Genomic DNA, 229,212 nt, shown 5'->3' on the forward strand with positions numbered 1-229,212 from the left:
CGTCACCATCGCTTCCCTCATGCTGTGGCTCCGCCAAACCGAATTATCAGACAGGCCTTAGCGCGGACGCGAGCTGCTCTTGCACACCGGCGGCGGCCAGGCGCTGGGCCACGAGGTGCCGGCCACGCGCAGCATGTCCTCCCAGTGAGCGCTGATCCGCTCGGCCTGGATGCGCTGGCGCGAGACCGGTTCCAGCGGCCCGTAGTCGGCGCCCAGGTCGAAGCGCCACAGCCGGGCATCGGAGATGTCGGCGATGCGGGGGGAGCACTGATAACCGCAGATCGAGAACAACCCGAGCACCAGGTCACTGTAGGAGGCGGTGTCGGTGATCACGATCTCGGGGCGAGCAGGGCCGTCGAGGTTGAACACCGCATCCGAGATGCCCAGCGAGTCGCGCAGCGTGCCGGGCATGACAATGCCACCCAGGCCCATCACCCGGTCGGAGACGACGTTCAGCCAGGTGGCGCCGCGGCCGGAGCCGAAGTACTTGCGATTGGGCCGGGTATGGATCGAGCGCAGCGGCACCGCAAAACGCATCCCGTCAGCCGAGGCCGCATGCCCGCCACCCCAGTCTCCGGCGATGCCGATCTTGCCTTGGGTCTCCACCAGCAGAGCCGAGGCCGCGCGCAGGCCGCCCAGGTGGAAGTAGGCGTAGTCGGCGCCGGTCAGCCGGCCCCGGGTCAGCGCTTTTGGCCACACGACCTGCAGGACTTCCATCGGAGCATGCTGATAGAAGCTGGAGGTGGAGCCGAGCAGGATCGGGTGCCAGCTCGGATCGACCGTCTTGACGAAGACGGCATGGCCTTCCAACACGTCGTCACGCCGCTGCTCGGGGGCGGGGGCGCGCTCGGCCTCGCCGAGGATGTTGAGACATTCGTGCATGAGGTCCAGGTCGAGCCCGCACATGATCAGATCGGGCGTGCCTCGCGTATTGCTCGCCTGCACGGCCCTGGAGAACGCGCGAACGACCAGCTCAAGTCCTGGCGGATCTGCGTAAACTCCGCTGCCCAACAAGGCTGGCCACCTCGTCAAGGCGAAAAGACCCGGCGCGCCGCTTCGACAAAACACCCCGACACTCGCTAGATATGGATCAAGGCCAGGACTGAGGAATTACCTGACACGAACCCCAGGGGCATTACGTGCCGTTCCACGGGAGGAGATCGAAATTGACTATTCTCTGCGATTTTCAATGGGTGCATGGTGTTGAAACGGGAGTTGATATCGGAGATGGCCAACCCGTTTGGGAGCAAACCTTTTCAACCGGCGGTCGTCACAGGAACGGGCACGCCGTCCTGGTCTTCATGGTTAGAGGCCTCACGGGTTCGAACGGAGCTGAAGTCCGGCTGAACAATAAATTCATCGGACGGATCGACCCTTATCCCGGGGCCAACGCGAGTCATTGGTACATGCAAACGATCAATATCTCCGGCGGTCCCCTTCTGGACGGCAACAATGAGCTGCAGGTCAATGCGGCTCCGTCCGCGAATCCCACCCCAGGTGACATCTACGACGATTTCCGGCTGAAGAATATTTTTTGCATTTTCCAGCAGGCGTCGTGATAGCTACAGTAACTAGTCGAGAGAGCTTTAATGGCTGAGGTTACGGTGGGTGGACGTCCAGGCCGGTCTTGGCGGTGAAGCCGGTGATGAGGGCTGGCCGGTACTGCATGCGGTTGAGCCGGTTCTTCACCACGACGATCAGTTGGTCGACGGTCCGGATGGCGAGGTTGGCCAGGCTCTTCTTCATGTGCGCCCACACGCCCTCGACCGGGTTCAGTTCCGGAGCGTAGGCAGGCAAGTAGAACACCGTCAGCCGGGGACGCGAGGCGATCAGCTGTCTCATCTGCGCCGAGGTGTGGGTGTTGAGGTTGTCCCACACCACCACTAGCGGCCCGCTGAGCTGCTAATGGGCCGCATCGAACATCGGCCTCGGCGAACCCTCGCCGTTCGCCCTTGCATCTGCGGTGCTGCCGCATCCGGTAAATCAACCGCGGCAGGCGCCCGGGGCGGGTGGCGATCAGACCTGCCACCGATACCCGCCCAGTGCCCTTGACAGGCAGCGACACGACCGGCGTGTGCCCCTTACGCCCCCAGGTGCGACCCCGGGAGACCTCAAGGTCTGGCCGGCCTCGTCTTCGAAGCACAACCACACCCCTTGCTGCGCCGCCAGCCTTTTATGATCGGCCACTGTTGGCACGAATGAGGTGGTGACAGTGCGTGCTTAGGAAAGCAGGATCCGTTGCCGCAGCAGTTGCATCGGCTGGGCTGGAGCTGGCAGGCACCCTCCCGCCGCGCCGCCGAACGCGATGAGCAGGCCATTGGCGGTGAGGGCTCGCTGCACGAGTTCAGCCTCGCCCGGGTCTGTCCAGTTAACGGCTCGATCAGCGCGAGATTGCGCCCCTTCGCCGCGCGGCTGGAAACGTAGGGCCACGACGGTGGCCAGGCGGCGTCCGGCGCGGTGGGCGGGGCTGCGGTCCAGTTGGTCGACGTGTAGGTAGGCCTGGGTGGTACGAGGGTCGGCGTGGCCGAGCAGGGCCTGCACCACGTCGAGTGGTTCGCCGGCGTGGAGCAGCGCGGTGGCCACGCTGTGCCGGATGGCGTGCGGGGTGAGCGTGTGCGGGTCCGGGACGCCGACGGCCCCTGCGAGCCGCTGCAGCAGGTCCAGGACGTAGGAGCGCTGTAGCCGGGCGCCGGTGCGGGTGACGAACAGCGGGCCGGGTGCCGACCCGCGCTCGGCCAGGTGCGCGCCATACGTGAGCGGCGTGTGAGCGCCAAGGGGCGGCGGCGCGGTTGCTAGGCACCGGGACGACCACGTTGATGGGCTTGGCATCTGGGGTGCCGTCTCCGTCGCGATCACCGTCGGCGTACTGGCGAGCCAGCACGCGCACGGCCTCCGGATCGAGGTTGGGATTCAGCGCGATCGGCGCGAGGATCATGCGGTCGCCCAGGTCGGCGGCGCTTCCTGGGGTGACGGGTTGGGCGACGTCTTGGGGGAGGCGTTGAAATCGGTGACGAGGATGCTGTCGTTGGAGAGTGGCGGTCAGATAGACGCGGCGGCGCGCCGTCGCGAAGGCTGAAATCATCGCAATGGGTGGGCATGGCGGGCTTATCTGGATGCAGGTACTGGTCACGGTGACGGCACACAGGTCCAGCACATCAGCGATCAGCGGCCAGGTGAACTTGAAGTCATCGTCTCCGGCACACGGATGCAGGATTTGCATGACTCTGTCCTGCCGAGCGGTCCAGGACCAGAAGGGGACGGGCACCGTGGCGGTGGGATCGTCGGTCTCCAGGTCAGCCCATGCCTTGGGAGACTGCGCCCGAAGGTCTCGTTCGAATTCGTCGAGGAGGTCGTCGTAGGCGGTGTGGCCGGACGGGATGCTGAGCCGGAACTAGGCCTCGGTGGTGGCGAGCGCGGCATGGGCATCGTCGACCACGACGATGCCCATCTGCAGCTTGTCGCGATGATCGCCGACTACCCCGAAGACGGATTGGCCGTTGATGAGCTTTTGAAAGGTGGTCACGAGCATCGACTGGCCGCTGCGAAACGCCAGGTCATCGAACCTTTCGGTCACTGCCAACCACATCTGGGCGGCCTCGGCGCGCACCTGAGCGGCCAGATAACGATCCGGGGCCAGGTAGACCGCGGGCCCCAGCTCCTCGTTAAGAGTGCTTCGAGCGATCAGCAGGCCGACGGCCGTCTTCCTGCCGCCGGTGTTCTGCTTGATGACGATGTCCCGCTTGTCCCGGCGCTCGAACCATGCCTCGAGGACCTCGCCCTGCTCATGCCGAAGATAGGGCCAGGGCGGGAGACAGCGCCGCATAGATCTCTCGCGGGCGCAACAGCGGTTCACGCCGGTTGACCCCCACGAGATTGAGATCAATAGGCACCGTCGCGTCCCTTCCTCATGGGCTAATCGGACGCGGCAGCCGCCGCGCCGCCATCTCGGCCAAGTTCACAACTGCCGGTCTGCGTTTGTGCGCAGTAGCGCCGTCATGCTGACCCCGCGTCGGCACGCTCTTCGGCAGCACGTTCACCGCCCGCATGCGCCCGCCTTCGTAGGTCCGCCTCAAATGCCTCACGCCGCTGCATCGGCCGAGCCGCCGTCACTGTTACCACCGCATGCCAGCGGCCGTAGCGTCCAGCCGCGGGCGGGCGGGGCGGGTTGATGGCGCCGGAACGATCGTCGACGCAGCCGTCCCCGCGGTCGACCAGCCGAACACCGCCGCCTTTGAGACCAAGCCGGACCCCGCGCGCGAGGAGCGACGACGGCGGCATAGACGGCGCCGGGCGCTGCTGAAGGCAGCCGAGATGGGACGCTCGCGCGGTGGATTGACCAGCAAGGTGCATCTGGCCGCCGACCGGCGCTGCCGCCCGCTGTCGTTCCAGCTCACTGCCGGACAGGCCCCGCTCTTCGTGGCCGTCTTGGAGGGCGTGCTCGGCCCGATCGGCCGCCCGCGCACCCGCCCCGGCGCGGTCGCGGCCGACAAGGCGTACTCCTCCCGCGCCAACCGCGCTTACCTGCGCAGACGCCATATCAAGGCCGTCATCCCGGAGAAGGCCGATCAAGCGGCCAGCCGGAAGTAGAAAGGCCGTCGCGGTGGACGGCCCCTCAATCACGACGACCAGTTGTACAAGGAGCGCAGCGCCGCCGAGCGCTGCATCAACAAGATCAAGGACTGGCGGGAGCTCGCCACCCGCTACGACAAGACACCCACCAGGTACCTCGCAGGCCTCCACCTACGGGGCGCCCTGATGTGGATCCGTAGCCTCCGACCTGCCCCCTGATCTCAACCAGGAACAGACCCTAGGCCACCTCTGAGGACACGGCCGTCCAGGTGTTGCACGACGCGGCGTCACCGCTGGAGAAGCCCCGGTTCGCCCACTTGCGGACGTTGGCCGTCTTCCCGTACACCCGCTCGCTGCCGGCGGCATCGCCCGTGAGCAGGCTCCTGACGTGGGCCCAGTCGCTGCTCGACCTGCCCTTCAGCGGCCAGATGCTCTTGACGAAGGCACCGGCCAGGCAGTCGGCCTGCAGGCTGTAGCGGCGCAGGCGCTCGTTGAGCTCAGCCTTGGTGTCGTACATCCCGCTACCGTCGACATTGGGGCCAATGAGGACGAGCTGCTGCATGTGCCGGGCGTACAGCGCAGCGGTGTTGACCATGAGCCACAGGTCGGAGGGATCCTCCAGGATGTCCTTGCCAAGCTTGTAGGCGACGACGCCGGTATCGCAGTAGATGCTGACCGAGCTCTCGCGCCGGCCAATGCCGCAGTAGGAGCCGGAACTGCTCACGAACTTCAGCCGTGGCGACTCGAAGCTGACGCCGGTCTCGCCGAGGTACTGCTCCCACGTCGCCTCTAGGCACTGCATGGCCGCGCCGATGTAGCGCTTGACGGAGGCAGCGTCGCCGCTCCTGACGGGCGGCTCCTCACAATCGGACGTGGGCATCTTGCCCAGTTTGTACAGGACGTTGTCGATCAGGACCTTCTGTTTGACTGGGTAGGCGGAGGCGGCCGTGGGCGTCGCGCCGAGCCACAGGGCTGCGGCAGCCGCTAAGCCGGCGATCGCGCGAATCTTCATGATCCGGAGACTAGTCCAGAACGCGTGCGGTCAGATGGCCGCCGCTGCTGGAGCCGGGTGGCTGAGGCGCTGGAGGATCTCGGACGTGGCGCTGAACCGGTTGAAGGTGGTCGTCGACGACGTCTCGGATGTGCCCCCACAGCCAGGCTGGCATGGGCGGCAAGACGGCTCAGGCGCCCGTTGTAGTCACGCATCGCCGGTCCGCGGCGCGGTTTCCGACTGGCCGCGAGCGACCGTGTCCGAGGTGCGGCGGGCCGCAAGCTGAGTGGGCGCGGTGGCGGCCGCTGCGTACGCGTCCTTGATCATCGCTCTGAGCTGGGGAAGGCGGATCACTGTCATCGTGGTCTGCTCCTTCAGTTCGGTATGCAGCCGTTCGACCACCCGCTCGTCCCAGGAGGTCTCGTCTTGGACCAGCACGATGTGTCGCTCGACGGCTCCACGAGCCGTCGGCTTCGGCGATCCAGACGGGTTCGTCGTCCTGGCCGTCGTAGTGGTTGACCATCATGCCGGGGCGGGCGCCGCCGGTCTGGGTGGTAGCGCGGATTCTGCCCTCGGGGTCGAGGGTGAAGGTGCGTGAGGTGGTGCCTTGGGTCATCGAGGCGACCATGTCGTCGGCGTGGTAGCCGATGGTCAGGTCAGCGCCGCCGCTTGCGTGGGCCTTCGGGACCGTGGTGGTGCGGCCGAAGGCGTCGTAGGTGTAGCCGGTCGTGGTGAGGCGGTCGGCCTCGTCGTAGGTGTAGGTGGTGGTGGTTGGCGTGCTCGTGGTGGAGCACTTGCCGTTGGTGGCGGGGTTGTAGGTGTCCGGGCGGCTGCGGTTGGTGTTAGCCGTGAACGCGTACGTCCGGGTGACGCATGTGCCGTTGTAGGTGTCGGCCACCTTGGTCAGGCGTCCTGCGGTGTCGTAGCCATACTCTTGGCGTCCGCCGGGGCTGGTGGCCGCGATGATGGTCCCGTTGATGCCAGGGGTGTTGGTGAACTCCAGCCAGCGGGTTTGGCCATTGCTGTAGGTGAGCGCAGTGTCGTTGCCTGCGCGTGAACGCGACGGCCGTGATGCCGTAAGGCGCCAGCTCGCCCATCTTGGCATGCAGCTCGTCGGGGACGCCGCCGTTGGCGAACGGGTAGCTCGCCGCCAGCGCCGGCCGGGGGAGATCCACGGCGAGCAGGCCTGCGGTGGCGCCGGTCAGGGTGAGGAAACGTCTGCGGTCCATGGGGGAACTCCTCAGGGCGGCGGGCCCTGCCCGGGGCCCCAACGATCACCAAGTGCGGTTGCATCATGGCAGACCGGTGAGGCTTCTTGATCCACCCCGGACAGGGGCAGCGACCCGCGCTGAGATCGGGCGGACAGTCCCGGTGCTGCCCGCCGGCGTCTTCGACGCGCTACACCCGGTCAGACCTGTCGGGCGAGGCCCTTCTCGATCGCCTCGATGATCCGCGGCCGCAGTTCGGCGCAACTGATGATCGCGTCCACCGAGCCGACCTCGACGGCCCGCTGGATGCTGTGCACGCGGTCGAACTCGGTGGCCACGTCGGTGAGCTTCTCGGCCCGCACGGAGGACCGCAGCTCGGCCAGCTCGGCGGCCAACGCGGCCCGCGCGGCGGCCGGAGCCTCCGCGACGCGGGCGGCCAGCGCGCGCACGCGGGGGTCGTTGTCCGTCCGCTTGTCGACGTCGCGGGAGAAGACCACCGCGGCGGCCGGAGCACCGCCGAGCACCGACGCGAACGAGCCCTCGACCGCGAGCACGGTCATGTTCAGGTTGAGCGCCTTGGAGAACACCACGAACGCGCCGCCGTGGTACCGCGAGATGACGCAGAACACGATGGGGCCCCTGAAGTTCACCACCGCGCGGCCGATCTCCGCACCGTACTCGAGCTGCAGCTTGCGCATCGACTCGGGCGAGCCGTCGAACCCTGACAGGTTGGCCAGCACGACCAGCGGACGGTTCCCGCTGGCGGCGTTGATGGCCCGAGCGGCCTTCTTGGACGAGCGCGGGAACAGGGTGCCCGCGGTGTAGGTGTCCGGGCCGTCGGTGGGAGGGAACCCGCGGCGCGGCACGGACCGGGACTCGATGCCGAGCAGGCACACCGGCCGGCCACCGAGGTGGACGTCCTGGACCGCGGCGGTGTCCGCGTCGGCCATGCCCGCCCACCGCTCCAGGACCGGGTGGTCCTGATCGGACAGCGCACGCATGACCGTGCGGATGTCGAACGGCTTCTTGCGATCAGGGTTGGACTCGGCGGAGAAGATCTGGCCCACGGTGGTGAAGTCGCTGCCCGGCACGGCGTGCGGGAACGTCGACACGTCGCGGTCCACCGGGTCGCCGGTGACCGTCTTGCGCGGCCCGCTCTCGCCCGGCGCGACATAGCTGTGGTCGTAGTGCGCCATCAGGACGTCCCGCGCCCCGCGGATGTCCGGCGCCCAGTACTGCGCCTGGCCGTTCGGGCCCATGATCCGGTCGTACCCGCCGATGCCGTGGTTGTCCTCGGCCGACACACCGCCGGAGAAGTCGAGCGATTGCTTGCCGGTCAGCACCATCGCGGAGTCCGGCGTCATCACCAGGATGCCCTTGGTGTGCATGAGCATCGTGGCCTCGGCGTTCCAGTACGGCTGGGCGCCGACGTTGATGCCCGCGACCACGATGTTGATCTCGCCGCCGTCCTGGGTGAAGTTCACGATCCGCTTCAGCGCGGCCGCCACCCAGTCCATGTTCTCGGTGCCGGACGACATCGAGATCCGGGCGCCGGCGGACAACGCGAACCACTCCAGCGGCACCCGCATCCGCTCGGCCAGGTCGAGCGCGGCGATCACCCGCGCGCACTCGGGCTCGGACAGCGCGCCGAGCGCCTTCGTCGGGTCGCCCAGCAGCACGACGCGGGTCATGCCCTCCGGGTGGCGCGGTGTGGGCGTGCTGACGACACCCGCGACGAGCGCGGCGGTGTTGCGCCCCTTGGGCCGGTCCACCGGCACCAGCTTCGCATGCTCGTCCAGGTCGTACTCGGTGAACGAGCCGAACGGCCCGGCGAGCATGCCGGTGAGCTCGTACGGGTAGTGCGTGCCACGGCTGTGCGCGCGCAGCACTTCCTGGCGGTAGTCGTCGAGCGGCTCGACGGGCTCGGTCGGCGGCTGCACGACGGACAGCTGCATGCCGGAGCCCACGTCGTAGCCGATCCGGACGGCGATGTCGGCGAGCTCGCCGGTGGCGCTGTCGCGGCGCCTGCCGAGGAACAGCACCTCCTCCAGGCCCGCGCCGGCCGTCGTGGGCAACACGCGCTTCGCCACGGTGTTCAGGTCGTCGGGGGAGAGGTCGGTCGGCGGCCACACGTAGATGACTATCCGGTTCGTGCCGGACGTCTTCGCGCCGGGCTTCTTGGCGCGGCGGATCGCGTCGAGGCACGTGGCCAGGGTGTCCTCGGCCGCGGGCAGCGCGACGAGTCTGCCCTCGTCGTCGCGCAACGGGGTCAGGTCGCGGACCTGGCCCAGGGCGACGAGGCGCTCGTCGGACGGGTTGCGCCGTGCCGCGGCTCTGAAGAGGTAGACCTCCTCGTCGGGCGAGGGCAGCCGGGTGAGGTCGAAGTCGCGCAACCGCTCCAGCTGCATGCGCTCCGCGATGCGCGGGTGCAGTCCGCGCAGCAGCCGTTCCTCCACGAAGCCGTCCGCGGACGGCCGGAAGGTGAAGTGGTGGTGCATCACGGCGCCGCTGTTGCCCGCGACGGTCGTGGTGACGCGGCCGACCCGGTTCGACGGCTGCTGCGCGCCCAGGGCCTCGCGCAGGAGCGTGGCCATCTCGTCGGGGTCGCTCGGACCGTCCGACCAGGTCAGGTAGACGTCCGCCACCAGTTCGCCGTCACCGGCGAACGTGTCGACCGCCTTGACCGCCTCGGCCAGCGCGGGGAAGTCGACCGCGGTGGTCACGACGCGGCCACCGCCGGTCGCGGTGCGGTGGTCGGCGACGACGAACGTGCAGCCCGCCACCTTGTTCACCCGGATGTCGCTGAGCGCGCGGCTGCCGTAGTAGCGGCGGCTCAACACCTCCAGCAGCGGCACGGGGTCCACGCCTTCGCGGCCGATCCGCTGGCCGACCAGCCGGACGAGCGGCTCGGCGCTGGCGACCATCGCGGAGATCCGCTCGGCGCGGTCAGGCGCGTCCGGGTGCTGGTCGAGGTGGCGCAGGTGCTTGCGCACGGCCGCGTACACCTTGGCGCGGGTACGGCGCAGCAGCGGCTGGACGAACCAGACGAACACGACGCTGCGCGCCAGGTCCGCGACGGCCGGGAACCTGACCTGGGTGGCGGCGACCAGGTGCTCCAGCGCCAGCCCGACGGTGACGCGGTCCGCCTCGGCGGGCGGGGCCTCGTTCACCCACTGGCGCAGCAGGGTCGTCACCACGGCGACGTCGGCGGACGCGCGCTGCTGGGCCAGGAAGATCCGGAAGACCGCGTCCTCCAGCTCAGGCGTGCGGTCCAGGCCCTCGACGCCGTAATGGGACAGCACGTGCGTGAGCCGCTGCTGGAAGCTCTCCGACAGCCCGGACCGGTCCGAGTCGAGGTACTGCAGGTAGGTGTGGAAGTACTCGCGGGGGCTGTGCACCGCGAAGTCGGACTGTGACTCCTTACCGGCGGGCCGGTTGCGGCTCAGTTCGCTCAGGTCGGCGAACAGGCTCAGCAGCTCGACCTCACCGGCCGGCTCGTGTTCGCCCTCCGCGACGAGCTCGGCGCGTGCGGCCAGGTAGGTGGCGAGCAGGCGCTTCTCGTCCTGCGAGTCGATGTCGAAGCCCAGCAGGAGGCTGCGCAGGTCCTGCAGACCACGCGCGGCCCGCTCGGCCGCGGGCACGTCCACCGGCTCGGGCGGCAGGTCCAGCTCGACCTCCTCCGCCGCGGCCGCGGGACCGGCCGCCTCGTCGTCGTCGCCCAGCGGCTCCAGACGGAGCAGGCGGGCGCCCGCCTCCACCTGGGTGCCGACCGACACCGCGAGCTCCCGCAGGCGACCGCGGAACGGCGCGCGCAGCACGGTCTCCATCTTCATGCTCTCGACCACGAGCAGCGGCGCACCGGCCTCGACCTCGTCGCCCGCCTGCAGCGGCGTGGCCACCACGAGCGCGGGCACGGGCGAGCGCACGATGCCGCCCTCGTCGCGGCTGATCCGGTGGGTGATGCCGTCGACCTCGACCAGGTGGATCGGGCCGTGCGTGCTGGTGACGACCTTGAAGCGGACGCCGTTCACGACGATCTGGCCACTGTGCTCGTCGAAGCGCTCGATGTCGACATCGGCCGCGTGCTCGGGGCCGCCCGCCGAGATGCCGACGCGGAAGCGGTGGCCGCCGGTGCGGGCGACCCGGACGCGATAGCAGACGTCGCGGAGCTTGAGCTCCAGCGCCCGGCCGCTCTCGTGCTGGGACTGCGGTCGGCCGCCGTGCGCGGTGGCCAGGAAACGCTGCCGCGTGACGGTCTCCTCGTCCTTGTAGGCCTCGATGGCGGCGGCGATCAGCGCGATCGCGGAATGCTGGTGCGACACGAGGGCGCCCTGGGCGCGCACGCGGTCGATCCAGCCGGTGTCGGCGGACCCGTCGATCACCGCGGGCTCGTCGAGCAGCATGCGGACGAAGCCCTTGTTCGTCACGCCGCCCTCGATGATGACGGTCGTCTGCGTCATCGCGCGGCGCAGGCGGGCCAACGCCTCCGTGCGGTCACGGCCGTGCGCGATGATCTTGGCGATCATCGAGTCGAAGTCAGCGGGGATCACGTCGCCCTCGCTGAACCCGGTGTCCACCCGGATACCGGGGCCGCTGGGCAGCGCCAGCCGGGCGATCCGGCCCGGTGAAGGAGCGAAGTCGCGGTCGGAGTCCTCCGCGTTGAGGCGCGCCTCGACGGCGTGACCCCACTCCTCGGGCGCGTCACCCTCGAGCTTGCCGCCCGCCGCGACGTGCAACTGGGCCTTCACCAGGTCCACGCCGGTGGTGACCTCGGTGATCGGGTGCTCGACCTGCAGGCGCGTGTTGACCTCCAGGAACGCGAACAGCCGCTCACCGGGGTGGTAGAGGAACTCGACGGTGCCCGCGCCCTGGTAGTCCACCGCGAGCACGAGCCGCTCGGCCGCCGCCTTCAGCTCGGCGACCTGCCTGGCGTTGAGCACCGGGGAGGCGGACTCCTCGATGATCTTCTGGTTGCGCCGCTGCACGGAGCAGTCGCGCACGCCCAGCGCCCACGCGGTGCCCTGCCCGTCCGCGATGACCTGCACCTCGACGTGCCGGGCGCCCGTCACCAGGCGCTCCAGGAACACGACGCCGCTGCCGAACGCGCGCGCGGCTTCCTGGCGCGTCAGCTCGTAGGCCTGGGCCAGCTCGTCGGCGTCGGAGATCATCCGGATGCCGCGACCACCGCCGCCCGCGGTCGCCTTCAGCATCAAGGGGTAGCCGATCCGGTCGGCCGCCGCCTTCGCGTCCTCCAGCGTGTCCACCGGACCGCGGCTCCACGGCGCGACGGGCACGCCGACCTCTTCGGCGATCAGCTTCGAGCCGATCTTGTCGCCCAGTCTGCGCATCGCCGCGGAGCTCGGGCCGACGAACGTCACGCCGATCTCGGCGCACAGGTCGGCGAACGCCGGATCCTCCGCCACGAAGCCCCAACCGACCCAGGCCGCGTCCGCGCCGGTCTCGACCAGCGCCTTCCTCAGGACAGCGTGGTCCAGGTAGGGCCGGTTCGCGGCGAGCCCCAGGTCGTAGGCGATGTCCGCCTCGCGGACGAACGTGGCCGTCCGGTCGGAGTCCGTGTACAGCGCGACGGTCTCGATCCGTGTCCCCGTCTCCGCGGCTAGGTCCCGAACGGCGTGGATGAGCCGCATGGCGGCTTCACCGCGGTTGACGATGGCGACACGACTGAACACTGAGCGGGCCTTTCGAAGACAGTGAACACGGCGGCCGTCCCCGCCCTGACCGGGTACATACTGTCGGCTGCCCCCCGGTATCGGAATGGCGGCGACTCAGCGGGCTTCGCGGCCGGAGTTGTGGGGATCGCACAAACGCACCCGGCGGTGCGGTGTGGCATGAGGCTGCTGTGACCGCGGTTGCGCAACTTCCTCGCCTCAGGCCGACGCCTCCGCGAGCCCGTCCAGATAGTGCCGGACGGGACCGAGGCTGAGCAGCCCCGTTCCGCCGCCGGCCAGCTCGTTCGCGGCAGGCAGGAGCTCCCGCCTGAGCCGCTTCATCGCGGTGTGGTCGCGGACGCCGATCGCGACCCTGGCTTCGAGGGCCAGCCGCGCCTCGTAGAGCAGGTCGCGCGGCGAGGCCGGGAGCGTGCGCAGGGCCACGGCCGCCTCCTCGGACCTGCCCGAGACCAGCAGCCGCAGTGCGTGCGCCCACTCGCGGCAGGTGCCGAAGTCGGCGCTCCAGTCCACCGTGTCCCTGTCGAGAGAGAGCAGCGCGAGAGGCAGCAGACCACGTGCCATCCCTCGCATGCCGGTGCTGTTCAGGCGGGACGCCGCGGAGCGGTAGGCGGCCTCGGCTTCGGCCGTACGGCCTTCGACCGCGAGCCGCAGCGCCGCGTACCACTGGGTGAAGACGCCGACCAGGGGGATGTCGTGCCACTCGGCGAAGGCGTCGGCCGCGGCGGCGTGCCGGTCGGCGGCCTCGAAGTCGGCCAGGGCGGAGTGCGCCTGCAGCAGGATCAGGTGTCCGGTGACCTCGAATCCGGGCAGGTCATTCTGAACGGCCAGAGCCAGCAGCTCGGTCCCGATGCCGATCCGCTCGGGGGCCAGCCCTGTGCGGTGGAAGGACTGCATGTAACGGCCGTTGAGCGCGAAGGCCAGCAGTACCGGATCCCCTGCGCGGCGGGCGAGCGCCTCGGCCTCCGCCGCCGCGTCGTGCGCTCGCGCGCTGCCGGCGCCCCGGGATTCGAGGGCGATGGTGCTCTGCAGCCGGCTTCGCTCGGCCGGCCGTTCGGGCGGAAGGGCGGCCAGGGCGCGCTCTGCGGCGGCGACGACCCGGCGGGACAGGGGCTCGTCGTCGTTGGTCGTCCAGACGGCGGGGACGTCGAAGGCCCCGAGCACCTGCGAGGACAGGTCCGGGTCGTCGAGCTCGCCGATCGCGGCGAGGGCCTGGGCACGGAAGGTCCTGGCGGTGTCCAGGTCGCCGATGAGCGCCAGCGCCCGCACCAGCCCCATCACGATCTCCAGCCGCGCCCGTACGTCCTGATCCTCCCGAAGGTCGTGAGCGCCCAACGCGTCCCGCCACAGCCGCGCCGCCAGGTGCGGAGCGAAGCGCCGCTCCGCACGCTCGGCCGCGGCCCTCGCGTAGTGGGCGGCGCGCGGCGCGGTGGCGCGGCTCTGCGCGCGCACGTAGTGGTGAGCGATGGTCTCGATGTCGTACGGCCTGAGCCGCTCGACGATCTCCGCTGTCCGGGCGTGGAAGCGGGCCCGACGACTGCGGGTCATGTCGTCGTACAGCGTGTCGCGGACCAGGGCATGGGCGAAGGCCACCCGTTCGGCCCCTGGTTCGACCACGAATCCGGCCCGCGTCGCGTCCTCGACCGCGTGCAGAACCGTCTCCTCGTCGCCCGTCAACTCGGTCAGCACCACGAGATCCGCCTCCTGGCCGAGCACCGCGGCCTGACGCAGAACGTCGCGGCTCCGCTCGGGAAGCCCGGACAGCCGGTGGCGTACGACGTCGCGGATCCCGTGGGGCACGTCCGACAGGCCCGCCACGCCCTCGGCGTCATAGAGGCTGGCCAGTTCGCGGACGTAGAAGGGATTTCCCGCGCTCCGGCCATAAATGATCTTGATGGAGGCGGGCTCGGGTTTCCGGTGGGAGACGGCGGCGACGAGGTCGGCCACCGCCTCCTCGGGCAGGCCGCCGAGATGGACCCGGGTGGGTTCGGCCCGGGCGAGCCTGGCAAGCGCCGCGGTCAGCGCAGGAGTGAGCTCGGTGGAGCGGTAGGTTCCGACGATCAGGACGCGCCCCCGCGGCGGCTCGGCGGACAGAGAGACCAGCAGGTCCAACGTCTCCTCGCCGGCCCACTGCAGGTCGTCAAGAATCAGCAGCAGCGGTGCCCGCTCGGCCGCCCGCGCCACGGCGGCCGCGACGTGACGGCGCAGGGCGAACCTGTCGGCTGGGAAGTCGGCGACGGCACCGAGCGCGGCGAGGATCCGGCTCCACGGCCAGGCCGCCGGCACACCACCGCCTTCGGAGCCGGCTCCCCGGACGCTGGTCCAGCCCTGCGCCCGGAGCCGTCGCGCCAGCTCCTCCGCGAGGGCGGTCTTGCCCGCTCCCGCCTCGCCTGAGATCAGTCCCAGGGTGGTGGCAGGCCGCTGGAGGGCGGCCAGTTCTTCGGTCCGGCCGAAGAAGGGGCGTGGCGAGGAATGCCCCTCCCGCGCGGGCAGGGCCAGATGCGGAGCCTGGGCCAGGATGTCGGCCTCCAGCCTGCGCAGCTCGGGACCCGGATCCACGCCCAGCTCCTCGACCAGGCTCTCCCTGGCCCTGCGGAGCACGCCGAGGGCGTCGCCTTGGCGGCCGGAGCGGTACAGCGCCAGAGCCAGAAGCCGCCAGGCGTCCTCACGGTACGGGTGCCCGCCGACCTGGGTTTCCAGATCGGCCACCACGTCGGCGGCCAGGCCGAGCGCCAGCGCCGCCTCCGCTCGCCGCTCGATGGCGAGGAGCCTCAGCTCGCCGAGCCTGGTGATCTCGCCACGGGCCCAGTCCCGGTCGGCGAACTCGGCGTAGGCAGGCCCCCGCCAGAGCGCCAGCGCCCCGTCGAGGAGCGCCATGGCCCGCTCGGGAGGAAGCTCACGGGAGTAGGCGACCGCCTTCTCGAACCGCCAGGCGTCCACGTTCTGCTGTTCGGCCCGCAGCGCGTACCCAGGCGCGGCCGTGACGAGGAGCTCGGCCGGCGCGCGAGGCAGGCGGTCGGGCTCCAGGGCCCGTCGAAGCGCGGACACGAAGGTCTGCACGGTCCCGAGCGCGCCCTCGGGCGGGTCGTCCCACAGGTCAGCGATCAGCCAGTCCACCGGGACCACCCTGCCCCTGGCGATCAGCAGCCTGGCCAGGAGCTCCCGGTGCCGGGGCCCCTTGAGCTCGACGGGCCTCCGCTGCCCGTCGAGGGCCTGCAACGGCCCGAGCACCCCGAATTCGATCACTTCTCCCATCCTAGCTGCGCTTCGTCCTGCTCAGTGGCCGCTGACCAGGCGCTCAGTCGCCTCGCCCAGGCTGTTCCTGTCAACCGAAGGGGAGAACCTCATGATCACCGGATTCGACCGTCAGCGGATCACCGTGGCGGACGGCGTGGCGCTCAACGTCGCCGTGGGCGGCTCGGGCAGCCCGATCGTGCTGCTGCACGGCTTCCCGCAGACCCACCTGATGTGGCGGCACGTCGCGGCCGACCTGGCCGCCGACCACACTGTCATCTGCCCCGACCTGCGCGGGTACGGCGACAGCGACAAGCCTGCCGAGCCCGACGGAAGCGCCTACTCCAAGCGGACGATGGCCGCCGACATCGTCGCGCTCGCCGGCGCCCTCGGGCACGACCGCTTCGCCCTGGCCGGACACGACAGGGGCGCCCTGGTCGCCGTCCGCGCCGGGCTCGACCACCCCGGCACCGTCACCCACCTGGCCTGCCTCGACGTCCTGCCCACGCTGGACATGTGGAACGTCATGCGAGGAACCTCGGCCGCCGTCGGCTTCCACCTCTTCCTGATGGCGCAACCCCCCGGCCTGCCCGAACAGATGATCAGCGCGAGCGCCGACGCCTTCTTCGGCCACTTCCTGGACGCGTGGACCCTCGACCCCGGCGCCATCCCGGCCGACATCCGCGCCGCCTACCTGGAAGCGTCCCGCGAGGCGGTCCCCTCGATCGTCGCCGACTACCGGGCCTCGGCCGGCATCGACGTCGAACACGATCGGGCCGACCGTGAGGCGGGCAACACCCTGCGGATGCCCGTCACCGTCCTGCAACAGGACTGGGGCGCGATGCTCGGGTTCGACGCCGCGGACCTCTGGCGTGCCTGGGCTCCCCGGCTGGAGCACCACACCGTGACCGCTGGGCACTTCATGGCCGAGGAGGACCCCGCCGAGGTCATCAAGGCCCTGCGGAGCCTCCTGACCCGCTGACCGCCGCCCGGCGCCTGCGCGTTCCAACCCGCCTGCGCCGATCGAGCATGACCGCCGACCGGTCGAGCGCGGCGATCGCCGTCGTCGTGAAGGGCCGTGCCAGGGCCAGGCTGTGACGAACAACGGGATAGCGTGGGAGGCAACCCCTCTGACCCGCACATGCCAAGCGTTCGCGCCGCGGACCCAGCCGGAAGGCCCCTGGCAGGGCGAAGCGGCGAGCTCATCACTCGTTTCCACGGCAGATGCCGCAAGAAGCCGAGCACCCACTCGCGAGGGGGCCCACCATGGCACACAAGAGGACGGTGCACGTCCGCAGGGTTTACGAGGCTCCGGAGCAGGCTGACGGCGCCAGAGTGTTGGTCGACCGGATCTGGCCCCGCGGAATGACCAAGGAGAAAGCCCACCTCGACGAGTGGTGCAAGCAGGTCGCACCGTCCACGGAACTGCGCAAGTGGTATGGCCACGACCCCGAGCGTTTCGCGGAATTCAGCCTCCGCTACCGGGCCGAGCTCGAGGATCCCCAGCGCGCGGCCGCGCTGGAGCACCTGCGCGACCTCGCCAAGGGCCGAACTCTGACACTGCTCACCGCGACCAGGCATCCCGACATCAGCGAAGCCGAGGTGCTCGCCGAACTGCTCCGGGGCTGACCGTCCCAGAGCAGCGGTACGGTCCACGCGGCCGCCGGCGTGGCCGTTCGACGCCGAGATTCCCATCAGGGGTAGGTCGCGGATCGCGGTACGGAGATCCTCGGCCGGGCGCCGGGCACGGAGAGGAAGAAGTCTCCGCTGCCTTCAGGGCGTGAAAGGCTCCACCCGGCCGCCGCTGTTGCGGGCATCGACGGCATGCCCCGCGCACAGGAGCGTCTCGCCTGCGATGTCGATCAGGCGGTGGGTGGCGAGCTCGGCGCACGGGGCGATCTCGCGCCGGTAACCCCACGTTCGGCCGCAGCCGGGGGTGGCGCAGTGGGTTGTGCCGCCGGCCGCGATCAGGGTGCTGCCGTGTTCGGGGCATACTCCCCAGCCCATGCTGCAGAAGGTGAACAGCCGGTAGGCGGGCCGGAGATCGCAGGCGGTCTCCAACAGCTCGTAGGCGGCCTGGCGGACGAGGCCGGCGGCGTCCGGCAGCCGGAATCCGGCCCGGCCCTGGGGGTCGGCCTGCGACAGTACGCCCGCCAGGTTGTCGATGGCGGCCGCAAGCTCCTCGGCGTGGGTGGCGAGCTCGCGCACCTCGGCGGCCGTGGGAGTGGCCGGTGTTGACGTCATGGTCTCTTCTGCTCAGGTGGTGGCGGCCTGCTGCGTGAACCAGCCGGCCCTCTGCCGAAACTACCCCCTTCAGCACCGTGAAACGCGTCCTGACCTGACAGCCGAGGCCCTATCGGGGCTGCCCGTCGGGGGACATCGGAGCCCCGTGCGCACGATGGCGGTCCTGCGCCGGCCGCGGCACTCGACGTCCGCCGTGTCACACGTCGAACAGCGCGCTCTCCACGTGGTCGAGCGCCAGCCGTACCGCTCCCAATGCCACCGATTCGCTGCCCAGCGTCGACGCCTCCACCCGCACGGGGAAGAGGCAGAGCTCAGCGAGCTCCTCACGCAGGGGTCCCACCAGCAGGTCACCAGCACCTGACATGCCGCCACCGAGCACGACCAGCTCGGGGTCCATGGTGAGAATCGCCGCGCCCACACCTCTGGCCAGGTCGCGGGCGAAGTCCCGGACGATGGCGCCCGCCTTGTGGTCGCCCCTGCGCACCGCCACGAAGACCCGCTCGGCGGCCTCCGCGGTCGAGCCCTCGTCCTGGCCGTAGGCGTAGAACCGGTCCAACGCGGTGTACCACCCGAAGGCGCTCATCACGCCGATCTCTCCGGCGGCGCCGTTGCGGCCGAGGTGCAGCTTGGGGATCAGGCCGGGCGGCTACGCCTCGACGGCCGGCCACCTCCTCGCATGCGCTGCAACGACCCGGGCGCGCCTTGCCTCGGCGTGGCCTGCCGATTCCAGGTCTCAGCGCTGCCTGAAGGCTCTGCGGTAGTCGCGGGGCGGCACGCCGCGGCGCAGCGCGAACCGCTCTCTGAACACGGCGGCGCTGCCGTAGCCGACGTGACGAGCGATGTGCTCGACGGGCAGGTCGGTCGTCTCCAGAAGCTCTTCGGCGAGGTTCAGGCGCTGGGCCAGCAGCCAGGCGTGCGGGGTGGTCCCGGTGGCGGCCTTGAACCGGCGGGCGAAGGAGCGGCGGCTCATCAGGGCGCGGGCGGCGAGATCGTCGACGGAGATGCGGCGGTCCAGGCCGGCCCTGGCCCAGGCGATCACCTCGGCGAGCCGCTCGTCTTCGCCGTCGTCCGGGACGGGCGCGGGCAGGTACTGCAGTTGACCGCCGCTGCGGTAAGGCGTGGTCACCAGGTCGCGGGCGATCTCGTTGGCTCGCGCGGCGCCGTGCTCGCGACGGATCAGGTAGAGGCAGAGATCGATACCCGCCACGGCGCCCGCGCCGGTGACGATCTGGTCCTGGTCGACGTAGAGAGACTCCGGACGGACTCGCACGGCCGGGTGGCGGTCGGCGAGATCGGCGGCGAAGCGCCAGTGGGTCGTCGCCTCCAGCCCGTCGAGGAGACCGGCGGCGGCCGGCAGGAACGTGCCGACACAGTGGGCGGCGATGATCGCTCCCCTGCTGTACGCGGCGCGGAAGGCGGCCAGGACGGCCGGCGGCTGATCGTCGCGGAACTCCATCCCTGGCAGGGCCAGGACCAGATCGGCGCCGGCGAGCCGGTCCAGGCCGTGCTCGACCGGCAGCGGCAGGCCGAGGTCGGTGCGCAGCGTGCCGGGCCGCTCGGCGCAGATCACGAAGTCGAAGCCGGGGCGGCGGAAGATCTCGTTCACGATGCCCAGCCCCAGCGCGGTGGCGCCCTGCGGGGCGTAGGCGGCGACTGATCCGAACTTTGGCACGAAACCCACGATAAGGGCTACTCCGGCCACTGTCGCCAGGCGACCCAGCCTCGCCAGACTGGCTCCCATGACCGACGCACCCAGCGGCCGTTCGGCCGCCTTCCATGTCCTGGCCACCGGATACACGACCTCCACGGGACCCGGCGTGGCCGCCACCGTGTCCTACGTCACCGAGGGCGACCTCAGAATCGTGGTGGACCCCGGCATGGTCGCGAGCCAGTCGTTGATCACCGACGCGCTGGCCGATCTCGGCCTGAAGACGGACGACATCACCGACGTCGTGCTCAGCCACCACCACCCCGACAACATCCTCAACGTGGGCCTGTTCGGCCAGGCGCGCATCCACGACCACAAGGCGATCTACCGTGGTCATGAGTGGACGAGCAGGGAGGCTGAGGGCTACGCGTTCTCCCCGTCGATCAGGCTGATCGCCACCCCCGGCCACAGCGCCGAGGACATCACCCTGCTGGCCGGCACCGCCCAGGGCGTCGTGGCCTTCGCGGGCGACCTGTGGTGGCGGGCCGACGGCCCCGCCGACGACCCGGTCACCATCGATCGCCGTCTCCTCCGGACCAGCAGGGAGCGCGTACTGGCCGTCGCCGACCTCATCGTCCCCGGGCACGGCGCACCCTTCACCCCGACAGCGGCCACTCCGCGCTGACGCTCGGGAACGTCGAGGTCAGCGGCAGCACCGGGACCTTCACCGGCTCCCGCCCCTGTGCGGCCATCGCCGACCGCCGGCCTCCCTCAGCCTGGAAGGACTTCCTCCCGGTGGAGCCGGCAAGACCACCACGGTGAAGGTCCTGTCCACGCTCATCTCCGCCGGCGGCGGCGTCGACCTGCACGTGCGCGTGCGTCAGTCGCGCCGGGCCAGCTCGTCGAGCGCCGTCAGCGCGGGCAGCTCGCTCTGTGCCTGCGTCTGGACCGTGCCGCAGACCTGGTCCTCCGGTTCACCAGCCCACCGGTGCAGGGCCGCGAGCGGCAGATCGCCCGCGGCCTTGGCTTCGCGCAGGCGCCCGACCCAGGCGATGGCCGCGTTCCGGCCCTCCGCTCCGGCGGACTCAGCGGGGACGAATCCGGCCGACTCCTCGCGGGCGGCGGCCCACAGGTAGCCCAGCGTCATGCCAGACAGGGTGACCGGGACGAACGAGATCGCGCCGGACGCCGTCCACGACCATTCGTCAGGAACGCTGATGGTGTGGAAGGCGGGGTTGTCACGCGGCGAATCCATGATCAGTCCTCGTCTCTCAGGACGGTGGTGAACACCTTGTACTGGTTGTTCTCGACCAGCACCTTGTCCACCCTGTACCGACTTCCCCTGGCCAGCAGGAGCTCGCTCGACGGCCCCTTCGACCGCTCGATGTCGGGGAAGAGCCCCCGCATGTGGACGGCGTGCGTGCCGGCGGGGACCCTGAGCCAGATCTTGACCATGGTGTAGCGCTGGACGAAGTGCTCATAGGGGGGAGGATGCTTGTTGGTGGACGTGGACAGGAAGGCGAGATCCTCCTGGGTCGTGCCCTCGAGACGGTCCATCGGCCGGTCGAAGGCGTCCACAAGCACCTGCCTGGACACCACGATGTCCTCGGGGACCACTGATTGCAGCATCGCGGCGTCCATGTCGGCGATGTGCGCCGCCGCTTCCGGCGATGGCTCGGTCATCTGCCGGAGCGGCTGGTTGATCTCGGGGAAGGTATCGTTCCGCCGGTAGGCGCGCAGCGCCTCCCGCGAGGCCGTGGTGAACCGCTCCGACTGCGGGGTCATGTGGCGTTCCACCCAGGCGGCGTAATCACTGTCGGCATGGAAGCGGGCGGCCCCGTCACTCCATCCGGAGAGGCCGTTCCAGCCGGTGATCTCCTGGCTGAGGAAGTGGCGCTCGCTCATCCGCCAGAAGTTCCGGTTGAGACCGGCGACGAGTTCCTCACCTGGTGGCTTCCCCTCGACCCGCTGACGCACCAGAAGGGTGTTCGTCGCGGGGTCGTAGGAGGCTCCACCGGACCTGCCGTCGTGCTCGTGGAAGAGCTTGACCTCGATGGTGATGTCGAATCGCTTGAGCAGTGCCAGCCTCTCCGCGGGAGCGTCTCCATGGCGATGGATCACTTCCGCCATGTCGGCGATTCGCCCCGCCTGTACGGCCTCCGCGTCAGCGCGGGCCCGAAGGGCATCGGAGACGTCGGGGGACCGCCGCGCTCTCAAGGCGTCGGCCGCGGCCGCGTCGGCCGCCGCACGTGCGCCTGCCACGTCGCCTTCGGCCAGCGCGTTCCTGGCGTCGTGGAGCGGCCGGATGCCGTCCGCCCCGGTCGGCGGCGCGTCACGCACCTGCGGCCCGTCGGCGGTCTCGTCCGCAGGAAGCGTGCTCGGATCCGGCCGGTCCCGGCCGTCCCCTCCTTCGCGGCCGGGCGTGTCGTTGTGCACCGGCCCGTGGGCCTCGGGTGGGTCGGACGGCTGGTTGATCAGGTCGTCGATCGACGGCCGCGATGGGCCACCCGCTTCCGCCCGGTCCTGGGGTGTCTGGCCCTGCCCGTTGCGCACGGCGGGCTCGTCCGGCCCCGCCGCCCTGCCGCCGCCGTCGCCTCGATGCGCGGGAGCGCCTTCCCGAACGGCCGGCCGAGGAGGGTGCGCGGGGGAGTCCGGCACGGCTCCCGAGGGGCGTGCTCCGGCGACAGGTTCGGCGCCGCGCACGGGCGCGACCGCGGGCACGTCATGACGCGCGGCGGTGGCCTGCAGGCCGGTCCCGGCATGGGCGTCGCGGAAGGGCGGCTCAGGTGTGCCGGACCGCACGTCCGGTGGGGTGCCGACGTTCGGCGCGGCTTCCGCGAGGTGGCTGGCGCGTTCGCCGTCCTGGCGCGCGGACCTCTCAGCGGCCGGTCCCCGGTCGCCAGGCGCGTCGAAGGCCGGAAGGGGCGTCGCCGGTCCAGGGTCCGGCGGCACCCGCCTGGGATCGGGCACCGGTCCGAAGCCCGGCGGGTCTTTCGGTGGCGCGGAGCCGGCGGATGGCGGATCTTGCGGCAGGTGGTCCGGAGGCGGTACGGCGCCGCCTTCGCCACGGCGCCCCAGGAGCAGCGGCGACGCCAGGTGCTGGCCGTCCGCGCCCAGCGCCCCCGCGGTGCCGCTCTTGAGGATGAGGTCCCAGTCGAGTGGCCGGCCGTCTATCTTCAGGCTGATCGCGGTGGTGGCCGACCCCGCGACGCCGTACTGCAACGCCTGGCCGGGAAGGGTGTGCATCAACCCCGCCAGCAGCCGCTCGCCGAAGGCCGCCTCGGCCCGCGCCACCCCGGCGTGCAGCGCCGGTGGCGCCAGGCGGCCCAGCCCGCAGCCGAGCAGTCCTGTCAGCAGCCCGTTGATGGCTCCGTCCCGCACGGCCATCAGCAGCTGGTCGGTGTCGAACGTGTCGCGCCGCCCACCCTCGATCTGGGTCGCCTGCACCAGGAGTTCCACCGCACCGCCGAAGCCGGCGAAGACACCCATCAGCATCAGGGTGGTGTTGCGGATCTGTAGCGCGCTCATCCTGGAGACCTGCAGGACAGGGCGGAGCAGCCACGGCGCCTGCCACAGCACCAGCGGCAGCACGATGAGCAGGAAGACCACGATGAACGTGATCATGCGCTGCGCGTGCTGGATCGTGACGCCGACGCCGTTCAGCGAGATCGCCGCGCGGATGAGCCGCTGCACCAGTTCGGCCCGCCGTCCGCCCACGGTCTGCTCGACGTGGCGGACGAACGCCTGCTGGGCTGCTCCGTTCCAGGAGTCGCCGATCATACTGGCGACGGCGGGGTCGGCCGCCTCGGTGCCGGCGACCACCCGGTGCGCCGCCACCACGCAGGCGTCGGCCATCCGGAAGCATCCCTCAGGGTCCCCCTCCGGCCAGGCCATGCCGGTGACCCAGTCGATGTGCGGCCGGAGGAACTCGGGGACCACGCATCCGTCGAAACCCATACGCGATCGTCAGCCGTGGAGCCGGGCAGGGATCACCCGGTGCCCCCGTTGACGTGCTCGACGCCTTCGTAGAGCGTGGCGTTCGCCTGCAGGCCCGTGTCCATGTCGTCGAGTTCGGCGAGGTAGGCGTCGAACGCGGCGTAGACCTCCCGCTCGATGGTGGGGAGATTCCGGTGCAACTCGACGCCGTACTGGTCGTCGCCGAGCGCGGCCCTGTCCCTGTCGAGGGCCGCGCGCAGGTCGCGCTTGGCCGCGGCCACGCTGTCGTGGTGGTCGCGGGCCATGGCACCTCCTCCGCGGAGCCGGTTCGACGAGGCGGAATAGCCCTGGTCGCTCACGCTGTCCCCAGTCCGGAGGCGCCGGACCCGAGCCTGCGCGACAACGGCGTGCACGTGTCGGCGAGGTCGTCGAACGATGTGCTGAATGTGTCCGCCACAGGGCGCACCTCCCCTTTCGTCAGCGCTGTGACGATCATGATAAGTCCGCCGATGCCCGCTACCGGGTGAATGTGGTGATTGTTATTGGATGCCCGCTCGTCACGCGCCTGCCGACCCGTTGGGTTCGTCGAGCGAGACGGTGCAAGCCGATTCCCGGCGCCCGGAGGAGCCGGTTCTGGCGCTCAAGGAGAGAAAGCGCATGGGCGAGTGGCCGGGTCCGCCGCGCAAGTGGGGCTCGTTGCGCGCGGCGGACCCGGGTTGTTCAGGAGGCAGGACCCACCTTGATGGTGGTTCGCAGGCCCTTGTTCGCTTCCTTCACCACGTCGATCCTGGTGTTGGTGTCGGGCGGGATGACGCCCTGCTGGGGGTTGGTGCTGTACCAGTAGACGCCGGTGCGGTCGTTGAAGGAGGAGACCCCCGGCAGCGCCGGGAAGATCGTCTTCGTGCTGTCCTTGTGCAGCGCCACCCGGTCGGTCGGGGTCAGGCCGAAGGCTGAATCGAACACCTGGATCCGGCTGTTGACCTTGGTGTAGTCCTTCCAGAGCAGCGGGACGGCACGGGCGTCGATCGGCAGGATCATGCCCTCGCCGACGTGGTTACGGGTGGCGTTGTCGGTGTAGGCGGTATCCCACAGCCAGATGAGCAGGCCGTCCTGATAGGGGTAGTGCTCGTAGATCTCCCGCCGCGCGGGGTCGTTGGAGAAGCCGGCGCTGTACGGGCCGGTCTTGAGGTAGGCGCCGTAACCGGCGTAGCGCCGGTTCTCGGCGATGTAGGCGCGCGGGTGGTCCTTCCTGCCGGTCTTCCCTGTACGGCTGAAGCCCACGGCGGTCCAGCCGTTGTCGCCGGCTTCGACGTCGTCCTGGACGACGCCGGTGATGGAGTCGATGAGGAAACCGTTCTCGACGGTGTTGGTGTCGGTGACGTAGCGGAACCGGAACCGGATCTTCTTGCCCGCGTAGGCGTCCAGGGGAAGGCTGAGGTCGGTCCAGCCGCTGCGGCCGGTGATCCCGGGGACGCCGTCGACGGAGGGAATCGGCTGCCCGCCGACGGTGCCGCCGATCGGAGTCCATGAGGTGCCGTCCTCGGAGACCTCGGCGTAGAGATAGTCGAAGTCCTGCTCGATCTGGTACCAGACCTTGGCGTCGAGCCTGGCCGTCGTCAGCCCGGTGAGGTCGAGTTCGCGGGTGAGCGTCTCGTTGAGGTAGTCGCCCTTGCCGCTCCACCACTGGAAGGACCCCTGGGCGGGGTCGACCAGCTCGGTGGTGACCGTGTGCGGCGGCAGGTCGACGATGACGGCCTGCGGATCGGCGGTGTTGTAGGAGCTCACTCCGAGGGTGTGGGTGGAGGCGGTGGCGGCCCTGGCCCTGTCGTGGCTGAGCCAGCCGAGCCGCAGCTTGCTCCACGCGTCCAGGTCCCCAGGGAACTCCCCGGTCTGCCCGTTCTTCGTGCCCAGGTAGGAGCCGCTCGACATGAGCGACCAGAACTCGACGCTGTTGCTGCCGCCGCCGTCGTACAGGTCGGGCAGGCCCAGATCGTGGCCGTACTCGTGGGCGATCAGGCCGACGCCGCTGTTCTCGCCTGCGGTCAGGAACTTGCCGACCCAGAGGCCGGTGTCGCCGATCTGGGTGCCGCCGCGCAGGTTGCCGGCGGGGCCCGTGCGCCCGCGCAGGTTCCAGTAGGCGTCGTGGCTGACCGCCCAGAGCGCGTCGGCGCCCTGCGCGCCCCCGCCCCATGTCTGGTCGACGCCGGAATGGATGACCTGGAATCGGTCGAGGTAGCCGTCGGGCTCGTCGAAGTTCCCGTCGCCGTCGTGGTCGTATCGGTCCCAGACGTCGAAGCTCTTGAGCTCCGCCGTGATGTCCTCGACGCTGCGGCCCTTGGCGCGTTCGGCGTCGTACCAGGCGTTGGCGGAGTCCTTGACGAAGTCGAACAGGGGAGTGTCGCAGTCCAGGCCGCTGTCGCAGCGCGGCGTGCCGTACCGGGACTCGTTGTAGGGGACCTTCACCCAGTCGGAGACGTAGCCGTCGATGTCGTAGCGGCCCGAGGACTGCAGCCGGTAGAAGTTGCGCAGCGAGTTGGCGCCTTCGGCGTCGTCGAAGTAGATGTCCTGGTAGTAGGCCCGGTTGAAGTCCCGCTGCCAGAGGGTGTGGTTGTCGTAGCTTCGCTGCGGCCTCGGGATCTGGTTGTGCAGCGGGCCGGGCACGCCGCCGTAGCGGATCTGGCCGTTGTGCAGGGTCTGGTTGTCTATCTTGTCGCCGAACTCGGCGAGGACGGTGAAGATCTTGTCCTTGCGTTCGAGGGCGAGTTCGACGTACCGGTCGCCGATCTTCACCTTGCCGGAAGCTCGCGCGCTCACCTTGGGGTTCGAGAGCACGTGTTCCATGGCCTTGTCGCGTAAGGAACGTTCCTGCACGGCGATCGGGTTGAGGACGTCCTCCTGGTGACGTCCCTCGCCCGGCGGGGTGGCGGTGACCTTCGCGGAGGGGGTGGGCGTCGGTCCCGGATCGGCGGAGGCGAGTCCGGGCAGCGCCGAGGCGCCCAGGACCGTTCCGGCCAGCCCGATGGCGAGCATGGCGGTGAGTTTACGCACGCGGGGGGTTCCTTCCGACATGGGCCGATCTTCGGCCGCACGGGTGGTCGCGCGTAATATGTCACATGTTAATGATCTGGCATAGGGGTGAATGTGAGATGGCCGAGACCCATTGCGCCCGGAGGCTACGAGTCGGTAACGCCACTTGATAGTGCTATTTCACATTATTATGTTACGGGTCACTCAGATCGTTCAAGCGATCCACTTGGGGTGACATATGGCTGGTACCAAGGACGGCGGACACTTACTCGCGCTCGCCACCGCGCTCGTGCTCGGGCTCGCCGCCTGCTCCGGCGGCGGAACTTCGGGTAAGAACGACCCCGCGGGAACCGCGACATCCGGCCAGGGGCCGGTCAAGGGCGGAACCCTCAACATCCTGTCCAACCAGGACTTCGTGCATCTCGATCCCGCTCGCAACTGGACCATGCGGGACATGGGCTTCGGCACCCGGCTCCTCTATCGCACGCTGACCACCTACAAGGCGGGCAGCTCGGAGATCGTGCCCGACCTGGCCACCGACCTCGGCACGCCCTCCGAGGGGGGCAAGGTCTGGACGTTCACGCTGAAGGACGGCGTGAAATACGAGGACGGAACGCCCATCAAGGCCCAGGACGTCAAATACAATGTTGAACGTTCATTTTCTCCGGAGCTTCCCGGCGGCCCGAACTACGCGATCCTCTACCTCGCGGGAGGAGAGAAGTACAAGGGCCCGCTCAAGGGCGAGCACCTGTCCTCGATCGAGACCCCGGACGACAAGACGATCGTCTTCAAGCTCAAACGCCCGGTCGCGGAATTCGGCCAGACGGTGACGCTGCCGACGTTCGCGCCGGTGCCGCAGGCGCAGGACAAGGGCGTCGACTACGACAGCCGCCCCTTCTCCTCGGGTCCTTACAAGATCGAGAAGTATCAGCGCAAGAGCGAACTGATCCTGGTCCGCAACGAGCACTGGGACCCCGCCACCGACGAGGTGCGCAAGGCCTATCCCGACAGGATCGTCGTCAAGCAGACGGTGGGCGGCGGGACCATCGACACCCGGCTCATCGCCGACCAGGGTGCTGACCGCTCGGCGGTGGGCTACGTCGACGTCGCACTCGCGAGCCTGCCCAAGGTCCTGTCCAACCCGCAGGTTCAGAAGCGGATGGTCAGCTCGATGGACGGCTGCACGGGCATGCTGTACCTGAACACCTCGCGTGCGCCCTTCGACAACCCGAAGGTCCGCATGGCCGTGCAGTACGCCGTCGACAAGGAGGCGCTGCAGACGGCGTCGGGCGGCCCCCAGATCACCGAGATCGCGGGCGCGATCCTGCCGCCGGGCCTCACCGGCGGCGTGAAGCGCGACATCCTGCGCATCCCGCCGACCGGAGACGTCGAGAAGGCGAAGTCCCTGCTCGCCGAGGCCGGAGTCACCGGCGGCCTGAAGATCAGGCTGGTGACGTCCAACGGTGCCAAGCCCGGAGCGGAGGCACTCCAGACCGCGCTCAAGCGGGTCGGCATCGACATGCAGATCGACCTGGTCGAGGCCTCGGCCGTCGGCGGCATCACCAGTGACCCCACCAAGGCGCCGGACATCCAGATCGGTGGCTGGTGCCCCGACTACCCCTCAGGCTCGACCTTCCTGCCGATCATCTTCGACGGCCGCACGATCACCGAGAACTCCAGCGGCGGCAACAACTCCTTCTTCAAGGACAAGGAGGTCATGGCCAAGATCGATGAGATCAACGCGATGGCCGACGCCGAGGCCGCGAACAAGGCATGGCTCGACCTCGAGGACCTGATCATGTCGAAGTCGCCCGCCGTGCCGTACCAGTGGGCCAAGCAGAACAACCTGTACGGCTCGAACGTCGCGGGCGCCGTAGGCCACCCCATCTGGGAGGGCAACCCCGATCTCGGCGTGATCGGCCTGAAGAACCCGAGCCTTTCCCGGTAACGGGCCCTCCCACCAAGAGGACACGCATGAAGACTCCGCTCGACGCAGCGGAGACGGCCGGGGCGGCGGACTCCGCCACCCCGGCAGGGCGTTCCCCATGGGGGCTCGTCCTTGACCGTCTCCGCGCGAACCGTGCCGCGATGACCGGCCTCGGTATCGTGACCTTCTTCCTTGTCGTCGCCCTGGCGGCCCCGCTGATCACCGCGCTGAGCGGCTGGGATCCCGCCCAGCCGGACAAGACCGCCATCGACGCCAACCTCGCCGGGATCCCCCGGGGGGCTCTGGGCGGGATCGGTGCCGAGCACTGGTTCGGCGTCGAGCCGGTCAGCGGCAGGGACATCTTCAGCCGGATCGTCCAGGGCGCCCGGGTCTCCCTGCTCATCGCCTTCACCAGCGCGGCGGTCGTGGTGGTGCTCGGCACGTTCTTCGGCATCGCGGCCGGCTACTTCGGCGGCTGGGTCGACACGGTGATCAGCCGGCTCATCGACCTGCTGATGTCCTTCCCCGGTCTCATCTTCATGATCGCCATCATGTCGGTGACTCCGGACGCCAACCGGATCGTCCTGCTCATCGCCGTGATCGGATTCTTCAGCTGGCCCGGAATCGCGCGCATCGTCAGGGGCGAGACGCTCTCGGTCAAACGACGTGAGTTCGTGGACGCGGCGAGGACGAGCGGCGCCCGCGATCACCGGATCCTGCTGAAGGAGATCCTGCCCAACGTCTCAGGACCGATCATCGCCTACGTGACGCTGCTCGTCCCCGGGCTGATCAGCGCCGAGGCGGCACTGTCCTTCCTCGGCATCGGCATCCGGCCGCCGACGCCCTCGTGGGGGGAGATGCTCTCCAACGCGGTGACGTACTACCAGGTCGACCCGATGTACTTCGTCATCCCCAGCCTGTGCCTGTTCCTCGTCGTCCTGGGATTCAGCCTGCTGGGTGACGGGCTCAGGGACGCCATCGACCCCAAAGGCGCCCGCAAATGATCATTTACCTCGCGCGCCGGCTGGCCGCGGTCGCCGGCGTCCTGCTGGTGATCTGCGCGGTGACCTTCGCCATCTTCTACCTGCTGCCCACCGACCCGGCCGTCACCGCCTGTGGCAAGAGCTGCTCTCCCGAGCGGATCGCCGAGATCCGCAACCAGATGGGCCTGGACCGGCCGCTTCCCACCCAGTTCTACGACTATGTGACGGGCATCTTCGCCGGGCGGACCCTGGGCACCGGCCAGTACGCGATCGCATGCGGCTTTCCCTGCCTCGGCTACTCCTGGCAGAGCGGGCAGCCGGTCTGGGACCTCCTCCTGGAGAGCCTGCCCGTGACCTTCTCCCTGGCCGTCGGCGCCGCCACACTCTGGTTGATCGGCGGGCTGGGCGTCGGCGTCGTATCGGCCCTGCGCAAGGACACCCTGCTGGACCGGACGCTGGTCGTGTCGACCGTCGCCGCGGCGGCCCTGCCCATCTACTTCGTCGGGCCGATGCTCCTCTACGTGGTGGTCCAGGTGCTCCAGCTGATGCCGTACCCGGGCTACACCCCGTTCGGTGAGGGCCCCCTGACCTGGGCCCAGAACCTGGTGCTCGCCTGGATCGCGCTGGCGGTCCTGTCGGCCGCCATGTACGCCAGGCAGAGCCGCTCCTCCATGATCGAGACGATGGGCGAGCCGTACATCCGCACCGCCCGCTCCAAGGGCCTGCGCGAGCGGACCGTCGTGGTCAAGCACGGGCTCAGGGCCGCGCTCACCCCGATCGTGACCATCTTCGGAATGGACCTCGGCGGACTGATGGGCGGCGCGATCATCACCGAGTCCATCTTCGGCCTGCCCGGTATCGGCAAGCTCACCGTGAACAGCATCACCGCCCAGGACCACCCGGTGGTGCTCGGCACGACGCTGCTCGCCGCGTTCTTCATCGTCATCGCCAACCTGGTCGTGGACCTGCTCTACGGCATCGTGGACCCCAGGGTGAGACATGCTGCTTGAAGTCAAGGGGCTCGGGGTGGCCTTCAGGGGCCTGCGGGCGGTCGACAACGTCGGTTTCCGCCTGGACAAGGGCCGCACGCTCGGCATCGTCGGCGAGTCCGGTTCCGGCAAGTCGGTCACCAGCCTCGCCATCATGGGTCTGCATCGTGAGGCCGAGGTCTCGGGTGAGATCCTGTTCGACGGGCAGCAGCTCGTGGGAGCCCCGCCGGAGAGCCTCCGCAGGCTGCGGGGCCGCCGGATGGCGATGATCTTCCAGGATCCGCTGTCGTCGCTCCACCCTCACTACACCGTGGGCGAGCAGATCGCCGAGGCCCACCGGCTCCACTTCGGGTCCTCGCGCCGGGCCGCGAGGGAACGCGCGATGGAGATGCTCGCCGAGGTCGGCATCGCGTCACCGAAGGATCGGGTGGGCGATTACCCCCATCAGTTCTCCGGAGGCATGCGCCAGCGAGTGATGATCGCGATGGCCCTGGCCTGCGAGCCGGACCTTCTGATCGCGGACGAGCCGACGACCGCACTCGACGTGACCGTGCAGGCCCAGATCCTCGAACTGATCAAGAAGATCCAGGACGACCGCGGGCTCGCGGTCGTCCTGATCACCCACGATCTCGGCGTGGTGGCGCGGGTCGCAGACGAGGTGCTGGTCATGTACGGCGGGCGTGTCGCCGAGCAGGCCTCCGCCGACGAGATCTTCGACAGGTCCAGGCACCCCTACACCCGCGGCCTCCTCGACTCGCTGCCCCGCCTGGACGAGGACGACGACACACCCATGCGCACGATCCCCGGCTCCCCGCCGTCCTTGCTGGCGCCGCCGTCCGGCTGCGCCTTCCATCCCCGATGCCCGCAGCGTATGGAGGTCTGCGAGCGGGACCTGCCGCTCCTCACCCGGACCTCTCCCGGCCACCTCGCCGCCTGTCACCTTGGGAGCGCCTGATGGACGACCTGCTGCGGGTATCCGACCTGCGCAAGAGCTTTCCCCTCACCGTTCCCTTCGCCCGCCGGCGCGACCTCGCGGTACGGGCGGTCGACGGAGTGTCCTTCGAGGTACGGCAGGGCGAGACGCTCGGCCTGGTCGGGGAGTCAGGCTGCGGCAAGTCCACGACTGGCCGCATGATCGTGCGGCTGCTGGAACCCACCGCAGGCTCGATCACCTTCGAGGGCAGGGACATCACCCACGTCAGCCAGGGGGAGATGCGCCCGCTCCGCCGCGACCTTCAGATGATTTTTCAGGATCCGTACTCATCGCTGAACCCCAGGCAGACCGTCGGCCAGATCATCGCGAACCCGCTGATCGTCCAGGGATTCTCAGAGGTGCGCGCGAAGGTGAAGGAACTGCTGGACCTGGTCGGCCTGATCCCCGAGCACATCGACCGCTACCCGCACGAGTTCTCCGGCGGCCAGGCCCAGCGCATCGGCATCGCGCGCGCCCTGGCCACCCGGCCCAAACTCGTCATCGCCGACGAGCCGGTGTCGGCGCTGGACGTCTCCGTACAGGCGCAGATCGTCAACCTGATGGAAGGTCTGCAGCGCGAACTCGGGCTGACCTACGTCTTCATCGCCCACGATCTGTCCGTCGTGCGCCGGGTGAGCGACCGGGTCGCGGTGATGTACCTGGGCCGGATCGTGGAGATCGGGGACAAGCACGAGGTCTATCGGCGTCCCGCTCACCCCTACACGAAGGCCCTGCTCTCGGCCGTGCCCGTGCCCGATCCGAAGATCGAGCGCAACAGGGAGCGCATCGTGCTGCGCGGAGATCTGCCCTCACCGGCGAACCCGCCCGCCGGCTGTACCTTTCATCCCCGCTGCCCGATGGCCGCCCCGCTCTGCGCGCAGGAGGAACCGGTGCTGCGGATCCACGAGAAACGGCAGGTGGCCTGTCACTTTCCCGGATGATGGAGCGCAGGTCCGCCACGCGATGACGGTTGACTGACGTCATCCGATCCGGACGATGCTCTTGCCGCGGGTCGCTCCACCGGCGAGATCGGCGATGGCGGTCTCGACGTCGGCCAGCTCGTGTTCGGCGGTGATGTCGATGCCGACCCTGCCGTCCCCGACCAGCTCCAGCGCGCGGCGTGCGCTGCCGGCGAGCCGCTCGGGATGGGTCCGGCTGAGCAGGTTGCTGTTGTAGGTCAGCATCGAGGTGCCCTGCATCAGCAGATCGTTGGCCGAGACCGAGACGGGCTCGAAGGTGGCGATGTTGCCGTAGACCACGAGCCGGCCGTGCGGCGCCAGGCGTTCCAGGCAGGCCAGCCGCGTCTGGCCGCCGATGGGGTCGAGGATCACATCGAAGTGCTCCCCGTCCAGAGCCTGGGGGAAGTCCTCACGGCTGAGCACCTGGTCATAACCGAGCCGTCGCGCGTAGTCGACCTGCTCCGCATCGCCCACGACGCCGACGACCCGCCCCGCGCCTGCGGCCCTGGCGAACTGCCCCGCGAGCGTGCCGACCCCGCCGGCCGCCGCGTGGATCAGCACGCTCTGGCCCGGTCCGACACCCGCGACTGTGTTGATCAGGTCGTAGGCGGTGGGAGTGACCCAGCCGAACGCGGCGGCGGTCCGCGGGTCCAGGGCGGGCGCCGCGATCGCCAGCACCGAGGAAACGGCAACGACTTCCGCGAAGGCGCCCGAACTGGTCAGTGCGATGACCTGCTCGCCGACGCGTGCCGGATCGACCCCCTCGCCGACCGCGATGATCCGCCCGGCCGCCTCGAAGCCGGGTACGAAGGGACGAGGGGTCGGGAAGTGACCTTCACGCACGAGCACATCCCCCCACTGGACACCCGCGTAGGCGACGCGGATCGCCACCTCCCCGTGCCCGGGGACGGGCTCGGCGATCTCGGTCACGCGGAACTGGTCGTCGGTGGCGAGCACTGCAGCCTTCATCATTCACAACCTTCTTGGTTGACTCAGTATCCTGATACTCGAACGGTAGTGAGTCTCAGGAAGCTGAGTCAAGTGAGGAAGCTGTGACAAACATGGCCGATGTGTCCGCCGAGGAATACCTGTGCACCAGGATCCGCCGCGCCGAACAGGCTCTGATGGCCCATCACGAAGCCGTCCTGCGTACCTATGGGCTCACCATGACCCAGTACACGGTGCTGCTCGCCCTTTCCCGCGATGACGGCATGTCCGGTGCCCAGTTGGCCCGCGCCTGCGGCGTCACCCAGCAGAGCATGGCCACGGTCCTCACCGGCATGCAGGCCAAGGGCCTCATCGACCGGCAGGCGTCGCCCGTGCACGCCAAGGTCATGATCGCCACCCTCGCCGACGCCGGCCGGCACCTCCTCGACGGGGCCTACCAAGAAGTCAACGTGCTCGAGAAGGCCCTCATCGACAAGTTCACCCCCGCTGAGCACAGGCAGTTCGGCGACCTTCTCGATCGAGCCATCGAAACCCTGATCGAACAGACTCCCCGACCTGCCAAGTCGCCATCCCCTCGCCCCCTGCCGACCTGAGTCGAGCCGGGGATAACCGCTGTCCGTTAACGCGCCGGATCCTGTGCGGCCTCGTCCGGCTGCTGCTGGTCCGATATCGAGGTGCCGCCCCACCGGGGCAGCCACTCGAGCATGTCCTCCTGGAGGAAACGCTGGGTCGGGTGTTGTGCCCAGGCGTCGATGATCGGCACGGCTATTTCCCGTTTCTCGTGGGCGGGGTGACGGTCACCAGGCGGTAGCCGAGGTCGAGGGTGCTGGCGCCGAGGAGGTCCCGGTGACGTTCGTGCCAGTGTCCGGTGGCCAGGTCGGTCTCGAGGCGGCGCATCGCGGGCTCGACCAGGCGCGGGTCGAGGGTCGCCAGCGCGGAGACGGCGGCGCGGACGCGGGGGTCGAGATAGTGGTGCGGGCGCCGCCAGTACGCGCCGAGGAATCCGTCGGCGCAGTCGGCGGCCACCCCGACCGGGTCGACGCGTACCCGCGCGCCGTCGCGACGGAACCAGGCGGCGACCAGGTCGAGGGAGGCGAGGTGGGCGTCGGCTTCGGCGATCTCCGGGAGGTACTCCTCGACCAGCCAGAACCGGGCGGTGACGGCGGGGTCCCAGGTGAGGACGACCTGCCGACCGGACACCCGGCGCAGCTCGGCCAGACCGGCCGCCGGGTCGGTCCAGTGGTGGACGGTCAGAACGGCCATCGCGGCGTCGAACGACCGGTCGGGGAAGGGGAGGGACTCGGCGTACCCACGGACGACCGGCGCCGATCCGCGCGGACGCTGGCGCGTCATCACCAGGGACGGCTCGACCGCGGTGACCCTCCGGTCGTGCGGCTCGTAGGAGCCGGTTCCGGCGCCCACGTTGACGACCGTCCTGGCCGGGCCCAGAGCCCGGTTGATCTGGCCGGCGATGCGGGGGTCGGGCCGCCGGTGACGGGCGTAGCCGGCGCCGATCCTCTCGTATGGGTTGGGGTTCACAGATGCCGCCTGAGGTCGGCCATGTCGAGCATGGGCAGGCCCCACCGCAGCGCGGCGATCTCCAGGTCGGCGGCCTTCGCCATCGTTCCGTCGGGGTTCATGACCTCGCAGCACACCCCGACCGGCGCCAGCCCCGCCGCCGCGCACATCGCCACGGTGGCCTCGGTGTGACCGGCGCGCTCGGCGAGCCCGTCCGGGCGCGCGGCCAGCGGGAAGACATGTCCGGGCCGCAGGAAGTCGGACGGCCGGGCCTCGGGGTGGGCCAGGCGGCGTACGGTCGCCGCGCGTTCGGCCGCCGACACGCCGGTGCCAGTCCCGGCGGCCAGGTCGACCGGGACGTGCGGCGCCGTGCCGTGCCGGTCTCCGGGGCCGGGGATGGGCCCGATCTCCAGGCGGTCGAGGATCTCGGGCGCGCACGGCACGGTCGGATGGCCGCACGCCTGGGTGAGCAGGAAGGTGAACGCCTCAGGACGCAGCCGTGCCCCCGCGAACACCACGTCGCCCTCGCCCTCCCGGTCGGGGTCCCAGACCATCACGGCGCCGCCCGACGCGAGTTGCGCCAGCGCCTTCTGTACGCCCCGTCCGCCCGAGACCCGTCCCGCCCAGGGCAGCGCGGCGACCACCTCGGTCACCGCTTGCCCTGGGTCGGACGGCCAGCGGCGCACCAGCCGGGTGAGCAGGTCGGGCTCCAGGTTCACCCGGTCGCCGGCCGACAGCCGCGACAGCGCGGTGGCCTTCAGCGTGGCGGGGATCAGCATCACCGAGAACCGGTCGCGGGACACCTCGGCGACGGTCAGGCTGACGCCGTCGACCGCGATCTGCCCCTTCGCGACGACCAGCGGCAGGAAGCGCTCCGGCGGCTTGATCCACAGCCGTCGGGTGGCGCCCTCGTCGTCGGCTCTCACGACCTTGCCCACGGCGTCCGCGGCGCCCTGCACCAGGTGGCCGCCCAGCGGGTCGCCCACCGCCAAGGGCGTCTCCACGTTGACGCTCGTGCCGGGCAGGAGCTGGTCGAAGGTCGATCTGCGGCGGGTCTCGGCCGTGAGCCTCGCTTCCAGGACGTCGTGCCCGGATGGGACGACCATCAGGCCGACGCCGTTCAGGCAGATCGCGTCATGCGCGCCCGCAGCGGCCTTGGGCGCTTTGACCGCGATGCGAGCCTGGTCGACGGCGACGACCGTGCCGACCTCGTGAATGTGCCCGGTGAACATGCGAGACCACCTCTCGACGAAGAAGAACCAGGGGCCGTGAGCAGACCCGAGAGGTGGCGGGGTGTCACCGCGTGGCCCGGAGTCGCACCGAGTCGTCCCGCCGGAATCAGCGGAACCGGCGGGCTGTCACCGCCGCACCTTGGAATCGCACCAATCCACCTATACCACCCGGCGGCCGTGAAGATCAACGTCCGCCCTTCCCACACGATGAGGGGCCACGACCACTTTCGACGCCGTGCTCCGCCACTTCGATCATGCCGTTGAGGCCGAGATCGAGGCCCGTTACGGCCTGCACGGCCTGCCGCAGATGCGCACCGCCTTCGACCCCGCCCTCATCGGGCCGGCCACCGAGGAGGAGGGGGCCGAGTCAGTGGCAGCGGCCCTGGGCGGGGACGATCGGGCGCGGTGGGCAGTCGCCGAGTTCATCGCCGTGCCGTTCGCCGTGGACGAGGACGTCAGGGCGCTTCTCGAGAACGTGGAGACGGCCGGCGCGCTCGGCATGACCGGGGTCCGCTACCGCACGGTGGCCGACCCCGCCGCCGTGCTGACCTAGCGCTTGAGGAAGGCGGCGAGCAGCGGGTTGACCTGTTCGGGGGCGTCCTCGTGGACGTTGTGCCCGGCGCCGGGGACGACGTGCACCGTGGCGGCGGGGATGCGTCTGCCGTACTCCTCCGCGTAGGAGGCGGGCAGCCACTGGTCGGCTTGGCCCCAGATCACGAGGGTGCGGGCGCGGAGCCGGGTGAGACCGGCGTCCGTGGCGGTGTAATCCTGGGTCCGGACGAGCTGGACGAACGCCTCTCGCCTGTCTGGGCGAGACATCCAGTGCCAGGTCACATCCACGACCTCGGGGGTGACGCGGTCCTGGTGGGCGAAGGCGGTGCGCAGGCTCTTCTCGAAATCGGCGCGGCCCATCAGCTTGACCGCGAGCTCGCCGACGACGGGGATGGAGAACAACGCCGTCTGCGATGCGAGCGGCTTGTCCAGACCGGGGGAGTCGAGCAGCGCGAGCCGGTCAACGCGGTCCGGGTTCTGCTCGGCGTAGTAGAGCGACCAGGCGCCGCCCCAGGAGTGCCCGACCAGGGAGACGGTGGACAGCCCTGCCGCATCCAGGAACGCGCCGAGAGCGCGTGCCATGGCAGGGATGTCGTAGGCGAAATCCCCCTTCACCGTGGTGTAGCCCTGTCCGGGCAGGTCGACGGCGTAAACGGTGTGGTCGCGGGCCAGAGCCGGGATCGTGTCGCGGTAGGAGTAGAGCCACTGCGCACCGCCCGCCACCAGCACCACCGGCGAGCCGCTGCCCGTCTTGCTGTAGTGGAAGCGCGCCAGGGAGGTGTCGAGATAGCTGCCTTCGTACGGCGAGCGGTAGCCGTCCACGGCGGCCGGTTGCCAGCCGTACGCGCCGAACAACGTCACAGCCGCCAGCAACGCGACTATCGCCGCCACCCACCGCGGCCGGCGCCGACGGCGCCGGATGGGCCGCTCGGGAGGGGTCTGAGAGGTCTCTTCAAGATGAACCATGATCGTCCCTGATCGTTGGGAAGCCGTCACACGCCAGGACGGGGCAGGCGACGGGCTTGTGACATCGGCGGCGGTGCTCTGCGTCACACGAGCGGGGGAACCGCGGATGCGCAGCATGCGCCTGAAGGGCCGCGCGACCGCCGCGCTCAAGGCCGGCCGGGCTATCTGGGAGAGGTCTGGGAAGGTCTGGTGGGCGTTGCCGGAGTCGGGCGGGTCAAGAAGACCGTCAACCTCCGACTCCGTCTCAAAATCAAATCTCACTATCTTTAGATTTTGAGATGGCGATAGATGGTCGCTCTGGAGACGTGGAAACGGGCGGCTATCTCCTCCGCGACATGACCTTCGGCGTGAAGGGATCGCGCCTGTGCGATCTGGTCCTCGGTGAGGATGGCGCGTCGTCCGCCGTTCCGGCCTCGGGCGCGTCCGCCCGTCCGGGGTACGGGCGGTGCGTCCAGCAGCGCCCTGGCACCGTCCAGGATCAGGGTTCGCACCCGTTCGGCCGGCTCGTCGCGGAACAGGAGCACCGGATCGGCCAGCCCGGCGACCACCTGGCAAGCCCGCACCCGCTCCTCCAGCCCGCGGCCAGGGCCGGCCACCAGCTCGTTGGCCAGGGCGATCGCGCTGCGGAAGCGGTCGGCGATCGGCGCCTGCACCAGCAGCGTCATGTCCTTGACCAGCATGGTGAGGGTGTGGCGGTGCCGCAGGTGCACATCGACATAGCCCTCGATCGCCCGCCACCGCACCTCCTCGGCGCTGTCGCACGACTCGGCGCCGGCCAGGACCTCCTCCAGTTCGTCCAACAGCGGCACAGTGAGCTGGCGGAGGATCTCCTCTTTGGAGTCGAAGTGGTAATAGAGGGCGGCTTTGGTGATGCCCACCTGGTCGGCGATGGACTGCATGGAGGTGGAGCGGTAGCCGCGGGCGGCGAACAGGGCGCGCGCCGCCTCCAAAATCCGCTGGGGTGTCATGGATCTCACTTACCTACGGTCAGTTGGGTCGCTAGAGTGCTTACCGGCAGTCAGTCTATTTGGCGTGAGGATGATCTGTATGCGTTCCGAGGTGTCCTTCACCGCTGCCGGCGTCCGGTGCGCCGGCTACCTCTACCTGCCCGCCGATCCCGGACCGGCGCCGTGCGTAGTGCTGTGCCACGGTTTCAGCGGGACGATGGACCGGCTCTTCGACTACGCCGAGCGCTTCGCCGCGGCGGGCTTCGCTGCGCTGGTCTTCGACTACCGAGGCTTCGGCGAGAGCGACGGCGAGCCGCGCCAGCTTCCCGACATCGACGGCCAGCTCGTCGATGTCGGCGCCGCCGTGGCCTTCGCCCGCGGGCATGAGCGGGTCGACCCCGACAGGGTGCTGCTGTGGGGCAACTCGCTGGGCGGCGCGCATGCCATCACCGTGGCCGCCGGCGATCCCCGGATCGCGGCCGTGGTGGCGCAGATTCCGTTCAACGGCTTCCCGAAGAAGGTCGAGGGTCGCTCGACTGGTGACACGCTGCGGCTGCTGGGCGCGATCATCTGGGATACGATCCGGGGGAAGCTGGGCCTGCGACCGTATTACATCCCGATGGTGGGAAATCCGGGAGAACTCGCCGTGACCGCGACCCCTGAGGCCGACCGCCATATCGAGACGCTGACCGGTGGGCAGACGTCGACCTTATGGCGCAACAGCGTCGCGCCCAGAGGGCTGCTGACGATGATGCGCTACCGGCCCGCCGGTCCTGCCGCACGCCTGACCTGCCCGCTGCTGGTCTGCGTCGCCGCCGAGGACCGGGAGACTCCGCTGGAAACCACCCGGGAGCTGGCCGAGCGTGCTCCGCGAGGCGAACTGCGCAGCTACCCCGGCACCCACTTCACCTTCTACACCGACCCCAGGTTCCGGGATCGTGTGGTCGCCGACCAGATCGACTTCTACCGCCGCGCATCGGCGAGAGTGTGATCGGTTTGGGGCGGAGTGCTGTGTTGGTCGGGCGTCAGGCTGAACTGTCCGTCATCGACGAATTGCTCGAGCGCCGATCGGGGGTGCTGATCGTGCGCGGGGAGGCGGGCATCGGCAAGTCCGCCCTCCTGGGGCACGCCGCAGCGAAAGCCCAGGCGAGAGTCCTGCGAGTGACCGGCGTGGAGTCCGAGGCCGACCTGCCGTTCGCTGCCTTGCACCGGCTGCTTCGTCCAGTCCTCCACCACGTGAAGTCGTTGCCGGCCCAGCAGGCGGATGCGTTGCGCGGGGCGTTGGGGCTCGGCCGGCCGGCCCGGGGCGACCGCTACCTCGTCGGGCTGGCCACCCTCAGCCTGCTCGTGGAGCTGTCGGTCGAAGGCCCGGTGCTCTGCCTGATCGACGACGCTCACTGGCTGGACGGCGAGTCGGCCGATGCGCTGCTGTTCGCCGCGCGCCGCCTGTACACCGAGCCCGTCATGGTCCTGCTCGCCGCCAGAGAAGCCTTCCCCATGACGGACCTGCCCGAGCTCCGGCCGGGGAAGCTGGAGCCCGGGGCCGCCCGGAAGCTCCTGGCCGAGCAGGCGGCGGACCTGCCGCCCGCCGTCCGCGACCAGCTCGTCGCCGAGGCCCAGGGCAACCCGCTCGCCCTGGTCGAACTGCCCCGCATGCTCACCCCCGAGCAGCGCGCGGGCGCCCTCGTCCCGCTGTTCTTCTCCCTCGGTACGGCAATGCAGGTGACGGATCGGGTGCTGTGCGGCTTCCGTGACAGGATCGCAGCGCTGCCTGAGACCAGCCGCTCCTGCTTGCTGGTGGCGGCCCTGGATCACCGCGACGAGCTCGACGTGCTCGCCCGCGCCGTTGGCGTCCTCGGTGCCTCGCTGGACGACCTCGCCCCGGCCGAGCACGCCGGCCTGGTCCGCGTCACCGCGGCGAGCGTCGTCTTCCATCATCCGCTGGTGCGTAGGGCGGTGCTGCTGGCCTGCGACATCGCCGCCCGGATGGCCGCCCACCGGGCGCTGGCCGAGGCGGTCGACGATGACCGGCGGGCCTGGCACCTGGCCGCCGTCACCCTGCATCCCGACGAGGAGGTGGCCGGGCACCTGGTGGACCTGGCCGTGCGCGCCCGGCTGCGTGGCGGGCAGACGGCGGTGTCGGCGGCCTACGCGCGCGCGGCGGAACTGTCAGTCGAACCCGCGAAAGCCGTACGCCGATGGACGGCAGCAGCCGAGGCCGCGGTGGAGGCGGGCCTGTGGCGTCGCGCGGGTGACCTGGTGGACAAGGCGCTGCGCCTGGCCGAGACGACGACCGCGGAGGGCGCCGTCCAGGCCGAGCTCGCCGCCGTGCGCGCGAAGCTGGCGATCGAAGCCGACCGGCCGCTGGAGGCCGTCCGCCTGCTGCACGAAGGCGCCGAGGCGGCCGACGACATGCCCACCAGGCTGTCGCTGCTCGGCCTGGCCGGCTACTACACCTGGGCCAGCGCCACCCACCCCGACCAGGTGCCCCTGGCTCGCCGTACTGAAGAACTGGCCCCGGACGGTGAGGGGCTCCCCGCCGTGGTGCGTGCGATCAACAAAGCGTTCCGCCTGATTCTCGAGGGCGGCTCGGTGGCCACGCAGGCCCACCTCGCACCGGACCCGGCCGAGCACGTGCCGTCCGAGCTGCGGTTCATCATCGCCTTCCAGGCTCTCCACCGCGCCGACCGGGTCGGCATGCTCACGGATGCGGCCGAGCTCGTCGCGGACTGCCGGGCACAGGGACGGCTGGGACGCATGCCCCAGGTGCTGACGCTTCTCGCCATCGCCCAGCTGCTGGACGGCAGGCACCCTGCCGCGCGCGCGACGGTGGCCGAGGGTATGGCGCTAGCCGCCGACCTGGGTCAGCCGTTCTGGCGTGGCTACCTGGCCGGGGTCCACGCCTGGCTGTCCGCGGTCGCCGGGGCGGAAGAGGAGGTGTCGGCGCTGGCGGATCAGGCGATCCGCGCGGCCGACCACCGCAACTGGATGCCGGGAGCCTGCTGGGCGGAGTGCGCGCGGGTGATCCTCGACTTCGGGCTGGGCCGCTACGACGCCGTGCTCGCCCGGTTGGACCGGACGATGGCAGGTCCCACGCGCCACGCCTTCATCTGGCGCTATTTCTGGCCGGACTACATCGAGGCCGCCGTCCGCGTGGGGGATCCGCAGCGGGCGCGGGACCGCCTGAAGGCGTACGCGGAGTGGGCCGAGGCCACGGGCCGGGCCACGCCGATCGCCGTACTCCATCGGGTTCGCGCGCTGCTGGCCCCGAAAAACGCTGCAGCCGGACTCTACGAGCGGGCCCTGACCCTGCACGCCGAGGAGCAACAGCCCTTCGACGAGGCACGGACCCGGCTGGTCTATGGGGAGTGGCTGCGTCGGCACAGGGGTCGCGCCGAGGCCCGCCCGCAGCTTCTGGCCGCCATGGAGGCGTTCGACCGGCTCGGCGCGGCCCCCTGGTCCGCCCGCGCCGCCGCCGAGCTGCGTGCGGCCGGGTATTCCCTTCCGGACCGTTCCCGCACCGCGGATCCGCTGGCTGTGCTGACTCCGCAGGAACTCCAGGTGGTACGGCTGGCCATCACGGGCGCGTCCAACCGCGAGATCGGCGCGCAGCTGTTCCTGAGCCCGCGTACGGTCGCCTCCCACCTCTACAAAGCCTTCCCCAAGCTGGGCGTCACCTCCCGAGCCGAGCTGGCGCGGCTAACACTCGGCGACAGATGATCGGTCGCGCGGCGACACCGTTCATCCGGTGCCCTCCTCGTGCTGGATCGGCTGCAGGCCCAGAGCGCGAGCGGCGGCCCAGGCGCGCGCGAGACCGAATTCGGCCATGCCTCGAAGCAGGTCGCGCAGGGTCTCGTCGGTGGCCCCCGCGCCCCTGGCCAGCTCGGCGTGCAGGTGCAATGATTCATCCAGGGTCTGGTAGAGGACGTCCACGGCCAGGCAGGCGATCGCCCGCTCGCGGACTGTGAGGCCGGGCCTGGCCCAGCGCTGGGCCAGCTGGTCCTCAGTGAAGGCGGCCAGCCCCGGATCCACCTCCTCCAGCTCACGTACGGCATGCGCCAGCGCACCGTGCAGCGGGACCGGCTCGATCGGCTCGGTGTCCAGTGCCTCGGGCAGCCCGAGCGCGACCAGACGCTGGAAGGCGGGGACGAGGATGGGGTAGCCGACGTAGGGCGCCAGGTGGCGGTAGAGCTCCCGGATCGACTCGGGGTCCACGCCGTTGGCCTGGGCCATCTGCACATGCATGGCCAGGGGCAGGTCCAGGTGGGGATGGCACAGGTCGGCGGTCAGGCAGACGAAGGCCTTCTCACGCGTCGTCAGGTGGGCCAGGCCCCACAGGTTGTGGCCGGCGCCGACAGCGAGCTTGGCGAAGACGGGATCGAGCGAGATGAGAGCGTCGGCCCCGGCGAGTTGTGTCACGGTGGGCTCCGTTCAGGACAGGCCGAGCGCGCGCAGGCGCAGGCGGTCGAGGGTGTACTGGGGGACGACGCGGCCGAGCGTGCTCATCAGCCGCGACTTCTTGCCGACGGGGTAGCGGGAGCGGGGCTTGCGAGCGGTCAGGGCGTGCAGGACGGCGCGGGCGACCACGTCGGGGCTGGAGCCGGAGCGCTCCTCCTTCAGCCCGCTGGCGACCATGGTGCGGTAGGCAGCGCCGTACAGGCGCCTGCCCTCGGGGCCGAGGGAGGCCAGGCGGGGTTCGACCTCGCCTTCGAGCTTGTCGACGGCGTCGGTATGGATGGAGCCGGGTTCGATGAGAACCGCGGCCACGCCGTACGGCTTGAGCTCCATGCGCAGCGCGTCGTTGAGCGAGCGGATGGCGTGCTTGGAGGAGCACAACGGCCCGCCGAAGGGCAGGGTGATCCAGCTGCCCACCGAGCCGACGGTGACGACGCGGCCCTTCGATGCGCGCAGCTTCGGCAGCATGACCTGGGTGATGGCCACCTGGCCGAAGACGTTGACCTCGTACTGCCGGCGTAGGGCGTCCATGGGCACACATTCCAGGGGGCCGGTGACGCCGATGCCGGCGTTGTTGACCAGGGCGTCGAGGTGGCCGAGGCGTTCGGCGGCGTCGGCGATCTGGCCGGGGTCGGTGACGTCGAGAATGATCGGGGTGACGCCGGAGCCGAGCGCCTCCCCGTCGGCTTCCTTGCGCACCCCGGCGTGGACGGTGAAACCCTCTCGGGCCAGCAGCAGCGCGGTAGCCCGCCCGATTCCGGTGGAGGAGCCGGTCACCAGGACGGTCTTCGACATGAGTATTCCTTCCAAGTCAGGAGTAGGCGTGCAGGAATGTCCAGCTCGGCGAGGGATGGTGCAGGAGCAAGGTCAAACGCGGCGATAGATGATCGGCTGCGCGGCGACGCCGTTGGCCTTGAAGTTGGCCAGCACGAAGCTGCGGAAGGTCGGCCGGAACATCAGGCTGGGCAGGAAGGTCCGCCAGCCCGGCCAGCTCGCATGGTTGACCAGCCCGTAGTCGCAGGACTCGCCTTCCAGCGGCTGCATCAGCGCGGAGTTGGGCAGCGCGGTCTTGGCCTGGAACCAGCCGGCGGTGTACTCCCACACCTTCAGCAGAGTCTCGTGATCGTCGGCGTAGAAGTAGTTGAACAGGAAGCAATGGTCCTGGCTGTGATCCACGTCGCCGAGCCGTCCGGCGTTGGCGGCGACGATCTCGTGGGTACGGCGTGCCGCGGCGCCCATGGCCTTGACGATCTCCCTGTAGGTGACGTTCTCCCTCAGTGCCTGCGCGGCCTCCACGGACGCCGTGCGGAACAGCACGACGATGTCATAGCGTGCCGGCCGGATTCCGCGGGCGGCCAGCAACTCGTCGCCCTCGCCGGGTGTGCGCAGGACAGCGCGGAACACGTTCGCCTCACACGCCTCGATGCCTGAGGCCAGAGCCTTGAGATCGGCGGCCGTCTGCATGGGAGGAGAGGCGAAGTAGCCGCCGCGCCAGGTGCCGACCTCGCCGGCCAGCATGAGGAAGCCATCGCCCGTCTTGGGCAGCACGCGGGCCTTGACGGCCACGTGGCCATTGATCAGCTTCATGTCGTCGACGCTAGTCCGGGACCCTCATTCGCCGCCTCCGTCACGTGACTGATGCTTCTTCCTGTCACACCAGTATGGTGACGGTGATCAGCTCCTGGCCTTGATCCCCGGACAGCGTGATCGACAGCTCCCAAACGCCGTCCATGGTGAACACGTCCTGCGTGGCGACAAAGCTGCCGGGATCGGCTTGGACGGTGCCGACCGGCGGCAGGGCGTGACCCATGCTCGGCATGGCCGCCGCCAGCGTGACCGCCCTTGCTTCGCCCGAGGTCACCCGAACCTCGACACGATCGGCCGGCACTACGGTGACGGTGTAGCGTGTGCCTGCCGCCTGCACGCTCTCTGAGCCGCCCCCGAACCAACGCGCTGTGACGGCGAACAGCACGCCCGCAACCAGCAGGCAGACAGCCGCGTACTTCATCGATCCACCTCCAGGGTGAAGGACCGCGTCAGAAGCCCGCCTCCTTCGAGGTACTGGGCCCAGGCCAGGTAGCGGCCCGGTTCCGGGAGTGTGAGCGTGAAGCGCAGCGCCGAAGCGCTGTCCGCCGTCCCGTGGGCGTGCGCCAGGTGGGCGCCGTCCTGGCTCCTGACGATCAGATGGCCGGGCATGCCCAGCCAGGGCCGGATCGGCCCCTGCGTGCCGATCTCGATGGTCACCGGGCTTCCGGCGACCGGCGCGGCGGGGGTGAGCCGGGGCACGGCGGTCTCCTGGGAGACGGGCCGGGCCGTACCGGAAACCTCGAAGGCGCCGGAGAGGAGCTGCCCGCCGGACTGCTGCCGCTCGATCTCGCTGTGGGCGAGGTAGCGGCCCGGCCGCGGGAGGCTCAGCCGTACCGTCAGCACTCCCGGCGCGGTGCGCAGCGGGTGCAGGTGCCGGAAGACCGCACCATCCTGGCTGGTGATCACGAGATGGGCTGGGGCCTCGTGGTGGACGGCGAGGTCGTCCACTGGCCGTCCAGTCGAGCCGTCGGCCAGGCGCAGGGTCAGGGTGAACTCGGCGCCCGTGGCAGGCCTGGCGGGCTGCGTCGAGAAGCGGCCCTGCGCGTACGGCCGGCCGGGCTCGGCAACGGGCGTGGCGCCCGGCTGCTGGACGGGTGGCAGGTACGGCTTCAGCAGCATCACGACGACCGCGACCGCCGCGGCCGCACTCGCGGCGCCCACCAGGGGACGGGGCATCCTGTTGGCCAGCACGCCGCCCACCAGCAGCAGCCCGAGCGCCAGGACCGCACCGTCACCCACCATCGTCCACCACGCGCTGCCGGGCACCAGCACCCGGAACGGGATGACCGAGACCTCGTCACCGGCGCGAACACGCAGCTCGTACGGGCCGGCGTGGCCGGCCTGCAACACGGCGGGCTCCCGTCCCACGCTCACCGAACCGGTTGACGTGCTCCCGTCGGTCAGCGAGCGCAACTCCAGCTTCAGGCTTATGGGGTGGACGGCTTGGGCGTTCACGAGCAGCGGCGCCGGCGCCTGCGAGACCCCGGCGATCACGAGCGTGACCTCGCCCGCTCCGAAGGTCTGCGTCACCCGCAGGTCCGCTCCGGCCTCCACCCCATGCGCCAGGGCCGGAGCGGTCGGCGACAGCGCCAGCAGCGCTGCGGCGACCAGCGCCATCACGATTGTCGACTTCATGACGGAGACGCTAGGCCGGGGCCCTCGCACAGCGCCTCTGTCAGGTGACTGATCTGCTCAGCACACCCATCAGTCACCTGACCGAGGCGGCCGGCATCGCGATCTTCCTAGGGTTCCGGCCATGACCAAACGACCTGAACCCTATTCGGCGACCGTGATGGCGATTCTGGCCCTCGTCTTCTGCGCCTGGGCCCTGTTCACCCTCCCCATCCAGGGCGCGGTGATCCTTGTGGTGGCCAGCGTGCTCGGCTGGAGCGGCTGGATCGCCTTCAGCTACACCCGCCCGGTGAAGTCCAGGAAGGTGATCGCCATCTACCTGTGCGCGGTCGGTTTCCAGCTCATCCACATGGCAGAGGAGTACACCGGCGGCTTCCCGCACGAAATCGTCGAGTTGTTCGATTCGCCGCGCGACTGGCCGGAGAATGAGTTCCTCCTGGTCTTCGTCTTCGGGTTCGGCGCGCTCTATTTCTTCGCCGGCGCCGGTGCGCTCTACAGGATCAGGGTGGCCAACTTCTTCCTGTGGTGGTACGCCCTGGGCGCCGGTCTGCTCAACGGCATCGCGCACTTCGTCTTCCCGATCATCAAGGGCGGCTACTTCCCCGGCCTGTACACTGCGGCGGGCCACTTGGTCATGAGCGGGCTGCTGATCTACTTCCTCGTCAAGGAGAACCGTCGGCTCAAGGCCGCGGACCAGGCGTCCGAGCCGCTGCTCGTCAGGTAGGGATGAGCGAAGAACGCCGGCATCGCCGGTGGTTGACCAACCGGACGATGCTCGGCCTCCTGCCGTTGCACGAGTGCACCCTGTACCGGCTTCCGCCCACGCCTGCCACCGATCAGCCGGCCTGCACGGTCAGCAGCCCGCCAGCGGTACGGGCGGCCCGAGCGGCCACTCCGAGGATGCCCGAGGTGATGAACGTGCCGCCTGCGGCGAAGTCGCCCACCACATGCAGGCGCGGGTCGGCGGGGGCCAGGCCGCCTGATGGGTACAGAGCGGCCAGCCCGTCGGTGAGGAGGGACGTGACCAGTTGCTCGGCCGCGCGGGGTACCGTCTGGGGAGGCGGGTTCAGGGCATTGACGACGACGTCGGCGTTCAGGTCGCCGCCGTCGCCTCGCACCCGGAATCCTCTCTCCACCGCCTCGATCTTGCGTACACCCGGGGCCGTGGTGAGCTGCCCGGAGTCGAACAGTCCCAGGAGGGCCGCGGCGTTCACCGGCACCATCGGCGCGGCCACGCTTGTGGCCAGACGGAGGTAGCGGCGAAGCCGTTCGCGATCGGACTCGGGCAGCAGCCGCCACGCGTACGGGGCGACGGTGTATGCGCTCTGCTGCAGCACGCGCCGCCCGATCCTGGGATCGTCGATGGCGGCCAGTTGCGCCCGTAGCCACCGTACGGGCTCCTCGGACCTGGCCATCAGCAGCTCGGTGGTGAAGCGCGCGAAGTCCTCGCCCTTCTCCGCCAGTTCGGCGCGAAGCAGCCCGGCGAGGTCGTCGAGGGTGACGCCACCGTGCTCACGGCCCAGCGCCTCTACCCGCTCGACGGTCACGTGCCTGGGTCGGTAGTCGAGAGGGCGCTGGTAGACGTGGGGGAGCATGCCGGTTCGCGACACCAGCGCAATCCGCCCGGCATGGCCGCGCGCCGCGAGCGACACGGCCACATCGACAGCGGTCAGCCCGCTGCCGATCACGGCGACGTCGGCCCCAGTCTGGATCTGGTCGAGCGTGGACGCCAGGGGATACGGATCGCCCACGAACCCGTGGGCACCGCCCAGGCCATAGTGATCCTGCGGCGTCCCCCCGCCCACGCACAAGACCACCTGGTCGGCCATGTGCTCGTGCCCGTCCTCGGTGTACAGCGCCAGCCGGAGGCCGCGGGAACGGGTCACCGCGACAATCCGGGCGGCGACGACGCGGGTCCGCCAGCCCCGCCCGCGCAGTGTGGCCAGGGCGGTCTCGGCGCTGTCGGCCAGGTACTCGCCGTAGAGCGCACGGGGCACCAGTGGCTGTCCGAACAGGTCGTCCATGTGGGTAGCGGCACGCTCGGCACCCAGCCAGGAGGAGTAGTGCCCGGAGTCCAGGTGGCGGATCGACATGACCGCGGGCGGGACGTTGACCAGCACTCTGTCCAGATCCGGCCCATACGGGCGTCCCCGCCACAGGTGCGCGGACGGCTCGAACACGGTGACCTCTCCGGCCTCCGCTTCGCTGACGGCCAGCGCGTCCAGCAGGCCGACCGCAGCGGCGCCGGCTCCGACGATCGCGATACGCATGACGTTCTCCAGTGTTTCGTGCAAAGGGTCCCTTCGAGTCTCGTGAGGGCTGGAACGAGGCTCCATCCCCCGCTTGCGGGGGAATCGCGAGGAATGACCCCCTCAAACGAGGGGTTGGCGAGGGAGAAGAAAGCGGGCAAGCTAACCGGCGTGCAGCCCTCGGAGGAGCCCATGAGAACGGCTGCACACGCCAGGAGGGTCGATGATTCACCCGCACCGCCACTCCGAGATCCTGTCGGCTGCCGAGCGGGCCGACAACGCGCTGGACCTCTTCAGCCGCGCCTCGGCCAAGCTGAGGCGGCAGATGCCGTTCGACTCGGCCGTGTGGGCGGCCACCGACCCGGAGACGGGTCTGGTCACCGCGCCCATGCTGGTGGAGAACCTCGGCTCCGGAGAAGGGTGCGCCGACTACTGGGAGAGCGAGCTCCTGGAGGAGAACGTCCTGTCGTTCCGTGACCTCGCCCGCGCCGCCGTCCCCGTGGCCGGCCTACGCGCAGCCACCGGCGACCTACCCGAGCGCAGCGCCCGCTTCAGCCGCCTGCTCGGCGGTCAGGGCGTGGACGACGAGTTGCGGGCCGTGCTGCGGACCGGCGACCGGCCGTGGGGCGTGGTGAGCCTCTTCCGCATGCGGGGAGGCCCGGCGTTCGGCCCGCACGAGGTCGCGCTGCTCGCGGGCCTGTCCGGACCACTCGCCGATCGGCTGCGCCGTTTCGCCCGTCCGTCCGAATCAGACGGCGGACCTGGCGCCTCCGCACCCGGCCTGCTGCTCTTCGACGTGTACGGCGAAGCGACGTCGATCAACGAGGAGGCTCGGCGGTATCTCGCTCTGCTGCCGGACGGACCGTCCATCCCGTCGACGCTCGGGCTGAGGCTGCCCATCTGGTTGGTCGGCACGGCTCTGCAGGCGCGGGCCATCGCCCGAGGTCGCGATCGCGGCAGCGCTCGGATTCGCATCCGAACCCTCGACAGGCAGTGGCTGACCTGCCACGCCTCATGCCTGAGCGGTCCCGGTGGGCAGCCAGGTCCGATCGCGCTCGTCATCGAGCCCGCCGCTCCCGGCGACCTGGCGGTCATGATCGCCCAGGCATACGGCCTGACGCCGCGCGAGTTCGAGGTCGCTCAGCTCGTGGCACGGGGCCTGCCCACCACAGAGATCGCAGCGGCCCTGTTCATCTCCCCGCACACCGTTCGCGGTCACCTCAAGGCCGTCTTCGGCAAGGCGGAGATCTCCAGCCGTGGTGAGCTCGTCGGACGGCTGTTCGCCGAACCCTACCGGCCGTAGCCGCCGGAACCTCCCGCCCAAGCCGTAGTGCCACGATGTCTGCCATTGAAGGGGTGACGACCTGCGGCGTACCCCCCTTCCGGCGTACCTGGCCTGCCCCCCTGGAGGGTCGGCGCGTTGTGCTACACCTCCGTCGGGCGCGGTCCGGTTCGTCTTGATCGCTTACGGCAGCTGCCAGAACGGGCCAGTGAGGCCGCATTCATCGAGGAGCCCCTGGTTGTGCTCGCGGCTGTGCGGTTGGAACTCGGGGTCCAGGCGATCGCCGTACCACGGGCCGGCCAGTCGCCACACGGCCGCCGCCTCGGCGATGTAGCCGCTGCCCGGCGCGTTGTCCGTCGTCCACCGCTCGGCGTGACCGCGGTCGCAGAACACGCGGATCATCGTGCAGGTGGCGACCACGTCGTCCCACCACTCCCTGGCAGGCCGGGGGAAGCGGACCACGAGCCCCGCGGGAGGCGGGAGCTGCGGGCCTGCCTGGAAGCTGATCGGAGCTCCGCACTGCGGACAAGCCGTGTCGATACGGACGTCCAGATGAAGGGCGGCGCTGATACCGAAGGAATCCCACGCGCATCCACCCCACCAGCGGCGGTCGTCATGCCCGTCCAGCGGTGTCACGACGAACGCCATCGGCGCAGAGGTGAACGGGTGGGCCATCCGCACCGCATCCCCGTCGGGCGTCAGGACCAGGGCGTGGGCCTCCGCCAGGTCGTGCAAGATCTTCTGGATCGCATCGACAGTGCTCTGCGTTCTGCGCGCCAGCTCGGCCACTGACGGTGCGCGCCCCTCCGAGGCGAACGTCTCATAGACAAGATCGCGCACTCTCCGCGAAACCGGCGTTTTCAAAGGTGCCCCCCACGTGCGCTCGGACTTCGAGCCTATTCGTGCACGGGGAGGCCCACGATCACCGGTCCCGGACGACACCCCTGGTCAAGCTGCGGGCCAGATCTCCGATCTCGCTCTCCCACCCGGTCGGAGGCTCGGCCTCGGCGGCCTGGCCGCCCTCGTGCCCGGTGGGCGGCCCGACGTCCGCAGCCTTGGCTCCCAAGCCGAACAGGAGACCATCAGATGGGCCGCACGCGTCCTGGAGGCGGCGATCAAGGAAGGGTAACCGCCGCCACGTGGCCGATTCCCTCATGACGACGCAAGTCGGGATGTGCCGTGCCCGAGGACATCGACGCGCCCTCCAGCGCACTGACCAGCTCGGCCAGAAGCCCGGCGGGCATCAGGGGAATGCCAGGCCGTTGGCGGGGGTGAGGCCGCTGAGCTTGTCGGGGTTGACCTGGAAGCGCAGATTCTGGATGTGGCCGTCGACGAGGTCGAACGACAGGGCGCCGACGGTATAGCCGTCGAGGGTGGCCAGGATGCCAAGCTCGCCGTTGATGACGGCGGGCTCCATGGTCAGGGCGGCCAGCTCGGGCTTGGCCAGGAAGCCCACGAGCCAGCGCGCGACGTGGTCGATGCCGTGGAGGGGGCGGCGGGCGGCGGTGACCTTGCCTCCGCCGTCGGACCAGGCGGTGACGTCGGGGGCGAGCAGTTCCATCACGGCGTTCAGGTCGCCGCCCGCGCAGGCCTTCATGAATTGCGCTGTGACCTGCCGGCGCTGTGCCTCGTCGGTGTCGAAGCGGGGGCGGCGGGCCTGGACGTGCTCGCGGGCGCGGTGGGCGATCTGGCGGACCGTCGTTTCGGGGCGTTCGAGGGTCTCGGCGATCTCGGCGTGCGAGTAGCCGAAGACCTCGCGGAGCAGGAAGACGGCGCGTTCGACGGGGTTGAGGGTTTCCAGGACGACCATCATCGCGATGGAGACGGTGTCGGCCAATTCGGTCTCCGCGGCGATGTCGGGGGAGGTCAGGAGCGGTTCGGGGAGCCACGGGCCGACGTAGGTCTCGCGTGTGGCCCGCGCTGAGGTGAGGCGGTTCAGCGAGAGGTTGGTGACCGTTCGCACCAGGTAGGCCTTGGGGTGGTGGATCGCGTCGCGGTCGGCGGTGCTCCAGGTGAGCCAGGCGTCCTGGAGGACGTCCTCGGCGTCGATGACGCTGCCCAGCATGCGGTAGGCGGTGGCGAACAGCAGCCGCCGGTGTTCGATGTACGGGTCATGCTCGGCCCTGCCGTCGCTCACGATCACCGGCTCATGTTCCAGCGCCGTCACCTGGACGGCAAGTCCGAGATCACGGCGCTGGGAGTCGGTGCCCGTCATGCCTCGCTCTTGCGGGTGGCGCGGCCGCCCTTGGAGACGATGGTGGTGACGTTCATGTGCTTGCTGAGCCGGTAGGTCTTGAGGGGGCTGCCGCTGACCATCTCCTTGTACGCGACGGCGGCTCGTCCGGTGAGGTACCAGCGGCCGGGGGTGTCGTCGGCCTTGGTGAACTGGATGACCGCGTCGCGGCGGCCCAGGCTGACCGGCTGGTGGAAGTAGCCGAAGCGGAACGGCTTGACGGCCTTGCCGCGCAGCAGCCGTGCGATGGTGTCGGCGGTGTACTGGGCGGTGGGTAGGCCGCTCTGACAGGTCCCGTGGATCTGCCCCCAGGCCAGGCGGACCGCTGCGGCGTCGCCGACGGCGTGGATCTCCGGGTGGGACACTGATCGCAGCGTGGCGTCGACCAGGATGAGGCCGCGGTCGTCGGTGGCGATCCCGGCGTCGGCGGCGAGCGGCGGAACCTTGACGCCAGTGGTCCACAGGCAGGCGTCGAAGTGGACGAGCCGGCCGTCGGCCAGTTCGACGGCGTCGGGCAGCACCTTGGTGACCCGGGCGCCGGTCTCCAGGGTGACGCCGAGGCGGTCCAGCGCGCGGTAGAGGTAGGCGCGGGCCTCGGCACCCATCATGCCGCCTGGCTCGTCCAAGCTGATCAGCGTGACGTTCAGGCTCGGGTGGCTCTCGGCGATCTCGGTGGCCGCCTCGATGCCGGTCAGGCCGCCGCCGCAGACGGTCACGGTGCCGCCGGCCTTGGCGATCTCGGTGAGCCGCTCGGCGAACCGGCCGGCGATCTCCGGGTTGTTGAGCGTGAACGTGTGGATGTCGGCGCCGGGGACCTTGCTGGTGTCGGTCGAGCTCCCCAGCGCGTAGACGAGCGTGTCGTACTCGAGGGTCTCGGCACCGTCGACGGTGATCTGCCGAGCCTCGGGGTCGATGGCGGTGGCGGCGCCCTGGACGAACGTGACGCCGGTCCCGGCGAGCAGTTCGGGGATCCGGTGGTCGGCCAGCTCCTGCCCGGCTGCGATCTGGTGCATCCGTAGCCGCTCGACGAACCGGCTCGAAGGGTTGACCAGCGTGATCTTCACGCCGGTCCGGCGGGTACGGTGGGACAGCCGGACGGCGCTGAACATGCCCGTGTAGCCGGCGCCAAGGACCACAATGCGGTGGCCGTTGTTCATTGCGTTCTCCCAAGGTCGGGCACCGGTTTCGGTGCCGGTGATGCCCATGGGACAAACAACCCGCTCCGGTCGTGACAGGTCGCGGATGTGAACCACATCACATTGCGCGCCGCCCTCGGTCGACTCATCTCAGGGGCGATGAACTGCCCGATGCCGTCATCGCCATCGATGTCTCCCGAAGGGTGCGCGTTCTCGTCACGCGCCTCGCTACCCCTGCCGGCTGCCGACATTCACCTCGTGCCGCAGCCGGCCACGTAGATGAGGAGGAAGAGCGTCCGGGTGGGTGCCCGCTCTCATCGGCACGACGGGTCCCCTGCGGCGACGGATTCGGCATGACACTCGTCCGCGGCCGGCGGTTCGGTACGGCGGAGGGCGGCGCCGGCCGCAACGACGTCACCTGGCGACGGGCCGCCTACTCGGTCGGTGCTGTGGCTCCGCCGATGCCGCTGTCCAAGATGTCCAGTGCCCGACCGACCATGTCGGTCAGGGTCGCGGTGAGCTGTTCCGGCGTGCGGCCCGCGTTCCGTAGCCGTGTCGCCCCCAGGGTATGCAAGGTCGCAGGAGTGAAGGAGGTAACGCCAGTACTCCCTCACGCCTCGATGCGGGGGCCGGCCTCATGGGGGAGCGTCGTGGGGAAGACCACGGCCAGGTCGGTGATCTCCAGAATGCGGCGCAGCACGCCATGCACGTGTGCCAGCCGCATGCTGCCGCCCGCATCGACCACCCGGCGTTGCGCCTGGAGCAGCGCCCGGAGCCCACTGGCGTCACAGAAGGCCAGTTCGGCGGTGTCGACGATGAGGAGTCTGCAGCCGCTGAGGAGCGCGGCCTCGACGGCTGACGGCAGGCGGGGCGAGGAGATGACGTCGAGGTCTCCCGTCAGGATCAGATCGCTGACGGGAGGGTGGTGAACCAGCCGCAGGGTCAGGGCGTCCATCAGGACCTCCCTCCACGGTGCTGACAGACACGCAAGCCGCGTGCGATTCCTCACCGGTTGCTTCTCACCCTACGTCCCCTGCCTCCGGTAACTCGCATGCAAGCCCCCGAGAGGGATGCAGGCCGGCGGCCACCTTCCACATGCTGGTGGGCCTGGTGTCCCGGACCGAACCGACAGGCCGCGCCGGATACCGGCTGCCGGACGCCTCGAGCCTCGTCCGCGGCCGCCCGGCAACTGCTGCAGGCCGCCACCGGGCCCGGCCCGGCCGTCATCACGCGCTGCCGCGCGCCGATCAACTCCCAGAGCTCCGAATCCGGGGCGCTCGCACCAGGTGACCGGCAAACACGAATCAAGATGTGTTCGCCCTGCGTCGTGGCGAATTGCCGCCGTCGCCTGCCGCGCTCTGCAATGGCCGAAAGCGCGCCAACATGCCACTTTCCGTGGCTTCTTGCGGCTCGCTGCGGCACTGGCTGCCCGGCACGATGCCCGTCGAGCGCACCTGCCGGGCGGACGCGAAAGGAGAACGCACCATGATCAGACAAGACACTCCGACCGAGGCCGGATTGGTCCAGCTCGCCTTCACCCTGCCCGCCGACATCCCCGGCCCGATCTCGGTCGTGGGCGACTTCAACCACTGGGACCCCTACGCCCACCCCATGACGCGCACCCAGCAGGGCCCCCACACCGCCGTGGTCGCGCTGCCTGCAGGGGCCACCATCTGCTTCCGCTACCTGGCCGAAGGCGGTGTATGGCTGGACGAGCCGGACGCCGACGAGCGCGACGAGCGTGGCTGCATCGTGCACGTCACCGCAGCCGACAGCAGCGACGAGCCCGCGCGCATTGGCACGAAGCCGAACGCCTCCGCCACGGTCACGGCCTGAACGTGTCCCATGAACGGGCAGGGCACCGTCGCGCCGGCCGCCGACGGTGCCCTGTCCATATCCGGGAACCACGATCGACCCTGACCGAAATCTGCGCCAGGCGACCGGTCCGGCGCGGCTGCTGCTTCTGGTCTCGCCGCCAGGTCGTGCGGCCGTACCTTCGTGCTCCAAACCGGCGCCGGATGAGATGCGAGCTAAAGGTCGGGCTGGACGACGGGTCTCCGCGTCGGTGGCTGTTGCCGCCTCGCCGAGGTGTGACCGGTTGACCTGGTCGCGGCTGTCTCACGGCTGGGGTCTGCGGGTCTCCCATATCTGCCTAGTGCCGCCCGGGCGACATCCTTGCCCGGACGCGGGTGAAACCCGTTGTGATAGGTTCGGCGTCGCCGTGCGCTGCTGCGAACTGAGGAGGTGAGACCGATCAACGCTGTGACAGGTCGGGCCTCCCTCCCTCGTATGGCCTAGGGAGTGCCCGCAGAAGGCATCCCGAAAGGCTTGGAACGCTATGCACTTCACCTCTGAGACGTCGTCCGACGGTGTCTGCGAACAGCTCTTCACCCTCGGTGAGATTCCCGGCGTGCTCTGGACCCCAGTAGGTGCTGTCGGCGCCCGTCCGCTGATCTTGATGGGACACGGCGGTGGTCAGCACAAGAAGGCCCCCGGCATCGTGGCCCGTGCGCGCCGCTTCGTGGCCGGGTGTGGTTTCGCGGTGGTGGCAGTCGACGTCCCCGGTCATGGTGACCGGCCGATGGACGAGGAGTACAACCGGATCGCGACCGAGAACCAGACTCGCGTGGATGCCGGAGAAGAGCCGGCTCCGCTGATCGCTGGTTTCCAGGCGCTCGTAGCCCGCCAGACCATCCCGGAATGGCAGGCGGTCCTGGACGCGGTCCAGCAACTCGAGCACGTCGGCGCCGGCCCGGTGGGCTACTGGGGCGTGTCGTTGGGTTGCGGACTCGGCGTTCCATTCGTCGCCGCCGAACACCGCGTTCGCGCGGCAGTACTGGGCCTGGGCGGGGCACTGGCGTCAGCCGAGGCCGCCGCGCGGATCACCGTCCCGGTGGAGTTCCTGCTGCAGTGGGACGATGAGCGGGTGCCACGAGCCCAGAGCTTGGCGCTGTTCGAGGCCTTGGCCTCACCTGAGAAGACGCTGCACGCCAACCCCGGCAAGCACGGGGAGATCCCGGCATTCGAGCTGGACAGCACGCTACGGTTCTTCGCCCGCCACCTCGGCTGACACCGCCGGTGTATGGCTGGACGAGCCGTCGCCGATGAAGTCGAGCAGGTCGCGGTTGACCTGCTCGGCGTGGGTCATGAAGATGGCGTGCGCCGCGCCCGGGCACTCCTTGTACACGTTGCCCGGCACCGGTTTCGCCAGCCGCCGCCCGCACAGATCGATGGGGGCTGAGGCGTCGGCGTCGCCATGGATGATCAGGGTCGGCAGCTGGACGGCGGCGCACTCCTCACGCAGATCGGTACGGAAGCCCGTCCTGACCACCTCGACGGCGGCCTTGGCCGAGCAGTCCAGGCACCTCTGTATGGTCCGCTCGATCAGCTCGGTGGAGACCTGGTTGCCCAGATGCGTGGCGAAGAACGCCTGCGCGTTCTGAGCCGTCCACCGCGGGCGGTCCTTGGTCCGATCCGCCATGATGGCGTCGAAGACGGCCCGGTCGACGCCCTCGGGATTGTCCGGCGTCCTCATCGCCAACGGCGCGGTGGCCGCGATCAGCACGATCCGGCTCACCCGGTCGTACCCGTGGCGGGACAGGTAGCGGATCACCTCCCCGCCGCCCATCGAGTGCGCCGCCAGCGTCACCTCGCGCAGGTCGAGGTGGTCGAGCAGCGCCGCGAGATCATCGGCGAGCGTGTCGTAGTCGAACCCGTGGCCGACCCGGTCCGAACGGCCGTGCCCCCACTTGTCGAAGGCGACGCAGCGCAGGCCCTGCTCGGACAGCGGCAGCATCGGAACTCCCACGAACTGCTGCTGAGCCAGGCGCCGGACACGAACACCACCGGCTTGCCCTGGCCCCAGTCGGTGTGGAACAAGCTGGTCCCGTCGGAGCGCACGATGTACGGCATCAGAAGGTCTCCTCACGGTTGTTGTGGGATGCGTGACGACTGTCGCCGAGAGGAGGTCATGTAGTCGATTACCCATGAGGTAACGCACGGTGTGAGCGGCTCGGACGCCTTCCGGCGAGCGTTCAGCGGCCGAACGCCCTGCGCTGGTGCAGCTCACCCCGCCTGCCGGACCTATCTTCGCCCAGCCCTTTTCCCGGTTGTGGACTGTCCGATTTGAACGTTCCAAACTTCCTCGTTGGTTCTCGCGCAGTTTTCCCGGCGATCAGCGTAAAGTCATGTCACGTGTGACATATTACTTACAGGCGGGTGGCACGGGGCCGCACGCCCGATCACCAAAGGGGAAATCGTTGAAGCAGATCGTCAAGCGTGGAGCCGCAGTACTCGCCGCGGGGGTGGCGATGGCGGGGGCGCTCGCGGTGAGCAGCCCGGCATCCGCCGCCACGACTACGACCACCTGCAGTGACAGCGTCCTGATCTCGGGCCTCACCACCAAGGCCTGCGTGGAGGTCACCGGTACCCAGGCGCGGTTCTACGGCACCGTCGGCGCGCCCGGCATCGCGGAGCCCGGACCCGGCGGAGTCATCACCCCGCAGCGCGCCGATGTGGAGGTATCCGGCCAGGTCGTCGGTGGCCTGTTCCTCGGCTCCCGGCGGCAGCCGGTGAGCATCTGGAACAACACCGTGACCGTCGAGGGCGTCACCGTGACCGCCCCCTGCGGATCTACGGTTCGCGCCGAGGTCAAGCTGTCCCAGGGCCCCGCGGGTCCCGGCGGGCCCGGCTTCTACGGCCCTACGTCCGTCGCGGTGGACGTGCCGGTCGGCTGCTGAAACAGGTAAATCGACGGTGGGCGCGGAACAACCGTTCCGCGCCCACGCGCGCATGCCCGCGGCCATCACGCCTGGCGAATACCTCGCCTGGCCAGGTCACCAGCGGCAGGCCCACCATCAGTCGCAGTCTGCGGCGCGCGCTTGGCGAAGGCTTCAGAGGCCGACTTCCCACGTCAGCGCCGCTTGATCCCTACCGCGCACAGGTGGTAGTCCCCCTTGACCTGCGACCTCGCGGTGTCCGGGTCCGGACGCCACTCGCGGGTGTTGACGATGCCGGGCTCCAGCAGGTCGAAGCCGTCCAGGAAGCCCTCGAACACGGCGCGACGGCGGGTGGTGAAAGGGGAGGATGCGCGCTGGTAGACGTTGCTGACCTCGTCGGCCTCCTTCGGCATGGTGTCCGGAGCGACGTGGGTCAGTACCAGGTAGCTGCCGGCGGGCAGCAGCTCGCGGTAGCGGCGGAGGAGGTCGGCCGGGTTCTCCTCGTCGGTGATGAAATGCATCAGGGAGACCACGAGCAGGGCGATGGGCCGTTCGAGGTCCAGCACCTGCGCCGCCCGCGCCATGACCTCCTCCGGCTCGCGCAGGTCACCCTCCTGGACCGTGACGCCAGGGGAGTGGCCGAGCAGGGCGCGGGAGTGAGTGAGGACGACGGGGTCGTTGTCGACGTAGACCACGTTCGCGCCGTCGATCACCTCATGGACGTGGCCCGCGGTCGGCAGGCCGGAGCCGATGTCGAGAAACTGGTCGACGCCCAGCTCTCTGAGGTGGCGCACTGCGCGCTGCAGGAAGGCCCTGCTGTTGCGGGCATCGCCTTCGACCTCGGGGATGATGGCCAGAACCTTCTCGGCGGCCTGCCGGTCCACTTCGAAGTTGTCCTTGCCGCCCAGGTAGTAGTCGTACATCCGCGCCACGTTGGGGACGGCAGCGCTGATACCCGGCGGCACTCGCTCACTGGTCATGGCCCAAACCTAGACGATCTATAGCGAAGGTTGCGATGATCGCTCCATGTTAGGTCTCGACGCGGCGCCCGGCATCAGCAAGACCAACCTGTGGGCCTGTATGGGGCTCGGATTCGTGGGCACCGCGGTCATCACCTTCTTGCCGGCGGGCCAGCCGTACATCCTCAGCGAGGTCCTTGGGCTGTCCTCCGACGACCTCGGCAGGACCACCGGCTACCTGCAGATCGCCGCGGAGGTCGCGCTGATCCTCAGCCTGATCTGGTACGGCGCACTCGCCGACCGGATCGGCCGGCGGCCCATCGCGGTCGCGGGCCTCGTCCTGTGCGCGGTGGGGGCGGCGCTCTACCCGTTCGCGGGCAACGCGGGCGTTCTCATCGCGTTGCGGATCGTCTTCGCTCTCGGCATCGCAGCTCTGCACGTCACCATGTCCGCGATCACCGCCGACTACGTACGCGACCCGGCACGTGGCAAGGCCTACGGCTGGCTCGGGCTGTTCAGCGGTGTCGGGGCGGTGATCGCCGTACTGGTGCTGGTCAGGCTGCCCAGCATGCTGGAGAAGGGCGGGATGGCGCCTGTCGCGGCCGCCAGGACCGGGTTCCTGATCGTCGCCGCGATGGTGCTGCTCGGCGCGCTGGCGCTGCGCTACACGCTCTCACCGAGCTGGGGCGTGGCCGAGACGCCGCGTGTGCCGCTGCCGCAGCTGATCGGTGAGGGAGTCAGACTGGCCCGCGACCCGGGCGTGGCGCTGTCCTACGCCGCCTCCTTCGTGGCCAGGGCCGACCTGGCCCTGGTGGCGAGCTTCCTGTCGCTGTGGATCGTCGACTACGCCAGGGCCGTGCGCGGCATGTCCGCCACCGAGGCCCTGGCCAGGAGCGGCGCCATCGTCGGCATCGCCTACACGGTGATCGTGGTGGGCGCGCCGCTGTTCGGCTGGCTCGGTGACCGGATGAAGCGTCAGAACGTCGTCATCCTCGCCCAGGCCGTCGCCGCGGCCGCCTACCTGTCGACCCTGCTGGTCAGCGACCCGCTCGGGCCCGGCATGATGCTGGTTGCCGCCTTCATCGGCCTCGGCGAGATCGGCGTCATCACGACGGCGGGGCCGCTGCTGGCCCAGCAGGTCCCTGCCCGCTACCGCGGCTCCTCGTTCGGCGTGCAGCTTCTCTGCGGCGCGATCGGCATCTTCGTCATCTCCGGAGTGGGCGGCTGGCTGTATGACCTGTGGCGGCCCGCCGCCCCCTTCGCCCTGTCCGGCGCGTGCGGGCTGCTGGTGGTGCTCTTCGGGCTCGCGGTACGCCGGCGCGTCGCCCCTCACGCTGAAGCGGTGCCGGCCTCCATGTAGCGCTCGCGCGGCACCGAGACGTCCAGGGCGGGTTCGGCGAACATCGTCAGGTCGGCGTCGTCCCCTCCGGCTCCGCCGGCCGCTTCCAGCGGACCGGCGGGACGGACACGCCGGCGCGGGTTCCCGACGACCGAGAACCGGCAGGACGACTGTCTGGACCGGCCGGGACGTCAGGCGGTGAAGCGGTGGGCCGATGCCGTCCCACGTCCCCAGCCGGGATCGCCGTGATGGACGAACCCGCTCCACGCGCGTTGCACCTCGGCCACGAGCGCATCGGGCATCTCGCCGCCGAGCATGGGCGCCTGCCGCCACGGCGCGGGATCGCCGAAGACGAACGGAAGCTCGATGCAGTGGCACGCGCCGTACGGGCTGCCGGCCACCATCGACCCGGAGACAGGGCAGCTCCGCACAACCTCCGTCTGGGCGCCGCTCCTGGGCGGGACCATGCGCTCCAGCAGCCCCGTCACGATCGACACCGAATGGACGGACCAGCTCCCGGCCGAGTGACCGAGGCTTGAGCGACGGCATCCACACGCGGAGGTGCGGATGCCGTCACCCTGTACGGTACGGCGTCCGCCGATGGCGTTATCCGCCCAGGTCATGGTCTTGTCCGCCGGGAGGGTGTGGGCTCTGCCGTCCTCGAAGTGCCGCCGGTCCCGGCGGGTCGAGCGCGACGCCTGCGAGTCGACCTCCACGGCGAAGATCCGCTCCACCGCGACGGCCCGCCGGCCGCATCATCTGGCAAACCCGCGGGCAACCGGACGCCGCTCTCAGGCGTAGGGAATGAAGGAGGCTCGGCATCTGCCTTCATGCCGCCTACGTTCCCGCCTCATGGTGGGGGGAGTGGCACCCCCAGACCAAATCCCTCGCTCAGGGGAGGCGGGGACGTAGGCCTTACGACGACGGACCGTGGGCCGTGCATGCCACGACCGAAGCGAGGCACGCCTCAGGCGGGCGCCGGAAAGCCGTCCTCGGCCGTGGCCGGGCGGCTGGCCTCCCACATGCGGTCGAACTCGCCGTTGAAGTGCCGGAACCACCGCGGGTCGCGCTGTGCGGTGAGCGTGAAGACAGGGTCGGGCCTGGCCGAGCTGTGCGTGCCCAGTTCGACGTGGAGCACCCCACCGGCGGTGTCCGGGTCGATCAGCACGACACCGAAGGCGGGGACGAACGGCGTCAGGCGCACCTCGAGCGAGCCGGTGGCATTGGGCAGGGTCGCGAGGTGGCGCAGCATGTCCATGGTCGCGCGGACGCGGTGGCCGAACACCTCTGGATGGTCGGGGATCGTGCTGCGCCTGGCTGCCTGGTCGAGGACGTCGGGCTCGGAGTCGATGAGGAGGATCTTCACGGACGCGCCCTGGAGCAGCCGGTCCTCCAGCTCGCCCACGAGGTTGCGGATCGTGCGGCTCAAGGTCACCCCGGATAGGCGGATGTCGTGCGCGTGGGTGATCTGCTCCTCCAGACCGGCCCGGGTGGTGGCCAGGAAGGCGTCGGCCGCGACGGTTCCGGCGATCTTCTCTTGGACCAGCCGGTTGAGCCGGCCGACCTGCTCTTTGAGCTCGTCGGCCTGCTGGCGCGGCCCGAGCGCGGTGACGGCCAGCAGCGCCAGGGTGGCCAGGGTCGCGGCGCTGACGACACGGATGTCGACGGCGTCGACGACGCCGAGGATGCCCACGCCCAAGGCGATCAACGCGGTCACGTAGATCTCGAGGTTGCGTCCGGCTGCGAGGTCCGCGCGTAAGCGATCAAAGGGTTTCACCTCCTCATCATGGGTCACCGGGTGTTCTCCCGTGCCAGACCCTCCAAGAACGGTCATCGCAGTGCGTCGACCGGTTCCATGCGAGCCGCACGCAGCGCCGGATACAGGCCCGCCAGGAGCCCCACCAGCGCACCCGCCAGCGGCGCGGCCAGCGCCAGCCGTACGTCGAGGACCGGGGTCCACTGGCGCACGGCCGCCACCGCGACCACGGCCACCATCCCCAGGCTGGCCCCGATCACCCCGCCGGTCAGCCCGATCAGGCTGGATTCCAGCAGGAACTGGGCGGCGATGTGCCGGCGGGCCGCGCCCAGCGCACGGCGCAGGCCGATCTCGGCGACCCGCTCCATGACCGTGACAAGGGTGACGTTCGCGATGCCCACCGCCCCGACGACCAGGGAGACCAGGCCGAGGACGAGGAAGAGGCCGTTGACGTCGTCCTGGGCGCCGTCTCGCGCCCGCTTGGGACTGGGTGGGGCGATCACCTGCAGTTCCCCGCTGCGGTCGGGGCTGAGCGCGAGCGGCGCCTGGCGGGCGATGAGCTCGGCGGCGCCCAGCTGGGTGGCGACCAGGACGCGGGTGACGTCCTTCAGGCCGAAGTCGGGACCCAGAGCAGGCGGGACGAGCACCGCGCTGGCCAGGATCTGCTCGCGCCGCAGGCCGCCGATGACGCCGATGACCGTGTAGGCCCGATCCTTGACGAACACCGCCGGCGAGTGCTCCAGGCTGGTGATCCCGAGCATCTCGGCGGCCTGCTCGCCCAGCACGACCACCCGGTCGCGGCGGGCCACGTGGCCGGCGTCGTAGAACCGCCCGGCCACCATCTGGCCGCGGGTGGTCTCCGGCAGGTCGGGGGTGGCCGCGACGACCGCGAGGGTCTGCCCGGTCACCCGGGTGGGGTCGAGCAGGTTGTTGGCGGTCACGACGAGGTTGGAGCTCGTGTCGCTCTGTGCCAGCGCCGTCGCCGACGTCACGCCGCGCAGGCGCCGCAGCTCCTTGGCCGCCTCCCAGGTGACCAGGGGGGTGTGGCCGCCACGCGGCACCTCGACGGTGATGCTGGTGGCCAGCAGCTCGTCGAAGCGGCCGACGATCTGGTTGCCCGCGGTCGCCGCGATGCCCAGGGTGACCACCAGCGTGGTGATGCCCAGAACGGTGCCGAGGGTGGTCAGGGCGGAGCGCACCGGGCGGGCGAGCATCCCGGCGAGGGACTCGGCCCACAGGTCGCGGAGATCCATGCTCACCCCTGCTCGGTGAGGACGCCGTCGCCGATGCGCACCCTGCGTTCGGCCCTGGCGCTCACCTCGTCCTCGTGCGTGATCACCAGGACGGTGAGGCCGTCGGCGCGCAGGCCGTCGAACAGGTCGAGGATGGCCTCGGTGTTGCGGCTGTCGAGGTTGCCCGTCGGCTCGTCGCACAGCAGCAGGGCGGGCCGCGCCATCAGCGCGCGGGCGATGGCCACACGCTGGCGCTCGCCGCCCGACAACCGGTCGGGGACGAAGCCGACGCGATGGCTCATGCCGACCTGATCAAGCGCCAGCTCAGCACGTGCCCGCCGGCCGGCGCGCGGATGCTTGCCGTACACCTCGGCGAGCATCACGTTCTCCACGACCGTCCGGTGGGACAGCAGGTGGAAGGACTGGAAGACGAAGCCGATGCGGGTGCCGCGCAGCCGGGTCCGCGCGCCGTCGCGCAACGTCGTGGTCTCGACGCCGTCCAGCCGGTAGGAACCGGAGGTCGGCCGGTCCAGCAGTCCCAGGATATTGAGGAGGGTGGACTTGCCGGAGCCGGACGGTCCGATGATGGCCACGTAGTCGCCGGGGTCGACGCGCAGGTCCACCTCGGCCAGCGCGCACACCGGCGGGTCCGTCGGAAACTCGCGGGAGACGGCGGTCAGCTCGATGACGGGCTCAGACATCGCTCACCACGACCCGGTCACCCTCCTTGAGCTCGCCCGCACGCACCGGAGTGACCTCCACGTCCCCGTCGGCGGTCAGCCCGGTCCGGACCTCGACCTCGCGGGTACGGTCACCGTCCAGCGCCACCCGGACCCGCGGCCGGCCGTCGGCGGAGGTGACCACGGCGGACACCGGCACGGCCAGCACCTCGCCCTCGGTCGAACCGACCGAGATCCGCACCGTCATCGGCGAGCCGACCAGCGACTTGAGCCCCTTGGACGAGCCGGGCGTGAGCAGGACGGGCACCGAGCCGGTGTCCGACCCGTCGTCCTCCTCGCCTTCCTCGCCCTGCGCCGGGGTCAGGCGGGCCTCCTCACCGGTCGCGGTCAGCGTGGCGGGCAGCTGGGTGCCGTCCATGGTCTCCATGCCGGCTTCCTGGCCCGGGCGCAGCAGCTTTGCCTCCTTGGCGTCGACCGACCCGGTGACCGCGAAGGCGGAGCTGGTCACGGTGGCGACCTTGCCCTCGATGGTGTCGCCGGGCTTGACCTCCGCCTTGTCGATGCGGGCGGGCAGGGTCGGCAGGAAGACGATCTCCCCGGCCGGCACGCTCACGCCGTAGGTCTTGCGGTACTCGGCCAGCATGGCGTTGGCGTCGGCCAGGTTGGCCTTGCTGTGGGCGACCTTCATCCGCAGCGGCGAGACCTTCCTGGCCCGGCTGAGCGCCTGGGCGGCGGTGGCCTCGGCCTCCTTCGCGGTGCGCACGGCCTTGCGCAGCTCCTCCAGCCGTTTGTCCCGCTCGACGCGGATCTGCTCCTCGTAGGCGAACACCGCCTGCTGAGCCTCATGGAGATCCTGCCGGGCGTTGGCCAGCTTCATCTCCAGCAGGCTCGTGTCCACCGCACTGGGCGTGGGCGCAGGCGTCGTGGTCGGGGTGGGGGCCGGTTTCCTGGCCTCCGCCAACGCCTGCTCGGCCGCGAGGACCTGCTCCTCAGCGGCTCGTACGGCACGCCGCGACGCGGCCAGCTGGGTCTCCTGCTCGGGCGTGATCTCCGACACCTCTTCCAGCGCCTTCTCGGCGGACCGCAGGTCGCGGCGGGCGTTGTCGAGGCGGATCCGCAGCGGCCGCACGTCCAGCCCCTCGTTCAGGGCCTTGCGGTCGGCGGCCAGGGTCTCCTCGGCCGTCTGCACGGCCTGGCGCAGCTGCTGCAGCGTCTTGCGCGACTCCAGGTCGGATTCCTGCGCCTTGTAGCCGCGCTTGGCGTACCAGCGCTTCACCGCCGCCACCGTGGCCGCGTCGAAGACGCCGGTCACCTTCACCCGCAGCGCGCGCTGGAGCTGCTTGACATCGTCGCCCTCGGTGCCCGGCACGAGCGGCCGGTACATCGGCTTCTTTCCCTCCATGGCGAACACCGGCCGCCCGTTGACCTGCATCAGCACCTGGCCCGCACGGATCGGGCCGGGTTTGGGCGCCGTGGTGACGCGCTGCGGCGTGCCGCCCGTGCCGACGGCACCGACGGCACCGCCTGCCCCGCCGACCGTGCCGGCAAGAGTGACCGGCAGCGGCGAGCCGTACGTGAGCGTGCCGCTGACCGTGACGGTACTGGTGAGCTTGCGCCGCTCGGCCGGCGCCGTGACCAGGGAGGGCTTGGGCGGGCGGCGCGCGGACGCCTCGTCGGCCGGCGAACGCAGCCGCGAGCCGACCGCCCAGCCCACTCCGGCGATCACAAGAACTCCCGCCACGACGAGGGCGAGCACTCTCGACCTGCCCACGTCACCCCTTGACCGTGACGGCCATGCCCAGGCCGGGTAGGAACTCGGCTTGTTTGTAGACCTCGTTCGCCTTGGGCCGGTAGGCGGCGTAGAACTCCTTGCCGCACTCCAGGTCGTCCAGGGCCGCCTTGATCTCGCGCTGCAACATGGGGCGCGCCTCGTCAGCCGTCGGGTTCTGCTTCCTGCCGAGCTTGCCGAACTCCGTCATGAACGAGCTCTCGGTGCTGCGCGCGATGTCAGAGGGGCGCTGCGAGGTGACCCTGTAGCCCTTGCCCTTGAGGCAGTCGGCGAACGTGCTCGCCAGCTCCGCCAGCTTGGGATCGCCGTCGATCTCGCGGCTGATGATCTGTTCCATCATCTCGCTCTGGGCCTTGGCCGCCTCCTGCATCGACTTGTGCTTCTTGCCGGTGGTCTTGTTGATCATCTCGAGATGGCAGGCGTTCATCGCCTCGAAGTACGCCTCCCGCTGCGGCTTCGACAGCCCGGCGATGACCTTGCCGTTGGGATCGTCCCCGGTGTCATCGTCCGCCATCAGGCGGGCCATCCGGCCGACCCCGTCGTTCGGGTAGACGAAGGAGGCGGCGAACCCGAAACCGTACTTGCTGCGATATTTCTTCATCGCGGGATAGTCGCCGGACATCTCCTGCTTGACGGCATCCGGCAGCTCCGGCATGGACACGATCGGGTGGTAGGTGAACCCCTTGCCCTTCATGCAGGTGGCTAGCTGGGCCTGGGCCTGGCGCTGCTGGTCGGAGGGATCCGCGGAGGGTGCCGCGGCCGCCTCGGTCCCGCCGGACGAGGCGCAGCCCGTGAGGGTCGCCAGGATGGCCGCGGCGATCGCGAGCGGCACTCGGGAGTCGGTCATGGGGCTTCACTGTCACGAGTGCATGCTGAAGCGAACCTGAAGGCGACTGAACAAGTCTTTAGGCCGCTGGTTGATGAGGACAGGTTCGAGGGTGTGGCCTAGGTTTCGGTTCGCTTCTCCAGCCGGCTGCCACGCGGCAGGGTGACGACCATGATGTTGCTGGGGATGTCCAACTGGATGCGGTGCCATCGCCCGCGCGGGACGATGGCAGCGGTTCCGGCCATCAGCCTGATCTCCTCCTCCTCTCCTCCCGGCCGCTCCGGGCGGAGGTAGAGGCGCATCTTCCCGATGAGGCAGGACACGATCTCCTCGGCCTCGGGGTGGACCTCCCAGTGGTCGGCGTGGACGTCGGCGCCGGTCTTCGCGTGGAAGGCCAGCAGCCGCCAGCCGTCCTGGTCGAAGTCCGTTGTTCTCTTCCCGGCGTGAATCTGGCCGCCTTGGTGAAGGTGGATGGCGGACGCGAAGAGGTCGATCGGAGTAACTGTCATGCCGAAATGGCCTTCCTGCGGTGATCTGTCAACTGGTGGGGATGCGGCCCGATGCGGATCGCTGGTCACCGGGCGAGGAGCGAATCGCGGTCATCGCTCTGCTCGGCCTGTGATGGCGGGCTGGTCCGGCGTAGGACGGTGAGGGCGACGAGGACGGCGGCGACCAGGAGCGCGGCGCCGAGCGTCAGGCTGAGCGCGTACCCGTCGTTGAGGGCCTCGGGCGTGATGGCCTGGCCGGTGCGGTCGTGCGCGACGGTGCCGAGAGCGGCCAGTCCGAGCGAGGCGCCGAGCTGTCGTGAACTGTTGAGCAGGCCCGATGCGGCGCCGGCCTCGTGGGGCGCGACGCCGGCGGTGGCGGTGGAGACGACCGGTCCGAGGCAGAGCCCGAAGCCGACGCCGGCGACGATCGAGGGCCCCAGGACGTCGGTGGTGAAAGCGCCGTCCGGGCTGATCAGGCCGAACCAGGCCAGCCCGGTCGCGGTCAGCAGTCCGCCGATGACCAGAAGGGTCCGCGGCGCGAGACGGTAGCCGAGTTTGACGGCGAGCACGGAGCCGGCGATCACGCCGAGGGCGAACGGCAGGAACTCGACCCCTGCCAGGGCCGGCCCGACCCCGAGTACTCGTTGCAGGTAGAGGGACACGAAGTAGAAGGCCGCGGCCATGGCCGCACCGACCAGGAGGCTGTAGGCGTTCGCGCCGGCGACCGAGCGGTTGGTGAGCAGGCCGAGCCGGATCAGCGGTTCACGAGCGGTGGTCCGCTCGACGTGGATGAATGCGACCAACAGCGCGGCGGCGACCGCCAGAGTCGTCACGGTGATCGGTGAGGCCCACGAATACCGGTCGGTGCGGACGATGCCGAACACCAGCAGGGTCATGCCCGACGTGGCCAGCACGGCACCGAGGACGTCCGGACGGCCGCTGCGAACCGGGGACGGGCCGGCGGCGACGCGCCAGACCATGGCCAGCGCGCAGGCGGCCATCGGCACGTTCACGAACATCACCCAGCGCCAGCCGGCGTACTCGGTGAGCAGGCCGCCGATCAGGACGCCGAAGGCGCCCCCGGCGGCGTTCATCGCACTCCATACGCCGATGGCCCTGACGCGGACCTTGCCCGCGGGAAAGGTCGCGGTCAGCAGCGCCAGCGCGGCCGGAGCGAGTGCGGCGGCCCCGATGCCCTGGACGGCACGAGCGGCGACAAGATGGCCGGGTTCCTGGGCGAAGCCGCCGAGGAGTGAGGCGAGGCCGAACAGGCCGAGCCCGAGCAGCAGGACCGGCTTACGGCCGTACCGGTCGGCGGCCTTGCCGCCCAGGAGGAGCAGCCCGCCGAACGTGAGCGCGTAGGCATGGATCACCCACGTCAGCCCCACCGCGCTGAAGCCGAGGCCGGCAGCGATCTGCGGAAGTCCGACGTTCACGACCGACAGGTCCAGCGACACCATGAACTGCACGACGGCCACGGCGGCGAGGATGATCCTCGGCCGAGCACCCGACTTGATGACCACGCTTCCTCCGGCGGATTGTCTGTTCGTCAACGCAACTCAGTCCTCTGAGCCGGAGGCAGCGTCGATAGGGGAGTTTCCGTCACCGCACAGCGCTTGCTGTATGAAGGTCGACAGCGCGTCGTCGATCGGTGGGTCTGCGGAAAGCCGTCGGCCCGCACGACTTTCGTCTCTTCAGGCGCGGCACCTGGCACCGGCATGCCGGTACCGACACCCAGCACGGCCACGCTCGCACATGCCGCCAGTCGGATCTTCACAACACTCGTCCTCATGATCAATCACTGCGACGGGGACTCTCTCCTCGCTCTCCGGAATCCCCGCCTCACTCGGCGACGGCACGGCGCCGAGTTGGGCGATCCGCCCGCTGGGACACCGCGGCGGACAGCGTCGACCGCGACTCGTGGAAGCTGCCGGACCACTGCCGCGCTCGACCGGCACGCCTAGCTGCAGCAGGCGCGCCCCCGGGCAGCCCGGTGGCCGGCGGCGCCGCCCCGAGGATGGACTGACTGGGGTTCTCATGACGGCAATCGTCGTCCAGTTGCTGTTCTGGGGCGTCGTACAAGCGGAGGCATCTGCCGCTACCGTTCCGGGACCAGCGACCGGCCGGACTACGACGCCGGGAGTAGTCCCGCAGTACGGCATCGCGGAGTTGAGCGGGTTCCGGTGCGCCGCGGGGCCGGGCTCGATCAGTCCTCGTCCCGGCCAGGCGCGACTGGGTCACGCAGCGGCCGCATGCCGGCCTGGCGAGCCTGTTCCAGCGCGGTGGCCCCGGCCGGCGCGCCGGGCTTGTGCACCAGCGCCTCAAGGTAGTGGTCGAGCTCGAGCCGAGATCCGCGCTTGGCGATCAACCGCTCGTGCCGGGCAACCTCGGTCCCCTTGTGGTAGGCGACCGGGTGGGAGGCGAACGGCATCACGCGCACCTGGTGGCAGGCCAGACTGATCGACACCGAAGAGCGGTTGGTGCGCACGGTGATCTGTTCTCTGAACTTTCAGGGCCAGGGCTTTCGAGTAGCCGGGGAACGTGGTGTCATCGCAGGGCCGCCGCGAAGACCAGGCGGTTGGTGCTGGTGTAGGCGTGTTCACGTTCGGACCATGCGATGCGGGAGGTGATCTGTTCGGGACTGGCCGGACAACTGCCGGGGTCGGTCCGGCGTTCTGCCCACCATCGGGCATTGCGGGATTGGCGATCGAGAATCGCGTCGAGGACATCAGCACGGCGCGCAGCGGTGAGTCCGTAGGCGTCGGCGAGCACCCGCACCTGGGCGGCTTGCGCGGTGGCCGGCGGCGCGGTGGCCTTGGAGGAGATGCACCACGTCCAGGCCATGTATCCGATGTCCTCGAGCGGATCGCCCGGGGAAGCGGTGTCGAAGTCGATGAAGGCGACCGGTAGCCCGGCGCGGAACACTGTGTTGTTGGGTCCGGGGTCGTGATGGCAGACGACGGGGTGCTCCCCGGTGAGGCCGCTGTTGCGGGTGGCGTCGTGCAGCGAGCGAAGAAGCGCCCCAGCCGAAGCGACCTGAGTGTCGCTCCAGCGCCGGAACTTGGCAGGCACCCAGCCGGGCAGGTAACTGAAGATCTCACGGTTGGCTTCGTCGCGTCCGAGATAGCGCGGCGCTCCCGCGAACTGGCATTGCTCAAGGTGTGTGAGCAGTTGAGCGACGAAGGCGGAAGTGGCCGTGGCGGGTCGTCGGACGGTATCAGCGACACGGACGACACCTGGGGTGATGCGACCTCCGGTCAGGGGAACTTCAGCGGGGACGTGCCGCATGGTGGGAGTTGTCCTTTTCAGTGCTTGGAGTGCGTGGGACGGTGTGAGCCGCGCCGCCTGCCGCCTCAGTACTGTGACTTCGCATGACCGACACCGAGATCGAGATCACCGCAGACCTGGTCCGCGACCTGCTGCAGGAGCAACATCCAGACCTTGCGGGGCTGGCCATCCGCGAGGTGGCGGGCGGTTGGGGCAACCAAATGTGGCGCCTCGGGGACGAGTTGGCCGTGCGCATGCAGCGCATGGACCCCACCCCGGAGCTCCAGCTCAAGGAGCGGCGGTGGCTACCCGTGTTGGCCCCGCGCCTGCCGCTCCCGGTGCCGACCCCGGTGCGGTTCGGCGAACCGTCCGAGCGCTTCCCCAAGCACTGGACCGTGATGACGTGGGTTCCCGGCGAGCCGCTGGACCACGGCTCGATCAGCCGCGGCGTCCACGCGGCCGACACGCTGGCGGGCTTCCTCCAGGCGCTCCATGTGGAGGCGCCCGCCGATGCGCCGATCGCTACGGACCGCGGTGCCCATCCCAGGAACTGCACGGACGGCTTCGAGAACTTCTTCCAGGCCGTTGCTCTCGACGACATCGCTGCCGACGTCCGGGCCGTCTGGGACGACGCCGTTGCGGCCCACGCGTGGGAGGGCCCGCCGGTGTGGGTGCACGGCGACCTCCATCCCGCGAACGTCGTCGTCTCGGACGGAACGCTCTCGGGCATCGTCGACTTCGGTGGCATGTTCGCCGGCGATCCGGCGTGGGATCTCGCCGCCGCATGGGTGCTGCTACCCGCGGGCACGGCCTCACGGTTCTTCGAGATGTACGCGCAAGCAGATGAGGCGGCGATCCGGCGCGCCCGCGGGCTGGCAGCTATGAAGAGCCTCTTCCTGATGCTCATGGGGCAGAACGGAGATCGGGGCCTCCCCGGCGGTAAGCCGAACTGGGGACCTGCAGGCCGGGCGGCACTTGATCGTGTTCTGAAGGGCGTTTGACGCACGCTTCTTGAACTTGTTCTCGATCTTGGTTGAGGGCCATGTGGCAGCCCACCTTCGTGGGTTCATCGATCACCACGCGTGGTGGAGATGGCAAGGTCCACGGCCATATGCTGCCCGTGGCCTCGACCGAGCTGGGTGAGCTTGTCTTGGGCGCCGGCCAGGCTGACGCGGAGCCCTTCGACTTCGCCGAGCCAGCCTTCACGTCCGGCCTCGGCAATGCGGGCGATGAGGTTGTCGCGGATCTCCTCCAGTCGGAAGCGTTGGGCCGAGTCCGGCCGCAGGAGCGAACATCTGACACATGCATGCTCATGAACACTAGGAGTGGAGTTGAGAAGGCTCGGTCGCAGGTGCCGATGGACACCTTGCGCTTCTCGAAGTGAGCGAAGAACGCGTCCCATTCGTTCTCGGTGGGGGCCCGGTACTCTTCGCTGGGCCTGGTAGCGCGACGGCGGGCGATGAACGCCCTGTGCGCCTCGATCGACTCGGCCGGGTAAACGGCCTTTAGTCCATCGTTGTATCAATACCCTTATGACCGCAGATCACATGGGCGATGTGCGGCGGTGTCGTCGGTGACGAAGAGGCGCCTTCTGTCCGTACTCGCTGTGTGTGGTTGTGTCCGTGTGGCGATCGAGTAGGCGGCTTTCCATCGGCATGTTCGCGCTGGGGGTCCTCGCTTGTGTTGCGATTCCGGGCAGGTCATGTGACGCAGATCACTAGCTTGGGGTGCTCGTAGAGCAGGTTGTCGGTGGTGCCTGCGATCGTGTCCTGCATGGGCGAGCTGGTCGAGCGAGTGGATGAACTGGACCGCGTGCTGGGAGTCGTGGATCGCGCAGAGGCGGAGCGTCGGCGATGGATGCATCGGATCGCGACGACGATCTGTCGCGATCCGATGCGGCGGATCCTCGTGCTGCGCCGAGCGGAGCAGCTCACTCGCTTTCCCGGCCACTATGACGTGATGGTCGGCGGTGCCGTGGACGTGGGCGAGTCGTATGAGGACGCGGCAGCCCGCGAGCTGTCCGAGGAGCTGGGCGCCGGCGTCCCGGTGCGTTTCATGTTCAAGTTCCTGTGCCGGGATGGGGTCAGCCCTGTCTGGTTCGGGGTGCACGAGGCCGTGATCACTGAGCCATTGGTACCAGATCCGTCCGAGATCGCTTGGCATGCCTGGCTCACAGAGCTCGAACTGCGGGAGGTCGTCGATCGATGGCCTTTCGTTCCCGGTGGGCGAGAGGCGGTGCGCCGATATTCGGTATTCGGGAACGAGGGCCAGCCGTCGGCTGGCTGATCGGCGGCATCATGTCGAGTGGGTGGCTCAGCTGCATGGCCCGATTCCCTCAGTCCGGGCTGGCAGCCGACGTACTCGGGTGTCGCCGTCGTGCTGGCGGCGGAGTTGGAGGATCTCTTCGTGTTGGGCAGCGAGGCGCGAGAGCGCTTCGTTGCGGAAGTCAGTGAGTTCCTCGATGGTCTGATCGCGGTGAGCGAGGCGTTGTTCGAGGGTGGCGATCTGCTCTTTGAGCCGATGCAGGGGTCGGGGGTGTCTCCGGTTTGGAGGACGACCGCGAGTCGGGATTCGAACTCTTCGCGAAGGTGGGCATAGGGGAGTGTGCCGTTGAAGGCTGTGCGGTCGATGCCGGATTCGCGAGCGAGGGCCTCGATGTCGCGCTTGCCGCCGGGTGGCAGGTCGCCGCGACCAGCCTGGCGGCCTGCCGGTAGTGGCCGCTGATCAGGTATTCCAGCGTGCGCATGGAGAAGTTGTGGCGGAGCCGGTGGGGATGAACGTGTGGGAACCGGGGCTCATAGCGCGCCCGGATCCGGTCCGAGGTTCGCTCGAACACGCACACTCCTGCGCCGGCACGCCGATCTGGTCAAGCGCCGCTGGACGGTTCCGCGCCGCAAACCGCCATCGACCTCACCGGACTCTGAACCAGGCATCGCCGAACGGGCGGTCGGATCCACCCCCACCGACGGGCCGCACTCGGCTGGTTCGCAGAGACCGCCTCGGTGGCCTGATCCATGTGTACGCGCAGGTCGCTTAGGGTGACACCATTTTCGGCACCCACACGTTGCGGTTGCCACCGGTCAAGATCACGGCCAGGGGATGCCACCTGCGCCGGTGATCAGGTGGTGTTTGCTGCCGGTCCGTCCTCGGTCGACTGGGGACGGGCCTGCTGCAACTGCCTTCAGGGCTCCAGACACCGGGTTCCGGCCCCACGCCGTCCGATCACTGTCCGTCCTGGTAGACCATGGGGCCTGACTCCTTGAACGCCGCACGCGAGGCGTCCTTGAGCCACTTCGTCGCGCTGGAGTCTCTGGTGAGGTTCGTGTAGACGGCCAGGGTACGGATCACATATCGGCCGGTCTGCCCGGTCCACGAGTACAACTGCACGTTCCACCAGTTCGAGGTGTAGCAGATGCCGGTCGATCCCGGCCCCGTTCGGGGGCACCGGATCCCCCAGTCCTGCACGTAGACGTTCTTGAGCCTCGAGTACGCGGTGCCGGCCCTGCCCGAGTCCTTCAGCGGAACGACCCAGACGGTCACCATGATGCGCCCGTTCGGAGCGCCCGAGCTGATATAGGCACCCACCGCCATGTCGTCGCAGCGTGCCTTGCGGAGGGCGGACTTGACTCTGGCGTCGGGCCACGGGCTCGGGCAGTCCTCCACCCCGAACGCCTTGCGGCTGAAACGCACCCCCTCGGCGCTCGTGAAGGACTGCGGAAGCAGGGCGTCGGCCGTGATCGGGGTCGGGTCGGTGCTCTCCTTGTTGAGGTCCGCGGGGTTGAACGACTCCTCGGTCGGCTCCTCCGAAGCTGTTTGAGAAGGCGTCTGCGAAGGCGTGTCGGAAGGGCTCGGTCCGGGGGTGTAGGTGGAGACGGGCTGGGAGGTGGAGGGCTGACCGCCCGACAGCGCTCCCCGGACCGTGTTTTTGACTACGGCCCGCACGCCCACCACGGCCAGCACCAGGGCGACTGCTCCAGCGCCGACGGCGAGGCCGATCTTCTTCGACCGGCCGCCGCCGCTGGGCGGAGGCGGGGGAGGGACGCCCCCTCCAGGCTGCCCAGGCGGCTGCGCCCAGCCGGCGGGCCCGTTCTCCTGCGTCGACGGGTGCGGCCGGAGAGTGAGTTGCTCGGCCTCCGGCGTGCCCATCGTGGCGTGCGCCGTGGGCCACTGCGCGAGGGGGGCGGGAGCCTCGTCGCCGGTCAGGCGGCGCAGCAGGGCGGCGGCGCTCGGCCGGGCCGCGGGGTCCTTGGCCAGACAGGCCGCCAGCGCCGGGCGTAACTCCTGCGGCACGGCCGACAGGTCGGGTTCGCGGGTCAGAATGGCGTGCATGATCGCCGGCAAGGTGTCTCCACTGAAGACCTGCTGCCCGGTGGCCGCGTAGATCATGGAGGTCGCCCAGCTGAACAGGTCGGCCGCCGGGGTGATCGGCGCCCCGCCGAACTGCTCCGGCGCCATGTAGGCGGGGGTTCCCACCACGCTGTGCGTGGCCGTCTGGGCGGTCACCCTGGCAATCCCGAAATCGATCACCACGGGCCCCTCAGGCCCCATGATCACGTTGTGCGGCTTGAAGTCTCGGTGGACTATCCCGGCCCGGTGGATGGCCGCCAGTGCGGTGAGTGTGGTCACAGCGAGCCGCTCCAGCCCGCTGCCCGAACGCGGACCCTCGGTCCTGACCAGCAGGTCGAGCGACGGGCCTGGGATGTGTTCACTGACGATGAATGGCTGGCCGCCCACCAGGCCCGTGTCCAGCACGCGCGCCGTACAGAACGGAGCAACCTGGCGAGCCGCCTCGGCTTCGCGCAGAAACCGGCGGCGCGCGTTCTCATCCGCCGCGGCTCCAGCGTGTAACACCTTGACCGCGACCTGCTCGTTGGACGGTCCCTGGCCCAGGTAAACCGTTCCCTGGCCACCCCGCCCCAGTACACCAGCGAGCCGATAAGGGCCGATCTGACGTAAATCTTCCGGCGTGAGCGATTGCACAAGATCTCACCTTAGCGTTTGCTGGCAAGATCTCCTTAATGTCACACAGTCGGTCAAGTCACTGCGAAGCCTTCGTGGCCGTTGGCAGCGATCTCGGCGCACCTGACGCGGTAAGGGCCGACGCCGCCGACGACCCTGTCCGCCCAGCGTCACCGCGAGCGATCTTCATAACGCCGCTCCCGCTCGAGGATGTCCCACGTACCACACAGTGCTGTATGGAAGCCGCTGCAGCTGAGGGCGACGCTCTCATGCCCTCCGGTAGCTTCACCCTTGTGTCGCAGCGGAACGACACAACCCATGGGGAGGCGACCGCGCTCATCGGCTGTACCGGAGCCAGGCCTTGGACTTGGACCCCGCGCCTCCGCCACCATCGAGCGGGGTCTCAGCCTGAGGGGGACAGCGCGGCGGCCAGGTGCTCGCCGGGTTGGCTGCCGGGCGGGATGGCGAAGACGGCGCTGCCGGTGTGCTTGACGAACGCGTTGAGCCGGTCGGAGCCCGCCAACTTGCGCTGGGCGCGGATGAACGCCTCGGGGTCGCGGACATAGGCGCAGAACAGCACGCCGCTGTCGTAGCTGCCGTGGCTGTTGCCGCTGTGGTGCTCGTGCAGGTGGCCGTCGTCCTGGTTCGCGTGGCCGTGCTCGACGATGATCGGTTCGGTGATGCCCTGCACGGCGTAGTCGTAGTTGTACGAGCGGCGCAGCATCGGGATGGCGCGTACCAACGCCACATGCGCGTCGGCCGGAATGGCGGGCCGACCGTCCGGGCCCTTCTTGCCGAGTTCCACGGCGGTGAACTCGCTCCCTCCGCTGAGCGGCGCGCCAGTGTCCCTGCGGCGGCCGATGACCAGGTCCTGGTCGCGGGCGGCGGCGAGGTCCCACTTCGGCAGGTCCAGGCGGATCTTGCGGAAAACGAGGTAACTGCCGCCGGTGAACCACTCCGGCTCCCCGTCGGCCGCCCACACGGCCTGGTCGAACTCGGGTGTGCCGGGCTTGGGGTTGCTGGTGCCGTCCTTTTGGCCGAGGAGGTTGCGCGGGGTGGAGCCGCCGAAGGTGCCGAGGAAGCCCTGCTGGCTCCAGCGCAGCCGTGCCAGTCCAGGAGCCTGGCCGCGCAGCGAGCGAAAGGCGTGGCTGACGACCTGCGGGTCGTCGGCGCAGATCTGGGCGATCAGGTGGCCGCCGCTCCAGGCGGGCTCCAACCGGTCGGTGGAGAAGGCGGGCAACGGGCGCAGATGCGCCGGCCTGCGCTCCTTCTGGCCGATCAGGTCGAACACCTCGGGGCCCAGGCCGAAGGTCAGCGTCAGGCTCGCAGGGTTCAGGCCGTCGGCGACGCCGGAGCCGGCGGGTGCGTCGGGGCGGTTGCCCGGGATCGGGCCGGGCGGGTCGCCGAGCATGAGGCGTTGGGCGACGGTCGTCCAGCGCGTCATCAGTTGCTGCAGGTTGGTGGCGATCTTGGCGGTGGGCAGGTTCGCGGTCTGCAGGTCGAAGGCGGCGAACATCGCGTAGTGCTGTTGCCGGGTGGCGATGCCCGGCTGGTGGACGCCGTGCAGCCCGGCGGGCGAGGGCGTGGCCGGGGTCGCCGCGTCGCTCGCGCCCGCGTGGCCGGAGGCGGCACCGTTCAGGCCGCCGGTCAGCAGTGCTCCGCCGGTCGCGGCGACGCCCGCAGTCGCGACGATCGAGGCGATCGCGCCCCGGCGAGAGACGGATTCAGGCATCGTAGTCGCCCCATCCGGTGAGCTCGCGCCACGTGGGCCAGGATTGTCCGCTCGCCTGCCGCAGCATCTCGCCGGGAATGCTGAACGGCGGCGCCTTGTGCGGCTTGTCCAGGGACTGGGCGACGACCGCGTCGTGCAGCACCACGGCGGCGCGTAGCCTCGGCAGCACCTCGTGGATGCGCTCGGCGTAGCCATCGGGCAGCGCGGGCCCGTCCGCGTCGAGATCGTAGCCGGCGCCGGCGGTCACCAGCGCGATCTCGGGCCGCTTGCGCTGCGCGACCTCGGGGACGAGGTGCAGCGCGATGGCGTCCCAGACGATCATCGTCTTCTCGGACGGCATGCCGCGCTCCGCGAGCCAGGCGGCGGCCAGGTCGGCACCGTCGATGTCGAAGCGCTGGTCCCCGTTGCCGGGTTCGCTGAGGCCGGAGTCGTGCAGAACGCAGGCGAGGAACAGTAGTTCGTCGTCGTAGTCGCGGCCGGAGCGCAGGCCCTGGCTCTCGCCGATGAAGCGGCCGTAGAGGTAGGTGCGCATGCTGTGGTTGAAGATCGCCGGCTCCTCGATGGAGCGGACATACCGCATGGCGTCGAGCGTCAGGCCGCTCCAGGGGAACGGCAGGCCATCGTAGGCGTCCATCGTGTCATCCTTCCTGTGTGCGGAGGGCTCGCATGGCGAGCAGCCCGCCGATTGCGGGAATGAAGGCCCGCCACCTGGCACCGTTCGGCGAGGTGGATGGGGCGAGGTAGGCGGCCGCGATGACGGCCACGTAGGAGATGCCGTGCAGGGGGCCACCGAAGGTCGTGACGGCCTTGGCGTGCACGGTGAGCAGGTTGGCGATCAGGACTACGAGCGTGGTCAGCTCCACGCTGGCGGCGACTCGCAGGAGGCGCATCGGGTTCATCCCCCTTGACCGGTGCCGGGTCGGACGATCATCAGGACCACCACGACCGCCCAGGCCAGGTTGTAGACGCCCGCGAGCATGGACAGCAGCCGCAGCCGCCCAGAGTCGCCGGGGTCGGCGAGCACCTGGCGCTGGCGCGGATGGATCTGCGTGGCCAGCAGCAGGGCCGCGACGGCGGTGAGGATCATCGAGATGGTGATCCAGATCTCGCCCGTCCGGCCCTGTACGCCGGCAAGGATCATCCCGGCCAGTGGCACGATGAGGCCGAGAACGGCGTACCCGCGCGTGATGCGGTGCAGGGCGACGGCGACGGACCGGCTGCGCCCCTCTCCAGCCGCCGCGGGCGCGTAGCGGGGGAACAGGCTCGTTGCCGCGGCTGAGCCCCCGACGAAGACGATGCCGCCGAGCACGTGCACGGACAGCAGGACATGTTCCAGCAAGTCTCTAGCTCCAACCTTCAGGATGGCTGAAGCCTAGTCTCAGCTTCAGTCGCTCTGAAGGTTGGGGTACGCGGACGGTCAGCCCGCCGATTCGTCGAAGGCTGGGGTACGGGGACCCGTCAGCCCGCCGATTCGCCTAGGAGCGCGGGGAAGACCGCCTGGCCGATTCGGCACTGGACGGGGTCGGCCTCCGGGTCGAACAGTCGCTCGTTCACCTCCGCCACCGCCTTCTTGGCGGCCTGGAGGAGGCGGGAGCCCGCACCGGATACGAATCTGCGCGCCATCTCTCGCCGTTATATGGGAAGGAAGTAGATAATCCGGAATGGAACTAGTTGCTAGGCTATGGGGATGACTGCCATGGCGCCCGCGCGCACGGAGCCGGACCTGTCGTTCCTGCTGGATCGTGCCGGTCACGTCCTGAGAACCCAGATGGCGGCCGCTCTGGCCGAGATCGGGCTGACGGCTCGCATGCACTGCGTGCTCGTTCACGCCCTGGAGGAGGAGCGCACGCAGATCCAGCTCGCCGAGATCGGCGACATGGACAAGACCACCATGGTGGTGACCGTCGACGCCCTGGAGAAGGCGGGCCTGGCCGAGCGCCGCCCGTCTGGCACGGACCGGCGAGCCCGGATCATCGCGGTCACTCAGAAAGGGGCGGAGATCGCCGCGAGGAGCCAGGAGATTGTCGACGGCGTGCACAAGGCGGCCTTGGACGCGCTGCCGAAGGATGAGCGCGAGGCACTCCTGCGGGCGATGAATCGCCTGGTCGCGGGGCATTTGGCGGTCCCTGCCGAGGCGCCGCGGGCGGTACGGCGGGCTCGGCAGCATAAATAGATCTGCAACGGATCGTCTGCAATAAAACTATCTGCTACGGTTCTCTTGTCCCTCTAATGGAGCAGGAGAAAGCCCATGTCGCATACCCCCCGATCGCGCTGGCCGTGTTCGTCCTGCGCCAGGCGACCGCCAAGGCACCGCTGATGCCGCTGCGGATCTTCCACTCCCGCAGCGTGTCCGGCGCCAACCTGGTGCAGTTCCTCACGCTGTCGGCCATGTTCGCCTTCCAGATCCTCGTCGCGCTCGAGACCGGCCTGGCGATGCTGCCCGCGGCACTGGCCATCGGCGGAGTCTCCCTGTTCGTCTCGGCCCGGCTCAACACTCGCTTCAGAGAGCGCGCCGCCCTGCAGGCAGGCCTGGTGCTGCTGCTCGGGGCGATGGGCTGGTTTGCCCGTATCCCGGTGCAGGCGGACTACGTCACTGATCTGCTCCCGGTGAAGCTGCTCATCGTGGGCGGTGGTTTGGTACTTCCCGCGCTGACGCGCTCGGTATATCTGGCGCCAAGGCCGACGATGCGGGCCTGGCCTTCGCCATCGCCGCCCTGCTTGTGGCCGCTCTCACCGTAGCGCTCCTCACACTGCGACGACCCAAGCCAGACGCCGCTGCCCCGTTGGCCCCGCCACCTGATCACCCAGCTCACACCACCAGCACAGACAGGATCTGATCCCCATGACCGAGAACGAGACGAGTTCCGGCCCCGCGCCCCGCATTCTCACCGACCAGGAACTCACCCGCCTGCTCGGCGACCAGCAGTTCGGCGTGCTGGCCACGGTCAAGGGCAGCGGCCACCCCCATCTGTCCACCGTCCTTTACCACTGGGACCCCGTCGAGCGGATCGTCCGCATCTCCACCACGGACGACCGGCTCAAAGCGCGTCACGTACGTAACAACCCCCGCCTGTCCCTGCACGTGAACGGGCCGGACATCTGGTCGTTCGCAGTCGCCGAGGGGGATGCGGAGGTGTCAGAGGTGACCACGGAACCAGGGGACGAGACCGGCAGGGAACTGCTGGCGCTCACCCCAGGCTTCACGGACACGGCGGAGGAGGCCGCCTTCCTCAGGCAATTGGTGAACGAACGCCGCGTGGTGATCCGACTGCGAGTCTCACGTCTGTACGGCACAGCCCTGGACATCCCCACCGAGGGATAGGGGCGGGCGGGGTGCGGCGAGAAGCTGCTTTGTGGGTGCCGAAATTATCGCAGATGAGATGAATGTCCAGCTCGGCCGGGAACGCCTTGTCGATGGTGATCAGGAACTTCTCGAACTCGGTGGCCCGGTGCTGGCGGTGCAGTTCGCCGATGACGGTCCCGTCGGCGATGTTGAACGCGGCGAACAGGCTGGTGATCCCGTGGCGCCCGTAGTCGTGGGTGCGCCGCTCGGGCATCCCCGGCATCATCGGTGAGACCCGGCTGCGAGCGATCCAGCGCCCGGATCTGGGACCGCCCGCTCAGGAGGATCGTGATACAGCCCGACGACGTCGACGACCTTCTCCACGAACAGCGGATCGGTGGAGAGTTCGAAGGTTTCTGCCCGGTGCGGTTTGAGGTCGAAGTCGCGCGGGATCCGGCCGGAACACCCCAAGCTGCAGGACGGCACCCACGAGGTGCACTGGGCACCTGCGAGCAGCGGCGGGACCGCCCGCGGCAGGCCCGCCCCGCCGAGCCGATGGACAGCACGGCGGCCAGTGTGCGCGACTACCTGGCCAACTAGACCTCAGCTGATCACAGACCAGACCGCACAACCCTGGCCAAGCCGCACTAGGCCGTCGCTTCGGCGAGCAGCTCGACCTGGTCGAGCCGTGATGACGTGGGAACGAAGATGAGCTCGTCACAGCCGCTGGATTCGAACGCGGCGGCGTAGGACCTGACCATCTCGGCGCTCACCGCGGCGCTCGCCGCGATCTGCCCGGCGACGTCGCCGAGCCAGGCGTAGTAGTTCAGAAGGTAGGCATCCGCCTGCGCGCGGGCATCGGACCCGAGCGCGAAGTAGGCCAGTGATAGCTTGCGTGGCTTGCCCTGCCGGCCCTCGTTCTGCCAGGCGGCATCGACACCTGCCGCAGCTTGCGCGAACATTTCCGGCGTGCCTCCCCCCATGATCCAGCCATCGGCCAGCTGAGCGACTCGGCGGAAGCTCGCCTCGGACGCTCCGCCCAGGATGAGCTCGGGGCCGCCGCCGCGGGCGGGCTCCGGTCCGATCGCGCCGGCGAAACCGCGCTCTTCGCCGGACCAGATGCGCTTCATCTCGGCGAGTTGCTCCTCCAGGCGGCGCCCCCTGCCTTCGGTGGTCAGCCCGCTGGCGGTGAAGTCGTCGTCACGTCCTCCCAGGCCAAGGCCCAGCACGAGCCGCCCCCCGGAGAGCCGGTCGAGCGAGGCGGCCTGCTTCGCCAGCAGCGCGCTGTTCGTATACAACGGTGCGAGCAGCACACTGGTGGTCAGCCGGATCCGGCTGGTGACCGCCGCGGCGGCGGTGAGGGCGATCAGCTCCTCGTAGCTCGGGTACACGAGTCTGCCGATCGTGCCCAAGGTGCTGAACCCTGCTTCCTCGGCCTGCCGCGCCCAGTCGATGAGGGCTTCCCCGTCAGTCCCGGGAACCGTGTTGGGCAGGCCTATCCCGATATCCATCCGTGCCTCCGGTCATAGGGTCATTCTCACAACGTCAATACCGCCGGACCGGATTGGCCATGAGTCGACACGCTGGCGGATGGGAACGATGTGGATGCGGCCGGGGTGTTTCGTGGTTACTTCCAGGCATTTATCCGACCGAACTGTGCTGCCCGTAGGCGGCGATCGCGCGGCTGCCCTCGAGTGTCCGGTTGTGTTCAGCCGCCGTCGGCCGGCGGCCCCACATCTCGCCGAGCGACACGCGGCCTGTCAGGCCGCTCCCACAGGGGCGCAGCTGCCTTCCTGAGCGGCATGGGGAAGCTGACCGTGAGAGCCAACGCGCCGGTCCTGGGGTAGCCGGCACCTGGAGTTGGATCTGGGTGACGGCAAGCGGCCGGAAAGCCGTGGCGATGCCACGCTAGGTCAGGGGCGTCATCGATCAGTACCGTGGAGCGGCTTCGATGTCCCTGGTCTATCGGTTGGAGCGGTGTTTGTACGGTCTTGTGGCAGTGCTGGTCCGCTCTGATCTGTCCAACGAGGCTGAGCTGCTGGTGCTACGGCACGAGAACCAGGTGCTTCGTCGGCAGCTCGGTTGCCGGCCGCGGTGGGGTCATGCAGACCGGGCTGGTTCACGGTGCTGTCGCGGTTGGTCCGGCGCCGCCGGTGGGCGGGGTGTTCCGGTCACCCCGGCGACCATCTTGCGCTGGCCTCGCGGTCGCGCGGAAGTGTACCTTCACGGACAGGCGGCGCCCAGGACGCCCGGGCACGCGCCGGCCGATCAAGGCATTGATCGTGCGGTTGGCGTGAGAGAACCCGACCAGGGGCATCGCCGAATCCAGGGGGAGTCGGCCCGCCTGGGTTACACGGTCGCTTCCTCTACCAGGTGGGAGATCCTGCACGCGGCCGGTATCGATCCGGCGCCCCGCCGAAACGGGCCGACCTGGCGGTAGTCCCTGACTACTGAGGCCCAGGCGATCATCGCGTGTGACTCCTGGCGGTCGAGACGATCCTGCTCAAGCGGCACACGGTCAGCTCGCTCCCGCTCGGGTCCGGCGCGGGTTTCGGACCCTCCGTCCCGCACTCGCCCAACCGGCCGGCGCACCCAAACCTGCCAGACCCGGCCCTGGACGCCCACCCGGCATTCCCAACCGCCGCCCCACTCCCCGCCACGACATGGACAAAACCGTCAAACGCGGCCGCCCCCTCGCGCTGATCGCGGTGACCGGGCGAAGACGAGCGCGATCGGGATCAACACGGCGGTCAGCGCGAAGGCGGCCGGGTAGCCGGTCCGTGCGGCGAGCACGCCGAAGGCAGCGGCGCCCAGTCCCATCCCCGCGTCGTAGGCGAGGTTCCATACGGCGCTGACCGTGCCGTACGTGGAGGCGGGGGCCCGCTCGAACATCAGCATCAGGCTGGCGTTCTGGGCGACGCCGAAACCGGCTCCGAACAGCGCCATCCCCGCCACCACCGCGACCGGGTCGGTGGTGAGGGCCGGTACGGCCACGCCGGCCGCGGTCAGGAGCGCGCCGGGTGCCAGCTGCCGGCCCGTGTCGTTTTTGTCCGCATGCCGCCCGGCCCACCAGCGGGCAAGGGTCGACGCGGCGGCCTGAGCGAGCAGGGCGGCCGCCGCGAGATCGCCGAACCCGGGGGCCAGGGCGACCGGCAGGAAGGTGGCGACGATCCCCGCGGCCATCGCGGCGGCCGAGAAGACAATCGAAGGCCGGACCAGGGCGGGGGTGCGCAGCCCGGCCAGGATGCCGAGCGGCTGCAGTACCCGTGTCCGCGATCCTGGCCGTGGCATGCGCCCGGGAAGGGCGGGCACCGCCGCCAGCCCGGCCAGGGCGGCCAGTGCTCCAGCGGTGAACACCGATGCGTACCCGATCCTCTCGGCGAGCCAGACGCCCAGTGGCAGCGCGATGACCGCCGGCACCCCGACGACGACGCCGTGCAGGCCCAGCCCCTCACCGCGGCGTTCGGGCGGGACCAGCGCGGCCACCAGCGCGCCGCTGAGAACGGCGGTGATCGCGAACCCCGCGCCGCGCAGGACGCACACGGCCATGACTGTCGCCGTGCTCGCCGAGCCGGGCAGCGCCAGCGCCGGAATCCCGAGGAGCACCAGACCTGCGGCCATCACCGCCCGGTACCCGAACCTGGAGGTCAGGCGGGGGGCGCACAGTTCGGCGGCCACCGTGGAGGCCATCAGGACGCTGGTGGTCAGCCCCGCGCCCATCCCGCCCGCGCCGATCGAGGAGGCGTACAGCGGGACGACCGACAGCAGCAGGGAGAAGCTCGTCCCCGCACCGAAACTGGACAGGAAGACCATGGCCAGGGTCCTGGTGAGGATCCGTGGGGGTACGGCGGCCGCGGCGTGTCCCGCCATGGGGGTGGCGGGGCCGGCCGCGGAGGTCGCGGGGTCGGGGGAATCCACCCCCATAATGTAACAGCGCTGTTGTATTTTGGTCGAAGAAGGGATCATGGCATGGCCGAGCTCTACCCGCCGATCGAGCCGTACGACCACGGCATGCTCGACACCGGTGACGGCAACCTCGTCTACTGGGAGGTCTGCGGTAACCCGGAAGGCAAGCCCGCGCTCGTCGTGCACGGCGGGCCCGGCTCAGGGTGCTCCACCGGCATCCGCCGGTATTTCGACCCCGGCCGTTACCGGGTGGTCCTGTTCGACCAACGCAACTGCGGACGCAGCACGCCGCACGCCGGCGACCCCGCCGCCGACATGAGCCGCAACACCACCGAGCACCTGCTCGCCGACATGGAGCGGCTGCGCGAGCACCTCGGTATCGACCGCTGGCTGCTGTTCGGCGGCTCGTGGGGCTCCACCCTGATCCTCGCCTACGCCGAGCGCCACCCGGGGCGGGTGTCGGAGATCGTCATCTCCGGCGTCACCACGACCCGGCGCTCGGAGATCGACTGGCTCTACCGGGGCGTTGGGCGGTTCTTCCCCGAGGAATGGGACCGGTTCCGCTCCGGACTCCCCGAGACCGACCGCGACGGCGACCTCGTCGCGGCCTACGCCCGCCTGATGGAAAGCCCCGACCCCGAAGTGCGGTCGAAAGCCGCGATCGACTGGTGCACATGGGAGGACGCGGCCGTCTCCCTGGAGCCGAACGGCGCGCCGAACCCCTATAGCGACGGCGCACCGGCCGACCTGCTGGCGTTCGTGCGGATCTGCGCGCACTACTTCGCGCACGGCGCGTGGCTGGAGGAGGGCGTCCTGCTGCGCGACGCGGGCCGCCTGGCCGGCATCCCCGGCGTTCTGATCCACGGTCGCCTCGACCTGAGCAGCCCGCCCGACACCGCCTGGGAACTTGCCCGCGCCTGGCCCGACGCGCAGCTGATCGTTATCGGTGACTCGGGGCACACGGGCAGCGACACGATGCGCGAGCAGATGCGCGGCGCGCTCGACCGGTTCGCCGGCCGGTAAGCCGATCGGGAATTGTGGAGTGTGATGGGCCGAGGCCGGTTTCGTGGCGCCGGCCAGGTGCGCGGGGGTTGTCTGGCGTAGCCGGCTGGGTCGCTCGAGATCATCGCGGGCAGCAGGCGGCGGAACACCGCGCAGGTGGCGAAGGGCCGCGAACAGGCGTATCACTATGTTGGAGGTGCCGGGTAGGAATGGCTGGTGATCATCGTCATGAGCATGACCTGGAAGGAGCGTCGTTCCCTCTTCGACATCGAGGACGCACTGGCCAGGGACGACGCGGAGTTCGTCGAACGCATCAACGCGATCAACAGGATCGAGGCGGATGATGCCTCTGCAGCTTCCAGTGATGCTTGCTGGGAGCGGTGGTTGTATCGCCACTACCCGACGCTGCTGCTCGCCGCGCTCGTACTCATCGTGCTTGCCGTCCTCACTGCGATCGTGGATTGATCAGCCCCAAGCTGGAGTTCGTCGAAGAGCTGCCAGCCGATCGGGCTGAGGGCGACGTGACGGTTGTCGCGCGCTCTTCGTCATGGGCGAAGGACATCTGGTGGGGGGCTGGCCATCCGGGTCGCCACGGACGAGATCGTGACGATGCGGCCACTGCCGCGGAGCAGTGGCGTTGGCCAGCTGGATGTTGGGGTCAGATCGGGTGCGGTGGTGGTCAGTGACGGCGTGCGCGCCGCACCTGCATGACGGGGTGCCGCCGGCGCGGCCGGCGACCGGGCTGGGTGAGGACGGCCTCTCCTACCGGACGCTGCAGCGGTGCGTTGGTCACCCTCGGCGCGGATGGCACGTAGAAGTATCGGGAGTCCTTCGAGCTGGTATACCGGCGCGAGGCCACCAGGCCGAACGAGATCTGGCAGGCCGACCACACCGAGCTGGACATCTGGGTGCTCGACGATAAGGGCGAGCCGGCCCGGCCGTGGCTCACCGCCTTCGCGGACAGCAGCACGTCCGAGCGCACCCTCGCGCTCGCCGGCGACCCAGCGCACTCCGGCAGCTCCTGCAACGCGGCCACACGCGGCGAGACAGGTCGGGATCGATGCGCTCCCCGCGCACGGGCCGGCGCAAGGCGATGACGTGCTGCGGATACACCAGCCCCGCACGCCGGGCCTGGGCGATGATCTCCGACACCGGATCGACCACGCGGGCCTGGCAGTGCAGGCCGGTCACCACCACCAGATGCCCGCCCGGCTTCACCAACCCCGCCACACAGCCGACGTCGAACCGCGGCACCTGCGTGAGATGGGACTGACACCTTGAATCGCAGGGGCACGGATGAGGTTGGTCCCGCCTTGCGTCGGCCGAATCCCTATGTCATCGGGTGAGCTCCTCCGCGGCCGCGGATTCGGCTGTGGGAGCCTGCCGGTTCTTCATGGTCAGGACCAGGAGAATTGCGCAGGCGGTGAAGACGGCTGCGACGGTAAAGGCCGTGGTGACTCCCTCGGTGAGGACCTGGTGGGCCGGTCCGCTCGAAGCGCGGGTGGCTGCGCCGAACACCGTGACGAGGATGGCCAGCCCCAGCGCACCGCCGATCTGCTGCATGACATTGAGCAGGCCGGAGGCGGCGCCGGCATCCTCGGCTCGGATCCCGGAGGACAACACGGTGGTGGCTCCGACCAGCAAGATGCCCATGCCGAGACCGGCGATCATCATGGGGCCGAGCAGCGCCGTGGCGTAGTCGGCCTGGGGCGTCAGCTGTGTCATCCACAGGAGGGCCAGGCTGATCGCCGCGGCGCCGACGGCGATCAGCGTCTTGGCGCCCAGGCGTGGCAGCAGCCGGGCCGCTACGCCGGAAGAAGCCAGGATCACGAGGGCCAGCGGCACGAAGGCGAATCCCGCCTGCAGAGGGCTGTAGCCGCGGACCTGCTGCAGGAACTGGGTGAGGAAGAAGAACATGCCGTTGCCCGCGGCCAGGACGAAGAGCAGCACGACGTAGCCGCCGGCGCGGTTGCGGTCAGCGAACAGCCGCAGCGGGACGATCGGCTGCCGGGCACGGGACTCGACGGCTACGAACAGTGCCAGCAGGACGGCGGCCGCGCTGAGCGCGCCGAGGGTGACCACGTCGCCGAAGCCCTGCTCAGCGGCGCGGATGAAGCCGTAGACGAGCGCGGTCATGCCAAGTGTCGAGGTCAGCGAACCCGCCAGATCGAAGCGGCCTGGGTGGCGATCGGTCTCGGTGATGAACAGCGGGGCCAGGATCAGCAGGACGATGCCGATCGGCACGTTGATGAACAGCACCCACCGCCAGGAGATCCAGTCGGTGAGCATGCCACCGGCGATGAGGCCGATCGCGGCGCCGGAGCCGGAAACTGCCGCGTAAGCCCCCAGCGCCCGCGCCCTGCGTGCAGGGTCCGGGAAGCCTACGGTGATGAGGGCGAGCACGGTCGGGGCGGCAATGGCTGCGCCGATCCCCTGACCGGCACGGGCCGCAAGCAGCATCTCGGCCGATGTGGACAGCCCTCCGGCCAGTGAGGCGACGGTGAAGATGACGACCCCGCCCATGAGAGCCCGGCGTTGGCCGAAGATGTCGCCCGCGCGACCGCCGAGCAGCAGGAGACCGCCGAAGGCCAGCATGTAGGCGTTGAGCACCCAGGACAGGCCGGCCGCAGAGAAGCCGAGGTCGTCCTGGATGTCAGGGAGGGCGATGTTGACCACGTTGGTGTCCAGGATGAACATCGTCTGACAGATCAGCACGATGGCGAGCATCAAGCCGGGGTGGCGTTGGTGGCGGGAGGCGCCGGCGGGCCCGGAACCCGGTGACGCCACGTGCGTGCTCTGGTCGGTCATGGCACTCCTCAGGAGGGTGGGCAACGAAACGAGGAGGCTCCTCGGTTTCTGGTGAGCTAAGATATGAGGAGGTTCCTCGTTTTAGCAACCGTGTGGGGAGTCCCGTGACGGATCGATCAACGCAGACCCGGCCCGTAGGGCGCAAAGATGCGCGACGCAATTACGAACGGCTCCTGACGGCCGCCCGGACGGCTTTCGCCGAGCACGGCGTTGGCGCTTCCTTGAACGACATCGCGCGCACCGCCGGCGTCGGCAACGTGACCCTCTACCGGCACTTCCCGACCCGCCAGGCACTGCTGGAGGCATTGCTGGGCGAGAGCCTGCGCGGCCTGAACGCACGTTCAGATGAGCTGCTCGCCTCCCCATCCCCGCACCAGGCCCTGGCCACCTGGCTGACGGCTGCGGTCGAGCACGCCATGACCTATCGCGGCCTCGTCGACGCCCTCGTCGAGAGCCTCGCCGACCCCGCATCCGAACTCCACGCCACCTGCCAGGCCATCAAGGCCGCTGGGGCGCAACTACTGGCCAGAGCTCAGCACACAGGGACGATCCGGCCCGATATCGACGCTTCAGCCCTTTTCTCCTTGATCGCATCAATCGCCTGGGCGGCGGAGCGGACCCCCGCACACCGCGATCAGCTTCTAACCGTCATGCTCGACGGGCTCCACCTCCGGGTGGACGAGCCGGCCCCAACCTGCTGAGGCAGTGGGGCGTGAACGGCGCGGGGAGGGAGCGGCGCTTGCCCCTCTTGCGAGACAACCTTCGAGTTCACGACGATGGTGTGGGCGGGGCGGACCCGGCGGGCGGTGGCCTGTCAGGGCTGGCGCGGCGGGTGGCCGCGCTGGACGGCCGTTTCACCGTGACCAACCCGGCCGGCGAGACCACCACGATCACGGTGCAGTTGCCATGCATGTGATCCCGGCCGAGGACTCCGCCCTGTTGCGCGAGAGCCTCGTGCGGCTGCCGGCGGGACGGTGTAGGACTCTGCTGGTCAACTCGGATTTGCGGGTATGGTTCGTGATCTGATGGTGCCTGTCCTGGATCATGCCCGTTGTGTCAGCAGCCACCATCGGCTCGTCCTGGCTGCCGGGATGGAGGCATCAGTGAAACCTGCCACCCCGCAGCCGACACCCAAGACATCCTCGCCGACGGCGCAGCCACCGACCGCGGCACGAGGCCGCCGAACCTGATCACGAACATGGCCACCACCGACGCCCCCGTGCCCGACATGGCGATGACCGCCACCATCCACCAGCACCTGGCCCGGCGCGACCTGCTACCCGTCGAGCACTACCTGGATGCCGGCTACTCCTCAGCCGAGCTCATCGTCGCCGCCCGCGAGCAGCACCAGATCAACCTGATCACCCCGTTGCGGACCGACAACTCCGTCCAAGCCCGCACCCGCAACGGCTACGACCGCACCGCCGTCACCATCGACTGGGACCGCCGACAGGTCATCGAAGCGACCATCCACCAAGCCGTCACGGTCACCGGCCTGTGCCGCGCCGGCTACCGCGGCATCGAGAAAGTCCACCTCGAACACATCGTCTCCGCCGTCGCCGTCGACCTGATCCGCCTGGACGCCTGGTGGAACGGCCGCCCTCTGAACCGGAAACGCACCAGCCGCCTGGCCCGGCTCGAACCCGCCCTGACCGCCTGAAACGAGGGCCGGGAACTTCCCGGCCCGATCTCAGATCGGATAGCGCCCGGCAGCCGACGTCCTCCAGGTCCATCACGAGATTCCTGATCGCCTGAACGACTCAGGAGGCGCTCGGGTGAGCGATGGTGCCTCATGCAGCAGATCCTCACCGACGCCGATTTCCACCTGGTGCTCACAGGCGTCCACATGCCTTGCTCCACTATGCGCCGTCCCGGATCCCGTCACCGATCCAGCCAGGCTGGCCAACCTCGACGTCGCCGACGAGACCGGCTCGGCGGAGTTCTCCACGAATACCTACATGCCGCTTGAACTGCATGGACGGAGTTCTCGACAGGCAGAGTTCGAGCAGCGTCGCGGGAAGGCCTGCGGCGGATAGGCGGGCTGTCACCGGCTCTCCTCTCGCAAATGAAAACGGTTATCGCTATCATGGCTCAACCCATCCACGACGAGGGAGTGAAGACGGTTGGCCAGAAACGACGTACGGCCGGTGATCAAGCTGCGATCCACGGCCGGCACCGGCTACACCTACGTGACCCGTAAGAACCGGCGCAACGACCCCGACCGGCTCACCCTGCGTAAATACGACCCGATCATCCGCCGGCACGTGCCGTTCCGAGAGGACCGATAGCTCGATGAAGAAGGACATCCACCCCGATTACCACCCCGTGGTGTTCCGCGACCCGAGCGCGGATTTCGCCTTCCTGACGCGATCCACCGTCACGAGCGACAAGACGATCAGGTGGGTGGACGGCAACACCTACCCCCTCGTCGACGTCTCCTCGGCCAGCCACCCCTTCTACACGGGCCGGAGCCGGGTGCTCGACACCGCAGGCCGGGTCGAGCGGTTCAACCAGCGCTACGGCAAGGCCTGACCCCACTTCCAGGAACGAGAGCTCATGTCTACCCACTGCCAGCTCACCGGCACCAAGCCGGTGTTCGGCAACAACGTCTCCCACTCCCATCGGCGCACCCGCCGCCGGTGGAACCCCAACATTCAGCGCCGGCGCTATTGGCTGCCCAGCGAAGGCCGCTACGTACGGCTGACGCTGAGCGCCAGAGCCGTCAAAACGGTCGACAAGATCGGCATCGAGCGGGCCGTGGCCCGCATCCGTGCCAGGGGAGAGCGGATCTGATGGCCAAGAAGAGCAAGATCGCGGCCAACGAGCGGCGCAAGGCCACCGTCACCCGCTATGCGGAGCGACGGGCCGTGCTCAAGGAGATCATCCGCACCGGCTCTGCCGAGGAGAGGGCGCGGGCCGTGCGGGAGCTGAGCCGCCAGCCGCGCGACGCCAGCGCCACCCGCGTACGCAACCGCGACTCCGTCGACGGACGTCCGCGCGGCCACCTGCGCACGTTCGGGCTCTCCCGGATCCGGTTCCGCGAGATGGCCCACCGGGGAGAGCTCCCCGGCGTCACCAAGTCCAGCTGGTAGGAGCAAACACATGGCAGTCCCCAAACGCAGGACCTCCCGGAGCAACACCCGCCACCGCCGCTCCCAGTGGAAGGCCACCGCCCCCGAGCTCGTCCCGATCACCGTCGCCGGGCGTGAACTGCTGGTGCCGCGCAGGCTCGTCCGCGCCTACGAGCGCGGCCTCATCACGCCCTGACCGATCCGTCAGCAAAGGAGTTTTCATGTCCGTCCCCGTCGTCATCGTCGCAGGGCTGTATGCCGCGGCGCGGTCGGCCCTGGTGGATCGCCTGCTCGCCGAGCATCCAGGCTCGGTGGCGATCCACCACGACCTGGAGGAGGTGACCACCGGGCGCGTGCGGCGCGTCGTGCGCGACGCGACGGGGGTGCTGGACCTGCAGGAGGTACGGCTCGCGCACGGCTGCGTCACGTGCACCGTGCGCGAGGACCTGATCCCCCAACTGCTCTCCCGCACCAGCTCGGCGTCGCTACTGATCGCGGACCTGTGGGACTCGGTGGAGCCGCGAGCCGTCGCCGAAGCCCTCGCCTGGCACGAGGACACGGTGAACGTCCTGCGCCTGACCGGAGTGCTGACCGCAGTGGACGCCGCCGGCCTGACCGAGGACCTCTGCTGCGACGAGCATCTGGCCGACCGCGGCAAGCCCGCCGCCGCGGGAGACGAGCGGTACCTGGCCGAGGTGCTCGCCCGGCAGATCGAGTACGCCACCGGCGTCGTCGTGTCCGGCTCGGGTGAGGAGGACGTCGAGCTCGCGCTCACCGTGCTCGGCCACCTCACCCCCACCACGCCCGCCGACGTGCTCGGCCTGGCACTGCCGTCGGTCACCGGCGCGGGAGTCGACGTGGAGACGCTCGCCGCCCGCGTCGACCCCGCGACCGCCCAGCTGCCGTGTGACGCCCAGACCGGGGAGATCTCCACCGTCGTCTGGCACCGGCTACGCCCCCTGCACCCGCGGCGGTTCTTCGACGCCGTCGACGAGCTGGTCACCGAGACCGTCCGCAGCCGCGGCAGGTTCTGGCTGGCCAACCGGCACGAGCGGCTGCTCGCCTGGGACGCCGTGGCAGGCATCGTCTCCGTCGAGGACGCCGGGCCGTGGCTGGTCACCCTGCCGGAGGCGGCGTGGGAACTGGAGAGCCCAGCCCGGCGGATGGCCGCCGCCCTGGACTGGAACGACATCCTCGGCGACCGCGTCCAGCACCTCGTCTTCACCGGCCCCGACCTCGACCGGGACCGCATCCTGTCACTCCTGGACTCCTGCCTCCTCACCGAACAGGAGGCGCTGGCCGGCTCCGACGTCTGGGCCGGTTACCAGGATCCCTTCGCCTTCGTGCTCGACCTCAAGGAGACTCCCGCGTGAAAACCCGCCGCCCGCCCCGCAAGAAGACCAACCCGCTGCTCGGCGTGAACCATATCGACTACAAGGACACCGACCTGCTGCGCAGATTCATCTCCGACCGCGGCAAGATCCGCAACCGCCGCGTCACCGGAGTCACCGTCCAGCAGCAGCGACAGCTCGCCAAGGCCATCAAGAACGCCCGCGAGATGGCCCTGCTCCCCTACGCCTCGCGACCGCGCTGATGGAAGCCGCTCAGCCGTACGAGTCGATGGCACTGTTCTACGACCGCTGGATGTCCGGCACGCCGTACGAGTGCTGGCGCGACTTCGCGCATGCACGCTTCACGGAGGCCCGCATCCCGGTGCACGACGTGCTGGACCTGTGCTGCGGCACCGGCACGATGACCCGGATGCTGTCCGGGTACGGCTACCGCATGACCGGCCTGGATGGGTCGCCTGCCATGCTGGCCGTCGCCCACGAGCGGACCTTGCCCGGCACCGAGCTGATACACGCCGTCCTCCCGGCACCGGGAGCGATTCGCGCTGACTCCTTCGACGGGGTGATGTGCTGCGCAGACAGCCTCAACTACCTCCTCGAGGAGGGCCAGTTCGAGGCTGCAGTACAAATGGTGGCGGAAGGGCTTCGCCCCGGCGGGGTGTTCGTCTTCGACCTCACCACCCGGTACGCGCTGGCGACAGCCACGGGAACCGGCGACGACCGAGAGGATCTCGCCTACGTCTGGCGCACTCGCCACGACCCCGAGACCGGGCGCTGCGACTATCTCATCTCGCTGTTCGTTCCGGAGAACGGTCTCTACCGGCGTGTCTGTGAGCAGCACACCCAACGCTGGTTCGCTCACGACGAAGTGCGCGCCGCTCTGGAGGCGGCGGGCTTTCGGATCGTGATGGTGGCCGACGACTATGGGGACCAGCCGCCCGACGAGCGCACCTTGCGCGAGACGTGGGTAGCCGAATTCACCGGGTGAGAACCGGAGTCCACGGGAGGTGCGAGCCGCACGGCGAAGGAACGGCCGCTCCGGGTCGGACCTGGAGCGGCCGTCGTGCTTGTCTCGGTGCTCAACGTAGGTCGGCTATGCCGGTGGAGCCCAGAGCCAGATGTAAGCGAGTTCGAGAGCCATCAAGTGATCATCTCGGCTGAGATGTCGATGAGACTGAGAGTCACGCTGGAGTGCGGGAGATTATCTGGTCGGTCACTCTGCGTGTGAGTTCTTCAGCGCCCGTCGATTGGCGGCGTTGCTCTCTGCCTGGTGTCCGTCCTCAGCGAACGTTCTTGGCCTGCCGCCTGGGATCGGTGACTGTTGGGTGATGAGCCAAGCCAGGCCCTGTACGCCCTCTTGGAGGTTCACTTGGGAGTGGCATCCTTCGCACGGTATGACGGGCTGGCTGACTGGTACGAGGAGTACAACGCGCCCGCGGCGGCAGCGAACCAGGACGCGATCCGCGAGCTCATGGGTCCTGGTGATGGTCTCTGCCTGGACCTGGGCTGTGGCGGTGGCCAGTATTTCGAGACGATCCGGTCGACGGGCCGTAAGGTCGTCGGCTTGGACTACTCCGCTGATCAGCTACGGATCGCTCGAGGTAGAGATGCCGACCTGCTGGTCAGGGCAGACGCCGCCGCGCTGCCGTTCGGCGATGGGGTCTTTTCGGCCGTCACGGCGCTGTGGGTCTCCAGCGACGTCGACGACTTCGCCGCTGTCGTGAAGGAAGCAGCGCGAGTGCTGACCCCCGGGGGCCTGCTGGCCTACTACGGCGTCCATCCGTGCTTCAACGGCCCCCACACCCAGACCCGCGAGGACGGCGCCCGCATCGTCCATCCGGTCTATCGGGCGACGGGCTGGCACCACGACGCACCGTGGTGGGGCAACAACATCAGGCGCCGCGTCGGCATGCGCCACCAGACTCTGCCCGACCTGTTGAATGCTTTCCTCGAAGCCGGCCTGGCCATTAGCCGCGTGACCGAGCCCAGAACCGAACCCGTCCCCTGGGTCCTAGCCATTCGAGCTCATCGGCCGCACACGTCCTGATTTCGAGGCTGTTGCAGGCCCCTCCCTGGCTGCATGATCGCGCGGTTGTGACGGGGAGGGGAATCCGCGATCGGGACGGACCGAGCTCGGGTCAGCCTGTCTGTTCTGCTCGGGCACGGGTCTGGGCCAGGCGGTAGGAGTCGGTGCCGGTTTCGAGGAGGTTGCCGGCGAAGGCGAGGCGGTCGACGATCGCGGCGCAGAGACGTGGGTCGGTGAAGGTGCGGGTCCAGCCAGAGAAGGACTCGTTGGAGACGATGGCCACGCTGTTCTTCTCCTCGCGTTCGGTGAGCACCTGGAAGAGGAGCAAGTAGCAGGCCGTGCGCAGGCGATGCCCTCACGACCTTGGTTCATGGACGGGGTTCATGGACGGCTGGTGGGTTCCCAGCCTCGACGGATCGGCCGGGTTCTGGGGTGCTGGTCTCGGCTGCGGTAGACGATGTAGGGCCGGGTCAGGTAGCCGATCGGGGCGGTGAGCATGTGCACCAGCCGGGTGAAGGGCCAGAGGGCGAACAGCAGCAGGGCGCTGAGCGCGTGCAGCTGGAACAGTGGCGGCGCCCCGGCCATCAGCTCGGGGTCGGGCTGGAGGTAGAAGATCGAGCGGAACCAGGGCGAGATGGTGGTGCGGTAGTCGTACCCGCCGCCGATGATGTTGGCGGCGACGGTGGCGGCCAGGCCGAGCACGACGACCAGGGCGAGGACGGCGTACATGAGCTTGTCGTTGCGGGTGGTGGCGGTGAACACCGGGCCGACGGTGCGGCGGCGGTAGATGAGGATCGCCAGGCCGCCGAGGGTGGCGATGCCGGCGATGGTGCCCAGCACGACAGCGGCGATGTGGTAGGTGTGCTCGCTCACGCCCGCAGCCTCGGTCCAGCTCTTGGGGATCACAAGGCCGCCGATGTGGCCGAGCAGCACGACCAGGATGCCGAAGTGGAACAGCGGGCTGCCGATGCGCAGCAGCCGCGACTCGTACATCTGTGAGGAGCGGGTGGTCCAGCCGAACTTGTCGTAGCGGTAGCGCCAGATGTGCCCGAGCACGAACACGGTGAGCGCCACGTACGGTGCCACCACCCACAGCAGAATGTCGATGGCGTTCACCGGGATGCCTCCATGACGGCGTAGGGTTCCAGTCCGACCTCTTCGACCGGCGGTCCTTCGGCCGCCAGGCGCAGTGCGGCTTCCTTCTCGCGCCGCCCGGCCGGGGGCAGCGTGGCCGCAACGGCGGCCACCACGTCGGCGTACGGCGAGCGCTCGTCCTCCAGCGCCGTGCGCAGCAGCTCCAGGCCGGACCGGTGTTCCTGCAGCAGGCGCCGGGCCTCCCGCACGGCGCCGCGGGCCGACAGCTCGCACACCACCGCCACATGGTCGGGCAGCTCGCCGTCGGCAAGCTCGAAACCCGCTGCACGCAGTGCGTGCTTGAAGCGCAGCAGCGCCCCGCCGCGCTTGCGGGTGTCGCCGTAGGCGTAGTACGTCAGGTAGGGGCAGCAGCGCCGCTTGAGGTCGAAGGTCGCCACGTAGTGGGCGGCCAGGTCGGCTTGGGCGGTCACGGCGGCGTGGTCGAGGAAGGCGGTCAGCCGGTCGCGGACCTCTCCGGCGGGGAGCGCGGCCACCGCCTCGGTCAACACCTGCCGGGAGCCGTACAACCGGTCGTCGGGGTAGCCGAGCAGCACCGACGCGATCATGTGGGCGGTGCGCAGCCGGCCCTCGTCCAGAGCCTTCATGATCGCTCCTTCGTTCCGTGGTCGGAGGAAGGACCCCCGTTCCTCTTCGGGAACAGTCCGTCGGGGGTGCCCTTGCCATCCCAGTTGAGGAGGTTGATGCGGCCGCGCAGCTCGCCGGCGTCGCTGAGGTCCTCACCCGACTGCCGTTCTCGCAGCGCGTGGAAGTTCTCCACCGCCACCGGAGCGGGCATGCCGGACGCCTCGCCGAACGGGCCGCCCATGCCCGGGCCGCCCTCGTAGTCGAGGCTGCAGCCGGTGGCCAGTTCCTCCAGCTCCGCGCCCTGCTCGGCGTGCGCCTTGGGGATGACGTACCGCTCGCCGTAGGGGGCAAGGGCGAGCAGCCGGTGCATGCCCTCGACCTGCCCGCCGCTCATCCCCACGGCGGCGGCGATCGACTCGTCGGCGTCCTGGCCGAGGTTGAGGCGGCGCATGTAGGAGCGCATCGCGGCCAGACGGCGCAGCACAGCCCGCACCGGCTCGGCATCGCCGGCGGTGAACAGTTCGGCCAGGTAGCCGATCGGGATCCGCAGGGCGTCGATCGCGCCGAACAGGTTCGCGGCGTCCTCGCCGTCGTGGCCGGTACCGGCGAGCACGTCCACCACGGGCGACAGCGGCGGGATGTACCAGACCATCGGCATCGTGCGGTACTCCGGATGCAGCGGCAGGGCCACGCCGTACTCGAAGATCAGCTTGTGGATGGGGGAGTCGCGTGCCGCCTCCAGCCAGTCCTCGGGGATGCCGGCGGCGCGGGCGGCGGCGATCACCTCGGGGTCGTGCGGGTCCAGCAGCACGCTCTTGTGCGCCTCGTACAGGTCCTTCTCGTCCGGGACGGAGGCGGCCTCGGCGACGCGGTCGGCGTCGTAGAGGATCAGTCCGATGTAGCGCAGCCGGCCCACGCACGTCTCCGAGCAGACGGTCGGGATGCCGACCTCGACCCGCGGGTAGCAGAAGGTGCACTTCTCGGCCTTGCCGGTGCGGTGGTTGAAGTAGACCTTCTTGTACGGGCAGCCGGTCACGCACATCCGCCAGCCGCGGCAGCGGTCCTGGTCGACCAGGACGATTCCGTCCTCGGAGCGCTTGTACATCGCGCCGGACGGGCAGGAGGCCACGCATGAAGGGTTGAGGCAGTGTTCGCAGATGCGCGGCAGGTAGAACATGAACGCCCGCTCGAACTCCAGCTTCACCTGGTCCGACACCTTGCGCAGCACCGGGTCGGCCGGGGCCAGCTCCGGGGCGCCGGCCAGGTTGTCGTCCCAGTTCGCACTCCAGCTGATCTTCGTCGGCTCGCCGCTGATCAGCGACTTCGGACGGGCGACGGGCGTGTCCTCGGTGGCGGGCGCGGAGAACAGCCGGTCGTAGTCGTAGGTCCAGGGCTCGTAGTAGTCCTGGATCGAGGGCATGAGCGGGTTGGCGAAGATGGTGAGCAGCTTGCGCAGCCGCCCGCCCGCCTTCAGCCGCAGCCGGCCGCGCCGGTTCAGCTCCCAGCCGCCCTTCCACTTGTCCTGGTCCTGGTAGGTGCGCGGATAGCCCTGGCCGGGGCGGGTCTCGACATTGTTGAACCAGACGTACTCGGTTCCGGCCCGGTTGGTCCAGGCCTGCTTGCAGGTGACCGAGCAGGTATGGCAGCCGATGCACTTGTCCAGGTTCATCACCATGGCCAGCTGCGCCATGATCCGCATCAGTAATCCACCTCCTGGCTGCGACGGCGGATCACGGTGACCTCGTCGCGCTGGTTGCCGGTGGGCCCGAGGTAGTTGAAGGCGAAGCTCAGCTGGGCGTACCCACCGATGAGGTGGGTGGGTTTGACCAGGAGCCGGGTGAGCGAGTTGTGGATGCCGCCGCGCCGCCCGGAAGCCTCGGCTTTGGGCACGTCCACGACGCGTTCCTGGGCGTGGTACATGTACACGGTCCCTTCGGGCATCCGGTGCGAGACGACCGCACGGGCCACCACCACGCCGTTGCGGTTGACCGCCTCCACCCAGTCGTTGTCGCCGATCTTCGCCTTGGCCGCGTCGGCCGGGGACATCCAGATGGTCGGCCCGCCCCGTGACAGGGTCAGCATCAGGAGGTTGTCCTGGTATTCGGAGTGGATGGACCACTTGGAGTGCGGGGTGAGATAACGCACCGTGATGCCCTGCTCGCCGCCCTCACCGATGCCGGGCTCGCCGAACAACGCCGTCATGTTGAGTGGCGGCCGGTAGACCGGCAGCGCCTCCCCTGCCTCGTGGATCCAGTCGTGGTCGAGGTAGAAGTGCTGGCGCCCGGTGAGCGTGTGCCAGGGCTTGCGGTGCTCGACGTTGATGGTGAACGCCGAATAGCGGCGCCCGCCGCTCTCGCTGCCCGACCATTCCGGCGATGTGACCACCGGGACCGGGCGGGCCTGTGTGTCGGCGAAGGTGATCTGCTTGTGCTCGTCGGCCAGCCCATCGAAGGCCGTCCCGGTGCGGCGAGCCAGCGTGGCGAAGCCCTGGGCGGCCAGGTGCCCGTTCGTGGTGCCCGACAGGGCCAAGATGGCCTCGCACATGTCGACGTCGCGGACCAGGGATGGACGGCCCTCGGCGACGCCGCCGCGGACGATGCCGTTCATCCGGCCCAGCCGTTCGATCTCGCCGGAGACGTCGAACGTCAGCCCCTTGGTGGTGGCGCCGAGCTGTTCCAGCAGCGGGCCGAGGGCGGCCATCTTCTCCGCGATCGCCCCGTAGTCGCGCTCCACCGTGACGAGTTTGGGGAAGTCACCGCCCGGCGTGGGTGCCTGGCCCGTCGCGCGCCAGTCACGCACCCGCCCGTGCGGGGTGGCCAGCTCGTCGGGCGTGTCGTGCAGCAGCGGCACGGCCACCACGTCCGTGCGGGTGCCCAGGTGGGTCTTCGCGAGGTCGCTGAAGGCGCGAGCGATGGCGTGGAAGGCGACGAAGTCGGTGCGGGTCTGCCAGGGCGGGTCGATCGCCGGGGTGAAGGCGTGCACGAAGGGGTGCATGTCGGTGGAGGACAGGTCGTGCTTCTCGTACCACGTGGCGGCCGGCAGCACGATGTCGGAGAACAGCGTGGTGGAGGTCATCCGGAAGTCCAGCGACAGCAGCAGGTCGAGCTTGCCCCTGGGCGCCTCCTGCGGCCAGGCCAGGCTCTCCGGCCGCTGCCCGGGCGCAGCCTCCTCGGCGCGGACGGCCGAGTCGGTGCCCAGCAGATGGCGCAGGAAGTACTCGTTGCCTTTGGCTGAGGAGCCGAGCAGGTTGGCCCGCCACACCGTCAGCACACGTGGCCAGTTCGCCGGCGCGTCGGGATCCTCGCAGGCGAACCCGAGCCGGCCTGCGGAGACCTGCTCGGCGATGTACGGTCCGGCTTCCCGGCCCTCGGCCGCGGCCTCGTCGGCCAGGTCCAGCGGGTTGCGGTCGAACGTCGGGTACGACGGCATCCAGCCCAGCCGCGCCGACTGCGACAGCAGATCGGCGGTGGCCTTGCCGGCGAACGCGCCGTCGCCGAGCGGCGAGGAGACGACGTCGGCCGAGTAGGTGTCATAGCGCCACTGGTCGGTGTGCAGGTACCAGTAGGCGGTGCCGATCATCTGCCGTGGCGGGCGCGACCAGTCCAGGCCGAAGGCGAGCTGAGCCCAGCCGGTGATCGGCCGGCACTTCTCCTGGCCGACGTAGTGCGCCCAGCCGCCGCCGTTGACGCCCTGGCAGCCGGTCAGCGTGGTCAACGCGAGGAACGAGCGGTAGATCGTGTCGGAGTGGAACCAGTGGTTCGTCCCCGCCCCCATGATGATCATGGATCGGCCGCCTGACTCCTCGGCGTTACGGGCGAACTCCCGCGCGATGCGGGTCGCCGCGGCGGCCGGGACGGAGGTGATGGCCTCCTGCCAGGCGGGCGTGTACGGCTCGGCCGCGTCGCCGTAGCCGGACGGCCATCGGCCCGGCAGCCCTCCGCGGGCCACGCCGTACTGGGCGAGCATCAGGTCGAACACCGTGGTGACCAGGTGACCGCCGACCTGTCGCACCGGCACGCCGCGCTCCAGCACGCCGTCGCCGTGGCCGTCGAAGCGAGGCAGCGCGACCGGCACTGCCTCCTGTCCCATGGCGGTGAGCAGTGGGTCCACGTCGCCGAGGTCGAGGTTCCAGCGGCCCTGGCCTTGCTCGGAGTAGCGGAAGCCGAGCGAGCCGTTCGGCACGACTGGCTCGCCGGTCCGCGCGTCCAGTAGCACCGTGGCGAACGCCGCCTCCTGCCCGTCCTGGCCGAGATCGGCCGCTGTGAGGAACTTGTCCGGCACGTATCCGCCGTCGTCCCGCTCGCGCAGCCGCACCAGGAACGGCAGGTCGGTGAAGCGCTTGACGTAGTCGGTGAAGTACGCCGTCGGCCGGTCGACGAAGAACTCCTTGAGGATCACGTGTCCCATGGCCATGGCCAGCGCGCCGTCAGTGCCCGGGTGCGGGGCCAGCCATTCGTCGGCGAACTTGGCGGCGTCGTTGTAGTCAGGGGAGAGCACGACCACCTTCTGGCCCCGGTAGCGAGCCTCGGCCATGTAATGGGCGTCGGGCGTGCGGGTGACCGGCACGTTCGAGCCCCACAGCATCAGGTAGGCGGCATCCCACCAGTCGGCCGACTCCGGCACATCGGTCTGGTCGCCGAACACCTGCGGGGAGGCCACCGGCAGGTCGGCGTACCAGTCGTAGAACGACAGCATCGCCCCGCCGATCAGCGAGATGAACCGGGCGCCCACCGCGTGCGAGGCCATCGACATGGCCGGGATCGGCGAGAAGCCGGCCACCCGGTCGGGACCGTAGGTCTTGATGGTGTGCACGTGCGCCGCGGCGATGATCTCGCATGCCTCGTCCCAGGTGACGCGCACCAAGCCGCCCTTGCCGCGTGCCGTCTGGTAGCGGCGGCGCTTGCCCGGGTCCGTGGTGATCTCCGCCCAGGCCGCGACCGGGTCGCCCAGCCGCCCCTTCGCCTCGCGGTACATCTCCACCAGCACGCCACGGGCGTACGGGAAGCGCACCCGGGTGGGGGAGTAGGTGTACCAGGAGAACGCGGCGCCGCGCGGGCAGCCGCGCGGCTCGTACTCCGGCCGGTCGCCGCCCACACTCGGGTAGTCGGTCTGCTGCGCCTCCCAGGTGATCACACCGTCCTTGACGTACACCTTCCACGAGCACGAGCCCGTGCAGTTGACGCCGTGGGTGGAGCGCACCACCTTGTCGTGACTCCACCGGTCGCGGTAGAAAACGTCGCCTTGGCGGCCGCCGATCTGGTGCAGGGTCCTCAGATCGTCAGAGACGGAGCCGGACCGCAGATGCCGGCCCAGTTTCAGCAGGGCGTCACTGACCGGACCGTCCATACCCGCCATACGCATGACTCCTCATCTCACATGTCGAACCGGACATGCCCTCCATCGGCGTTTTCGTGACCATTGATCCGCGCGGGAGACCATGCGCCTGTTCGACCCGGTGCACTACCCGCCGATCCGTGTCGGCGCCGGATGCCCAGTGGGACATCTCGATCCTTGCGGCCGACATCAGGGACCTGTCAGGGTCTTTGGTCCCACTCTCGGGTTCCGAAAGGCCCGAAGTCTGCCGGGACCGGGCCGGCGGCAGCACCACCGGCGACACCGTCAATTGCCCGCCGACCCACAGCGCCGCCGACAGCACGTGGGGGAAACGCACCCCCGTCCACCAGGTCACCGCGTGCCCACCGTGAACAGGCCGTGCGCGCCGGCCTCGGCGTGGCGCATCGTGTGGTCGACAACCGGGTAGCTGCCCGGCTCGGGGAAGACCAACTCGGCGAAGCCGCCCTGCGCCGGCGCCAGGTCCAGCACCTGCGCCCCGCCCGGATCGCCGGCGCGCAGCAGGTAGGCGCCCTCCTTGTAGACGGTGTCGAACGGCGTGCCGACGACGTGCAGCGCCGTACCGGAGCTCGGTCCGGCCGCCACGGCCCAGATCCGCACCCGCTCGCCGGCCTTGGCCGCCAGCGGGGCATGGTCGTAGCCGGCGGCGGTGCCGTTGAACATCCAGCCGTCGGGACGTCCCTCACGCAGTTTGACGACCTGGGCGTCGGTTCCCGGCTCACCGAGGTACAGCTCTCCGGAGACCAGCAGGTACTCGCGGTCGACACGTGCCAGGTCGGGCGGGTCGATGACCACCGCCCCGTACATGCCGTTCGCGATGTGCTGGCTCATCGGCATGGTCGAGCAGTGATACAGCCAGGCCCCGGCGTGCTCGGCCCGGAACCGGTAGGTTAGGCGCTGCCCCGGCTCGATGGTGCGCATCACCTTGTCGGGGGCGTTGGCGCCGGCGTGGAAGTCGATGCCGTGCCCCATGGTGCCGCCGTTGACGAACGTGACGGTGAACACGTCACCGACCCTGCCGCGCAGTACCGGTCCTGGCACGGTCCCGCCGAACGTCCACATCCGCTGCCGCACCCCGGGCGCGACCTCGACCACGCGGTCGTCGACGCGGATCTCAACGGCGTGCTCGCTGCCGCCGGGTGCGGGCCTCAGCGCCGCGTCGTACGGCTTCCACGTCGGCGACATCGGCGCGGCCAGGTCCAGCCCTGGCCGGCCGTCACCGGTCGCCGAGCTGTGCCCGGTGCCGGTCGGCGACTGCCCTGTGGCGCCGTGTGCCCCGTGCCCGACGCCGGTGCCATGGTCTGGACCGGCCACGGCACCGGCCGGGACGATGCGCATCGTCATGCCCGCGGCGCGGTGCCCTGCCACGGTGCACCAGCCGTCGACCGTCCCACCGAGCGGGGCGAGCCTCAGCGTGGCGCGCTGCCCTGCCGCCAGCGTCGGGGTGCGCTCGCCGGTGGCCAGCCGCAGGTCGTGCCGCTGGGCGTCGGTGTTGGTGACGCGCAGCGTCAGCACGGTGCCAGGCGGGGCCTCGATCACGGCCGGTCGCACGCGCATGCCCGACAGGGTCACCTCGACCGTTCTGGCGCCCGTGGCGGTGACGGTCTGTCCCGCCTGGGAGCCGCCGGCCGTCGCCACGACGACCGCGGCGGCCGTCAGCAGGCATCCGGCGGCCACTCCGGCCAGCACGGGCGAGGCGATCGCTCTGCCTGCCCGGGACGTCGGGTGCCCGGCGGCCCAGGTCCGGAGCAGCGCCGCCACGGCCAGCACGACGAACACCGCGGCCGGTGCCAGTACCAGCGCCCAGCCCAGCAGATTCAGCGGCTCCGGCACCGGCAGCGCCAGCAGCGGCACGCCGAGGTTGAACGCCGCCAGCCGGACCGGCCAGCCGCGTTCCAGCAGTGCCATGTTCTGCTTGAAACGGGCCGGTCCGCCGCCCAGCACGGCGGGGAGCAGGTGGAGCAGCGATCCCAGCAGCACCTGGGCGACGAACCCGGCCAGCACCAGCGGCAGCAGCGGTTCCAGCGCGGGGGCCACCGCGCTCGTCGGCCGGGTGGCGACGATCACCACGTCGGCTGTGAGAGTGATCTCGAACCAGACGACGCCGGCCCCCAGCATCCAGGCCGCGCCGGTGTGCGGGCGGCGTCGGCGCAGGGCCTCGGCCAGCGGTAGCAGCGCCGCGAGCGCGCCGGCCGCGTACGCCGCCAGTCCCGCCGCGGCGACCCAGCGTAGGTCCGCCAGCAGGCCGCCGGTCATCAGCACCAGGCCGGGTACGGCCAGCCGCAGGCCGGCGAGGGAGGCTCTGCGGGTCCGGTCCGACATGCGAGTGCGCAGCACCGTCGGCCAGAGCGTGAACAGGGTGCCGAGCACGGTCAGGCCGACCCAACCGAGCAGGTTCACCTGGGCGTGCGCGGCGTGCAGCCGCTCGTGCAGGAGACCGTGGCCGGCGGGGGAGACCAGCAGCCCGCCCAGGGCGGCGCCGGCTGCCAGCGCGCCGGCCGCGCACACGTACCAGGCGATGACGTGGCCGAACCGGCCAGGCAGCGCCCGCCGTACCATCCCGACCATGGCAGCGGCGTGCCACACCGCGACCGCCACGACCACGGCCGCTCCGCCCGCCGCCACCGGCCAGGGTCCGGCCGCCACCCCGAACAGCACGGCCACGGTGGCGGCGTTGAGCAGGCCCAGCCGGGTCAGGCTCCAGCGCGGCTCCGGGGTGCGGGCGCGCAGCAGCGCGATGGTGAAGTGCTCGCTCCAGATCAGGATGGCGGTGCTCACCGCCCCCAGCAGGAAGACGTGGACCAGCAGCCAGCGCGGCGCCGGCAGCGCTTCCCCCATCAAGGCGGCGGCGACCGTCAGGGCCAGCCAGGCCACCACCAGCGCGTTGGCCCGCAGATGCCAGGAGGAGCGGCGGCGCACGGGCACAGCGGGTCGTTCGGGCGGGCCCTTCTCGATATGTACCTCGACCGGTGTCACCGCGGTTTCCTTCCAGTCGTATGGCGGAGCGCCATTGCGGCGGCGCAGCCGGCGAACATGAGCAGGGCGACCTCGGCGAGCAGTCCCCCCACCGTGCGCATGCGGCCGGCGGCGGCGAGGTCGCCCCCCACGCGGACCGCCACGGATGCGTGCAGCAGCGCCACCGGCGCGTACAGCACCGGGTGGTACGGCAGGCGGATCCGCAGCACGGCGGGAAGGATCACCGGGGCGTGCCCGAACACCATCGACATGACGAAGCCCAGGAACAGCGCGTGCAGCGCCGCGTCGTACAGGTACGAGCCGGCCGCCAGGCCCGTGGTCGCCCACAGCGCTCCGGCCGTCGCCAGCCAGCCGTACCCGGTCAGCAGGCACACGGCCGCATACCGGGGCAGCCCCCGCCCGCGCACCGTACGCCGGGCGACGTCGTGCCAGGCCAGCCAGCCGGCCACCACCAGCAGGCCCGTCCCGGTGACCCGCGCGCCCGCGGCGGGCTGCCACACCGAGCAGGCAGCACCGGCGCCGAGCAGCGCAGCCGCGGCGGTCAAAGCGTGTGCCGCGCCGGGCCGCAGATCGCCCACGTGGGCCAGTTCCAGCCGCTCCCCGGCGATCGTCAGAACGTGGAAGGCGGCGAACCAGGCGACCAGCTCAGGCACCGGGCGGCCGGCCAGCCACAGCAGCCCACCGGCGTACCAGGCCAGCGCGCCGCCCAGCTGCATGAGCGTCTCACGGCTCAGCCGCCGCCGCAGCAGCGTCAGGTAGACCCCCGCCAGCCAGCCCGCGCCGGTGGTCAGCGCCAGCCGTCCTGGCAGCTCGGCGCCGGCGGCCAGGCAGAGCGCACCCAGCGCCGACAGCGCGGGGGCGAGGTAGCCCCACGATCGGCGCAGCGCCACCGCGCGTTCCAGACTGATCAGCGTGCCAAGGAAACCCAACGCCATCAGCGGCCCGTGCTCGCGGGTCAGCGCCTCGGGCGCGGGGGATGCGGGCAGCAAGAGTGCAAGACCCCCGTAGAGGCCGGCGAGCAGGGCGCAGGCGGCGCCGGCCAGCATGGGCAACCGCCCCACGGCCGGGCGGGCTCGCAGCCGCGCGGCGCTGGGACCCGGCTTCGGGAGCGGGCGGTGACTCGGGGAGCGCACCGTCGTCTGTTCTGCGGACACGACCGTTCTCTCCGCAAGTCGTCACGGGGGCTGGTTCGCTTCACGCTAATCGGCGGCGGCGCGTCGGGGATGGGGCCGAAGGCCGTCGTTCCAGGGACGAAAGTCCCTGGATGCCCGTGCTGACAGATCTCCGGCAGGAAAGAGCCGCAAGAACCGGCGGGCCCGCCGGACATGCCGGAGGCCGTCTACTCCCGGTGAGCTCGTGTCGGATCTGGACGGTCAGGTGGACTGGATGCGTCGGCCCGTGGCCTCCACCGCGGTGACGACCGTGCCCAGCAGCATCAGCGGTGGGGTGAACGCCTGCACCGCGGCATCGCCAGTGTCCCGCTCGCCTTCACACAGAGCTGACGAACCCCCGTCCATCGCCATGCTGGGCTGCAAGCCTGCGTATCCTCGCTTGATCAGTGGTGGCGACGTTCGACGGTGCGCTACCTGCGGGGCGCCGACGTCTCTTTGATCTACGTGGTGCCGCTCGGGTGGGAGACGGCCGCAAGATCGCCGGAAGGGGGGATAGAGGCAACCTCCAAAGACCGGGAAAGGATCACACAGGAATCGCGGGAAGCGATCCTCCCTGGGTTCACTCCACCCCGGACCGGCGCCATTCGTGAACCCCCTGACGCGGATCCCCCACCCGATCCGGGGGTCGGTGACAACCTCAGCCGCTCTGCCCGAAGGCGTTCAGCTCTTCCAGCTCCTCTGCTGACAGTTCGCGGGGTGCTTCCCCGCGTTCGCTCTTCGCGCGCTGGACCTGGTGGCGGATGTCGTCGACGATCTCCGGGTTGGCCAGCGTGGTGATGTCACCGACGTCAGCGAAGTTGGAGATCGACGCGATGACTCGGCGCATGATCTTGCCAGAGCGGGTCTTGGGCATGTCGGCGACGATCCACACGTTCTTCGGCCGGGCGATCTTGCCGATCTGGTTCTCGATCGACTCGACGACCTTCTCCTCTATCTCCTTGCTGCTGGTGATGCCGGGCTTGAGGGCGATATAGATTTCCACCGCCCGCCCGCGCAACTCGTCCATGACGGGGACGGCGGCCGCCTCGGCAACCTGTGCGACGGTGATGGCTGCCGATTCCAGCTCCTTGGTACCGAGCCGGTGCCCGGCCACGTTGATAACGTCGTCGATGCGGCCCAGGATGCGGAAGTAGCCGTCGGCGCCGAGCGTGGCGCCGTCCCCGGCAAGGTAGGGCCAGTCGCGCCAGTCCTTGCTTTCGGGATCGGTGTTGTACTTGCTGTAGTAGAGCTCGACGAACCGTTCGGGCTGGCCCCAGATCGTCTGGAAGATGCCGGGCCAGGGGTTGCGGATGCAGATGTTGCCCGCTGTCCCGCTGCCCGCTTCGATCACGTTGCGGTCCTCGTCGTAGATGACCGGGTAGATGCCCAGGACGCCGGGTCCGCAGCTGCCGGGCTTCATCGGATGGACGGCGGGCAGCGTGCTGGCCAGGAAGCCGCCGTTCTCCGTCTGCCACCAGGTGTCGACGATGACCGCTTCGCCCTTGCCGACGGTGTGGAAATACCATCGCCATACGTCCGGTTCGATCGGCTCACCGACGGTGGTCATGTGCTTGAAGCGGTAGCCGTACTTGTGCGGCTCGTCCGGGCCGAGCTTGCGCAGCATGCGGATCGCGGTGGGCGCGGTGTGGAAGATGGTGACACCGAGCTGCTCGGCGATGCGCCATGGGCGTCCCGCGTCCGGGTAGGTCGGCACGCCTTCGTAGATCACGCTGGTCGTCCCGAGGGACAGCGGGCCGTAGACGATGTAGGAGTGGCCGGTGATCCACCCGATGTCGGCCATACACCAGTAGGTGTCCTCGGGATGGATGTCCTGGTAGTACTTCGCGGTGCCGGTCACGTAGGCCAGGTAGCCGCCGGTGCTGTGCTGGCAGCCTTTGGGGCGGGCGGTGGTGCCGCTGGTGTACATGAGAAACAGCGGTGCCTCGGCGGGCATGGAGACGGGCTCGACCCGCTGCCGGTGGAAGGCTGCCAGCAGCTCGTCGACGAAGAAGTCACGCCCGGCCACCATGGGCGTCGGCGAGGAACTGCGGCCTGGGTAGCGGCGCCAGACGAGCACCTTGTCGACCTGGACGCCGAGCTTGCTCGCCGCCTCTACCGCCTCGTCGGCTTTGGCCTTGTGGTCGACCAGTTCGCCGTTGCGATGGTAGGCGTCCATCGTCACCAGGACGCGGCTGCCGGAATCGGCGATCCTGTCCCCGCACGCCACGCCACTGAAACCACCGAACACTTCCGAGTGGATCACACCGACGCGGGCGCACGACAACATGGAGACCGGCAGCTCGGGCACCATCGGCAGGTGGAAGGTGACACGGTCGCCGACGTTCAGCCCGCAGAAGTCGCGAAGGAGCGCGGCGAACTCGTTGACCCGCTGGTACAGCTCCTGGTAGGTGATCGCCTGCGTTTGCTCGGACTCCGGTTCGGGCACCCAGATGAGCGCGGCCTTGTTGCGGTCGATGGCCAGGTGCCGGTCGACGCAGTTGTAGCAGGCGTTCAGCCGCCCACCGACGAACCACTTCCAGAACGGCGGATTGGCTGTGTCCAGCGTGGTGTGCCAGTAGGTGTCCCAGTCCAGCAGGTCGGCGTATTCCTTGAAGCACTCGGGGAAATGCGCTTCGCTGAAACGCTCGATGATGACCGGATCAGAGGCGTTGGCCTGCCCGATGAACCTGCTCGGGGGCTGGTAGTACTCCTCCTCTCGCCAGTGCACGGCGATCTGGGACTCGGAGGGCTGCTGTGTCGTCATCGCTGAACCTCCGTTGAAACTAGGGCCGGCATCTGTCGCATCGTGATCAGCGGTCAGTCCTGCTCCAGCCAGCCGGCGCAGACGCCGAGTTCGTGCAGGGCCGCGCTGATCTCCGCCTGTCGGATGAAGGCCGCAGGGTCCTGACGCGCCAGCGATTCCCAGCACAGTGTGTCGGTCAGCGCCAAGGCTCGGCGTGCTACCAGCGTCAGGGCGATGATCGGCTGGGTCTCGGCCTCGTGGCGCAGCCGACCCACCGCCCGCGCGGACACGTCGTTCGCGGTGGCGGTCTGCAAGCGCCCCAAGAGCAGCGACAGTTCGCCGGCGAGGTACTGCTGTGTCATTCTGGCCGCACCTCCCAGTTACTGGGAGAACCTTCAGCCTAACTCCGCCGCCACGGCCGGATCAAAGCTCACCGTTCGACGGATAGGGCTGCTCGACGGATAGGGGTGCTGTGAGCGGGTCTTTCGCTGCGGCGGTCAGACAGCGGGCACGCCGGGCGAGCACGGCGTTGGAGACGGCCCGCCATGGCGATGACGCCGACGCGCTCGCGTTGGCCGAAGCCGAATGGGAGCACGTGACACGGCTGGCGCGCACCCACGGCATGACGATCGGCTCGCCCGAGGCCGGGCCAGGTGAGGCTGATCCGGTGACGGGGAGCGGGGCCATCTACGAGACCCACTTCAATGAGCATCGCCCGTATCGCTCCCTGGGCCAGGCCGCTCCGCTGCGAGCCCTTACCGACCCGGTCGAGGGCGATATCAAGGTCATCCGACGTGACCGCCTCGGCGGGCTGATCCACGAATACGCGCAGGTCGCATAGGGCGGCCGAGTTCTTGGCACCCGCAACCTCCGGCGACCCCGGGCCCGCTGAGGACCTCCGGCACCTCCGCGTCCCGGGCCCGATGGGGCCGCACGGGGCCTCCCCAAGTCCCGGAGAGCGCACGGATCTGCTGTGAGGAATCGATTGCAGCTACTCTTTCCCTCCAGAGGATCCGAAACGGGGACAGGATGACGACGATCTACGATGTGGCTCGGCACGCGGGGGTGTCCGCCGCGACGGTCTCGCGGGTGGTGAACGGCCGGCCGAACGTGGATCCGGTGCTGGCCGAGCGGGTCAGGCGGGCCCTGACCGAGCTCGAGTACCGCCCCAACGCCGTGGCCCGCAACCTGCGCAAGAGCCGGACCACGCTGTGGGCCGTCATCATCTCCGACGTGGGCAACCCGTTCTTCACCGCGATGGTCAGGGGCGTGGAGGACGTCGCTCAGAAAGCCGGTTTCTCGGTCGTGCTGTGCAACAGCGACGAGGACCCCGCCAAGGAGGGCAAGTACGTCTCCGCCGCGCTGGACGACCAGATGGCCGGTGTGATCATCTCACCGTCCGGGCGGGCCACGCATGTCAACCGGCTGGTCGACGCCCGGGTGCCGGTGGTGGTCATCGACCGGCAGCTGCGCGGCATCGCCGTCGACACCGTGCTGGTGGACAACGAGCACGGCGCCGAGCTGGCCACCGCTCACCTCATCGACTCGGGGTACGAGCGCATCGCCTGCATCACGGGGCCGCGCAGGCTGTCGACGGCCGCCCAGCGGCTGCGCGGCTACCAGCGTGCGCTGCGCGGGCACCGCCGTGCCGTACGGGAAGAGCTGATCAGATATGCCGACTTCCGGGAGGAAGGCGGATATGCGGCGATGGAGGCGTTGCTGCGGCAGGACTCCCCGCCGGACGCCGTGTTCGCCGCCAACAACCTGATGACGGTCGGCGCCGTGGAGTGCCTGGTCGACCAGGGGGTGCGCATCCCCGAGGAGGTCGGCGTGGTCGGCTTCGACAACATCCCGTGGGCGCATCTGGTCAGGCCGTCGCTGACGACCGTGGGGCAGCCCACCTACGAGCTGGGCCGTACCGCCGCCCTGCTGCTGGCCGAGCGGATCGCCGAGCCGTCCCGCCCGGCCAGCAGCGTCACCCTGCACACCCAGCTGCACGTCCGCGAGAGCTCCCGCCGCTGACCCCATCGACTGTCGCTGCACCAGCGAACTGTCGCTGACCCCAGCGAACTGCCGCCGACACCATTGACTCAGGTGGCTGCGTTCATTACCTTCTGGGCAATCAGCAATCGATTTCTCAGGGGTGCGCATGTCTGTGCCCGTCGTGCTCGGGGTCGACATCGGGACGTCCAGCAGCAAGGGAGTGCTGGTCGGCCTGGACGGCACGCTGATGCGGTCAGCGGTCCGTGAGCACGCGGTGGACTGCCCCGGCCCCGGGCGCTTCGAGATGGACGGGCGGCTCTGGTGGGAGGAGTTCCGCGAGCTGGCCCGCGAACTGGGCCAGGACGCCGAGGTGGTCGCGGTCGGGGTGAGCGGGATGGGGCCCTGCGTCCTGCTCGCCGACTCCAACGACCTCCCGGTGCGGCCCGCCATCCTCTACGGCGTCGACACCCGCTCCACCGCCCAGATCGCCAGGCTCGAACGCGAGCTCGGAGCGGAGGAGATCCGCAGCAGGGGCGGCTCCGACCTGTCGAGCCAGGCGGCGGGCGCGAAGATCGCATGGGTGGCCGACGAGGAGCCCGAGCTCTACTCGAAGGCGCGGCGGCTGTACATGCCCAGCTCGTGGCTGGTGCGCAGGCTCACCGGGGCGTACGTGCTCGACCACCACTCGGCCAGCCAGTGCACGCCGCTCTACGACGTCGGCCGCCTCGACTGGCACCGGCCGTGGGCGGACACGATCGCGCCGGGCATCGAGCTGCCCCCGCTGCGCTGGCCGGGCGAGCCCGCGGGGACGCTCACCCGGCAGGCCGCCCGGGAAACCGATCTCCCGGAAGGCATCCCCGTGATCATCGGGACGGTCGACGCCTGGGCCGAGGCGCTCAGCGTCGGCGCCCACCACCCGGGCGATCTCATGCTCATGTACGGCACGACCATGTTCCTGGTCCACACCACGCCGGAACACCGGACCTGGCCCGGCCTGTGGGGGACCGTCGGCGCCCTGCCCGGCACCTACAACCTGGCCGGCGGCATGGCCACCTCCGGCGCGATCACCGCCTGGCTGCGCGACCTGTTCGGCGGCGCCTACCAGGAGCTGCTCCAGGAGGCCGACGCGTCCGGCATCGGCGCCAACGGGCTGCTGATGCTGCCCTACTTCGCCGGAGAGCGCACCCCGGTCATGGACCCCCAGGCCAGAGGCGTGATCGCCGGGCTCACCCTCTCCCACACCCGAGGCGACCTCTACCGGGCGGCGCTGGAGGCCACCGGCTTCGCCGTACGACACAACATCGAGACCATGCGGGCGGCCGGTGGCGACATCCGGCGCATCGTCGCCGTCGGCGGCGGCACCCAGGGCGGTCTGTGGACGCAGATCGTCTCCGACATCACCGGCACACCCCAGGAAGTGCGCGCCACCTCGATCGGAGCCTCGTACGGCAGCGCCTTCCTGGCCGCCCGGCTCGTCGGTGAGGCGTCGATCGACACGTGGAACCCCGTCCGGCACCTGGTGACCCCGCGGCCGGACGCGGTCACCCAGTACGACCAGCTCTACCGCCTCTACCGGCAGCTCTACCCGAGCACGGCCGGCATCGCGCACGCCCTGGCCGGCCGTCAGCATCGTTGATCCCCCCACGTGAAGGGCAGCCCATGTACCGATTCCCCGAGCTCATCGAACCGCCCGCGGCGGAGCCCGGCGTCGTCTACACCGTAGCCAGCGGCGACCTGCGTCAGGGCGCCAACCAGACCTGCTGGCCGGTGCAGGAGAAACTGGAGAACGATCTCGCGGCCACGCTGCGCGACCTGGGCTGGTCGGTCCGGCGTGGCCACGACGTCGATCCCGCCAAGGGACACGGCTTCATCGACAGCCAGCGGGCCGGCATCGAGGTGTTCAAGGGCCTGCCGCCGGACGCGCCGCTGATCGTGGTGGAGGCGGTCTGGCAGTACAGCCACCACGTGCTGGCCGGGCTGCGCAGCCACCGCGGACCGATCCTCATCGTGGCCAACTGGAGCGGTCAGTGGCCGGGCCTGGTCGGCCTGCTGAACCTGGCCGGCAGCCTGACCAAGGCGGGCAGGCCGTACTCGGTGCTGTGGAGCGAGGACTTCACCGACGAGTGGGCCAGGCACGGGCTCAAGACCTGGCTGGAGAGCGGCGAGCTGACCCACGACACCAGCCACGTCACCAGGCTCGGCGAACTGCCCTCGACCCCCGAGTCCGAGCTGGGCCGGGCGCTCGCCCGCCGGCTCGCCACGGAGAAGGCGATCATCGGCGTCTTCGACGAGGGCTGCATGGGGATGTACAACGCCATCATCGACGACGAGTTGCTCAACCCGCTGGGCATCTACAAGGAGCGGCTGTCGCAGAGCGCGCTCGTCGCCGAGATGCACCGAGTCGGCGACGCCGAGGCGCTCGCGGTGCGCGCGTGGCTCGACGAGGCGGGCCTGACCTTCCACACCGGCGCCGACGAGGCCACCGAGCTGACCGAGTCGCAGCTGATCAGCCAGTTCAAGATGTACGTCGCGGCGCTGCGCATCGCCGACGACTTCGGCCTGGACGCCGTGGGCATCCAGTACCAGCAGGGCCTCAAGGACGTGGTCCCGGCCAGCGACCTGGTGGAGGGGCTGCTCAACAACGTCGAGCGCCCGCCGGTGCGCAGCCGCGACGGCTCCCGCGAGCTCTACGCCGGCCGTCCGCTGCCGCACTTCAACGAGGTGGACGAGGGGGTCGCGGTCGACTCGCTGATCACCAACAGGGTGTGGACCGCGATGGGCCTCGACCCGGCCACCACGCTGCACGACATTCGGTGGGGCGAGGAGTACGAGGGGCGGTTCATCTGGGTTCTGGAGATTTCGGGGTCGGTGCCGGCGTCGCACAACGGCGGTTACGACAAGTCGTGGAGCATGCGGCAGCCGCCGATGTACTTCCCCCTCGGCGGCGGCACGCTGAGCGGCGTCTCCAAGCCCGGCGAGATCGTCTGGTCGCGGGTGTTCATCATGGACGGCGAGCTGCACGTCGACCTCGGCCGGGCGAGCGTGGTGGAGCTGCCGGAGGAGGAGACCAGGCGCAGGCTCGACGCCACCACCCCGCAGTGGCCGATCATGCACGCGGTGCTGCACGGCGTCACCCGCAACCAGTTCATGGCCCGCCACCGGGCCAACCACCTCAACGTGGCCTACGCCCACGACGCGGACAGCGCCGACAGGGCGCTGGCGGCCAAGGCCGCGGCCTTCGCCGAGCTCGGCGTGCACGTGCACCTGTGCGGAATCTCCGCGCCAGTCCCAGGAGGGGAAGAGCGGTGAAGCTCTTACGCGTCCCGATCGTCATGGTTCTGCTGTCCGGTCTGGTGTCGGCCGGACCCGCCCAGGCTTCGTCGGCCCACTCACCGGCCATCGTGGTGAGCAAGATGACCGGGCCGGGCTCCGTCAGCGCCACCGACACGAACTGGAAGATCAAGGCCACCGATCTCGGCGTCATGTGGGACAACGGCAGCGGCGAGATCCTCGCCGCGTTCGGCGACACGTTCGGCGACACCTGGCAACCTCCTGGCGCCAACGGCGATGACTGGCGCAGCCAGGTGCTCCTGCGCAGCACGGACCGCAACCTCGCCGACGGCATGTCGTTCAGCAGCGCGGCCACCGACGCTCCCGGCCACGCCAAGGAGCTCATCCCGAGCAAGAAGATCGACGGTGACGAGATCACCGTGATCCCCACGGCAGGCGTGTCGGTGGGGACGCGGCAGTACCTCGCCTACATGTCGGTACGGCACTGGGGCGAGCCCGGAGTCTGGACCACGAACCACTCCTCGATCGCCTACTCCGACGACAACGGCCAGAACTGGGTCACCGGCGGCCCCCGATGGGACAACCTCGGCGGTGACAACCACTTCCAGATGGCGGCGTTCGTCCGGCGTGACGGCTTCGTCTACATGTACGGCACGCCGAACGGCCGCAACGGCGCCGCCTACCTGGCCAGGGTCCCCGAGGCCGCCGTGCTGGACAAGGCCGCCTACCGGTACTGGACGGGAAGCGCCTGGCAGCCGGGCCCTGACACGCTGGCCACCCCGGTGGTCGCGGCGCCCGTGTCTGAGTTGTCGGTGCAGTTCAACGCCTTCACCGGCAGGTGGCTGATGACCTATCTGAAGGGCAGCGACGTGGTGCTGAGGACCGCTCCCGCGCCCACCGGTCCGTGGAGCGGCCCCGCGGTGGTGGCCGGCTTCGCCGACTTCCCCGGCCTGTACGGCGGCTTCATGCATCCCTGGTCGTCGGGGCCGAACCTGTATCTGGCGCTGTCGGAGTGGACGCCGTACAACGTCTATCTGATCCGCGTCACGCTGAACCGCGACGGAAGCATCACCAACCCGAACCTCGTCCGGGATCCGAGCTTCGAACGCCAGACCACGGGCACGGTGTCAGCGCCGTGGGCGGTGCACGGCAACGGCGGCATCGACCAGGCGACTTGGGCCTTCACCGCGGATCGCAACGGCTTCGTCAGGTACGACCGCGGCTGGCACGACCTGCACCAGACCGTCCCCGTCACCCCGCACACGGCCTACACGCTGAGCGGCTGGCTCAGGACCTCGCCCGACAACGACAACGGGTTCTTCGGCGTGCGCAACCCGGGCGGCCCGCCGTTCGCCGAGGTCAACTTCGGGGCCGTCGGCGGCTGGACGAAGTTCACCGTCACCTTCAACAGCGGCAGCCGCAGCTCCGTCGAGGTCTTCGCCGGAATCTGGACCGACAACGGCGACATGTGGCTCCAACTGGACGACTTCGCCCTGACCAGGACCTGAACTCGTCGACGTAACAGTCATCATCTCGCTTCTCATAGGAGGACCCGTGACCTACGGTCAGCACGGCAGCAGCCTGCGCGACCTTCCGCGCCTGCGTTCGCACCGCCGCAGGAGGGCGTCGAGCTGGGACCGTTCGGGCGGCAACGACGACCGTGTGACGGTCGCGCCGGGGGAGACGGTCACCCTCGCCGACATCCGTGGCGCCGGCTCGATCAACCACATCTGGATGACCGTGGCGCCCCGCGATCCCGGAACGCCCGAGACCCACGACCGGGACTTCCTCCGCAAGCTCGTCCTGCGGGTCTTCTGGGACGATAACGAGCACCCCAGCGTGCTCGTGCCGCTGGGCGACTTCTTCGGCATGGGCCACGCCCGCACCGCCAACTTCGTCTCGGCCCCGCTCCAGATGAGCCCGCAGGACGGCAAGGCCTTCAACTGCTGGTTCCACATGCCGTTCGGCAGCCGGGCCAGGTTCGAGCTGACGAGCGAGTGCGAGGAGGAGGTGCTCTGGTTCTACTACTACATCGACTACGACGAGTTCGACGAGCTCGGTGAAGGGCTGGGCCGCTTCCACGCCCAGTGGCGGCGCGAATGCCCCGCTGACGGTCTCGACCAGGGGCAGATGTCCAACGCCGAATACCTGTTCGGCGGGACCAACCTCGACGGCGACGGCAACTACGTCATCCTCGAGGCCGAGGGCCGCGGCCACTACGTCGGCTGCGTCCTGAACGTCACCAACCTCCGCCGCACCTCCGACTGGAATTGGTACGGCGAGGGCGACGACATGATCTTCATCGACGGCGAGGCGTTCCCGCCGAGCCTGCACGGCACAGGGACCGAGGACTACTTCAACACCGCGTGGTGTCCCAGCCAGCCCTACCACGCCCCCTACCACGGGCTCACCCTGCAGGGCGGCGAGAACTGGTCGGGACAGATCTCGATGTACCGCTTCCACATCGAGGACCCGGTGCCGTTCACCACCTCGATCAAGGTCACCATCGAGCACGGCCACGCCAACCGCCGCCAGGACGACCTGTCCTCGGTCGCCTACTGGTACCAGGAACTCCCGCACCGGCCGTTCACGCTCCCACCCGTGAGCGCGCGGCTGCCCATCTTGTGATCACCCGGGCCGCGCGCTTCCCGCACCCGGCGCCGTTCCTACACCGGCGGCCGGGTGTCCTCCAACCTGTCGCTCTGCGAGCCGTACCTCGATCCGCGGCGCATCGACAGGGCTCACCCCCCACGTCACCGAAGGAGACGACGTGCGCACACAACTCATCCGGCTGATCGCGGCCGTGGCCGGCACCGCGGTACTGGCCGTCGGCTGCGGGTCGGGCGGCACGGGCCAGGGCGCGGCAGGCGGCAAGGCCGAGATCACGCTGTGGCAGCAGAAGTTCACCGACCAGGAGGACACCTGGTACAAGAAGGCGGTCGCCGCGTTCAACAAGTCGCAGGACAAGGTCGTGCTCAAGCACGTGATCGTGCCGGCCGACGTGTGGGACCAGAAGATGAAGGCCGCCCAGGCCGCCGGCAAGGCGCCCGACGTCTACACCGTCAACTACAGCAAGGTGCCCGGCTTCGCCCGCACCGGTCAGATCCAGGCGCTCGACCCGCTCATCCCGGCCGACAAGTGGGCCGGGCTGCAGGAGTCGGTGGTCGGCTCGGTGGAGCACAAGGGCAAGAAGTACGGCTACCCCATGCTGGTCGAGCCCTCGGCGGTGCTCTACTACCGCAAGGACCTGTTCGCCAAGGCAGGGCTCGACCCGAACAAGCCGCCGGCCACCTGGCAGGAGCTCATCGACTACGGCAAGAAGCTGACCACCAAGGACGTCGCGGGTGTCGTCACCGCCGCCAACCAGATCGACATGGCCTGGTCGAGCTGGGGTCTGCAGTGGAACGCCGCCGGGCACCTGCCGATCAGCGACGACTGGTCCACCCCGCAGGCGACCGACGCGAAGTACAAGCAACTGCTGCAGGTCTACCAGACGCTGTACCAGCAGGGGATCATGCCCAAGCAGCCGCTGGCGCCCTATGCCGACGCCAACCCGCTGGGCCAGGGCAAGACCGCGATGATGGTCTGCGGTTCGTGGGCGGCCAGCGTGTTGCTCCAGGACTACCCGAAGCTGGTCGCCAACATCGGCGCCGCCGCGCTGCCCTCCTTCGACGGCGATACCACCAAGCCCACCGCCACGCTCGGCGGCTGGACGCTGGTCGTCGACGCCAAGTCCAAGAACGCCAAGGCCTCGGCCGACTTCGTCTCCTGGCTGCTGGCCGGCGACCCCACGCTGCTGGTCGAGTTCTTCAAGAACACCAAGTTCTCCAAGTACTCGCCGCGGGCGGCCGTGGCCGACGCGATCAAGAACGACCCGGCCGCGGCGGACAACCCCTGGGCCCGGACGATCGAGGAGCAGGTCGTGAAGTACGCCAAGCCGGAGCCCGCCTACGACTGGGCCATCAGCCTGGCCTTCGGCAAGGCCATCGAGAAGGCGCTGCAGGGCAAGGACATCGACCAGGCGCTCCAGGCGGCCGACGCCGAGATCAAGGACGTGATCGCCAAGAACAACCTGGCCGGACAGGGTTCCTGACGAGTGAGCCCGCTGCCGGTCCCGCACAGGACCGGCGGCGGAGAAAGGAGCGCCCGTGGCTGTCACGTCACTGCGGGCCGCACGCGTGGAACGCCGCGCCGGCGTCCGCGCCCGCCCGAGGCGGGAGAGCAGGGCGGCGTTCATCATGCTGGCGCCGCTGCTCGTCCTTCTCGCGGTCTTCGTGATCTGGCCGCTGATTCACGCGGTCTACATCAGCTTCTTCACCTGGAGCTTCTACGACCCTGCGGTGTTCGTCGGGCTGACGAACTACATCAACGTGGTCACCGACGAGGAGTTCGTCAACTCGGTGGTGCGCGGTCTGCTGTTCTCCGCCATGGTGGTCCCCGTCCAGGTCACGATCGCGTTCGTCTTCGCCAACCTGGTCAAGACGGTCAGCCGCCGGATGGCCGCCGTCATGAAGGTGACGATCTACGTCCCGGCCGTGATCTCCGAGGTGATCGCCGCCATCGTGTTCGCGCTCATCTACACCCATCGCGGCGGCCTGCTGAACTGGTTCCTCGACTTCTTCGGCATCGAGGCGATCCCCTGGCTCGGCGACACCGCCACCGCGCTGCCGGCGGTGGCGATCCCGGCGATCTGGATCGGCATGGGCGTGGCGTCCCTGATCATGCTGGCCGGCCTGCTCGACATCCCGGAGGCGTACTACGAGTGCGCCTCGCTGGACGGGGCGGGGCCGTGGACCAAGATGTGGCGGATCACGCTGCCGCTGATGAAGAACGTCATCCTGTTCCTGCTGGTCACCGGCTTCGCCGCGTCGCTGCAGTTCCTCATCCTGCCGTGGCTCATGACACAGGGCGGGCCGGTGAACTCCACCAACCTGCCGAACCTGTTCATCCTCCAGCACTTCAACACCGACCTGTACGTCGGCTACTCGATCGCCGCGGCGCTGCTGCTGTTCGGCGTGCTCGGCGCGGTGTCGGCGGTCATCTTCCGGCTGGTCAGATCAGAGAAGGCGATGGACGCATGAGAGGCGCGCTCGGCTGGATCACCCGGTACGGCCTGGCCGTGGCGATCATCGTCGCCGCGCTGTTCCCCCTGGCCTGGCTGGCGGTGGCAGGCTTCAAGGCCAAGACCGAGGTGGTGGCCACCCCGTTCCAGTTCTTCCCCGAGGTGTGGCACTGGGACAACTACGCCCGGCTGCTGGCCGACGAGGCGTTCGTGCGCGCGCTCGGGGTGACCTTCGCCGGGGCCGCCCTGTTCGCGGCGCTGAGCCTGGTGGTCAACGCGCTCGGCGCCTACGCCTTCGCCCGGCTGGAGTTCGCGTTCAAGCGGACGATCTGGGCCATCGTGATCACCACCATGTTCATCCCCGGCATCGCGATCATGCTGACCTCGTTCATCGTGGTCACCGAGCTGGGCATGCTGGACAGCATGGCGGTCCTGGTGGTCCCCGGCGCGGCCTCGGCCGTCCAGGTCTTCTTCCTGCGCCAGTTCTTCCTGGCGGTGCCGACCGCCCTCGAGGAGGCGGCGCAGCTCGACGGCGCGGGGCCGTGGCGGACCTTCCGCCACATCTTCGTCCCGCTGTCCAAGGGCGCGTTCGTGGTGGTCGGCGCCACCTCGTTCCTGCTGTTCTGGAACTCCTACGTCTGGCCGGTGCTCACCATCACCGACCCTGAGCTGTTCCCGATCCAGCAGTACCTGGCCACCTTCCGCTCCGAGAGAACCAGCGAGCAGGGCCTGCTCATGGCCGGATCCACACTGGCCGCCCTGCCCGTCGTCATCCTGTTCCTGATCTTCCAGCGGCACATCATCCGCGGCGTGCGCATCTCGGGACTCAAGTGAACGCCAACCTCGGCAACGCCCGGCCGATACCCCACGACGAGGGCAGGCATGTCGCCATGCCCCTGGGCGGGATCGGCACCGGCAATCTGGCAATCTGCGCCGACGGCGCGCTCCGGCAGTGGCAGCTGCAGAACGTCGGCAACCATCGCGGCGCCCTGCCGTACACCTTCTTCGCCCTGCGGGTGAGCACGTGGGAGCCGCCCGCGAACGAGGTGTTCGTCCTGCAGGCGCAGGCTGTCGACGCCCCGGCGACGCCGCTGGTCGACGACGACCATGTGCCGGAGTGGCAGCGCGAGCTGCTGCGCAGGCATCGGGGGGCGGCCGGGACGACCTTCCGCGGGCTCTACCCCTTCGCCCACGTGGAGTACCACGGGCTGCCCGTCGAGGTCGGGCTGGAGGCGTTCAACCCGCTGATCCCGCTGGACGTGGACGACAGCTCGCTGCCCGCCGCGCTGTTCACCTTCACGATCGCCAACCCGGGGCCGCTTCCCGCGCAGGTGTGGCTGGCGGCGGCCGTGCAGAACCCGGTCGGGCACGACGGCACCACCCCTGTCGACGGCGTGCGCGCGCTCGGCTACGGCGGCAACACCAACCGGGTGCGCCGCGAGCGCGGGTGGACCTCGCTGGTCATGGACAACACCGCGATCGACCCGGCGGCGCCCGGCGCCGGTCAGGCGGTGCTGGCCGTGGACGCGGCGGATGTCGCCGCGCTGCCGCAGTGGACGCATCCGGACGAGTTCCTCGCCTTCCTGGCCGGGCGCGCGGTCTACGCCGACGCCGAGAAGGCGCGGCACGCGCCGTGGCCGGCGGACTACCAGGGCAGCGGGCCGCAGCAGGGGTACGGCCCCAGCCCGGCCGGTCAGACGTGGAACGGGGGCGTGGTCGCCCCGATGATCCTCCAACCCGGCGAGTCCCGAAATATCCGGATTTGTCTGGCGTGGTATTTCCCCAATCGCTACGCGAACTTCGTGCAGTTCGGGCCGCCGAACCCGCAGTGGGGGCCGACCAGGTTCTGGCTGGGCAACGCCTACGCGACCAGGTTCGCCGACGCCGTCGACGTCGCAGGACACGTGCGCGAGCAGTGGGCGCGGCTGCGTGACACGTCGCTGAGCTGGGTGGACACGCTGGCCGGCAGCAGTCTGTCCCCGACCGCGGTCGAGCACCTGGCCGCGCAGGCGGCGATCCCACGCAGCCCGTCCTGCTTCCGCACGGCCGACGGCGCGTTCTTCGGCTTCGAGGGAGTCCTCGGGGCCTCGACCGTGATGTGGTCGGGCGACGTCGGCGGCTCCTGCCCGCTCAACTGCACCCACGTGTGGAACTACGCGCAGGCGGTGGCCAGGCTCTTCCCATCGCTCGAAAGGAGCATGCGCACCACCGAGTTCGACGTCATGCAGGCACCGGAGGGCTACCTCCCGCACCGGGTGATCGCGCCCACCTACCTGCGCCAGCTCTGGGAGGTGCCCATCGGCGGCCCGGTCGAACCCGCACTCGACGGCATGCTCGGCACGATACTCAAGACCTACAGAGAGGTACGGCACGGCGCGGACTGGCTGGAGCGGTACTGGCCGCAGGTCAAGCGCCTGCTGGCCCATGTCAGGGAGAAATGGGACCCGGACGGCAGCGGTGTGCTGCGTGGCGTCCAGCCTTCCACCCACGACATCGACCTGTGCGGGCTCAACCCGTTCATGGGCACGCTCTGGCTGGCGGCGCTGCGCGCCGCGGAGGAGATGGCGATCCTGATGGGGGAGCCCGCCATGGCGGCGGAGCTGCGCGAGCTGTTCACCAAGGGCGGCGCGCGCTACGACGAGGCGCTGTTCAACGGGGAGTACTACGCGCAGGTGCTGGAGGAGGGCGACTCCGCCGAGTTCCAGTGGCTGGAGGGCTGCCTGGCCGACCAACTGATCGGCCAGTGGTGGGCGCACCAGCTCGGCCTCGGCCACGTGCTGCCGCGCGAGCACGTGGTGAGCGCGCTGCGCGCGGTCGTCAGGCACAACCTGCGTACCGGGTTCGACGGCTTCGGCCACCCGTACCGGGTGTTCGCCGACGGCGCCGACACCGGCCTGCTCATGTGCACCTGGCCGCGCGGCGGAAGGCCGCGGGTGCCGACCCGCTACTGCGACGAGGTGTGGACCGGCAGCGAGTACCAGGTCGCGGCCCACTGCCTGTGGGAGGGGCTGGAGGAGGAGGCCGGCGCGATCCTCGACGGGGTGTGGGCCCGATACGACGGCCGGCGGCGCAACCCGTACAACGAGATCGAGTGCGGCGACCACTACGTGCGCGCCATGGCCGGCTGGTCGGTGCTCGACGCGCTGGCCGGCGCCACCTACGACGCCGCCACCCAGCGGCTCACCGTGACGCCCCGCGGGCACGGACGGTGGCCACTGCTGCTTCCGACGGGATGGGGGACCCTCATCCGCGACGACGACGGCGTTCGCGTCTCATGCTCCCACGGGGACCTGAAGATTCATGTACAGGAGTGTTCGTGATTGCCGGCCTCTGAGTGATGAGGCACGGGATCGCGGTGATGCTGGTCGGCCGCTATGAGATGCTGGCGACGTTCATCGGGACCTGCGCATCGCGCCCGGCGCGCAACGGAGCGTTCGTGACTGACCTGCGGCCCCTGCCCAGCGGACGGCATCAGCTGACCCGCGAGGAGGTCGTGTCCTCCCAGCGCGCCCGCATGTTGAAGGCGATGCGCGAGTCGATGCTCGAACGCGGCTACGCCGGCACGTCGGTGACCGACATCGTGCGCCGCGCCGGGGTGTCGCGGGAGACGTTCTACCAGCAGTTCGCCTCCAAACAGGTCTGCTTCGTCCAGGGCCTCGACGAGGCGATAGACCTGCTGGCCGCGCTGCTCGACGCCGCGCGCGATCCCCGGCTCCAGCCGCTCGAACGCTTCCGCGTGCTGCTGCGGACGTATCTGCGTGCCCTGGCCGCCGAGCCGGCCCGCGCCCGGTTCTTCCTCATCGAGGTCTACGCCGCCGGTCCCGAGGCGGTGGCCAGGCGCATGGCGATCCAGCGGCGCTTCGCCGCCGAGATCGGCGACATCTTCGAGGCGCGGACCGACGACGACACGTTCGCCTGCGTGACCCTGGTGGCCGCCGTCGCCCAGCTCGTCACCGCGCACCTCATGGCAGACGACCTCGACGGCCTGGTGGCGCTGGAGGAGCCGCTGACCCGGATGGCCGAGCGGCTCCTCACGGTCAGCAGTCGGGGATGACGGCGCCGTTGTTGTCCTTGGCCTCGTCGTTGCCCCACCGGCTGAGGTAGTAGGCCGACACATGGGCGCCCCAGCCGTTCTTGCCCGCGTACACGATGTCGAGGTCGGTCTTCAGCCACCAGTGGTTGTAGTTGCCCGAGCCGTCGCGGATCTCCTGGCCCCAGACTTTGCAGTACACGTAGTTGGTGCCCGCCTTGAGCACGCCCTGCGCGTCGGCGGTGTTCGGCTCCGCGTAGCCGGTGGCGTCGGCGAACGTGTCCACCCAGGACCGGCCACCGCCCGAGCACCCGTTGTCGCTGGTGAGGTAGCGCTGGTTGTAGTACGGGGGGTAGGGCGCCAGCGACTGGCCGTTGATCACGATCGTCTGCCCGGCCCCGTTGTAGAGCTGCTCGTAGTGGATGTGCGGGCCGCTGGAGCCGCCGGTCGTGCCCGTCACGCCGACCTGCTGGCCCTGCGACACGAAGGCGCCGTGCGGCACCGAGAAGGAGGCCAGGTGGAAGTAGTACGTCTTCCAGCCACCGCCGTGATCGATCACCACGTAGTTGCCTGCACCCCCGGCCTCCCAGTAGCGGTAGGCGGTGCCCGAGGCCGAGGCCAGCACCGGGGTGCCGCCCGTCGCGCTGCCGTCCGACCTGACGAAGTCGAGCGCGAGGCGCACCTCGGTGGAGTGGTGGCTGTATGTCCAGGTCTGACCGCAGGGGAAGGGCGCCTTGAACAGCGGCGCCGCGTGGGCGGGAATGGCGGGTAACAGCCCCAGCAGCAGGGCGACCGCCGACAGGACGAGACGCGCGGAACGCATGAGCGACTCCTAGGAGACCGGCAACCAGGGGAACTCGTGGAGGCGGTCCCGGACCGCCGGCGGAAGGACGGGCCCGATCGCCGCCCGGTAACCGGCCACGGCGTCCGTGGCCCGCCGGTGATCGCCGTTGAACAGCTCGTACGGGGTGGGGATCGGCAGCGGGAGCGGGGGACCGTACGGAACCCTCGGGAGTTGGGCGATGACGACGTCACCGGAGCCGGTCACCGCGTCGGGGTCGATGTCGTAGGCGTGGTCGCCGAGGAAGTAGCCGGCGACGCCGTTGGCGAAGCCCAGCAGGTTGGTGATCGGGTTCTCGGAGTGGCAGATGCCGTCGTTCTGGTTGCAGATCTCCTTCACCCGCAGGCCGCCGAAGCCGCGCGGGCCCTTCATGGTGATGCCGGGCACCACGGTGGGCAGGTTGGTCGCGATGCCGCCGGGCCCGCCGTTGACACCGGTTCTGCGCGGGTCGCCGTACAGGACGCCGTTGATCAGGTCGTCCGGGATGTCGCCGGACCCGGAAAGGGCGTGGAGCACGTCGCCCGCGACGATCGCGCCCTGGGAGTAGCCCGAGATCGTGATGCGGCTGCCGGGGCAGGTCGCGTGGAAGGCCCGCACCGCCCGGTCGAGGGTGGCGATGCCCTCGGCGACCGAGTCGTCCAGCGAGACAGGGTCGCCCGGGTAAGGGGCGATGGACGCCGAATAGTGGATCTTCGTGAAGCCGACGCCGGGGGGCAGGGTGGCGTTCGTCCGGTCGTAGACGTTCGCGTCCGGATCGAGGTGGCCACCCACCTCGAAGATCATCTTGGTGTCGCAGGTGGCGGCCGCGGCCGGCGAGGAGATCCCCGCCAGCCCGGCCGCGACTAACACTCCCGCTAAAGCAGCTCTCATGACAGCCTCCTTGCCAAGAAAGTAATCGATTTCCCGACTCGTGTACACGGCCGTTCGCGAATCATCGGGGCTCGCTGCGGGAGGCGCGCCGACACGGCGGCGGTGGATGATCGCGCGGGTCGGCCGACGCTGGTTCGCGCCGCCGTGACCGCAAGCGCGGCTCGACATGCTCACCAGCCGCGATCTGGCGTCTGGCCCTGCCGCCGGCCTGGTGTGGACGCGATGCGCGCCGCGGGGCGACGGATCGACGGACGGCAGGGCTTGTTCAGGGCGTAGTGGCCCCATGATGCGTCCGGCTCGCCGCCGACCGCCGGTCAGATCATCAGGCCACCAGGGACACGCAGGTTCTGACCTGTGATCCATTGCGAGTCGGGCCCGGCCAGGAAGGCAACGACGTTGGCGATGTCCTCCGGGCGTCCCAGCCGTTGCAGTGGCGTCAGGGCCACGACGTGCTCGATGGCCTGCTCCAGATTTTCCCCGGCTGCGGCGCGCATCATGTCTGTGTCGGTGGCACCAGGGGACACGCTGTTGACCGTGATGCCCCTGGGACCGAACTCGCGGGCGGCGACCGCGGTGATCGACTCCAGCGCCGCCTTGCTGGCGAAGTACAAGGCCAGACCCGGCACCGCACCGGCAGAGGAGATGTTGATGATTCGCCCACCCTCGCCGAGCCTTTCGACAGCGGCTTGGATAACGAAGAACGGCCCCTTGGCGTTGACGGCCATCACCTCGTCGAAGTCGCTCTCAGCGGCGTCGCAGATGTTCCCCATCGGATTGATCGCCGCGTTGTTGACCACCACGTCCAAACCGGCCAGGCTCCGGTCGACCTCACCGAACAGGTACTTCACGTCCTCCAATCGCCCCTGGTCCGCTCGTACCGCGATCGCCTGCCCGCCAAAGGCCGCCACTTCAGCCACCACGTCCTCAGCCGCCGCCTGGTCGCGGTTGAAGCTGAACATCACTGCCGCGCCCTCACGAGCCAGCCTCACCACGATCGCTCGCCCGATCCCCCGCGACCCGCCGGTCACCAGAGCCGTCTTCTTCTCCAACGTTCCCATGTCGACTCCTTGCCATCGGCCGCTCCCCTGATGGGAGCGCCTCACAGCAGAGTCGTAACAACAGCGTCAGTCTTGACATCCGCGCCGAAGAAAATTCAGGAAAGGGGGCAGCGGCACCGGGCCCTGCCGCAACCGAGGGCGACTGGGGCATCGGCCGCGACAGGAAGCGGGGCTGAGCAGCAACCGTACGGCCAGTGGCGGCAGGGTCGGCTGAGCGCGTTGTAACCGATGGCGGCCCAGCTTACGGTCGAGTCCCTCGCGTCCAGCGAGCCCGGGCGCCGTCCGGCGCGACTTCGCGCGTCGAAAGACAGCGTCAGGCGACACCGCGCCGGAGGGGTCGTAAGCGGTGGGTCGGCCGATCTTCAACGTGCGGGCGGCCTCGGTAACGCTCACACCTTCGTCGATCAGGCGCCAGAGCGTGCCGGTGGAAAGTGTGGCGACGGCCCCGGCCAGGAGCGGCCGTCGTAGGCCGGCGCCTGTGTTGATGCGAGTGATGGCGGCGTGGCGGCGAGCACCGCTATGAAGACGCTGATGCCGGCCACACGGGGGAGATAGGCGCGGCAGCCAGGGCAGCCTGATCCGCACGCGCTTCTCATAGATCGAAGACACCTCAAGGGTGCTGCAGCAGGGCAGTGCCGAACTCGGGCGGAGAAGAAGGTGGTGGCGTGACGCAACCTCCTCGATGGCTTGTGCATGTAGAAGACATGAAATCCGAGATCATCCACGCTCCACCCGGTTCCCCGGGCGCCGAGGCATCGGCCGATACGGTCGTGACCGAGCTATTCGTCGTCCACCGGCTCGCCCTTGTGCGGTTGGCATTCCTGCTGTTGGGTGACCAGGGAACTGCCGAGGACGTCGTCCAGGACGCGTTCGCCGCGGTGTATCGCAGGTGGAGCAAGCTGGCCGACCGAGGGCAGGTGCTGCCGTACCTGCGCACAGCAGTGGTCAATGGGTGCCGGATGATCCTGAGGCGCAGAGCGATCATCGGGCGTTTCCGCGGTCGACCTGAGGTCCCCTTCTGGTCAGCAGAGGCGGCGGCGTTGCTCGGGGAGACCCGGCGACAGGTTTTCCTGGCCGTCCGTGCTCTGCCGCGACGCCAGCGCGAGGTGTTAGTGCTGCGTTTTTACCTCGACCTGTCGGAAGCAGAGATCGCCCAGGTGCTGGGGGTCAGCCGCGGAACGGTCAAATCGACAGCATCCCGGGCGCTGAAGGTGCTCGCCGTGAAATTGCAGGAGGAGCGATGACTCGAAGCGTTGAAGACCGACTCCGTGACGCTTTCTCCGCCGGCGCGGAACTGGTGGCCCCGGAGAGCCTAGGGTCTGTCGCGGATCCTGTTGCGATCCGTCCGCGTCGGGGCTTTCGAGGGCTGCCGATGTTGACGGCCGCGGCGGTCGTCGTCATCCTCGCGATGGTCGCGCTGGTCTCGAAAATGATCGCCGTGCCCGCCCCCGTGTCTCCTCCCATGCTCGTGCCCTCTGAGGGGAACGAGGCACTGCGCCAGTTGGCCGCCCAGGCCGCGCGGTTGCCGGACGATCGCGGCGCGTACTGGCGCAGGTCGCTGGAGAACGACCATCTGATACGGGTGCAGGCCGGGGGGCGCGCCTTCAACGCGGTGCTCTCGTCGAGGACAGAACTCTGGCTGCCGCGCGATCTCAAGGATCCTGTGCAGACACAGGGCGGGGAACCGAGTTTGCGCCCGGCGACTCCGGCCGACGAACGCGCCTGGCGGGCCGCGGGATCGCCCGCCAAGGTTCAGCGTGTGTGCACCCCCGGCACGACAGCGGCCGACTGCGTGAAGCTGCAGATACGTGCGGAGAGCAGAGACTGCCAGTTCACCCACGGGGTCACGCCGGACCACGGGCCCGGCGCTCACCCGCTCGGTCCGTACACGCTGGCCGAGATCTCGGCGCTGCCCGCCGATGACAAGGGGCTGCGCGTGTGGTTGCGTGCCCGCTGGGAGTCCAACCGGACCAAGACGGAGACGGCGCGAACGCTGGAGGAGGCTATTGCCAATTCCGACACCCTGCTGGCGACGCCTCTCACCCCGGCGGCCAGGGCCGCCGTCCTGCGCCTGCTCGCCGACCTGCCCACGACCAGCGTTCGAGGGCTGGCTAAAGACCCTCTGGGCCGCAGCGGCCTCGCTGTGGATTTCGACAAGGGCAGCGAGTACTTCAGGGAGTTCGGTGAGGACGACGAGGTGGCCGAGGACCACACGACCATCCTGGACCCCTTGACCGGTGAGATCCTGGCCAAGGTCACGAAGGCGGGAGAGAGCACCGTGGGCCTCGCCAAAGGCGGGACCATGGACTCCGAGGTCTGGACCTCCGTGACACGTTGGACTGACGACCGCCCGAAGCGGCCCGGAAACTGCCGCCGCCTCTAGCGAGCCACCTGGGGCGTTGGTAAGAACTCTGCGGCCAGGGGCCAAACCGTCGATCATGTGCAGGCCGCTGAGCTGATGACGTATGGCGACGCGCGGGCTGACTGAGAGAAAGCGGGTCGCCACGCAGACCCCTGCCGAACAGCAGACAAGACGGGCCCTGCCACTCACCACCTGGCCGGTAGCCGGCTCCTTGATCACGAACATCTGCAGCGTGTTGATCAAGGAGCTGGTCGCCGTCTTGTTCCCTCACCTGGCCAGCGTGTGCGTTGACCAGGTGTTCCGGTCGGGAGCCACGGTGCGGATCCGAGCCAGGAGCGGCACCGTGGAGGCCACATGTCCGGACTGTGGAACACCGTCGCAGCGGGTGCACGGCCACTATGAACCGGCGGCTGTCCGATACCGCGGTCGGGGGTCAAGAACTGCTCATCCACCTGCGGGTGCACCGATTCTTTCGCCGTGCTGACACCTGCGCGAAGACGACGTTCGCCGAGCAGATCCCGGGGCTGACCGTCCGATACGGCCGCCGCGGCATCCGAGCGGCACAGGCGTTGAAGGCCATCGCACTTGCCCTGGGCGGCCGCGCCGGTGCCCGGCTCGCGGATCGGCTGGCGGCCTCGGTGAGTCGGATGACGCTGATCAGGCTGATTCGCGCCCTGCCCGACCCTGCTCTCGCGGCGGGCCCGCGGGTGCTCGGCGTGGACGACTTCGCCCTACGGCGGGGCCACTCCTACGGAGGAGGGTCGTGATCGCGGCGGGGATCATGTCCGACGCTCTACGAGCCGCGGCCGACTCCGACGACCTTCCGCCCAACGACCTGGTGGGATGGCGCGAAACCTCAACGAACTCGACATCGCCTACCTGTCTACCAGGAACGATCTTTACACGCTTCAGGTGACAAGCTCTATCAGTGGGACGCCTTGATACGCGATGCCGCCATGGCGGCGGCGAGCATCAGGCCCGGCATGACGGAGCGCCCTCGCCCGTAGGGTGCGGACGGCTTCAGGCGCCTGAGTCCTCGATGGCCTGCGGAGCGGAGTAGAGGGAGGTCATCCAGATGTGGGTGAGGACGTCGACGAGCGTGTCCTGGTCGTCGAAGGGGGCCACGTCGATGGCGGCGAGGTAGTAGAGGCGCTCTCCGAGCCAGGTCAGGGCGGTGGCCAGTGCGGTGGCGTCGACCGCGGTGTGCGGGGCGACGCCCGAGGCGCGGTCGGTGCCGATGCGTTCGGCGGTGACGCCGGTGTAGCCGTTCATCAACTGGAGCCAGAGCTCGCTCAGCTCGGGGTCGCTGCGCCAGTTCTCCACGATCGCGCGCAGCACGGGCGCCTCGTCGCGCCAGAGCCTGGCTCCTTCGGCGATGCCGTGCCGTACGGTGGCCCGCTGCTCCTGCTCCCCGGAGTGGCCGAGCCATGGTTGGGCCGCCTTGTGCCCTCGGTCGACGGCCCGGCGGACCAGCTCGGCGAGGACCTGGTGTTTGCCGGCGAAGTAGAAGTAGAAGCTGCCCCGCGATATCTGAGCCGCACTCAGGATGTCGGCGACGCTGACCTCGTCGAAGCGACGCTCGTCCAGCAGCCGGCGGGTGGCGTCCAGGATCACCTCGCGCAGGTCGCGATCGTCGCGCGCGGGACGGTTGGCACGCCGGTCTCTCATGGCGTTCATCGTAACGCAAGCCCTGAACGCATCGTCTATACATCTCATATAGACACTATGTATAAACACTATGTATGGTCGTCTCATGAGATACACCACTTTCGGCCGCAGCGGGCTGCGGGTCTCGCAGGCGTTTCTGGGCACGATGACCTTCGGGGAGGATTGGGGCTGGGGCGCGTCACCGGAGGAGTGCCGCAAGATGCTCACCGCCTACGCGGAAGCGGGCGGCAACGTGATCGACACGGCGAACAAGTACACCGAGGGATCCAGCGAACGCATCATCGGTGAGCTGCTCGGGGCCGATCGCGACCGGTTTGTCGTGAGCACCAAGTACACGGTGTCGATGGACGGCAATGACCCGAACGCCTCCGGCAACCATCGCAAGAACCTGACGCATTCGCTGGAGCAGAGCCTGCGGCGGCTGAACACCGACTACATCGACCTGCTGTGGGTGCACATCTGGGATCAGGACACCCCCATCGAGGAGACGATGCGCGCCCTTGACGACATGGTTCGGGCCGGCAAGGTGCTCTACCTCGGCATCTCCGACGCCCCCGCCTGGGTGGTGTCCCGGGCCAACACCCTGGCGGAGTTGCGCGGCTGGACTTCCTTCGTCGGCGTGCAGCTGTCCTACAGCCTCATCCAGCGCGACATCGAACGTGAGCTGCTACCCATGGCCGACGCGCTCGACCTGTCGGTCGCGGCCTGGGCGCCGCTGGCCCGCGGCATCCTCTCGGGGAAGTTCACCCGCACCGACGCCACCACCGGATCCCGAATCAACCGCGACGCCGTCACCGAGCAAGGCATGGAGATCGCGCGGCAGGTCGACATCGTCGCCGACGACCTCGGTATCACCTCCGCCCAGGTCGCGCTCGCCTGGATCCAGGCCCATCACCCGTGGGTGCACCCGATCCTCGGCGCCCGCACCCTGGACCAGCTCACCGACAACCTTGCCGCCTTCGAGCTGGAACTCCCCGAGGACGCGGTGCGGCGCCTGGATCAGGTCAGCCAGATCGAGCTCGGTTTTCCCCAGGACTTCATCGAGATGTCACGCGACTTCGTCTACGGTCCCGCTCTCACCCGCTTCGACCGCCGTAAGAGGTCACAGTGGTAAGGAGCGTCAGTGCTCAGATTGTGCGCCAGCGTCCAGTACGGCGCAGGCCGCTCGCCAGACCCCTGCTCAAGGAGGCCGACCCCTCATCGGCTGGGGGCGCGGGGGGACGCGGCTGGCATGATCGTGCGCACTGGTTGCCTGCCCGGTCGAGCACCCAGCGGCGCAGCCATCGCCAGTCGGCGGGAGGTTGCGGTACCAGAGCGGTTCGTGCCCGGTCACATCTCGCCGCAGGGGCGAGCCTTAACGGTGTGCGGTGGCTGGCGGGGGTGATCCGCTGCCGGTTCGACTTCGACAAGCAGGTCGCCATGCGGCTGGCCGAGCAGTTGGGCGCGACTGCGGCCGAGACGTATGACGGGTTCCGGAGCGTCGTCGCGAGCACCACCAAACCGCCTCTCCCGGTCATCGCGATGCTGGGTGAGACGATCGTGCATGCCGAGGACATTCGGCGACCGCTGGGTATTCGTCATGACTACCCGATCGAGACCCTCACTCGGGTAGCCGAGTACTACCGGGGCTCGGACCTGGTCGCCGCCGCGAAGAGACGGATCGTCGGCCTGCGACTCGTTGCCACCGACGCCCCTTTCGCCACGGGTTCCGGCCCGCTGGTGTCCGGCACCACCCTGGCACTGGTGATGGCCACGACCGGACGCTCGGTGTACTGCGATGAACTTGACGGTGACGGCGTCGAAATCCTGCGCGGTCGGAGCGACACGAGATGACCCGGGGGCTCGAAGCCCGCCTAGCCGGTTGTCTCGTTGCCTCACGACCGGTGAGAGCGATTGTCAAATCCTGTGTATCGATGAGTGCGGTCGGACTTCCCAGGTCGGCCGTTGGAGCTGATCGTTGTACACGATGATGTCGGCGTGTTCGGTTGGGCGAGCTGTGGCGAAGTAGAGCTGTTGGGAGGGGATATAGCGGTTGCGCCAGGACCGTTCGATGTCGGCGGTGTCGGCGGTGGATCCGGCCAGCGCTGTGCCTCGGTCCCGGGCGCGATCTACCGTCTGCTCGAATGGGACGGACACGAAGATGCGCAGGTCCCACCGGTCGATGAGTTCTGGGCGCAGGAGGAAGACGCCGTCGAAGAGCAGTACCGCATCTGCGAGGGCGGTCGTGGCCGGCGGGGACGATGGGGTGTCGGTGTCTCTGTCGTAGACCGCGTGCTGGAACCTTCGGTCTCCGCCTGGGCCCAGCGGATCGAGCAGGACCCGGCACAGCGCGACGTGGTCGTGGGCGTCGAAGTAGCAGCCTTCGGCCGAGTACTGGCCGCGTCGGTAGCGCTGTGCACGGGGGAAGAGAAAGTCGTCGATGGTCGCGCGGATGACGTCGCGGTCCTGCGCGCGCAGGACGACAGCGAGCTCGTCGGCCAGCGTGGTCTTACCGGCGGCGGGCGGCCCGTCGATGGCGACCCGCAGCGGGTGCGCGGCCGTGACGGACCCGATCGCCTCGGCCAGCCGACTGATGAGCTCGCCGCGGGTGCCTTGGTCCATTGCTGCCTCTCTCACGGTGTCTCTGTTTAGCACCGCACGTCAGGCCGCGGTCGCCGGCTCGCGTTCGACGAGGTGGGGTGCGTTGACCACGCGCCAGCGGGCCTGGGCGGACTCGATGAGTTTGAAGTGTTGTTCATCATGGAGATCGAAACGCGGCGTGTGCACATTCTCGGTGTCACGGCTCATCCGACCGGTGCCTGGACGGCGCAGCAGGCGCGCAACCTACTGATGGAGCTGGGCGCACGATCCGATCGATTTCGGTTTCTGATCCGCGACCGCGACGCCAAGTTCACCGGAGGCTTTGACACGGTGTTCGCCGGTGCAGGTGTGCGGGTCCTCAAAGGGCCGCCGCGCTCACCGCGGGCGAACGCGTTCGCCGAGCGGTTCGTCGGGACACTTCAGCGCGAATGCCTCGATCACCTTCTGGTTCACGGGTGAGCGTCATCTGCGACGACTGCTGGCCGAGTATGAGCGCCACTACGTCTGGCACAGGCCGCATCAGGCCCTGTCACTACGTAAACCCACGCACGATTCGGCCGAAGTGGTCGATCTCACGGCTCGAATAAAGCGACCGAGCGCCGTCTGCGGCCTGATCCACGAGTATCGCAGAGCCGCCTGACACCGCGTGAAACCGCAGGCCAGCGCTATGAGCGAGTTTTGGCACCCGACAAGGTGCTCGCCCCGGAAATTCCCGCGCCCCCGGTACGCTACGTGATCTTGCGGCGGTGTGACTCGGGGTGCTGGTAAGAACCGAGTCACACGCCCCAAGCGCGCGGCATCGTCGCGGGTCAGGGGTCTGAGGAACATCGGTAGCAACGGTGCAGGGAACAACGGCTATCCAGGTCGGTGGCCCGTCTTCCAGACTCTCAGTGACCCTCGACTGGGGCTCTGACCTGGATATCCGTTGGAAATTCCTCATTGCTACCAGGGCTCCGGAGGGCTAGGTGTCTGGCCTCGCCCTTGTTTTACCTATCGAGATTCGATAGATTCTCATCGTAACTCGATGGAAGGGTAGGTCATGGGAAAGCTGGCAGTGCGTGCGCTTCGCGCTGTGCTCGTGGTGGTGCTCGCCGGCACCGTGTTCGTACAGGCATTGATGGTGTGGGTGTTGGTCAGCGGGAGCGACCCGGAGGACGGGTCGCTCCCGCTGACCCCGCTGCGCGTGATCGCGATCCTGGGCATGGTCTCGGTCCAGGTCGCCCTGGTCAGCGTATGGCGGCTGGTGACGATGGTGCGCCGCGGAACCGTGTTCTCCCACGCCGCCTTCCGGTACGTGGACGCCGTGATCGGCGCGATCGTGGCGGCTGCCCTCCTGTGGTTCGCGGTCACGGCCCTCAACGCGCCGGGCCAGCGGGCCGACCCGGGCGTCACCGTCATCATGGGCGGGATTGGCCTGGCCATCCTGGGGGTCGCGCTCATCGTGATGGTGCTGCGGATGCTGCTCGCCCAGGCTGTCGCGCGCGACGTCGAAGCGGCGCAGATGCAGGCCGAGCTGGACGAGGTGATCTGATGCCGATCGTCGTCGACATCGACGTGATGCTGGCCAGGCGGAAGATGTCCGTGGGCGACCTCGCGGACCGCGTGGGGATCACGCCCGCCAACCTGGCGGTACTCAAGAACGGCCGCGCCAAGGCGGTGCGCTTCACGACGCTCGCCGCGCTCTGCGAGGTACTCAGGTGCCAGCCGGGCGACCTGCTGCGCTGGGAGGCCGAGGAGCCCGCGGGCGGATGACGTGCCCCAGACCGGGCGTGAAAACGCCTGGCACCACCGGCCTGGGGATCTCGGTCGGGATACCGGTCACGTGCAGTCACCTGCGAAGATGTCGCTCGTTCGGGGCGCGTGACTCGGTTCTTACCAGCACCCCGACTCGCTGTCGCGCCGTCGCCTCGGGTAGCCGCGACTCGCCGGTGCGGCCATTGTTCGCGTAAAGGGAGTACTGCCCTTTACTTCAACACATGAGCGCGCGTATCCGGAAAGACGCGGGATTGAGCGATATTGCTTTCCCGCCACGTGGCCCTACCGGCTTGCAGGTCATCCAGTTGGGCGGTACGGCGCTGCGGGCTTGTCCGGCGGGCGAGCGTGTTGAGCGCGCCGGTGCGGGCCAGCCGGCGACCGGGTTCGAGGTTGTCGCGGGTGCGAGGTGAACTCCGGTAGACGCGTCGTTGCGTGGCGCTGCGCGCGCCGGAGTGCTCGTCAGACGACAACGCCTTGGTGGCGAACAGTCCGAAGGCCGCCCGATACGCGTCGGCGGTCAGGTCGTGGCCCCGGACGTGGCTGCCCAGCGCTTGATGCCCGCGGCGGTGCAGCGTTCCGCGGCCACCTCGCGCAGCCGGGAGTTCGCGGCCACTCCGCCGACGATCACCAGCGTGCCGACCCCATGTTCCTGGCAGGCGGCGACGTCTTGAGTAGGTTGACCGCCTCGTCGAACCGCCCGGCTTCGATGAGGTCGTGAGCCTAGGCTTGGATCTCCACTGGGGTGAATAGCGGCATCGGGATGGAGATCCGCACGCTGTCGCGCCGTCGGCGCCAGGCCCGCGTCCCCAGGACGATGAGCCCGATCAGGGCCAGGACTAAGATCGACTTCACAGGGTCGAGATCGAACATGCCTGGATTGTAGTGATCGGGCAGGCCGGCCCCGGTGTGGGAGGCGATCGCCGAAAGCACGACAGTGAACGGAAGCAGAGACCGAGCACGAACTCGGATCACTCGATCAACGATCTTTACCAGTCTCGGAGGCCCTTTGGTGCCCGGCCGAGGACGACCACGTGGTGGTGGCGGTCAATGCGTCGGGGTTGTGGAAGCGCCTCGGTGCCGCTCGCGGACGCCGACCGCGCGCGAGCGGCTCGGACTGCCGTGTTGCGCGCCCGCTCAGGGAGCCGTGGGATCAGCGGCGTGGAAGGGCAAGGGCGCAAAGCGCGAAGGCGACGGCGAAGGCGGCCTGCACGATCATGCACACGGCGAGTGCGGTTGTGTATGTGACGCCGACAGGTGCGACTGACCCGACAGTAACTGCGGCGAGTAGCCCGCCGGCTATCGGCGACGCCGAGACCCATTCAGCGTCTACCGCTTCTTCTTGCTACTGCTGTTTCGGCCGACCGAGATCACTTTCCCGGTCTTGTTGTTCTTGACCACCCGGATTCTTGCGGATCGCCCGTCACGCTGGGCTGGTGACCGCGGCCGCCGGGCGGGTGGCCGCGGTCACCTCGGTCAGCGGAGGTTGAACGCGCGGAGGGTGGTCTGCCTGACGCGGTTGCCCGCCGCGTCCCACGCCTCCACCTTCAGGCTCACCGCGCCCTTGGTGGCGCGGTAGGCCGGGTACCCCGCGCCGGCGGTGTAGACGCCATCCCGGCTCCGCTTGAGGTCGGCGGGCTGCCAGGTGGCGCCGTCGTCGGTGCTGGTCCACAGCCGCACGCCCGAGATCGCCGGCATCTTCGCCGCCGACGGCCCGCGGTAGGCCTCCAGCTCGAACGTGTGCCTGCGCCCGGCCGCGACCGTGTTCGCGGCGGACAGGCTGTCACCGAGATCGTAGCTGACGTAGACCGCCGGGGTGGTGCGGCACTGCTCGACCAGCCCGTCCACGAACCAGGCGTAGCAGTTGGAGCCCGGCCTCAGCTGCTCCTTTGCCGGCGGGGCGGTGAACGTCCACTCAATGTCCTGCAGGTCGTTCTTGGCCGTCAGCCGGTAGACGCCCTGCTCCTTGGGCAGAGGGTAGCGCGGCAGCGTGTCGAACCCCGGCAGAGGGGCGTTCGGGATCTCCTTGCCGTCGCGGTACAGGTGCAGGTCGTACCGGGGCGCCAGGTCGCCGAACGCGACGCCGTCGTCGCGCCGTTCCCCGACCCCGCTGACCATGGACGGGGTCACCCACAGGTTGCCGTCGTGCATGCAGATCGCGCACGGCACCCCGATGACGAGCTGCTGGAGCGGGGCCGCGTCCGGGTCGCCGCCGAGCGCGTACAGCTTGTCGGAGGCCGTCGAGGCGCCCGGCGTGCTCGGGGTGGCGAACCACTGCTGGCGGGTGCTGCCCGGCCGGTCGAAGACGTCGGCGCGGTATCGGGTCTCCTGGACCTCCGCGCCGGGTTCGGACGTGACGAGAGCGGACATGCCCGCCTCGCTCACGATCTTGGGGTCGAGCGGCCAGACCCACTGCGACCTGCGCTCCGGCATGGGGGAGGCCCATTGCAGGATGTTGGTGTTGGTCACCGCGTAGGAGATGTCGTCGGTCTTCCACGTGCTGCGCCAGTTCATGTACTTCGTGTACGGCCCGGCGTGCACATCGAAATCGACCCGGTGCAACTGGCGCTCGGTCACCTTGTACCGCATCGAGTCCGGGACGCGCCCGTCGGCGTACGGCTTGAACACGTAGGAGTACGGCGTGTTCGGCGTGCCCTCGACCCGGATGGTCACCGGGCCGCGACCGGCCTCCTGGCGGATCTTCGTGCCTTCGGCGTTGGAGACGTAGGCCACGGGGATGTTGACCGGCTTGAACGGCCCGCTGAACGGCTTCTGCGTGATCTGCAACGGGATCGGGCAGGCGGAGGCCCGCTCGTTGAAGACCAGGACGCCGGCGGCGCCCGCGTCCCTGATCGGGCCCACGCGCTCGATCTGCAGGCCGCACGCCGGCCCGAAGATCCCCTCGGCGGGCTCGGCGTCGATCAGCACGAGCGCGCCGCGCAGGTCCTTGCCCGCGAGGTCCTCGGGACGGCCCTTGCCGGCGTCGATCACCCGCAGGTCCTTGGTGCCCTCGAACGGGACGTACCCGGGGTGTATCTCGCCCGCGTCGATCGTGTGGACCCGGGAGACCGGGTGCAGGGTCGTGCGCCTGGGCGTGCGCATGGTCATGGTGACCTCGGGCACGCCCAGCTCCCACTGGCCGGTGAAGCGGAAGCCGCCCTTGGTGACCTTCTTGGTCGGCAGCGCCCACACCTTCTCCCATCCGCCGAGCGGGCGGCCCGCCAGGAGCGTGCCGCCGAAGACCTTGCCGTTCGGCAGGGTGCGCTGGAAGAAGACGTCGTAGGTGTTGTTCAGCGGCTGCGCGGTCTTCGGGGCGCTGAAGCTGATCTCGGTGGCCTTGCGGGCGTCGAGAGTGATTTCGGTGTCGCCGGTGACGGTCAGCTCGGGCTCGAACAGCCAGGCCCGGTTGGCGCGGTCGTCGCCGTCCACCCAGTCGAGCACCTGCAGCAGGCTGACGGTGCCCGCCGGGACCCGGGTGACGACCAGGCCCTCGTCGTCGATGCGGCTGGGGCCGAGTTCGCCCTTGGCGCCCTCGACGTCGAGCACGCTCATGGCCGTCGGGGTGCGCGGCCTGCCGTCCCGGTCCAGGGTGCGGATGGTCAGGTCGTACGTGGGGACGTCACGTACCGCGCCGAGCGGCGTGGTGAGCCGCACGCCGTCGGCCTCGGCCGTCACGGCCCCGCTGTAGGTCCCGACGGAGAGCTCGGCCGGGTCGAGGGTGACGGTGGTGCCGGCCGTGCCGCCGGCGGGGACGGTCAGCGTCGCGTCGGCGAGGACCGGCTTCGCACCGCCGCTCATCGCGGCCTTCAGCGTGAGCGTGGCGGGCTGGTCGCCCAGGTTGCGGTAGGAGATCTGGCCGGTCTTCGGCGCGCTGCCGCCCTCCAGCAGGCCGAAGTCGACGCCGCCGCTGTCGGCGAACACCTGCTGCCGGGTCGCGCGGTCCAGGTCCACCCGGCCGGCGCCCTGCTCGTAGACCGTGAAGCCGTCGTCCTTGGAGGTGGACATCAGGGCGGTCTTGAGCTGCCGGCCCGTCCAGTCCGGGTGCTGCTGGGCCAGGATCGCGACGGCGCCGGCCACGTGCGGCGTGGCCATGGAGGTGCCGGAGGCGCCGGTGTAGTGCTCGTCCACCGGGGAGCCCATGGCGGTGCCGGCCGCCCGCGCGGCCACGATGTCCACGCCGGGCGCGGCGATGTCGGGCTTGAGCCCGCCGCCGGGGCGCGGCCCGCGGCTGGAGAACCCGGCGAGCTGGTCATTCTTGTCCACCGCGGCCACTGTCAGCGCGGCGTCGGCCGCGCCGGGCATGCTGATCGTCTCCGTCTCGTACAGGTTGCCCGCGGCGACCACGAACAGCGTGCCGGTCTCGGCGGTCAGGTCGTTCACGGCCTGACTGAGCGGGTCGGTGCCGTCGCTGGGCGGGCCGCCCAGGCTCATGCTGACGGCCTTGGCACCGCTGCGCGCAGCCCACTCCATGCCCTCGATGATCCACGACTCCTGTCCGGAGCCGGTGTTGTCGAGCACCTTGCCGACGACGAGCTGCGCGCCGGGGGCGACGCCCTTGTACTTGCCGCCCGAGGCCGCGCCGGTGCCGGCGATGGTCGAGGCGACGTGCGTGCCGTGTCCGTGCCCGTCCTGGACGGGCAGGTCGGGGACGAACGACTTGCTGTCGGCGATCTTCCCGGCCAGGTCGGGGTGGCCGGTGTCGGCGCCGGTGTCCAGGACGGCGATCTTGACGCCGGTCCCGTCCTGGCCGCGCTCCCACGCCTGATGGGCGCCGATCATGGGGACGCTGACGTCCAGGTCGGCCTTGACCTTGGCGTCCAGCCAGAGCCTGGCGATGCCGCCGCGCAGCGTGCCGGGCGCCTTGGCCAGGCCCTGCCCGGCGGTCCGCGCGCCGCGTACGGCCTCCCAGAACGTGCCCGCCTCGGCCTTGGTGACGTCGAGGGCGGAGGCGTGGATGCTCTCCAACGTCCGGGTGGGGTCGCTGGCGGGGACGGCGGCGGCCGAGCGTTTGACCGCGGCCTCGGGCTGGTCGCTCGGGTATTGCACGATGACCGGCAGCCGCTTGGCGACGTCGTCGGAGTAGCCGTTCTCGGCCAGGTACTTGACGTCGAACAGCCGCCTGTCCACCAGCCCCGCCTGGACGGCGGCGACCGCGTCGTCCGGCAGCACGAAAACGCCGTCCGGGGTGAACTGGGTGAACAGGTTGATCCGGCGGCCGTCCTGGCGCGTGCCGGGGGCCGTCTCGACGCGGTACTGGCCGGCGGCGGACCGGGTGAGCTGGACCTTGTCGCCCGTGATCAGCGTGACGACGACCTTCTGGGCGCGCACCCCGGACAGGGTGACGTCCTTGGCGGCCTGCGAGGGGGCGGCGGGAGCGGCGGGGGAGGGGGCGGGGGTGCCGGGCGCCGCGGCGGTCGCCGGTCCGGCGGTCAGCACGCCGGCGAGTACGGTGACCGCGGTCAGCAGGACGCCTGTCCGGCGTGCCAGCGGGGGGCGGGGCAGTGCCATGGTGGCCTTTCTGGCGGGGGGAGGGGGTCAGACGGGTTCGAAGCCGTCCGGGGGGCGAGGGGGCTCCGGGGGCTCATGGTGAAGGGAGGGGCCACCGGGAACGGGGTCCTCCGGCGGGCCGGGATCTTCGGTGGTTTCGGACATGCCGAAAGTGTCGCGGCAGCCGTATGGGGTGGGGTATGGGGTGCCCTATGGGGAAAAATCCCCAATTTGGGGATTCAGTGGTGGGGGAGGAGGTGGCGGGCCAGCTCCGTCCGCGACCGCGCCCCGACCTTGCGCATGGCCGCGCTCACGTGCTTGTCCACCGTCTTCGGCGACAGGAACAGCTCCCTTGCGATCTCCTGGTTGGTCAGCCCCTCGGCCGCCAGCCGGGCCACCTGCTCCTGCCGGGCCGACAGCGCGTGGTCGTTCCCCGCCTGCGCGGGCGCGCTCTGCGCCGCAGGGCGGACGCCCCACCTGCGGCCCAGCCCGGTCGCGCGGTCGAGGTCCCAGCGCGCCCCGAGGTCGGCGTACACCGCGACGGCCCGGCCGAGCCGCCCGGCGGCCTCGGGGTCGTCGAGGGCGAACAGGCAGGCGGCGGCCTGCTCGCCGGCCTGCGCGGCCTCGTACCGCGCAGGGATCAGCTCGAAGGCGTCGGCCGCGGCGGCGAACTCCGCCGCGGCCCGCGCCCACTGCCCGTCGGCGGCGGCCAGCAGACCGCGGGCCTGCGCGAGCGCGGGCGTGGCCAGCGGCGCGTCGAGCCCGGCCAGCCGGGCGGCGTGCCGCGCGACGACGTCGGCGGCCTCGTCCGGACGGCCCGCCGCCAGCAGCGCCTCGGTCAGCGCGGGCAGTGCGCGGACCGCCACCGGCCATAGCTCGCTCGCCTCCCAGTGGAGGCCCGCCTCGACGGCCGCCTCGATCGCCGGCTCCGGCTCGCCCCGCGCGGCGGCCAGCCTGAGCAGCATGGCCAGCGGCAGCACGAGGTCGTCGAACTGCCTCCGGGTACGGGCCTCGGCGGCGGCGTCGAGCAGCGGCGGCAGCGCGGCCTCCTGGCGGCCCTGCACCGCGACCAGGCAGGCGGTCACGATGTCGACGAGGATGCGCTCGTGCGGCTCGTCGCCGAAGTGGTCGCGCAGCTCCTGGAGCCTGGCCGGCAGCCCGTGCCAGGAGCCCTCGAAGTAGTCGGCCGCGGCCAGGTTGACCAGGCAGCGCAGTTCGAGCCGCTCGCGCAGGTCGGGTTCGGCGCCGTCCTCGACGGCCGCGGTCAGCAGGCGGCGGCCCTGGCGGTGGTGCCCGCTGAACAGGGCCGCGCCCCCGATGGAGCGGTAGGCGTTGACCTCGCGGCGCAGCAGCCGCCGCCCGCCGGTCTCCCGCAGCAGGTCGCCGGCGAGCGCGGCCCAGCGCGGATCGCCCATCACCACGAAGATCATCGCGATCTTGCCGAGCACCAGCATCCGCATGGCCGGGTCGGCGACGGCGGGCAGGGTCGCGAGCGCCCGCTCCAGCCAGGACCTGCTCTCCTCGGGCGGCAGGTCGCTCGGCGGGCGGCCGACCCCGGCCATGGCCCACGCGGCCAGCCCCGGCTCGCCCGCGAGGTCGTCGGCGGCCCGCGCGAAGGCCTCGCCGATGCGGGCGCCGTCGGTGCGGGTGCGCTCCAGGTGCAGCGCGAGCAGCAGGCGCAGGTGGCCGCGGAGCGGGGGCGGCACGTCCTGCTCCAGCGCGCCGGTGACCAGGTCGGCGACCGGCGGTGGGCGTAGCAGCTCCAGAGCGGCCCAGCCGAGCTTCACCGTCAGCTCGGCCCGCCGGGCCGCGGGCAGGTCTGTGTCGCGCAGCACGTCCTCCAGCAGGCGCGCGGCCTCGGCGTCGTCGCCCAGCCTCGAGGCCTGCTCAGCCGCCTCGATCGCGGCCTCCACCCACTGCCCGGCCTGGCCCGCCTGGCGCAGGTGGTGCGCCAGGCGTCCCAGCGGCACCGGGCGCAGCCCGCGTACGGTGTCGGCGGCGGCGGCGTGCAGGGCCTGCCGGCGGCCGAGCGGGATTGCCTCGTAGACCGCCTGCGCCGCCAGCACGTGACGGAACCCCACCAGCCCGCCGGTGTCGGCGAACAATCCGGCGCCGAGCACCTCGTCGATCGCCCCAACGTCGGGCCCCGAGAGCAGGGCGACGGGCACGGGGAGCTGCAGCACGGCGGCGCGTTCCGCCACCTCCTTGGCGTCGGGGGAGAGCCGGGCCACCCGTTCCTGCACCGAGGCGCGCACGCCGCTCGGCACGTCCAGGTCCTCCAGCGCCCGCCGCGCCCAGCCGCCCTCCCACCGGATGAGCGTGCCGCGGTCGCGCAGCAGCGCCAGCAGCTCCTGCACGGCGAGCGGCAGGCCGGAGGCCCGCAGGCACAGGTGCTCGGCGAACTCGGCCGTCACCTCCTCGGCCCCGAGGATCGCCGAGGCCATCACCCGCGTCTGGGCGGCGTCGAGCGGCGGCAGCACCAGATGCTCGGCCGCGATCGTGTCGGGGGCGCGCGCCGTGATCGCGCGTACCGCCCCGGACGCCTCCTCGCTCCGGTACGTCAGCACCACCCGCAACGTGCCCGGCAGCACGGACATCAGGTACGTCAGGAACTCGACCGTCTGCCCGTCGGCCCAGTGGAGGTCCTCCACCGCCAGGACGGCGGGGCCGAGCGCGGTCAGCACCTCGGCGAGCGCCCGGAAGACCCGGTGCCGCTCGGCCGCCCGGTCGTCGAGCGGCGGCGGCGTCTCCGGCAGCACCCCGGCCAGCTCGGGCAGCAGCTCGCGCAGCGCCCCCGCGACCGGCGACAAGGCCGCCCCGGCCAGCTCGGGCGCGCGTCCGCGTAACGCCTCGACGACGGGCCCCAGCGGGAACGGCTCCCTGATCTGCACGCAGGCCCCGCTCAGCACCCGCAGGCCCGCCACCGCGGGACCGCCGAGCAGCTCGGCCGTCAGCCTGGACTTGCCGATGCCGGCCTCGCCCTCGACGACGGCCACCGCGGGCGCCCCGGCGACCAGCGCGACGAGCCGGGCGAGCTCCCTCTCCCGCCCCACCAGAACCGGGGAGACCACCCGCCCAGCACGCACCCGCTCATTCAACTGCACCGGAAGTCTTAGATCAACGTCACGGCGGCCGCCGCTCCCGGCCTCCGGACCTGGGCGGCTCAGGCGGGTTCGACGCCGTCGTAGTCGATCAGCAGGTGGCGCGGCCCGCGCAGCACCGGGCTGGGCCGAGACGGCGGCGGGTCGGCATACCAGCCGCGGGTTGCGCACGCACCAGCTCGCCAGAATTGGTCAGCGCCCTGGTCACCGACGCGCTCACCCTGCTGGACCATCTGGCCGGCCAGGACCTGGACGAGTCCGCTGCCCGCGCGGTCGGCCTGCCGGCCTTGATCGCCGGCCAAGACGTCGAACCCGCCGACGGCAGCGACGGGCGGTGGCAGATCGCCCGCCGCACCGCACCCGACCGGATCATCTCCACCGTCGACCCCGAGGCCCGCCATATTCACCAGAGCCGGCAACAGCGACGACGGCTACAAAGCCCACCTGGCCGTCGTACCGGAGACCGGCCTGTTCACCGCGGTGGCGTTACGGCCTGGATCGGGCGCCGACCACCACGAGGCCGCCGTCGCCCCCGATCTGCTTGCCGCCGAAAGCGGCCCGCTGCAGGACCTCTTCGCCCTCCTCGAGGGCCGCGCCGGTTTCACTCACAGGTCGGCTGTAGCGGCGATCGGGGCAACGAAAGGACCCCTGGATTCCAGGGGTCCTCACCTATCTAGATGGTCGGGAGATCAGCCCCTGCTCCAGTAGTAGTCCCAGTTGCCGTTGCCGTACGTGTCGATGGTGATGTTGGGGTACACCTTCTGGACGCAGATGACCCGCGGCGGGCAGTAGTGGAAGGCGCCCTGGGTGTAGGTCCGGTACACCCACCGGTTGCCGTAGTAGTCCCACTGCGCGTTGTTCCGGACGCCCTCGTAGGACCAACCCAGGGCGGCAGCCCATCCATAGACGTATCCGCTGATCTGGGCCGGGCTGATGGACGTCACCTGGCTACCGTTGGAGCACCAGTCGACCTGCTGGCGGTAGCGCCAGATGGTGCTTCCACTCACGTTGTTCATGTAGACGGTGACCCAGGCCGCGTTGCAGCCCGCCAGAGCCCCATCGGGGTTGGCCAGGGTGGTGCGGGGATCGGCGGGCCCGGTCCCCTTCTCGACCTTCATCTCGGTGGCGACGGCCTTGGCATAACGGGGGTCGGCCGCGGCTGTCTTGTTGATGACTTCGATGTCCCTGATCGCCTGCTTTTCCAGCTTGCCGAGCAACTGGTTCTTGAATTCTTCGGGGGATGCGGCAGGGGGAGGTGCGGTCGGGTCGCCGGCGGGTGAATCGGCGGCGAACGCCTGGCCAATTCCTGTGGCGGCCAGGGATGTTGTCAGGAATAACGTGACGGCCAGCTTCTTGATCATTATCCTGGTCTCCTTCTGCTGGGGGGATGCGCGGAGACGGCCCATCGGTCGCTGCGATTCGTCACAGCTTCATCAGGAGGTCGGCTTTGCGCTGTTAGTCCCCGATGACATCTGCAGGCTGCCACGAGCGCCTGGCAGACGGATGGCAGGCCGCTGGAAGGACCCTGGCGGCCGCCACAGCACCGATACAGGTCACGAAGGAGCGGCAGGGTTGGAAATCCGGCTGTTGGGCCCGCTGGAGGTGCGGGATCAGCAGGGTGCGCTCATCCCGGTCACCTCGGCCAAGCAGCGGGTGGTGCTCGCCGCGCTCGCGCTTCGGGTCAGGCAGGTGGTGCAGGTCGAGGAGCTGATCGACTGTCTGTGGGACGAGTCCCCACCGGCGACCGCGCGGGAGACCGTGCACAGTCATGTCATGCGGCTGCGCAAGGCGCTGGCCGGGAGCGGGCGGATGCCGCTGCTCACCCGCGCGCCCGGCTATCTTCTCGACATCGAGCCGGACGGCATCGACCTACACCGGGTGCAGGCACTGCGCAGCCAGGCGGAGGGCCGGAGTCCCGAGGGCGCCGCCACGATCTTGAGGGAGGCGCTCGACCTGTGGCGGGGGCCGATGTTGGCCGACGTCAACTCCGCGGTCCTGCGTTCGCGGCACGTCAGAGCATGGGAGGACGTCTGGCTCCAGACCATGGAATGCCACGTCCGCGCCGAGCTGGCGATGGAACGTCACGTCGAACTCCTGGGCACCCTGCGGTCCCTGGTGGCCTCGCATCCCCTGCACGAAGGCTTCCGCGGGCAGTTGATGACCGCCCTGAGCGCCTGTGGGCAGCGGGCCGAGGCGCTGCGGGAGTATGACGAGGCCCGCAAGCTGATGGTGGTCGAGCTGGGTATCGAGCCGGGCCGACAGCTGAGGCTGATCCACGAGCAGATACTCGGCGCCGACACGCGTCCGGAACCGCCACCGCCACCGCTGCCTGGGCCGGCCGCGGCCCTGTTGCCGCTGGACGTGTACGGCTTCGTCGGCAGAGAAGGCGAACTCGCCCGGCTCGACGCGATCCTCGCCGCTGCCGGGCGGCAGCCCACCGCGGTGGTCATCTCCGCCCTGCTGGGCACCGCCGGAGTGGGCAAGACCGCACTGGCCGTGCACTGGGCTCACCGGGTCCGCGACCGCTTCTCCGACGGCCAGCTGTACGTGAACCTGCGTGGCTTCGACCCCTGCGGATCTCCGATGTCGGCGGCGGAGGCGGTACGCGGGTTCCTGGACGCGCTCGGGGTAGCGGCGGAACGGATCCCTGCCACGCTGGAGGCCCAGGTCGGCCTGTACCGCGGCCTGCTGGCCGGTCAGCGGGTCCTGATCGTGCTGGACAACGCGCGTGACGCCGAGCAGGTCCGCCCGCTGCTGCCCAGCTCTCCCGGCTGCCTGGTCCTGGTGACCAGTCGCAACCAGCTGGCGGGACTGGTCGCCGCGGAAGGCGCACACCCGCTGCCGCTGGACCTGCTGCCGGTGGCCGAGGCCGGTGAGCTGCTTGCCCGCCGCCTGGGCGCCGAGCGGGTCGCGGCAGAACCGGACGCGGTGGAGGAGATCATCGCCAGGTGTGCACGGCTGCCGCTGGCGCTGACGATCGTGGCCGCCCGCGCCGCCACCTACCCGGGGTTCCCGCTCGCCGCCCTCGCCGCCGAGCTGCGTGAGGCGGGCGGTGGTTTGGACGTGTTCGACTGCGGGGATCCGGCCACGCAGGTCAGGGCGATGTTCTCCTGGTCGTACAACGCGCTCACCCCTGGCGCCGCCCGGCTCTTCCGGCTGCTGGGCCTGCACCCGGGCCCGGACCTGGCCCTGCCGGCCGCGCAGAGCCTGGCCGATGTCCCCGGGCGGCAGCTGCGCCCGCTGCTGGCGGAGCTGATCCACGCCCACCTGGTCGTGCAACACGTTCCGGGCCGCTACGCCCTTCACGACCTGCTCCGTGCGTACGCCGCCGAACTGGCCGGCGCCCGTGAGCCGGAGGTCGAACGGCAGGCGGCGGTGCACCGGATGCTCGACCACTACGTGCACTCCGCGCATGCCGCCACCCGGCTGCTCAACCCGCACCGAGATGGGGTCGATCCCACCCCACCCCTGTCCGGGGCCGTCTGCGCGGAGCTCGCCGATCACGATCAGGCCCTGGCCTGGTTCACCACTGAGCACGCCGTACTGCTCGCCGCGATCACTCACGCCTCGAGCGCCGGGTTCGACGGCCACACCTGGCACCTGGCCTGGACACTCGCCGACTATCTGGACCGCCGGGGCCGCTGGCACGATCAGGCACTGACCCAGGAGGCCGCCCTGGACGCCGCGCGACGTCGGCGCGACCGGCTCGGACAGGCGCAGGCCCACCGAGACCTCGGCTGGGCATACACCCGGCTGGGCCGCCACGACGACGGCCACGCCCACTTCCAGCTTGCGCTCGAACTGTACGGCCAGCTCGGCGACCGCGGCGGCCAGGCCCACACCCACGGCAACCTGTCCAGCGCGCTCGACATGCAGGGCCGCTACGAGGAGGCCCTCGACCACGCGCAGCAGGCCCTCGCGCTGTGCCGGGCCACCGGCCACCGAGCCGGGCAGGCCAGGGCACTGAACGCGGTCGGCTGGCACCACGCGCTGCTCGGCGACCACCACCGGGCGCTCGACTACTGCGAGCAGGCACTCGCCGTGCTCGAGGAACTCGGCGACCGCCGCGGGCAGGCGCACGTGTGGGACAGCCTCGGCTACGTCCACCACCATCTGGGCCGCCACCAGCGGGCCATCGGCTGCTATCAGCACGCCAGGGAGCTGTTCCGCGAGGCGGGCCACCACTATCACGAAGCCGACACCCTTACCCGGCTCGGCGACACCCATGACGCCGCCGGCGATCTCGACGTCGCCCGCCATGTCTGGCGCGAGGCGCTGGTCATCCTCGAGGTGCTCGGTCACCCCGACGCCGATCAGGTCCGCGCCAAACTCACGGATCCATAGCTCGGCTCGCGGACGGCTCGCTCACCCCGCAGGCGAACGAGATGGCTTCGGTGAAGCGTTCGTGCGGGAACGGCTCGCCTTGGGGGATGCTCAGCACTTCATCAGCGACGAGGCTGCGAACCTCGGACAGCGCGCGCCGGTACTCCAGCGGGCCGGGCCGAACCAGGCGGCGTCGGCTCACGCGGGCTGCTGTCCGTCCCGCCGCCTCAGAGCGGGGCGTTCAGCTCCCCTCGTAGCTGGGCCGCCTCGGGGACCTCCATGTCGTCCATGAGCCGCAGAGCCTCCCGCCACTCCTCCGCCGGCAGCCCCTGGTCGGCGCGGAGCCTGGCCAGGCCGACCAGCGCACGGGCCTGCTGGAACCGGTCACCCATGGCCTGCGTGAGCTCCAGCGCCTCCTGATGCCGGGCACCTGCCTCCTTCGGATGCCCGAGCGCGCGCTCCACCTCGCCGAGCCCGTTGAGCGCGCTTGCCTCGAACGTGCGGCTGCCTGACGCGCGGAGCAGCTCCAGGGCGCGTCGATGGTGGTCGAGTGCGCGCTCGTGTTCCCCCCAGGCCAGGTAGATCTCGCCGAGACAGTCGAGCGTCTCCGCCTCCATGTCACGGTCCTCCGTCTCGCGTAGCGCGAGGAGCACCTCCTGGTAGAGGTCGTAGGCGGCCTGGAGGTCGCCGGTCGCGGCATGCACGCGGCCGATGTTGACCATGGAGTTCAGCGCGGAGTAGACGTAGGAGATCGACCTGGCCAGGTCCCGGCCGGCTTCCAGGTGCTCCAGGGCCTCGCCGTACTCGCCGAGCCTGAACAGGGCGTTGCCGATGCCGCCGTGCGAGACGACCACGCCCGCCCGGTCTCCGATCTCGGCGGTGATCTCCATCGCCCTCTCGTGCAGGGGGACGGCGAGTCGGTAGGCGCCGGTGCGCCAGTGGATCTCGCCGATGTGGTTGAGCACGTTGGCCTGCCCGGACAGGTGGCCGCTGCGCTCGAACAGGGCGGCCGCCCGCTCCAGATTCGTCAGCGCGGCGGCGTACTGCCCCCGGAACACCTCGACTATCGCGAGGTTGCCCAGCGCGCGGCCCTGGCCGTGTGGGTCGTCCAGGGTCTCCCAGAGCTCAACGGCACGTTGGAAGCTCTCGTGCGCCTCGTCCAGTTCGCCGTTGCGGATCAGCGCCACGCCGAGCGCGGTGAGCGCCGACGCCTCTCCCATCAGGTCGCCCGTGGCGTTCGCGGCACGTGCCGCACTGCGGTAGAGACGCCTGGCCTCCTCCTGCTGCCCGGCCATGTCGAGGTGCCGCACCAGCATCCGGCCGAGATCCCTGCCGAGCGCGGGTGACCGGATGAGCGCCATGTCGGCGGCTGCCACCAGGTTGGAGCGCTCGGCCTCCATCCATGCCTGCGCCTGCGCCGGATCGGGGAACGGTTCGGCGTCGGGCCGGATGACGACCTCTCCCGGCAGAGCGAGACTGATGGCGGAGGACAGGCGGTCGAGGTAGTGGTCGAGCAGCCGCGTCACGGACTCGTCCTGCTCGCCGCCGCACTCGGCGGAGTAGGCGCGCAGCAGATCGTGCATGCGCCAGCGGCCGGGCTGGTACGGCTCGATCAGCCGCGCCTCGGCGAGGGCTCCGAGCAGGTCGGCGGCCTCGCCGGTCGAGCAGCCTGTCAGCACCGCCGCGGCGCCCGGCTCGATGTCGGGACCCGGGTGCGCGCCCAGCCGGCGGAACATCAAGGCCACCGGCTCCGGCAGCGTGCGGTAGGACCAGGAGAACACGGCCCGCACGCTGCTGAGCGGATCGCCCGCCACCTCGAGCAGGTCCAGCCTGTTGCTCGCCGATCGGAGCTCGGCTACCAGGTCAGGCAGCGGGCGGTCGCCACGCGCTGCCCTCTCGCCCGCGACGCACAGCGCCACCGGGAGGTGGGCGCACAGCCGCGCCAGCTCTCGTAACGATGCGGCGTCGCCGTACGGGACGAAGGTCCGCAGCAGTGACTCGGCCTCGGCCGGGGTGAGCGTGCCGATGACGATGCGTTGTGCGCGCTCGCGGACGACCAGGCCATGGAGCGGCACGCGGCTGGTGATCACCGTGGCGCAGCTGTCCGCCGTCGGGAGTAGCGGCCTCACCTGCTGCTCGGAGCGGGCGTTGTCGAGGATGATGAGCATCCTGCGCTGGTCAAGCAGGGCGCGGAAGAGCGCCGAACGGGCGTCGAGCCCGCCGGGGATGCGGGCCGGTGCGGTGCCGAGTGCGGCGAGGAAGTCGCCGAGCACGCGGGCCGGGTCCGCGGGGCCGGTCGGTGCGTGGCCGCCGAGATCGGCGTAGAGGCTGCCGTCGGGAAAACGCTCGCGCACCCGGTGCGCCCAGCGCACGGCGAGCGCCGACTTGCCGACGCCCGCCATGCCCTCGATCGCGGAGATCACCAGCGGCGTCCGGCTGCCCAGCACCTGGTTCATCGCCGTCAACTCCCTGGCGCGCCCGACGAATCCCGGCACGTCGTACGGCAGGCCGGCAGGAACGGGCGCGGCCTCCTGCCGGTCCAGCGCGCTGTCACCTTCGAGTATGCGCTGATGGAGCCGGCGCAACCGCGGTCCCGGCCCGATGCCGAGCTCGTCGGACAGACGCCGGCGGAAGGCCAGGTAGCAGTCCAGGGCCTGCGGCGTGTTCCCGGCGCGGAACAGCGCGGTCATCAGCACCGTCACGACTCGCTCCTCCAGCGGATGCTCGGCGAGCACACCAGTCAGCCTGTCCACGGCGGCGGTGTGACGGCCCTGCGCGGTCTCCTCCTCGGCGAGCCGGAGCTGCGCCGACAGGTGGAGCGCGATCAGACCAGCACGGACCTGATCCGCCCACTCGCCCTCGATGCCGGGTAGCGGCTTGCCCCGCCAGGCCTCCAGCGCCGCGGCGGGGTCCGTGGCCTGCAGGCGCTTGAATCGCAGCGCGTCGACGAGGGCGGGTTCGACGTCGATGAGGTAGCCGCCGCCGCGGCGTAGGAGCCGGACCCCGGAGGGGGCGAGGATCTTGCGCAGCCGGGTGACGTAGCCGTAGAGCACGTTGAGCGCCGAGTCGGGCGGGTCGCTGCCCCACACGCGGGACACCAGTTCGGCGGTCATCACCGGCTCGCGGGCGTCGATCAGCAGCGCCGCAAGAACGCAGCGCTGCCGGCTGTGCCCAGTGTCGATCTCGCGGCCACCGTCCTCCAGTCCGACCCAGCCGAGCAGCCTGAATTCCACGCGCTCTCCCATTCAAGGATTCTTCAAGGTTTTTCGCCCGCCTCTCACTCATGGTCGTATCACCTCACTCCGTAAGGGGGACCATGAAAACGACGAAGATGGTGGCCGCGGCCGTCGCAGCGAGCGTGCTGCTGCCTGCCGTACCGGCTCGGGCGCAGGCGACGGCCGACCCGAGCCCGATCAGCCGGCTCTGGCTCAGCGCCGACCGCACCTCTTTCACCGGCCGCTGCGTCAACGGCTACCCGGCGGACAGCACCGGGCGGCGCGTGCCGTTCCGGTTCACGCTCTCGGTCGAGGTGCGGCGGGCGCCGGTCTCGCTGCGCTGGCGGCTCTACGCGGCCAACCGCGCCTACCGGTGGCACCAGCTCGACTTCACGCTGGAAGGCGGCGGCCAGCGCATGGCGCCCCAGACCAACCTGATCGTCCACCAGAGCGTCCGGCGCATCAGCGCGGCCGTCCACTACGACGACGGCGTCCACTACTCCAACCCGGTCGACGTCTCGGTTCGCTGCGTGTCCCTGCGCGACGACGTCGTCCCCAACCCTGTCGGCGGATGAGGCTCCTGAGCGCGCTCGTGGCCGCCCTCTGCTCCGCCCCCGCCCCGTACCACCTATCGACTTTTCCAAGACAGGCAAGGAGATCACCATGAAAGCACGCCGACTGCTCGCCGCCGCGCTGTCTCTCGCGCTGCCCCTGGCGGCCGGGTTCGCCACGGTGCCGGCGAGCGCGACCGTCCGCACCCCGTTCGATCACTGCGACGGCGGGGACGCCCCGGACCGCGTCCTGCACGCCACCCTCGACGGGGAGGACCCGCGGGGAGTGAGTGTCGGCACGCTCCTCCCGGGCGACGTCTTCTCCGCGAGCACCGACAACTTCTCCATCCTGCGCATCGACTGGTGGGGCACCACGAAGGACCCGGACGGCGACGAGGGCCGGATCGCCGGGCCCGGCTGGCCGGCGCCGACGCTCGCACCGTACATGCTGATGGTGAAGGCGTTCTCGCGGGTCACGAACCGGCCGATCCGGCTCGACGACGGCGAGCTCAGCACGACCGCGTGGCGGCCCGTCGGGTCCAACAGCCCCTGCTACATCTACCGGGGCTCGTCGAGCGGTCGCCTCCGGTTCCAGGTCAACGACCCCAAGCGGGACGACAACGGCGGCCAGGAGAACATCACCGTCCTCGTCTTCCGTCGACCCTGACCCATGCGGCGAGGCCCATGTCGCGCCCGGGTCGGTTGCGCGCACCGGCGATCACCACATCGGCCTCGGCCGTACGGGTGTCATGGTTGGGTGGTGCACTTCCGCCAGACCCGCCGACCACGTCTCGGGATCTACCGCTGTCACAGGTATCAATGATCATGAAGAGGGCGAAGCGGAACAAGTGCCGTTGCAGTATCAGCGCGGGACACGCCGGTGCGTGTCCCGCGCTAGGGGGTCAGCAGGTGAAGCGGGCCGAGGCCCAGTCTGCGTGGTCACCGGTGTTGCCGTTGCCCGCGTCCTCGACGACCAGGTCGACGTACTGGGCTCCGGTCAGCTCGGCGGTGACGGGGACAGGCACGGAGGTACCGGTGAGGACCGGTGAGGTGTAGACGGCCTTGCCGTCGGCCACCACTTTGAAGACCACCGACCCGTAGTCGGGGATCTCGTCGTCCACACCGACCGTCGCGGTGAGGGAGCCGCAGCGGCCGCCCGCGTAGTAGGAGACAGTGGAGGGCGCGTGCGTTCCCAGGCCCTTGGCGTGGACGACGCCGCCGAGGCTCAGCACGCGGCCGTCGCCGGCGCCGCTGTCGCCGTTGCTGAGGTCCTTCTCCACCGGCCCCCACCCGTTGGTGGCCGACAACCACGGGTGGTCGGAGGCCCAGACCTCCCCCTGGGGAGGCGCGGGCAACTGCTTGGTGGCGACGGTCGCGGCGAAGACGTGGATCGCCCCGTTGTCCGGCATCGTGATGGCCACGACCTGCTTGTCGGGGTTCAACCGGACCTGCTGGTAGAAGATCCGGTACTCCACTGTCGGGTACTGGTTGGGACCGGCCGTGGTGTTCTTCCCCATGGTGGCGAAGGCGGTCACGGAGCCGTAGGCACTGGGGTTGAGGCAGCACCAGTTGGCGAAGCCGAGCTGGGCCGTCGAAACACTCCCGTCGGCGTAGTGCAGGGTCAAGGTGCCCGCCGCCGAGCCGCTGGTGCCGGTGCCCAGGAAGGCCAGGGTGTTGCCCTGCCCCTCGACGGCGATGGTCTGCCCGCGCCCGGTCACGTTGTCGGGGGAGCCGTTGGGCCAGGTGAAGGAGACGCCCTGAGCTTGGACGCGCGCGCCGGGGGTGAGCCCGATCGTCGCCAGCCGCTGCCAGGAGAAGCTGGAGCCGCCGCCGTCGATGTTGCCCTTCGCGGTGTCCGCGTCGTCGGTGATGCCGGCGTTGTCGAAGGCCGCGGCCAGGTTCCGGTGCGGCACGCGCGAGGCGACAGCGGCCGTGGCCGTGCGCTGCTCGACATGGGCCTTGTAGGAGGCCGACGCGATCAGCGTGACCGCACCCGGCTTGGCGTTCTCGGGCACCGTCACAGCCATCCTGCGAGTGACGCTGTCGCCTACGATGCCCACCTTGGTAGGACTGCTCCAGGTCAGCCCGAGCTCGACGTCGCGGACCGGCAGCCCAGTCCGGTTGGTGAAGGTGACCGGCACCTCGACAGTGCTGCCCGGGGCGATCAGCGCGGGCAGCTCCGCGGCGACCGTGACGTCGCCGTCGCCAGGGAAGAGCCCGCCGACCACGCCCGCGCCGATCAGCTCGACCTCGGCCGGCTCCACCGCCGCCAGCCTGATCTTCACCAGGGTGCCCTCGGCGTACCAGCCCGGCGTCCCGTCCTCGTAGGCCGCCTTGGTGATCTTCTCGTAGGGCCGCTTGCCGTACAGGATCGCGGCCGGCGCCCGTCCGGTGTGGACCACCAGCTCGTACGGCTTCGCCGCGACCTGGTAGGGACCAGTCGCCGCGGCAATGCCGATCTTGATGACGCCGATCCCCTTGTCCGGCGCGTCCACGGTGAAGCGCTGCGTGGCGGAGACGCCCTCGCGGTAGGCACGCGTCTTGCCGTCGTCAAGGTAGAGGTCGAAGGCGGAGTCGCCGAGCGGATAGATGTCGAGGGTGAGCGGGTCGCCCGGCTTGACCTCGGAGTGGTTGTTGATCCCGGCGCGGTGCATGGGCACGATCGCCCCGGCCCGGACGAAGAGCGGCAGCCGGTCGAGCGGCGCGTGGTAGCCGTCGATCGTCTTCGGCCCGTCGTGGACCTGGCCGCTCCAGTAGTCCACCCAGCGCCCCTCGGGCAGGTAGATGCCGTTGCGCACCTGCCCCGCAGTGGAGACGGGCGCGACCAGGAAGTCCCGCCCGGCCAGGAACTGGTCCTTGGTTGCGGCGGCCTTCTCGTCGCGCGGGTACTCCAGGGCCAGCGCCCGGTTGACCGGCAGACCGGTGCGGTGCGCCTCGGCGGCGTAGGTGTACAGGTACGGCAGGAGCCGCTCGCGCAGCTTCAGGTAGCGCCGGTTGATCGAGGTGTACGGCTCGCCGCGGGCCCAGGGCTGCTTGTCCTTGGCCGCCCACCCGGACATGCTCATCAGCACCGGGGTGAAGGCCTTCCACTGCAGGTCACGCACGTAGGACTCGTCCGTGCCGCCGAAGATGCCATCGATGTCACCCGCGGTGAACGGCATGCCGGACATCCCGGCGCCGGTGATCGCCGGGATCTGCCAGCGGATCGCGTCGAGCGTGCCGTCGTGGTCGCCGGTCCACTGCACGGCGCACCGCTGCGACCCCGCCCAACCCTCGACCATCCACGCGTAACCACGCGCATCGGAGTAGCGCTCGATGCCGCCGTGCGCGTCCTCGCAGGCGGTCAGGGCGTGCCGGTATCCGGCGCCGACCCAGGCCACGTCCAGCTTGCGCACGCGCACGCCCGCCGTACCGACCTCGTACTGCTGGTTGTCCAGCCTCGACTCGGTCCACAGCCCGAGCTGGATGCCGCGCTCGCGCAGCTGCTGCCCGGTCCAGTCCAGCCGCTCGTAGCCGCAGCCGTAGCCGTCGTTGACCAGCATCCAGCCGCGCGGCATGTCGTGGTCGACGTAGCCTTGGGCGACCTTGACCGCATCCTCCGGCGTGCGCTGACCGCGGTTGGCGTTCTTGTGATAGCAGTCGGCGTCGCCCAGCTCCAGGCCGTAGATCGGCGGCATCATGGGCCGGCCGGTCAGCTCGGTGTAGCGGTCGAGCGGGGTCTTCAGGTCGTACGGCTGCGCCGCGACGAAGTAGTAGGCGTCGAAGCGCTGCTCCTGGTGGGTCAGGACGCTCGGGCGGCGGAAGTCGTAGCCGCCAGGGGCGAAGGTGTTGCGGAAGGCGCCGTAGCCGGCGGTGCTCATGTAGTACGGCGCCGCGTTGGGGTTGCCGCCGTCGTCCCAGTCGAAGTCGCGGGTGATCCGGATCGTGCTGCCGGTGTGCTCCAGGCGGCCGTTCTGCATGCCACCGCCGAAGAAACGCTCACCCTCCGCGGGCTCGAGGGCCTGGCGCGCGCCCGTGGCGTCCCAGCTCAGCGGGGCACTCTCGGCCCAGACCAGGCTGCCGTCGGCTCTCCTGACGCTGAACCGGACAGGCTTGCGGGTGACGGCGACGGTGAGCGCTCCGGTGGAGATCTCGTAGCGGTCGTCCAGCTCCTTGCTGCTGCTCTGGACCGCCGGGTAGTCGGTCTTGACGACCAGCTTGGCTCCCTCGCCGGTGTTGGCCGGGTCGGTGAAGACCCCGTCGGGGGCCAGTTCGAGGCGGAAGACGTCGTCACGCTGGAAAGTGAGGCGGAGCTTGGCGCTGCCCGCCGTGATCGTGTAGGCGCCGTCGTCGGCGCCGAATCCGGTGATGGAGTCGAGGGTATCGGCGTGGGCCGTGGCAGGGATGGCCACGACGGCCGACGCGCCCAGGACCAGGGCGGCTAACCAGGTCGCGGGTTTGCGCATTCGCGATGCCTCCGGGGGGTGAGTGCTGCGCGTTTGTGCTCACACCGTATGGTGGCGCGACAAAATTCGGCAAGAGGGGGTCTAGACCGGTCTGGTCCGGGTTCGGTAGACAATGGGCATGCGTGTTGTGATTTCCATGGCGCTCGCACTGAGCGTCATCGCCCCCCTCCCCGCCTCCGCCGCCTCATCGAGGGTCGCTGCCTCCGATGGGGCCAACCCTCCGCCCGTCGTCGTGCCGGCCCTGCAGAGCTGGAGCGGCGGGACGGGCACCTTCGAGCTGCCCGACCGGCCCAAGGTCTCGGGCGAGCTGGCCGAGCAGGTCGCCGCCGACCTGAGCGAGGTCACCGGCAAGGAGGCCAGGGCCACCAGCGGCCGGGCCGATGTCGAGTTGGAGCTCGACCCCTCGCTGACGACCGGGCCGGAGAGCTACCGGCTCGACGTCTCCACGGACGGGGTCCGGATCACCGCGCCCACCGCCAGGGGCCTGTTCTACGGCAGCCGCAGCATGCTGCAGATCCTCGCCAGGGACGCCGACCGGTCCAGCCTCCCGGTCGGGACCGCCGCCGACTGGCCCAACTACCCCTCGCGCGGCTTCATGCTCGACGTCGGCCGGCGCTACTTCACCCCCGAGTTCATCCGCGACTACATCCGCATGATGGGCTGGTACAAGGTCAACGAGCTGCAGCTGCACCTCAACGACAACGAGATCAAGGCGCCCGGCGACGACTGGAGCAAGGCCTACTCGGCCTTCCGGCTGGCCAGCGACAACCCCGCGTTCGCAGGGCTGGCCGCCCAGGACGGCGCCTACACCCGGGCCGACTGGGACTCCTTCGAGGAGACCGCCGCCGCCAACGGGGTGACGCTCGTCCCCGAGATCGATGCGCCGGGACACGCGAGAGCCTTCATCGCCTTCAAACCGGAGCTCGGCCTGAACGGCGGCGACTCCGACCACCTGGACCTGTCCAAGCCGGAGTCCACGGCCTTCATGAAGTCGGTCTTCGACGAGTTCACGCCCTGGTTCCGCGGCAAGGACGTGCACTACGGGACCGACGAGTACACCGCCGACCGGCAGCTGTACCGCACGTTCTTCAACGACATGGCCGCACACCTGCGCACGCTGGGCAAGCACCCGCGCGCCTGGGGCAGCGCCACCGCCATGACCGGAACCGCCGACGGTTACGACCGAGACGTGACGATCAACAGCTGGAACAACGGCTGGTACGGACCAGACGCCGCAGTGCGCGACGGCTACTCCTTCATCAACACCAACGACGCCTACCTCTACATCGTCCCGTTCGCGGACTACTACCACGGCAACGGCCTCAGCGGGCAGTGGCTCTACGACAACTGGGAGCCGCACGTCTTCCCCGGCGGCAAGAGCGTCCAGCCGGGCGAGCCGCTGCTGAAGGGCGCCATGTCGGCGGTCTGGAACGACCTGGTGCGCGCCACCTACACCGAGGGCGACGTACACCGGCTGGTGGAGCCGACCTTCGGCCTGCTCGGGCAGAAGATGTGGAGCGGTGCCGGGACCGGCGTGCCCTACGGGACCTTCATGAAGCAGCTGCGGGAGCTCGCCCCCGGCCCGGGGCTGACCAGCCTCGGCTCCACGATCGGCGCGCCCGAGCCGGACGAGCTGTCCTTCGGCGCCTCGGTCACCGCCTCATCCGGCGGTGACCCCACCGTCCTGACCGACGGTTCGCGGCTGACGCGCTGGCAGGCCGATCGCCGCGACCGTGCTCCCTGGGTCCAGCTCGACCTGGGCAAGGCGGTGCCAGTCCAGCGGATCGCGGTCGACGGCGACGACGACTACCAGGTCGCCGTCTCGACCACGGGCGGCAACTGGGTGAAGGCGAGTCCCGGCGTCACGGCGCGCTACGTCCGCGTCTCCGGCGCTTCGGCCCTGTGGAGCGTGCAGGTCTTCGACGCGCCCGACCTGGCCAAGGGCAAACCCACCACCGCGTCCTCCAGTGAGGTCGACTACTTCGGACCCGCCAACGCCACCGACGGCGACCCGAAGACGCGCTGGGCCTCGCAGTACAGCGACAACCAGTGGCTCCAGGTGGACCTGGGCTCGACACAGCAGATCAGCCGGGTGCTGCTGGACTGGGAGGCCGCGCGCGGCCAGGACTACGACGTCCAGGTCTCCGGCGACGGCACGACCTGGCAGACCGTCTCGCAAGTGCGCGGCAAGACCGGGGTCGGCGTGGACAGCCTCGCCTTCGCCCCCATCTCCGCGCGCTACGTGCGGATGCTGGGTCTCAGACGGGCCACCACCTTCGGCTACTCGCTGTTCCGGTTCGAGGTGCGCTGACCGGTTCGGGTGCCCCGCGCTACTGCCGGCGCGGGGCGCTGCCTTACCGGGGCGCCCGGGGCTCGAATCCGGAACCTACGGATCAAAAGGAGCGGTACAGGGCGTGCACCAGGGCTAGCGTCGACAGGTTGTCTCCGGCCGCGGGTCGGCGCGGACTCCCCGGGTCGGAAGTCGTCGTCGTAGTGGTGGAAGTCGGCGGCCTTGGCCTCCTTCTCCGTGCAGAAGAACGGCCCGTCGAACGGCGTCACCGCGTAGTCCCTGTCCCGGGGACGTTGTAGCTCATGGCCGCAGCGAAGCCGCTGGCGACGACGGGCAGGCCGCCGCACCTGATGACGTGGTACGGATAGTGCGTCATCGTGTCGACCACCGGTGTGACCGACATGATCGCGTACACGGCCACGGCCGCCACCAGCGCGCGCAGCCGCGAGCACGCCCAGCGCGGGAGCGAGTGTCGGCCATGCCACGTCGAACAGAGCACCGCAGCCGTCGAGACAGCCGCTGCCTGCTCACGTACAGATACGCGTTCAGAAGATCTCGCCCGCGCAGCCGTCAGGGCTCGACCGGCTGGAGCGGAACGGGCGTGCCGTTCTTCGCGGGCGTCGGCACGCCCACCTTGATCTCGCCCACGCACGCACTGCTCCCGCCGAGCGCGCGGATGCCGACCTCAGTGGCCTCGCCGATGATGGTGGCGAACGTCCAGCCGAAGTCCTTGCCCGCCTCGACGTTGGCCTCGGCGCTCCCAAGTCGTATGGCAAGGCGCGCAGGGGCAGGGTTCAGGTATGCCGCCTGCACGGTCCACTCGCCCTTCGGCAGCGACAGCGGAAGGCGGAAGCGCACTTCCCTGGCTCCGACCTCCTGGCACGCGGTGGGCCGCGGGATCGTCAGGCCCTCGATGTTCACCGGGCGTAACCGGCCCGCGTCGTCGAAGGCCAGCACGTTCCGCATCGGCCCGTTCAGCCGTCTCGCCCAGGCCGTTCCCTGCGGCGCGATCGGGCCGAGCACGCGCGAGGCGAGCGCGTAGTCATAGAAGAAGATCGGATAGACCACCTTGCCGGGCACATACCGGTCGAGGATGACCGCGTCGCCCGGCGCCCGCTTCAGCGCCAGCCTGGCGGTTTCGATGTAGCTCTCCACGGGCTCGCCAAGTGGCCTTCGCGCGTAGGCGGCGACCGACCAGACGGAGCCGGCCACGAACGCGCACGCCAGCGCCGCGGCGGCGACCTTGGCGAGCGTCGGCGGGCGCCGCCGCCAAGGCCGCTCCTCACCGGCCAGGGGGACGAACGCCAGCCCGATGACGATGGCGAGCACGCACGCGCTGGAGGCGACGTAGCGCAACTCGAAGCCGCCGAGGTCGGGTCCCATCTGCTGGATCCGGCCGATCATCACGGGCACGACGTCGGCCAGCGCGACGTAGGCCAGCAGGGTCAGCCATGCCAGCCAGGCTCGCCGCCGGTAGAACGCGGAGAAGAGCACCACCACGGCCGCCACTGCCACGCAGACCCAGGCCAGCGCCCCGAGCGGAGCGGCGATCGCGTAGTCGTCGCCGATGGGGAGCCATCGCCACGGGCCGCCGAGTGAGGTCGGCACCAGCGAGCCGGACAGCAGGTTCCAGGCGAAGCGCGCCGCCAGCGCGGCGTCGGGCAGCGTCGGCCGCACAGTGTCGTTGGTCAGCTGCACGGAGGTGAACAGCTGACGGAAGAAGATCGCCGAGTAGGCGGCGAGGACGCCCGCGTAGAGGAGCCAAGCCCGCCACTGCCGTCTGTTGAACCCCAGCCACGCGGTGAGCACGAACGCCAGCACCAGGATGAACGGCGCCTTCACGTAGAAGGTCATCGCGAACACCGCCCAGGCCGCGGCGGCCACGGCGTGCCGGTAGCGGCCGGTCCTGACGAACAGGACGTGCGAACTCAACGCCATCGGCAGCGCTATCTGGAACGGCAGCATCTCGATGGCCACCGCCCACCACGACAACGCCGAGATCGTCATCGGCGTGATCAGGTAGAACCCGAGCGGCACCAGGATCGCGGGCCGCGAGCCGAACAGCAGTCGGAGGAACCGCAGCAGAGCCAGGCCCGCCGCGCCCTGGAGCCCGATGACGATCACATGGGCCAGCACGTCGTTGTAGACGCCCAGCCGTCCCATCGCCCACTGGATCGCGAACGGGCCCGGCATCAGGTGGCCGTAGTCGACCCGCATCAGGTAGTCCCAGGTCAGGTCGTTGTCCAGGCCCCTGGCGATGAACGTGAAGTCGTCCTGCCTGAAGTATGTCCGCCGGACCAGATCGTACTTCCAGACGAGCTGGGCGGCGATCATCGCCAGCGCGGCACCCACCACGACGTCGCCGCGGAGCCAGTGTCTCCACTCGGCCACCACGCTCTTCTCGGTCACCGCCGCCACTGCGCGCCCCCTTGATTCAAGCGAACATTAGCCACACGCCGTGCGGCGGCCAACCCTGCACCGCGAAGTGCCCGGTCGGGACCGGTGGTCTGGTTGTGGTGTCATATCGGGATGCACCGGTCGCTGCTCCCCGCCCTGCTCGGGCTCGCGCTCGGTGCGCTCGCGCTCGGGCCAGCCCTGGGCTGGGGTTTCGTGCTGGTGCAGGACATGGTGTTCGTGCCGGACCCAGTGTTCTCCACGTTCACGTTCGGGCTGTCGGGCGGGGCACCGCGGGTGGTGCCGAGCGACGCGGTCGTCACCGCGCTGGCGCAGGTGCTTCCCGCCGAGCTGGTGCAGAAGGCGATCCTGTTGGGGATCTTCGTGCTGGGCTGCTCCGGCGCGGCCCGCCTCGTGCCGTCGGAGTCGGTGGTGCCGCGTCTGGTGGCGGGCGCCTGCTACGCCTGGAACCCGTACGTCGCCGAGCGCCTGCTGATGGGACAGTGGGCGCTGCTGCTCGGATACGCGGGCCTGCCGTGGGTGGTGCGTGCCGCCTGCGGCCGGCGCCTCGCGCTCGCTCTGGTGCCCGCCGCCGTGGGGGGCTTCGCCGCGATGTCGATCTCCGCGCTGACGGTCCTGCCCGTCGCCGCGCAGTGCCGCCGGTGGGTGCGCGTGGGGGCGCTTGTCCTGCTGTTCAGCCTGCCGTGGCTGATGCTCGCGGTGGTGCGGCCGAGGGTGCTCGCCGGTGATCCGGTGGGAGTGGACGCGTTCGCCGCCAGGGCGGACGGGCCGTTCGGGGCCGTAGGGAGCCTGCTGTCTCTTGGCGGGGTATGGAACGCCAACGCGGTCCCGGCGGGCTACGACACCTGGCTGGGCGCGGTGGCCAGGCTGTCGCTGGCCTTGGCGGGTATCGCCGGATTCTGTCTCGCCACGCCCCCCTCCGGCGCGGCGAGAGAGGGGGTGGCCTTGAGGAGGGGGCTGGGGGTCGCGGCCGTCGCCGGGTTCGTGATCGCCTGCCTCGGGGTGTTCCAGCCGGGGCGCGACCTGCTCAGGTGGTTGGTCGGGGTCTGGGGCGGGTTCGCCGTCCTGCGTGACGCGCAGCAGTTCGTCGCGCCGCTCGCGCTGCTCGTCGCCATCGGCCTCGGTCAGCTGACCGCCAGGGTCACAGCGAGATGGGCGGCACTCATGGTGGTGGCGCCGCTGGCCGCGCTGCCGACGCTGACGTGGGGCGCGCTGGACGCCGTGCCGTACCCGAGGGCCTGGATGGAGGCGCGGGCGATCATCCAGCAGGACCGGGAGCCGGGGGACGTGCTGGTGCTGCCGTTCGAGTCGTATCGCAGGTTCTCCTGGAACGGGGGGCGCGCGGTGCTCGATCCCGCGCAGCGGTTCTTCGCCGCGCCGGGCCGGGAGGTGGTCGCCGACGACTCCGTGCGGGTCGGCTCGATGGTGGTCGCCGCGGAAGATCCCCGTGCGGAACAAGTAGAACGCGTACTAAAAAGGCCGTCGGAAAGCCTTGCTACAGCAGGGTTTCGGTACGTCGTCGTCGATGCCGGAACCCCGGAGGAGTGGGCGGGCTTCGCGGCCCGACTGGGCGCTGCCAGCCTCCTGCTTGACCGTCGCGAGCTGCGACTGTATCGATTCGAGGGTCCAGTAGCGCCGGTTGCGTCACACTAAGTCACCCGATCGGTGGATTTATAAAATTTCATGTAGCTACTTCCGAGTAGCAAGAATTGGTTCTAACTTTGTGACGGCCACCACATCTGTCCGTCCGAGGAGGAGCCCCCCGTGATCAAGATCCTCTTGGCCGCGATCATCGGCATCGCCGTGGCCGCACTGGTTGCGACGGTCACCACCGTCTCCCTCACCGGCGCCACTGCCACGCCGGTCAACAAGCCGCTCTACAACTACGGCGACCGGTAACCGGCTGCCATGCCGCCCTCCCCCCAAGGGGACGAGAGGACGAGCCGAACACCACTGCTTGAGATCGTCATTCCTGCGTTCAACGAGGAAGAGCGACTCCCCGGGGGCCTCCTGCAGCTGTGCGCGAAGCTTGCCCGCATGCCGTTCCCGACCGCCGTCATCGTCGTCGACAACAACAGCACGGACTTCACCGCCGAAATTGTCAGTGCCTGGCCGCAGGGCGCGGTCCCGGTCCGGCTCATCCACTGCGCCACCCCAGGCAAGGGGGCCGCGGTGCGAGCGGGATTGCTCGCGACCAAGGCGTCGCTGGTCGGGTTCTGCGACGCGGACATGGCGACCGGCCTCGACGCCCTGGACGCGGCCGTCGGCTTGCTGATCGCCGGTGAGCAGGTGGTCATCGGCTCACGTGCGCACGCCTGCTCCGACGTGGAGAACAGGCACAGCACCGCGCGCGAGCTGGGCGCCGTCGGGTTCCGCGCGCTGGCCAGGATGATCGTGCGCGGGGTGAGCGACACGCAGTGCGGCTTCAAGTTCTTCGACGGCGCGCTCGTCAGGCAGGCCGTAGCCGGGCTGCGCACGCCGGGGTTCGCCTTCGACGTCGAGCTGCTCGCCCGCTGCGTGGGGCTGGGCGCGGCGGTGCTGGAGATCCCCGTCCAGTGGCGGGACGTGCCCGGCTCCCGCTTCTCGCTTGCCAGGCACGGCGTCGGCATCCTGCTGGAGCTCGGCAGCATCTGGATACGGCTGCGGGCGGAGTCACGCGCGGGCGCGGAGCCAGCCTGGGACCCGCTGCTCAACCCCATCGGATACCCGTGATCCCTGCGGAACTGTCCGGTCGGCGTATCGCCGTCGTCAACTGGCGTGATCCATGGCATCCCGCCGCCGGCGGCGCGGAGACATACGCCTGGGAAATGGCCACCAGGTTCGCCTCCGCCGGCGCCCGTGTGCACTTCGTCACCGCACGGGCGCCGGGGCAGAAACGGGCGGAGACCATCGACGCGGTACGGCTCGCGCGCATGGGCGGGACGTTCTCCGTCTACATCCTGGTGCTGTGGTGGCTGCTGCGCAGGCGTGGCCGCTTCGACGCGGTGCTGGACTGCCAGAACGGCATCCCGTTCTTCACGCCGTGGGTGCTGCCCCGCCGTACCGAGGTCTTCTGTGTCGTGCACCATGTCCACGACCGGCAGTTCGCCGTGCACCTGCCGCACTGGCTGGCCGTGCTCGGGTGCTTCCTCGAAGGGCCGGTCTCCCGGTGGACCTACCGCCGGTGCGCCAGCGTGGCCGTCTCGCCGTCGACCGTGCTGGCGATGCGGGAGCGTCTCGGCTGGACCGGTGCGATCCACATCGTGCCCAACGGCGTCTCGCTCGCCACGCGGCCACGGGAGCCGCGCAGCCCGTCGCCGCGGCTGGTCTGCGTGGGCAGGCTGGTCGCGCACAAGCGGGTCGACCTGCTGCTCGACGCGGTCGGCAACCTGCGCGAGCGGTGGCCCGACCTGACCGTGGACATCATCGGCAGGGGACCGGAGGAGGAGCGGCTGCGGGCCAGGCTGCCCGAAGGCGTCACCTTCCACGGCTACCTGCAGGTGGGGGACAAGGAGCGGCTGATCGCCGCCGCCTGGCTCCAGGTGAACGCCTCGCAAGGGGAGGGCTGGGGGCTGTGCGTGCTCGAGGCCGCCGCGCTGGGCGTGCCGACGGTGGCCTTCGACGTGGACGGGCTGCGCGACGCGGTACGGCACGGCGAGACGGGCTGGCTGTTGCCCGAGGGCACGGAGCTGGCCAAGGGCATCGCCACCGCGCTGGACGAGCTGACCGAAACCTGTAGCGACAGATGCCGGGAATGGGCTGCTGGGTTCGACTGGGACCACAGCGCCGAGCGGCTTGCCCGCCTGCTGCTCGGCCTGCCCGTGAGCTCCGGTTGGGAGGACGGCCCGTGAGCTCTGGTCGGGAGGAAAGGTGAGCGAGCGGGCACGGCACCGGCTGTGGCTGGTGATCTGCTTGCTCGGCTTCGCCGTGATGTCGTTCACGACCAGGCCGGGCAGCATCATCTCGGACACCAAGATCGACCTCGCGCTGAACCCGATCGGCTTCCTTGAGCGCGCCGCCTTTCTGTGGGACCTGCAGCACTTCGGCCAGCTGCAGAACCAGGTGGCCGGCTACCTCTTCCCGATGGGGCCGTTCTTCGCGCTCGGCGACCTGGTGGGCATGGCGCCCTGGGTGACCCAGCGGCTCTGGCTCACGCTGCTCCTCTGCGTGGCGTTCCTTGGTGTGGAACGGCTGGCCAGGCAGCTCGGCATCGGCGCGCCGGCCACCAGGATCGTCGGCGCACTGGCCTACGCCCTCGCGCCGCGGACGCTGTCGATCATAGGTGAGACCTCCGCCGAGTGGCTGCCCGCGGCGATGCTGCCGTGGATCCTCATCCCGCTGCTGACCGCGTCGGAGACCGGCCAGCGGGCCAGGGCCGCCGTCAGGTCCGGGCTGGCCGTGGCGCTGTGCGGCGGGGTGAACGCGGTCGCCGTGCTCGCCGTCCTGGTCGCCCCGGTGATCTACATCCTCAGCCGGCCCCGGCCGGTGCCCCGCTGGCGGATGCTCGGCTGGTGGGCGGCCGCGGTCTCGCTGGCCACCCTGTTCTGGTGGCTGCCGCTGCTGCTGGTCGGCCGCTACGCGTTCTCGTTCCTGCCGTACACCGAGACCTCCTCGGTCACCACGCAGGTCACCTCGCTGACGAACGTGCTGCGCGGCGCGGCCGACTGGGTGCGCTACCTGACGGTGAACGGCGTGACCACCCAGCCGGTCGGCCATACGATCGCCACCTCCACCGCGATGATCGTGGTCACCGGCGTGCTCGCCGCGCTCTGCCTGGCCGGGCTGGCCCGCCATGACCTGCCCGCGAAGGGCTTCCTGATCGTACTGTTCCTGGTGGGCACGGCCGCGATGGCAGCCGGGCACGTGAGCGCCCTTGAGCCCGTCGTGGCCGAGCCCGTGCGATGGCTGCTCGACGGCCCGCTCGCGCCGCTGCGCAACCTGCGCAAGTTCGACCCCCTGGTACGACTGCCGCTCGTGCTCGGACTGGCCCACCTGCTGACCATGGTGCGCCTGCCCCGGCCGAGGCCGGCGCTGCGCTCGGTGACCCTGGTGGCGTTCGCCGCGCTCGTGCTGCCGGCCTTCAACCAGGGGCTGGCCGCGCCCGGCGAGTTCAAGGACGTGCCGACCTACTGGCGCGAGGCGGCCGCCTGGCTGAACAAGAACGCCGGCGACGACGGCGTGCTGGTCGTGCCGGGCGCCAAGTTCGGCGAGTACCTCTGGGGCAGGCCGATGGACGACCCCATGCAGCCGATGTTCACCGCGCGCTGGACCACCCGGCAGGTGACCGCAGCGGGCTCGGTCGGCCTGAGCCGGCTGCTCGACGCGATCGACCAGCGGCTCGCCGCGGGACACGGCTCGCAGGGGCTGACCGAGGTGCTGCGCAGGATGGGCGTGCGCTACCTGGTCGTCCGCAACGACCTCATCCGGGCGAACCTGGAGGGCGCCTGGCCGGCCCGGATCCACGAGGCGCTGCTCGAGTCGCCGGGCATCACCAAGCTGCGGTCGTTCGGCGGCGAGGTGGGCGACGGCTTCACCGACGACGTGATCGACTCGGTGGACTGGCCCTTCCCCGCCCTCGAGCTCTACGAGGTGACGGGCAACGCGCCGATGGTCGGCGTGCAGTCGGCGGGCGACGCGCTGCGGGTCACCGGCGGCCCCGACTCCCTGCTCACCATGGGCGATCTCGGCCTGCTCGGCGAGGGGCCGGTGCTGGTGAACGGTGACGCCGGCCGCCGCGAGGCCCCGACCGTGGTGACCGACGCGCTCCGGCTGCGCGAGAGGAACTTCGGCGAGCTCAGATCCAACTGGACGCAGACCCTCACCGCGGACAGGCGCGAGGACTTCACCGGGGTCAGAGCCCTGGACCTGCTCGAGGACGGCTGGCTGGAGAACACCGCCACCGCCGAGTTCGACGGCGTCTCCGCGGTCACCGCCTCCTCCTCCGTCGCGGACGCCGACGCCGTGCCCGGCCTCAGCACCACCGGCCGCAGCCCATGGGCGGCCATCGACGGCGACTACGAGACGAACTGGGAGAGCGGCGGTTGGACCAGCCCGGTGGGTGAGTGGCTCCGCGTCGACCTGCCCAGCCAGCGCGAGATCCCCGGCCTCAAGGTGACGTTCACCGACAACGTGCTGCTCGGCCAGTCGCCCCGGCGGGTGGCCGTGGAGACCGAGGCTGGGCGGCTGGTGCAGGACGTGCGGCGGACGGACGAGCCGCAGCCGCTGCGCGTGCCCGCCGGGGCCACCAGCTGGGTGCGCATCAAGATCGTGGCCACCGTGAGCCCTACCTGGAGCTTCGTCCAGCGGGTCGGCATCACCGAGATCACCATCCCTGGGGTGCTGCCCGGTCGTACGATCAAGCTCCCCGGCGAGCGCGGCGACGCGTACGTGATGGACCGCGGCCTGGATGAGCGCCCGTGGTGCATGCGCAACCAGGCGCGCTGGATCTGCAACCCGCTGCTGGCCAGGCCGGGTGAGGAGGGCGCGAGCTTCGACCGCACCTTCACCGCCGGGGCGGCGATGAAGGCGGAGGTGCGCGGATCGGCCGTGCTGCGCGACTCCACGCTCGTCGACCGCTACACGCGGCTCACCGGCGACCTGCCCGCCGTCACCGGATCCTCCCAGGTGGCGAAGGACCCGGTAGCCGCGCCCAGGTCGGCCTTCGACGCCGACGCCTCCACCACCTGGATCGCCTCCCCGAGCGACCCCGAGCCCACTCTCACGATTGACTGGAAGCGTCCGCACCGCGTGTCCCAGATCCAGATCGCCCGGCCGGGCGGCGACAAGCAGCCGCTCGACGTGATCGTGACCGGCGACAAGGGAGTGGCCCGAGGCAGCAGGGTCGAGGCGGGCGGCCACTTCAGGTTCGCGCCGATGACCACGCGCAAGCTCAAGATCCGCTTCTTTCCCGCGTCGCGGCGGCTGCAGGTCACCGAGCTGCTCATTCCCGGTATCGCCCCCGCGAGCCGGCCGGAGGGCATCCCGTTCGGGCTGCCCTGCGGGCAGGGGCCGCGGTTGCACGTGAACGGCACCACCATCGAGTCCCGTGTCACCGGCACCTACGCCGACCTGCTCGAGCAGCGGCCCGTGCGGTTCACCGGCTGCGCCAAGGCGCCCCTCGCCGCGGGGGACAACCGGGTCAGGGCCGCAGGCTGGGAGCCGTTCGCGGTCTCGAACCTCGTGGTCGGCGCGCTCGCGCCCGCACCCCCGCGGGAAGCGGGCTCGGCCGTGATGGGCGCCTGGACGGGGTCCACGCGCGAGGTGCGGGTGAGCGCGCCTCAGGACTCCTTCCTCGTCGTCAACGAGAACTTCAACGAGGGCTGGCGGGCCACCGTGAACGGGCGGACGCTGACCCCGGTCCGCCTCGACGGCTGGAAGCAGGCCTGGGACCTGCCCGCGGGCACGGATGGCATCGTGCGTCTGGAGTACGCGCCCGACCGGCCCTACTGGCTGGCGCTCGCCCTCGGGCTGGCCTGCATCGGCCTGCTCGGGCTGCTCGGTCTGCTGCTGCGCGGCCCGCTCCCCGAGGACGTTCGACAGAGCGCACCGGCCGGCGGCGCACGCCTGTCCCGGTGGCGCGTGCCGTACGTGATCGTGCTCGGGTTCGGCTTCGGCGGCTGGACCGCGGGTTGGCCGGGCATGCTCGTGATGCTCGCCGCCACCGTGATCGTGCTCTGGGCACGCGTACGGCGGGCGCGGGCGCTTGCCTCGCCGTGGACAGCCGCCTGGCTGTTCGGCGCCTCGGCGGTGTCGATGGCCGTGGGGCAGGCGCTCGATGCCGGGTGGCTGACCGATCAGGTGCCGCAGCTGGTCTCGTGCGCGGCCATGGGCGCGCTGTTCGGGCAGCTGGTCACGGACCCGGAGGGGCCGGCTGCGGCACCGGAGCCTCAGGGAGCTGACCGGCAGGTGCTGACCGGCGCCCGCTGAGCCGCTGCGCGCTCTCCTCGACGAGGTGGTGGCTGGCGATGCTCACCAGGATCGTGCCGACGAATGTGAAGACGGCGACCTGCACGAAGTTGCCCGCGAACGGGGCACTGCCGGTGACCTTGTAGAAGAGCGTGATCACCGCGGCGTGCCAGAGGAACACGCTGTAGGAGATGCGGCCGAGATAGGCGGAGACCGGGTTGCCGAGCACCCGGTACCTGAGCGTGCCGTGCCTGGGCGCGAGCGCGAACGGCGCGACGACCAGCACGGCCACCGTCGCCTCCAGCACCATCCGCCACAGCGACTGGGACATGGTCGGCAGCGTCAGCGTGCGCGGCCCGGCCAGCTCGGTGCTCAGCACCGCATAGAGCAGCACCGCCAGGACCAGCAACTGGGAGGCCAGCGCATCCACCACCTCCGACTGCCTGATCCAGACGGACAGCACCGCCATCGCCATGCCGGCGGCGAAGAAGATCAGATGGTACGGCAGCCACAGGGCCAGTTGCGGCTGGTCGTGGACGTGGCTCAGCACGACCGTGGCGATCGAGACCACCGGCAGCACGGCGATGCCCGCCAGCAGCCTGACCGGCCGGTTGCCGCCGCGCGCACAGCGGCCGAGCAGCCAGGCGAGCACGGGCAGCGCCACGTAGAACGCCATCTCGATGGGCATCGTCCACATCTGGTACAGGCCGTCGGGGGCGCGGGTCTGCTCGGTGTAGTTCTGGAGCAGCAGCAGCCATTTCGCCCAGCCGTAGACGTCGAGCGAGCTCCACGCCCACAGCGCGACCGCCGTGACCACCCAGTAGGCGGGCATGACCCGCAGCACGCGCCGCCACAGATACCTCCCGGCCTTCGGCGGGTCGGTGTCCTCGATGACCGCCTCGGCCCACGGCCGGTAGAGCAGCAGCCCGGACAGCAGAAAGAAGATCGGTACGGCGATGCCCAGCCGGGCCGCCATCCAGGCGAACATACCGTCGCCGTAGATCACGCCGGTGTTGCCGCCCACATGCAGCAGCCACACGCCGAGCGCGGCCAGCCCGCGGATGCCGTCGAGGGCGGCATCCCTGTTCTTCACTTGCGTTTCCTGAGCACCAGCACCAGGTTCCACGTGGCGAACTCCCTGACGATCGGGATCTTCAGCATCGGGCGGTACCACCACGGCAGGTAACGCGGCAGCGCGTCGACCAGCTCGACCTCGGGGGTGGTCCGCGCCCAGCGCAGGCCCGCGGCGACGGAGACCGGATAGAGGCTCGCGCCGTAGCGGTTCTTGGGCGGCTTGCCATGCTTGTCGTGATATTTCCGGGCAGCTCGTTCGCCGCCCAGGTAATGCCAGGGCGAGGTCTCGTGCCCGCCCCAGGGCGACAGCCAGTTGGTGTAGGCCAGGAAGATCAGGCCGCCGGGCTTGGTCACCCTGACCATCTCGGAGGCCATCCGCCACGGCTCAGGAACGTGCTCGAGCACGTTGGAGGAGAAGCACACGTCCACGCCGTCGTCCAGGAACGGCAACTCGAGCGCGCTGCCCAGCAGCCCGCCGCCCGCCAGTTCACCCGCGTTGACATCGACGCAGACGCACCGCGCGCCGTGACGGCGGAACTCTGTGGCGAAGTAGCCTGGGCCGCCGCCCACGTCGAGCACGACCTTGCCGTCGAGGTCGACGTGCTCCATGAGCTGCGCGGCCGTGTCGGTGGCCAGTGTCGTGTAGTAGGCCCGCTGGTCGGCCTGCTCCGACCGGAACGCGCGGAACAACCTGATCGACCGCGCCAGGTCCGCACGCATAGGCATTTTCTCCGCTTCCATAGGCGAACCCACGATAGAACCTGTTTCTATCGATTTGATTGCGGCTCCATACCGGCCAGTGACGCATGTCACTCATTGTCATACTTTGTTGCCGGATGCTCGGACATTACATAACAGGTTCTAGATCGCGGAGGCCTTGGATGGGTCGCATCTCCACGCTCGTTCTCATCGGGGTCGGCGCGTTCTGTATCGCGCTCGCGCCGCTGCTCAAATTCTGGGCGGCAGAAAAGATCATCGCCGCGCCGGCGGACCAGTACGGCATCTCGCGACTGCACGCCGCGGGTGCGCAGTACTTCTCGACGCAGGACCTGAAGGTGCTCACGGCCGACCTCGACATCATCGTCACCACCCAAGGTGACGTGAAGGAGGCCACCGAGAACCGGGTCGTGTGGAACGAGGGCACGGTGGTCAACGACATCACCAATAGGCGGCCGCAGATCGACATGTCCGAGCGGCGCAGCGCCTTCGACAAGTACACCGGGGTCGGCGTGAACTGCTGCGGCGTCAACATCCAGAAGACTCCGGTGCAGCTCGAGGGGCAGATCTACAAGTTCCCGTTCGACGTGGAGCGGAAGACCTACAAGGTGTTCAACTCCAGTGCCCGGAAGGCCTTCGACGCCCGGTTCGTCCGCGAGGAGAAGGTGAACGGGCTGCCCGTCTACGTCTTCGAGCAGGACGTGCCGCCGACGAAGGTCTCGACGCGGAGCGTGCCCGCCGCCGTGCTGGGCATGACGCAGACCGGCGAGGTCCAGGTGGACCGGTGGTACGACGGGAAGACGACGTACTGGATCGAGCCGGTAAGCGGGGCGCCGGTCCGCCAGGAGCAGCAGCGGCACGAGGTGCTCAAGACTCAGGACGGGGTGGAGCGCTCGGTCGCCTTCGTCGCCACCGCCAAGATGACGGACCAGACGGTCAAGGACCTGGTCTCCACTGCGGAGAAGAGCAAGAGCCAGATCAACCTGCTGCGCAACATCATCCCGCTGGTGCTGCTCATCGTCGGGGTGGCCCTCGTCCTGGCCGGCGTTTTGGTGGCCCGCCGCCGGGCCGCCTGAGCATTCCTCCTGGAAGGGGCCCGCGCCTTAGCGGGCCCCTTCTTTCACGCCCACCGGCAGTCGTCGCCGTGCCTAATGAGAACGAGTTCTAGAAATTTGTTACCCGCCAGTACAAGTGTAGGTTCCAGAGTAGAACGCATTACAGTTTTGTGGGCGCGGGTCGCCCTGTACGGACCCGCGCCACGGACCTGTTCGGAATCGAGCCCGCGACCTTCGCCGTCAGCCGAGCTGGAGTCATGGGCGTCCTCCGCGCCCTCTTCTTACCGAAGTGCTGGAGCTGGACCTCGAACGGATCGACGACCACGTGGGCGGCGACCGCGGTTCGGGTGGCGGTCCTGTGGACGTCGCACGCAAGGGCGTCCGCGGTCCAGGCGTCGACCAGCTTCACGTCCGCGCGATGGAAGGCCAGGACGGGGCTCGTCCGGATGGCCGTGCAGGTTGGAGACGGCCGCATGCCGTACCAGGAGCTGATTGAGACCTTCGATCACGGAGACGGCGCGTTCCCCCGGTCGACGGCCGGCTCGTTCACCAGAAGGACGGCGCGCTGCACGTGCCGCTCGACATAACTGTGGCGGCGTGCCGCTGGAGCGGATGGTCACAGTTGCCCCGGCAGGGCAGGTGACCGGGATGGGCGTCCAGGTCGATGGTGGCGCGCCGCCGCGGTCGGCGGTCTCGCGTCCCGACCGTTCAGCGCTCCCCACAGCGTCGCACGGCGAGCACCGCGAGAGCGCGGGTGGTCTCCCTCAACTCCCGCAGGTCGACCTGCTCCCTGGGCGCGTGCGCGAACCGCACGTCGCCTGGTCCATAGTGCAACGACGGAATCCCTCCCGCCGTGTACAGCCGCAGGTCGCTTCCGTACGGCGCGGCCCCCGCCGCGGGCGTGCCCCCGGTGGTGTCGACCACCGCCCTGGTGATCTCGTCGAGCAGCGGATGATCCGCCGCCAGGCTTCCGCTCGCGAACTGGCCGCCTGGCCAAGAGACGGCGGGCGGGTTCGCCCGGAGCCATGGATGGTCGATTGTCTGGACCGCCTCCTCGAACGCGGCGCGGGCGTCGGCGGGGTCCTCATCCAACTGCACTCCGATCCGGCCCTCGGCCACCAGCAGATCCGGCACGCTACTGGGCCAATCTCCGGCGCGTACGGTGCCGATCTCGATCGGATAGGGCAGGGCGTTGCGGTCGAAGACGGCAGGCGGCCTGATGTTCCGCCTGGCTTCCAGCTTCCTGATCGCTTCGAAGACGGGCCAGAACATCTCGACGGCGCTGACGCCTTCCTGCCGGGTGGCACCATGCGCTGCCCGGCCGGCGATCTCGACGCGGAAGGTCAACGCCCCCGCGTTGGCGATGATCACCTTGCCGCTGGTGGGCTCGGTGATGACCGCGGCCTCGCCGGTGTGGCCCCTGGCCAGGGTGGCGAACGCACCGAGGCCCCCGTCCTCCTCGCCCACCACGCAGTGCACGGCCATGGGGCGGGCCAGCCGTACCCCCGATCTTTTCAACGCACGGACCACGGCAAGGTTCGCGATCAGGCCTGCCTTCATGTCACACGTGCCCCGGCCGTGGAGCGTGTCTCCGGTGAACCTCGGCGTGAAGGGGGCGCCCCCTTCCCACTGGGCCAGATCGCCTGTGGGGACCACGTCGACGTGTCCCTGCAGGATGAGGGCGGGCCGTCCCTCTCCCTCGGTGACGCCGACCACGCCGTACCCTTCGACGCGTGGCGCCTCGGTTCCGGGGAAACCGTCCATGCTCTTCAGCGCGGCGAGGTCGAGTTTCCAGAGGTCGACGTCGAGGCCGGCCTCGGTGAGCAGGCGGGCGCACCAGTGCTGGAGCTCGGACTCGGCGGCGGTCCCCGTGATGCTCGGGATCCGCACGGCCTCGGCCAACAGGTTCACAACCTCGGCGTCGTCAATGGCATCCAGGACGCGCGCTTCAGACGTGCTCACCATCTCATCTCCTTCCTGCTGATCTTTGCTCATGTACGAGAATCACACCCGGACGAACGGATCCGTCAGATGCGAGGTGGCGAGCCATGCGCCACGCAAGCGCGCCTGCTCGAGAAGGGCGAGGCGGGCGGCGCGGGCGGCCTCAGGGGCGTCATCGAAGAGGTAGGCCACTCGCGGTGCGACCAATTGCAGTGCGTTCAGTACGGCATCGCCCGAGAACAGGACCGCGTCGTTGCCCGATTGCAGGAGGGCCGAGGTGTGGCCGGGCGTATGACCGGGCGTTGGCACGGTGGTGACTCCGGGGCCGAGCCGTACGCTCTCCTCGACCAGATCGAGCTGCCCCGTTGCGGCCAATGGCGTCAGGATCGCCTCACGTACGCGCTGGTTGAGTTTTTCCACAGCGTCATGGTCGGCCTTGGGAACCACGTAACGGGCGTTGGGGAAATAGGGCCGGCCTTCGACCACCGACCAACCAACATGGTCGGAATGCAGGTGTGTGAGCAGCACCACGTCCACGTCGTCGGGGGCCACTCCCCATGACGTCAGGTTCTCGGGCATCCGCCCAGGTGTCGGCGCCCAGGCCGCCGCGGGCGCGTTCGCAGGACCGATCCCGGCGTCGATGAGGATGGCGCCGCCCTCACGGGGACGTATCAGGAACGCGTGAAAGTGCAATCGCCAGCGATCGTCAGGGAGAAACGCATCCGGATCGAGCGCTGCGGCCGAGGCCAGGTCGGTGGCGCCGGCGTCAGGGAAAGCCGACGAGAGCGGCTCGAAGAATGTGCCGGCTCCGTCACAGAGAGCATGGACAACGCACGTGCCGATTCTCCGGGTCCGTCGCCTTTGCGTGTCGAAGGCTTCTGATGCTGGGTGGTGCACGATGACATTCCTTCCTTAGCGGCCGACGTGGCGCGCCTGGTCTCCTGCGCCAGAGACCCGTGTCCGGCACTGCCAGGCCCAACCGGGCGGTGGCGTACCCGAGACCCGACCGCCAGGCCAACTATGACCGGCCTGTCTTTGCCAAGTCCAGCTACCTATATTTTCAATGCTTTTAAGATGTACTTATGCTTGATGTGAACCGGCTGGTGCTGCTGCGGGATCTGGCCGAATACGGCACCGTCACCGCCGTGGCCGGCATCCACAGGGTCACGCCGTCGGCGGTATCCCAGCAGCTGCGGGCGCTGGAAGCCGAAGCGGGAGCTGAGCTGCTGATCAGGGAAGGCCGCACGGTCAGGCTCACCGCTGCCGGCGTCGCTCTGGCCGCCGAGTGCGAGCATGTGCTGGCCGCGCTGGAACGCGCCCACAGCACCGTCCGGGCGCTGGATGATCAGATCAGCGGCGACTTCGTCATCGGCTGTTTCCCGAGCGCGCTGAATCACATCGCGATCCCACTCGCCGCCGCACTGCACGAGCGATACCCGCGGCTACGTCCCCGCATCATCGAAGCCGAACCCGAGGAAAGCCTTCCCCTCCTCAAACGACGTGACCTCGACCTGGCGGTGATCTACCGATACAACCAGTTGGGCATCCCCCTGCCCGCTGGCGTGACGATCCGCCACCTGTTCGACGATCCCCTGGTGCTGGCCGTACCCGAACGACTGCGCTCAGCGGTCGAACAGCAGGGACCCGCCGGTGTTCGGGAATTTGCCTGGATCGCCAGCCCGGAGCCGAGCCGGTGTCGCCAGGTCTTGCTGCACACCTGCCGCAGCGCCGGGTTCACCCCCGTGATCGAGCACAGCTTTCGCGACCTTCGCGCGGCGTTGTCCCTGGTCTCGACCGGGCTCGGGGTGATGATCCTGCCAAGGATGCTCTGCGGGGACCGGCCCGCGGGAACGGCGATACTGCCCCTGCCAGGGGCGGGACGTGTCATCGAAGCAGCCATCCGCTCGGGCACCGATGCACGCCCTAGTGTGACCGCGGCCTTGGCCACGCTCGACACTCTCTCCGCGGTCAGGGGCCTCGACTAGCTTCGGGCACGTCACCCGGGCGACGGCCAAGACCGACCTGTCCCAGGCGTCCTTGGCATCTCGGCCCAGCACATTCTGAATCAGGCGAGACCGGCGAGGATCTTCGCGACCTCGGCCGATCTAAGGACGAACCCGGCATGGCTCGACTCGACGCTGTGCACGTCGAACGGATTGTCCGGAGTCAGGGCGTCGGCTTCGGCGATCATCCGGTCCTGGAAGACCACCGGGGTCGTGCGGTCCTTGGTCAGCCGGATGTAGCTGCGCGGGATCGTGCCCCAGGTCGCCGCGTCCACCCGTGCGTCGGCGGTGAGCACCGCCATCGACGAGTCGGGCTGCAGGGTGTTGAGAAAGACGCGAAACTCATCGTCCGTGGCGTCGGCCATGAACAGGTGCTTGGCGTCGGCGAGGAAGCCGGCGTCCGCCGTACGCCAGTTGACGCGGACCGCGCCGAGCGCGACCGGGTCACCGACTGGCGGCACGGCCACGGTCATCTGCTCGCTGAACTCCGGCGTCTGCACGTAGGCCGCCAGGCTCGGGAGCTCCACGCAGCACCAAGCCGAGATGTAGACGATCCGGCCGATCAGCTCGGGCACCATGTTGCCGACGCCGCTGATCGTGAGGCCGCCGAGGCTGGCACCCACCAGGATTACCGGACCGTGCTCAGCCACCCGCCGTACGATGTCGACGACGTGGTTCACGTTGTCGGCGAGCGTGACCGACGCGAGCGTGGAGGGCTCGGTAGCCAGCGCGTTCAGGTCCTGGGGCGCCTGGTAGGAGGCGGGGTACTGGGCGCCGAAACCGTGGCCGGGCAGGTCCACGGCGAGCGTGCGGTGCCCGAGCAGCGCGAGCTCGCGCATCAGCGGCGTCCACAGGAAAGAGTTGCTTCCCGAGCCATGGACGAAGACGAAGGTCGAGTGTTCGGACATGCTGATCTTCCCTCTGAAAGGTCATGCTGGGAAAGGAACGGCGACACGGCCGCGAAGCGCGTCGCGGAGCCGTGTCAGAGATAGATCACGAAGAATATACGGCCACCCTGTCCGCGGGGCGTGGGTCGTGTGCGGGGCAGACTTGAGCAAGCAGGGACGACGCCCGGGTGAACACCGGGCAGGGGAGTCGAGTATCGACGAGGTGGAGGTCGGGCGCAGGGGCGCCGGCCGCATCCGGGTGGCCTTCGAGGTGGACGACTCGGCCGCCGTCACAGGTGAGCTCACCGGCGCGGGCGCCACGCTGATCGCCGAGCCGACGCGCACGCCGGGGAACTCGCTGAGCTCCCACCTGGAGGGTCCCGTCGGACTTCGACTGACGCTCTTCGAAGAGCTCTCCTAGCGTTTACGGCAAGCGGCCCGGCCCGCCGTCCGCCGGACCCGCCGCCACGGCGTGCGAGCAATCGGTAGCAGACCAGCGCAGGCACGTACATCACCACCCCGTAGATCGCGGCCGGGATCACGATGTCCGGATCGGGCAGCAGGGTGACCGCGACGGCGAGGGCGATCGTGACGTTGTGCAGCCCGATCTCGAACGCCGATGCGACGGCCTCGGCGTGACCGATCCGCGCCAGCCGCGGCGCCCAGTAGCCGAGGGCCAGGCCGGCCACGCTGAGCAGGAGCGCCACCGGGCCGACCGTGACGAAGTGGCCGAGCAGCATCCGGTGGTTGGCCGCCAGCGCGACCACGACGAACACCACCAGGAGGACGGCCGAGGCCACCTTCACCGGCCGCTTCATGAGCTCGGCGAAGCCGGGAGCGCGACGCCGTAGCGCCATCCCGATCGCCACAGGCACCAGCACGAACGCGAAGACCTGCAGCGTCTCACCCGGCTGGAGGCCCAGGCTCGGATGTCCGCCCAGGAAGTGGCCGACGGCGAGGTTGACGACGAGCGGCATGGTGACGACGGCCAGGACCGAGTTGATCGCGGTCAGGGTGACGTTCAGCGCGACGTTCCCGCTGGCCAGATGGCTGAACAGGTTGGCGACCGTACCGCCCGGCGAGGCGGCCAGCAGCATCATGCCGACCGCCAGTGCCGGGGCCAGGTCGAAGGCGACGACAAGGGCGAAGCAGAGCGCCGGAAGGACCAGCACCTGGACGGCGAGTGCGACGGCCACCGCCCTCGGCGCCTCGACCACCCTCAGGAAGTCCCGCGGCGTGAGCGTCAGGCCGAGCCCGAACATCACCACCGCGATCGGCAGCAGCGTGGTCAGGACCTGCGCGCTCATCCCGACCCCAGATAGAGGCTGCGTCTGGGCTGATTCATCAGCTCGCGCACGAGCGGGGCGAAGTGCTCGAGAGGCAGCGTGTCGTAGCCGGGGTCGAAGGAGGTCTGGTCGAACTCATGGCAGAACTCCACGGTGTGCTCGAAGTGCTCGTGCCCTCTGAACCTCTCCCGCAACTCGGGGTCGAGGCCGAGGTGGTGGAAGAAGTAGCGGCCCTGGAAGACGTCGTGGTTGGCGACCATCCAGTGGTTGCGCTCGCTGACGAACGGCTTGAGCACGGCCGCGGCGACGTCGGCGTGGTTGAACGAGCCGAGCGTGTCGCCGATGTCATGGATCAGCGCGCAGAGCACGTATTCGTCGTCCTTGCCGGCGCGCTGGGCGCGGGTGGCGGCCTGGAGGCAGTGGGTCAGCCGGTCTACGGCGAAGCCGCCGTGGTCGCCGGAGAGCAAGCGCAGGTGGGCCAGGATCCGCTCGGGCAGGCCCGCCATGTGCTCGATCGTCTCGCTCACGATGATCTCGTAGTCAGCGGCGGTCGAGTCGGTCATCGCGTGGAAGCTCGCTCGCGCGTTCATTCCTGGGTCCTCCATCAGTCGAAGAGGTCTGGGTCGGTGGCCTGGACCTGGTCCCACAGCGGCTGGAACTGGAACCACCCGGCCATCGGGGTGCCGAGTTGCTCGCGCACGTCCAGTGCTGTCGCCCTGTCGATGTGCTTCGGCGTCCCGGCCGCCATCGCCAGCAGTTGCGCCTGACAGGAACGTTCCAAGGTGACGAACCACCAGGCGGCCTCGGCCACCGACCGCCCGACGGTGAGCAGGCCGTGGTTCTGCAGGATGGCCGCCTTGGCCGCGCCCAGGGCCACCGCGATGCGCTTGCCCTCTTCGAGGTCGTGGGCCACCCCGCCGTACTCGGCGTAGAGGTGGTGGTCCTCGAAGAACGCGCAGGCGTCCTGGGTGATCGGATCGAGCTGTACGCCGAGGCCGGCGAAGGCCTTGCCGTACAGGGAGTGCGCGTGGGCGGCCGCCATGACGTCGGGGCGTGCGGCGTGCACCTGGGAGTGGATGGCGAAGGCGGCCCTGTTCACCGGGCCGTCGCCGGCCAGCACGGTGCCCTCGTGGTTCACCAGGATCAGGTCGGAGACCTTGATCCTCGAGAAGCTCATCCCGAACGGGTTGACCCAGAAGGTCGACGGGTTCTCGGGGTCGCGGGCGGTGATGTGGCCCGCGACTCCTTCGGAGAAGCCGAAACTGCCGAAGATCCGGAAGGCGGCGGCGAGCTCGCGCTTGCGCTGAAGTCTTTCGTCGTTGCTCATACGTTCCCCTTCAAACGGATACATCCGTGTATCGGATACGTTCCTGTATCATTTACGCAGAGGCGCGAGCCTGTCAACAGCGAAGAGGGAGTGACGAGTGCCGCGAGGACCGACAAAACGCCGCCCGCAGACCAGGGCCAGGCTGCTCGAAGCGGCTTTCACCGTGTTCGCTGAGCGTGGGTTCCAGAGCACCTCGATCGAGGACATCTGCACCCAGGCGGGCTTCACCCGAGGGGCCTTCTACTCGAACTTCGCGAGTAAGGACGAGCTCTTCCTCGCCCTGTTCGACCTGCAGGGGCAGCGCGTGCTCGACCGGTTGCGCCGGATCGATCCGCCGAGCGGCGACGACGCCTTCACCCGCGTGGTCGAGGCCGCCGTGGAGACCTCAGAGGACGAGCGGCGCTGGCACCTGGTGTCGGCGGAGTTCAACCTGTACGCCATCCGCCACTCCGACGCCGCCCGAGCGCTGGCCGCGCACGAGGCGCGGGTGCGCGAGGCGCTGGCGGGCCTGCTGGGCGAACTGTTCGCCGCCGTCGGCGTCACGGCGACGGTGCCGCTCGACGAGCTCGCCCGCCTGGTCATCGCGGTGATCGACGGGGCCAGGGCGCAGAGTTACGTCGAGCCCGACGTGTTGCCTGCGGGGCGGCTCGAGCGGCTGTTCCTCCCGCTGATCATGAACGCGGTCACCGTGCCCACACGCTGAGAACGTGGCGGGGCCGGCCTCGCGCCAGCCCTGTCTTCCGCACGTGAGTGATCGTCCGCGGAGGTCTCGAGGATCGATATCGAGGAGAGTCAGGAGACGGAGTTGGAGGTCGGTCCCATCGCCGCAGGTCGTCGCGAGCGCGGTCGAGTTGCTTGGCCCGGGTGGTGGCTGCGGCCTGGGCCCGGGCCGAGGAGTGCACGGATGCGCGCCGCAGCCGCACGATGGGGTCCTTCTAGCGGGGACCGGCCAGCGTCATGTCGTCCTCGATCACTTGGTCGGCGGATTTGTCCGCATCCTGCTGGGCGACATAGTCGACTGCGGTGGCGGTGCCGACCGGTAGGGAGCGCAACGTCCGGCGGTCATGGTGCTCCCCCTTCCGTCCTCGGGCCCTCACCTATGCAGACCACCGCCTCGCCGGAAAGGAATCGCTCGCGCGAAATAGGCGACATCTCCCGGCAGCACGACTCTTCAGCCACGCCCCGATCGGCACCGTCAAGGGTGCCGACGGTTCGCTTGGGTCGGTCCGGAGCGATGACGCCGCGCGTGACCGGGCGGCGAACGAGAAGTGAGCGCCGTGCCGCACCGTATCGGGGTGACGGCGGACGCCGCTGCGGTCCGAGTGATCGTCCGCCGCCATGTGAACCCGACACGGGCAAAGGAGATCCGTATGAACGCACGCCTGAGAGTCACTGGCGTCTCGGCGGCTGGAGCGGCGCCGCTGAGCGGGCTGCCGGCGCACGCCGATCCCGACTGGCTCTTCCCCATGACTGCGAGAAGAAGAACCACAGCAAGTACCTGAGCCAGGGCTGGCAACAGGTTGCGACTTTCGGATGAGGGCGCGGCGACGTCGCCCGACATGAGCGGAGGTTAGGCCGTATTGTTTGAAGTCATCGGGCTCAACGCCACCAGCGAAGTGATCTACCGGACGATTTGTGAGCGTCCGGCCTGGGGAGTGGCCCAGTTGGCCAACCATCTCGGCCTGCCCGAGGCTCGGGTAAGGGCCGACCTCGATCACTTGGCGGAGCTGCATCTGGTCACATGCAAGTCGGAGGCTGGGCCGATCAAGGTCGTCGACCCCGGCATAGCGCTGCGCTCGCTCCTTCTTCAACGCGAGACGGATCTGATCAACCGGCAGCGTGAGCTCGACGCCGCCAGGGCGGCGATCAACACCTTGGCCAGCGAGCTGTCCCACAAGGAGGCCGGCGAGTCCGAGCGTCTCGACAGTCTTGTGGCGGTCAGGGCCCGGCTGCGGGAGCTCGCAGCGTCCGTGCGCGAGAGTTGCTGGTCCCTGCTTCCCGGCGGGCCGCAGAGCTCGGACGCGCTGGAGTCCAGCCGCCCGCTCGACAAGGGCGCCCTCGATCGAGGGATAAGCCTGCGGACCATTTACCAGAGCAGCTGCCGCAACGACACTGCCACGCGCGCCTACGTGGAGTGGCTGGCCTCGCGCGGTGGCGAGAACAGGACGTTGCCGACGTTGCCCCTGCCGCTCGTCATCGTCGATGAGAAGGTGGCCCTCGTGCCGATCGACGTCAAGGAGAGCCGGCGCGGCGCTATGTCGCTGAGCAGCCCTGGCGCGGTCGCGGTGGCTCGGGTGCTGTTCGAGCTGCTGTGGGACACGGCCACGCCGTGGGGCGAGCACAGGCTCGACGCCGATGGGCTGACGACGCAGGAGCGCGAGCTGTTACGGCTGCTGTCCAACGGGATGACGGACGAGGCGGCGGGGCGGGCACTGGGCATCTCGCTGCGCTCGGTGCGCCGGCTTGCCGCCGCCCTTATGGTCAAGCTGAACGCCCGCAGCCGCTTTGAGGCCGGGGTTCGCGCGACCCAGAACAAGTGGCTGTGACGGTGGCTCACCCCGCCGGTCCCGGATCGAGAGGTGCCATCGTCTGATACCGGCGGCCGCCGTAGAGCAGAGGCCGCAGGTCGTTCTGCTCGCCGTCCAGGGTGACGCCGATGACGAGCAAGTGATCCCCCACGGCGATCCTGTCGTGCGTCGCGCACGACAGCCATCCGCGAGTGCCGAGGATGACCGGATCGCCGTTGGCCAGGCGCCGGGCGAGCGTGGGCGGGGAGAACCGGTCGGTGACGGACGACGCGAAGGTCCGCGCCAGCCGCTCCTGCCCTGCGGCCAGGAAGTTGACGGCGAAGCTCGGGGCCGCGGCAAGCGCCTTGCTCGACGCGCTGCCCTCCCGTACGGCGACTGCCGCGAGGGGCGGGTCGAGGGAGAGGGAGGTGAACGACGTCGCGGTGAATCCGTGCGGCCGCCCGCCGTGCTGGAAGCTCACGATCACCACGCCGGCCGGATGATCCCGCAGCAAGCGACGGTAGCGCTCGCCGTCCATCCACACCACCCCGGGCCGGACGGAGTACGCATGGGTCATGAGGGCTCCTTCAGTCGAGGGTCCACGGTGACAGCATCGGGCAGTGCTCGAATACCCGGTTGCATACGGTGACGGCAGCCGTACGTGCCCCTCGCCAATCCGGATGGGACAGGTACATCGCGATGCCGAGCACGCTGCCGCCGGCATTGACGGAGACGTGCCCGAGGAGGTCGTCGGCGCGGGAGTGCGCCCAGAACGCGTCCGTCATCTGCTGAATCGGAGGCGTCATGGGATACACGCCCTCAGATGTCAGATTGATCAGCACTAAATGCACGCCGGCACCATCCCCAGGAAAACCCGTCGGTGAACCGCGAGCAGGGCGCGATGAGTTCGTGCGCGTAGTGGAAGGGCATTTCCTTCACCTCGTGATGGTTGTCGCGGATCTTTCGCGTGAACACTACACGTTGTGTCGAGTGAATCGCCGCACCGGTAGTGGCAGGAATGGTCCTGGCAGCTCAGTGCCGTGTTCCTGGCAGCATGTTGCCCGCAGGTTGATGCCAGTCGAAAGATGGTGACTCGGCGCAACGTCCATGGCAATGTCTTCCCTGTCGGAAGTCGGGTCCGCCGGAACGCAAGAGCACGTGCCGGGCGCCCGGCGACAACCAATGGAGGTAATCGCCATGGACGCCGTCATCATCACCGAGGAAGTCGTCGAGGACGAGTTCAACGTCGTCATCTGCATGAGGCACTACTGAATCGGTAAAGGCTCGCCGTACCGGTTGAGGTGATGCCCGGGCCGCACCGCGGCCCGGGCTTTCCTTTCCCCTTATCTTGCGCACCCGGAGGAAAATCGATGCTGCGTGCCTTTCCGCCGTACATCGCTTTCGGCTCGGCGGCGCTGACGATTTCGGTGGTTGGCGACGAGCTGCTGCACTACGTCTTTCTCGTGCAAGCCGTAAATGGAGATCATCCGCTTTCCATCGGGTTGCTCGGCTTTCTCATCGCCCTGCCGCCATCGTTCGGGGGCCTCGTCGGCGGCTGGCTGGACCGCCACCGCGCGCGTAACCACCACGTCCTGCTCGGCTCCTTCGCCGGCTCCGCCGCCTGCTGCTTTGCCCTGTGGGCGTCATGGACGTCGGAGTACGCGGCGATCGCAGCCTATGTCGCCGCATTCGCTCTGGGTGTGCTGGGCCTGGCGATCGCCGTCATCTGGCAGGCACGCGTGTCCCAACTCGTGCCGCCGGGCAGACCAGCGCTCGTCGCCCGGGTATTGAGCTGGACGAGCACGCTGATGAGCGCCGGCCTCGCGGTCGGACCCGTCCTGGCGAGCATCCTCGTCGGGGCATGGGGTCACCGTACTCTGATCCTCTTCGATGCCCTCAGCTTCGGTGCAGGGCTCGCCCTCATGATCCCGATCGCCTGGCGGCTGAAGGCGACCGCAGGAGAGGGCCCGAGCCAGAGGCCCGCGCGCCTATCGCGGTCCATGGGGCTGGGCATGGTGCTTCGCGCGCCCTTGATCCGATCACCGGCGCTGGCCCTGGCGATCATGAACTTTCTCGCTGTCGCTGTCCTCTTCGCCATCCCGCTCCTGGTGGTCGAACGCGGCCTGCCGCTCGACCGCATCGCCTGGGCCGGTTCGGCAGGCATCGCCGCCACACTCGTGGGCTCGATCCTGGGGACGTACGCCCGCCATGGGCGCCGGCTCCTGGTTTCCGTCGTCCTGGAGCCGGCCCTGCGATCCGTCGGTTTGGTGATCTTGGCGCTGTCCCAGACGACGTCCGGCCTTCTGGCGGGGATCGTGCTCTTCTACCTCCCCCAGGGGATGGCCCGAATTGCGCGCATGTCCTACCTGGAGGCCAGTTTCGAGCCGGAGGCCAAGGCCACAGCTGTCGGCGCGTACCGCATGCTCATCCGCGGCCTGATGCCGGTCGGCCCGCTGATCATGGCGCCCGTCGTTGCCGTGGCGGGGGCCAGGCCCTTCCTGCTGGCCGGCGTGCTGCTGTTGGTGACGCTGAGCCTCTGGCTGCTGAGTGACGGCGCGTTGCGTCGGACCGCGCGCAGATACGTCCTGTCGATGTCCAAGGAGCAGAAGTGATCATCGGTGTCAACGTCACCTCGCCACGAGGATTCGACCACGCGGAGGCCTACTGGGCCGAGGGATTGGTCGACTACTTCGAGCTGATGCTCGACAACTTCCTGAGAGTGGATCCCGATCTGCTCGCGCGCAAGATGGACGGTCGGCCCACGGGGATCCACATCATGTCGTCACGGTTCCTGCACCGCACCCAGGACGAACTATCCGAGCTGGCCGGCAGGATGCGCCGCGTTCTCGCGGCCATCCAACCCGTCTACGTATCCGACCACCTCGGCTTGCACATGGTCGACAGCCAGTTCTTGCCCGACATGGTGGAGGTTGACTACGACCGGCCCCGGCCGCTCATCACCGCGATCGAGCAGTGGCGCGACCTCATCGGGTACGACCTCCTGCTGGAGAACTTCCCGTCATGCTCCTCGTCGGGCAAGGGGCAAGCCGCCTTCTTCGCTGAAATGGCGCGCGCCATCGAAGTCCGGCCCCTCCTCGACCTGTCGAACGCGATCGTCGCCGAGCGCAACGGCGGTGACGCCGCTGCGGAATGGCTGACCGCCGGCATGGAGATCGCCCACTGCCACATCAGCGGATACCGCCCGTCCGACCTGGATCCCTCATTCATCATCGACTCCCACGACCAGCCCGTCTCCGTGGAGTCGTGGCTGCTGCTGGAGCGGGCGTGGACCGAGGGCGGGCGCATCGCGACGCTGACCGTGGAGCGAGACCGCGTGGAGGACCTGGACGAGTGGCGCTCGGACCTGCGACGGGCGCGCGGCGTGGCGGCCACGGCATGAGCGCGCAGGCCACATTCCCCACCCCCGGCCGGATCACGGCGTTGCAGGACTCGCGAGAGCGTGTCCTGGCGCTCTCAGCCCTGCGCATACTCCGGCACGAGCTGTACGGCGCATGCCCCAACATCAGGGCCGCGCTAGCCGACCAGTTGGAGCCTTCGACGGACGCCTTCATCGATGACGCGGTCGCGGGCGGGCACCCCATGGACTGGACCCTTCACCTGGAGTACGGCCTGCGCCTCGACCTGCCGGCCCGCGCCTGCCGGACGGAGATATGCGTCGCGGCCGCCCGGCGCTGGGTCCGTCTCGATGACTCCGACGCCGACTGGATCGCGGTCGCCGAAGGCGACGTGGTGGCCCTCGGCGTCCGGACGCAGTCACCCATCACTGGCCCCAGGATCATCCGAGGCCGGTTGCCCGGTGGCGGCACGACGGGATTCCGCCATCAGACCGGTACCGGCCCGCCGGCCATCCGGCCGGAAGGCTGGCACGCCTACCAGACGACCACCTGCCGAACAAAACAACCCTGAGGAGGCTCACATGGCGAATCTGCACCCATGGCCGCGCACAGAGAACACCATCGACTTCATCCAACACATTCGGGTGGCCCCAGAGGTCATCTGGCGCGAGCTCACCACCGAGGAGGGGCTGACACGGTGGCTCGGCCTGACCAGCGCGAGCATGCCGCTGGAGGAGGGCGCGCCGTTCCACCTGACCTGGGAGGCTCGCGGCAAGGTCAGCGGCGAGAAGTTCCTCCGCTTCACCGGCACGGTCCGCAAAGTGATCCCCAACCGTCTGCTGGCCCTCGACTGGATCCTCCCCTTCGGGGGAGACGTCACGCACCTGTCCCTGCAGATCCAACCCTCGTTCTCGATGTTCGGGGTGGACGTCGGGCCGGAATGCGACCTGTGGCTCATCCACTCCGGATTTCCCACACAGGGCGTCGGGTTCTTCGAGTTCGACGGTCACTCGCGTCACTGGCGGCAAGGCGTCGGCGACCTGGCCGCCCACCTCGAGGAGCGCCCGGGCAAGCCGACTCCGTACGCGCTAGCCGGACTGCAGTTCGTCGGCGGCGCACCCGACCTGGGGCTGCTGGTCTACGACGTCATCCAAGGCTCGCCCGCTGAGCAGGCCGGCATTCGTCCCAACGACATCATCAGGTCCGTCGAGGGGATGGCGTTGCACTCCCTCGACGACTTCCACGACTGGATCGACGAGCGCAAGCCAGGCGAGAGCGGCGAGTTCGAGCTGGCCGACCGCACGGTGAAGGTGACGGTCGAGAGCGTTGAGGACGCTCGCAACCGGTTGCTGATCAAGCAGGGGGACCAGTGGACGCTCAGACGGTGAGCGCCCCGGACACCGTCGGCACGATCGTCGAGGCGCCGCCGCCAGCGGTCGTCCACAGGGTCTGGGAGACGATGATCACCCTACGCGAGAGCGAGCGCGGCCCCCTGCACGTCCGGCACGCGCCGCTCCTCGCCTCCGGAGATCTCGGCGGCGGTGTCCCGATGTCGTCCATCCTGATGCCCTCGGGGCTGCGGGCGTCGCTCGTACGGTCCCTCAGGCTCGCGGACGCTGACGTCGGGCTGCGCCCCGAGGAAGCACGCGGCGGGACGAGCACGGGGCTTTCGACCCTGCGAGCCGACATCGCCGCCTTCGACGACCTGGCCCTGTCGAGGCAGGCGGAGGTGCTCGCCTGCCTCAACTGCCTGACGGAGCAGGCGGTCGCCGTCTCTCTTGTCCGTCAGTTGAGGTCCGACCATCTGCTGACCGTTCCTGGATGCCGAGTCCTGTACGAGGTGGGAAGAGTCCTTCTCCGCATGTACAACCCGCAGGCGCGCCAGGTCTTCGAGCGTATCGCTGACCTGTGCGAAGAACCCATGCTGCGAGTCCTGGCCCGCGTCCAGCTCGGCGCGATGGCCGTACGTCTGCAGGGAGACATGGACAGCGCGACCGCACACGTGAGCGCCACGTGGAGCGAATACGCGGAGGCGGAGGCCTGCTTCGACGGCTTCCTGCGCCTTCTGCTGCAGAGCCGCGCCTCCCGCCTCACCGCGCTGGTCGCGATGCGCGTAGGAGACACGGACGGCCAGTCGGCCGCCATGGAACGCTCGCTGGAGACGGCCCTGGAGCTGGAACGGATCAGCCGGAGGCGCTCCCGGTACAACCGGCTCGTCAGCGCCGAGAACATGAAGATCGTCGCGGAGTCGCACCTCAAAGCCGCCGGCGGTGTCGGCGACACCTCGGGGGTGGTGAGGTGGGCGACGACGATGCTGTCCATCGACCCGGACGACCCCGGCACCTGGCGCGACATCACGACGAACGCGGCGCGATGCGGGCTGATCACCGAAGCGGCGATCGCAACGGTCGGCATGACCTTCGTCGGAGGCACGGGCACGGTGGGCTCGGTCGAGAGAATCGTGGCCACGACGGACCGGCCTGGCTCCTCGGAGGAACTGCGCCACGAGCTGGCGGCCGCGATCGCCGGCTTGGCCGCGGCCGCCCACGCGCCCATGGCCAGGTGTCCATGATCCTGTCCCTGGGACAGCGCGCACCCAACGCCGCGTCCTCGCTCGGTCCCGACTTCGACCGGGCCCGGGTGGGGGCGCTCTCGGGCGCGGAACGCTGCCTGACGGTCTTCCAGGGACGGTTGTTCGCCGTCGGAGACCGTCACTCCGGCCGTTGGCTCTACGAGCACACGCCCGGCGGATGGCGGCGACACACGCGGGCCGGCAGCTGGCTCCATCACCTCGAGGGCGGCGCCTCGCTGCAGGCATGGGACGGCGATCCCATCTCGGGGAACGTCCTGTCGGGGTCCGCCTATGACGGCCAGAGCTGGACGGCCTCGGCCGTGGCCGCGCAACCTCGGCCGCCGCTGATCCTCCACCCGGACGCGCCGTTCGCCTACCGTGCGCGGCGCTCCTATCCCGGGATGAGTGTCTGCGAGGTCAGCGACACCAAGAGCGACGAGGTCATCGGGAGATGGCGGGCCCCGACCATGGGAGACCCGGCGTGGGAGGACGAGACGCTCTGGCTCCTGTACGAGGCCTGGCCGCGACAGGAGGTGGTGGGCTGGTCCCTCCGCTCTCGCCAGCTCACTGAACGACTGCCCCTTCCCGAGGGGGCCCTCTCGAACCTGACCGTGTCTCCGGGGCGGGCCGTCGCCGTGTGGAGCGACGCGTACACCCCCTCGTCTGTCGTCACAGCGGACAGCGTGCCGAAGCTCGTCGCGGAGCTGAACCGCCACTGCCCGTGCCCGGCCGACCAGCCGTACACCGCGCGCACCGCCTTCGTCGAAGATGCCTGCGCGATCGTGCACACGCCGCTGGGCAGCCCGATCGGCAGAATCATGATGCTGCACGGCGGGCCGCACTCCTCGGTGTGGCCCGTCTATTCGCCGCTCGTCGCCTTCCTCTGCCGCCTCGGTTGGGAGGTCGTCGCGGTCAATCCGCGCAGCAGTTCCCTGGGGTCCCGGTTCTTGCCGAACTCGTGCCGTCACGGCGTCGACGACGCGCTTGATGTGGTGAACCTGGTGGACTCCGCCGCCGACGGACTCCCCGTGGTGCTGGCCGGTTGGAGCTATGGTGCGTATCTGGCGGGAAGGGTGGTGTCCGCGGGTGGCCAGTACGCGGGCCTGGTCTCGCTGTCGGGTTTCCTGAGCCCGAAGAGCTTGGAGGCGTCGTCGCACCAGGCGGTCAAGGCGTTCCGCGAGGCACTCCCGCTTCCTGAACCGCGTCAGGAGCGTCTCGCACGCATCCCGCTGCTTGCCATCCACGGGCGAGCCGACGACCGCATCCCCCTCTCGCAGATCGTCGCCGACGCAGGCGATCACCCCGCTTACACGCTGGTTGAACTGGCAGGCGAAGGACACGGGATCATCACCGATACCGGGGCCGCGCTTGCCTACGCGAGCCTGGCGGACTGGCTCACGACCGTCGGCGGGAAACCGAGGTGACAGGCGCGCTCGATCGGACCGAGACCCTGTCGATCCACGGTGCTCTGGACCGGCGGATCCTGTTCGGCACCATGGTCGCCCGCGCTGAGCGCCGATGTGGATCCCGCCCCGGCCCGAACGACAGCGGACAGCGTCACCAACACCCCAGAGGGTGATGGCCTGTTCCCCGCAGTCGCCCCTGGCGGCGGTGGCCTGCCTGCCTCACAGCGTCCTTTCGCGGATGTATTCGCGGTCCAGCTGGACGGCCACCGCCGGTGGCCGTCCAATCGGGACCGTCGTTCGCCCGCCGTCGCCCGGGAGTAAGCTCACGCGTCGGTGAGGGCGAACCGTTGGATGTCCTCGATCCGGCTTCCGCGCGTGAAGCCCGCCGTGTAGGCCTCCTCACCGAGGACGGCCCGCGTCCGTTGCTCGGCGGCGGTGTGCAGGTCGTGGAAGGGCCGCAGCGCGGTCAGTGAGACGCCGGTGACCTGCCGCAGCCGGTGCGCGACGCCCAGCAGCTCGGCCGCCTGGTGGTGGTGCCCGGCCGCCGCGGTGGACCAGGCGAGTGCCTCCATGGCCCAGGTGGGGCCCCAGCAGTCGTCGATGTCGTACTGCCTGCGCAGCGCCTCGCGGAACAACCCGGCCGACCTGCCGACGTCGCCGTGCCGGAGCTCGGCCAGGCCGAGCGTCCACAGAGCCCACGAGTAGGCCCATCCGGCGCCGTTGGTCTCCGCCTCAGCCACATACTCGCCGGTGGCGGTGCGGGCCTGCTCGACGTCGCCGAGAACGGCGCAGCTCATCGCCCACATCATGGTGGCCATGTGGGCGTCGCCGTACCTGCCTGCGTGATGGAAGGCGGCCCTGGCCCGCGCCAGCGTCGGGATGGCGTGCGGGTCGCTGTGCACCAGCAGCGCGTGGCTGCCCTCGACGTAGGCTGTGATCGCTGACACGGCCGGATCCGCCGCGTGCCGCTCGACGGCGGGCATGTAGGCCTCGGCCGTCGAACGGTCACCCTGGACCAGCGCGCTCCACGCCAGCAGAGCGGCGGCGCTGGCGCGGTAGGAGGGCGGGTGCGGGGGAACCGCGTCGTAGGCCCGTTTCAGCCAGTGCCGCCCCTCACCGATGATCTTCGCGAAGAACCAGACGCGTGTCCTGGTGAGGTTGACGGCGATGTCAAGCCCGTGGACGGCTTCGCCAGGATCGGCGAGCGAGAAGTTCAGCGCCTCCTGGAAGTTCGGCAGCTCACGCCGGAGCCTGGACAGCCATTCGATCTCCTGCTCGCCGCACCAGCGGTCCGCGGCCTCGGCGGCCATCCGCTGGTAGTGATCGCGGTGGCGGCGGCGCAGCGGCTCCTCCATGCCGGCCTCGGCAAGCCGCTGCCTGCCGTACTGGCGCAGGGTCTCCAGCAGCCGGTAGCGGGTGCGGCGCCCATGGGCGCGCGCCAGCAGCACCGACTTGTGCACCAGCCCGGCCAGCAGGTCCCAGACGTCCGTCCGAGCGATGCCGGTACCGCTGCACACGGCTTCTGCCGCCTCCAGATCGAACCCGCCGGCGAAGACCGAAAGCCGCTCCCACAGCAGGCGTTCGGGCTCGGTGCACAGCCCGTAGCTCCATTCGATCACGTCGTTGAGCGTCTGGTGGTAGGGGGGTGTGGTCATGGCGGGCGTGGCCAGGAACCTGAACCTGTCGCCGAGGCGCTCCAGGATCTCGTCGACGGACAGTGTGCCCAGCCGTACGGCGGCCAGCTCGATGGCCAGCGGGATGCCGTCCAGCCGCCTGCACAGCTGCGCGACGCGCTCCCCGTTGTCCCTCGTGACGGCGAACTCGGGCGCCGCTGCGGCAGCGCGGTCGACCAGCAGCGCGACGGCGTCGTAATCGGTCAGCGGCCGGAGAGCGTCTCCCTCGGCGGCGGGCGCACGGGGAAGGCCGGTGGGCGTCGGGGAGAGATCGGAGGCGGGTGCGGGAGGAAGGGCGAGCGAGGGGACCAGCAGGACGTGCTCACAGGCCAGGCTCAACCGATGGCGGCTGGTCGTCAGCACCCTCAACCCCGGACAGGCTTTCAGCAGCACGTCCACCAGCGCCGCCACCGCCGTCGCCACGTGCTCGCAGTTGTCCAGCACCAGCAGCAGCCGCTTATCCCGCAGAAACTCGGTCAGGATGTCGGTGGGACGGCGCGTCGACTGGTCGCGCATCCCGAGCGCCTGCGCCACAAACCGATCCAGCAGCCGCGGCTCCGACAGCGCGGCCAGGTCGGCCAGCCAGACCCCGTCCGGAAACTCGCCGGACAGCTCGGCCCCCGCCCGCAGCGCCAGCCTGGTCTTGCCCACGCCGCCCACGCCGGTCAGCGTGATCAGCCGTTTGGTCGCGAGCAGCCTGCCGACCTCGGTCAGCTGCCGCTTCCGGCCGACGAACGTGGTCACCTCAGCAGGCAGGTTGCCGCGCGCCCGCGGGCGGCTCGGGCAGACCGTCGCGAGGTCGCCTGCGAGCAGCTGCCGGTGCAGCTCGCGCAGCTCAGCGCCCGGATCCACGCCGAGCTCCGCAGCCAGCAGCCGCCTGATCGTGTGGTAGCAGCGCAAACTCTCGCTCTGCCGTCCCGACCGGTACAGAGCCAGCATGCGCTGGGCCCAGAACCGCTCGCGCAGGGAGTGGGCAGCGGTCAGCTCGTGCAGTTCGGTCAGCAGACTCTGGTGCAGGCCGAGTGCGAGATCCGTCTCGATCCGCAACTCCAGCGCGTCCAGTCGCCGCTCGTTCAGCGCGGGGGCGACGTCGCGGCACAGGACGGCCGAGCTGATGTCCGCAAGCGCCTCTCCCCGCCACAGCCGCAGCGCCTCCCGCAGCAGTGTGGCGGCATGGTCGGCCTCATCGGCGGTGGCGGCGATCCTGGCGCGCCGTACCAGGACGTCGAATCTGAGCAGATCCAGCGCCTCGGGGTCGACGTCGATCACATACCCCAGAGGACGCGTCACCAGGGGGCACTCCTTGCCCGCGCCGAGCAGGCGGCGCAGGCGCAGCACGTAGTTCTGCAGCGTGTTGCGGGCGCCGTCGGGCGGCCTCGCGCCCCACAGGCGGTCGATCAGCGTGTCGACGGTGACGACGTCGTTGGCGTCGACGAGCAGGGCGGCGAGCAAGGTCCTGAGCTTGGCCGCGGGGACGGCCAGAGGAAGTCCATCGCGCACCACCTCGACGGGCCCCAGAATCCGGAACTCGAACGGCACAACGCATTGTAATCACATGGATGCTTAGCGTGTTGATCGAGATGGCGGTCCCGGAGCCCGTGCGGTCACTCGTCAGGGTCTGGGTGTTCTTGGGGTAGAGGACCTGTGACACGCTGGTCCCGTCCACCAGGGGTCCGTGCTGCTCGACGCCGACGATGAAGGTGCACACGACGCGCACCTGGTGCCAGTGCCTCCAGGTGTCGGGTGGGCACATCGAGCTGGATCACCGGACACGGACTGGCATCCCTGGTCGCCACCGGCCCCCTACCCCGTCAGTCGCTAGCCCATGGCGTGCCGCCGCTGACCGCTCGGTTCATCAGCGCAGGCGACAATCCCGAACAGTGCCGCCGGTCAGTCGAAGGCGGCTGGCGCCCCTGACCTCTGATCGCCGCTTCGAGTTCTCCGACACGGTGCCAACGGACATCTCGCCCCGATGACAACGCCGGCGAAGAACACTCCGAGGCCCGATATGGGGCTAACGTTGCCTGATGCGGCACTGGCTCTCATAGGATCGAGGTTAGGCGGGAAATGGTCCGTTGCCGCAGTCGGGCAAGTTTGGTATCGGCGCATAGTTATCACCGCCCGAGACGTGCGTGGCAGGGGCCCAGCCCCACGTTCCGTTGTCGCCCATGGTTCGCCAGTATTTATAGCGAGCCATGAACCCCGAGCGGGTTTCCGCATGAGGATTTTCGCCACCTTGACGTTGGCAAATGAACCAGGGGGGTCCAGCGCCGAACCCGGGCTGAGGACTCCCAGCGGGTGACTCAGTGCTCGGATCGGTGAAAATGACGGTAGGCCGAAAGACATTGCACAGCATCGTCCGCTGGCGCAGGTCAGGGACATGTGGATCGACGACGACCCGGGTGGCACGCCTGCAGCAGGTGAGTGGCGGTGTTGGTGCCCGCTGACTGGGGGTTGGATCGACGGTCCTGGGTCTCGGTCGGCTTGGGCTCCGGCGGCCTGCTCGTCGGTCGACTCGGGCCCCGGCGTCTTGGCCCACTGCACCGCCACCTTGGCCTGGCCCTGCGTGCCCAGCGGCGCCCGGTCACCCTCGGGCCGTCCGCGCCGAGGATCACGTTGTGCGGGGTGAGGCCCCTGTGGGTCACCCCCGCCAGATGCGCGGAGGTGAGCGCGGTGGGCACACCGACGGCGACGCGCTCGAGCGCGTCGTCGGTGAGCGGACCGTCGGCCTCGACGGTCTCGGCGAGGCTGCGGCCCTCGACGTGCTCGCGCACGACGTACGGCGTGCCGTCCTCGACGCCCACGTCGAACACGCGGGCCACATAGGAGCTGGAGACGCGCTTGACGCTGCGCAGCCGATCCAGGGTCTCGCTGTCATCCGCGGACTCATCCGTCAGCGGTTTGATGGCGCGCAGTTCTCCATCATCGGAGTCGCGCCCCAAGTAGACCGCGCCGCGCGGGCCCACGCCAAGGCGTCCGACGATGGCGTGGTCCCCGAAGCGCTCAGGGTCTCCTGGCGACAAGGCGTCCATGACCCACCTTTCCATGACAAATCATGATCGGAGCACATTCAATAACCACATGACTTTCGCGACACAAGCCGAACGCGGTCGACCGGCGGCAGCTGTTTCAATATTCCTGGCCGCGAATTCTCCGACGGCGTATCAAAGCGCGGGCCATCAACACGGCTGCAACGGCACCTGGACCACAATGCACCAGGAGAACGCCGGCCAGGCTGGGGCCACCCCAATCATTTCGGTATGTCGTTGAATCGAACATATCGATGACGAACGGTTCGGCGAGGGCGCGGGCGATCAGATAGGCGCCGACGATGAAGCCAAGAACCCGAAGAATCTTGCGCATGAAGCACCTTTCCACATCATGATCCATTCATTTCAGCGCTCGGCGTCGCCGGCCCAGAAACGTTCACGGTCGGCGAGGAGTCCGCGCTCCCAGGCCCACACGGCGATGCCGACCCGGTTGGCAACGCCGAGCTTGCCGGTGATGTTCGTCAGGTGCGTCTTGACGGTGCCGAGCGAGATGACCAGCTCGGCGGCGATGTCGGTGTTCGACAGCCCGCGTGCGACCAGCCCAGCGATCTCTGTTTCGCGCGGCGACAGCGGAGAGGCGTCCGATGCCGCGGCTGCGACCGGCGATCGGGCCGCGAACTGATCGAGCAGCCGGACCGTGATCGCCGGGCTCACCAGTGCCTCACCGGCTACAGCGGCTCGGATCGCCTCGGTGATCATCGCCTGACCGGACCGCTTGAGCAGGAACCCGCACGCCCCGGCCCGCAAGGCGGCATGCACGTACTCGTCGTCGTCGAAAGTGGTGACGATGACGACTCGGATGGGCTCGGCGACCGTGGCCCCGGCGAGCAGCCGGGTGACCTCCAGCCCGTTGCGGCGGGGCATCCGAATGTCGACCAGCGCGACGTCGGGCCGCAGCGCACGGCACATCATCACGGCTTGCACCCCGTCCGCAGCCTCTCCGACGACCCTCATCCCCGAACTCGCGTCCACGATCCGGCGCAGTCCACGGCGCACCCGATCCTGGTCGTCAGCGACGACCACTCGTATGGTCACGCTTCCTCCCGCGCGGGCAACTGCGCCTGGACTCGCCATCCCGGCCCGTGCCGTCCGGCCTGCACCGTGCCGCCCAGGGCCTCCACCCGGGCTGTGATCGCGAGCAGGCCCGATCCCCCGGTGGCGCGGCACATCGCCGCCGTGCCGCCGTCGTCGGTCACCCGGACCTGCACAGCTTCGGCCGCGTACCGCAGGCCGACCTGCACCGTCCGGGCACCGGCCGCGTGCCGGCGGACGTTGGTCAGCGCCTCGTCGACCACTCGGTACACAGTGTCCCCGACCTCGTCGCCGATCGACCCGCGCAGTGCGGCCGGGGAGACTTCGAAGGTGCGCCGTACGGTAACCCGCCCGGTCGCCTCGAACCGGTCTAGCAGTTCGTCGAGTTCGTCGACGTGCGCGACCCGGGCCGGGAATCCGTTCGCCGAGCGGAGCATGGCCACCGTCCGGTCCATGGAGGTGAGCGCCGACAATCCGGCGCGCTCGATCCGGTCGAGCGTCTCGGGTCCGATGGTCTCCCCTTCCGCGCGGCTGGCCTGGGCCTCCAGGACCATGCCGGTGAGGTCCTGGGCGATGACGTCGTGCAGCTCCCCGGCCAGCGCGATCCGCTCACCGCGCCGGATCTCGGCCTCGCGGCGCACCCGGCTTGCATCCCGAGCGCGGCGCAGCGCGCCCCACCCCGTCGCGCCCGCAGCTGCAAGCACGGACGCGATCTCGAAGAACGCCCACTCGGTCCCGCTCGCGTCGGAGCCGACGAGCATGCGCAGCGGCAGCGCAAGCAGGGCAGCCGGTCCGAGCACACCGCCGAGTACTGCCCGCTCCCGGGGTGCGCGGCGCACGACGGAGGCGGTCAGCATGAGCAGAATCACCCCTTCCACCAGCGGCCAGGCCCCCCACAGACCCTGAACGGGACCCGCACCGCTCACCACGACCACGGACGAGGCGGCCACCGAGGCCAGCATGAGTGCGGACGCCCAGGACTGTGCTTGCTGCCGCTGTGCGGCCATCTCGGACATGCCGGCGAGGCTAGTGCAGCACGGCGTCGCCGCACCCTCATCCGAAAGTCGGAAAGCGCCCTACCAAAGTCGGAAAGCGCCCGACCACGGCCCCGGATCCGTCCTTCGGCCGATACCGGCTCTACCCGCCGCTGGCCCACCCTTCCTGACGACCGAATCCCTTCAGGACAGGAGCTGTCATGACCCTCGCCGCGCCCCATCCGCTCTCCCGAGCGCGCGCACTGCTTACCCGCCATCCGCTCATCGCGTTCTTCGGACTGTGTTTCGTCCCTGTGTGGGCCTATGAGCTGGTGGGCATCTTGGTCTTCGACCTGCCCGTAGCCCCCTGGATGTTCGTGACACCCTTCCTCGGGCCGACCCTCGCCGCGGTCCTGGTCACCTGGGCCGGACGGGGTCGCGCGGGAGTACGCGCGCTGTTCGGCGAGGTAGTGCGATGGCGGGTGCCCGGCCGCTGGTACCTGGCGGTCTGTCTCGGTCTCCCGGTGATCCTGATGGCCTGTGTCCTGCCGCTGCCCGGGGCATGGCAGCACGCCGGACCGGTCGGCAGCGAGGTACTCCCGTGGCTGCTCGGCTTCGGGATCGTGCTTGTGCTGGGCGGCCCGCTGGGCGAGGAACCCGGGTGGCGATGCTTCGCCCATCAGCACCTGCAGCAGCGGTTCGGACCGGTTCGGGGAGCGCTGCTGCTGGGCCTGCTCTGGGGCCTGTGGCACGCGCCGCTGTCGTTGATCGAGGGCTACAACCACGCCGGTGCCGACTTGATCGGCATGGCCGTGCCGTTCGCGGCGTTCCTGATCTTCACCATCGCCATCAGCATCCCATTGGCCTGGCTGGCCAACCACACCCGCAGCGGTGTGCTGGCCATCCTCGCCCACACCTTCCTCAACGCCTCACTGCTGCCGGTGTTCTTCCCCGGCGTCGACAACTCGTTGAGCTATCTGGTGGTGCAGGACGTTGTGTTCGGCGCACTGGCCGTCGCCCTCATCGTGACGACGCGAGGTCGGCTCGGGCGCCCGGAGTGAACACCCCAGACGCGGGCACCACGCGCCTCTCCGACCACCAGCCGCCGAAGATCGACAACTCGGTGAATCTGCCGATCGACACCAAGTCCGGGCTGCCGACCGGTATCGGCCTCGGCCCCGGGGACGGCGTCAGCATCGGCACGGGGCGCGCGCTGGTGCTGAGCAGGGCAGCTTGAGCCGGTCGGGCGACCTTACGGCTGACCGCCTCCTGGGCTCGCAGGGGACGGCCGGCATGCCGATAATGCCCATGACCGGCATGGGCGGACAGGAGGAACGGCAGAAGGATCACTCGACTTGGCTGGTCGAAGAAGAGGACGTGTGGGGCAGCGCCGACCACACCGTCGCTCACACCCTCGGCGAGACTTAGGGATTGCAGACGATCAAGGATGGCTCTCGTTGCTGTGGTACGGGCATGGCGGCCGGGACTGTGACCATGCTGGGCAGCGACGTTCGAGGCGGTCTTTCCCCACCTGGATGAGCGGCAGCGGCGGTTGCTGATGGGGGCTGAAGCCCGCGCGCTGGGGCATGGCGGGATCCGCGCGGTGGCTCGCGCTGCCGAAGTTCGTGAGGTCACGGTAGCCACCGGGGTGAACGAGCTGGAGTCGGGGCCCGAGCCGCTGGGCCGGATTCGCCGCCCCGGTGGTGGACGTAAGCGGGTGGCCGACGTCAATCCCGGACTGCGGCGGGCGCTGCCGGCTCTGGTGGAGCCGGACACCTGTGGCGATCCGATGTCGCCGTTGCGGTGGACGACCATCTCGACTCGCAAGCTCGCAGTGGAGCTCACCCGCCAAGGGCACAAGGTGAGCGCCGATACCGTCGGGGATTTACTGCGCTTGGAGGGATTCAGCCTGCAGGGGCAACGCCAAGACGTTGGAGGGCCGTCGGCACCCGGATCGAGACGCCCAGTTCCGGTACATCAACGAACAGGTCAAGCAGCACCAGGCGGCCGGGGATCCCGTGGTGAGCGTCGATACCAAGAAGAAGGAGCTCATCGGCGCCTTCAAGAACGCCGGCCGGGAGTGGCGCCCTGCGGGTCAGCCGGTCGCGGTCGCCACCCATGACTTTCCCCGACCCGCACCTGGGCAGGGCTATCCCGTACGGCATCGGCCGTGGTCGCAGATGAGGCGCAAGGCCTCCTTCTGAGCCGCGGTCGGGTATCCGTCTGACATGTCGATCCCTGCTTTCAGCCGCTGCGGCCGCCGCCGTCGGAGGCGCCGACGGTGACCAGCGGCTAACCCGGTAGGCCGAATGGAAGCTAGGAGCAAACCCCTTCATGCCCACGTACCTCAAGAACCGGCTGGGCCGCGCGCTGCTCGGCGTCGCCATCACCGCAGGCGCCGTGACCGCCGTCGCCCCTGTCGCACAGGCCGCCCCACCGGCCGGTTCGGTTGTTTCGCCGGCCCCCGCGCCCACGTTCCCGCCCCCTCCGCTGACGCCCCCGCGGTGCTCGGCCGTGCCGCCCATGTGATCGACGCCAAGACCGGCAAGGTCTACTTCAGCAAGAAGGCCGATCTGCGCGTCCCGATGGCGGACTCCGTAGGCCGCCTGAGAGTCGACACCACCCCGGGCCGGCCGGTCTGTGCGCTTTCGGGACTCTCCTCAGCGGGGCGCAGCTGGGCGAGGGCCGGCGGGGACCGGCAGGATTCCAGCATGGCGGAGTTGGTCGCGGGCGGCGGCGATGGCTTCGGGGGTGGTGGCGAAGACGCGACCCGCCTGGTCTAGGTGAGCGATGACGCCAAGGGCGTGCAGGGGCTGGTGGTGGCCGTCGCGGATGCCGGAGACATAGACGGTGATGCCGCGGCGCTGCAGACGTTCGATGGCGTCGCCCAGGACCAGGGCGCCGCTGGCGTCGATGGTGGTGACGCGGGACATGCGCAAGATCACCGCGGAGACGGCGGCGACCTCTGAGAGCTCCAGCAGGAAGCGGTGGGCGGCGGCGAAGAACAATGGCCCGTCCAGCCGGTAGGCGACGATGTGCTCGGCGAGCAGGTCGTGTTCCTGCCGGTTGTGGTCGCCGGGCAGGTCGTGGGTGAGCGGCATCTCATCGAGGCGGACGTTGCGGGCGACGGCACGAAGAGCCAGCGCCCCGGCCACGATCAGACCCAGGATGACGGCTTGGACCAGGTCGAGCGCCAGCGTCGCGATCGCGGTCAGGACCAGGACCACGGCGTCGCCGCGAGTCGAGCGCATCATCGCCTTCACCGAGCCGACCTCCACCATGCGGACCGAGGTGGCCAGCAGAACGCCGGCAAGCGCGGCCAGCGGAATGCGGGCCACCACGCCGGCGGCGGTGAAGACGATGACGGCCAAGATGCCCGCGTGCGCCAGCGCGGCCAGCCGCGAGGAGGCGCCGGAGCGGACGTTGACCGCGGTGCGGGCGATGGCGCCGGTGGCCGGCACCCCGCCGAACAGCGGCGCGACGAGGTTGGCCAACCCCTGACCGAACAGCTCCCGATCCGGGTTGTGCCTGTGGTTGACGCTCATGCCGTCGGCCACCGCAGCCGACAGCAACGACTCCAGCGCGGCCAGGGCGGCGACCGCGATCGCCGGGGCGATCAGCGAACCCAGTGCGCTCACATCGAGGAAGGCCACAGACGGCGCGGGCAGCCCGGCGGGCAGGTCGCCGATCCGCGCCACCGGCAGGCCGGCCAGCTCGACGGCGAGTGTGGCCGCCGCGACGGCCAGCAGCGAGAACGGCACGGTGGGCCGCCAGCGTGCGCCCAGCAGCATCGCCACAGCCACGACCAGCGTGATCGCCGGCGCCCACCACCGTGGACTGGCGAGAAAGTCCTGCATGGCCCGCCAGGCCACACCGATGACCTTGTCCCCGTCCGGGGTCGGCACTCCCAGCGCGGCCGGGATCTGCTGCAGGCCGATCACGCAGGCGATGCCGATGGTGAAGCCTTCCACCACCGGGGCCGGTACCAGGGCCATGTACTTGCCCGCATGACCCAGTGCCAGCGCGATCAGTAGCAGCCCGGCGAGCACGCCGACCGTCAGCACCCCCGACGCGCCATGGGCGTGCATGATCGGCACCAGCACCACCGTCATCGCGCCGGTCGGTCCCGACACCTGCAGACTCGAGCCGCCGAACAACGCCGCCAGCGCACCTGCGACCACCGCGGTGGCCAGACCCGCTTCCGCGCCCAAACCGGAGGAGATGCCGAAGCCGAGCGCCAGTGGCAACGCCACGATCGCCACCGTGAGCCCGGCCAGCAGGTCACGCCGGGGGCGACGGACCATCGCGGTCAGTTCCCCACGCTCGGGCAGCACCGAAACAAGACGGGCCCAGCCCGAGGACAACAGGGAGGTCACGAGGAGCCGGCCTCCGCCTGCATCAGTTCACTCAGCAGCTCGTGCTGCTCGGTGAGTTTCTGGGTGAGCAGCTTGCGGGCCGCGCGCAGCAGGTCGGCCACGTCTCCGCCGGCCAGGGCGTAGACCATGGTGGAACCGTCGCGGTGGGCGCTGACCATCCCCGAGCGGCGCAGTACTGCCAGATGCTGTGACATGCCCGTCGGCTCCACCTCGATGGCGGCCAGCAGGTCGCGCACCGGTCTCGGCCCGTCCTGCAGCAGCTCCAGCACACGGATCCGGACCGGGTGGCCCAGTAGACGGAACAGCTCAGCCTTGGCCTCGTACAACGGCACCGACATCACAGCGCCGTCCCTTCGCGCCCCTCGGGCTCATCCGGTTCGATCTCGCCCAGGCTGATCTGCACGCCATGCGTGCGCGCCAGCCGGGTCACGTGCTCCCATTCGGCTTGGGCCAGCGCCAGCGCGTCGGCGTCATCGTCATGGCGGGCCGCCTCCAACGCCATGCCCGCCCGAAGTGCCCGTTCCCTGACCGCCGCAGCGAAAGACCCGCTCACAACACCCCTTGGTCCCGATCCCCAACTGTCCACGTCCATGATGTAATGAATTGCGTAGATGCGCAATTCATCAACCTGGGGATGGGGTTGTAGCGCTGTGGGCGGGCACCAGCGGCCCTAGCCAGCGCTTTCCTCCCATCGGGGGCACAAGCGGGTGCAGCCCTCGCAAGCCCGTTCGATCACGTCAGGCCGGCTGCCCCGAGTTGAAACGCCCAGACCGGCGAGAGCGCCGACACCATCACGACCACCCTGAAGCGGAAGTGGACGGGGCGGTCGCACCGCTGGGCAGAGGACCCGCGAGTCGCATCCTGAGGTGCTGCACGGGTTGTGCATGGGGCCAACGGCTTGATGGCACGGGACTTTTGGCCCTGACCGGAGGCGAGAGCCGGGTGATTCGCTGGAGTGGACACCGTTGGAGGTGATCGCCATGCGGTCAGAGGCGATACACGCGGCGTTGAAGGCCGCGACCTGGGCTCCGTCCGTGCACAACAGCCAGCCGTGGACGTTCGCCGTGGCGGGCGAGGAGATCTGCGTCCGTGCGGACGCCGATCGCAAGCTGCGCGTTGGCGACCACGCGGGCAGGGAGATGCTGATCGGCTGCGGCGCGGCGCTGTTCAACATCCGCACTGTGCTGCGAGACAGGGGATGGGCCCCGGTGACGCGGATCCTGCCCGACCCCGACAGGCCGAACCTGCTGGCGACCGTACGGCCGGGCGAGGCGGTGACACCGGACGAGACCACCCGCCTGCTCAGCGGCGAGATCGAGCGCAGGCGCACCCACCGCGCGGGGTTCACCACCCTGCCGGTCCCCGACAAGCTGATCGAGGCCCTGGTACGGCAGGCGGCCGCCGAGAACGTCAAGCTCGTGCCCGCCGGAGACGAGGCGGCTCTCCGCATGCTCGCCGCCGTCACGCAGGCAGCCCAGGGTGCGAGACCCCAGGACCCCGAGGTCCGCCGGTGGGCCCGCCCGCCGGACAGTCCTCGCAAAGACGGGGTGCCGGCCGACTCCTATCCGCGTGAGCCGGCCGATACCGGTTTCCCTCAGCGCGACTACGCCTGGGGGACCGAAACGGATCAGTCCATGGCCGCGACGGGCGTGGTGGCGATCATGACGACACGAGGGGATTCCAGGGAAGAGTGGATCGCGACCGGTCAGGCCTTGCAGCGAGTGCTGCTGTACGCGTGCGCCTATGGGGTGAGCGCTGCCTTCCACACCCAGGCACTGGAGCTGCCGCATTTGCGCGAGTTCCTGCGTGAGGAACTGTGCTCGGGCGCGTACCCGCAGATGATCATGCGGTTGGGGTTCACGTTCGACGTCAGCCGCAGCGTCCGGCGCGTCCGGCGTCCGTTGTCCGAGGTTCTCGACTGAAGAGGGGGCCTGCCGGCATGCCGGTGAACCGGCTGCCTCGCAGCCACTGTCAGCGGACCACGGCCACCGGACAGTGGGCATGGTGGAGGACGCCATGGCTCACCGAGCCGAGCACCGCCGACTTCACGCCGCCACGACCTCTGCTGCCCACCACAAGCAGGCTTGCCCGCTTGGACGCGGTGACCAAGGCAGAGGTCGGCGGGGCACACGCAAGATCTTCGATCACGTCGACGTCGGGCCGTTCCTCTCGCCATGGGGCGAGCAGTTCTCGCAGGGTGCGGGTGTGGGCGTCGAGCGCCGCGTCCCTGTCGAAGGAGATGAAGTGGATGGGGACCTCCCATGCGTGCACGACACGCAGCGGCCGGCCGCGCAGCTCGGCCTCGGCGAAGGCATGCGCCAGCGCGGGCCCGCCGGCCCGCGAGCCGTCCACCCCGACCACGACTTCTTCGCCCGCAGGCGCTTGGCGCGCCACGACCACTACTCCGTTCGCATGGCCCGCGACCCCCACGCTTACGGAGCCGAGGACGGCGCCGGTGAGGCCGCTCAACCCGCGCGTGCCCACCACGAGTTCGATCGCGTCCTCGGACATCACCCGTAGTCCGGCCACGGGGTGACCGACCATCAACTGGGTCATCACCTTGAGACCGGGCCGAGCCTCGCGCACACCTTGGGCGGTGTGCTCGAGCAGTTCCTGGCCAGCCTTGATCAACTGGTCTTTGAGGTCCAAGGGCGACAAGCGAGGCACGCTGTAGCGGGCGTGGTCGACGACGTGGACGACGCGCAGCGATGATCCCTTGCGCTCGGCGTCCTCGGCGGCCCAGTCGACAGCGACGTTCGCCTCTGGTGATCCGTCCGTCCCAACAACGATCTTCGTGTCCATGTCACGTCCTCCTTCAGTCTCCACAGTGCGGCCGTTCGAGAAGAAAGAGCAGGGTCGAAAGGCCCGGTGGAGGGCGACCAACGACACTGTCCCCCGGATATGCCGCAACCCTTGGTGGACTGATCGACGCCCGCCCTGGACGCGCACCGACAGGTGACATCTCGTTCTGCTCGACCGCCCGCCGAGGCGGCGCGCCCGATCGTCGGCGCGGATCAGCGCGGTCAAACCGCCGGCATCCAGGAAGGTGACCTCACGCAGGTCGAGAACGACATCGGGACGCGACCGGCTGAGCACGTCGACGAGAAGCCGCTCAAGTTGTTCTGCCGTGGCGATATCGACCTCGCCACGGCACATGACCGTCGTGATCATGCCGCCGAGACGCCGCAAGGCGCATCCACGGCCCCCGATGCGCGGTGACCTTGAAGAAGGGCGCAGTACAGCAGGAGTCGCTCGCCACTTGGGCGCTCAAGGAGGAACGTACTGCCGGTGACGGTCCCGTTCCGCCGAAAAGGGCAGAGTTGAGGTTCGCTTGCGGTCAGCCTTCGCTCATAGCCCGCTGTACGGCAGGGCCGATGTCCTTTGACTCGGGGCCGATGGCCGGTAAGCCTCGTATGAGCGCGTCGTACGACGCGTTCGCCGATATCTGGCCGCCATCGGACCGTCCGCCCTGACGCCCGCATCCGTATGGCCAGTGCGACCAGAAGATCCCTTGCTTTCAGCCCTGGTCAATGAGGTTTTCTCAGCGTTGATCATTTGCAGATTCTGTTGAGGACGAGGGCGGCGCGGGCGATGCCGCCGATCCGGTTCGGGCTGAGGGTGATGTGCTGCAGGCTGCGCCAGCGTTGCTTGAGTTCGGCGGCGGCGCGCTCGCCCAGGGCCCGGATGCGTCGTACGAGTGTGTTGAAGGCGCGGTTGTCGGTGTGGAGTGCCTTTTCGGACTGGCCCTTGGGGCGTCGGTGGGGAACGAGGATGCCGATGCCCGCGCCGATGTAGCCCTTGTCCGCCAGGGTGGGCAGGCCGTCGGCCGCCGCCTTGTACAGGGCTGGCAGCGCGTGCAGGTGGGCTGCGGTGATGTCCGGGGTGGAGCCGGGCTCGGCGTCGGAGACCCACAGCGGCGTGCCGTCGGGAGCGGACAGGAACTGCACGTTCCCGCCGAATGCCTTGTGTCTCTGGCTGAACCACAGGTCGTTGCCGTTGTCCCGGACCCCGGCCACCCGGTCGCACTCGATCAGCGTCCCGTCCAGGATCACGTGGGTCATGCCCTCCTGCCGGCAGCGGTCCAGGACCTGGTGCAGGTCGGGGGGCCCGCTCGGCCAGGACGTCGATGCCCTCGTGCGGGTATCGGTAGGCGGTGGCCTGGGAGATCCCGGCGTCGCGGGCCAGGCAGTGCACGCAGCCACGCTCGCGGAACCAGCGCAGCACCAGCACCGCCTGCCGGAACGGGCCCAGCGCCCGCGAGCCCTTCGGCGTCCCGATCCGGCGCCGGCGGGAGGCTAGTGCTCTGACCGCATAGGTTCGCCGGTTTGGTGATCGTGGCGGTTTGATGGGCGGTGACGTCCGATCCGACCGCTGGAGGCGCGGTGGCCGAGCCTGTCCGTGTGCGCAGACTGACCGACCAGGAGGGGCAGAAGTTGCAGCAGATCGTGCGTCGGGGCAGCACCAGCTCGGTGCGCTACCGGCGCGCGATGATGCTGCTGGCCTCGGCTGGCGGGAACCGGGTGCCTGTGATTGCCCAGCTGGTGCAGGCCGACGAGGACACCGTCCGGGATGTGATCCACCGCTTCAACGAGATCGGCCTGGCCTGCCTGGACCCTCGGTGGGCGGGAGGCCGTCCCCGCCAACTCAGCTCTGACGAGGAGGACTTCGTCATCCAGACGGCCACTACCCGCCCCACCAAGCTCGGCCAGCCCTTTACCCGCTGGTCCCTGCGCAAGCTCGTCGCCTACCTGCGCAAAGTCCACGGCCGGATCATCCGGATCGGCCGCGAGGCGTTACGCTGCCTACTCGCCCGCCGCGGCATCACCTTCCAGCGCACCAAGACCTGGAAGGAATCTCCCGACCCCGACCGCGAGGCGAAGCTGGACCGGATCGAGGAGGTCCTTGACCGCTTCCCCGACCGGGTGTTCGCCTTCGACGAGTTCGGGCCACTGGGGATTCGTCCCACCGCGGGCTTGGGCTGGGCCGAGCGCAAACGCCCCGACCGACTGCCCGCCACCTACCACCGCACCCATGGCGTCCGGTATTTCCACGGCTGCTACTCGATCGGCGACAACCGGCTGTGGGGCGTCAACCACCGCAGGAAGGGTGCCGCGAACACGCTGACCGCGCTGAAGTCGATCCGCGCCGCCCGCCCGGACGGTGCCCCAATCTACGTGATCTTGGACAACCTGTCCGCCCACAAAGGCGCCGACGTCCGCCGCTGGGCGAAGACGAACAAGGTCGAGCTGTGCTTCACCCCGACCTACGCGTCCTGGGCCAATCCGATCGAGGGCACTTCGGACCCCTGAGGCAGTTCACCATCGCCAACTCCAACCACCCCAACCACACCGTGCAGACCCGAGCCCTGCACGCCTACCTGCGCTGGCGCAACGCCAACGCCCGCCACCGCGACGTCCTGGCCGCCGAACGCGAAGAACGCGCCCGCATCCGCAGCGAGAAAGGCATCCGCTGGGGCGGACGCCCCCTCCATACCGCAGCCTGACCAACCGCGAACCGCAGCCCCGGAGCGCCGAACGGGCCGGTTCAGGAGAAGGACGGCGCCAGAGAAGGATGACTTAGGAGGCGGACGGCTCGATCTCCCCCGCGAAGACGATGACCTGGTCGATGAGGCTCCGCCGCAGATGGACGACGTCCGTTCCCGCCAGGCGGGGACCTCCATCCGGCGTGGTGAAGACCCACTGGTACCGGGCCCACTCGTCAGGCATGTCTACCGCCGAGCAGCGCACCATCGTGCCGGTCCCCGCCGGGTGGCGCCGGATGTCCAGCACGAACCGCTCGACCGCCTCGATCCCTTCGCTGCGGCCCAACGGCCCCCAGAAGATCACGTCCGAGGTCAGGGCCTGGGAGAGCAGCGCAGTCACATAGCTGTCGTCCGAGGCGTTGAACGCGGAGATGAACGTGTCGATCGCGGACCGCGCGGTCTCTTCCTGCATATGCCAGTAATACCAGTCGCTTCGCGAAACGCGGTCGGCCCGTGAGCCGTCTCCCGATCACGGTGAACCATCCCGGTCACAGCACTAGCAGCCGGGCGAGATGCTCCACGACATGGCGCGGGACGTCAAGCAGCGCAGCGTAGGTAACCAACGTGAAGCCTCTGGTTCAGCGGACATGATCTTGGCAGACCTGTTCCTACCAGGCGCTTCGCGTGCTCCGGAGCTTCGCGCAGATGGCTACCCCGAGAAGGCGTCGCCGGGCACGCTCCGCTCACCAATTGATTACTTGTCAACCGGGCGCTCTGCGAGGATGACGCGGCTGGCAAGCCGGTGATCGCGGCAGACACCGGACGCCGTTGCCGAGGGCCGAAGTCGTCATCGGGCCGACGCAAGGTACGTATCCAGGTCGTCGTCCGGCGTCCGGCTACGCAACCACCGCAGCTTCCCATCGGTGATGCGGTAACGGTCGACGAGGTAAGTCCAGTCCCCGTCATCATCTTCGTACCGGAGGCACAGGAAGAAGTCAGCGTCGGCGAGAAACGGAGCCAATGCGGCAATACATCGCACATAGTCTTGGTAGGGGTGGTACACGCAGTCGGTATGAACCCGGACAAAGGACTCGGGTTCCTGGTGAAGCCAGAAAAGCCCCCTGACCCTTACGTCCATGCTGGAGAGAATCTTAATGAGTGCTGAGATGTGACGGCGCTCGAACCGCAGCACAGCGGTAAGGTCGGACACCTCTGGGGAGATCTGGCGAACCCTCAATGGACCGTGGTAGATGAGGCGGCCGACGGGGACCTCCTCCACGGCCCGGAGAAGCTCCTCCTGGGTGGCACCCGGCTCGAGGAGGACGGCGGTTGGGTCATCGCGCATGCATCAAACGCTACAGCCCTGCGGGTAGCTGGACATGACGCTGACCTTGTCCGGGTCTTCGATGTCCCTACGCCTTGCTGATGTAAGTACTGGCGCAAGTCTTCATTGAGAAAACCTCAATGGCAACAAGTTGACGATCAATCGATCACTCGGGCGGCCATCTTCTTTATTCTCGTGGCGCTGACCTGTCCGGGGTAGATCCTCCGCGAACGCAGGGTTTCACGGGCTTGGACCGTTTCATTGCATGACTCCCATGGCGTCGGGTCCTTTCGTATGTACGAGAAAAGTGACAAGCGTTGCATCAATGGATGGATCGCTCTGGGGCCGGAGAACCCGAATGAGGGAGGGCCTTGGTTCTGGCGCAGACATCTCCCGGCAACCAGACAAGAGGGCCGACGGCCTACCACAGGGGGGCTTTCGGCCCTGGCAAGGGACTTTCCAGCATGGTCCGCTGGTCTCATCCATGCTGGAGGTGTACCGCCATGAAGGATAAGGCGATCCATGCGGCGATCGAGGCCGCCACCTGGGCCCCCTCGGTCCACAACACGCAGCCCTGGACCTTCGGCGTGTTCGGGGACGAGATCAGTCTGCGCGCCGACGTCGAACGCAAGCTCCCCGTGAGCGACCCGTCCGCTCGTGAACTGATCATCAGTTGCGGCGCCGCGCTCTACACCCTCCGGACGGCGGTGCGGGCCGCAGGCTATGAGCCCGTCGTGCGGATCCTGCCAGACCTCGACCGCCCGTCGCTGCTGGCCACCGTACGGCTCGGCGATTCGGTGACGCCGGACGAGACCGTCACAATGCTGGCCGGCGAGATCAAGCGGCGTCGTACCCATCGTGGCGGCTTCACCAATCTGCCCGTGCCTGACCGGGTGATCGAGCGACTGGTCCAGCAGGCGGCGGCCGAGAAGGTCAGGCTGGCGCAGATCCGCTCCCCCGAGGGAGTGGACGTGCTCGTCGCACTCACACAGGCCGCGCAGAGCGTGCAAAGACGGGACCGGACATTCGACCTGGAGGTGATCCGATGGTCCCGCCCGCCGGGCAGCTCCCGCCGCGACGGGGTGCCCGCCGATGCCTACCCACGTAAGGCGGTCTGTCGCTTCCCACAGCGTGACTACGCGCACGGCCACGACTGGGGCGCCAACACCGACCAGAGCATGGCGACCTCGACCGGCATCGTGACGATCATGACGACGCCAGGCGACAGCCGCGAGGAGTGGATCGCCACAGGCCAGGCGTTGCAGCGGGTCCTGCTGCACGCCTCCGCCTACGGCGTCAGCGCTGCCTTCCACACCCAGGCGCTCGAGATGCACCAGCTGCGCGAGTTCCTCCGACACGAGCTATGCTCGGGCGACTATCCCCAGATGATCATGCGCCTGGGGGTCGTCTTCGACGACAGCCGGGGAGTGCGCCGTTCCTTGACGGAGGTCCTGGACTGAAGAAGTCGAAGGCCCTCCGAAGCGAACCGTCCGGCCCTGCGCCGCGATGGCCTGAGCGGTACACCGCCAAGACCACCTGACGTGCTGGCCGCGTACTCCTCCGCCGGCCCCGCCGACGCTTCCGGCGGCCTGTTTCTGACGCGATACCGACACCGGGATCTTGCCGTCGATTCGCTGGCCGTCCGATCCCAGGAGACTTCCGGCGATAACGTGCCCGAGTCGCACGGTTGCCAGTGCGGTGACCACATAGGTTCACCGGCTCGAGGAACTGGCCGCCCACGCCGCGAACGTGCCGTGCCCGCAGCGAGAAACGGCGATGCCGGGCCGGCCGCTCGCCCGAGCAGCCTGATCACTCAAGCCGTGAACGTTCGTGGAAACCGCACTATCCTTCCTGGAAGTGTTCGGGCGTGCTGATCTCCCTGGCCAGCGGCCCGAGCAGGTTGGCTGTGAGCTGGTTGACCCGCAGCAGCAGGTCGTCCACGCTCAGGACGCCGACCACCGTGCCTGCCTCCACCACGGGCAATCGGCGGAAAGCGCTCCGCCGGAACATCTCGACCGCCACGTCCAGGTCGTCATCAGGCCGCACGGTGGCCGGATCCCTGGTCATGACCTCCTGCACCTGGGCCTGGTCGTCCCCTCCCTGTGCGAGCACCCGCAGCACCAGGTCGCGGTCGGTCACGATGCCGATGACCTCCCGTCCGTCGCTGATGACGACGCTGCCGACCCCGGAATGGTCCATCTGCCGGGCGATGTCACACACCGCCGTGTATGGCGGCACCACGACCACCGGCGTGGACATCACGCTCTTGATCTTCATGTCCTCCCCCTAACCGGACCATCGCAAGGCCGGTGTCCCCCAGATGACGGTCATGGCGGCCCCACCGAGCAGATCTCTAACGGCGAAACCGGCATGACCATCGGCACGGCAGGTCAGGCAGCGGCGTGGGACAGCGCGAACCCCGTGGCCCCGAGTGCATGCCCTCCCCACCCCTCCACAGTGACGGTCAGCGCGGATCGCTCGAAGAGCCATTGGTCCCTCACATCCGGGTCGTTCGCCCCAAGGCCTGGTGCCGGGCCGCGCCACATGCTGCGCGGTCAGCCGATGCCGTCACGACGAACCCCTCGACCACGGTCCCGCAGGGATACCGTTGCGATCCACCTGGTCACGGCCATAGTCCTGACATCAGTGTGACGTTCGGCCCTGGTAGGGCGTGTCATCACGTTCTGCACTGAAAAGGGAGGGTTTCGATGGTTCTCCGACCAGTGGCTGATGTCGTACAGCAGCTCGGCCAGTGGTCGCACCGGCTGCGTGATGTCGTGCGTGAACACCGCCACGCCGACCGGTACCGGGTACGGCTCGAGCGCCCGCGAGGTGTCGTGGTGCAGCCGCGTCGAGGAGGCCGCGGTGGCGGTCAGCCAGTACAGCGAGATGTTGGTGAGCATCCGCTCGTCACTGATCGGCGAGCGAGGGCCGGTCCACTGCGCGGAGCCGCCGGCGATACAGGCCAGTTGGCCGACCGGCGAGTCGGTCAGCGCGTAGCCGATGGTCTGCGGGGTGAGGGCCTGCAAAGCCTGGAACGGCGGCCGGTTCGCCATCAGCTGCCTGACCTTGTCAGCCGGGAACTCGTGCGTTGCGGACAGGTCGATATCGGCGTCCGGGACCGGCCGGGTCGGCAGGAAGTTGACGTGCGCCCCGACAAGCCGCTCGGGTGCCACCGCGCCGAGCGCCATTGAGGCGCCGGAGCCGAAGTCGCCGCCCCGCGCGCCGTAGCGCTCGTACCCGAGACGGCGCGTCAGCTCGACCCAGGCCCGCGCGACCCGGACGATGTCCCAGCCGCGCTCGCGGGTCGGCCCGGAGAAGCCGTACCCCGGGATGGAGGGAATCACCAGGTGGAAGTCGCGCGACAGCGGCTCGATGACGTCGAGGCACCGCTGGGCCACGCGGACGCTGACGCCTTCGATGGTGCACTGTACGTGCACATCGGTGACCGTTGCGCCACCAGCCGCCGGCGAAGAAGCCGGAGGCGTCCATGTCGTGGACCATCGTGGCCAGGGTGGTGGTCAGGTAGGTCGCGAAGCGCTGCTCGGCGGGTGCGAGTACCCGGTGATGGCGCGCGGCGGCGTGGAAGCCGGGGCGCTCCTCGGCGAGCGCCAGGGCGATCTCCCAGCAGCGCGCCGCCACGTTGGCCACCGGTCCGGCCGTCGGCCGGGGACGGGCACCCGCTCACCGGCGGACCGGATGTCCCAGTCGGTCCGGTGTCGCGCTACTTCGCGATCGCCTCGCGTACGGACGGGACGATCTCCTGGGCCCAGCGGGCCAGGACGGTGAGGTCCGGGGCGCCGTGGCCGGCGGAGAAGAGCGTGAAGCCGGACGCGCCGTGCTCCAGCACGGCTCCGGTCAGTTCCTCGACCCACTGGTCGACGGAGCCGCCGAGCCAGCGGCCGTCGCGGTCGCGGGTGGCGGGCAGCGGCCGGTCGGTGATGCGGCCGGGGAGGTTGAAGACCGTGCGGATCTCGCTCGGATCGCGGCCGACGGACGCTGCGGCCTCGTCGATGATGGGCCGCGAGGCCCGGTAGCGTTCGCTGAGCCAGTCGGCCGCATGGCCGGGGATCCAGCCGTCGGCCACGCGGCCGGTGGCGGCCAGTGATTTCGAGCCGACCGATCCTGTCCATACGGGAGGCGCGGCGACGGGAGCGGGCTCGATCTGGTTCACCCGGTAGTGGTTGCCCTCGTAGGTGACCGGAGGGCCGCCGCCCGACAGCAGCTTGACCAGGACGATGGCCTCCTCGAAGGCGTCCACGGCCTCGCCGGGCGTCAGCCGCGGCACTCCCATGTCGGCGATGCGATCCCACAGCCCGCCGGCGCCCATGCCGAGCACGACGCGGCCGCCCGACAGTGCCGACAGCGAGGTCACCGTCCTGGCCAGCATGGCAGGAGGCCGGGTCGGCAGGTTGGTGACGTTGGCGAAGCCGGCGATGTGCTCCGTACGCCCGAGGATGAAGCCGAGCGCGGCGTAAGCGTCCAGGCGCCCGCCGATGTAGGGATGGTCCGACAGGGTGAAGATGTCGAGCCCGTCCCGGTCGGCCTGCTGGGCCATGCGCAGCAGCTCGGGTATGTCGTCGATGCCGGGATGCGTGCCGAAGCCGAAGACGACGTTATGCGCGGACAATGTTCTGCCTTCCTGTGCAAATGGAGATGTTCACCAGGCGTACGCTTCCGGCGCGGGTGGAACAGCTCGTCCAGCCTGGCCAGCGTGCCCTCGTCAAGGGTGATCGCCAGGGCCCTGAGCGAGCCGTCGAGCTGTCCGGCCGTGCGCGGCCCGATGATCGGCCCGGTCACGCCGTCCCGCGTGAGCAACCAGGCCAGCCCGACGTCAGCGGGGTCCTCGCCGATGGCGGCGCACATCTTCTCGTACGCCTCGATCTTTTCGAGGTATTCGGCGAGGGTGCGGGCCGACCGCCCGGAATCGCCGCGGGAGGCGCCACCCTCCTTCTGCTTGCGCAGGACGCCGCCGAGAACACCGCCGTGCAGCGGCGACCACGGGATCACGCCCAGCCCATAGTGCCGCGCCGCGGGCAGCACCTCCAGTTCGGCCCAGCGGTTCATCAGGTTGTAGATCGACTGCTCGGCGACCAGACCGAGCATGTGCCGCGAGCGCGCCGCCTCCTGCGCCTGTGCCAGGTGCCAGCCGGCGAAGTTGGACGAGCCGAAGTAGAGCACCTTGCCCTGCTGGCGCAGGACGCTGAAGGCCTCCCAGATCTCCTCCCACGGCGTGCTCCTGTCGATGTGGTGCATCTGGTACACGTCGATGTGGTCGGTGCCCATCCGCTGGAGCGAGGCGTCGCACGCGCGCCGGATGTGCAGCGCGGACAGGCGGCTGTCGTTGGGCCACTCGCCCGTCGGGAGGTAGAGCTTGGTGGCCAGGACGGTCCTGTCGCGCCTGCCGCCCCCGGCGGCGAACCACCGGCCGATGATCTGCTCGGTGCGGCCTTCGCCGTACACATCGGCGGTGTCGAAGAAGTTGATGCCGTGCTCGTGCGCACGGTTCATGATCGTGTGGCTGTCTTGTTCGGACGTTTCCGTCCCGAAGTTCATCGTGCCCAGGACGAGCCGGGACACGGAGAGGCCGCTGCGGCCGAGCCGGGTGTAGTCCATGTCAGGCGGCGCCGAACTGCTCGGTGAAGCGGCCGGTGAACAGGTCGGCCCCCTTGTACGCCGAGACGGTCTCGGCCGGGACGACGGCCGGTCCGTCGGGGGTGGGCAACTGGCCGACACCCCTACGCGGGCCGAGGGGCAGCAGGATCATGGGGTGGGGGAGCGGCTGGTAGGTGGCCGTCGGCTGCTCGCCGCGCAGCTGGGCGATGATGTTCTGGGCCACCACCTCCGCATGCTGCATCGCGTACCCGGCCATCTTGGCCTCGGCCACGTCGGTGATGTCGCCGATGGCGTAGACGTGGTCGTATCCGTGCACGTTGAGGGTCTCGCTGACGGGAACCTGCCCCTGCGGCGTACGAGTCGTCAGCCGGCCGCCGGCGAGGTAGTCGCTGTTGACACGCACCCCGTGCGCGCGGAACCAGATGTCGGCGGTGATCTCCTCCCCTCCGGTCGTCGTGACGGTGAACGTCGCCGCCTGGCCGGGCTCGGTCGCCGGAGGCGTGGTCAGGCCTGTGCCCAGCCGCAGGTGGATGTCCAGCTCGTCGAGCTGGCGGTGCAGTTCCTCGCGCATCTCCGCAGGGAAGGTGTCCATCAGTCGCTCGGCCGGGTCGACGAGGGTCACGTGCTTGTGCGGCCAGACCTCCTTGATCTCCCCGGCCAGTTCCAGGCCTACCGGCCCGGCGCCGAGGATCAGCACCCGCTCGGAACCCGCCAGTTCCTTGTGCGTCCTGAGCAGGTCGTCCAGGACCCCGTCCGTGGAGTCAGAGGTGGGCTTGGCGGGGTAGGCGTAGCTGGAGCCGGTGGCCAGGACCAGGTAGTCGGCCTCGACCCGCCGGCCTGAGGCCAGGGTGACGCCGCCGGGGTCCACCGAGACCGCGCGGTCGCGCACCACTGTGCCGTGCCTGAGCCACTGGTCGTAGGGGAAGAACATGTTGTGCGCCCAGTCGGGCTGGGTCAGCGCCCGCAGCGAGCCGGCCGAGTTGATGAACGAGTCACGCGGATCGATGAGGACGACGTCGGCCTCGGGGTCCAGCGCCTTGGCGACTGCTGAACCACCGTAACCTCCGCCGATGACCACGACTGTACGACTCATGATGCACGCTCCAGCAAAAAGGGGTTGCAGTTCGTGTCACGAACAATATTAGTTCGTAGCACGAACTGCAACTCCTTCCTGGATTCAGCGTGCGGGATCCGGTTCCAGGAAGACGGTGGGAACCTTGTTGTCCGTCACGACGCGGCCGAGCAGGGCGGCGAGTGCGTCGCGCTCCGCTGGGGCGAACCCCGAGGTCAGCTCTTCGACGCGACGGCAGGTCTCGGTGTAGAACTCGTCGGCGAGCTTGGCGCCCCGCCTGGTGAGCGCCACTCGTACCGCGCGCGAGTCCTGCGGGTCGGATGCGCGCTGGACCAGACCGTTGCGCTCGGTGCGGTCCACCAGGCCGGTCAGGCTCGACTTGGCCAGGCCGAGCACCGCGCCCAGCTCGCTCATGCCGTACGGCTGCGCCATCAGGACGCACAGCAATTGGCCCTGCTGCTGGGTGAGGCCGTACTCGCGGGCTGAATCTGCGTACACGGCATTCACCAGGAACGTGGACCGCACCAGCGCGGCCACCGTCCCGATCTGACCGTCATCATGCTTACTCACTTGGCCAGAGTAACAAATTCGTGGGACGAACTACCGCCTCCTGGCCGGGTTCTGTGCCGGACGCGCACGATGCCGGGAACGGATCTGGCGATCACGCGCCTACCGCCGGCCGCGGCTGACGGCGGCTGTCCCGGCAACGGGGACCTGTCCCGACCCGGCCCCAACGTGTATGCCCTCGGCCATCACCACGTTCGTGGCAACATGAGCCCGTACGAGGGTGCCCGGCACATCCCCTGGGTGGGCGGGCGCGAGCTGTCCATGGCCGCCAGCCGGTACTTTTCCATCGGGCAAGCCGAACGAGGCGGTCGCGGACGTGGTCAACGCGCACGCCCGGCTGGACATGTCCCAGGCGTGGGGGAACGGCAGCACCCCCGTGGCCGCGGACGGCGGCCGCCGGCGAATCTCACCTCGATATTGGTTTGACCCGGCTGCATGACGGGGCGCGCGAGCGCGGTGCAGCCGTGGCCGACCTCGCTCGCAAGGTCGTCATCCCCGCCGGCTGGAACAAGGGTCCGGACCCGCACGCGTCGGCTGGTTCGTCGCAACGCCTGTCAACGAGGCGCCGTTGGCGTTACCAGCTCCGTTCGAGCGTGAGCAGTGGCTCAGAGAACACGGGCGCCGGTGCGTCGGGATCTGCGGCGACAGCCTGCTCCAGCCGGCGGAAGCCGGTCTCCAGCTCGTCGGGACTGAGCTGAGCGAAGAACGAAAGAGTGCGCAGGCGCAGCCGTTCGAGCATGTCACCGCGGGTGCCGGAGGACGGCTCGGTAACCGTGCCGAAGCCGGCAACGCGCCAGCCGGCCGACGTGAACATCGCGATGACCTCGTGCAGCGGCTGAAACAGCGAGGCGTCCGCCTCGAAGCCGCGGGGGAAGTGCTCCAGCCACCACGGCCTGGGATGGTGGTCGCTGAAGTTCGCGCGAAGGAGCAGCCGCCCGCCGGGCCTGAGCACCCTGGCCAGCTCCCGGGCCGCCCGCGGCTTGTCCTGGACGTGGTGCCAGGACAAGAACATGAGAGCGTAGTCGGCGCTGCCGGACGGCACTGGCATGTCCTCCGCCGAGCCTGCCAGATACCGCACATCGGGATGCAGGGACTGCGCCTGCGCTGTCTCGCGCATGCGGACCGACGGCTCGACGCCGGTGACCGGCCCGAACGCTCGCGCCAGCGCGGGGGTGAACCTGCCGGTCCCTGAGCCGACGTCCAGCCCGGCCAGCGGACGCCGCTCGGGCAGTACCGCTCCGAAGGCGCTGATCCATGCCTGCAGCTGCTGCTCGGCAAGCGCGCGGCCACGCGCGTAGTCCTGGTACTGCTCCGTGTTGTAGTCGATCCGCCTCATCGCAGCTCCCGCCGCGTCATCCGGGCTATGGCAATCGGCCCGATATATCGAGTTGATACATCGGCACGATATGCGGTGTGGCGTCATGCCGCAAGACGGGCACAGCGGTCGGCGTGCATACACCGTGGCCGCCGGCCAGGTCTAGGGTCGCGGCCGCCTATGACCTGTCCCACGGGGTGCTTCGGGTGGGCGATCTCGACGGTTGATCGTCCGCCGGGACGAACCGGCGGGCCGCCTGTGGTGGAAGCGGACGAACGCGGTCCGTTCGACCTGGCTTATGCTCCAGCGGAGATGGAGCCAGGAGGGATGCCGGTGTCGAAGTTCGATGAGGTCAGCGCATGGCTGCGAAGCCGGCTGCCGGACCTGCTCGCCGAGAACCGGGTGCCAGGGGCGGCGGTGGCGGTCTGCGCCGGCGACGAGTCGGTGGACGTCGCGGCCGGGGTGCTGAACACGGCCACTGGCGTCGGGGCCACGACCGGCTCGCTCTTCCAGATCGGCTCGATCACCAAGGTGCTGACCGCGACGCTGGCCATGCAGCTGGTCGACGAGGGCAGGCTCGACCTCGACGCGCCGGTGCGCGCCTACCTGCCCGGCTTCGTGATCGCCGATGAGCGCGCGGCCGCGCGGATCACCGTGCGGCAACTGCTGTGCCACGTCTCGGGCTTCGAGGGCGACATCTTCACCGACACCGGCAAGGGCGACGACTGCCTCGAGAAGTACGTCGACCTCTTGCACGACGTGCCGCAGCTGTTCGAGCCAGGGGAGATGTTCTCCTACAACAACGCCGGCTTCTGCGTCTTGGGGCGAATCGTCGAGGTTGTCCGGGGCAGGCCGTTCGACGACTGCATGCGGGCGCACCTGTTCGAGCCCCTGGGCCTGACGCACGCTGCGAACGACCCGTACGACGCGATCCTCCACCGCACCGCGGTCGGGCACATCGAGCAGGAGCCCGGAGGCCCGCTCGCACCCACCCGCGTCTGGGCGCTGGCCCGATCGAACGCGCCGGCCGGCTCGATGCTGGCGATGCGCGCCCGCGACCTGCTGGCCTTCGCCCGCATGCACCTGGCCGGCGGCCGGGGACCGGACGGCCGCGCCGTGCTCAGCCAGGAGAGCGTCCGGGCCATGCGGCAGCCGCAGGTCGCACAGCCCGACCTCGACCAGGGCACCGGCTGGGGCCTCGGCTGGGAGCTCTTTTACCGCCCCGACCGGGCGATCTTCGGTCACGACGGCAACACCATCGGCCAGTCAGCGTTCCTGCGCGTGGTCCCGGAGCGCGACGTGGCGCTGGTGATCCTCACCAACGGCGGCTCCCCGAAGCCGGTCTTCCGCGAGCTCGCCGGACGTCTGCTCGGCGAACTCGCCGAAGTTGAGCCGGGCGAGGTGCCCCGGCCGGACCTGGCCGCGCGCCTGCTGGACGCCGCCCGCTACGTCGGCACCTACCTGTCGAGCACCTCGCGGACCACGGTGAGCCAGGACGCCGAAGGGCGGCTGTGGCTGGACCGCGTCCCCCTCGGCGTCACCGCCGACCTGGACGAGGCGCCGTACCGCACTGAGCTGGTCGCCTGGCGCGGCGACTCGGTGCTCCCGACCGAATCCGAAGGGGGCGTCGGCGCGCCGCTCGCCTTCCTCGGAGACGACGGGCAAGGGCGCGCCCTCTACCTGCACACCGGCCGGGCCGACCGGCGCGTGCCGTCCTGAACGCGTAGAAGGATCGCTGAAGAGGTGGGATCGGCGTCCTGCAGTCAGACGGTGGTTGGCTCGAGGGTCCAGACGCCGCCGTGTGGGTGAGTCCACGGTGGATCGGCGTGCGGGGATCAAGGGCCGCGGCGCGGGTGTGTAACCAGACATCGTTGTTGAGGCCGCGTCCGCTCGTGGTGGTGGTGTATCGGCCCGCAGCGGGCATTCGATGCACCGTCTCTTGACCTGCGCTACTTCTTGAACCGCGCGATTCGGGTGCCGCCGGCTTGCGGCCGCCCCAGGACGACGGTGTGTCCACCCGGGGCCGACGGTCAGGTCTCCGCACACACTCCAGCCGGCGTCTCCATCAGAGTGATCATCCGGATCATGCTCTGACTACCGCGATCCGGCACAACGACAAGACCGGCCGGCCCACCGCCCCGACCCCTCACCGCCTATGACCGTTGACGCTCAGCCGTCTGTCTTGGAATCAGTCGTCCAGCCGTTCACGGTTCCCGCTCCGCCGCGACGGCTCCCGGCGATCAGTTCGTCGAACTGGACGAACGCGGACTTCAAGGTTCGATCGAAGCGACGAACACCGCCAGGTGATCGCGCCCCACTATCGTCGAATGGATTGGGAGAGCACGGCCCTGAGCACGGCCGATGGTTCCAGGAAAGCGGATGGCGGTCGCGTGCTGACGATCCGTGACCTGTCGGTCGAGATCCGGCGGGGCGATCGGGTCGTCCGCCCCGTCTTCGGCGTCAGCCTGACGCTCGACCGCGGCGAGACGCTGGGGATCGTCGGCGAGACCGGGTCCGGCAAGTCGATGACCGGTCTGGCGATCATGGGCATGCTGCCGGCCGGCGGCCGGGTCACCGCCGGCTCGATCGACCTGGACGGCAGGGAACTCGTCGGGCTGGCCGCCGCGCAGTACCGCGCGATCAGGGGCAACGACGTGGCGATGGTCTTCCAGGACTCGATGACCGCGCTGAACCCGACCAAGCGCATCGGCGAGCAGGTCGCCGAGCCGGTGCGGCTGCACCGGGGCGCCTCGAAGCGGGAGGCGCGCGCCCGCGCCGAGGAGATGCTGGCCCTCGTGGGGCTGCCGCGGCCGGCCGAGCGGCTGGACGACTTCCCGCACCAGCTCTCCGGTGGCATGCGGCAGCGCGTGATGATCGCGATGGCGCTGGTCTGCGAGCCCCGGCTCGTCATCGCCGACGAGCCGACCACCGCGCTCGACGTCACCATCCAGGCGGAGATCCTCGACCTCCTCGACGACCTCAGGTCCCGGCTGGGCATGTCGATGATCCTGGTAACCCACGACATGGGGGTGATCGCCCGGCACGCCGACCGCGTCGGGGTGATGTACGCCGGGCGCGTGGCCGAGACAGGGCCGACTCCCGTGTTGTTCGGCCGGACGCGGCACCGCTACACCCAGGCGCTGCTCTCCTCGATCCCGTCGCTCACGCAGGACCGCCGCGAGGAACTCTTCAGCATCCCCGGGGCGCCGCCGGACCTGTCCGTGGTCCAGGCGGGCTGCCCTTTCGCGCCACGCTGCGCCGCCGTGACCGACCGGTGCCGCGAGGAGCCCCCGCCGCCCGCGGCCGAGGCCGAGGCCGATGACCACGCCTACGCCTGCTGGCACCCCGCCGACGGCCCGGCCGTCAGGGGCCGCGCGCGGCTGGTCGTCCCGGCGCCGGCCGTCACGGAGCCGCGCCTGCGCGTGGTCGACCTCCGGCGCGAGTACCCGGCGGGCAGCGCGGGCCTGCTCGGCGGCCGCCGCACCGTCAAGGCGGTCTCGGGCGTGAGTTTCGAGGTGGCGGCGGGGGAGACCTTCGGGCTCGTCGGCGAGTCGGGCTGCGGCAAGTCCTCCCTGGGCCGCATGCTCGTCGCTCTCGACCGGCCCACCTCCGGCGAGGTGATCTTCGACGGCGAGCCGGTAACCCGGATGAGCGCCCGTGCGCTGGGGCCCCGACGTACCCAGCTGCAGATGATGTTCCAGGACTCCAACGCCTCCCTCGACCCCCGCATGCGCATCGGCGCGATCCTGCGCGAACCCCTGGCCATCCAGGGGGTTGGCACCCGCGCCCAGCGCACCGCCCGCGCCGGCGAGCTGCTGCGGGACGTGGGCCTGCCGGCGAGCGTGCTGGAGCGCTACCCCTACGAGCTGTCCGGTGGGCAGCGGCAGCGGGTGGGCCTGGCCCGCGCGCTCGCCCTGGACCCGAAGGTGCTGGTCGCCGACGAGCCGGTCAGCGCGCTGGACGTCTCCATCCGCTCGCAGGTCCTCAACCTGATGCGCCGCATCCAGCTCGAACGCGGGCTCAGCAGCGTGGTGATTTCGCACGACCTCGCGGTGGTGCGGTACCTCGCCGACCGCGTCGGCGTCATGTACCTGGGCAAGCTGGTCGAGACCGGCACCACCGAGGAGGTGTACGGCTCAGCCGCGCACCCCTATACCGCGGGGCTGCTGGCGGCGATCCCGGACGCCGACCCCGAGGCGCCGCGAGCCCCGGCGGCCGCGAGGGTGCGCGGCGAGCTGCCGAGCCCCATAGACCCGCCGAGCGGCTGCCGGTTCCGCACCCGGTGCGCCTTGGCGAGCGAGTTGTGCGCCCAGAAGGAGCCCCCCTTGACGCCGGTCACCGGCACCCATCACGTCGCCTGCCACCACCCGCTGCGCCGAGAGGAGTCGCGCTCATGACCTGGTACGTGCTCCGCCGCCTGGCGGTCTCGCTCCTCGTCCTGCTCGGGATCTCCGCGGTCGTCTTCCTCATGCTGCACCTGGTGTCGGACAGCCCGGGACGCGTCGTCCTCGGGCAGCGCGCCTCGCCGGAGGCCGTGTCGGACTTCAACCGGGCGCACGGCTTCGACCGTCCGGTCGTCGTGCAGTACGTCAGCTACCTCGGCCAGCTGCTCCAGGGCGACCTGGGCCGGTCGTACAAGCTGAACGAGAACGTGGGCACGCTACTGGCCCTGAACGCCGGCCGCAGCGCGATGGTGTCGCTGGCCGGGCTGGTGCTGGCGCTGCTGATCGCGGTCCCGCTCGGCGTCCTGCAGGCGGTCCGGCGCAACAGCGTCGTCGACCGGGTCGCCACCGCCGCGTCGTACGTGCTCTACGCGACGCCGTCGTTCCTGGTCGGGCTGCTGCTGATCGCCGTCTTCAGCCAGACGATCCCGATCTTCCCGGCGGAGGCGTCGCAGTCGCACTCGCCGTGGGTGGTCTTCACCGATCCGCGGGCGATGGCGCTGCCGGTCATCACGCTAGCCGTCACCAGCGTCGCGGTCTTCGCGCAGTACCAGCGTTCCGCCGCCCTCGACCAGCTCGGCCAGGACTACATCCGGGTCGCGCGCGCCAAGGGCCTGCCGGAGCGGCTGATCCTCACCCGCCATCTGCTGCGCAACGCCTGCCTGCCGCTGGTCATGCTGGTCGGCACGCTCGTCCCCACGCTGCTGGCGGGCAATCTGATCGTCGAGTCTCTCTTCAACTATCCCGGCCTGGGCCTGCTGTTCCTCAACAGCCTGCAGCGCGAGGACTACCCGGTGCTCCTGGCCTACACCCTCATCGGCGGCGTGCTGACCGTGGCCGGCAACTTCATCGCCGACGTCGTGGTGGCGGCCGCCGACCGCCGAATCGAGCTGAGCACATGACCGCACCAGACGTGACCGCCGCGCCATCCCTCGAGGCCGAGACGCCGGCGGAGAGGAATCCGGTCTCGATCAGGTCGGTCCTGCGCGGGCTGCGACGGCATCCGCTCGGCCTGGCCGGCGGGCTGCTCCTGCTGCTCATCGCCGGGTTCTGCTTCCTCGGGCCGCTGTTCTACCAGACCAACCAGACCGACGTGGACCTGGTCAACGCGGCCCTGCCGCCCGGCCCCGGCTACCCGCTCGGGACCGACACCAACGGCTTCGACGTGCTGGGCCGGCTGATGTCCGGCGGCCAGGTGTCGCTGCAGATCGGGCTGCTGGCCGCGCTCTTCGCCACCACGATCGGCACCGTCTACGGGGCCGTGGCCGGGCTGGCCGGGGGCGTGGTCGACGGGTTCATGATGCGGCTGGTCGACGTCATGCTGTCGATCCCGTTCCTGTTCTTCGTACTGATCCTGTCGGCCCGCTTCCACGCCGACGCGCTGTCGCTGAGCCTCGTCATCGGCGGGTTCTCCTGGCTGGTCTCCGCCCGGTTGGTGCGCGGCGAGGTGCTGACCCTACGGGTGAGGGAGTTCGTGCTGGCCGCCAAGCTGATGGGCGCCTCCCGTCGGCGGATCATCCTCACCCACCTGATCCCGAACGCGCTCGGCGTCATCATCGTCAACATCACCTTCCAGGTCGCCGACGCCGTCCTGGTCGTCGCCGCCCTGGGCTTCCTGGGCTTCGGCCTGACCTACCCCACCGCCGACTGGGGCAGCCAGCTGGCCAGCGGCGTCACCTACATCTCCGCCGACTACTGGTGGCTGATCTACCCGGTCGGCGGCTGCATCATCCTCACCGTGCTCGCGCTCAACCTGCTCGCCGACGCGCTCCGCGACGCGGTCGGGCGGCGGGCCGACTGATGACCTGTTCACCAGGACGGAGGCGGGCGCGCGGAATTGTCCGCACCGCCGAACACGGGCCGAAGCCGCTGGTGCATCGTCGACGCACCCCGCACACCTCTTCAGGGAGCCATCTATGAAGCACCGAGGCCGCCTCTCCGTGGCCCTCGTCGCCGCCGTCGCCGTGCTGGCCACAGCGTGCAGCGGCGGCGGGGGAACGACGAAGGACATCGCCGACAGCTACACCGCCAAGCCCACGCAGACCGGCACCCCCAAGCAGGGCGGGACCGCCACGGTCGCGCTGACCCCCGGGCTCAGCCCCAACTACATCTACCCCTACCCGCCGGCGGCCGCCAACGGCACCGTCATCGCCCGCGGCCAGCTGTGGCGCTCCCTCTACCGGCCCAGCGGCGAGGGCGACCAGGTCGCCGACGCCGAGCTGAGCCTGGCCGAGCCGCCCGTCTACAACCCCGGCCGCGACACCGTGACCATCAAGATGAAGGACTACAAGTGGTCCAACGGCAAGCCGGTCACGGCCGATGACGTCGTCTTCTCCCTCGCCCTGCTCAAAGCCGCCCTCGCGGAGAGCCCGGCCAACTGGAGCTTCTACACCCCCGGCCAGTTCCCCGACGGCGTGAGCGCCGAGGCCGCCGCGCCCGACACGCTCACCCTCAAGCTGGAGACCGCGTACAACCCGTCGTACCTGCTGTCCATGCTGACGCTGCTGTACGTGCTGCCCTCCACCGAGTGGAACATCGCCGCAACCGGCGGCCCGCACCTCGACTACAAGCAGCCGAAGAACGCCAAGGCGATCTACAAGTACCTCACCAAGGAGTCGGAGTCGCAGGCCACCTTCGCCGGCAACCCGCTCTGGCAGGTCGTCAACGGCCCCTACCGGCTCAAGAGCTTCGACCCGACGACCGGCTCGTTCTCCCTGGCGCGCAACGAGTCCTACAGCGGACCGGGGGAGTCGCGGCTCGACCAGATCGACTTCAAGGCCTTCACCTCCGCCGCCGCCGTGCTCAACCAGTTCAAGGCCGGCAACCTGACCGTCGGCACGCTGGACTCCAGCTTCGCCACCCAGATCGGCGAGCTGAAGGCCAAGGGCTACAACGTGTACGGCGCGCCCGCCCCCGCCCGGTTCGACTCGCTCGTCATCAACTTCGCGAACACCGTCGACAACTTCGACAAGGTGATCGCACAGCCGTACGTTCGCCAGGCCCTGCAGCGGCTGATCGACCAGCAGGGCTACATCGCCGGCCGCGGCATCTACAACGGAGCCGGCTCCCCGAACTACAGCACCGCGGGCACCGGATCCCCCTACCCGCCCGCCTTCGGCGACCAGCCGCCCTACCCCTACGACCCGGCCGCCGCCGAGAAGCTGCTCACCGACAACGGCTGGAAGGTGGCGCCGAACGGCTCCACCACCTGCCAGCGTCCCGGCACCGGGCCCGGCCAGTGCGGCGCGGACATCCCGCAGGGGCAGAAGATCAGCTTCACCCTGGCCTCCGCCAGCTCGCCGGCCTTCGTCGGCGCGCGTGACGTCGCCTTCGCCTCGGCGGCCAAGAAGCTCGGCATCGACGTCAAGATCGTGACCAAGTCGCTCAACTACATGTACGCCAACTACGGCAACACCTTCGCTCCCGCCACCAAGAACGAGTGGGCGATGCAGGACTACGGCCCTCTCTACCTGGCGGCCGGCTACCCGAGCAGCAACACGGTGTTCAACACCGAGGGCAGCTTCAATCTCGGCAGCTACAAGAACGCCGAGGTGGACAAGCTGATCGGCGCCTCGACCTTCGGGGCGGACGAGAAGTCGCTTTCGGCCGAGGTGACCAGCCTCGCCCAGGACCTGCCGGTGCTCTTCCTCCCGACCCCGCACACGCTGGTGGTGTGGAAGAACACCCTGTCGGGCCCGCAGTCGTCGTTCAACGCCCTGATCAGCTTCCTGTACACGCCGGAACTATGGTACTTCCACGGCTAGCGCGACACCTGGTCGGCGACGCCAGGGTGGTGGCCCTCGGCGAGGGCGCGCACAACATCACGGAGTTCTACGAGCTCAAGGACGAGCTGTTCCGCCTGCTCGTCGAGGAGCACGGGTTCACCGCCTTCGTGATGGAGTCGGGCTTCGCCGAGGGGCTGACCGTCGACGCGTGGATCCACGGCGGGCCCGGCGAGGTCGAGACGGTCGCCCGCGACGGCATCACCTACCGGTTCGGCGAGTGCGAGCCGATGCGGCGGCAGCTGACGTGGATGCGCGAGTGGAACGCCGCGAACCCGGCGAAGGTCAGCTTCTACGGCATGGACCTGCCCGGCTCCTCCACCTCGCCAGGACCGGCCGTGCGCGCTTGCCTCGACCGGCTGCCGGAGCTCCCCGGCGACGAGGAGCTCCGTCGCCTCAGCGACCTGGGCGGCCGGACCGAGGCGGCGATCCGCTACCGGGCCATGCCCGCCGCCGAGCGGGCCCGGCTGCTCGACGGCCTCCGCCACCTGGTGGAGCGTACGGCGGCGCACGACGACGGGGTCGTGCGCCGGTGCGGGGCCTCGATCGGGGCCTTCCTCGCCGAGCTGGACGTGCCGCGGGCCGGGCCGTACCCGCGCGACGTGTTCATGGCCGACACCGTGCGCTGGATCCTGGAGCGCGAGGAGCGGATCGTCGTGAGCGCGCACAACGCGCATGTCAGGCGCACGCCGCTGCATGGCCGGCCGATGCTCGGCGGCCTGCTCGGCGAGGGGTCCGTCGTCATCGGGATGACGTACGGCTCCGGCCCCGAGGTGCGCTTCACACAGCGCTCGCCACGCCCGTTCGACTGCGACGTCTCCCTCCACGAGCGCACCCTGCCGCCGAACGCCATCGAGTCGCGGCTGGAGCGCCTCGGCCCGCCCGTCGCCGCTGTAGACCTGCGCCACGCGCCGGCCGGGCTGTTCGACGGGGTGGACGGCACGCTGGCCGCCGGCGGCCTCGACCCCGTCGACGATTTCCCCGCCGCCTACGACGCGCTCATCCACGTCCGCCGGGTGACCCGGGTCCCCGGCGCGTTCGAACGGCTCCGCGCGGAGTTCGAGACCGTAGCCCAGCCCCCAGAAGAGCCGGAGTCACCGTGACCGTCGCCTACCCGCCCGCCCGCACCGTCGAGGTCTTCGAGGACGTCGCAGGCGTGCGCGTGCCCGACCCCTACCGCTGGCTGGAGAAGGAGACCCAGGAGGTGTGGCAGTGGCAGCGGCGGCAGGCCGAGCTCGCCACCGCCGCCGTCTACGCCGGCCAGGATCCGGAGGCCGTCCGCGACCTGATCCTCGCCTGCGACGCCGGCTCCCGCCCGGACCTGCCGAAGTACGCCTCCGGCCGCTGGTTCCGCGTCGTGACCCCGCCCGGGGGCTCGGCGCCCGTGGTGGTCGTCTCCGACGAGCCCCTCGGAGACGGGCGGAAGGTCGTCGCCCTGGCCGGATCAGGCGAGGGCGAGCACCCGCCGGTCGTGTCCTGGCTGGCGCCCGCGCCCGACGGCCGCGTCCTGGCACTCGGCCTGTGCACCGACGGCAGCGAGCACAACACCATCCGGCTCGTCGACGTCGCCTCAGGGAGGCAGTTCGACGGCGCGCCCGAGCAGGTTTTGCACAGCGCGTGGGCGGGCGGCGTCTCGTGGCTGCCGGACAGCACGGGCTTCTACTTCTTCGCGCTCACCGGCACGCCGGAGGAGTTCCGGCAGGCGGTCTTCCTCCACCGGCTCGGCGGCGGAACCGAACCGGAGCCGATCCCGGTCGGCGAGGGCTCCCGCGAGTACACGCTCGTCCAGATGTCGACCGGCAGCCGCTGGGCCGTCGCCGCCCACCGGGTGGGCAGCCCCGTCCCGGTCGCGGTGCGCGACCTGTCCGACCCCGATACGGCCTGGCAGCCCTTCGTCACCGGGTGCACGGGGACGATCGCCGGGCACGTCGTGGGCGACCGCTACATCGCGGTGACCGACGTCGACGCCCCGCGCGGCAGGGTGGTCGCCATCCCGTTCGACGCGGCCGACCCCGGCGACCCTGCCGGGTGGACCGAGCTCGTCCCGGAGGGGGACACGGTGCTGCGCTCCCTCACCCCCGTCGGCGAGCACCTCTACCTCAGCGAGTTCGACCGGACCTTCGCCAGGGTGCGCATCCTCGACCGCTCGGGAGCCGTCACCGGCGAGGTCCCCCTCCCCGGCCGGGGAGCGCTCGCCGCGCCCTTCTTCCCGCTGACCGCCCTGGCCACCGGCACGCCCGCGGCCGACTTCGTCTTCGCCTTCTCCACCCTCACCAGCTCCTGGGGCGTGTACCGGCACCGGCCAGGCGAGTCGGAACCGGAGACGCTGACGCCCCCCGCGATCGTCCTCGACGCCGTGCTGGAGGAGGGCGAGGCCATCGCGCCCGACGGCGTCGCCGTGCCGTACCACGTGGTGCGCGGCGCCGGCGGTGATCCGGCGCCGGTGCTGATCTCCGCGTACGGCGCGGCCAACGTGCCGCTCCTGCCGCAGTACCAGCCCGACCTGGCCGCCTTCGTCGCCGCCGGAGGTGTGCTGGTCCAGGCGTACCTGCGTGGCGGCGGCGAGTTCGGCCGCGACTGGTACCTGGCCGCGCACCGGGAGCGCAAGCACGTCCGCGACGCCGACCTCGTCGCGGTCGCCGAGCATCTCCTCGCCACCGGCCTGACCAGCCCCGACCGGCTCGCGCTGACCGGTGGCTCCGACGGCGGCCTCATGTGCGGGATCGCCGTCACCCGGCGGCCCGAGCTGTGGCGTGCGGTCCTGCCGAGGGCCCCGCTGCTCGACCTCATCGGCGGCACCCGAGACCCCTACCTCGACTTCGTCATACGCAAGGCGTGGGGGGACCCTGACGACCCCGCCGAGGTGCGGCGGCTCCTCGGGCTCTCGCCGTACCAGCTGGTCGAGCCCGGCGTCTTCCCGGCGGTCTACCTGCAGGCCGGGGCGACCGACCCACGGTGCCGGCCCTGGCACGCGCGCAAGTTCGCCGCTCGCCTGCAGGCCGCGCAGCGGGGGGAGGCGCCGATCCTGCTGCACGTCTTCGAGGACGCCGGCCACGGCGCGGCGACCGCCCGCGACGTCGCTGTCGCGCAGGACGCCGAGTGGCTGGCGTTCCTGATCGGCACGCTCGGCCTGCGGGGCGTCAGCCGTCCGGGGCCGACCTGATCGACATCAGGCGCAGCTGCAACATGGCCGACAGCCGCGCGCCCGGATCGCCGAGGTCGAGCCGGCCGACCTCGGCGGCGCGGCGCAGCCGGTAGCGGAAGGTGTTGGGGTGCACGTACATCGCGCCCGCGGCCACCACGACGTCGCCGAAGGCGTCGAGCCAGGCCCGGAGCGTCTCGACCAGGCTGGTCTGGTGCTCCCTGTCGTAGGCGACGATGCGGGCGACGGCCCCGCTGGGGATGTCGCCGCGCGGGACGAGATCGGCGAGCTCGAGCAGCAGCGCCTCGACGTGCACGTCGTCCAGGCAGGCCACCTGCTGTCCGCCGACCCCTGAGCGCAGCACGCGCAGGGCGCGCTCTGCCCCCGTCCGGGACCGGACGAGCGCCGAGCTGTCAGCGGCGAGCGGCCCGACCCCGATCAGCGGGCGCAGCCGCGAGCCGACGCGCGCCAGGAACTCGGTGGCGACCCACATCGCGCGCTCCTCGGCGTCCTCGCGGTTCTGCTCCCGGTTCTGCGGCAGGGGCAGTACGCCGAAGGCGACGTCGCCGATGAGCGCCGCGGCGGCCCTCGGGTGCGCCGCGGACAGGTGCATGGCGAAGGCATCGGCCAGCCGCTTGCGCTCGGTGGCCAGCTGGGCGGGCAGCGGGTGCTCGGCCGCCGAGCCGACGACGGTCAGCGCCAGGACGACCGCGGGCTCGTCCTTCAGTCCGAGGCGGCGGACCGCCTCCAGCGACCACGGCCCACTCTCCAGGGCATTGCTCAGCAACTCGGCCCGCAGCCGCCGTTCCATGTCGGCGTCGGCGCGCTGCCACACCATGTGCATCGCGACCAGCTTGGACGCCTCGTACAGCGCCTCACTGCGCTCCTCGTCCAACGGTTCGGGAACGACCACCCAGATCGTGCCGAGGATCTCGTCCCCGGCCCGCACCGCGATCGCCGCCCGGGGCAGCTCCGGCGGCAGCGACGGGTCGACCGGCTCGGGAAGGGGCGCCACGTAGATCGGCCGGTCGCTGCGGTAGATCGCCTGGAACACCCCGCGTTCCTCCAGGATGCGCGTGTAGTGCTCCGGGACCTGGCGGCCCAGGATCGTCTGGACACGCGAGCGGTCGGCCTCCTCCTGACGGCTGGAGAAGGCCAGCAGCCGCGAGTTGCGGTCCTCGATGGTGACGGGCGCGTCGAGCAGCGCGGCGATGGCATTGGCGACCGCGAACAGGTCGCCGGATCTGATCCGGCCGACCGTGTGCGCGTCCCGGTCGTCCAGCGCGCCGCCCTCGGCGGTCAGCGACCGGAGCATCCCCGCCAGGTGCGTCCATGACGCGCCGCGCGCAAAGGAAAGGACCGTCACCCCCGCCTCGCGCGCCGCCGCGACCAGACCCTCGTCGGGTACGACCGGCGCACGGACCACGAGGCCGACGGCGTCGTGCCGGCCGAGCTGGGTCACCACCTGGGCGAGGTCGGCCGAGTCGTGCAGGCCGACGCCGAACACCAGCGCGCGGCTCGGCAGCTCGGGCTCGTCGAGTGGGTCGTAGATGACGACGCCGCCGACGTCACCGGCCTGCTCGACGTCGCCGCAGACGACATCGAGCAGGGTGGAGCCGAGTTCCTCCAGGACGCGGGCGAGGCTGGCTCGCGGGAGGCTGGTCACGGGGACAAGCACGCGCCCGAAGCTAGCGCAGCGCGGGAGGGTCGGCGTTCGTTCTGCATGACGAAAGGATGCTACCCGGTTCGTCGGCCCGGACCAATCTCAAGGCAGGGGTACCCACTCCGTGGCGACCGTCACCTCGTCCAGGACCTCGGGGATCGGGGTGACGCCCAGCCCCGGGCCGGCCGGCACCGAGAGGTGCCCGTCCTCCAGGACGAACGGCGGCGTGAGGTCGGTCCGGTAGTAGCGCGTGGACGCCGAGGTGTCGCCGGGCAGGGTGAACCCGGGCAGCGCGGCGAGCGCCACGTTGGCGGCGCGGCCCAGCCCCGTCTCCAGCATGCCGCCGCACCACACCGGCACGCCGTGCGCCGCGCAGACGTCGTGGATCCGCCTGGCCTCCAGGTATCCGCCCACCCGGCCCGGCTTGATGTTGACCACCTGGCAGGCACCCATCGCGATGGCGTCGGCGGCGGCGCGAGCCGAGACGATCGACTCGTCGAGGCAGATGGGTGTGCTGATCCGCCCGGCGAGCTCCGCGTGCCCGAGCAGGTCGTCCTCCGCCAGCGGCTGTTCCAGCAGGAGCAGCCCGAACGGGTCGAGCCCTGCCAGGTGCCGCGCGTCGCCGCGCCCGTAGGCGGTGTTGGCGTCCACCTGCAGCAGGATGTCGCCGAAGCGCTCGCGCACCGCGCGGACCGGCTCGACGTCCCAGCCGGGCTCGATCTTCAGCTTGATCCGCAGGTAGCCTGCCTCCAGGTAGCCGGCCACGGTGTCGAGCAGTTCGGGGATCGACCCGGTGATCCCCACGGACACCCCGCACGGCACGCTCTCGCGGACTGCGCCGAGGGCCAGGCCGAACGAGACCCCGGCCGCGCGCAGTTCGGTGTCCAGCACCGCCGTCTCCAGCGCGGCCTTGGCCATCCGGTGGCCCTTGAACCCGGCCAGCACCGGCGCGACCCGGTGCGCGTCCAGGTCGGCCACCCCGGCCAGCGCCGGGATCAGATAGCGGCGCAGTACGTCGGCCGAGGCGTGCGTGTACTCCGAGGAGTACAGCGGCGCGCTCCCCGCACCGCACTCGCCCCACCCCTCGGCCTCGCCGGTGACGGCGCGCAGCACCAGCGCCTCCCGCACGGTCTCCGTCCCGAACGATGTTCGGAAGGGCGACACGAGTGGCATCCGGATGGTGCGGATCTCTACCCCGATGAGCTTCACAGCGACTCCCGCCTGTCCACGATGTACCAACCCGCGCGGTCGAAACCGCGCACCCGCGCGCCCTCGGCGAGCAGGTCACCAAGCACGTCCCGCAGCGCCGTACGCCACTGTGCGGCCAGCCCCGGGTCGTGCTCGCGCATGGTCTCGACGTCCCCGGGGACGCCGACCAGCACGGTGCGCGTGCCGGCGCGGCCGGCGACCGGCCCGCCCCTGGGCGAGACGTCCAGCGCCACGGCCGCCTTCGCCGCGCGGGCGGAGGCAGCGTCGGCCGGCCTGGGCGCGCCCGCGCAGGCCGCCACGGCGGCGGGCGACTCCAGCCGCCACCGCACCAGAACCCGGTCGGTGTCGTCGCTGCGGTTGATGTCGTCGTCCATCGGGCCGTAGAAGTTCGGGAGATACTCGTCCGGGTCGGCGGCCAGCTTGGTGATGTTGAAGTAGGCGTTGCGCCGGATCAGCGGATCGTAGGTCCAGCAGACCTCGCCGACGCCGCGCGACATGGCCCAGGCGCGCTGGTGCAGCTTCAGCGCGAAGCCGACGTTGCGTCCCTGCACGCGCGGCAGCACCCCGGCGATGTGACTGTGCAGGGCCTCGCGCGCGGGCGGGGAGAAGAAGCCGAAGCAGGCGCCCACCAGCTCGTCGCCGTCGAAGGCGCCGCTGACATAGCTGCCCGCCTTCGCCATCGCCCGCAGCAGGTCGGCCGTCACCGGCGGGTTGTTGTCACCAGTACGCCAGATGTGCTCGTACAGGCGGCGGACGGCCTCGAGCTCGGCGACGCTGTCCAGGGGGCGGATGTCGATGCCCGCGCTGCGCGCGGCCGCCTCGGCTGCGCCGTACGCCAGGTCGACGGGCCGGGACCCGCGACGGTCGCGGATGAGATCAGTCACGCCGGTCATGGTTCCAGCCGGTCGGGC

200 protein-coding genes and 9 pseudogenes (1 of these 209 only partly in view) are annotated in these 229,212 nt (G+C 69.7%); 98 read left to right on the plus strand and 111 right to left on the minus strand.

The features are described 5' to 3' along the window. Nucleotides 1–57: 57 nt before the first annotated feature. Nucleotides 58–945, minus strand: a complete 888-nt coding sequence (locus ACFSKW_RS34250) for a DUF4262 domain-containing protein (protein ID WP_379576931.1) — start codon at nt 943–945, stop codon at nt 58–60. A gap of 221 nt (nt 946–1,166) precedes the next feature. On the opposite strand from ACFSKW_RS34250, the gene ACFSKW_RS34255 reads away from it, so the two are divergent. Continuing rightward, nucleotides 1,167–1,559, plus strand: coding sequence for a hypothetical protein (locus tag ACFSKW_RS34255; protein ID WP_379576933.1), 393 nt, complete (start codon nt 1,167–1,169; stop codon nt 1,557–1,559). 40 nt (nt 1,560–1,599) lie between these two features. On the opposite strand, the gene ACFSKW_RS34260 is transcribed toward ACFSKW_RS34255, so the two are convergent. Beyond that, the gene (locus tag ACFSKW_RS34260) at nt 1,600–1,842 is read right to left on the minus strand and encodes a transposase (protein WP_435192270.1); all 243 of its coding nucleotides are present in this window, start codon (nt 1,840–1,842) and stop codon (nt 1,600–1,602) included. 408 nt (nt 1,843–2,250) lie between these two features. Between ACFSKW_RS34260 and ACFSKW_RS34265 the strand changes: the two genes are divergently transcribed. Next, nucleotides 2,251–2,424 (plus strand): winged helix-turn-helix domain-containing protein, encoded by a 174-nt coding sequence (locus ACFSKW_RS34265; protein WP_379577311.1) that lies wholly within the window; start codon nt 2,251–2,253, stop codon nt 2,422–2,424. Nucleotides 2,425–2,493: 69 nt separating this feature from the next. Here the strand turns inward: ACFSKW_RS34265 and ACFSKW_RS34270 are convergent. After that, nucleotides 2,494–2,829 (minus strand): annotated as a pseudogene (locus tag ACFSKW_RS34270) (tyrosine-type recombinase/integrase); the annotation flags it as partial. 562 nt (nt 2,830–3,391) lie between these two features. After that, nucleotides 3,392–3,823, minus strand: coding sequence for a DEAD/DEAH box helicase (locus ACFSKW_RS34275; RefSeq protein WP_379576937.1), 432 nt, complete (start codon nt 3,821–3,823; stop codon nt 3,392–3,394). A gap of 437 nt (nt 3,824–4,260) precedes the next feature. On the opposite strand from ACFSKW_RS34275, the pseudogene ACFSKW_RS34280 reads away from it, so the two are divergent. After that, nucleotides 4,261–4,788: pseudogene (locus tag ACFSKW_RS34280) on the plus strand (IS5 family transposase); the annotation flags it as partial. Nucleotides 4,789–4,807: 19 nt separating this feature from the next. Here ACFSKW_RS34280 and ACFSKW_RS34285 read toward each other — a convergent pair. From ACFSKW_RS34285 to ACFSKW_RS34300, 4 genes are all read right to left on the minus strand, one after another. Further along, nucleotides 4,808–5,581, minus strand: a complete 774-nt coding sequence (locus ACFSKW_RS34285; RefSeq protein ID WP_379576939.1) for a neutral zinc metallopeptidase — start codon at nt 5,579–5,581, stop codon at nt 4,808–4,810. A gap of 169 nt (nt 5,582–5,750) precedes the next feature. Then, nucleotides 5,751–6,665 carry a hypothetical protein gene (locus tag ACFSKW_RS34290; protein ID WP_379576941.1) on the minus strand — a complete coding sequence of 305 codons (915 nt, stop codon included), beginning with the start codon at nt 6,663–6,665 and terminating at the stop codon, nt 5,751–5,753. 303 nt (nt 6,666–6,968) lie between these two features. Beyond that, nucleotides 6,969–12,458, minus strand: coding sequence for an ATP-binding protein (locus ACFSKW_RS34295; RefSeq protein WP_379576943.1), 5,490 nt, complete (start codon nt 12,456–12,458; stop codon nt 6,969–6,971). 198 nt (nt 12,459–12,656) lie between these two features. Then, on the minus strand, nt 12,657–15,701 hold the full coding sequence (locus ACFSKW_RS34300) for a BTAD domain-containing putative transcriptional regulator (protein ID WP_379576945.1): 3,045 nt from the start codon (nt 15,699–15,701) through the stop codon (nt 12,657–12,659). Between the two features lie 100 nt (nt 15,702–15,801). Between ACFSKW_RS34300 and ACFSKW_RS34305 the strand changes: the two genes are divergently transcribed. Both ACFSKW_RS34305 and ACFSKW_RS34310 read left to right on the plus strand, forming a co-directional pair. Next, a complete protein-coding gene (locus tag ACFSKW_RS34305) occupies nt 15,802–16,671 on the plus strand; it encodes an alpha/beta fold hydrolase (RefSeq protein WP_379576947.1) in 870 nt (289 codons plus the stop codon). A gap of 284 nt (nt 16,672–16,955) precedes the next feature. Beyond that, on the plus strand, nt 16,956–17,318 hold the full coding sequence (locus tag ACFSKW_RS34310) for a DUF488 domain-containing protein (protein ID WP_379576949.1): 363 nt from the start codon (nt 16,956–16,958) through the stop codon (nt 17,316–17,318). A 144-nt stretch (nt 17,319–17,462) separates the two neighbouring features. Here the strand turns inward: ACFSKW_RS34310 and ACFSKW_RS34315 are convergent, their stop codons facing one another. The 3 genes from ACFSKW_RS34315 to ACFSKW_RS34325 all read right to left on the minus strand — a co-directional run bounded on the left by ACFSKW_RS34315 (nt 17,463) and on the right by ACFSKW_RS34325 (nt 19,605). Next, entirely contained in the window at nt 17,463–17,933 is a 471-nt protein-coding gene (locus ACFSKW_RS34315) for a hypothetical protein (protein ID WP_379576951.1), read from the minus strand. Nucleotides 17,934–18,129: 196 nt separating this feature from the next. Then, complete coding sequence (locus tag ACFSKW_RS34320; RefSeq protein ID WP_379576952.1) at nt 18,130–18,516, minus strand: ROK family protein; 387 nt, start codon at nt 18,514–18,516, stop codon at nt 18,130–18,132. Between the two features lie 150 nt (nt 18,517–18,666). Then, nucleotides 18,667–19,605: a GlxA family transcriptional regulator gene (locus tag ACFSKW_RS34325; protein ID WP_379576954.1), complete on the minus strand. Its 939-nt coding sequence runs from the start codon at nt 19,603–19,605 to the stop codon at nt 18,667–18,669. A gap of 67 nt (nt 19,606–19,672) precedes the next feature. Here ACFSKW_RS34325 and ACFSKW_RS34330 point away from each other — a divergent pair, with 67 nt between their 5' ends. Continuing rightward, a complete protein-coding gene (locus tag ACFSKW_RS34330; protein WP_379576956.1) occupies nt 19,673–20,266 on the plus strand; it encodes an MBL fold metallo-hydrolase in 594 nt (197 codons plus the stop codon). 195 nt (nt 20,267–20,461) lie between these two features. Here ACFSKW_RS34330 and ACFSKW_RS34335 read toward each other — a convergent pair whose 3' ends face one another. The 4 genes from ACFSKW_RS34335 to ACFSKW_RS34350 form a co-directional block, all read right to left on the minus strand. Beyond that, entirely contained in the window at nt 20,462–20,836 is a 375-nt protein-coding gene (locus ACFSKW_RS34335; protein WP_379576958.1) for a hypothetical protein, read from the minus strand. 2 nt (nt 20,837–20,838) lie between these two features. After that, on the minus strand, nt 20,839–23,538 hold the full coding sequence (locus ACFSKW_RS34340; protein ID WP_379576960.1) for an ADP-ribosyltransferase: 2,700 nt from the start codon (nt 23,536–23,538) through the stop codon (nt 20,839–20,841). 32 nt (nt 23,539–23,570) lie between these two features. Further along, entirely contained in the window at nt 23,571–23,822 is a 252-nt protein-coding gene (locus tag ACFSKW_RS34345; RefSeq protein ID WP_379576962.1) for a hypothetical protein, read from the minus strand. Nucleotides 23,823–24,237: 415 nt separating this feature from the next. Continuing rightward, nucleotides 24,238–26,565, minus strand: coding sequence for an immune inhibitor A domain-containing protein (locus ACFSKW_RS34350; protein WP_379576964.1), 2,328 nt, complete (start codon nt 26,563–26,565; stop codon nt 24,238–24,240). A 217-nt stretch (nt 26,566–26,782) separates the two neighbouring features. Between ACFSKW_RS34350 and ACFSKW_RS34355 the strand changes: the two genes are divergently transcribed. The 5 genes from ACFSKW_RS34355 to ACFSKW_RS34375 are packed head-to-tail and all read left to right on the plus strand — an operon-like array spanning nt 26,783 to nt 32,357. After that, nucleotides 26,783–28,492 carry an ABC transporter substrate-binding protein gene (locus ACFSKW_RS34355; protein ID WP_379576966.1) on the plus strand — a complete coding sequence of 570 codons (1,710 nt, stop codon included), beginning with the start codon at nt 26,783–26,785 and terminating at the stop codon, nt 28,490–28,492. Nucleotides 28,493–28,518: 26 nt separating this feature from the next. Continuing rightward, nucleotides 28,519–29,475 carry an ABC transporter permease gene (locus tag ACFSKW_RS34360; RefSeq protein ID WP_379576968.1) on the plus strand — a complete coding sequence of 319 codons (957 nt, stop codon included), beginning with the start codon at nt 28,519–28,521 and terminating at the stop codon, nt 29,473–29,475. Next, nucleotides 29,472–30,464, plus strand: a complete 993-nt coding sequence (locus tag ACFSKW_RS34365) for an ABC transporter permease (RefSeq protein WP_379576970.1) — start codon at nt 29,472–29,474, stop codon at nt 30,462–30,464. The genes ACFSKW_RS34360 and ACFSKW_RS34365 overlap by 4 nt, the downstream gene beginning before the upstream one ends. Beyond that, entirely contained in the window at nt 30,454–31,398 is a 945-nt protein-coding gene (locus ACFSKW_RS34370; RefSeq protein ID WP_379576972.1) for an ABC transporter ATP-binding protein, read from the plus strand. The genes ACFSKW_RS34365 and ACFSKW_RS34370 overlap by 11 nt, the downstream gene beginning before the upstream one ends. Next, complete coding sequence (locus tag ACFSKW_RS34375; protein WP_379576974.1) at nt 31,398–32,357, plus strand: ABC transporter ATP-binding protein; 960 nt, start codon at nt 31,398–31,400, stop codon at nt 32,355–32,357. Before ACFSKW_RS34370 ends, ACFSKW_RS34375 begins: the two co-directional genes overlap by 1 nt. Nucleotides 32,358–32,396: 39 nt before the next feature. Here ACFSKW_RS34375 and ACFSKW_RS34380 read toward each other — a convergent pair whose 3' ends face one another. Beyond that, nucleotides 32,397–33,347 (minus strand): quinone oxidoreductase family protein, encoded by a 951-nt coding sequence (locus ACFSKW_RS34380; RefSeq protein ID WP_379576976.1) that lies wholly within the window; start codon nt 33,345–33,347, stop codon nt 32,397–32,399. Between the two features lie 89 nt (nt 33,348–33,436). Between ACFSKW_RS34380 and ACFSKW_RS34385 the strand changes: the two genes are divergently transcribed. Then, entirely contained in the window at nt 33,437–33,916 is a 480-nt protein-coding gene (locus tag ACFSKW_RS34385) for a MarR family winged helix-turn-helix transcriptional regulator (protein WP_379576978.1), read from the plus strand. A gap of 26 nt (nt 33,917–33,942) precedes the next feature. Here ACFSKW_RS34385 and ACFSKW_RS34390 read toward each other — a convergent pair whose 3' ends face one another. Genes ACFSKW_RS34390 through ACFSKW_RS34400 form a run of 3 tightly spaced genes read right to left on the minus strand, consistent with a single transcriptional unit; the run spans nt 33,943 to nt 36,073 of the window. Further along, entirely contained in the window at nt 33,943–34,086 is a 144-nt protein-coding gene (locus ACFSKW_RS34390) for a hypothetical protein (protein ID WP_379576980.1), read from the minus strand. A gap of 2 nt (nt 34,087–34,088) precedes the next feature. Continuing rightward, nucleotides 34,089–34,862, minus strand: a complete 774-nt coding sequence (locus tag ACFSKW_RS34395) for a class I SAM-dependent methyltransferase (RefSeq protein ID WP_379576982.1) — start codon at nt 34,860–34,862, stop codon at nt 34,089–34,091. Then, nucleotides 34,859–36,073 carry a riboflavin synthase gene (locus ACFSKW_RS34400; protein WP_379576984.1) on the minus strand — a complete coding sequence of 405 codons (1,215 nt, stop codon included), beginning with the start codon at nt 36,071–36,073 and terminating at the stop codon, nt 34,859–34,861. The genes ACFSKW_RS34395 and ACFSKW_RS34400 overlap by 4 nt, the downstream gene beginning before the upstream one ends. A gap of 235 nt (nt 36,074–36,308) precedes the next feature. Between ACFSKW_RS34400 and ACFSKW_RS34405 the strand changes: the two genes are divergently transcribed. Next, nucleotides 36,309–36,626 carry a hypothetical protein gene (locus ACFSKW_RS34405; protein WP_379576986.1) on the plus strand — a complete coding sequence of 106 codons (318 nt, stop codon included), beginning with the start codon at nt 36,309–36,311 and terminating at the stop codon, nt 36,624–36,626. Here the strand turns inward: ACFSKW_RS34405 and ACFSKW_RS34410 are convergent. Beyond that, entirely contained in the window at nt 36,623–37,516 is an 894-nt protein-coding gene (locus tag ACFSKW_RS34410; protein ID WP_379576988.1) for an alpha/beta fold hydrolase, read from the minus strand. The two genes, ACFSKW_RS34405 and ACFSKW_RS34410, sit on opposite strands and share 4 nt — an antisense overlap. Before the next feature lie 341 nt (nt 37,517–37,857). Next, on the minus strand, nt 37,858–38,559 hold the full coding sequence (locus ACFSKW_RS34415; RefSeq protein WP_379576990.1) for a TetR family transcriptional regulator: 702 nt from the start codon (nt 38,557–38,559) through the stop codon (nt 37,858–37,860). A gap of 79 nt (nt 38,560–38,638) precedes the next feature. Here ACFSKW_RS34415 and ACFSKW_RS34420 point away from each other — a divergent pair, with 79 nt between their 5' ends. Both ACFSKW_RS34420 and ACFSKW_RS34425 read left to right on the plus strand, forming a co-directional pair. After that, nucleotides 38,639–39,529, plus strand: coding sequence for an alpha/beta hydrolase (locus ACFSKW_RS34420; protein ID WP_379576992.1), 891 nt, complete (start codon nt 38,639–38,641; stop codon nt 39,527–39,529). A 20-nt stretch (nt 39,530–39,549) separates the two neighbouring features. Continuing rightward, a complete protein-coding gene (locus ACFSKW_RS34425) occupies nt 39,550–42,258 on the plus strand; it encodes a helix-turn-helix transcriptional regulator (protein ID WP_379576994.1) in 2,709 nt (902 codons plus the stop codon). Nucleotides 42,259–42,279: 21 nt separating this feature from the next. On the opposite strand, the gene ACFSKW_RS34430 is transcribed toward ACFSKW_RS34425, so the two are convergent. From ACFSKW_RS34430 to ACFSKW_RS34450, 5 genes are all read right to left on the minus strand, one after another. After that, the gene (locus ACFSKW_RS34430) at nt 42,280–42,957 is read right to left on the minus strand and encodes a carboxymuconolactone decarboxylase family protein (RefSeq protein ID WP_379576996.1); all 678 of its coding nucleotides are present in this window, start codon (nt 42,955–42,957) and stop codon (nt 42,280–42,282) included. A gap of 12 nt (nt 42,958–42,969) precedes the next feature. After that, a complete protein-coding gene (locus tag ACFSKW_RS34435) occupies nt 42,970–43,788 on the minus strand; it encodes an SDR family oxidoreductase (protein WP_379576998.1) in 819 nt (272 codons plus the stop codon). A gap of 72 nt (nt 43,789–43,860) precedes the next feature. Next, nucleotides 43,861–44,580 (minus strand): hypothetical protein, encoded by a 720-nt coding sequence (locus tag ACFSKW_RS34440; protein WP_379577000.1) that lies wholly within the window; start codon nt 44,578–44,580, stop codon nt 43,861–43,863. Nucleotides 44,581–44,644: 64 nt separating this feature from the next. Beyond that, nucleotides 44,645–45,001, minus strand: a complete 357-nt coding sequence (locus ACFSKW_RS34445) for a hypothetical protein (RefSeq protein WP_379577002.1) — start codon at nt 44,999–45,001, stop codon at nt 44,645–44,647. Further along, nucleotides 44,998–46,215, minus strand: a complete 1,218-nt coding sequence (locus ACFSKW_RS34450) for a hypothetical protein (protein ID WP_379577004.1) — start codon at nt 46,213–46,215, stop codon at nt 44,998–45,000. The genes ACFSKW_RS34445 and ACFSKW_RS34450 overlap by 4 nt, the downstream gene beginning before the upstream one ends. Nucleotides 46,216–46,336: 121 nt before the next feature. On the opposite strand from ACFSKW_RS34450, the gene ACFSKW_RS34455 reads away from it, so the two are divergent. Beyond that, nucleotides 46,337–46,936, plus strand: coding sequence for an HXXEE domain-containing protein (locus ACFSKW_RS34455; RefSeq protein ID WP_379577006.1), 600 nt, complete (start codon nt 46,337–46,339; stop codon nt 46,934–46,936). 112 nt (nt 46,937–47,048) lie between these two features. Here ACFSKW_RS34455 and ACFSKW_RS34460 read toward each other — a convergent pair whose 3' ends face one another. Next, nucleotides 47,049–48,482 (minus strand): FAD/NAD(P)-binding protein, encoded by a 1,434-nt coding sequence (locus ACFSKW_RS34460; protein WP_379577008.1) that lies wholly within the window; start codon nt 48,480–48,482, stop codon nt 47,049–47,051. A gap of 202 nt (nt 48,483–48,684) precedes the next feature. Between ACFSKW_RS34460 and ACFSKW_RS34465 the strand changes: the two genes are divergently transcribed. Next, nucleotides 48,685–49,764: a helix-turn-helix transcriptional regulator gene (locus ACFSKW_RS34465; protein WP_379577009.1), complete on the plus strand. Its 1,080-nt coding sequence runs from the start codon at nt 48,685–48,687 to the stop codon at nt 49,762–49,764. A 162-nt stretch (nt 49,765–49,926) separates the two neighbouring features. On the opposite strand, the gene ACFSKW_RS34470 is transcribed toward ACFSKW_RS34465, so the two are convergent. From ACFSKW_RS34470 to ACFSKW_RS34490, 5 genes are all read right to left on the minus strand, one after another. Then, complete coding sequence (locus ACFSKW_RS34470; protein ID WP_379577011.1) at nt 49,927–50,583, minus strand: alkylmercury lyase family protein; 657 nt, start codon at nt 50,581–50,583, stop codon at nt 49,927–49,929. Between the two features lie 82 nt (nt 50,584–50,665). Next, the gene (locus tag ACFSKW_RS34475; protein ID WP_379577013.1) at nt 50,666–50,809 is read right to left on the minus strand and encodes a hypothetical protein; all 144 of its coding nucleotides are present in this window, start codon (nt 50,807–50,809) and stop codon (nt 50,666–50,668) included. A gap of 177 nt (nt 50,810–50,986) precedes the next feature. After that, a complete protein-coding gene (locus ACFSKW_RS34480; protein WP_379577015.1) occupies nt 50,987–51,958 on the minus strand; it encodes an RNA polymerase sigma-70 factor in 972 nt (323 codons plus the stop codon). Next, complete coding sequence (locus tag ACFSKW_RS34485; protein ID WP_379577017.1) at nt 51,955–53,133, minus strand: NAD(P)/FAD-dependent oxidoreductase; 1,179 nt, start codon at nt 53,131–53,133, stop codon at nt 51,955–51,957. The genes ACFSKW_RS34480 and ACFSKW_RS34485 overlap by 4 nt, the downstream gene beginning before the upstream one ends. 589 nt (nt 53,134–53,722) lie before the next feature. Further along, nucleotides 53,723–54,067, minus strand: coding sequence for an STAS domain-containing protein (locus ACFSKW_RS34490; RefSeq protein WP_379577019.1), 345 nt, complete (start codon nt 54,065–54,067; stop codon nt 53,723–53,725). Nucleotides 54,068–54,597: 530 nt separating this feature from the next. Here ACFSKW_RS34490 and ACFSKW_RS34495 point away from each other — a divergent pair. Continuing rightward, a complete protein-coding gene (locus ACFSKW_RS34495; RefSeq protein ID WP_379577021.1) occupies nt 54,598–54,948 on the plus strand; it encodes an isoamylase early set domain-containing protein in 351 nt (116 codons plus the stop codon). A 502-nt stretch (nt 54,949–55,450) separates the two neighbouring features. Beyond that, the gene (locus ACFSKW_RS34500) at nt 55,451–56,182 is read left to right on the plus strand and encodes a dienelactone hydrolase family protein (RefSeq protein WP_379577023.1); all 732 of its coding nucleotides are present in this window, start codon (nt 55,451–55,453) and stop codon (nt 56,180–56,182) included. Here ACFSKW_RS34500 and ACFSKW_RS34505 read toward each other — a convergent pair. Continuing rightward, nucleotides 56,153–56,920 (minus strand): alpha/beta fold hydrolase, encoded by a 768-nt coding sequence (locus tag ACFSKW_RS34505; RefSeq protein ID WP_379577025.1) that lies wholly within the window; start codon nt 56,918–56,920, stop codon nt 56,153–56,155. The two genes, ACFSKW_RS34500 and ACFSKW_RS34505, sit on opposite strands and share 30 nt — an antisense overlap. 451 nt (nt 56,921–57,371) lie before the next feature. Between ACFSKW_RS34505 and ACFSKW_RS34510 the strand changes: the two genes are divergently transcribed. Further along, nucleotides 57,372–57,851 carry a hypothetical protein gene (locus ACFSKW_RS34510; RefSeq protein ID WP_379577027.1) on the plus strand — a complete coding sequence of 160 codons (480 nt, stop codon included), beginning with the start codon at nt 57,372–57,374 and terminating at the stop codon, nt 57,849–57,851. Nucleotides 57,852–58,024: 173 nt separating this feature from the next. Here the strand turns inward: ACFSKW_RS34510 and ACFSKW_RS34515 are convergent, their stop codons facing one another. Beyond that, nucleotides 58,025–58,810 carry an SAM-dependent methyltransferase gene (locus tag ACFSKW_RS34515; RefSeq protein ID WP_379577029.1) on the minus strand — a complete coding sequence of 262 codons (786 nt, stop codon included), beginning with the start codon at nt 58,808–58,810 and terminating at the stop codon, nt 58,025–58,027. 46 nt (nt 58,811–58,856) lie between these two features. Here ACFSKW_RS34515 and ACFSKW_RS34520 point away from each other — a divergent pair, with 46 nt between their 5' ends. Continuing rightward, the gene (locus ACFSKW_RS34520) at nt 58,857–60,149 is read left to right on the plus strand and encodes an MFS transporter (protein WP_379577030.1); all 1,293 of its coding nucleotides are present in this window, start codon (nt 58,857–58,859) and stop codon (nt 60,147–60,149) included. A 170-nt stretch (nt 60,150–60,319) separates the two neighbouring features. Here the strand turns inward: ACFSKW_RS34520 and ACFSKW_RS34525 are convergent, their stop codons facing one another. From ACFSKW_RS34525 to ACFSKW_RS34570, 10 genes are all read right to left on the minus strand, one after another. Further along, on the minus strand, nt 60,320–60,862 hold the full coding sequence (locus tag ACFSKW_RS34525) for a hypothetical protein (protein WP_379577032.1): 543 nt from the start codon (nt 60,860–60,862) through the stop codon (nt 60,320–60,322). 233 nt (nt 60,863–61,095) lie between these two features. Then, a complete protein-coding gene (locus ACFSKW_RS34530; RefSeq protein ID WP_379577033.1) occupies nt 61,096–61,905 on the minus strand; it encodes a hypothetical protein in 810 nt (269 codons plus the stop codon). A 53-nt stretch (nt 61,906–61,958) separates the two neighbouring features. Continuing rightward, nucleotides 61,959–63,137 carry an ABC transporter permease gene (locus ACFSKW_RS34535; RefSeq protein ID WP_379577035.1) on the minus strand — a complete coding sequence of 393 codons (1,179 nt, stop codon included), beginning with the start codon at nt 63,135–63,137 and terminating at the stop codon, nt 61,959–61,961. A 2-nt stretch (nt 63,138–63,139) separates the two neighbouring features. Beyond that, complete coding sequence (locus tag ACFSKW_RS34540) at nt 63,140–63,817, minus strand: ABC transporter ATP-binding protein (RefSeq protein WP_379577037.1); 678 nt, start codon at nt 63,815–63,817, stop codon at nt 63,140–63,142. Continuing rightward, on the minus strand, nt 63,810–65,567 hold the full coding sequence (locus ACFSKW_RS34545; protein WP_379577038.1) for a peptidoglycan-binding protein: 1,758 nt from the start codon (nt 65,565–65,567) through the stop codon (nt 63,810–63,812). The genes ACFSKW_RS34540 and ACFSKW_RS34545 overlap by 8 nt, the downstream gene beginning before the upstream one ends. 1 nt (nt 65,568) lies before the next feature. After that, nucleotides 65,569–66,432 (minus strand): hypothetical protein, encoded by an 864-nt coding sequence (locus tag ACFSKW_RS34550; RefSeq protein WP_379577040.1) that lies wholly within the window; start codon nt 66,430–66,432, stop codon nt 65,569–65,571. A gap of 98 nt (nt 66,433–66,530) precedes the next feature. Continuing rightward, nucleotides 66,531–66,920 (minus strand): cupin, encoded by a 390-nt coding sequence (locus ACFSKW_RS34555; RefSeq protein ID WP_379577042.1) that lies wholly within the window; start codon nt 66,918–66,920, stop codon nt 66,531–66,533. A 65-nt stretch (nt 66,921–66,985) separates the two neighbouring features. After that, a complete protein-coding gene (locus ACFSKW_RS34560; RefSeq protein WP_379577044.1) occupies nt 66,986–68,422 on the minus strand; it encodes an MFS transporter in 1,437 nt (478 codons plus the stop codon). 683 nt (nt 68,423–69,105) lie between these two features. After that, nucleotides 69,106–69,366 carry a hypothetical protein gene (locus ACFSKW_RS34565; protein ID WP_379577046.1) on the minus strand — a complete coding sequence of 87 codons (261 nt, stop codon included), beginning with the start codon at nt 69,364–69,366 and terminating at the stop codon, nt 69,106–69,108. An 80-nt stretch (nt 69,367–69,446) separates the two neighbouring features. Beyond that, a complete protein-coding gene (locus tag ACFSKW_RS34570) occupies nt 69,447–70,187 on the minus strand; it encodes an aminoglycoside phosphotransferase family protein (RefSeq protein WP_379577048.1) in 741 nt (246 codons plus the stop codon). Nucleotides 70,188–70,270: 83 nt separating this feature from the next. Here ACFSKW_RS34570 and ACFSKW_RS34575 point away from each other — a divergent pair, with 83 nt between their 5' ends. The 4 genes from ACFSKW_RS34575 (at nt 70,271) to ACFSKW_RS34590 (ending at nt 72,880) form a co-directional block, all read left to right on the plus strand. Continuing rightward, nucleotides 70,271–71,167, plus strand: a complete 897-nt coding sequence (locus tag ACFSKW_RS34575; RefSeq protein WP_379577050.1) for an aminoglycoside phosphotransferase family protein — start codon at nt 70,271–70,273, stop codon at nt 71,165–71,167. Between the two features lie 41 nt (nt 71,168–71,208). After that, entirely contained in the window at nt 71,209–71,550 is a 342-nt protein-coding gene (locus ACFSKW_RS34580) for a hypothetical protein (RefSeq protein WP_379577052.1), read from the plus strand. Nucleotides 71,551–71,939: 389 nt separating this feature from the next. After that, entirely contained in the window at nt 71,940–72,452 is a 513-nt protein-coding gene (locus ACFSKW_RS34585) for an NUDIX hydrolase (protein WP_379577054.1), read from the plus strand. 260 nt (nt 72,453–72,712) lie between these two features. After that, nucleotides 72,713–72,880 carry a hypothetical protein gene (locus tag ACFSKW_RS34590; protein ID WP_379577056.1) on the plus strand — a complete coding sequence of 56 codons (168 nt, stop codon included), beginning with the start codon at nt 72,713–72,715 and terminating at the stop codon, nt 72,878–72,880. A gap of 508 nt (nt 72,881–73,388) precedes the next feature. Here ACFSKW_RS34590 and ACFSKW_RS34595 read toward each other — a convergent pair. The 6 genes from ACFSKW_RS34595 to ACFSKW_RS34620 form a co-directional block, all read right to left on the minus strand. Further along, nucleotides 73,389–75,146, minus strand: a complete 1,758-nt coding sequence (locus tag ACFSKW_RS34595) for a serine/threonine-protein kinase (protein ID WP_379577058.1) — start codon at nt 75,144–75,146, stop codon at nt 73,389–73,391. Nucleotides 75,147–75,528: 382 nt separating this feature from the next. Beyond that, entirely contained in the window at nt 75,529–76,857 is a 1,329-nt protein-coding gene (locus tag ACFSKW_RS34600; RefSeq protein ID WP_379577060.1) for a Dyp-type peroxidase, read from the minus strand. Next, a complete protein-coding gene (locus tag ACFSKW_RS34605; RefSeq protein WP_379577062.1) occupies nt 76,850–77,491 on the minus strand; it encodes an HD domain-containing protein in 642 nt (213 codons plus the stop codon). Before ACFSKW_RS34605 ends, ACFSKW_RS34600 begins: the two co-directional genes overlap by 8 nt. Nucleotides 77,492–77,495: 4 nt before the next feature. Further along, nucleotides 77,496–77,747 carry a hypothetical protein gene (locus ACFSKW_RS34610; RefSeq protein WP_379577064.1) on the minus strand — a complete coding sequence of 84 codons (252 nt, stop codon included), beginning with the start codon at nt 77,745–77,747 and terminating at the stop codon, nt 77,496–77,498. Between the two features lie 5 nt (nt 77,748–77,752). Continuing rightward, complete coding sequence (locus ACFSKW_RS34615) at nt 77,753–78,196, minus strand: hypothetical protein (protein ID WP_379577066.1); 444 nt, start codon at nt 78,194–78,196, stop codon at nt 77,753–77,755. Nucleotides 78,197–78,315: 119 nt separating this feature from the next. Continuing rightward, nucleotides 78,316–78,480, minus strand: a complete 165-nt coding sequence (locus ACFSKW_RS34620) for a hypothetical protein (RefSeq protein ID WP_379577068.1) — start codon at nt 78,478–78,480, stop codon at nt 78,316–78,318. Between the two features lie 64 nt (nt 78,481–78,544). Here ACFSKW_RS34620 and ACFSKW_RS34625 point away from each other — a divergent pair, with 64 nt between their 5' ends. The 3 genes from ACFSKW_RS34625 to ACFSKW_RS34635 all read left to right on the plus strand — a co-directional run bounded on the left by ACFSKW_RS34625 (nt 78,545) and on the right by ACFSKW_RS34635 (nt 80,179). Then, a complete protein-coding gene (locus tag ACFSKW_RS34625; protein ID WP_379577070.1) occupies nt 78,545–79,030 on the plus strand; it encodes a MarR family winged helix-turn-helix transcriptional regulator in 486 nt (161 codons plus the stop codon). A 56-nt stretch (nt 79,031–79,086) separates the two neighbouring features. Then, nucleotides 79,087–79,596, plus strand: a complete 510-nt coding sequence (locus ACFSKW_RS34630; protein WP_379577072.1) for an MFS transporter — start codon at nt 79,087–79,089, stop codon at nt 79,594–79,596. Between the two features lie 103 nt (nt 79,597–79,699). After that, nucleotides 79,700–80,179 (plus strand): TIGR03618 family F420-dependent PPOX class oxidoreductase, encoded by a 480-nt coding sequence (locus tag ACFSKW_RS34635; RefSeq protein ID WP_379577074.1) that lies wholly within the window; start codon nt 79,700–79,702, stop codon nt 80,177–80,179. 28 nt (nt 80,180–80,207) lie between these two features. Here ACFSKW_RS34635 and ACFSKW_RS34640 read toward each other — a convergent pair. Then, a pseudogene (locus ACFSKW_RS34640) lies at nt 80,208–80,578 on the minus strand (transposase); the annotation flags it as partial. Between ACFSKW_RS34640 and ACFSKW_RS34645 the strand changes: the two are divergent. Continuing rightward, nucleotides 80,489–80,740 (plus strand): hypothetical protein, encoded by a 252-nt coding sequence (locus ACFSKW_RS34645; RefSeq protein WP_379577315.1) that lies wholly within the window; start codon nt 80,489–80,491, stop codon nt 80,738–80,740. The pseudogene ACFSKW_RS34640 and the gene ACFSKW_RS34645 overlap by 90 nt on opposite strands. Before the next feature lie 47 nt (nt 80,741–80,787). Here the strand turns inward: ACFSKW_RS34645 and ACFSKW_RS34650 are convergent, their stop codons facing one another. Together ACFSKW_RS34650 and ACFSKW_RS34655 are read right to left on the minus strand one after the other, a co-directional pair. Beyond that, complete coding sequence (locus tag ACFSKW_RS34650; RefSeq protein WP_379577076.1) at nt 80,788–81,651, minus strand: LLM class flavin-dependent oxidoreductase; 864 nt, start codon at nt 81,649–81,651, stop codon at nt 80,788–80,790. Between the two features lie 1,165 nt (nt 81,652–82,816). Beyond that, entirely contained in the window at nt 82,817–84,058 is a 1,242-nt protein-coding gene (locus ACFSKW_RS34655) for an MFS transporter (protein WP_379577078.1), read from the minus strand. A gap of 51 nt (nt 84,059–84,109) precedes the next feature. Between ACFSKW_RS34655 and pip the strand changes: the two genes are divergently transcribed. The 3 genes from pip to ACFSKW_RS34670 all read left to right on the plus strand — a co-directional run bounded on the left by pip (nt 84,110) and on the right by ACFSKW_RS34670 (nt 86,321). After that, the gene (pip, locus tag ACFSKW_RS34660; RefSeq protein WP_379577079.1) at nt 84,110–85,069 is read left to right on the plus strand and encodes a prolyl aminopeptidase; all 960 of its coding nucleotides are present in this window, start codon (nt 84,110–84,112) and stop codon (nt 85,067–85,069) included. 195 nt (nt 85,070–85,264) lie between these two features. Beyond that, complete coding sequence (locus ACFSKW_RS34665; protein ID WP_379577081.1) at nt 85,265–85,513, plus strand: hypothetical protein; 249 nt, start codon at nt 85,265–85,267, stop codon at nt 85,511–85,513. 595 nt (nt 85,514–86,108) lie between these two features. Beyond that, a complete protein-coding gene (locus ACFSKW_RS34670; RefSeq protein ID WP_379577083.1) occupies nt 86,109–86,321 on the plus strand; it encodes a hypothetical protein in 213 nt (70 codons plus the stop codon). Between the two features lie 62 nt (nt 86,322–86,383). On the opposite strand, the gene ACFSKW_RS34675 is transcribed toward ACFSKW_RS34670, so the two are convergent. Beyond that, nucleotides 86,384–87,856: an MFS transporter gene (locus ACFSKW_RS34675; RefSeq protein WP_379577085.1), complete on the minus strand. Its 1,473-nt coding sequence runs from the start codon at nt 87,854–87,856 to the stop codon at nt 86,384–86,386. A gap of 104 nt (nt 87,857–87,960) precedes the next feature. On the opposite strand from ACFSKW_RS34675, the gene ACFSKW_RS34680 reads away from it, so the two are divergent. The 12 genes from ACFSKW_RS34680 to ACFSKW_RS34735 all read left to right on the plus strand — a co-directional run bounded on the left by ACFSKW_RS34680 (nt 87,961) and on the right by ACFSKW_RS34735 (nt 94,323). Further along, a complete protein-coding gene (locus ACFSKW_RS34680) occupies nt 87,961–88,557 on the plus strand; it encodes a TetR/AcrR family transcriptional regulator (protein WP_379577086.1) in 597 nt (198 codons plus the stop codon). Between the two features lie 38 nt (nt 88,558–88,595). Further along, nucleotides 88,596–88,772 (plus strand): hypothetical protein, encoded by a 177-nt coding sequence (locus ACFSKW_RS34685; protein WP_379577088.1) that lies wholly within the window; start codon nt 88,596–88,598, stop codon nt 88,770–88,772. A gap of 282 nt (nt 88,773–89,054) precedes the next feature. Beyond that, nucleotides 89,055–89,516 (plus strand): transposase, encoded by a 462-nt coding sequence (locus ACFSKW_RS34690; protein ID WP_379577090.1) that lies wholly within the window; start codon nt 89,055–89,057, stop codon nt 89,514–89,516. Nucleotides 89,517–89,979: 463 nt separating this feature from the next. Further along, nucleotides 89,980–90,144 (plus strand): 50S ribosomal protein L33, encoded by a 165-nt coding sequence (gene rpmG / locus ACFSKW_RS34695; RefSeq protein ID WP_379577092.1) that lies wholly within the window; start codon nt 89,980–89,982, stop codon nt 90,142–90,144. 4 nt (nt 90,145–90,148) lie between these two features. After that, a complete protein-coding gene (locus tag ACFSKW_RS34700) occupies nt 90,149–90,388 on the plus strand; it encodes a type B 50S ribosomal protein L31 (protein ID WP_379577094.1) in 240 nt (79 codons plus the stop codon). Between the two features lie 24 nt (nt 90,389–90,412). Further along, a complete protein-coding gene (gene rpmB, locus ACFSKW_RS34705) occupies nt 90,413–90,649 on the plus strand; it encodes a 50S ribosomal protein L28 (RefSeq protein WP_379577096.1) in 237 nt (78 codons plus the stop codon). After that, nucleotides 90,649–90,948, plus strand: coding sequence for a 30S ribosomal protein S14 (rpsN, locus tag ACFSKW_RS34710; protein ID WP_379577098.1), 300 nt, complete (start codon nt 90,649–90,651; stop codon nt 90,946–90,948). The genes rpmB and rpsN overlap by 1 nt, the downstream gene beginning before the upstream one ends. Nucleotides 90,949–90,958: 10 nt before the next feature. Then, nucleotides 90,959–91,123: a 50S ribosomal protein L32 gene (gene rpmF, locus ACFSKW_RS34715; protein ID WP_379577100.1), complete on the plus strand. Its 165-nt coding sequence runs from the start codon at nt 90,959–90,961 to the stop codon at nt 91,121–91,123. 25 nt (nt 91,124–91,148) lie between these two features. Next, nucleotides 91,149–92,300, plus strand: a complete 1,152-nt coding sequence (locus tag ACFSKW_RS34720) for a CobW family GTP-binding protein (RefSeq protein ID WP_379577102.1) — start codon at nt 91,149–91,151, stop codon at nt 92,298–92,300. Next, a complete protein-coding gene (rpsR, locus tag ACFSKW_RS34725) occupies nt 92,297–92,521 on the plus strand; it encodes a 30S ribosomal protein S18 (protein ID WP_379577104.1) in 225 nt (74 codons plus the stop codon). Before ACFSKW_RS34720 ends, rpsR begins: the two co-directional genes overlap by 4 nt. A gap of 26 nt (nt 92,522–92,547) precedes the next feature. Beyond that, the gene (locus ACFSKW_RS34730; protein WP_379577106.1) at nt 92,548–93,264 is read left to right on the plus strand and encodes a class I SAM-dependent DNA methyltransferase; all 717 of its coding nucleotides are present in this window, start codon (nt 92,548–92,550) and stop codon (nt 93,262–93,264) included. A gap of 387 nt (nt 93,265–93,651) precedes the next feature. Continuing rightward, entirely contained in the window at nt 93,652–94,323 is a 672-nt protein-coding gene (locus ACFSKW_RS34735) for a class I SAM-dependent methyltransferase (protein WP_379577108.1), read from the plus strand. A 91-nt stretch (nt 94,324–94,414) separates the two neighbouring features. Here the strand turns inward: ACFSKW_RS34735 and ACFSKW_RS34740 are convergent. From ACFSKW_RS34740 to ACFSKW_RS34785, 10 genes and pseudogenes are all read right to left on the minus strand, one after another. Continuing rightward, nucleotides 94,415–94,627 (minus strand): annotated as a pseudogene (locus ACFSKW_RS34740) (ATP-binding protein); the annotation flags it as partial. A 56-nt stretch (nt 94,628–94,683) separates the two neighbouring features. After that, a complete protein-coding gene (gene narI / locus ACFSKW_RS34745; RefSeq protein ID WP_379577110.1) occupies nt 94,684–95,418 on the minus strand; it encodes a respiratory nitrate reductase subunit gamma in 735 nt (244 codons plus the stop codon). Next, nucleotides 95,415–96,041, minus strand: a complete 627-nt coding sequence (gene narJ, locus ACFSKW_RS34750; RefSeq protein ID WP_379577112.1) for a nitrate reductase molybdenum cofactor assembly chaperone — start codon at nt 96,039–96,041, stop codon at nt 95,415–95,417. Before narJ ends, narI begins: the two co-directional genes overlap by 4 nt. Further along, nucleotides 96,038–97,720 (minus strand): nitrate reductase subunit beta, encoded by a 1,683-nt coding sequence (narH, locus tag ACFSKW_RS34755; protein WP_379577114.1) that lies wholly within the window; start codon nt 97,718–97,720, stop codon nt 96,038–96,040. The genes narJ and narH overlap by 4 nt, the downstream gene beginning before the upstream one ends. Continuing rightward, complete coding sequence (locus tag ACFSKW_RS34760; protein ID WP_379577116.1) at nt 97,720–101,382, minus strand: nitrate reductase subunit alpha; 3,663 nt, start codon at nt 101,380–101,382, stop codon at nt 97,720–97,722. Before ACFSKW_RS34760 ends, narH begins: the two co-directional genes overlap by 1 nt. Before the next feature lie 324 nt (nt 101,383–101,706). Continuing rightward, the gene (locus ACFSKW_RS34765) at nt 101,707–104,349 is read right to left on the minus strand and encodes a multicopper oxidase domain-containing protein (protein ID WP_379577118.1); all 2,643 of its coding nucleotides are present in this window, start codon (nt 104,347–104,349) and stop codon (nt 101,707–101,709) included. Beyond that, nucleotides 104,346–105,503 (minus strand): hypothetical protein, encoded by a 1,158-nt coding sequence (locus tag ACFSKW_RS34770; protein WP_379577120.1) that lies wholly within the window; start codon nt 105,501–105,503, stop codon nt 104,346–104,348. The genes ACFSKW_RS34765 and ACFSKW_RS34770 overlap by 4 nt, the downstream gene beginning before the upstream one ends. Nucleotides 105,504–105,722: 219 nt before the next feature. Continuing rightward, a complete protein-coding gene (locus ACFSKW_RS34775) occupies nt 105,723–105,884 on the minus strand; it encodes a hypothetical protein (RefSeq protein WP_379577122.1) in 162 nt (53 codons plus the stop codon). 274 nt (nt 105,885–106,158) lie between these two features. Next, nucleotides 106,159–108,264 carry an acetate--CoA ligase gene (acs, locus tag ACFSKW_RS34780; RefSeq protein ID WP_379577124.1) on the minus strand — a complete coding sequence of 702 codons (2,106 nt, stop codon included), beginning with the start codon at nt 108,262–108,264 and terminating at the stop codon, nt 106,159–106,161. A 53-nt stretch (nt 108,265–108,317) separates the two neighbouring features. Then, nucleotides 108,318–108,605, minus strand: a complete 288-nt coding sequence (locus ACFSKW_RS34785; protein WP_379577126.1) for a hypothetical protein — start codon at nt 108,603–108,605, stop codon at nt 108,318–108,320. A 167-nt stretch (nt 108,606–108,772) separates the two neighbouring features. On the opposite strand from ACFSKW_RS34785, the gene ACFSKW_RS34790 reads away from it, so the two are divergent. The 11 genes from ACFSKW_RS34790 (at nt 108,773) to ACFSKW_RS34840 (ending at nt 122,633) form a co-directional block, all read left to right on the plus strand. Further along, the gene (locus ACFSKW_RS34790) at nt 108,773–109,084 is read left to right on the plus strand and encodes a hypothetical protein (protein ID WP_379577128.1); all 312 of its coding nucleotides are present in this window, start codon (nt 108,773–108,775) and stop codon (nt 109,082–109,084) included. A gap of 188 nt (nt 109,085–109,272) precedes the next feature. After that, the gene (locus ACFSKW_RS34795; RefSeq protein WP_379577130.1) at nt 109,273–110,265 is read left to right on the plus strand and encodes a LacI family DNA-binding transcriptional regulator; all 993 of its coding nucleotides are present in this window, start codon (nt 109,273–109,275) and stop codon (nt 110,263–110,265) included. Nucleotides 110,266–110,392: 127 nt separating this feature from the next. Next, nucleotides 110,393–111,862, plus strand: coding sequence for an FGGY-family carbohydrate kinase (locus tag ACFSKW_RS34800; RefSeq protein WP_379577132.1), 1,470 nt, complete (start codon nt 110,393–110,395; stop codon nt 111,860–111,862). Nucleotides 111,863–111,885: 23 nt separating this feature from the next. Then, nucleotides 111,886–113,535 carry a hypothetical protein gene (locus ACFSKW_RS34805; RefSeq protein ID WP_379577134.1) on the plus strand — a complete coding sequence of 550 codons (1,650 nt, stop codon included), beginning with the start codon at nt 111,886–111,888 and terminating at the stop codon, nt 113,533–113,535. Next, nucleotides 113,532–115,025, plus strand: coding sequence for a DUF4185 domain-containing protein (locus tag ACFSKW_RS34810; RefSeq protein WP_379577136.1), 1,494 nt, complete (start codon nt 113,532–113,534; stop codon nt 115,023–115,025). Before ACFSKW_RS34805 ends, ACFSKW_RS34810 begins: the two co-directional genes overlap by 4 nt. 46 nt (nt 115,026–115,071) lie before the next feature. After that, nucleotides 115,072–116,145 carry a glycoside hydrolase family 172 protein gene (locus ACFSKW_RS34815; RefSeq protein ID WP_379577138.1) on the plus strand — a complete coding sequence of 358 codons (1,074 nt, stop codon included), beginning with the start codon at nt 115,072–115,074 and terminating at the stop codon, nt 116,143–116,145. A 142-nt stretch (nt 116,146–116,287) separates the two neighbouring features. Further along, complete coding sequence (locus ACFSKW_RS34820) at nt 116,288–117,610, plus strand: extracellular solute-binding protein (protein ID WP_379577140.1); 1,323 nt, start codon at nt 116,288–116,290, stop codon at nt 117,608–117,610. A gap of 55 nt (nt 117,611–117,665) precedes the next feature. Continuing rightward, nucleotides 117,666–118,598, plus strand: a complete 933-nt coding sequence (locus ACFSKW_RS34825) for a carbohydrate ABC transporter permease (protein WP_379577142.1) — start codon at nt 117,666–117,668, stop codon at nt 118,596–118,598. Beyond that, entirely contained in the window at nt 118,595–119,413 is an 819-nt protein-coding gene (locus tag ACFSKW_RS34830) for a carbohydrate ABC transporter permease (RefSeq protein ID WP_379577144.1), read from the plus strand. Before ACFSKW_RS34825 ends, ACFSKW_RS34830 begins: the two co-directional genes overlap by 4 nt. After that, nucleotides 119,410–121,899: a GH116 family glycosyl-hydrolase gene (locus ACFSKW_RS34835; protein WP_379577146.1), complete on the plus strand. Its 2,490-nt coding sequence runs from the start codon at nt 119,410–119,412 to the stop codon at nt 121,897–121,899. Before ACFSKW_RS34830 ends, ACFSKW_RS34835 begins: the two co-directional genes overlap by 4 nt. Nucleotides 121,900–122,015: 116 nt before the next feature. Continuing rightward, nucleotides 122,016–122,633 carry a TetR/AcrR family transcriptional regulator gene (locus ACFSKW_RS34840; protein WP_379577148.1) on the plus strand — a complete coding sequence of 206 codons (618 nt, stop codon included), beginning with the start codon at nt 122,016–122,018 and terminating at the stop codon, nt 122,631–122,633. Here the strand turns inward: ACFSKW_RS34840 and ACFSKW_RS34845 are convergent. The 3 genes from ACFSKW_RS34845 to ACFSKW_RS34855 form a co-directional block, all read right to left on the minus strand. Further along, on the minus strand, nt 122,617–123,432 hold the full coding sequence (locus ACFSKW_RS34845; protein ID WP_379577150.1) for a M23 family metallopeptidase: 816 nt from the start codon (nt 123,430–123,432) through the stop codon (nt 122,617–122,619). The genes ACFSKW_RS34840 and ACFSKW_RS34845 overlap by 17 nt on opposite strands. 9 nt (nt 123,433–123,441) lie before the next feature. After that, complete coding sequence (locus ACFSKW_RS34850) at nt 123,442–124,320, minus strand: cutinase family protein (RefSeq protein ID WP_379577152.1); 879 nt, start codon at nt 124,318–124,320, stop codon at nt 123,442–123,444. Nucleotides 124,321–124,634: 314 nt separating this feature from the next. Continuing rightward, nucleotides 124,635–125,378 (minus strand): SDR family NAD(P)-dependent oxidoreductase, encoded by a 744-nt coding sequence (locus ACFSKW_RS34855; protein WP_379577154.1) that lies wholly within the window; start codon nt 125,376–125,378, stop codon nt 124,635–124,637. A gap of 704 nt (nt 125,379–126,082) precedes the next feature. On the opposite strand from ACFSKW_RS34855, the gene ACFSKW_RS34860 reads away from it, so the two are divergent. From ACFSKW_RS34860 to ACFSKW_RS34870, 3 genes are all read left to right on the plus strand, one after another. Next, nucleotides 126,083–126,622 carry a SigE family RNA polymerase sigma factor gene (locus tag ACFSKW_RS34860; protein WP_379577156.1) on the plus strand — a complete coding sequence of 180 codons (540 nt, stop codon included), beginning with the start codon at nt 126,083–126,085 and terminating at the stop codon, nt 126,620–126,622. Between the two features lie 128 nt (nt 126,623–126,750). Then, nucleotides 126,751–127,761 (plus strand): hypothetical protein, encoded by a 1,011-nt coding sequence (locus ACFSKW_RS34865; protein ID WP_379577158.1) that lies wholly within the window; start codon nt 126,751–126,753, stop codon nt 127,759–127,761. Nucleotides 127,762–128,138: 377 nt separating this feature from the next. Then, nucleotides 128,139–128,507, plus strand: a complete 369-nt coding sequence (locus ACFSKW_RS34870; protein ID WP_379577160.1) for a hypothetical protein — start codon at nt 128,139–128,141, stop codon at nt 128,505–128,507. A 253-nt stretch (nt 128,508–128,760) separates the two neighbouring features. On the opposite strand, the gene ACFSKW_RS34875 is transcribed toward ACFSKW_RS34870, so the two are convergent. Further along, nucleotides 128,761–129,408, minus strand: a complete 648-nt coding sequence (locus tag ACFSKW_RS34875) for a TetR/AcrR family transcriptional regulator (protein WP_379577161.1) — start codon at nt 129,406–129,408, stop codon at nt 128,761–128,763. A gap of 85 nt (nt 129,409–129,493) precedes the next feature. Here ACFSKW_RS34875 and ACFSKW_RS34880 point away from each other — a divergent pair, with 85 nt between their 5' ends. Both ACFSKW_RS34880 and ACFSKW_RS34885 read left to right on the plus strand, forming a co-directional pair. Next, nucleotides 129,494–130,522: an aldo/keto reductase gene (locus tag ACFSKW_RS34880; RefSeq protein WP_379577163.1), complete on the plus strand. Its 1,029-nt coding sequence runs from the start codon at nt 129,494–129,496 to the stop codon at nt 130,520–130,522. 248 nt (nt 130,523–130,770) lie between these two features. Next, complete coding sequence (locus tag ACFSKW_RS34885; RefSeq protein WP_435192312.1) at nt 130,771–131,241, plus strand: maleylpyruvate isomerase mycothiol-dependent enzyme family protein; 471 nt, start codon at nt 130,771–130,773, stop codon at nt 131,239–131,241. Between the two features lie 63 nt (nt 131,242–131,304). Here ACFSKW_RS34885 and ACFSKW_RS34890 read toward each other — a convergent pair whose 3' ends face one another. Next, complete coding sequence (locus ACFSKW_RS34890; protein ID WP_379577165.1) at nt 131,305–132,009, minus strand: cytidylate kinase family protein; 705 nt, start codon at nt 132,007–132,009, stop codon at nt 131,305–131,307. A 126-nt stretch (nt 132,010–132,135) separates the two neighbouring features. Between ACFSKW_RS34890 and ACFSKW_RS34895 the strand changes: the two genes are divergently transcribed. The 3 genes from ACFSKW_RS34895 to ACFSKW_RS34905 all read left to right on the plus strand — a co-directional run bounded on the left by ACFSKW_RS34895 (nt 132,136) and on the right by ACFSKW_RS34905 (nt 133,740). After that, complete coding sequence (locus ACFSKW_RS34895) at nt 132,136–132,447, plus strand: integrase core domain-containing protein (protein ID WP_379577166.1); 312 nt, start codon at nt 132,136–132,138, stop codon at nt 132,445–132,447. Between the two features lie 580 nt (nt 132,448–133,027). Beyond that, nucleotides 133,028–133,519 carry a DUF2975 domain-containing protein gene (locus ACFSKW_RS34900; RefSeq protein ID WP_379577168.1) on the plus strand — a complete coding sequence of 164 codons (492 nt, stop codon included), beginning with the start codon at nt 133,028–133,030 and terminating at the stop codon, nt 133,517–133,519. Beyond that, complete coding sequence (locus tag ACFSKW_RS34905) at nt 133,519–133,740, plus strand: helix-turn-helix domain-containing protein (RefSeq protein ID WP_379577170.1); 222 nt, start codon at nt 133,519–133,521, stop codon at nt 133,738–133,740. The genes ACFSKW_RS34900 and ACFSKW_RS34905 overlap by 1 nt, the downstream gene beginning before the upstream one ends. Before the next feature lie 723 nt (nt 133,741–134,463). Here the strand turns inward: ACFSKW_RS34905 and ACFSKW_RS34910 are convergent. The 3 genes from ACFSKW_RS34910 to ACFSKW_RS34920 form a co-directional block, all read right to left on the minus strand. Then, nucleotides 134,464–134,613: a hypothetical protein gene (locus ACFSKW_RS34910; protein ID WP_379577172.1), complete on the minus strand. Its 150-nt coding sequence runs from the start codon at nt 134,611–134,613 to the stop codon at nt 134,464–134,466. A 603-nt stretch (nt 134,614–135,216) separates the two neighbouring features. Continuing rightward, nucleotides 135,217–139,248 carry a S8 family serine peptidase gene (locus tag ACFSKW_RS34915; protein ID WP_379577174.1) on the minus strand — a complete coding sequence of 1,344 codons (4,032 nt, stop codon included), beginning with the start codon at nt 139,246–139,248 and terminating at the stop codon, nt 135,217–135,219. A 218-nt stretch (nt 139,249–139,466) separates the two neighbouring features. Continuing rightward, nucleotides 139,467–142,313: an ATP-binding protein gene (locus ACFSKW_RS34920; protein ID WP_379577176.1), complete on the minus strand. Its 2,847-nt coding sequence runs from the start codon at nt 142,311–142,313 to the stop codon at nt 139,467–139,469. A 203-nt stretch (nt 142,314–142,516) separates the two neighbouring features. Between ACFSKW_RS34920 and ACFSKW_RS34925 the strand changes: the two are divergent. After that, nucleotides 142,517–142,892: pseudogene (locus tag ACFSKW_RS34925) on the plus strand (transposase); the annotation flags it as partial. A 125-nt stretch (nt 142,893–143,017) separates the two neighbouring features. Here the strand turns inward: ACFSKW_RS34925 and ACFSKW_RS34930 are convergent. Then, complete coding sequence (locus ACFSKW_RS34930; RefSeq protein WP_379577178.1) at nt 143,018–143,689, minus strand: hypothetical protein; 672 nt, start codon at nt 143,687–143,689, stop codon at nt 143,018–143,020. Nucleotides 143,690–143,900: 211 nt separating this feature from the next. Here ACFSKW_RS34930 and ACFSKW_RS34935 point away from each other — a divergent pair, with 211 nt between their 5' ends. Further along, a complete protein-coding gene (locus tag ACFSKW_RS34935; RefSeq protein ID WP_379577180.1) occupies nt 143,901–146,672 on the plus strand; it encodes an AfsR/SARP family transcriptional regulator in 2,772 nt (923 codons plus the stop codon). Here the strand turns inward: ACFSKW_RS34935 and ACFSKW_RS34940 are convergent. After that, entirely contained in the window at nt 146,659–146,853 is a 195-nt protein-coding gene (locus ACFSKW_RS34940; protein ID WP_379577182.1) for a hypothetical protein, read from the minus strand. The genes ACFSKW_RS34935 and ACFSKW_RS34940 overlap by 14 nt on opposite strands. 25 nt (nt 146,854–146,878) lie before the next feature. Continuing rightward, a complete protein-coding gene (locus ACFSKW_RS34945) occupies nt 146,879–149,884 on the minus strand; it encodes an AfsR/SARP family transcriptional regulator (RefSeq protein ID WP_379577184.1) in 3,006 nt (1,001 codons plus the stop codon). An 83-nt stretch (nt 149,885–149,967) separates the two neighbouring features. Here ACFSKW_RS34945 and ACFSKW_RS34950 point away from each other — a divergent pair, with 83 nt between their 5' ends. Further along, nucleotides 149,968–150,441, plus strand: a complete 474-nt coding sequence (locus tag ACFSKW_RS34950) for a hypothetical protein (RefSeq protein ID WP_379577186.1) — start codon at nt 149,968–149,970, stop codon at nt 150,439–150,441. 88 nt (nt 150,442–150,529) lie between these two features. After that, entirely contained in the window at nt 150,530–151,084 is a 555-nt protein-coding gene (locus ACFSKW_RS34955) for a hypothetical protein (RefSeq protein WP_379577188.1), read from the plus strand. 235 nt (nt 151,085–151,319) lie between these two features. Here ACFSKW_RS34955 and ACFSKW_RS34960 read toward each other — a convergent pair whose 3' ends face one another. Then, nucleotides 151,320–154,862 carry an NPCBM/NEW2 domain-containing protein gene (locus tag ACFSKW_RS34960; RefSeq protein WP_379577190.1) on the minus strand — a complete coding sequence of 1,181 codons (3,543 nt, stop codon included), beginning with the start codon at nt 154,860–154,862 and terminating at the stop codon, nt 151,320–151,322. A 118-nt stretch (nt 154,863–154,980) separates the two neighbouring features. Between ACFSKW_RS34960 and ACFSKW_RS34965 the strand changes: the two genes are divergently transcribed. Next, the gene (locus tag ACFSKW_RS34965) at nt 154,981–157,173 is read left to right on the plus strand and encodes a discoidin domain-containing protein (RefSeq protein ID WP_379577192.1); all 2,193 of its coding nucleotides are present in this window, start codon (nt 154,981–154,983) and stop codon (nt 157,171–157,173) included. Nucleotides 157,174–157,417: 244 nt separating this feature from the next. Here ACFSKW_RS34965 and ACFSKW_RS34970 read toward each other — a convergent pair whose 3' ends face one another. Together ACFSKW_RS34970 and ACFSKW_RS34975 are read right to left on the minus strand one after the other, a co-directional pair. After that, entirely contained in the window at nt 157,418–157,651 is a 234-nt protein-coding gene (locus tag ACFSKW_RS34970; protein WP_379577194.1) for a hypothetical protein, read from the minus strand. A gap of 71 nt (nt 157,652–157,722) precedes the next feature. Further along, the gene (locus ACFSKW_RS34975) at nt 157,723–159,570 is read right to left on the minus strand and encodes a hypothetical protein (protein WP_379577196.1); all 1,848 of its coding nucleotides are present in this window, start codon (nt 159,568–159,570) and stop codon (nt 157,723–157,725) included. Nucleotides 159,571–159,681: 111 nt separating this feature from the next. Between ACFSKW_RS34975 and ACFSKW_RS34980 the strand changes: the two genes are divergently transcribed. The 5 genes from ACFSKW_RS34980 (at nt 159,682) to ACFSKW_RS35000 (ending at nt 167,472) form a co-directional block, all read left to right on the plus strand. After that, a complete protein-coding gene (locus tag ACFSKW_RS34980; protein WP_379577198.1) occupies nt 159,682–161,220 on the plus strand; it encodes an MmpA family trehalose lipid delivery protein in 1,539 nt (512 codons plus the stop codon). A gap of 111 nt (nt 161,221–161,331) precedes the next feature. Continuing rightward, on the plus strand, nt 161,332–161,466 hold the full coding sequence (locus tag ACFSKW_RS34985) for a hypothetical protein (protein ID WP_350803378.1): 135 nt from the start codon (nt 161,332–161,334) through the stop codon (nt 161,464–161,466). Nucleotides 161,467–161,475: 9 nt separating this feature from the next. Further along, nucleotides 161,476–162,279, plus strand: a complete 804-nt coding sequence (locus ACFSKW_RS34990; protein WP_379577200.1) for a glycosyltransferase — start codon at nt 161,476–161,478, stop codon at nt 162,277–162,279. Next, a complete protein-coding gene (locus tag ACFSKW_RS34995) occupies nt 162,276–163,397 on the plus strand; it encodes a glycosyltransferase family 4 protein (protein ID WP_379577202.1) in 1,122 nt (373 codons plus the stop codon). Before ACFSKW_RS34990 ends, ACFSKW_RS34995 begins: the two co-directional genes overlap by 4 nt. Nucleotides 163,398–163,416: 19 nt before the next feature. After that, nucleotides 163,417–167,472, plus strand: coding sequence for an alpha-(1->3)-arabinofuranosyltransferase domain-containing protein (locus ACFSKW_RS35000; protein ID WP_379577204.1), 4,056 nt, complete (start codon nt 163,417–163,419; stop codon nt 167,470–167,472). Here the strand turns inward: ACFSKW_RS35000 and ACFSKW_RS35005 are convergent. Together ACFSKW_RS35005 and ACFSKW_RS35010 are read right to left on the minus strand one after the other, a co-directional pair. Next, a complete protein-coding gene (locus tag ACFSKW_RS35005; RefSeq protein ID WP_379577206.1) occupies nt 167,396–168,544 on the minus strand; it encodes an acyltransferase family protein in 1,149 nt (382 codons plus the stop codon). The two genes, ACFSKW_RS35000 and ACFSKW_RS35005, sit on opposite strands and share 77 nt — an antisense overlap. Then, nucleotides 168,541–169,251, minus strand: coding sequence for a class I SAM-dependent methyltransferase (locus ACFSKW_RS35010; protein ID WP_379577208.1), 711 nt, complete (start codon nt 169,249–169,251; stop codon nt 168,541–168,543). Before ACFSKW_RS35010 ends, ACFSKW_RS35005 begins: the two co-directional genes overlap by 4 nt. Nucleotides 169,252–169,406: 155 nt before the next feature. Here ACFSKW_RS35010 and pgfA point away from each other — a divergent pair, with 155 nt between their 5' ends. Then, nucleotides 169,407–170,318 (plus strand): cell envelope lipid trafficking protein PgfA, encoded by a 912-nt coding sequence (gene pgfA / locus ACFSKW_RS35015; protein ID WP_379577210.1) that lies wholly within the window; start codon nt 169,407–169,409, stop codon nt 170,316–170,318. 687 nt (nt 170,319–171,005) lie between these two features. Here pgfA and ACFSKW_RS35020 read toward each other — a convergent pair. Both ACFSKW_RS35020 and ACFSKW_RS35025 read right to left on the minus strand, forming a co-directional pair. Beyond that, entirely contained in the window at nt 171,006–172,262 is a 1,257-nt protein-coding gene (locus ACFSKW_RS35020; RefSeq protein ID WP_379577212.1) for an ArgE/DapE family deacylase, read from the minus strand. Between the two features lie 39 nt (nt 172,263–172,301). Then, on the minus strand, nt 172,302–173,135 hold the full coding sequence (locus tag ACFSKW_RS35025) for an MBL fold metallo-hydrolase (RefSeq protein ID WP_379577214.1): 834 nt from the start codon (nt 173,133–173,135) through the stop codon (nt 172,302–172,304). Nucleotides 173,136–173,329: 194 nt separating this feature from the next. Between ACFSKW_RS35025 and ACFSKW_RS35030 the strand changes: the two genes are divergently transcribed. Next, complete coding sequence (locus ACFSKW_RS35030) at nt 173,330–174,223, plus strand: LysR family transcriptional regulator (protein ID WP_379577216.1); 894 nt, start codon at nt 173,330–173,332, stop codon at nt 174,221–174,223. Between the two features lie 80 nt (nt 174,224–174,303). Here ACFSKW_RS35030 and ACFSKW_RS35035 read toward each other — a convergent pair whose 3' ends face one another. The 4 genes from ACFSKW_RS35035 to ACFSKW_RS35050 form a co-directional block, all read right to left on the minus strand. Then, nucleotides 174,304–175,149, minus strand: a complete 846-nt coding sequence (locus tag ACFSKW_RS35035; RefSeq protein ID WP_379577218.1) for an alpha/beta hydrolase — start codon at nt 175,147–175,149, stop codon at nt 174,304–174,306. Between the two features lie 281 nt (nt 175,150–175,430). After that, nucleotides 175,431–176,435, minus strand: a complete 1,005-nt coding sequence (locus tag ACFSKW_RS35040; protein WP_379577220.1) for a bile acid:sodium symporter family protein — start codon at nt 176,433–176,435, stop codon at nt 175,431–175,433. Beyond that, nucleotides 176,432–177,004 (minus strand): HD domain-containing protein, encoded by a 573-nt coding sequence (locus ACFSKW_RS35045; protein ID WP_379577222.1) that lies wholly within the window; start codon nt 177,002–177,004, stop codon nt 176,432–176,434. The genes ACFSKW_RS35040 and ACFSKW_RS35045 overlap by 4 nt, the downstream gene beginning before the upstream one ends. A gap of 14 nt (nt 177,005–177,018) precedes the next feature. Then, nucleotides 177,019–177,741: a class II aldolase/adducin family protein gene (locus tag ACFSKW_RS35050; protein WP_379577224.1), complete on the minus strand. Its 723-nt coding sequence runs from the start codon at nt 177,739–177,741 to the stop codon at nt 177,019–177,021. Between the two features lie 97 nt (nt 177,742–177,838). Between ACFSKW_RS35050 and ACFSKW_RS35055 the strand changes: the two genes are divergently transcribed. Further along, entirely contained in the window at nt 177,839–178,444 is a 606-nt protein-coding gene (locus ACFSKW_RS35055) for a TetR/AcrR family transcriptional regulator (RefSeq protein ID WP_379577225.1), read from the plus strand. Between the two features lie 877 nt (nt 178,445–179,321). After that, the gene (locus ACFSKW_RS35060) at nt 179,322–180,287 is read left to right on the plus strand and encodes a LuxR C-terminal-related transcriptional regulator (RefSeq protein ID WP_379577227.1); all 966 of its coding nucleotides are present in this window, start codon (nt 179,322–179,324) and stop codon (nt 180,285–180,287) included. A gap of 7 nt (nt 180,288–180,294) precedes the next feature. Here ACFSKW_RS35060 and ACFSKW_RS35065 read toward each other — a convergent pair whose 3' ends face one another. Beyond that, on the minus strand, nt 180,295–180,825 hold the full coding sequence (locus ACFSKW_RS35065) for a flavin reductase family protein (RefSeq protein WP_379577229.1): 531 nt from the start codon (nt 180,823–180,825) through the stop codon (nt 180,295–180,297). A gap of 10 nt (nt 180,826–180,835) precedes the next feature. Next, complete coding sequence (locus tag ACFSKW_RS35070) at nt 180,836–181,033, minus strand: hypothetical protein (protein WP_379577230.1); 198 nt, start codon at nt 181,031–181,033, stop codon at nt 180,836–180,838. Between the two features lie 585 nt (nt 181,034–181,618). Between ACFSKW_RS35070 and ACFSKW_RS35075 the strand changes: the two genes are divergently transcribed. From ACFSKW_RS35075 to ACFSKW_RS35100, 6 genes are read left to right on the plus strand one after another with little or no spacing between them, the layout of a single operon-like run. Beyond that, nucleotides 181,619–182,860 (plus strand): MFS transporter, encoded by a 1,242-nt coding sequence (locus tag ACFSKW_RS35075; protein WP_379577232.1) that lies wholly within the window; start codon nt 181,619–181,621, stop codon nt 182,858–182,860. Then, nucleotides 182,857–183,648 (plus strand): multinuclear nonheme iron-dependent oxidase, encoded by a 792-nt coding sequence (locus ACFSKW_RS35080; protein WP_379577234.1) that lies wholly within the window; start codon nt 182,857–182,859, stop codon nt 183,646–183,648. Before ACFSKW_RS35075 ends, ACFSKW_RS35080 begins: the two co-directional genes overlap by 4 nt. Beyond that, entirely contained in the window at nt 183,645–184,175 is a 531-nt protein-coding gene (locus ACFSKW_RS35085; RefSeq protein WP_379577236.1) for a hypothetical protein, read from the plus strand. Before ACFSKW_RS35080 ends, ACFSKW_RS35085 begins: the two co-directional genes overlap by 4 nt. A 10-nt stretch (nt 184,176–184,185) precedes the next feature. After that, on the plus strand, nt 184,186–184,992 hold the full coding sequence (locus tag ACFSKW_RS35090; protein WP_379577238.1) for a PDZ domain-containing protein: 807 nt from the start codon (nt 184,186–184,188) through the stop codon (nt 184,990–184,992). Continuing rightward, nucleotides 184,989–186,176 carry a hypothetical protein gene (locus ACFSKW_RS35095; RefSeq protein ID WP_379577240.1) on the plus strand — a complete coding sequence of 396 codons (1,188 nt, stop codon included), beginning with the start codon at nt 184,989–184,991 and terminating at the stop codon, nt 186,174–186,176. Before ACFSKW_RS35090 ends, ACFSKW_RS35095 begins: the two co-directional genes overlap by 4 nt. Further along, nucleotides 186,173–187,600 carry an alpha/beta hydrolase family protein gene (locus ACFSKW_RS35100; RefSeq protein ID WP_379577242.1) on the plus strand — a complete coding sequence of 476 codons (1,428 nt, stop codon included), beginning with the start codon at nt 186,173–186,175 and terminating at the stop codon, nt 187,598–187,600. Before ACFSKW_RS35095 ends, ACFSKW_RS35100 begins: the two co-directional genes overlap by 4 nt. A gap of 305 nt (nt 187,601–187,905) precedes the next feature. Here the strand turns inward: ACFSKW_RS35100 and ACFSKW_RS35105 are convergent, their stop codons facing one another. The 5 genes from ACFSKW_RS35105 to ACFSKW_RS35125 all read right to left on the minus strand — a co-directional run bounded on the left by ACFSKW_RS35105 (nt 187,906) and on the right by ACFSKW_RS35125 (nt 194,353). Beyond that, nucleotides 187,906–190,794, minus strand: a complete 2,889-nt coding sequence (locus ACFSKW_RS35105) for an AfsR/SARP family transcriptional regulator (protein WP_379577243.1) — start codon at nt 190,792–190,794, stop codon at nt 187,906–187,908. Nucleotides 190,795–191,627: 833 nt separating this feature from the next. Then, nucleotides 191,628–192,287, minus strand: a complete 660-nt coding sequence (locus ACFSKW_RS35110; RefSeq protein ID WP_379577245.1) for a serine/threonine protein kinase — start codon at nt 192,285–192,287, stop codon at nt 191,628–191,630. A 97-nt stretch (nt 192,288–192,384) separates the two neighbouring features. After that, entirely contained in the window at nt 192,385–192,618 is a 234-nt protein-coding gene (locus tag ACFSKW_RS35115) for a hypothetical protein (RefSeq protein ID WP_379577247.1), read from the minus strand. A 32-nt stretch (nt 192,619–192,650) separates the two neighbouring features. Continuing rightward, nucleotides 192,651–193,340, minus strand: coding sequence for a response regulator (locus tag ACFSKW_RS35120; RefSeq protein WP_379577248.1), 690 nt, complete (start codon nt 193,338–193,340; stop codon nt 192,651–192,653). Further along, nucleotides 193,337–194,353: a sensor histidine kinase gene (locus ACFSKW_RS35125; RefSeq protein WP_379577250.1), complete on the minus strand. Its 1,017-nt coding sequence runs from the start codon at nt 194,351–194,353 to the stop codon at nt 193,337–193,339. Before ACFSKW_RS35125 ends, ACFSKW_RS35120 begins: the two co-directional genes overlap by 4 nt. A 179-nt stretch (nt 194,354–194,532) precedes the next feature. On the opposite strand from ACFSKW_RS35125, the gene ACFSKW_RS35130 reads away from it, so the two are divergent. The 5 genes and pseudogenes from ACFSKW_RS35130 (at nt 194,533) to ACFSKW_RS35150 (ending at nt 196,840) form a co-directional block, all read left to right on the plus strand. Continuing rightward, nucleotides 194,533–195,372 carry a CPBP family intramembrane glutamic endopeptidase gene (locus ACFSKW_RS35130; RefSeq protein ID WP_379577252.1) on the plus strand — a complete coding sequence of 280 codons (840 nt, stop codon included), beginning with the start codon at nt 194,533–194,535 and terminating at the stop codon, nt 195,370–195,372. Beyond that, complete coding sequence (locus ACFSKW_RS35135) at nt 195,369–195,548, plus strand: hypothetical protein (protein WP_379577254.1); 180 nt, start codon at nt 195,369–195,371, stop codon at nt 195,546–195,548. Before ACFSKW_RS35130 ends, ACFSKW_RS35135 begins: the two co-directional genes overlap by 4 nt. A 56-nt stretch (nt 195,549–195,604) precedes the next feature. Then, entirely contained in the window at nt 195,605–195,739 is a 135-nt protein-coding gene (locus ACFSKW_RS35140; RefSeq protein WP_379577255.1) for a hypothetical protein, read from the plus strand. A gap of 45 nt (nt 195,740–195,784) precedes the next feature. Then, nucleotides 195,785–196,477 (plus strand): annotated as a pseudogene (locus tag ACFSKW_RS35145) (ISAzo13 family transposase); the annotation flags it as partial. Between the two features lie 168 nt (nt 196,478–196,645). Next, complete coding sequence (locus tag ACFSKW_RS35150) at nt 196,646–196,840, plus strand: hypothetical protein (RefSeq protein ID WP_379577257.1); 195 nt, start codon at nt 196,646–196,648, stop codon at nt 196,838–196,840. A 131-nt stretch (nt 196,841–196,971) separates the two neighbouring features. Here the strand turns inward: ACFSKW_RS35150 and ACFSKW_RS35155 are convergent, their stop codons facing one another. The 3 genes from ACFSKW_RS35155 to ACFSKW_RS35165 form a co-directional block, all read right to left on the minus strand. After that, entirely contained in the window at nt 196,972–198,615 is a 1,644-nt protein-coding gene (locus ACFSKW_RS35155) for a SulP family inorganic anion transporter (protein WP_379577313.1), read from the minus strand. Between the two features lie 68 nt (nt 198,616–198,683). Next, nucleotides 198,684–199,025 (minus strand): ArsR/SmtB family transcription factor, encoded by a 342-nt coding sequence (locus ACFSKW_RS35160; protein ID WP_379577259.1) that lies wholly within the window; start codon nt 199,023–199,025, stop codon nt 198,684–198,686. After that, nucleotides 199,025–199,240: a hypothetical protein gene (locus tag ACFSKW_RS35165; RefSeq protein ID WP_379577261.1), complete on the minus strand. Its 216-nt coding sequence runs from the start codon at nt 199,238–199,240 to the stop codon at nt 199,025–199,027. Before ACFSKW_RS35165 ends, ACFSKW_RS35160 begins: the two co-directional genes overlap by 1 nt. 427 nt (nt 199,241–199,667) lie before the next feature. Here ACFSKW_RS35165 and ACFSKW_RS35170 point away from each other — a divergent pair, with 427 nt between their 5' ends. Then, nucleotides 199,668–200,609 carry an Acg family FMN-binding oxidoreductase gene (locus ACFSKW_RS35170; protein WP_379577263.1) on the plus strand — a complete coding sequence of 314 codons (942 nt, stop codon included), beginning with the start codon at nt 199,668–199,670 and terminating at the stop codon, nt 200,607–200,609. Between the two features lie 49 nt (nt 200,610–200,658). Here ACFSKW_RS35170 and ACFSKW_RS35175 read toward each other — a convergent pair whose 3' ends face one another. Both ACFSKW_RS35175 and ACFSKW_RS35180 read right to left on the minus strand, forming a co-directional pair. Continuing rightward, the gene (locus ACFSKW_RS35175) at nt 200,659–201,858 is read right to left on the minus strand and encodes a universal stress protein (RefSeq protein WP_379577265.1); all 1,200 of its coding nucleotides are present in this window, start codon (nt 201,856–201,858) and stop codon (nt 200,659–200,661) included. A gap of 380 nt (nt 201,859–202,238) precedes the next feature. Then, nucleotides 202,239–203,034, minus strand: a pseudogene (locus ACFSKW_RS35180) (transposase family protein). A gap of 35 nt (nt 203,035–203,069) precedes the next feature. Here ACFSKW_RS35180 and ACFSKW_RS35185 point away from each other — a divergent pair. Further along, a pseudogene (locus ACFSKW_RS35185) lies at nt 203,070–204,190 on the plus strand (IS630 family transposase). Between the two features lie 73 nt (nt 204,191–204,263). On the opposite strand, the gene ACFSKW_RS35190 reads toward ACFSKW_RS35185, so the two are convergent. Continuing rightward, complete coding sequence (locus ACFSKW_RS35190; RefSeq protein WP_379577267.1) at nt 204,264–204,641, minus strand: nuclear transport factor 2 family protein; 378 nt, start codon at nt 204,639–204,641, stop codon at nt 204,264–204,266. A gap of 375 nt (nt 204,642–205,016) precedes the next feature. Next, nucleotides 205,017–205,514 (minus strand): hypothetical protein, encoded by a 498-nt coding sequence (locus ACFSKW_RS35195; RefSeq protein WP_379577268.1) that lies wholly within the window; start codon nt 205,512–205,514, stop codon nt 205,017–205,019. A gap of 482 nt (nt 205,515–205,996) precedes the next feature. Between ACFSKW_RS35195 and ACFSKW_RS35200 the strand changes: the two genes are divergently transcribed. After that, nucleotides 205,997–206,953, plus strand: coding sequence for an Acg family FMN-binding oxidoreductase (locus ACFSKW_RS35200; protein WP_379577270.1), 957 nt, complete (start codon nt 205,997–205,999; stop codon nt 206,951–206,953). A 382-nt stretch (nt 206,954–207,335) separates the two neighbouring features. Here ACFSKW_RS35200 and ACFSKW_RS35205 read toward each other — a convergent pair whose 3' ends face one another. The 7 genes and pseudogenes from ACFSKW_RS35205 to ACFSKW_RS35235 all read right to left on the minus strand — a co-directional run bounded on the left by ACFSKW_RS35205 (nt 207,336) and on the right by ACFSKW_RS35235 (nt 214,084). After that, nucleotides 207,336–207,770 (minus strand): CBS domain-containing protein, encoded by a 435-nt coding sequence (locus ACFSKW_RS35205; RefSeq protein ID WP_379577272.1) that lies wholly within the window; start codon nt 207,768–207,770, stop codon nt 207,336–207,338. 278 nt (nt 207,771–208,048) lie between these two features. Continuing rightward, entirely contained in the window at nt 208,049–208,933 is an 885-nt protein-coding gene (locus ACFSKW_RS35210) for an alpha/beta fold hydrolase (protein WP_379577274.1), read from the minus strand. A 284-nt stretch (nt 208,934–209,217) separates the two neighbouring features. Further along, the gene (locus ACFSKW_RS35215) at nt 209,218–210,051 is read right to left on the minus strand and encodes an LLM class flavin-dependent oxidoreductase (protein WP_379577275.1); all 834 of its coding nucleotides are present in this window, start codon (nt 210,049–210,051) and stop codon (nt 209,218–209,220) included. Nucleotides 210,052–210,245: 194 nt separating this feature from the next. Next, a pseudogene (locus tag ACFSKW_RS35220) lies at nt 210,246–211,109 on the minus strand (aldo/keto reductase); the annotation flags it as partial. Between the two features lies 1 nt (nt 211,110). Next, complete coding sequence (locus tag ACFSKW_RS35225) at nt 211,111–212,202, minus strand: NAD(P)/FAD-dependent oxidoreductase (protein ID WP_379577277.1); 1,092 nt, start codon at nt 212,200–212,202, stop codon at nt 211,111–211,113. A gap of 84 nt (nt 212,203–212,286) precedes the next feature. Beyond that, the gene (locus tag ACFSKW_RS35230) at nt 212,287–212,751 is read right to left on the minus strand and encodes a MarR family winged helix-turn-helix transcriptional regulator (protein WP_379577278.1); all 465 of its coding nucleotides are present in this window, start codon (nt 212,749–212,751) and stop codon (nt 212,287–212,289) included. A 571-nt stretch (nt 212,752–213,322) separates the two neighbouring features. Next, entirely contained in the window at nt 213,323–214,084 is a 762-nt protein-coding gene (locus tag ACFSKW_RS35235) for a class I SAM-dependent methyltransferase (protein ID WP_379577280.1), read from the minus strand. A 312-nt stretch (nt 214,085–214,396) separates the two neighbouring features. Between ACFSKW_RS35235 and ACFSKW_RS35240 the strand changes: the two genes are divergently transcribed. From ACFSKW_RS35240 to ACFSKW_RS35270, 7 genes are all read left to right on the plus strand, one after another. After that, nucleotides 214,397–215,782 carry a serine hydrolase domain-containing protein gene (locus tag ACFSKW_RS35240; protein WP_379577281.1) on the plus strand — a complete coding sequence of 462 codons (1,386 nt, stop codon included), beginning with the start codon at nt 214,397–214,399 and terminating at the stop codon, nt 215,780–215,782. 671 nt (nt 215,783–216,453) lie between these two features. After that, a complete protein-coding gene (locus ACFSKW_RS35245) occupies nt 216,454–218,460 on the plus strand; it encodes a dipeptide ABC transporter ATP-binding protein (protein WP_379577283.1) in 2,007 nt (668 codons plus the stop codon). Then, nucleotides 218,457–219,407 carry an ABC transporter permease gene (locus ACFSKW_RS35250; RefSeq protein WP_379577285.1) on the plus strand — a complete coding sequence of 317 codons (951 nt, stop codon included), beginning with the start codon at nt 218,457–218,459 and terminating at the stop codon, nt 219,405–219,407. The genes ACFSKW_RS35245 and ACFSKW_RS35250 overlap by 4 nt, the downstream gene beginning before the upstream one ends. Continuing rightward, on the plus strand, nt 219,404–220,306 hold the full coding sequence (locus tag ACFSKW_RS35255) for an ABC transporter permease (RefSeq protein WP_379577287.1): 903 nt from the start codon (nt 219,404–219,406) through the stop codon (nt 220,304–220,306). The genes ACFSKW_RS35250 and ACFSKW_RS35255 overlap by 4 nt, the downstream gene beginning before the upstream one ends. A 115-nt stretch (nt 220,307–220,421) precedes the next feature. After that, nucleotides 220,422–222,269 carry an ABC transporter substrate-binding protein gene (locus ACFSKW_RS35260; RefSeq protein ID WP_379577289.1) on the plus strand — a complete coding sequence of 616 codons (1,848 nt, stop codon included), beginning with the start codon at nt 220,422–220,424 and terminating at the stop codon, nt 222,267–222,269. Next, complete coding sequence (locus ACFSKW_RS35265; RefSeq protein WP_379577291.1) at nt 222,251–223,390, plus strand: erythromycin esterase family protein; 1,140 nt, start codon at nt 222,251–222,253, stop codon at nt 223,388–223,390. The genes ACFSKW_RS35260 and ACFSKW_RS35265 overlap by 19 nt, the downstream gene beginning before the upstream one ends. Then, on the plus strand, nt 223,387–225,450 hold the full coding sequence (locus ACFSKW_RS35270; protein WP_379577293.1) for a prolyl oligopeptidase family serine peptidase: 2,064 nt from the start codon (nt 223,387–223,389) through the stop codon (nt 225,448–225,450). Before ACFSKW_RS35265 ends, ACFSKW_RS35270 begins: the two co-directional genes overlap by 4 nt. Here ACFSKW_RS35270 and ACFSKW_RS35275 read toward each other — a convergent pair. The 4 genes from ACFSKW_RS35275 to ACFSKW_RS35290 all read right to left on the minus strand — a co-directional run. Next, nucleotides 225,428–227,107, minus strand: a complete 1,680-nt coding sequence (locus tag ACFSKW_RS35275) for a PucR family transcriptional regulator (RefSeq protein ID WP_379577295.1) — start codon at nt 227,105–227,107, stop codon at nt 225,428–225,430. The genes ACFSKW_RS35270 and ACFSKW_RS35275 overlap by 23 nt on opposite strands. Before the next feature lie 87 nt (nt 227,108–227,194). Next, entirely contained in the window at nt 227,195–228,301 is a 1,107-nt protein-coding gene (menC, locus tag ACFSKW_RS35280) for an o-succinylbenzoate synthase (protein ID WP_379577297.1), read from the minus strand. Next, nucleotides 228,298–229,185: a GNAT family N-acetyltransferase gene (locus ACFSKW_RS35285; protein WP_379577299.1), complete on the minus strand. Its 888-nt coding sequence runs from the start codon at nt 229,183–229,185 to the stop codon at nt 228,298–228,300. Before ACFSKW_RS35285 ends, menC begins: the two co-directional genes overlap by 4 nt. Continuing rightward, nucleotides 229,178–229,212: the 3' end of a M20 family metallopeptidase gene (locus ACFSKW_RS35290; protein WP_379577301.1), read on the minus strand. The gene runs 1,174 nt beyond the window's last position; 35 of the gene's 1,209 nt are visible here — the last part of the coding sequence; its start codon lies off the right edge, out of view — the gene reads right to left on this strand; it ends in the stop codon at nt 229,178–229,180. The genes ACFSKW_RS35285 and ACFSKW_RS35290 overlap by 8 nt, the downstream gene beginning before the upstream one ends.

The organism is Nonomuraea mangrovi (genome assembly GCF_042681425.1).
GTDB classification, from domain to species: Bacteria; Actinomycetota; Actinomycetes; order Streptosporangiales; family Streptosporangiaceae; genus Nonomuraea; species Nonomuraea mangrovi.

Coding starts and splice junctions, on each gene's coding strand:
- ACFSKW_RS34865 (WP_379577158.1), top strand. CDS start 126,751: ATGTTGACGGCCGCGGCGGTCGTCGTCATCCTCGCGATGGTCGCGCTG.
- ACFSKW_RS35140 (WP_379577255.1), top strand. CDS start 195,605: ATGCCGATAATGCCCATGACCGGCATGGGCGGACAGGAGGAACGGCAG.
- acs (WP_379577124.1), bottom strand. CDS start 108,264: ATGACGACACAGCAGCCCTCCGAGTCCCAGATCGCCGTGCACTGGCGA.
- ACFSKW_RS34730 (WP_379577106.1), top strand. CDS start 92,548: ATGGCACTGTTCTACGACCGCTGGATGTCCGGCACGCCGTACGAGTGC.
- ACFSKW_RS34330 (WP_379576956.1), top strand. CDS start 19,673: ATGACCGACGCACCCAGCGGCCGTTCGGCCGCCTTCCATGTCCTGGCC.
- ACFSKW_RS35255 (WP_379577287.1), top strand. CDS start 219,404: ATGACCGCACCAGACGTGACCGCCGCGCCATCCCTCGAGGCCGAGACG.
- ACFSKW_RS34570 (WP_379577048.1), bottom strand. CDS start 70,187: ATGCGGCACGTCCCCGCTGAAGTTCCCCTGACCGGAGGTCGCATCACC.
- ACFSKW_RS34360 (WP_379576968.1), top strand. CDS start 28,519: ATGAAGACTCCGCTCGACGCAGCGGAGACGGCCGGGGCGGCGGACTCC.
- ACFSKW_RS34315 (WP_379576951.1), bottom strand. CDS start 17,933: ATGACGTCAACACCGGCCACTCCCACGGCCGCCGAGGTGCGCGAGCTC.
- narH (WP_379577114.1), bottom strand. CDS start 97,720: ATGCGGATCATGGCGCAGCTGGCCATGGTGATGAACCTGGACAAGTGC.
- ACFSKW_RS35195 (WP_379577268.1), bottom strand. CDS start 205,514: ATGCGCGATGACCCAACCGCCGTCCTCCTCGAGCCGGGTGCCACCCAG.
- ACFSKW_RS35010 (WP_379577208.1), bottom strand. CDS start 169,251: ATGCCTATGCGTGCGGACCTGGCGCGGTCGATCAGGTTGTTCCGCGCG.
- ACFSKW_RS34720 (WP_379577102.1), top strand. CDS start 91,149: ATGTCCGTCCCCGTCGTCATCGTCGCAGGGCTGTATGCCGCGGCGCGG.
- ACFSKW_RS35160 (WP_379577259.1), bottom strand. CDS start 199,025: ATGTCGGTGCCGTTGTACGAGGCCAAGGCTGAGCTGTTCCGTCTACTG.
- ACFSKW_RS34420 (WP_379576992.1), top strand. CDS start 38,639: ATGCGTTCCGAGGTGTCCTTCACCGCTGCCGGCGTCCGGTGCGCCGGC.
- ACFSKW_RS34760 (WP_379577116.1), bottom strand. CDS start 101,382: ATGCGTATGGCGGGTATGGACGGTCCGGTCAGTGACGCCCTGCTGAAA.
- ACFSKW_RS34495 (WP_379577021.1), top strand. CDS start 54,598: ATGATCAGACAAGACACTCCGACCGAGGCCGGATTGGTCCAGCTCGCC.
- ACFSKW_RS34675 (WP_379577085.1), bottom strand. CDS start 87,856: ATGACCGACCAGAGCACGCACGTGGCGTCACCGGGTTCCGGGCCCGCC.
- ACFSKW_RS34930 (WP_379577178.1), bottom strand. CDS start 143,689: ATGATCAAGAAGCTGGCCGTCACGTTATTCCTGACAACATCCCTGGCC.
- ACFSKW_RS34575 (WP_379577050.1), top strand. CDS start 70,271: ATGACCGACACCGAGATCGAGATCACCGCAGACCTGGTCCGCGACCTG.
- ACFSKW_RS34355 (WP_379576966.1), top strand. CDS start 26,783: ATGGCTGGTACCAAGGACGGCGGACACTTACTCGCGCTCGCCACCGCG.
- ACFSKW_RS34650 (WP_379577076.1), bottom strand. CDS start 81,651: ATGGATATCGGGATAGGCCTGCCCAACACGGTTCCCGGGACTGACGGG.
- ACFSKW_RS35090 (WP_379577238.1), top strand. CDS start 184,186: ATGGCGAATCTGCACCCATGGCCGCGCACAGAGAACACCATCGACTTC.
- ACFSKW_RS34605 (WP_379577062.1), bottom strand. CDS start 77,491: ATGGACGCCTACGATGGCCTGCCGTTCCCCTGGAGCGGCCTGACGCTC.
- ACFSKW_RS34455 (WP_379577006.1), top strand. CDS start 46,337: ATGACCAAACGACCTGAACCCTATTCGGCGACCGTGATGGCGATTCTG.
- ACFSKW_RS35265 (WP_379577291.1), top strand. CDS start 222,251: ATGGTACTTCCACGGCTAGCGCGACACCTGGTCGGCGACGCCAGGGTG.
- ACFSKW_RS34625 (WP_379577070.1), top strand. CDS start 78,545: ATGACTGCCATGGCGCCCGCGCGCACGGAGCCGGACCTGTCGTTCCTG.
- ACFSKW_RS34520 (WP_379577030.1), top strand. CDS start 58,857: ATGTTAGGTCTCGACGCGGCGCCCGGCATCAGCAAGACCAACCTGTGG.
- ACFSKW_RS34335 (WP_379576958.1), bottom strand. CDS start 20,836: ATGGATTCGCCGCGTGACAACCCCGCCTTCCACACCATCAGCGTTCCT.
- ACFSKW_RS35170 (WP_379577263.1), top strand. CDS start 199,668: ATGCGGTCAGAGGCGATACACGCGGCGTTGAAGGCCGCGACCTGGGCT.
- ACFSKW_RS34830 (WP_379577144.1), top strand. CDS start 118,595: ATGAGAGGCGCGCTCGGCTGGATCACCCGGTACGGCCTGGCCGTGGCG.
- ACFSKW_RS34465 (WP_379577009.1), top strand. CDS start 48,685: ATGATTCACCCGCACCGCCACTCCGAGATCCTGTCGGCTGCCGAGCGG.
- ACFSKW_RS35115 (WP_379577247.1), bottom strand. CDS start 192,618: ATGCGCAAGATTCTTCGGGTTCTTGGCTTCATCGTCGGCGCCTATCTG.
- ACFSKW_RS34585 (WP_379577054.1), top strand. CDS start 71,940: ATGGGCGAGCTGGTCGAGCGAGTGGATGAACTGGACCGCGTGCTGGGA.
- ACFSKW_RS34955 (WP_379577188.1), top strand. CDS start 150,530: ATGAAAGCACGCCGACTGCTCGCCGCCGCGCTGTCTCTCGCGCTGCCC.
- ACFSKW_RS35130 (WP_379577252.1), top strand. CDS start 194,533: ATGACCCTCGCCGCGCCCCATCCGCTCTCCCGAGCGCGCGCACTGCTT.
- ACFSKW_RS34670 (WP_379577083.1), top strand. CDS start 86,109: ATGCGCTCCCCGCGCACGGGCCGGCGCAAGGCGATGACGTGCTGCGGA.
- ACFSKW_RS34870 (WP_379577160.1), top strand. CDS start 128,139: ATGAACCGGCGGCTGTCCGATACCGCGGTCGGGGGTCAAGAACTGCTC.
- ACFSKW_RS34860 (WP_379577156.1), top strand. CDS start 126,083: ATGAAATCCGAGATCATCCACGCTCCACCCGGTTCCCCGGGCGCCGAG.
- ACFSKW_RS34275 (WP_379576937.1), bottom strand. CDS start 3,823: ATGCGGCGCTGTCTCCCGCCCTGGCCCTATCTTCGGCATGAGCAGGGC.
- ACFSKW_RS35040 (WP_379577220.1), bottom strand. CDS start 176,435: ATGAGCGCGCAGGTCCTGACCACGCTGCTGCCGATCGCGGTGGTGATG.
- ACFSKW_RS34480 (WP_379577015.1), bottom strand. CDS start 51,958: ATGACGGGCACCGACTCCCAGCGCCGTGATCTCGGACTTGCCGTCCAG.
- ACFSKW_RS34890 (WP_379577165.1), bottom strand. CDS start 132,009: ATGGACCAAGGCACCCGCGGCGAGCTCATCAGTCGGCTGGCCGAGGCG.
- rpsN (WP_379577098.1), top strand. CDS start 90,649: ATGGCCAAGAAGAGCAAGATCGCGGCCAACGAGCGGCGCAAGGCCACC.
- ACFSKW_RS34965 (WP_379577192.1), top strand. CDS start 154,981: ATGCGTGTTGTGATTTCCATGGCGCTCGCACTGAGCGTCATCGCCCCC.
- ACFSKW_RS35150 (WP_379577257.1), top strand. CDS start 196,646: ATGCCCACGTACCTCAAGAACCGGCTGGGCCGCGCGCTGCTCGGCGTC.
- ACFSKW_RS34880 (WP_379577163.1), top strand. CDS start 129,494: ATGAGATACACCACTTTCGGCCGCAGCGGGCTGCGGGTCTCGCAGGCG.
- ACFSKW_RS34610 (WP_379577064.1), bottom strand. CDS start 77,747: ATGCGCCTCCTGCGAGTCGCCGCCAGCGTGGAGCTGACCACGCTCGTA.
- ACFSKW_RS34380 (WP_379576976.1), bottom strand. CDS start 33,347: ATGATGAAGGCTGCAGTGCTCGCCACCGACGACCAGTTCCGCGTGACC.
- ACFSKW_RS34305 (WP_379576947.1), top strand. CDS start 15,802: ATGATCACCGGATTCGACCGTCAGCGGATCACCGTGGCGGACGGCGTG.
- ACFSKW_RS34435 (WP_379576998.1), bottom strand. CDS start 43,788: ATGTCGAAGACCGTCCTGGTGACCGGCTCCTCCACCGGAATCGGGCGG.
- ACFSKW_RS34450 (WP_379577004.1), bottom strand. CDS start 46,215: ATGAAGTCGACAATCGTGATGGCGCTGGTCGCCGCAGCGCTGCTGGCG.
- ACFSKW_RS34580 (WP_379577052.1), top strand. CDS start 71,209: ATGTGGCAGCCCACCTTCGTGGGTTCATCGATCACCACGCGTGGTGGA.
- ACFSKW_RS34630 (WP_379577072.1), top strand. CDS start 79,087: ATGGAGCAGGAGAAAGCCCATGTCGCATACCCCCCGATCGCGCTGGCC.
- ACFSKW_RS34900 (WP_379577168.1), top strand. CDS start 133,028: ATGGGAAAGCTGGCAGTGCGTGCGCTTCGCGCTGTGCTCGTGGTGGTG.
- ACFSKW_RS35075 (WP_379577232.1), top strand. CDS start 181,619: ATGCTGCGTGCCTTTCCGCCGTACATCGCTTTCGGCTCGGCGGCGCTG.
- ACFSKW_RS34620 (WP_379577068.1), bottom strand. CDS start 78,480: ATGGCGCGCAGATTCGTATCCGGTGCGGGCTCCCGCCTCCTCCAGGCC.
- ACFSKW_RS35035 (WP_379577218.1), bottom strand. CDS start 175,149: ATGTCCGAACACTCGACCTTCGTCTTCGTCCATGGCTCGGGAAGCAAC.
- ACFSKW_RS34600 (WP_379577060.1), bottom strand. CDS start 76,857: ATGCCTGAATCCGTCTCTCGCCGGGGCGCGATCGCCTCGATCGTCGCG.
- ACFSKW_RS34555 (WP_379577042.1), bottom strand. CDS start 66,920: ATGACAGTTACTCCGATCGACCTCTTCGCGTCCGCCATCCACCTTCAC.
- pip (WP_379577079.1), top strand. CDS start 84,110: ATGGCCGAGCTCTACCCGCCGATCGAGCCGTACGACCACGGCATGCTC.
- ACFSKW_RS34795 (WP_379577130.1), top strand. CDS start 109,273: ATGACGACGATCTACGATGTGGCTCGGCACGCGGGGGTGTCCGCCGCG.
- rpmB (WP_379577096.1), top strand. CDS start 90,413: ATGTCTACCCACTGCCAGCTCACCGGCACCAAGCCGGTGTTCGGCAAC.
- ACFSKW_RS35225 (WP_379577277.1), bottom strand. CDS start 212,202: ATGAGTCGTACAGTCGTGGTCATCGGCGGAGGTTACGGTGGTTCAGCA.
- ACFSKW_RS34490 (WP_379577019.1), bottom strand. CDS start 54,067: ATGGACGCCCTGACCCTGCGGCTGGTTCACCACCCTCCCGTCAGCGAT.
- ACFSKW_RS34690 (WP_379577090.1), top strand. CDS start 89,055: ATGGCCACCACCGACGCCCCCGTGCCCGACATGGCGATGACCGCCACC.
- ACFSKW_RS35190 (WP_379577267.1), bottom strand. CDS start 204,641: ATGCAGGAAGAGACCGCGCGGTCCGCGATCGACACGTTCATCTCCGCG.
- ACFSKW_RS35260 (WP_379577289.1), top strand. CDS start 220,422: ATGAAGCACCGAGGCCGCCTCTCCGTGGCCCTCGTCGCCGCCGTCGCC.
- ACFSKW_RS35100 (WP_379577242.1), top strand. CDS start 186,173: ATGATCCTGTCCCTGGGACAGCGCGCACCCAACGCCGCGTCCTCGCTC.
- ACFSKW_RS35065 (WP_379577229.1), bottom strand. CDS start 180,825: ATGACCCATGCGTACTCCGTCCGGCCCGGGGTGGTGTGGATGGACGGC.
- ACFSKW_RS34385 (WP_379576978.1), top strand. CDS start 33,437: ATGGCCGATGTGTCCGCCGAGGAATACCTGTGCACCAGGATCCGCCGC.
- ACFSKW_RS35045 (WP_379577222.1), bottom strand. CDS start 177,004: ATGAACGCGCGAGCGAGCTTCCACGCGATGACCGACTCGACCGCCGCT.
- ACFSKW_RS35235 (WP_379577280.1), bottom strand. CDS start 214,084: ATGAGGCGGATCGACTACAACACGGAGCAGTACCAGGACTACGCGCGT.
- ACFSKW_RS35205 (WP_379577272.1), bottom strand. CDS start 207,770: ATGAAGATCAAGAGCGTGATGTCCACGCCGGTGGTCGTGGTGCCGCCA.
- ACFSKW_RS35250 (WP_379577285.1), top strand. CDS start 218,457: ATGACCTGGTACGTGCTCCGCCGCCTGGCGGTCTCGCTCCTCGTCCTG.
- ACFSKW_RS34850 (WP_379577152.1), bottom strand. CDS start 124,320: ATGAGAGCTGCTTTAGCGGGAGTGTTAGTCGCGGCCGGGCTGGCGGGG.
- ACFSKW_RS35125 (WP_379577250.1), bottom strand. CDS start 194,353: ATGTCCGAGATGGCCGCACAGCGGCAGCAAGCACAGTCCTGGGCGTCC.
- ACFSKW_RS34535 (WP_379577035.1), bottom strand. CDS start 63,137: ATGGATCTCCGCGACCTGTGGGCCGAGTCCCTCGCCGGGATGCTCGCC.
- ACFSKW_RS35215 (WP_379577275.1), bottom strand. CDS start 210,051: ATGGCCCAGCAGGCCGACCGGGACGGGCTCGACATCTTCACCCTGTCG.
- ACFSKW_RS35110 (WP_379577245.1), bottom strand. CDS start 192,287: ATGGACGCCTTGTCGCCAGGAGACCCTGAGCGCTTCGGGGACCACGCC.
- ACFSKW_RS34550 (WP_379577040.1), bottom strand. CDS start 66,432: ATGACCGACTCCCGAGTGCCGCTCGCGATCGCCGCGGCCATCCTGGCG.
- ACFSKW_RS35200 (WP_379577270.1), top strand. CDS start 205,997: ATGAAGGATAAGGCGATCCATGCGGCGATCGAGGCCGCCACCTGGGCC.
- ACFSKW_RS34910 (WP_379577172.1), bottom strand. CDS start 134,613: ATGTTCGATCTCGACCCTGTGAAGTCGATCTTAGTCCTGGCCCTGATC.
- ACFSKW_RS34540 (WP_379577037.1), bottom strand. CDS start 63,817: ATGTCTGAGCCCGTCATCGAGCTGACCGCCGTCTCCCGCGAGTTTCCG.
- ACFSKW_RS34700 (WP_379577094.1), top strand. CDS start 90,149: ATGAAGAAGGACATCCACCCCGATTACCACCCCGTGGTGTTCCGCGAC.
- ACFSKW_RS34415 (WP_379576990.1), bottom strand. CDS start 38,559: ATGACACCCCAGCGGATTTTGGAGGCGGCGCGCGCCCTGTTCGCCGCC.
- ACFSKW_RS34635 (WP_379577074.1), top strand. CDS start 79,700: ATGACCGAGAACGAGACGAGTTCCGGCCCCGCGCCCCGCATTCTCACC.
- ACFSKW_RS35020 (WP_379577212.1), bottom strand. CDS start 172,262: ATGGTGAGCACGTCTGAAGCGCGCGTCCTGGATGCCATTGACGACGCC.
- ACFSKW_RS34440 (WP_379577000.1), bottom strand. CDS start 44,580: ATGAAGCTGATCAATGGCCACGTGGCCGTCAAGGCCCGCGTGCTGCCC.
- ACFSKW_RS34980 (WP_379577198.1), top strand. CDS start 159,682: ATGCACCGGTCGCTGCTCCCCGCCCTGCTCGGGCTCGCGCTCGGTGCG.
- ACFSKW_RS34345 (WP_379576962.1), bottom strand. CDS start 23,822: ATGGCCCGCGACCACCACGACAGCGTGGCCGCGGCCAAGCGCGACCTG.
- ACFSKW_RS34950 (WP_379577186.1), top strand. CDS start 149,968: ATGAAAACGACGAAGATGGTGGCCGCGGCCGTCGCAGCGAGCGTGCTG.
- ACFSKW_RS34260 (WP_435192270.1), bottom strand. CDS start 1,842: ATGAGACAGCTGATCGCCTCGCGTCCCCGGCTGACGGTGTTCTACTTG.
- ACFSKW_RS35085 (WP_379577236.1), top strand. CDS start 183,645: ATGAGCGCGCAGGCCACATTCCCCACCCCCGGCCGGATCACGGCGTTG.
- ACFSKW_RS34875 (WP_379577161.1), bottom strand. CDS start 129,408: ATGAGAGACCGGCGTGCCAACCGTCCCGCGCGCGACGATCGCGACCTG.
- ACFSKW_RS34915 (WP_379577174.1), bottom strand. CDS start 139,248: ATGGCACTGCCCCGCCCCCCGCTGGCACGCCGGACAGGCGTCCTGCTG.
- narJ (WP_379577112.1), bottom strand. CDS start 96,041: ATGAAGGCTCTGGACGAGGGCCGGCTGCGCACCGCCCACATGATCGCG.
- ACFSKW_RS34375 (WP_379576974.1), top strand. CDS start 31,398: ATGGACGACCTGCTGCGGGTATCCGACCTGCGCAAGAGCTTTCCCCTC.
- ACFSKW_RS34340 (WP_379576960.1), bottom strand. CDS start 23,538: ATGGGTTTCGACGGATGCGTGGTCCCCGAGTTCCTCCGGCCGCACATC.
- ACFSKW_RS34800 (WP_379577132.1), top strand. CDS start 110,393: ATGTCTGTGCCCGTCGTGCTCGGGGTCGACATCGGGACGTCCAGCAGC.
- ACFSKW_RS34370 (WP_379576972.1), top strand. CDS start 30,454: ATGCTGCTTGAAGTCAAGGGGCTCGGGGTGGCCTTCAGGGGCCTGCGG.
- ACFSKW_RS34290 (WP_379576941.1), bottom strand. CDS start 6,665: ATGCCAAGATGGGCGAGCTGGCGCCTTACGGCATCACGGCCGTCGCGT.
- ACFSKW_RS34460 (WP_379577008.1), bottom strand. CDS start 48,482: ATGCGTATCGCGATCGTCGGAGCCGGCGCCGCTGCGGTCGGCCTGCTG.
- pgfA (WP_379577210.1), top strand. CDS start 169,407: ATGGGTCGCATCTCCACGCTCGTTCTCATCGGGGTCGGCGCGTTCTGT.
- ACFSKW_RS34320 (WP_379576952.1), bottom strand. CDS start 18,516: ATGAGCGCCTTCGGGTGGTACACCGCGTTGGACCGGTTCTACGCCTAC.
- ACFSKW_RS34805 (WP_379577134.1), top strand. CDS start 111,886: ATGTACCGATTCCCCGAGCTCATCGAACCGCCCGCGGCGGAGCCCGGC.
- ACFSKW_RS34845 (WP_379577150.1), bottom strand. CDS start 123,432: ATGCGTTCCGCGCGTCTCGTCCTGTCGGCGGTCGCCCTGCTGCTGGGG.
- ACFSKW_RS34445 (WP_379577002.1), bottom strand. CDS start 45,001: ATGAAGTACGCGGCTGTCTGCCTGCTGGTTGCGGGCGTGCTGTTCGCC.
- ACFSKW_RS34960 (WP_379577190.1), bottom strand. CDS start 154,862: ATGCGCAAACCCGCGACCTGGTTAGCCGCCCTGGTCCTGGGCGCGTCG.
- ACFSKW_RS34310 (WP_379576949.1), top strand. CDS start 16,956: ATGGCACACAAGAGGACGGTGCACGTCCGCAGGGTTTACGAGGCTCCG.
- ACFSKW_RS34485 (WP_379577017.1), bottom strand. CDS start 53,133: ATGAACAACGGCCACCGCATTGTGGTCCTTGGCGCCGGCTACACGGGC.
- rpmF (WP_379577100.1), top strand. CDS start 90,959: ATGGCAGTCCCCAAACGCAGGACCTCCCGGAGCAACACCCGCCACCGC.
- ACFSKW_RS35050 (WP_379577224.1), bottom strand. CDS start 177,741: ATGAGCAACGACGAAAGACTTCAGCGCAAGCGCGAGCTCGCCGCCGCC.
- ACFSKW_RS34990 (WP_379577200.1), top strand. CDS start 161,476: ATGCCGCCCTCCCCCCAAGGGGACGAGAGGACGAGCCGAACACCACTG.
- ACFSKW_RS35070 (WP_379577230.1), bottom strand. CDS start 181,033: ATGACGGACGCGTTCTGGGCGCACTCCCGCGCCGACGACCTCCTCGGG.
- ACFSKW_RS34785 (WP_379577126.1), bottom strand. CDS start 108,605: ATGACACAGCAGTACCTCGCCGGCGAACTGTCGCTGCTCTTGGGGCGC.
- ACFSKW_RS34400 (WP_379576984.1), bottom strand. CDS start 36,073: ATGTTCACCGGGCACATTCACGAGGTCGGCACGGTCGTCGCCGTCGAC.
- ACFSKW_RS34905 (WP_379577170.1), top strand. CDS start 133,519: ATGCCGATCGTCGTCGACATCGACGTGATGCTGGCCAGGCGGAAGATG.
- ACFSKW_RS34515 (WP_379577029.1), bottom strand. CDS start 58,810: ATGACCAGTGAGCGAGTGCCGCCGGGTATCAGCGCTGCCGTCCCCAAC.
- ACFSKW_RS34285 (WP_379576939.1), bottom strand. CDS start 5,581: ATGAAGATTCGCGCGATCGCCGGCTTAGCGGCTGCCGCAGCCCTGTGG.
- ACFSKW_RS34365 (WP_379576970.1), top strand. CDS start 29,472: ATGATCATTTACCTCGCGCGCCGGCTGGCCGCGGTCGCCGGCGTCCTG.
- ACFSKW_RS35175 (WP_379577265.1), bottom strand. CDS start 201,858: ATGATCACGACGGTCATGTGCCGTGGCGAGGTCGATATCGCCACGGCA.
- ACFSKW_RS34855 (WP_379577154.1), bottom strand. CDS start 125,378: ATGGGAACGTTGGAGAAGAAGACGGCTCTGGTGACCGGCGGGTCGCGG.
- ACFSKW_RS35155 (WP_379577313.1), bottom strand. CDS start 198,615: ATGGTCCGTCGCCCCCGGCGTGACCTGCTGGCCGGGCTCACGGTGGCG.
- ACFSKW_RS34500 (WP_379577023.1), top strand. CDS start 55,451: ATGCACTTCACCTCTGAGACGTCGTCCGACGGTGTCTGCGAACAGCTC.